This window comes from Sinorhizobium fredii USDA 257 (genome assembly GCF_000265205.3).
Taxonomy (GTDB): domain Bacteria; phylum Pseudomonadota; class Alphaproteobacteria; order Rhizobiales; family Rhizobiaceae; genus Sinorhizobium; species Sinorhizobium fredii_B.
In genome coordinates, this window is the sequence record NC_018000.1 from 169572 (window position 1) to 400257 (window position 230686).

The window sequence follows — 230686 nt, forward strand, 5'->3', positions numbered from 1 at the left end:
GAGTGAGCAACATGCCGAGCGTCTGGTGGGCAAGCCGCCCTTCGAAGGCATAGGTGACCATGTAGTGGCGGCTGCCGCGCGGGAAGGTCTCGATCAGCAGTTCGTCCTCGCGGGGCAGCATCGAAACGTCGTCCTGCAGCGCCAGCCAGTCGCGCACCTGGTCCGGCAGCGTGGCGCGCCGCGTCGGGTCGCCAAGCATCTTCCTGACCTGGGCAGCGAGATAGGTGGAGAGCGGAAACTTGCCGCCGGCATAGCTCGGCACCTTGGGGTCGAAGGAAAAGGCCTGCGAAACGAGACACTCGTTTTCGCGGATGCCTTCGAAGCGCAGCACCTTGCCGGAGAACAGAAACGTGTCGCCCGGCGACAGCATCTCGAGGAAATACTCTTCCACCTTGCCGAGCGACATGCCGCCGCGGCCGAGCGAGCCGCGTGCATTCCGCTTCACCATGCGCACGTTCAGCATCGGCGATTCGACGATCGTGCCGACATTGAGCCGGTATTGCTGCGCCACCATCCGATTGGAAACCCGCCACAGCCCTTCCTTCGTCTTGCGGATGCGGGCATAGCGCTCATAGGTGCGAAGCGCGTAGCCGCCGGTGGCGACGAGATCGACGACCCGCTCGAATGTCTCCCAGGAGAGCTCGGCATAGGGAGCCGCGCTGGTGATCTCGTCATAGAGCTCCAGGACGTCGAAGGGCTTGGCGCAGGCCATGCCGAGCACGTGCTGCGCCAGCACGTCGAGGGCGCCCTTGCCGACCGGCGGCGTATCCTGCGCGCCGACATAATTGGCGTCGAGCGCCGCCTGGCATTCCATCACCTCAAAGCGGTTGGCCGGGACGAGGATCGCCCGGCTCGGCTCGTCCATGCGGTGGTTGGCGCGGCCGATGCGCTGGGCGAGCCGGCTCGCTCCCTTCGGCGCGCCGACATGGACGACCAGATCGACGTCGCCCCAGTCGATGCCGAGATCGAGTGTCGAGGTGGCGACGACGGCACGCAGCCGGTTTTCGGCCATCGCCGCTTCCACCTTGCGGCGCTGGGCGACGTCGAGCGAGCCATGGTGCAGGGCGATCGGCAGGTTGTCGTCGTTGATCGTCCAGAGCTCCTGAAAAAGCATTTCCGCCTGGCTGCGCGTGTTGACGAAGAGTAGCGTCGTGCCGTGCTCCTTGATCGCTGCATAGATGTCCGGGATTGCATAGCGGGCCGAGTGCCCCGCCCACGGCACGTGGTTCTCGGCGCGCAGAATGGAGATTTCCGGTTTTGCCCCGCCCGATACGGTGATCAATCCGGCGTAGCTCTCCTCGTCCGGGGTCTGGCCGACCAGCCAGCGTTGCAGCTCCATCGGCTTGGCCACCGTTGCCGACAGGCCGACCGTCTGCAGGCCGGGCGCCAACCGGCGCAGCCGTGCCAGCCCGAGGGCGAGCAAATGGCCGCGCTTCGAGGTGACGAGCGAATGCAGTTCGTCGAGCACGACATAGCGCAGATTTTTGAAGAAGCGCTCCGCCTCGCCATCAGCAATCAGCAGCGCGAGCTGCTCCGGCGTCGTCAGCAACAGATCGGGCGGGTTCAGCTTCTGGCGCTGCCTCTTGCCCTGTGGCGTATCGCCAGTGCGGTTCTCGATCCGCACCGGCAGGCCCATTTCGCTGACCGGCTTCGTCAGATTGCGCTCGATATCGACGGCGAGCGCCTTGAGCGGCGAAATATAGAGCGTGTGGATGCCGACGAAGGCGGCGCCGGGCCGGATCTTGCCGCGCCGCGTGACATCAACCAGCGAGGGCAGGAATCCTGCAAGCGTCTTGCCCGCACCGGTCGGCGCGATCAGCAGCGTGCTTTGTCCTGCCTCGGCCCGTGACAGGAGTTCCAATTGGTGCGCGCGCGGCCGCCAGCCCTTTTCCGCGAACCACCGCAGAAACGGCGCCGGCAACGTCAAGGCGTCGCTTTCCGGCAATGGGGAATCGATCCTGTTCACGGGGAACAAAGGTAGATCAAATGGGACAAAAGAGAAGCCTGCACGTCTTCATGCCCGCAATTGCCGCGAGGCCATCCAGGCTTCAAAGCGCAATATAACGGTCGGCGCGGTGGTTGATTGCCACGAAGAGGTTGAGGACGACCGCGCCGAGCACCGACCATAGAACCACCCGGGGGGTCGTGACTGCGAAGGCAACAGCCAGGACCACCATGTCGATCGCGAGTTGCACGAAGCCGGCGCGGATACCGAAGCGCTCCTGCAGATAGACGCCCAAGATGCCGACGCCGCCGAGGCTGGCGCGGTGGCGGTAGAGCGCCAGAACGCCGTATCCGAGCAACAATCCGCCGAGAAGGGCAGCCCACCCGGGATGGATCTGTTCGATCTCGAATAGCCTCGACTGCGCGTCAGTCAGCAGCGAGGTGAGCCCGATGGCGATGAAGGTCTTGATAGTGAAGGCCGGACCCAGCCGCTTCAGCGACAGGTAGAAGAACGGCAGGTTGAGCAGGAAGAAGGCGAGAGCGAAATTCACGCCGGTCGCATAGTGCAACAGAAAGGCGACACCGGCGGTGCTTCCGGTCAGCAATCCGGCGCTGGCGAGGAAATAAAGGCCGAGGGCGGCGACGAGGCTGCCGGAAAAGACGCCCTGCACATCCTCGAGCGGCGTGTGCCTTGTGGGACTGGTATTCCAGAGACCGAAAACGCTGCTCATCTGTGCCATGGTGAACTCCCGCGAAAAGTTCGAGCATTGCTGCAGCGCACATAAATAATCAAGAAAAATATGTAAGTAATGCTGACCTATTTTCGGATGGCAGGGTTGCGTTTCACGCAGACTTGCGGGCCAGGAACAGGATACCGGCGATCGGCAGGCCGGCATCCATCCGAATGACCGTCCGTTCGATTTCTATCATCGACAGCCGGAATTCGGCACAGAGCGACGCGACATAGGATTGCGGATGCGCGTAGCGCAGCGATGGCCGCAGCACGAAGCCGTCCCCGACCGCCCCGTCCTCGACGGAAAAGGCAAACAGCCCGCCCGGCGCCAGAAGGCGGTCGGTGATGGAAAAGGCGCTTTCCAGATTGCCGAGATACATCAGCACGTCCGCGGCGCTGACGAGATCCGCGCGCGCTTCCGCGAGTTCGCCGAAGACGCCGGAATCGACCGGCGACAACGACAGGTCGGCCCGGCCCAGCCGATCGTAGATCGCCTTGCCTTCCGCCTTGGCACGCATGTTGACCGAGAGATCGAAGCCCTCGAGAAACTCGGCGCGGCTCCGGATGCGCTCGCCGAAGAGCCCGGTGCCGCAGCCCAGATCGGTAACATGGCGAAACTTGTGCCCGTCGGTCGCCCGTTCGATCAGCGCCGCGAGCTTTTCCGGGACGCTGTAGTCGAGCTTCTCGACGAGTGCCTGGTCGAAACGCTCGGCATAGTCGTCGAAGAGCTGCTCCACATAGGTGCTCGGCGGCTGCTCCGGCGTGTCGCTGGCGCCGAGCAGGGCCAGTTTCAGGCTAGCGCCGAAAATATCCTCAGGGCTGAGGCGAAGCGTGTGGCGCAAAGCCGCGATGGCTGCCTCTTTTCGGCCCGATTTCTCCTCATAGTCCGCCAGCCGGAACCAGCCGGCCGCCCAATTCGGCACGAGTTCCAGCGCCTGGGCCATGAGTTCGGCGGCGCCTTGATGGTCGCCGCTTTCGGCGAGCATCTTCGCGTAGTCGGCGCGGCGATCGGCGATCAGATCGCCGGAGGAGAGCTGGCGGGCGGTCATAAGGGCGGCAGGTTGGGTTGCGACGGACGCTTCTGGCGCCGGATGCGGCAAAACACAAGCGGAATCTGAAGGGCCGCGTTTCTCGCGGCTTGCGAGGGCTGACAGAGCGGCTTATGTGATGGGAAACAGGAGAATCTTTCGCTGATGTCGGACGGCGTAAACAAATTTCTCGGCGATTCACCGCTGCGCGTGCTCGTCAAGCTCGTCGTCGTATCGATCCTCGTCGGCTTCGTCATGACCGTCTTCGACTGGCGTCCCTTGGATCTTCTCGACGGGATCCGCGACTTCGTCGTCGACCTCTGGCGGACGGGTTTTGCGGCGCTTGGGCGCGTCGGCGACTACCTGTTGCTCGGCGCTGCGGTGGTCATTCCCGCCTTCATCATCCTACGTCTTCTCAGCTATCGACGGTAAGCATGCAGGACCAGTTTTTTCTTCCCCGCAGACGGCTTATTCTGTCCGCCGGTGCCATGATTTCGCTCGGGCTCATCGCCGGCTGCTCGACTTCCGGCCTCCTTACTCCCGACGATGGCACGGGCAGCGACCAGACCGAGGCGACGCTCGGCTATGTCAACACGCTGCGCAAGGGCAAGGGGCTTTCGAGCCTCGCGCGAGACCACGCCGCGTCCGTCGCCGCGATGCACCAGGCAGCGCGCATGGCACGCGTCGGCAAGATGAAGCACAATATCGGCTGGCGCGACGATTTCTCCGATCGGATGAAGGGCGACGGAGTCACACTTCCTGCCGCCGAGAACATCGCCATGGGCCAGGACAACGCCGAGCGGGCCTATGAAGCCTGGTTCAAGTCGCCGAAGCACCTCGAAAACATGCTCGGCAGCTATCGCGGCCTCGGTGTGGCGGTGGCACAAAATACCGCTTCCGGAAACCGCCCCTATTGGGCCATGGTGCTGTCCGGCTGAGTTGATTCCCAAGATCGCCTTGCGGAAACGGCCGCAGGGCACCACCGATGACTGCGATGGAAAGCCTCGAGCGCGGAAGGCTTGCCCGCGAAGCGGGTCCTTTTGACGTCACCAACCGGCTGATCTTCTCGATTGCCGTGCCGATGACGCTCGGCTTCCTGACGACGCCGCTCCTCGGCCTCGTCGACACCGGCGTCGTCGGCAGGCTCGGCCGGGCCGAACTGCTGGCCGGGCTGGCCGTCGGCGCGGTCCTGTTTGATCTGATCTTCGCCACCTTCAATTTCCTGCGCGCCTCGACCACCGGCCTCGTCGCACAGGCCTATGGTCGCGGCGACCGGCGCGAGCAGCAGGCGGTCTTCTGGCGCTCGTTGGTGATCGCGATCTTCTGTGGCATCGCCATCCTCCTCCTGTCGCCGCTTTTGCTCGCACTCGGTCTGTGGCTGATGGCACCGGACGCGGAAGTCGCCGCGGTGACGCGCACCTATTTTCTCTACCGCATGCTCTCCGGCCCCGCGGCACTCGCCAATTATGCGATCCTCGGCTTTGTCCTTGGCCGTGGCGAAGGCACGCTCGGCCTCCTGCTGCAGACCCTCATCAACGGCATCAATATCGTGCTTGCCATCCTGTTCGGCCTCGTCATCGGATGGGGCGTGGCCGGTGTCGCGATCGCCACGGTGACGGGGGAGGTGATCGGCGCGGTGGCAGGGTTCGCGATCGTTTATGCACGTTTCGACAAGAGGGACGCGCCGGACTGGGCGACGATCTTCTCTCGCGACCGCCTCAAGGCACTCTTCGGGCTCAACCGCGACATCATGATCCGTTCCTTCGTGTTGCTCGCCGCCTTCACGCTGATGACCCGGATCGGCACTTCGCTCGGCCCGGTGACGCTTGCGGCCAATGCCGTGCTGATGACCATCTTCCTGGTCGCCGGCTATTATCTGGATGGCCTTGCCAATGCGGCCGAGCAATTGACCGGGCGCTCGATCGGTGCCGCCTATCGCCCGGCCTTCGATCGTGCGCTGCGGATAACGACGCTGTGGTCGTTGGGGCTCGCTCTGATGACGACGGTGTTTTTTCTCGCCTTCGGCAATGCGCTCGTCGATCTTCTGACGACGGCGCCGGAGGTGCGCGCGCTCGCCTATGAATACATGCCCTGGGCAGCGGTGACGGCGCTCACCGGTGCGATGGCCTTCCTGATGGACGGTGTCTTCATCGGTGCCACCTGGTCGCGCGACATGCGCAACATGATGCTGGCCGCCTTTCTCGTCTATGGCGCATCACTTACCGTTCTCGTGCCGGCCTTCGGCAATCACGGCCTATGGGCGGGGCTCAACCTGTTCCTGCTGCTGCGCGGCCTGTTCCTGGCGATGTTGCTGCCGCGGCGTGCCGCTCAGACGTTCCGTCCGGCCCAATAGTCGAGACGGCTGTCGCGGATCTCGCGAATCGAGGCAAGCTTCTCGCGATCGCAGAGCTGTGACAGGCCTCGCACGATCCGACCCGGCAGCCCCGGTCCCTCATAGACCATGCAGGAATAGAGCTGCACGAGGTCGGCGCCGGCGCGGATCTTTTCCGCCGCCGTCTCCGCAGAGCTGACGCCACCGACGCCGATGATCGGCACCTTTGGCCCAAGCCGTTTGCGCATCCGGGCGAGCACCGCCGTCGACTTCTCGAAGAGCGGCTTGCCGGAAAGCCCGCCAGCCTCCTTGGCCTGTCGCTGATCCTTGAGACCCTCGCGCGACAGCGTCGTATTGGAGACGATCAGGCCGTCGAGATCGTGCGCCAGCACCTCGGCCGCGATGTCGTCCATGCCTTCTTCGGTGAGATCCGGGGCGATCTTCAGGAACACCGGAATGCGTCTTCCGCCCTTCGCTGCTTCCTCGTCGCGGGCGGCGAGCACGGCCGAAAGCAGCGCCGCCAGGCTTTCGCGCGCCTGCAGGTCGCGCAGGCCCGGCGTGTTCGGCGAGGAAATATTGGCGGTGAAATAGCGTGCCACTGCATGGAAGGTGCGGATTCCCGCGACATAGTCGGCAATCCGGTCGGCGCTGTCCTTGTTGGCGCCGATATTGACGCCGATCAGCGCCTGGCGAGAACAGGCCTGAAGGCGCGCCAGCGCCGCCCCGTGCCCATCATTGTTGAAACCGAGCCGGTTGATCACCGCCTCGTCCTCGACGAGCCGGAAAATGCGTGGCTTGTCATTGCCCTGCTGCGGCCGCGGCGTCACCGTGCCGATCTCGGTGAAGCCGAAGCCAAGCCTCAACAGGGCCTCCGGCACCTCGGCATTCTTGTCGTAGCCTGCCGCCATGCCGAGCGGATTGGGAAAGGAAAGACCCGCAATAATCTGCTCGAGTCTGGGATCGGTAGGCGCAGCACAGCTTGGCACGACACCGCTCTTCAGCGCCCTGATCGACACGCCATGGGCGGTTTCCGGATCCAGAAGGAAGAGGCCGCGGCGGGCGAGGCGTTCGACAGGTCCGGTCATGGTGCAAGCTCAGGGAAGACATGGCTGCCGTCGGCGCCGAGCGGCAGGGGCTTTTCCCACAGCACCGCATCGAGCGTCAGAGGCGCATAGAGATGCGGAAACAGTGCTCCGCCGCGCGAGGGCTCGTAGATGAGTTTGTCACCGAGGCTGTTTGGATCGACGGCGACGAGCAGAAGATCCGTCTGGCCCTCGAAATGCCGCGCAGCGGTCTCAGTGACCTGGTCGCGCGTCGAGAAGTGAATGAAGCCATCGGCGAGATCGACGGGCGCGCCCGCGAATTGTCCGGCACGCCGCGCCTCCTGCCATAGAAGCGCCGGAACGATCTTGTATATGGTAGCGTTCATTTTTGTCCGCTCGTCGTCATGAATCCGAGCCATGGCCTTGCCGCAAATATCGGCGCATGTCCACCACGGTGCATCGATCAAAAGCGGATTTCCGCCAGCCTCCAAAGGAGAAGATGTCATGAGGCAGGTAATCGCAGCGCTCGCGTTCGGCCTGGCTCTCGGTTGGAGCCATTTGGCCGTGGCCCAGGAACCGGCGCCGGGGCGCTACAGCATGCAGAAGGCGGAGACGGGCTTCGCCCGGCTCGATACCGAGACCGGCGAGGTCACCCTCTGCCAGGAGAAAGAAGGAGAACTCGTCTGCCGGATGGCCGCCGACCAGCGCGCCGCCTTCGAGCGGGAGCTCGACCTGCTCACCAAACGGGTCGAAGCCTTGGAAAAGGCTGTACAGGGTGGGGCAACAGCCGTGAAACCCGATCTTCCGACCGACGAAGAGATTGACCGGACCATGAGCATCATGGAAAGAATGATGCGCAAGTTCATGGATATCGTGAAGGAACTCGAAGGCCGCGATACCACCGAAGAAGGTGGCCCGGTGCCTGACAAGACCTGAGCGTCCTGAGCGAACACCGAATGGCGCGCGGAGGACGAAGCCGCTTGGTGAAGGACCATGCTGCATCCTGAATGCTGCATCCGGGGCTCTTGGGAGGGAGCGTCATCATGTCCGACATGACCATCATCATTGCCGACGATCATCCGTTGTTTCGCGGCGCGATGCGCCAGGCGCTAAGCGGCATGGCCAGCGCACCCGCGGTCGTCGAGGCCGGCGATTTCACAGCCGCCCGCAAGGCCGCGGCAGACAATCCGGATGCCGACCTGATGCTGCTGGACCTTACCATGCCGGGCGTCAGCGGCCTTTCGGGCCTGATCGCGCTGCGCGCCGAATTCCCGAGCCTGCCGGTGATGATCGTCTCGGCCCATGACGATCCGGCGACCATCCACCGCGCCATCGATCTCGGTGCCGCCGGATTTCTTTCGAAATCGGCCGGCATAGAGGAGATCCGTGACGGAATCGGGAAGGTCATGGCCGGCGAAATCTTCGTCCCAGCCGGCTATGATCAGAACCAGGAATACGAGCCGGAAGTGGCCGACCTCCTGCATCGCCTGCAGACCCTGACGCCGCAGCAGTCGCGCGTGCTGTCGATGCTTGCCGAAGGCCTGCTCAACAAGCAGATCGCCTACGAGCTAGGCGTCTCCGAGGCGACCATCAAGGCGCATGTCTCGGCGATCCTCCTGAAGCTTAACGTCGACAGCCGCACCCAGGCGGTCATCCAGCTTTCAAAGCTGGGCAACGTTGCGGCGGCGTGAACGGGCGATGTCGCGGGCGATTTGCCCCTCATCCCGCTGCCGCGACCTTCTCCCCGCAAGCGGGGAGAAGGGGCATGCTGCGCCCTCGGAGAGGCCTAGGGTGAGGGGCAACTACTCGATCCATCGCCGCTATTCCGCTGCTGCGCGTCCCGCTGCGGCAAGCTGTGTCAGCCAGGCGCGCAAGGCGGCCGGGCGCACCGGCTTGTGCTGCAGTGAAACGCCGTCGCGCTCGGCGGCGCCGCGAACCTCCGGTGTGCGATCGGCGGTCACCATCAGCGCCGGGATGCTCTCCTTCCAAAGCGCGCGGATCGAGGCGATCGCCTCGATGCCGGTGCCGTCGTCGAGGTGGTAGTCGGCGACGATCGCCTCGGGCCGTACCGGCAGATCGTTCGGGCCCATCCTCGCGCAGGCGGCAACCGATTCCACCGTCGTGACGGCGCAGCCCCAACCGCCCAGCAGCAGCGCCATGCCCTCGAGGATCTTGGGTTCGTTGTCGATACAGACGATATTGAGGCCGGTCAGTGCATCGCTCGCCTTCGCTGCGACGACCGGCTGCGGCCTTGCCCGCTCGCCGGCGCTTGCATCGCGCGGTACGGTAACCTTGAAACCGGTACCCTTTCCCGGCTTCGACCGTAGCCCGACCGGATGGTTGAGCACGCGCGAGATGCGGTCGACGATCGAAAGTCCGAGGCCGAGCCCCGAGGCCGTGCGCGCCCCTTCGTCGAGGCGCGCGAATTCCTTGAACACCGTCCGGAACTTCGACGCCGGAATTCCGATGCCGGAGTCGAGCACTTCGATCGTCACCTGCTGTCCGCGCCGGCGCACGCCGACGAGAACCTTGCCCTTTAGCGTGTATTTGATCGCGTTCGAGACGAGATTCTGGACAAGGCGCCGCAAGAGGTTCGGGTCGCTGCGCACCACGAGCGAGGTCGGCATGACGACGAACTCGATTTCCTTCGCCCGCGCCATCGGTGCGAAATCCGTCTCGATGCGCCTCAACAGGTCATCGAGCGGCACGGCCTGCAGCCGCGGTTTCATCGCGCCCGTGTCGAGCCGCGAGATGTCGAGCACCGCTCCGAGAATGGCCTCCACCGATTCGAGCGAGGAGTCGATGTTCTGGACCAGCGCCTTGTTGTCGGAATCGCCGAGCCGCTCGACGAGCGAAGAGGAATAGAGCCGCGCCGCGTTCAACGGCTGCAGGATGTCGTGCCCCGCGGCCGCGAAGAATCGGGTCTTGCCGATATTGGCATCCTCGGCGGCGGCGCGCGCCTCGCCGAGTTCCCGGTTGACGCGCGTCAACTCGCTCGTCCGCTCGGTGACGCGCAGTTCCAGCGTTTCGTTCGCCTGCTTGAGCGCCATGTCGGCGGCAACGCGCGGGGTGATGTCGGTATAGGTGGTGACGATGCCCTTGTCGGGCATGGCGTTGGTGCGGACCTCGATGATGCGGGCGCCGGTGCCGAGCTCCAGCAGGAACGGCTTGTCGAGCGTCAGGAAGTTGGTGACCAGCGTCCTTTCCTCGTCCTTGCGGATGTCGCCGCGGCGCGCGAGGATTGCCACCATATCCGCCAGCGGGAAGCCGACCTGGCCGGCCACCTCCGGCAGGTCGAGCAGTTCCCGGAAGCGTCGGTTCCAGATGATCAGATTGTTCGCATTGTCGAAGACGGCGATGCCCTGGTCCATCTGCGAGAGCGCCGTCTGCAGCATGTCCTGGTTATATTGCAGCGCCTCGCTCGCCTGGTCGAGCAGCCAGGCGGTATCCGACGAGGTGTCGTCCATGCGCTGCAGCACCAGCGAAAACACCAGCCGTGCGGACGAGGAGCCGATGGCGCTGCCGAGCAGTTGCTCGGAAAAATGGACGAGGGCCATGTCGGCCGACGCGTTTTCATCGAGCCAGCGGCCGGACTGCTGCTCGTAGGTGTGAAACGAGCGCTGCATGCGTTCCTCGCCCATATAGCGGGCGATCGTTGTCTTGAGGTCGCGCACCGTCACCTTCGTCTTGCGTCCGCGGAAGGTCCGGTCGGTACGCGAGCGGCGCGTAATGAATACGCCGGCCTGGAAGCGCTCGAGCGGTTTGGGCGTGCGGGTCAGCGAGCCGAGCACATAGGCCGACACATTGACGAGCAGGCTGAGGGCGGATGCGTTGACGAGCGGGTCGGACTGCGGTCCCGAAAAGAGATCCGTGAACGGCAGGAGGAAGCTCAAGATCGTTGTGGCCACGTGCGAATTGTCAGGTCCGCCGAGGCTCGGCAGGAACAGGAGATAGGCCCAGACGAGGAAGCCGCTGACCATTCCCGCAATCGCGCCCCGGGCGTTCGCCTGCCGCCAGACGAGACCGCCGAGCAGCGCCGGCGCCATCTGCGAGATGGCGACGAAGGAGAGCAGCCCGAGCGAGGCGAGGCCGGCGCTCATGTCGGCCGAGCGATAGTAGCCGTAGCCGAGCAGCAGGACGACGAAGATCGCGGTGCGGCGGATGTTGAGCAGCGTGCCGGCCACGCTCTCCTGCAGGGTGCCGCGCGTGCCGAGCCTCTGGCGCAGGAAGACCGGCATGACGATGTCGTTGGAGATCATGATCGACAGTGCCACCGAGGCGACGATGACCATGGCTGTGGCGGCGGAAAAGCCGCCGATGAAGGTGAGGAGCGTGATGAACGGCACGTCGCCGGCGAGCGGCAGGGCCAGCAAATAGAGGTCGGCGTCGCCGGAGCCGGAGAAGGTCAGGATGCCGGCGATGGCGATCGGCAGGACGAAGAGGTTGATGGCGATCAGGTAAAGCGGAAACAGAATCCCGGCCGTGCGCAGTTCGTTCTCGGTACGATTTTCGACGACGGTGACGTGGAACTGCCGCGGCAACATGATGATCCCGAAGGCGGAGAGCACGATCAGCAGGATCCAGCGCGCGATCGGTGTCTGGTATTCGAGGGCGGAAAGGACCGCGGGACTCTGTTGGGCTGCGGCCAACAGATTTGCCGGCCCGTCGAACAGGACGAAGACGATGTAGATGCCCGCCGTCAGCATGGCGACGAGCTTGACCACCGATTCCATCGCGATCGCCAGAATTAGCCCGTCCTGATGCTCGGTCGCATCCGTGTGGCGCGTGCCGAAGACGATCGCGAAGCAGGCGAGGAAGAGCGTGACGAGCAGCGGTAGGTCGATGAAATTCTCCCCCGCGCCGATGCCGTAGTCGCTGGTGTCGATCATCGCGGCAACGGAGCTCGAAACCGCCTTGAGCTGAAGGGCGATGTAGGGAATGGCACCGACCAGAGAGATCAGCGCGACGATCGCCGCCACCGCCGGGTTCTTGCCGTAGCGCGCCGCCACGAAATCGGCGACGGAGGTCAGCTTCTCGGTCTTGGCGAGCCGCACGATCCTGCGGATCAGCGGCATGCCGAGCGTGAACATCAGGATCGGCCCGATATAGATGCCGGTGAACTCAAGCCCCTGCTCGGCGGCGAGCCCAACGCCGCCGAAATAGGTCCAGGAGGTACAGTAGATCGCCAGGCTGAGCGCATAGACCAGCGGCCTGCCCTTGCTGGCAATCTTGCTTCTGCTGGCCCGACGGTCGCCGTAGCTTGCGACTGCGAAGAGCAGCAGCAGATAGGCGAAGGCCGAGGCAAAAATGACCGAACCCGAAAGCATGCCTCACTCCTCGACGGGCAGCATAGGGCAAGTCCATCCCGTTGAGAATGCGCTGTTTTATGCGTCTTAAGTCCAAGACGGGACAGGGCCGCGCCCTTGCCAGCGCGAACCGTCCCGCCGTGCTTTGATCGCGAAGGGCGGTTCCATCGCCCCCGACTTTGGTCTAGTTTCCTACCAGCGGTTGCTGCGCGGGACAGGCGTGGCCGATCGTTCCACGACGGGGATCTTGACGGAGAGACGCATGCTGAACGAATTCAAAGAGTTTATCGCCCGCGGCAATGTGATGGACCTGGCCGTCGGCGTGATCATCGGTGCCGCCTTCACCAAGATCGTCACCTCGGTCGTCGACGACCTGGTCATGCCGATCGTCGGCGCCATTACCGGCGGCGGCTTCGACTTCTCCAACTATTTTCTGCCGCTGTCGGCGAACGTGACGGCTCCGACGCTTGCCGCGGCTCGCCAGCAGGGCGCGGTCTTTGCCTATGGCAGCTTCATTACGGTACTGATCAACTTCCTGATCCTCGCCTGGATAATCTTCCTCTTGATCAAGATCGTAAATCGCCTGCGGAGGTCGATCGAACGGGAGAAGCCACCGGCACCGGACGCGCCGCCGCCGCAGGACATCCTTCTGTTGGCGGAAATTCGCGATCTACTGAAACAGCGCGCGTGAAATTCGAGCGGCCGGCCGCGAAAACATCACAGAAATCGATAAATCGGTCAGAGAAAATCGCGTGATCGGCGCCGCGAAAGCGTCTAGAAGCGGCGGGCAATTGAGGAGCCCGCCGATGACGATCATGACCAGCCTCAGCCCCCGCGCTCTTTCGGCGCCCGAAAGCGGCATCGTCGAAGTGGTGAACTATGCGCGGGGTCGCGACGGCCTCATTCCGCTCTGGGTGGGCGAAGGCGATCTTCCGACGCCGGAATTCATCAGCCGGGCAGCGGCCGAAGCGCTGGTGGCCGGCGAGACATTTTATACCTGGCAGCGTGGCATTCCGCCGCTGCGCGAAGCCTTGGTGCGCTACTATCAGCGCCGCTTCCAGAAGACGCTTGCGCCGGAGAATTTCTACGTAACCGGATCAGGCATGCAGGCGATCAAACTTGCGATCGAGGCAATCGCCTCGCCTGGCGACGAGATGGTGCTCTTGACTCCCGCCTGGCCGAATTTCGCGGCCGCCGCGGACCTTTCCGGCGTCCGCCCGGCTGCCGTGCCGCTCCGATTCGAGAACGGCAAATGGCAGCTCGATCTCGATCGGCTCGAGGCGGCGATAGGGGAGAAAACACGGGCGCTGTTCATCAATACGCCGTCCAATCCGACCGGATGGACGGCGACGCAGGACGATCTCAAGGCCATCCTGTCGCTGGCGCGCAAGCATGGTCTCTGGATCATCGCCGACGAGATTTACGCGCTCTACTATTATCTCGGCGGACGGGCGCCGTCGTTCCTCGATATCATGGAGGAGGATGATCGGATCCTCTTCGTCAATTCCTTCTCCAAGAACTGGGCGATGACCGGCTGGCGCGTCGGCTGGATCGTGGCGCCCCCGGCAATGGGCCAGGTGCTCGAGAATCTGATCCAGTATTCGACTTCCGGGGTTGCGCAATTCATGCAGCGCGGCGCTGTCGTCGCCTTGGACGAAGGGGACGGCTTCGTCGACGACAACGTCGCCAAGGCCAGGCGCAATCGCGACCTGCTCTGCGACGCGCTGATCGCCACCAATCGCGTCGAGACCCTGAAGCCGGACGGGGCGCTTTACGCCTTCCTGAAGATCGATGGCGTGACGGACTCGCGCCGGGCGGCGATCGACATCGTCGACAAGACCGGCGTCGGGCTTGCTCCCGGAACGGCTTTCGGCGAAGGCGGATCGCTCTTCATGCGGGCCTGCTTCCTGCGCGATCCGGTCCAGATTGCCGAAGCCGCGGACCGGCTGCGCACTTATATCGTCAACCGCTGATCCCCGGATCTTGTCCGTCCGGTCCGATCGATAAAATTCTAATGACTGCCGTGGCCGGCGTTTAACCACACGAACGAGAATAGCCGGCGAAGAGCGGCGTCGGCGCCGCGATTTACCAATTCCGTAAGCATCGCCCGTCTTTCCTGATCCCGGGTTTTATCGGGGGTGGAAGACAGTCATGACCATACTGGTGACAGGCGGAGCGGGCTATATCGGCAGCCATATGGTTTGGTCGTTGCTCGACGCGGGGGAGACCGTCGTCGTGCTCGACAGCCTGACAACCGGCTTCCGCTGGGCGGTCGCGCCGGAGGCACGCTTTTATTTCGGCGATGTCGGCGACTGGGCGATTCTGGCGCGGATCTTCGCTGAGAATGCGATCGACGCGGTCGTCCATTTCGCCGGATCGGCCGTTGTGCCGGAATCCGTCGCCAAACCGCTCGCCTACTACGAGAACAATACGGCCAAGACGCGCGCGCTCATTGCCGCGACGATCGATGCCGGCGTGCGCCGCTTCGTCTTCTCCTCGACGGCCGCCGTCTACGGCACCCAGGACACACCGGACCCGGTCAAGGAAACGGCGGCCCTGCGTCCCGAAAGCCCCTATGGCCGTTCCAAGCTGATGTCGGAGATCATGCTTGAGGACGCAGCCGCCGCCCATGATTTCAGTTATGTGGCGCTTCGCTATTTCAACGTGGCCGGGGCCGATCCACTCGGCCGAGCCGGGCAGTCGACCTTCGGCGCCACGCATCTCATCAAGGTCGCCTGCGAGGCCGCGCTCGGCAGGCGCCGCAAGGTCGATGTTTTCGGCACCGACTATCCGACTGCGGATGGCACAGGCATTCGTGACTACATCCATGTCAGCGACCTGGTTGCCGCACATCGGAACGCGCTTGACTATCTGCGGCGCGGCGGCGAGCCGCTCGTCACCAATTGCGGCTATGGCGAAGGTTTTTCCGTACTGCAGGTGCTCGATACGGTGCGGCAGGTCTCCGGTCGCGATTTCCGTGTCGACTACGCGCCGCGCCGCCCGGGCGACGCTGCCCAGGTCGTCGCCGATCCGTCGGTCGCGCGGCTCAAGCTCGATTGGGTCCCGACCCATGCGAGCCTCGAACATATCGTCCAGAGCGCCTTCGACTGGGAGGGGTATCTCAGCCGCAAGAACAGTTTCGACGATGGTCGCGGCGAGGACGGGCGGCTCGTCGCCAACGGCTGACGCGGCCCGCAGGGGCGACAGGCTTATTGCTCGCCTTCGCCGAGGAGCTCGCGCTCATGGGCGATCGCACGGTCGATCAGCTGCGTCCACAGCTCTTCATAGAAGTCCGGATCCAGGCCGAATTCGATCGCGTGTCTGCGCGCGTTCTCCCTGACCTCTGCGACGCGCGCCGGAATATCGGCCTTCAAGTTCAGCGGACGCTTGATCTCGGCAGCGCGGTCGATATAGCCCCAGCGCTCGGCAAAGAGCGCCATCAGGGAGCGGTCGAGCCGATCGATTTCGGCGCGCACATCCACCATCGTCTTGCATTCTGCGGGGGTCTTTGGCATGGCCGGCTCCTGCCGGGGCGGTTCCCGCCCCGTTTCATCGCGCCGAACTGCTAGCAAAGGCGATGCCGGCTGAGAAGGGGGAAAACCGCCGCAGGGCGGGTGGCTGCGCTGCCCCGCCCGCTGCCTGGTCACCTCGGCAGGCGATCGCCTGGGGAGTAGGGTGCGGTCCTGTCTCCCTTCGGCGATTGCCTGCCGATGTGCAGGAAGACGGTAGTGCAGGAAGCTTGAGCGGGGCTTTCTCTCCCTAACTGCCGAGGACAAGCTTGATTGCGAGGCCGACGACGCTCACGGCCGCGACGCCGGCGAGCCAAAGGCCGACGAACCAGAGAAGCCTGCGACCGAGCCTGTCAGCGCCCATCAATGGTAGCCCTCTTCCGGATCGACCTTGCCGCGGAACACCCAATAGGAATAGGCGGTATAGGCGAGGATGATCGGGACCAGCACGAGCGCGCCGACGAGGAGGAAAGCGAGGCTCTCGTTCGGCGCTGCGGCATCCCAGATGGTGAGCGACGGCGGCACCATATAGGGGTAGAAACTGATCCCGATGCCGATATAGCCGAGCACGAAGAGACCGAGGCTGGCGATGAAGGGCTGTACATCATGGCGTTCCTGTATGCCCTTGAGCAGCAGGTATAAGCAGCCGAGAACAAGCAGCGGCACGATGACGCTGAAGATCGCCGTCGGCCAGCCGAACCAGCGCTGGAGATAGACCGGCTCGAGAAACGGCGTCCAGAGGCTGACGATGCCCATGGCCGCGACGGTGGCGAAAGCGCATTTGACGGCGATCGAGCGAGCCCGCTCGGCGAGATCGCCACGCGTCTTCATGATCAACCATGTCGCGCCGAGCAGGGCATAGCCGACGACGATCGCCACGCCGGTGACGATGGAGAAGGGCGTCAGCCAGTCCCACCAGCCGCCCGCATAGGCCCGGTCTTCTACCGGAATGCCCTGGACGAGCCCGCCGAGCGCCAGACCCTGGGAGAAGGCCGCGAGTGTCGATCCTCCGGCGAAGGCCCAGTTCCACAGGAATTCGGCGCGCCGCGTGCGCCAGCGATATTCGAAAGCGACGCCGCGGAAGATGAGGCCGAGAAGCATGGCGATGATCGGCGCGTAAAGCGCCGGCATGACGGTTGCATAGGCGAGCGGGAAGACGGCCATCAGGCCGCCGCCGCCGAGCACCAGCCAGGTTTCGTTGCCGTCCCAGACCGGTGCCACGGAATTCATCATCACGTCGCGATCGTGCTTTTCCGGGAAATAAGGAAAGAGAATGCCGACGCCGAGGTCGAAGCCGTCGAGGACGACATAGGCGAGCACCGCGAAGGCGATCAGGGCGGCCCAGATGAACGGCAGATCAATGGCCATGATGGCCTCCATGGGATTTCGCCGCCGCCGGGCCAGGGGTGACGCCGGCAGTGCGCAGCGGCCCCTCGTCGAGCTCCGGCATAGTATCGCGCGGCAGGCGAGCCATCAGCCGCAGTATGTAGAAGGTGCCGGCGCCGAAGACGAGGAAGTAGACGACGATGAAGGCGACAAGCGATGCACCGACGGCCGGAGCCTCAATCGGCGAGACCGAATCGGCCGTCAGCAGATGGCCATAGATCGTATAGGGCTGCCGCCCGACCTCGGTGGTGATCCAGCCGGCGAGCACCGCCACGAAGCCGGCCGGGCCCATCAGCACCGTCATGCGATGAAGCCAGGCATTGGTGGCGAGGGTGCCGCGATAGCGACACCAGAGGCTCCAGAGACCGATGCCGAGCATGGCCAAGCCCATGCCGACCATCACGCGGAACGACCAGAAGATGATGCTCACCGGAGGGTGCAGCTCGTCGGGGATAGAGTCGAGGCCGGCGAGCGGGGCGTCGAGATCGTGTTTCAGGATCAGGCTCCCCAGTTTTGGCACCTCGATCGCGTAGTCGATGCGCTTTTCACCCGAGTTGGGGATGCCGAAGAGCACCAGTGGAGCACCGTCGGGATGGCTTTCGTAGTGGCCTTCCATCGCCATGATCTTGGCCGGCTGATGCTCGAGTGTGTTGAGCCCGTGCAGGTCGCCGGCGAAGATCTGGATCGGCGCGACGATCGCCGCCATCCACATCGCCATCGAGAACATCGTGCGGGCGCGGCGCGGCGCCGTGTTGCGCAGGAGGTGCCAGGCGCCACAGGCGCCGACGACGAAGGCAGTCGTCAGATAGGCGGCGAGCACCATATGCACGAGCCGGAAGGGGAATGACGGATTGAAGACCACCGCCCACCAGTCGGACGGAACGAACTGGCCGGCTTCGTTGACAGAAAAACCGGCCGGCGTTTGCATCCAGGAGTTCACGGCGAGGATCCAGGTCGCTGAGATCAGCGTGCCGAAGGCAACCATGGCGGTGGCCAGAAAGTGAAGCCTCGGGCCGACGCGGTTCAGACCGAACAGCATGACGCCGAGAAAGCCTGCCTCGAGGAAGAAGGCGGTTAGCACCTCGTAGCCCATCAGCGGTCCGATCACCGGCCCGGCCTTGTCAGAGAACACGCTCCAGTTGGTACCGAACTGATAGGACATGACGATGCCGGAGACGACGCCCATGCCAAAGGCCACCGCGAAGATCGTCTTCCAGAAGTTGAAGAGCTCGAGATAGACCTCGTCCTTCTTCCAGAGCCACAGCGCCTCGAGAACGGCAAGATAGCTCGCGAGCCCGATGGAAAAGGCGGGAAAGATGATGTGAAACGAGACCGTGAAGGCGAACTGAATGCGCGCGAGCACTGTCGCATCAAAGGCTTCAAACACGGCGCGATCCTCTCAGCCGGAGCGGTCAAGCGGGGGCAAAGGGCCACCTGATCGTTCACTGCCGTCGAGCGCTATAGGCTCAACTTCATCGTGTGATGGAGTTTGATGCAGAATTGCCAAAGGTCAATGACGGGCCGCCCGCCACGTTGTCACACTGCGGCAATGTTTCGCTTGCGGCATTTGGACTGCCAGGCGGTCTAAGTCCGGGCCAGATAGGCCTCGGCAAGCTCGGTCCAGAACGCGGCGCCGATCGGCAAGAGATCGTCATTGAAGTTGTATCTCGGGTGGTGGAGCGGCTTCTCCTCGCCAGTCACCCGCGATCCCAGGAAGAAATAGGTGCCGGGCTTCTCCTTGAGCATATAGGCGAAATCCTCGCTGCCCATATAGGGCCGGGCGAGGTCGACGACCTTGTCTGCTCCGGCAAAGCGGATCGCGAGATCGCGGACGAAATCCGTCTCCGTCTTGTGGTTGATCGTCGCGTCATAGCTGCGCTGGTAGTCGACGGTCGCTCGCATGCCGAAGCTTGCCGCCTGCGCCTCGGCGATCGTCCGGATGCGGCGCTCGAGCTCGTCGCGAACGGCCGGATCGAAGGAGCGGATGCCGACGACGATTTCGGCTCGCTCCGGGATGATGTTGCTCGCCGAGCCGGCGTGGAAGGCGCCGACTGTGACGACCGCCGGGTCCATGGGATGGATGTTGCGGGCGACGATCGTTTGCAGCGCCATGACGATGCTCGCGCCGCAGACGATCGGGTCGGCGGTCTCCTGCGGTTCGGCGCCGTGGCCGCCGCGGCCGTGAACGGTGATCCGCGCCTCGTCGACGGCGGCGCCGATCGGCCCCTCGCGCACCGCAAACTGCCCAAAGGGCAGGTTCGGCTCGTTGTGCAGCGCGAACACCGCGTCGCAGGGGAATTTGTCGAACAGGCCCTCGTCGATCATGATCTTCGCGCCCCCGAAATTCTCCTCGGCCGGCTGGAAGATCAGGTGGACGGTGCCGTCAAAATTCTTTCTTTCGGCCAGCGCCCGGGCTGCCCCCAACAGCATCGCCGTGTGGCCGTCGTGGCCGCAGGCATGCATCAGTCCCGGCGTCTTGCTGGCGTAGTCGAGACCGGTTTCCTCGTGGATCGGCAAGGCGTCGATGTCGGCGCGGATGCCGATCGAGCGGGCTCCTGTGCCGTTCCTCAGCGTGCCAACGACGCCGGTCTTCGCCAGGCCCGTCGTCACCATGTAGCCGAGCGCCTCGAGATGCTGCGCTATGAAGGCGGATGTCCGCCGTTCCTCCAGTCCCAATTCCGGATGGGCGTGCAGGTCGCGGCGAATGGCGACGAGTTCAGGCAGGGAATTGCTGATCGCAGCGGATATTCTCATGTCAGGCACCACGGGTGGGAATGCGGTTTTCGAAATAGCGGAAGGCTAGGACCAGAATTCCGGTCAGGCACATATATATGAGCGCCAGCAGCAGCAGCGGCTCGTAGGTGAGATAGGTTTCCTGCCGCACCTTGGAGATCACCGCATAGACGTCGATCACGGTGATCGTTGCAACAAGCGGCGTCGATTTGAGCTGCAGCACGGTCTCGCCGTTGAGCGTCGGCAGGGCCCGGTGAACGGCGCGCGGCAGCCAAATGCGCCGGAACATCGTCCAGCGCCCCATGCCATAGGCGCGGGCCGCTTCCAACTCGCCTTGCGGCACGCCGGCAAAGGCGCCGCGCATCACTTCCCCCTCATAGGCGGCGAAGGAGAGCGTCAGCGCCGCCACCCCATAGGGCCACGCCTCGCGCAGATAGGGCCAGAGGAAGGAATGACGGATCGCCGGGAACTGGGGAAAGAGCGAGCCGAGCCCGTAATAGAGCAGCCAGAGCTGCAGGAGCAATGGCGTTCCGCGAATGATGGTGCAGAAGAGCCGGGCAGGGAGCTTGAGAAACCAGGGCCCCGTTACCTGGACGAGCCCGAGCGGAACGGCGAGCAGGAAGCCCAGGATCGCGGTGCTGAACAGCATCGCCAGGCTGACGAGGATACCGGAGCCGAGCCTTGGCAGGTAGCGGGGCAGCCAATCCCAGCGCATGAAGACGGCGACGGCAACGACGAGACCCGCGAAGAGGAGCATCAGGACGATGCGATGCGGCTTGAGGAAGTTCTCCGCCTTGGGGAGGTCTTCCGGGACCAGAGCGAGTGCGTGCGTCGTTTCGTCGGTCATCGCTGCTCCGCAAAGCCGCGCCGGGCATGCCGTTCGATCATGCCGATGAAAATATTCGAGAGGAGGGTCAGAGCGAGGTAAAGCGCCCCCGCGGCGCAGAAGAACAGGAAATAGGCCTTGGTGGTGCCGGCCGCCTGGCGCGTGACGAGCGTCAATTCGCTGAAGCCGACAACGGCAAGCAGCGCCGTGTCCTTCGTGGCGATCAGCCAGAGGTTGGCGAGACCTGGGATAGCGTAGGGCAGCATCGCCGGCAGGGTGATGCGCCTGAGAACCTTGGCCGGCGACATGCCATAGGCGCGCGCCGCCTCGATCTGGCCGCTCGGCACCGCCTTGATCGCGCCGCGCAGCACCTCGGTCGAATAGGCGCCCTGGACGATTCCGATGACGAAAATGCCGGCCATCAGGCCGCTGATATCGACCGTCGCGAAACCCAGGGTGCCGAGAAACTGGTTCAGGAGATCGGTGCCGGCATAATAGAGAAGCAGGATGAGGACGAGCTCGGGTACCGCCCGGACGATGGTCGTATAGCATTCCAGCAGGTCGCGCAGCACCGGTCCGCCATAGAGCTTGCCGAAGGCGCCGCCGACGCCGAGCGTCAGCCCGAGTGCATAGCCGCCAACGGCGATTTCAATCGAATGCAGGAAACCCTGCAGCAGAACGCCGCCCCAGCCGGGCGCCGAGAGCGCGAGCAGGCTCCAGTTGATGAAGGAATCCGCAGCCATGGCAACCTCGTTCTTCAGAGCGGGATGAGGAAAAGTGTGCGCGGTTTTGCACCCGCATCCGCTCCAGCTTAACAGCATTGGTCGGCGGTCGTAGGACCGCCGACCGGCTGCGGTCAGCCGCCGTAGATGTCGAAGTCGAAGTACTTCTTCGAGAAGGCGTCGTAGGTGCCGTTGGCACGGATCGCCTTGATCGCCGCGTTGATCTTGTCCTTGAGCTCCGTCTCGCCCTTGCGCAGTCCGACCCCGACGCCCGGTCCGAGAACGTCGACGTCCTGAGCGACTTCGCCCTTGTAGTCGCAGCATTCCTTGCCCTGATCGCTTTTGAGGAAGGCGTCGAGGGCGATCGCATCGGCCTGCACGGCGTCGAGACGTCCGGCGGCAAGATCCTGGTTCGCCTCGTCCTGCGTCTGGTATTCCTTGATCTCCACACCGGCCGGAGCAAAGTGCTTGGACGCATAGGCCTGGTGCACGGTCGACACCTGCACGCCGAGCGCCTTGCCGGCAAGACCTTCCGGCGTCGGCTTCATGTCCTCGCCCTTGGTGCCGATGATCCCGGTCGGCGTGTTGTAGTACTTGTCGGAGAAGTCGATGGTCTTGAGACGCTCCGCGGTGATCGACATGGAGCCGACGATCATGTCGATCTTCTTGGCGGTCAGCGCCGGGATGATGCCCTCCCAGGCGACGGGGGTGATCACGCAGTCAAGCTTCGCCTCTGCGCACATCGCCTTCATGAACTCGACTTCCCAGCCCTCCCAGTTGCCGTTCGCGTCCGGCGAGGTGAAGGGCGGATAGGGTTCGGCGGCAATGCCGACCTTGACCTGTTCCGCCAAGGCGGAGGCGGCACCGGTGATCGACAGGGCGGCGGCGATCGCCAGGAGTTTCAATGTCTTCTTCATGCTGTTCCCTTTTTGGTTGTTGAGCATTGCGGAATTCAATGAATTGAACTGATGAACTTCTTCAGCCTTTCGGATTTCGGAGCACCGAAGATTGCCTCGGGCGGCCCCTGCTCCTCGATGATGCCGTTATGCAGGAAGACGATGTGACTGGCGACGTCACGGGCGAACTTCATCTCGTGGGTGACGAGGATCATCGTCCGTTTTTCGCGCGCAAGGTCGCCGATCACGGAGAGAACTTCGCCGACGAGCTCCGGATCGAGCGCCGAGGTCGGCTCGTCGAAAAGCATGACAAGCGGTTGAATGGCGAGCGCCCGGGCGATCGCGGCGCGCTGCTGCTGGCCGCCGGAAAGAAAGGCTGGATAGGCGTCGCGCTTCTCGTGGAGCCCGACGCGGCGCAGCAGTTTCTCCGCCATTTCCACCGCCTCGGTTTTGGATTTGCCGAGCACGTGGACTGGGGCCTCGATCACGTTTTCGAGGATCGTCATGTGCTGCCAGAGATTGAAGCTCTGGAAGACCATGCCGAGCTGGGTGCGGATGCGTTGGACCTGCCTGCGGTCGGCCGGCATCAGCCCGCCCCTGCCGTCGGGCCTCATGCGGATTTCTTCGCCATGGACGCAGACCCGCCCCGCCGAGGGCAATTCCAGCATGTTGATGCAGCGAAGAAAGGTCGATTTTCCCGAGCCGCTGCCGCCGATGATGGCTATGACATCGCCCTGTCGGGCGTGCAGCGATACGCCTTTCAACACTTCCAATGGCCCGAAACGCTTGTAGAGGTCGGTGACCGCAATTGCCTGGGCCGCGTCCGTCATCGACACGCGACTCCGGTGGCTGGCCGAGCTTTCGCTGATGACATGAAAACAGTTCCCCTGATCGTTCTTTCGTGCAGCATCTTCGGCTTGTCACGCTGTTTCACGCCTAGCATGGTCGCACTTGTGCGGCTATTATTCAAGTGTATAATAACTCACCGCCGATTTTTTAGCGTCCCTCATTCACAACGATTTCGCGCAGGAGCCCCGCATGAGCCTATCCGTCTGGCAGACACCGACGATCGGGCAGGGCGGGTGGGCGCAGTCGTGAGCCGCCGCAGCTTTCACCGTGCTCCCGAAGGCGAACGCCGCCAGGAACTGATCGAGGCGACGCTCGACTGCATCTCGGAATTCGGCCTGAAAGGGGCGACGGTCCGCCAGATCGCGGTCCGCGCCGGCGTCACCGCCGGGCTCGTTCGCCACTATTTCGACTCGAAGGATCAGATGGTTGCGGAGGCCTATCGCGCCGTCATTGCCTCGCTCACCGAAAAGGCGAAGAACGTGGCCGGCGATCCGACGACTCGGCTCAAGGATTTCATCGCCATCAACCTGACGGAGCCGGTGGCCGACAGCCGCAGCGTCTCGCTCTGGGCCGCCTTCATCAGCCAGGTGCGGGTCGATCCGGTGCTCGCCGAGATTCACCGAGACGGTTATCTCGCCTTTCGCAACGCCTTACAGGACCTGCTAAGCGATTTCCTCGCGGCGAAGGGCCGCGCCGCGAGTCCGGAGGAATGCCGCCGCTACGCGATTGCGATTAACGGTCTTGTGGACGGGTTGTGGGTGGAAGGCTGCCTTGCCGGCGATCTTTTCCGCGACGGCGAACTGGTCGGCATTGCCATGGCTTCCGTCGAGGCGCTGCTCGGCCTGCCGATAGAAGAATAAGGGATGGGAGAAAGCACCATGCGTTACGCGTCGATCACCAAGCGCCTGGCGGATCTTGGCTCCGGCAAATGGTCGCTGCACATCCGCGCGCGTCAGTTGAAGGCAAGCGGCGCGGATCTCATCGAGCTTACAATCGGCGAGCCGGATTTGCCGCCCCACCGCGCCCTTCTCGACGAGTGCCAGCGCGCCATGGATGCCGGGCGCTACCGCTATTCGAATGGCCGCGGCGAGCCCGCTCTGGTGGCCGCGCTCGCGGCAAAATACCGTCGACGCCGCGCCGAAGTGACGGCCGAGAACATTCTCTGTTTTCCGGGCACCCAGACGGCGCTTTTCGCCGTCATGCTGGGGCTGGCCGAGGCCGGCGACGGCGTGCTCGTCGGCGATCCGCTCTATGCCACCTACGAAGGCGTGATCCATTCGACCGGCGCCCATCCTGTCCTCGTGCCGCTGAAACCGGAACATGGCTTTCATATGCGGGCGGAAGACCTGGAGCGGGCAATCACGCCCAACTGTCGCGTCCTTCTCTTGAACACGCCGCACAACCCGACCGGTGCGGTGCTGACGAAGGCAGAAATCGCGGCGATCGGCGAGGTCGCGCGCCGCCACGATCTCTGGATCGTCTGCGACGAGGTCTATGAGGAACTGGTCTTCGACGCCGCCTTCGCATCGCCCTTCGACAACCAGGACCTTGCCGAGCGCACCGTGGTCGTCTCGTCGATTTCGAAGTCGCACGCCGCGCCCGGTTTCCGCAGCGGTTGGGCAATCGGTCCGGCGGAATTTACCTATCGCCTCCTGCCGGTTTCCGAAACAATGCTTTTCGGCCAGCAGCCATTCATTGCCGACATGACCGCCTATGCGCTGACGCACGAAATCGATACGGCGCGGCAGATGCGCGAGGCCTACGGGCGGCGCGCCGACCGGATCGCGATCGCTCTCGCCCGGACGCCGTGCGTCTCGGTTCTGCCGCCCGAGGCCGGCATGTTCGCGCTGATCGACGTCGCGGGTACGGGTGTCTCGGGCGAGGCCTTCGCCTGGGCACTGCTCGAAGAGGAGAGCGTTGCGGTGATGCCGGGTTCGTCCTTCGGCGAGCAGGCGCAGGATTTCATCAGGGTGAGCCTGACCGTACCGGATGCGGCGATCGACGAGGCATGCCGGCGTATTGCCGTTCTCGCCGAACGCTGCGCGAATAGAGAGGAGCGCCGCGCATGAGTTCCGGCATGAAAACCGTCGGCGAGGTCCTCGTCGATCTGCTCGAGGCAAATGGCGTCGAGGTCGTCTTCGGCATTCCCGGCGTTCACACGGTGGAGCTCTATCGCGGCCTGGGGGCGTCGAAAATCCGCCACGTCACGCCGCGCCACGAACAGGGTGCCGGCTTCATGGCTGACGGCTATGCGCGCGTCAGCGGCAAGCCGGGCGTGGCGCTGGTCATTACCGGGCCGGGGCTTACCAACACGATCACGGCCATGGCGCAGGCGCGGCAGGATTCGATCCCGATGCTGGTGATCTCCGGCGTCAACCGCCGCGACTCGCTGGGGCACGGCCGCGGCCTGCTGCACGAATTGCCCGACCAACAGGGAATGATGAAAACGTTGGCGCTCTATTCGCACACGCTCATCAATCCGGCCGACCTGCCGCTGGTCGTCGACCGCTCCTTTGCGGTGCTGCTCTCCGGCCGGCCCGGGCCCGTGCATATCGAGATCCCGACCGATGTGATGGCCGAGCGGATAGAAAGCCGAGGGACAAAGCCCGCGGCGGCGACCCGCCCGCGTTCCGACAGCGAGACCCTGCAAAGGGCGGCGATCCTCTGCGCCGAAGCTTCGCGCCCGGTCATTCTCTGCGGTGGCGGCGCGCTGACGGGCGAGGTGGAGGTGCGTGCGCTTGCCGATCAGATCGGTGCGCCGGTGGTCACGACGGTCAACGCCCGTGGCATGCTGGCCGGCCATTCCCTGCGCGTGCCGGCAAGCCCGAGCCTCAAGGCCGTCCGCGCTTTGCTGCGCGACGCGGATGTCGTGCTGGCGCTCGGCACCGAAATGGGCCAGACCGATTACGACCTCTATGCCGATGGCGGCTTTCCGGTGCTCCGCAACCTGATCCGCACCGACATCGACGCCGCGCAGCTGGCGCGTGGGCCGCAGGCGGCGCTGTCGATCCTTTCCGGCGCGAAGGCGGCGACGGCAGGAATGCTGGGATTCCTGCCAGGCCATACGGCGGCAAAGGACGGCGCTTCTCGGGCCGATGCGACGCGCAAGGCGGCCTTGAAGGAATTACCACCAAAGACGCGTGCCGAAATCGGTGTCATCGACTTGATCTATAAGGCGCTCCCGGACTGCACCATCGTCGGCGATTCGACCCAGGCGGTCTATGCCGGCAACCTCTATTGCGATGCGCCCCGGCAACGCGCCTGGTTCAACTCCGCCACCGGTTACGGGTCGCTCGGCTATGCCCCTCCGGCAGCGGTCGGCGCGGCGGTTGCCGACCGCACGAAACCGGTCGTCTGCCTTGTCGGCGATGGCGGCTTCCAGTTCTCGCTGGCCGAGATCGGCTCGGCGGCCGATGCCGCGGCCAGGGTGATCTTTCTCGTCTGGAACAATGACGGTTACCGGGAGATCGAATCCTACATGGTCGAGGCCGGTATCACCCCGGAAGGTGTCAAGCCTTCGGCGCCGGATTTCCTGATGACCGCCGGGGCCTATGGCGTCCCGGCCGAGCGGCTGGCGAATATCGAGGACCTGCCGCGTGCGCTGGCTGATGCGGCTTCGCGGTCGGGCCCGTCGCTGATCGAGATCCATCAGGAAAAAACCGCCGGCGTCGGCAGCTGACGATTGTCAGGGCGCAGCGCGCATTTGACTTTTGCGGCCCGGAATGGTGTTAAGGGCGCCTGCTCGAATCCGGCCATGTTCTTTTACTAGGCTGGGGATCGGCTGAATATTACGTCTCGCGGGCGCCAAACGCGCCTACTGCATGCTTCCTTAATTCGGAGCCGATTTAAGGGTAAAAGCATGCAGCAATTTTTGGGGTACTACAGCGACCTTTGTGCGTCTGAACAGACGCACGGCGCTGTAGAGAAAGGGACCGCGTCCTCGATGGACCTTCTGGGTGGTGGCAGCAGAAACATGCAGGCCGGCCGGCTCGTTGCCGTGCTGTGGCTGTTCTGTGCTTCCTTTGCCATGCAGGTCATTGCCGTCGGGCAAAGCGTTTCCGGGCGCGCGGGCGCGCAGAGCGGTAACGTCTCCGCGCCCGACAGCGGATCGCCCGATCGCCCAGCCGCCCGCCAAATTTCCCGCGCCGTCGCCTTGCCTGAATTGCGCATCAGCGGCGAGCGACCCGACGGAAAGTCGACGCTCGGCGGCGATCCGTCCGCAGTACTTACAGTCGAAGCGGCCACCTTGCCGATCTACGAGGACGTTCGTCCCCACTCTTTCCTTCGTGCGGAAGCCCCAACCGGCTCCCGTCACGAAAGTGAGCGTATCCGCGGACCGCCCTCGTTCCTAGCGTAGCGGTCGAATATTCGGCGGAGCTTCCATCTCCGGCCTCGATGAACCCCAGCCCGAGCAGTGCCAAGACGGCGTGTTCAGGCGTTTTTGGAATTTCCACATGCGTACATCCAGATGGGCGGTTCTCGCCTATGTCGCGATCATTATCTTCGGATGCCTCGCGGCGGTGCCGAGCGTTCTGACGCCGGCCATGCGGGAGCAATTCGCTTCCGTCCTTCCCTTCAAGCCGGTCACCCTCGGCCTCGACCTTCGAGGCGGTTCGCACCTCGTGCTCGAGGTCGACGGGGCGGGGCTTCAGAAGGCTCGCCTCAACTCGCTCCTCGACGACACCCGGCGCGTTCTGCGCGGCGAGCGTGTCTCCGCCTCTTCGGCGCGCATCAGCGGCAACAGCGTGACGGTGAGCGTCACCGACGCTGCCGATCGTGAAAAGGTGCTGCCGAAGCTGCAGGAACTCGCGGCACCCGTCGGTACGGTCGGGTTTGGCGGCTCCGCTGCTGAGCTCGAGGTCACAACGAACGGCGACGTTATCGCGCTCGCCATGACGGAGGCAGGCCTTTCCGATCGCATGACGAAGGCGGTCGAGCAGAGTCTCGAAATCATCCGCAACCGCGTCGACCAGGTCGGTGTCGCCGAGCCGCTGATCCAGCGCATCGGCTCGGACCGCATTCTCGTCCAGCTGCCGGGCCTCCAGGATCCGACGCGCCTTCGCGAGCTCCTCGGCTCGACGGCGCAGATGAGCTTCCACATGCTCGACCAGACCGCCGATGTCACGCAGCCGGCTCCGCGCGGCGTCGATATCCTGCCGGGCGCCAATGATGGCAACAAATATCCGGTCGAAAGCCGCATCGCGATTTCCGGCGAACGGCTCGAAGATGCGAAGGTTGGCTTCGACCAGCGCACGAACCAGCCGGTGGTGGATTTCGCCTTCGACTCACTCGGCGCCCGCCAGTTCGCCGACATCACCCGTGAAAACGTCGGCCGTCCCTTTGCCATCGTCCTCGATGGCAAGGTCCTGACGGCGCCGGTCATCAACGAACCGATTCTCGGCGGCCGTGGCCAGATAAGCGGCAACTTCACGGTCGAGGAGGCAACGGTCCTCTCCGCGCTGCTGCGCTCCGGCGCCCTGCCAGCGCCGCTTACCATCATCGAAGAGCGCTCGGTCGGACCGAACCTCGGCAGCGACTCGATCCGCATGGGTCTCTACACGGGTCTTGCCGGTTTCGGCCTCGTGGTGACGCTGATGGTCGTCCTTTACGGCGCCTGGGGCATGATCGCCAATGTCGGCCTGGTGCTTCACACGATCATGACGATCGGCGTTCTCGGCCTGATCGGGTCGACGCTGACCCTGCCCGGCATCGCCGGTATCATTCTCGGCATCGGCATGGCGGTCGACGCCAACATCCTGATCAACGCGCGTATCCGCGAAGAAACGGAAGCGGGCGCCGGTGCGATGAAGGCGCTCGATGTCGGCTTCAACAAGGCCTATGCGACAATCCTCGATTCCAACGTCACGACGCTTGCCGGCACGGTCCTCTTGTTCTGGCTCGGCAGTGGTCCGGTCCGCGGCTTCGCGGTCACCATGATGCTCGGCATCGTCATCTCGATGTTCACCTCGGTCACCGTCGTGCGCCTGCTGATGCGCGAGGTCGTCGTGCGCCGCAAGATGAAGAAGCTGGAAATCCCGTCGCTCTTCGGGCGCGTCCCGCATCTGCCGACCTTCTCCTTCATGAAGCGTCGCTTCCAGGCCATCGGCTTCTCGGCCTTCCTGTCGATCAGCTCGGTCATCCTGTTCTTCACGCCTGGCCTCAACTACGGCATCGATTTCATCGGCGGCATCCAGGTCGAGGCGGTGTCGAAGGAAAAGATCGACCTGCCGACGCTGCGCCACAGCCTCGAAGAGCTCAATCTCGGCGAGGTGGCGTTGCAGGACTTCGGCGGCGGCCAGTCGGTGCTTATCCGCGTCCAGCGTCAGCCGGGCGGTGAGCAGGAGCAGACGGCGGCGCTGAGCAGGATCAAGGATGCGGTGACGACGGCGATCCCGGGGGCCGCGCTGGAACGGACCGAGGTCGTCGGTCCGACGGTCAGCGGTGAGCTGGCGCGCTCGGGCTTCCTCGCCGTCGGCCTCGCCATGGTGGCGATCCTGCTCTACATCTGGTTCCGCTTCGAATGGCACTTCGCCGTCGGCGCGATCGCGGTGCTATTGCTCGATATCACCAAGACCGTCGGCTTCTTCGCGCTGACCGGCATCGACTTCAACCTGACGGCAATCGCCGCATTGCTGACGATGATCGGCTACTCGGTGAACGACAAGGTGGTCGTCTACGACCGCATGCGCGAGAACCTGCGCAAGTACAAGTCGATGCCGTTCTCCGATCTCATCGACATGAGCATCAACCAGGTGATCGCGCGATGCATCTTCACCTCGATGGCGACGGCGCTTTCGCTGGTGCCGATGGCGATCTGGGGCGGCGAGGCGGTACAGAGCTTCGCGTGGCCGATGATTTTCGGCGTCATCGTCGCGACGACGTCGTCGATCTATATCGGTGGGCCGATCCTCCTGTTCCTCAGCCGCTGGTGGAAGGATCGCGAAGCCAGCCGTTCAGGCGCGCAGCAGCCCGGCGCGCCGGCGGCCTGACGTCACCAAACTATCATTGCCGAACAAACCAGGGGCGCCTCCAGGGGCTGCCCCTTTTTTGTCCGAAAGTCCTGTCTTTATCCGAAGCGTCACTTGTAGGCCGATTCGGTGCTACCTAAATAGGAAAATGCCCTTGCAGGGGACGCAACGGAATTGTCTACGAAGCTAACCAAGCAGAAACAGGGAATTATTTTTCTCCGTCTGGGCTTAGTAGTTGACTAATTTGGTAGATTATTCTAGTTTGCACGCCGTGACGCGGAAGGAGTCCGCCTCACATTGTTCATGAACCGCCGCGGCGCCTCGCGTCGCGCCCAGCCGAAGGAGAGTGACATGTCCGGAATCGTCTCGACCGCTGCCTTCTGCGGCTCGCGTTCCCTTTGTCGTGCAACAGTGAAAGGTCTCATTCGCACGCTTTGCCGAATGTGACTGACTGAACTTACCGAATTCACCTTTTGCCGAGAATTGAAAGATCCGCGCTGAACGCGTGGAGGAGCGTTATTCGCATGAGCAAGCAAGTTATCGAATATGGCGGAGAGGCCGTTGGCGTCGTCGTTCCGGATCAGGACCGGTTCAAGTTCCTGGCGGTCAAGTATCATGTCTGGGATCTCGACGCGAAGCGCTTCGGTTCTGCCGATGAAGCCCGTGCGGCCATAGGACACCTGCTTGCCGGCCAGGGTGCGCCCAAGCACGAAGCTGGCGCGGCGTGATTTCCCCCGCTACCATGATTCCCAGATATTAAATGTAAGCCGCGGTTTCCGCGCGGTTTATGCGCGGGAGCCGTCGATAGGTATGCCGGCGGCAGGCCTTTGCCGCCGCAAACATCTGTGGAAAATCGAATCCATCGACGTGCGCGCCGCGAAAATTGGCTGGTTTGACCGAAACCCGGCGTGGAAAGGCTTGGTTTGCGGGAAAAAAGGGCCTATCTGGCTTCTACGTTCTACGCGAGCCGCTGCAGGCGGGCTTGCGACCATATTGTTTCTGAACCGGGATTGAAGATGGGCTTGCGAAATTTGAAGGCTGAGGGGCATTCTCCAAGCGCCGTTCTGGATTCGATCCGCCGGACGATAACGACGGCAAAGAATGGCATCGAGGCGCTCGCCGAACAACTGGCGACGGACACAGCTTTCGCGCAGAGCCTCATCGATGCCGTCGAACTGATCGGCGACGGGCACGGCCGCGTCGTGGTTTCCGGCGTCGGCAAGAGCGGGCATATCGGCCGCAAGATCGCCGCGACCTTGGCTTCCACCGGCACGTCCGCCTATTTCGTCCACCCGACCGAGGCGAGCCACGGCGATCTCGGCATGGTCACTTCCGATGACGTGCTGATCCTGCTCTCCTGGTCCGGCGAGACGGCGGAACTCGCCAACATGCTGACCTACGCCAAGCGCTTCAAGGTGCCGATCGTGTCGATCTCATCGAACCGCGACAGCATCCTGGCGCGCAATTCCGAAATCGCCCTGGTGCTTCCGAAGGTACCGGAGGCCTGTCCGCACGGGCTGGCACCGACGACCTCGGCTATGCTGCAGCTCGCTGTCGGCGATACGCTGGCGATCGCGCTTCTGGAGCGGCGCGGTTTTTCCGCCGAGGACTTCAAGACTTTCCACCCCGGCGGCAAGCTTGGCGCGCAATTGCGCCTGGTACACGAACTCGCGCATCTGGCCGACCAGATGCCGCTGCTCGCCGTCGGCCGGCCGATGAGCGAAGCTGTCATCGAGATGTCGGCGAAGGGCTTCGGCGTCATCGGTATCATCGACGAAGGCGGTGTGCTCGTCGGCGTCATCACCGATGGCGACTTGCGCCGGCACATGGCCGGCGACCTGCTCAGCCAGCCGGTCGAAGACGTCATGTCGCATCATCCGAAGGTGGTGCAGGCAGACCTACTCGCCAGCGCCGCCATGGAGTTCATGCAGGAGCACAAGGTCACCGTGCTGTTCCTTGTCGACGAGGCGGGGGTACCTGAAGGCATCCTGCATATTCACGACCTGTTGCGCGCCGGCGTTGCCTGACCGGACGCGGCCGCCCTCTTTGCCGGCTTTTGCCGGGGCGGCGGATCGATGAACGCACCGGGTTCGTTGACGGTGTTGCGATGCAGCCGCTCGGCGATAGCGTCAGCTCCGGCATCGGTGCCCGCGACGGAATAGAAATTGCCGCGGACCTGGATCGAGGCCGCCATCAACCGGAACATTGCCGCGCTCAAATCCGGATCCGGTGGCTGCGGCGCCTCCCAGAACGCATCAAGCGGCTGCTGGTCGGTCATGTCTGCAATGTCGAAAACGGCTTTTCCGAGAACCTTCACAGGCTTGCCCTGTTTCAAGGCATGCAGCCCGGCGGTCGAGTTGACCGTCACCATGCCAGCGCTCTTCTCCGTCAGCAGATCCAGATTTCCGCCCTCGAGATAGACGACGCGCGCGCCGATCCCAAGCGCTGCCGCTTGGTGGGTGATGATCCTGCGCCAGGGAATGAGGCTGTTGTCGAGCGGGTGAACCTTGATGGCAAGCTTGGTTGCCGCCGGCGCGTGGCGTGAGAAGGACTGCAGGATGTCGCCGATCGCCTCCTTCTGACTGGTGAAGGGCGAGTGCGCCCGCAATTGGAAGTCGGTCTCGAGTTGCAGCGGATAGACGAAGTAGGACGCTCCTGCGGATGAGAGCGAGGCGATCAATCTATCCGCCGCGTTGCACTGGCGCTTGCTTGTCGTCAGGCGCCTCACCCAGCCAGCATATTCCGCCAGCGGATGAAAGATCGCGTGCCGGCGATAGCCGGGGAAAAGAAACCAGAGGAAGACGTTCGGCAGATTGTAAAGGAGGTCATAGGCCGCTTCGGCAAGGAAGGTCTGGGTATGCCGCCGCCGCCAGTCCGGCTCCGGCAGCCCCGCCGCCGCTCGCAAGATCTGCTGCGGGTCGGCAGGGAAATGCGAGTTGGACGACATGCCGCCGCGTTCGAGCGTCAACCAGTCCGGCCTCAGATAGCCCATTTCGACGACGAAGATCTCGACCCCGAGCCGGCGCGCCGAAGCGACGGCGATCTGGTGGTAGGGGCGTTCCTCGCCGAGGAGGACGAGGTCGCTGACGGAATGGCGGCGGATGAATTCCTCGACGAAACCGGCCCAATTGGTGATCGAGCCGCGATAATTGTGCGCGCCGCCCCGTCGCCAGAAGATCTGGTCGCCGGCATTGAGATTGATGCGCAGGCAGGTATGGCCGTGGGCCTCAAGCCGCGTGGCGATCTTGGCGAAGATCGGCGACGAGGGGCCCTGCAGGAACAGGAATGTCCGTCGTGGCCGCTGCTCAATCGTGGTGCCTGCCTTCATTGCTGCAACTTTCCCCGCGGTCGCTGCTATTGCAGCGCGTCCTTGTGCAGATTGGCGTGCCTGAGCAGCGCACGCAGGAGGTTCCACGGGTCCTCGTCCTGCGGAAGTTTGGGACGGTGATTTGCCGGGCGGGCCTTGGCCAGCGGGACGATGTAATAATCCGTACGCGGGTCGGGAAAAGGATCGGCAAAGGACTTCAGGAGGGGCGCATGATCGCCGTAGAAGACGAGCCATACGGGGCGATCAAGCCTCTCGAGACCGTCGACCAGCTTCTTCAGCGCGGCATCCGATTGCTGAAGGATCGCCAGGTAGATATCGACCGGATTGGTGAGCGTTCCAACGCGACCGGGCTCCCAAGGGCCATGATTGGCCATCGAGGCGACGAAGAAGAGCCCGCTATCGTCGTCGGGAAGCTTCCGCGTCTCCTCCAGGACCCTCGCGGTCAGCGCGGCATCGGAAACGTAAAGGCCGTCTTGAGAGGGATCATGGTCGAAGGCATCGAGCATGGTCAGCTTCTCGAACCCCAATAGCGGCATCGCCTTGTGGCGCAGGAAGAATGTCCGGTCATAGGGATGAATGAAATGCGTGCGCCAGCCGGCCCGCTTCAACTTCCCCGGCCAGACGGCATCGGCATAGTGGGCGGCGCGGAGATAGGGATAGCTCGCATCGACGTGGATATCGTCCGGCACAAGGCCGCTCAACACGGCGAATTCGGTGCGCAGCGTGTAGCCGCCTTCGAAAACGTTGCTCAGCCGGCCCCACTGCACCGCCTGTTGGCGCAGCCTGTCGATCGCCGGCAGCTTGATCGTGTCCACGCCGAAATGCCGCATGTCGATGAAGGATTCCGACTGCCAGACGACGATCAGCGGCGCCTCCTCATGGCCGATCAGATCATGGACCGCGGCGCGCAGGCGTACCGAGAGCTCGGCGACGATCTTCTCGCGCTTGACCCCCAGCCAGACGATGAAGTGGAAGACCACCGAGCCGAAGGTGCCGAAGCGCACCGTGCTCATCTTGAGGTTGACCTTCTTTCCCACCAGCCGCTGCACGAGTGCCGCCGTCGGGCGGTTGACGGGGCCGTAGAAAAGCAGGAGCCAGGGTCCGGCGGCGATCACGATCATCACCAGAATCCAGAACAGCTTGTCTCTGGCCGGAAGGGCCGTCGGCTCGAAATACATATAGAGGCCCGAGACGCCGAAGACGTAGAGAAAGGCGACGACCCAGAACACGACGTTCAGCGACGTCGCGTAGAAGATTGACTTGTATTTGAACACGTCGGCGACGAGGGCGATGTCCGAGAAGACCAGCGGCTCGCGTATGAACTTGAATTTTGCACGGGAGATGCCGGTGAAGATGATGAAGAAGCTCATCGTCCCGGCAGCCGCGTAGAGCGGCCGCCAGGAGATCGCGAAGAAGCCGGCAAAAACGAGTGCTATAACCGGCAGCCTGGCGAGGACATCGACGATATCCTGGTTGCGGCCATGGGGAGATGCATTCTTTCGCCGCTCGCGCTTCGGCAGCGCAAAGCGGTCGGTGAAGAAGATCACCCCGCAGGACAGCAGATAGCAGCCGAGCGTCAACGCTGCTGGATAGTCGTGCAATTCAAAGGGCAGTAGCGCCAATCCGTTACCTTCGAGCCATTTCCGCGCCGCGCCGGCAGGTCTCCGCCCGACACTTAAATGCTAACGACGGCGGGCACAAGCGCGGCAGGGCGCTCGACAGTCACCGTCCACGGCTGCGCGCGATCGCCCGGTCGAACCACCAGTCGACGAGCGGCCGAACGGCGGGTCCGAAGCGCCCGAGGAGGAAAAGCGTGAGGCCGAAATAGATTTCGAACCGTTTCCCTTCGACGCCTTTGACGATCTTCCGGGCAACGGCTTCGGCGCTCCAGGGACGGACGGCACCCATCACCACGCTTGCTTCGCGCGGGCGCTCTGCGATTTCCCGCTCGAACTGCGGCGTCTCCGTATCCGGTGGAAAGCTCACCGATACGCCGACGCCATGGCAGCGGGCTTCGCTGCGCAGCGCCTCGGCAAAGCCGCGCAGGGCGAACTTCGACGCGCAATAGGACGTGTAGCCGTAGATGCCGATCAGTCCGGAACCCGAGGAGATCATCACGATATGCCCGGTGCGCCGCCGCGCCATGTCCGGGTAGACGGCGCGTACCGCGTGCACGGTGCCGGAAAAATTCGTTTCCATCTGGCGGCGAAAGGCGGCGCTCGACATGTCTTCGAAAGGTGCCGGTTCGACAACGCCCGCGGAGGTCACGAGAACATCGCAGGGGCCCAGCGCCTCGACGCAGCGGCCGATCGCCGAGCCGATCGCTTCCTCCCTCGCGACATCGGCGGTTTCGATATGGATATCCTCGGCCCGGGCACCGTATTTGGCGACGAGCTTCCGTGCCGCCAGTTCCAGAGGATCGCGCGAGCGCGCAATGAGCGACAGCCGCGCGCCGCGGACCGCATACAGGGATGCGAGTGCCAGGCCGATGCCGCTGGAACCGCCGGTTATGATCACATGGGTCATGCAGTTAGCCTGCCTGCCGCCGCGGCTTTGACGCGAGCGGCGATCTATTCTAGGAAGTCGGAGCGGGATTTGGGCGGAAAACCGCGCACGCTTTTCCTCATCCCGCTCTAGCGCGCCGAGAGCGCCTTCAGCATCTGGTCGATATCGACGCCGCCGAGGCCGAAATTCCGTTCAGTGAGATCCGTCAGGCGCTCGGCGGTCAGCGTCACGGTGCGGCGGATCTGCTCCTCCGTATGCTCGCTGGTGATGAAATAACGCAGCCGCGCCATGCCTTCCGGGACGGCGGGATGGATGATCGGCAGCACGTTGATGCCGGCGGCGTGCAGGTCGTTCGAAAGCTGTACCGCCCTGAGGGAATCGCCAACGATCACCGGCACGACCGAGTAACCGCCGCTCAAGCCGGTGTCGAGACCGGCCTCCCGGGCGAGTTTCAGGAACAGGGCGCCATTGCGCCTCAGCGCTGCGGTGCGCTCCGGCTCCCGTTCGAGAACGTCGAGGCTCGCAACCGCCGACGCGCCGAGAACGGGCGCGAGGCCGACGCTGTAGACGAAGCCGCCGGCCGACGCCTTGAGCACCGCCGCAAGTGCCTCGCTGCCGGCGATGTAGCCGCCGCAGCTCGAAGTGGTTTTCGACAGCGTTCCCATCCAGATGTCGACCTCGTGCGGATCGACGCCGAAATGCTCCGCCAGGCCCTTGCCCCGTCGGCCCAGGACGCCCAGCGAATGGGCTTCGTCCACCATCAGCCAGAAGCCGAATTCGGCCTTGAGCTTCAGAAGTGCCGGCAAGTTGGCGACGTCGCCATCCATCGAATAGATGCCTTCGACGATCACCATGATGTGGCGATAGTCGCCGGAAACGGTGCGCAGCACATGTTCCAGGTCGGCCGTGTCGTTGTGCTTGAACAGGCGGCGCGCGGCGCCCGAAAGCTTGATGCCGGCAAGGGCGCTGTTGTGGATGAACTCGTCATGGATGACGAGGTCCTTTGGCCCCAACAGGCAGCCGATGGCGGCCACATTGGTGAGATAGCCGCTGACGAAGCAAACGGCCGCATCGACGCCGTAGAAGCGGGCGATCCGCTCCTCGAGCTCGACATGCACCGGTCTTTCGCCCGCAACAAGCCTGCTCGCCGAGGCGGAAATCCCGAAGGTTTCGATCGTCTCGCGCGCCCTGTCGAGCACGTGGGCGTGTCTGTTCAGGCCGAGATAGTCATAGGAAGCGAAGTTGATGAGCTTGCGCCCGTCGATCACCGTCGTCGCGCCCGCCGCCGTCTGATGCGCCCGATAGAACGGATTGGCGATGCCGAGCTGCTCGCTCGCGAACTTCTGTGTCTGCACTTGCTTATATTCCGGCAGGTCCTCGAAGCGAGCTTGTTGGCGACGCGGGGCAGGCGGCAAGTCCCGCTCCGAGCGCGCCATCCGGTTGCGCTCGGAGGATTGATGGGTGTTCCTCATCCTGTCCAGCAGGTTCTCCTTCAGACTGCTGTTCATCTTGGAGAAGGTCTGGCCGTTTCCGTCGTTGCTCATTGGCTCAGTGCTTTTTCCTTGGCTGCTCCGATATGGCGTTGCGTCAGTTCGGTGACGAGCTTGTCGTCGGTGGTCTCGGCCTCGTCGCTCTGATCGCGCTTGCTTACCTTTTCATAGAGCTTGCGCGCAACGTCTCCGACGGTCGTGCTGTCGGCGACACCGCTGAGCGGCATGTCGAATCCGGTATTCTGTTGGAAGCTGATGCCGAGCTCGACCGCCATCAGGCTGTCGAGGCCGATTTCCTTCAGGATCTTGCCGCGCGTCACCGTATCCTTGGCCACGCGGAGAATGGCGGCGATCTCGCTCGCGACCAGATCGAACAGGATGTCCTCCGCCTCCTGCGGCGACTTGCCCTCGATCATTGCGACGAGGTCCAGCTTGGTGCCTTCTGCGCCGGAGGCGTGCTGGTCGGCGCCGCGCAGGATCACCTCGAAGAGGGCGTTGCGGGCCACCGGGAGATTGCGCGCCGCCGCCCAGTCGATCTCCGAGATCATCACCACCGCGGCATCGACGCTGCCCGGATCGGCAGCGATATGGCTCTCCACCATATCGAGCGCCACCTGGGCCTTGAGCGCCGTCTTGCCGATGCGCTTGGCGAGAAGGTCGTTCACCTCCGCGTTCTGCGTCAGATAACCCGCATCGGCGATGGCGCCGAAGCCGACTGCCAGCCCCGCCAGCCCCTCCGAGCGGCGTGCGCGGGCGAGACCCTCGAGATAGCCGTTGGCGGCGACATAGTTGGCCTGGCCCGGATTGCCGACGAGCGTCGTTGCCGAGGAGAACAGGATAAAGTTGTCGAGCGTGTCCGCGCGCGTCAGCCGGTCGAGGATCGCCGCGCCCTTCGCTTTCACGTCGATGACCGGCCGGTTGCGTCCGCGGGTGAGGTTGCTGATCAGCGCATCGTCGAGCACCATTGCCGCATGCACGATCGAGCGCAGCGGCGCCTGCGACCGAAGGGTCGCGAGAAGCGTTTCGACGGCAGCGGCATCGGTGACGTCGCAGGCGTGCAGCGAGGCCGCCACGCCGGCTTTCTTCCAGCGATCGATCATCGCGCTCGTCGCGGCATCCGGTTGGCCACGGCGCGAGCAGAGCGCGATGTTGCGCGCTCCCTTCTCGACGAGCCAATTGGCCGCCATCAGTCCGAAGCCGCCGATGCCACCGACGACCAGATGCATGCCGTCCGGATCGACCTTCATGCCCCGGCGCCGCTTCGCGGCGATCTCGTGCTGGCCGGCGACCGGCGGCAGCACGACGATCTTGCCGATATGGCCGGCGTTCTGCATGAGCCGGAAGGCATTGCCGATTTCGTCGAAATCGAAGGCACGATAGGGAAGCGGCGTCAGCCTGCCCTCATCGAACAGTTCGCCGATCTCCATGAAGATGCGCCTGGTCAGCTCCGGCTGGTTGACGAGGAGCTGGTCGGCGTCGATCCCGAAATAGCTGACGTTGCGGCGGAACGGCCGGAGGCCGATCTTGCTGTCGGCGTAATAGTCGCGCTTGCCGAGTTCCAGGAACCGGCCGAAGGGTTTGACGAGGGCAAGGCTCTGCTCCATCGCCTCGGCGAAGAGCGAGTTGAGGACGAGATCCACGCCTTCCCCGCCGGTGACGGCACGAACTTCGTTGACGAAGCCGAGCGACCGGGAATCGAAGACGTGGTCGGCTCCGAGCATTGTCAGGAAACGCCGCTTCTCGCGGGTACCGGCCGTCGCGATGACGTTGGCGCCCTTCAGCTTGGCAACCTGGAGTGCGGCGAGGCCGACCCCGCCGGCAGCGCCGTGGATGAGGATCGTCTCGCCGGCCCGGATTCGGCCGAGCTCGACCATCGCATAATAGGCAGTGAGGAAGGCGACCGGCAGGGTGGCGGCGGCCACCGGGCTGATCGTCTGCGGCAGTTTGGCGACGCCCGCCCGGGAGACGACCGCGTGTGTCGAGAAGGCGGAGGAGGCGATCGCCATGACCGCATCGCCGACCGCGAGATCGTCAATGCCCTCGCCGACTTCGACCACATGGCCGGAAAGCTCCATGCCGATCGTCGCACCGGCGAAGCCGTCTTCAAGCGCTTCTTCCGGCAACAGGCCCATGGCCCACATGACATCGCGGAAGTTGAGCCCCGTGGCGGCAACGGAGACGACGATTTCACCCAGTCCGGCCCGCGGCACGTCGGTTTCTTCCCAGGCGATGCTGCTCACCTGGGAACTGACGCGCTGGCGAATGGTCGCGGCCGGGAAAGCGCCGGTCTTTCCTTCGGTCTTGGCGGCGGGGCCGGATACGGCGCGGATCTCCGAGACCAGGCCCGTCTTCCGATCAAGCAGCCATTCGCGGTTCGAGCCTTCGATCGCGAGCAGCGGCAGCGCCGAGGCAAGCAACTCCACATGATCCGTTTCCGCGTGGTCGCAGACATCGAGCGCGTGAACGTCGAGGAACTCGTACTCGTTTTGCAACACGCGGACGAATGTCCACAATCCCGAATTCACGCCTGAGCTTGCCGATTCCGACACCGGAGCGCCGCCCGGTGCGACCAGCACGAGACGGGGACGCTCGGCTCCGGCAGGCTCGCCGTTTCCAACGCGCTGCTTCAGCGCTTCGGCAAAGGCGCTGAGCGCCAGCACCTGCGTCTGCAGCAAGTCGGAGTCTTCGTCGCCAATCTGGTCTCCTGTCGCAGAGACGAACACCGCGCGGACCGGCGTTCCGTCGAGCCTGTCGAGCGCTGCCCCGAGCGCGGCGACATCAGCGGCCATGTCGCCAGAGACGACGACCGGGATGGCCTCGGCTGGGACCGAACTGGGCAGGGTGCCCGTTTCGATCAGCAAAAAGGGAACCACGCCAGCCTCGCTGGTCATCGGCCCTGTCGCGATGCTCGTGCCGCGCGCTTCGATCAGAATCGTATGGCCATGCGGGCACTCGCAATCGCTGACGTCGACCTCGTTGAGCTCGAGATCGGCCAGACATTTCTGCCAGTGCGACGCAGCGGCGAGCCTGCCGATCGGGAACTCCGCCGTCTGACTGCGTTGGAACCAGCCGTCGGAGAGGCCGAAGGCGAAGTCACCGAAGATCGACGGAGCACTGACGGCAGCAACGAGCGCGCCGCTTTCCCGCAACATCGAACGCAGCGCGGAGCGGACTCCGGCTTCCTCTTCGATCAACGGGTACAGGTTGTCGGAAGCGCTGACGGCGAGATCGAAGGGCCCGATCGCAGCGAATTCGCTCTTCTTCAGAATGCGCACATGGGCGTCTTCCTCGAAAGCGATCTCGAGATTGCGCTGGGCATTGTCGCGCGGCTCGACGACCGAAAGGGTCGTTCCATGCCTTGCCGCCAGGTCGGCCAAGCGCCGCGTGAAGCCGGCGGAGACACTGCCCAACTCGACGATGCGCAGGCGCGCGCCGCCCACCTGTGCGTCCAGGGCCTGTTCGACCATGCCGAGGACCTGATCCATGCGTGAACGACTTGCCACCGAGTGGACGGCCTGGTGATCGAGCGTCGCCTCGCTGATAAAGCCGGCGTTGAAAGCCGCCGTTTCTCCGTCGGCCGTTCGCGCCAGCAGCATATCGAGACGGCTCAGCGCTTCCGCATAGGCGTTGTTGATCAGTACCGCTTCCACGGCGCGGTCGGGGCGCTCGCCATAGAGTTCGCCGAGAATCTCCTCGACGGAGGGAAGCGTAAACTCCGGCGCGACTCTCCAGCTGCCGTTCTGATGTTCGCAGAGCCCCGCGTCCTCGAGAGCGTAGAAGCAGTTCGTTAAGAAGCATTGAAACGCGAAATCGCCGGGCAACCGATTGTCCGGGATCGTGCTCTTTCCGCGCGCCAGCTTGTGCGCGATCTCATGACAGGCGCGATAGATGGCTGCATTGAAGAGCAGCGTTGCATTGTCCACGCCGCTGTTGGCGGCGGCCGGTTCCGTCAGCTTCGCGGGGACCGCCCCCGCGCGCTTCGTGCCGGGCAGGATCACGTCGGACAGCACCGCCTCATAATGGAAGGATAGGCTGTCGAGCGTCTTGTGCTTGCGCAGATAGGTCCGGCGGAAACGACAATCGTCGAAATGCGCAATCGGTTCGCCCGCCGCATCGAAGAAATGGAACCGGGCCTTGATCGAATTGGCGCTGACGCTGTCGATCTCAACCGTCGCACGCGCAATCGGCCGGCCTGCATTGACGACGCGCACTGAACCGAAGCGGACCGGAATATAAGGCGCGCCGCCCTTGTCGCCGGTGAAGCGATCGAAGAGCGCCACCAGCCCGTGGAAGGTCGCGTCGACGGAGATCGGGTGGAGTGCATAGCTGACGAGGGGATGCCCCGATCCAGCCGGAGCCTTCAGTTCGACATCGATCAGCCGCTCCCCGTAGGCGACCGCCCGGGTCAGCAATTGGAAATGCGGGCCGTAGTCGAGCCCGAAATGCTTGGCCGTGTCATAGGCCCTTGCCGGAGTGACGATGCCTGTCTTGGCCAGGCCGGAGATGGGTGGATGCCTTCCGTTCGCACCGGCTATCGGCTTGCGGCTTCTCGCCACCGCATGCACCGTCCAGTCGTCCTCCGACAGGCGCTCACGCGAACGGATCTCGATGTCGCCCGTCTCCGGCGACAGGATGGTCGAGAGTTCCACGATCCGGCTGTCGCTGAGTTCGAGCGGCCGCACGATCTCGAGATTGGTGATCTCGACCTCGTCGCTGCCATAATATTGCTGTGCCGCGGAGACGGCGATCTCGATGAAACCGCTGCCCGGCAGGATCGCCTTGCCGTCGACGACGTGTTCGGCGAGATCCGGGAAAAGATGCGCGTCGACATGGTTTTTCCAGCTGCCGCTGTTGGGATCGCCGCGCCAGCCAATAAGGCGGTAGGCCTTGCCGGAGCGGCCGAAGAGGTCGGTCGCATCGGTGGTGGTCTGCGGGCGCAGCTCGATAGGCTCGAACGGCAGGCTCGGCAGCTCTATGAACGCGTCGCGCTTGCCGTAGACACGCGGCCGGTCGACCGCTGCACCGTGCGCGACGGCCCGCGCCATCGATGCGGAGATCGGGTCCTGCCCCCTCTCTCCGTCATCGCGAAGCAGGGTCGGCACCACCGCTGCCGGAACCGCCGCCTGCTTGATCGTCTCCTTGACATAGGAGGCGAGGATCGGTCGCGGAGAGATTTCGATGAACAACCGGCAGCCGAGCACGAGCGCGGCATCGGTGGCCGCTTGGAAGCGCACCGGTTCGCGGACATTCCTCCACCAGTAATCCGGCTCGAGCTCCGTACCGTCGAGAGCACTGCCGGTGACCGTCGAGAGGTAGGTCAGCTCCGTCCGACGCGGAGCGATATCGGGAATATCGGCAAGGAATGCCTCTTTCGCCTGATCGATAATCGGATGGTGGAACGGGTAGTTGATGTCGAGGATCTGGACGGGGATCTTCGCCTTGCGGGCGGCGTCGCGGAACGCGGTGACCTCGTGTGCCGGGCCGGAAATCGTCACCGAATTATGCGCGTTGACGGCTGCGACGCAGACCTCGTCGAGGCCCCGCGCCTGCGCGAAGGCGGCGGCCGCCTCCTCGCCGAGCATCACGGCTGCCATCGTGCCCTCGCCCGCAAGCAGGTCCTGGTGCAGCGAGCGCTTTGCGACGATCGACACGGCATCGACCAGCGACAGGGCGCCTGCCGCATAGGCCGCGGCGATCTCGCCGACCGAATGCCCGAACACGGCGGTCGGCTTGATGCCCATCGCCACGAGCGAGTCGGAAAGCGCCGCCTGGATCGCGAACAGCAGCGGCTGGGCGACCTTGGTGTCCGCGAGCCTCTTGTCCAGCTCCGGATCGGTCAGCAGGTCCTTGAGATCGATATCCGAGTGGAACTTGAAGAGCGCACTGACCGAGGTGAAGGACTGACGGAAGTGCAGGTTCTCGCGGAAAGCCTCGACGCCCATGCCGGCCCATTGCGAGCCGTTGCCGGAGAAGACGAAGGCGACCTGCGCATTCTTGAGCGGCGCCTCGCCGACTTCCCCGATATCGGAACCTGGCTTCTCGAGGTAGCTGGCGATCGCCCGGACGATGTCTTCGGGATGGTCGCTGCGCGCGGCAAAACGGTGGCGCATATGGGTGCGGTTCGCGCCCGAGGCGGCGATGATGGCCCGCGTCTCTTCCTTGGAGGCACCCGCAAACGTTGCCTTGTAGTCCCGGAGCAGGTTTTCGAGGCTCGACTGCGTGTGGGCGCTCGCGAGAAACACTTGTCCCGCCGAGCCGGCCGTGGCCCTCTCCTGCGGGACCGGGTCCGGATCGCTGATGACGACATGGGCGTTGGCGCCACCGAAGCCGAAGGAGTTGATGCCGGCGAGCCGGGCGCGCTTGCCCTTCAGGAGTTCGATCGGATTGGCCGTCACGCGAACATTGAGGCTGTCGAAATCGATATGCTCGTTCGGCGTATCGAAATGCAGCGACGCCGGAAGGTAATTGTGCTCGAGCGCCAACACGGCCTTCATCATGCCGAACAGGCCCGAAGCCGGCTCGGTGTGGCCGATATTCGACTTGATGGAGCCGATCGGCACCGGAGCCCGGCGCTTGGCGCCGATGACCGTGCCGATGGACCACACCTCCGCCGGGTCTCCGACCTTGGTGCCGGTGCCGTGGCCTTCGACGAAGGCCACCTGGTTGGCGTCGATGCCGTTGCCCTCGTAGATGGCTTTCAGCAGATTGGCCTGCGCCTCGCGCGAAGGGAGCGAGATGCCGTTGGTGCGACCGGCCGAGTTGACGCCGGAGGCGACGATCCTCGCATAGCTCCGGTCCCTTTCCCGACGGGCCCGGTCCGAGCGCCGCAGGACGAAGACGACGCCGCCTTCCGCCCGGACATAGCCGGCGCCGTCATTGTCATAGGCGCGGCAGAGGCCCTCCGGCGACAGCATGCGCGCCTGGGCGAAGCCGACGAAGGGGAGGGGATGAGCGAGAATATTGACGCCGCCGACGATCGCCGTATCGATCTCGCCGGCGTTGAGCGCCCGCATCGCCTGGTCGAGCGCGACGAGCGAGGAGGAACAGGCAGTATCGACCGTCATGCTCGGGCCACTCAGCCCGAAGACGTGCGATATGCGGTTGGAGACGATCGAGAGCGTATTGCCCGTCATGAAATAGGGGCCGGCGGCAGCCGGGTCCTCGACCGTCAGGTTGGCGTGATCGAGGCTCGATGCGCCGACATAGACGCCGACATTCTCCCCGTGCAGCGACGCTATCGATATATTTGCGTCCTCGAGCGCACGCCAGGCGAGCTGCAGCAGCACTCGCTGCTGCGGGTCCATATACATCGCCTCGCGCTGCGACATGCCGAATACGGCCGGGTCGAAATCGTAGATCGTCTCGAGAACGCCGGCGGCGAACGAATAGGTTTTGCCCTGCGTTCCCATCACCGGGTGCCAGAAGCGCGCCAAGTCCCAACGATCGCCCGGCACGCTGGTAACGGTGCACATGCCCTGACGCAGAATTTTGAAGAGCGCCTGCGGCGATTGCGCTCCAGGTGCCAGGCATGCACGCCCTATGATTTCAACAGTCATGTATGATCAAACGCTCTAGAACTGCCCTTAAATTGTCCTAGCCAATTGCAGAGCCAAACGAAAATTGCAACCGACGATACATTTGCTGGGTGGTTTTCCCCTTTAATGTCCCCCCTGCTGTATTAGCGAGCTTTTAACCCATAGTGCCTAGCTTTCAACCCCAAAGGCCTAGATAAACGTCCCGCCGCCCGCGTCCAACACAATTACGGCGACAGTTCGTAACCGATTTCGAGCGGGTATGACCGGAAAGGCGCAGTGCCGAATATTTTGGCCGGCTTAACGGCGGGTGGCTTGTTGTGGGACGGCGATTGTGCTTTTCAGGGACCGGCGGATCCTGCCGGGAAGGATGCGGCGCAGATCTTTGAACAGAATCATCGCTGTGCCGAATACGGAGTGAAGTAGTGAAACGAGTGACTGCCCTTCTGCTTTGTACCGCACTTGCGGGATGTCAGGCTGTACCGGGCGAGGGGCCACTGACAAGCGCCATCGTCGCAGAAGCCGGCCAGTCGGGATCGGAGATCGGCAGGAGGAACGCCACCGTTTTCGACATCATCGATATCGACGGCCAGTCCGCACGGCTCGTTTCCGAATATGTGGCGACGACGCTGAGCCGCCGCTTCGGCATTGGCGGCGGGGTCGGCCAGGTAGTGATCGGCGTCGGCGACCAGTTGAAGGTCACCATCTTCGAGGCGGGCAGCGACGGCCTGTTTTCCACAACGGAATCGAAACAAACGAGCATCGACCTCGTCGTCCAGCCGGACGGCAAGGCGGCAATCCCCTATGTCGGCTCCGTTCGCTTCGCCGGCTTGACGCTGGAGCAGGCGCGCCAGGCGATCCTCGACGCGTTGAAGCAGAAGGCCGTGGAGCCGGACGTCATTGTCACCAGCACCTCGACCGCGTCGCGCATCGTCACCGTCTCCGGCGCCGTCGGCCGCCCGTCGGTGGTGCCGCTCAATCTCGTCAGCGAAACGATCAACGAGGTCATCGCCAAGGCCGGTGGTCCCTCGGCGCAGCCCTACGAGACCTATGTCACGCTGGTGCGCGGCAAGAAGACCGGAACGGTTCTGCTGAAGTCGATCATCGAGAGCCCGTCGGAAAACATCCATGTCAAGCAGGGCGACCAGATTTTCGTTACCCGCGACCCGCGCACCTTCACGATCCTCGGCCAGGTGCGGGCCAACCAGCGCGTCGAATTCGGCGCCAACGATCTGAACCTGCTCGAAGCCGTGGCGCTGGCCGGCGGCGGGGCGGATCGCACCATCGATGCGAAGGGCTATTTCGTCTTCCGCTACGAGGAGCCGGACATCGTCATGAGCCTGCTCGGCCGGGAGCGTTTCAACACGATGCTGAGCAAGGGCATGCAGCCCGACAGGGTCGGCCGCTATCCGATCGTCTACCGTTTCAACATGACGAACCCCGACAGTTTGATCGTCGGACAGACCTTCCCGATCAAGAACCGCGACGTCATCTACGCCTCGCGCCACCCCTCGGTCGACATCTCCAAGTTCATGGAATTCATCGCGCGGCCGATCGGCATTGCGAATTCCGGCGTCAGCATCGCCGACAACCTGAACGATCTCAACAATTGATGGTCACGTGGGGGAGTCACGTCCCCACAGGCCACGCTTCTGAAACGGAGCCGCGCCCGCCCGCGCCGCGCGTTAACATCCTAGAATCGATCGCCTTTAGAGGCTTGCCATCATTCGCGCCGAGCGGCCGCCGCCGGTGAACATGCTTGCCGCCTCGCGCGTTCTGTGATTGATCTTGCGCTTAAATCGATTTGCCGACCGCCAATGTCCGCCGGCGATCGCGAGGAGTGGCCATGGCTGAAGATGCCCTGATCGTCATCGACATGCAAAATGACTTCTGCCCGGGCGGCGCGCTCGCGGTCGAGGATGGCGATGAAGTCGTGCCGATCGTCAACCGCCTCATCGAAGGGGCCCGGCACGTCATCCTGACGCAGGACTGGCACCCGGCCGGCCATTCGAGCTTCGCGTCGAGCCATCCCGGCAAGGCGCCTTTCCAGACGGTGACGATGCCCTATGGCGAGCAGACGCTTTGGCCCGATCATTGCGTCCAGGGCAGCCCGGGCGCCGATTTTCACCCCGCTTTGCGGTGGACGACGGCGGAACTGATCGTGCGCAAGGGGTTCCGCACCGAAATCGACAGCTATTCGGCCTTCTTCGAGAACGACCACCGGACCCCGACGGGCCTCGCCGGCTATTTGCACGAGCGTGGAATATCCAAGGTGACCCTCTGCGGTCTGGCAACCGATTTCTGCGTCGCCTACTCGGCGCTCGATGCAGTCGCCCAGGGTTTTTCGACCTCCGTCGTGCTCGGCGCCTGTCGCGGCATCGATCTCAACGGATCGCTTGCCGCGATGACTGGGCGTATGCGCGAGGCGGGCGTCGAGTTGCTCTAGCCCGAAGCAGGATCAATCGATCGCTATGGCCCATGGGGATCCAGAAGGAGCGTAGTCGCAGATGCCCAAGACCGATATCGCGCGGCGGGTCTATAACCACACCTGGAAGCTCGATCCGATCATCCGCAGCCTGTTGGATACGGATTTCTACAAGCTGCTGATGCTGCAGATGATCTGGCAGCTCTATCCGGATGTCGACGCGACCTTCTCGCTGATCAACCGCACCAAGACCGTGCGTCTCGCCGAGGAGATCGACGAACAGGAGCTGCGCGACCAGCTCGATCACGCCCGCACCCTGCGTTTCACCAAGAAGGAGATGATCTGGCTCGCCGGTAACACGTTCTATGGGCGCAAGCAGATCTTCTCGCCGGAATTCCTCAGCTGGCTCGCCAAGTTCCGCCTGCCCGAATACGAGCTGTCGCGCCGCGACGGTCAGTTCGAGCTGGCCTTCCGCGGCCGCTGGGTCGAGACGACGATGTGGGAGATTCCGGCGCTGGCGATCATCAACGAACTGCGCTCGCGCGCCGCGATGAAGGGTCTCGGCCCCTTCACGCTCGACGTGCTCTATGCGCGCGCCAAGGCCAGGATGTGGTCGAAGGTCGAGCAGCTGCGGCATTATCCGAGCCTGCGCATTTCCGACTTCGGCACCCGCCGCCGGCACAGCTTTCTGTGGCAGCGCTGGTGCGTCGAGGCGCTGAAGGAAGGCATCGGCGCCTCCTTCTCCGGCTCCAGCAACGTGCTCCTCGCCATGGACAACGATCTGGAGGCGCTCGGCACCAATGCCCACGAGCTGCCGATGGTGGCGGCCGCACTTGCCCGCAATGACAAGGAGCTCGCCGCCGCTCCCTACAAGGTCCTGCAGGACTGGAACCAGCTCTATGGCGGCAATCTGCTGATCGTCCTGCCGGATTCGTTCGGCACCGCCGCCTTCCTGCGCAATGCCCCGGACTGGGTGGCGGACTGGACCGGCTTCCGGCCGGACAGCGCCCCGCCGATCGAGGGCGGCGAGAAGATCGTCGCCTGGTGGCAGAAAAAGGGCCGCGATCCGCGCGACAAACTGCTGATCTTCTCCGACGGCCTCGACGTCGACACGATCATCAAGACCTATCGTCATTTCGAAGGTCGCGTGCGCATGAGCTTCGGCTGGGGCACCAATCTGACCAACGATTTCGCCGGCTGCGCGCCGACCGAGATCAGCGGCCTCAACCCGATTTCGATCGTCTGCAAGGTCAGCGAAGCCAACGGCCGCCCGGCCGTCAAGCTTTCCGACAATCCGCGCAAGGCGACCGGCGATCCCGCCGAGGTGCAGCGCTATTTGAGGTTCTTCGGAACGGAGGATTTCGTAGAGCAGAGCGTTCGCGTATGAGGCTCATGCGCAAGGGGGCCCCCTAAAAAAGAAACCGGCGGGGCCGGTTTCAAGAAAGGGGAATTGCGATTGTCCACCATCGCATCGTCAAACTAGCGGTTGAACCTTAAGCTTCGGTTACCACCGGCAGCGATGCCGGACGATAGGCCGACGGCATTCAAAAAACGTCTGCGGTGTCGCAATAATATGACTTATTGGGGTCCCTCACTATTCTCTTGAATTTCCCCCCAAATGCCCCATGATGGCCGCATGAGGTACACCTTGGGAGGGGTTCGTGCGTCAAGCCTATTCACCCGATGACGTCGATGTTATGCGCGGAGCCCTGGATGTCTGGTGCGCCCTGCACAATGTCGGCAAAGATGGAGCAGAGGCCAACAGAGCCGCCCGGCGCATCCTCGACCTGATGGACAGGAAGAAGTGCTCCTGCGACGAGCTTCTGGCTCAGCTCGGGGATTTCAGACCGGAGCCGCGTCAGCGGGCTTTCTAAAAACCACCGACAACATCATTCAACGTCTGGAGCGGCGCGCCCTTACCGGCGGGCGGCTAGCGTGGGCGGAGACCGGCGTTTGCCGCGACGGTCCGGCGAGCCGAGCGCCCGGTTGAAGCATTGCGTGCCTACAGCGCCGTGCGTCTTTTCAGTCGCACAAAGGTCGCTGTAGCGCTTTGAATCGCAACGTGTTCTATCCTTGAATCTGTCAGGATTTAAGGAAACGGTGGCGACCGTCACCGCGGTATCGATGAGGTGAACTCGCCGGAGACGGCGGCGTTCGCCTGCGTCCTATGTTGGGACAAAGCGACGTGGAGGATGCCGGACACCGCGATCGACACGACGAGGACGGCGATGGTGGCGCCGAGACCCGATTTGATCATCCCTTTGTCCTCCAAGACCGCATGATTTGCCGCTCCCGCTGTCAAAGCGTGAAATGGAGTTATTCCTGTGGCGGCGATCGTGCTGTTCCCCGAGTAACCTCGGAGATGGTTAATGATATCTTCATGGGTCTCCGCAGCCGGCATACTGATAAGATTCAGCGCCACCATGTTTTAGACATGTTTCTGGCAACCACTCGCCGCCCGATGCGTTCCCAGCGAATGCACGGGTGACATTTGATCGAGAGCACGGATGGCGCAAAGCGATGCCGCGTCGAAGATTGGCCCAGAGAGCCAGGGGCCAGAAGAAACCGAGCCGAGCCGAGATCACCCGGACCGTTCGAAGGGCGCCGCATTTGCAAAAACCCGAAGGGCACTTGCTGGCCTCGGCCGCGCGCTGACCAGACTTGGCCGGGCACTTGCCGAGGAAGTGCCGGTTGCAGCCCGCCGGGCCGGTAAAAAATCGGCCGCCGCTACGCGTGGCGCCATCGAGCGGCTTAGGCGGACGACCGTACGCGATAGCGCCGTGGCGGGGCGCTCGGCAAGCCTTTGGCTGAAGGCGCGGCGAGCCGCACGAACCGAAGAACAGCAAGCCGTACCGAAGAGCCGCAGCAGCCGGCGTACAATCCTGCTGCGGAGCGCAGCGGCAGCGGCTCTGGCGTCGTTCGTCCTGCTGGCTATCGTCTTTGCCTGGGCGCTCCGCGATGTTCCCTGGGAGGAGATCGCCGAGGGCTCGCTGAAACCGGTCGTCGTGCTGGAAACCGCCGACGGCAAGCCGCTGGTGAGCCAAGGCCCCTTTCAGGGATCCTACGCGGCGCGCAAGGACTTTCCGCCGCATCTCGTCGAGGCGGTGCTCGCCAGGGAGGATCGGCGCTTCTATGAGCATTCCGGCATCGACCTGAGGGGCATCGCCCGGGCGATCTACACCAATCTCGGGGCGGGCGAGGTCGTGCAGGGCGGCAGCACCATCACCCAGCAACTGATCAAGATCCTCTATCTCGAGCGCGACCGCACCTGGAAGCGGAAGATCCAGGAGGCGGTGATCGCCTTCTGGCTGGAGCGCAAGCTCGGCAAGGACGAAATCCTCACCCGCTACCTGAACAATATCTATCTCGGCGCCGGAGCTACCGGCGTGCCGGCGGCGGCACGCATCTATTTCGACAAGGAGGTGCAGGAGCTCAATATCGGCGAGTCGGCGATGCTGGCGGCCATTATCCGCGCCCCCTCGCAGCTCAACCCGCTCACCAATCCGGACGGCGCCCGCCAGCAGGCGGAACTGGTCCTCGATGCGATGGTGAAGGTCAACAGGATCACCTCGGAAGAGGCGAAGGTCGCCCGCGCCGACGTCGGCAAGCTGCAGCCGACCAGCCCGGCGATCCGCTCGGGAAGCTGGTTTGCCGACTGGATCATGCAGGATGCCCGCGAACTCGCCGGCCCCTATCGCGGCACGATCAAGGTGAGGACCACCATGGTGCCGCGGCTGCAGGCGATCGCCGACAAGGTCGTCGCCGACGCGCTGAAGCGGGAAGGCGGCAAGGCGGGCGTCTCGCAAGCCGCCCTGGTGGCGATGACGCCGGAGGGCGCCGTCGTTGCCATGGTCGGCGGCCGCGACTATACGAAGAGCACCTTCAATCGCGCCTTCTCGGCGATGCGCCAGCCCGGCTCGGCCTTCAAGCTGTTCGTCTATTATGCCGCCCTGAAGAGGGGCCTGACGCCGTTCGACCCGGTCGAGGATGCGCCGATCGAGATCAACGGCTGGTCGCCGGAGAACTTCGGCGGCGGCTATAGCGGCATGGTCAGCATCGCCGAAGCCTTCGCGCGGTCGCTGAACGCTGCGACCGTCGCGCTCGCGACTGAGGTCGGGATCGACGAGGTGATCGCCGCGGCGCGCGAACTCGGCATCGACGCCAAGCTCGCCGACACGCCGAGCCTGGCGCTCGGTTCCTCGGAGGTGAACCTGCTCGATCTCACCGGCGCCTATGCCTCGGTGCGGGCGGGCCGGGCGCCGATCGAGGCCTGGGGCATCGAATCGCTGCACGCCGAAGGCCAGCCGCAGGCCTTCCGGGTCGGCCCATCCAAGGAGGCGGTGACCGATATCAGCCAGTACCGGCCCGATCTCGTCTCCCTGTTGCGGCTCGTCGTCGAGCGCGGAACGGGCCGCGAGGCCGATATCGGCACGCTCGCCGCCGGCAAGACCGGCACCAGCCAGAACCACCGCGACGCTTGGTTCGTCGGCTTCACCGAACCGCTGATCGTCGGCGTCTGGGTCGGCAATGACGACGAGACGCCGATGAAGGACGTCACCGGCGGCAAACTGCCGGCGCGGATCTGGCGGAACTTCATGACCGCCGCGCTCGCCGAGGGCACGCCGGCGGAGAGCGGCGCGCAAGTGGCAGGGTCGGCGCCGGCCTGCAACTTCAGGGCTTGCGCGAGGGCCTATCGGTCGTTTCGTCCGGATGATTGCACGTTCCAGCCGTATTACGGGCCGAGGCGGCTATGCGAGAAGTAGGAACGGCGTCGGAGCGGCGATAAACATCGATAAGGCGCTTGAGTTCCCCCTCTTAGAAGAGGGCGAGGATGAAACCGCGCATCGCGAACAGATAAAGCGAGAAGTGATGCTCTTTATGGACCAAGCAAATCGCGGGCCAGGGAAGGAGCGCGGCCGCACGGGCGATAGGGGAATCATACCTGACATCCATGATAAGCCTCTGCCCGTCTATTTCAGGAAAAGCCTTCAAAACCTGAAGAGCCAAATGACACGAGAGGTCAATCCGCTCACGAGCGCTTTTGTTGTGGATGTCCACGTTCAGTACATCCGCGACGAGCCGAGGGGGTTACGTCGTGACGGATATTCATCAAGTCATCCCAGCTGACGACGAAGGAGAGGACCTTGGATGAGGACCCTTTACGGGGGCACCGTGCGTCAGAACAAAAAATGGCAACACAGGGCCATTCGTATAGGTGCGCAACTCAGCAAGCCAGTGCGCAACTTGCCGATGGGACCTGATTTGCTGAAAAAACTGGTGCTGCTAGAGAGATTTGAAGTCCCTCATCTCGGTGGAACACTCCAGTGTTTTCAAGTAGTTAGGCTCAGGATGTCTGCGGTGGGTGTAACATGTTGCTGTAACAGTTTCAAGCCCAGCGCGAGACGGCGTTATTGGCCAGCGTCAGTCGGGCGCTCATTCTTGCGTCGCGCGTAGGAGGGCAGCACATAGTACCGAGCCATGACGAGCATTGGGAACGCCAAGGTTCGATGTTTGCCTCGTTCTTTCAGAGCGGTCGGAGCTTCCACGATCTTAATCTCCTTCCCCATTGCCAAGGTTCTGAGAGCCAGCGTTCCGAGATCCGCCTCGACATCGTTGACCGGGTCCTCCAAAAGGCTGAACGCGAATGGCAACCGACGTGAGAAGTATGAGAACGCTGTGTCGTAGAACGGAGGGGTCGCGACATCCTGGAATTTGCGGAACTGTCGCGGCGTCGCCGGGGGTGTTGGCACGAACTTCGTCACTGCTTCCTCCAAAATGAGCAACATCTACGAAGCGGGAGTAGTCCTGGCGCAGACGGGTGCGCAAGAAAAACTTGAACAAAATCAATCCACTAAGGGGAATGTTCCATTTGCGGAGCGGTTGGGAAGTGGTCGATCTCTCGTCGAGGCGCTGACTTGCAGCCGCCGAACTGGAGATCCATTCCACTCACGGAACCATCTACCATCCTGTGGACAACCACAGTGGCCGCACGTTCGCTGAGAAATCAACTTGGCCGAGGCTGCGGAATTTTAAGCCAGCGGCGGCAGTGTCGGCTGTAGGCGATCGTCGTTCTTCACATTCGCGTTCCACAAACGAAAGCGGCTGACACGTTGCGATCGCTGTCCTTGCCACGCGGTGTGAAATCCGAATAGGCCGACATCGTATGGTCCATTGTAGACGACCTCGACCTCCTCTTGCTCGTATCGGAGCACCAATCCGATCAAGATGTCTGCTGGAGCGTCAGTATGCGTGAAGATCAGGTTGTCGCCCCGCCCAGTCGCCTTGATTTGGACGGATCGCGGCACCGCTTCGCGCGTATGCGCATCAATTCCTTTGTAACCACGCTGATCGACCAACTGCAGGTCAAAAAGCTCTGCAGCAACGGCCTCACCAAGATCGCCAACAAGATTGCCGTCGGGCGTGAACTTCAGACCAAACCTCTCGTATCGCGCACGGAGCTGGTTTCTGGCATGGATAAGATGTCGAATTTCGGTCGGCAGTTTGTAGCGCATCTGGCCCCCTTGGATCACAGCCGATCCATACAACGCCTCGTAGGACGCGGCAAACGACACCGATAGGCGAGGACGGGGACGAGACACTGGCGTTCAAAACAGACTGATCCGTTCTCCGTTCCACCAAGGCTCAAGTCCGAGGAGAGCCAAGGTGGACAGTGAGCACCAATCTGGAAACATGCTGCCATGCCTCCAGGAGGCGCGTTCGCGACGTCCAAACACCTCAGATGGTCGAGAGATGCTGGCCCTTCTGGGTTGCCTCTACCGCATCAGGATACGGACGATACTTCTGGACGTGCACCGACCGCGTTTCGCTCTCGACACAATCACGGTTGGCCCAAGTCTCAAGCGTTCGGTCGCGCTGAAAGACGGGAATGTGTCCGTCTCTGTCCAACGCCTTGCGGATGACATGAACTCTCCCGTCCGGATCATGCCCAAGTTCAACGAGCTTCCGGCACAACGGCGAGAGCGGCCCCTTGGTGGTGCTGCGGTTTCGACGGGAGGTGAGATCAACCGTAAGGCCGCTTTCGACATGACGGGCGACGAAGGACCCGATCAGTTCGATGGTGTACATGGCGGTGAGGACCGCTGGGATCAATGCAGGATACCTTTCCTGTTGGTGGAGATGTTGAAGGTGAAGGCGGCGACACTGCGTCCAGACCGGCATTCCTTGCGATGCGGTGGAGGCGATTTACGAGCGCCGAGGGTTTGGCAGGGGTGATGGCACCAGCGCAAACAGCAGCGCATCTGTGGCTGGTACTGGAAACGTTGGCCGTGTCGCGCCAGAGCCCGAAGAATGGAGGATGCCCGTCACAGATCGTCCTGCGCAAAGGCAGACGGTGCAACGCCGGTTCGACCTCTGGCTGCCTACTGGCTGGAAGGGGATCGTTGATCCTCCTTAATCCGGTTCACAGCCCCAGCGCTCAGCCTCGGTCAGGACCGCGCGGAAGCTCTCGCGTGGGTGCCACGGAGATCACCTGCGAGAGGGAGTGACGGTCTCGGCCCAAGGCTGACACGCAGGTGTGGACCGTGGTTCACTGCGGTGGTGCTCTGGGTCAAGGGGAGGAGAGGTGATGACACCTTACCCCCCAAGGGAACTTAAGCCAGGACCGTAGCCCGCCAAGGCACCAACCACGGTGTAGAACTATAGATGAACCCCCGGCCCACCTACTGTTGCCCCTATTTCCGGTCGCCGTAGCGCTCGTCACTCCTTGCGCGGCATAGCAGGGGGGTGGAGGCTGATCTCTGTCTTTACGACCGCGACCCATTGGCGGTTACGATCAATGCGCTCAAAGAGCCGACAAAACGTCTTGAACTCTTGCTCACTGAGTTCCTTGAGCAATGCTTCATGGTCGTCCTCAATGGGGCCCAGGTCGTGGACCGCCGTTCGGGCCGCGTCGGTGGTTGGAGCGACGATCAGACGTTCGAGATTGTCCAACAAGAGTTCATCCCGGAAGTAGGTGACATGAAAGAAGCGGGAGCGGGCGATGCCATTGGCAGGGAGAGCAGCAGCAGACATGGAAATCCTTTCAAGGTTGTGAATGCGCAAGATCAAAACGATATTGCTCCTGTTGCCCCTATTCGGTTTGCTTCATGTTTCCGTGGTCGACTTCTGAATGCGTTTTGTGGTTCCTGCTAGGATAGTGGCGGGAAGACGCTGCCGCTCTGAAATGCCTCGACCGCAGCAGAATACGGCCGCTATGACAACCGAGCGCCCACTCTCTCCAAAACTCTCGACACCTGAGTGGGCGTCCACTTGCCGCCCCGCGACGTTGGGATGTTCATGCTGTCCAGCGTCTCAGCTATGGCGCTCAGGGTCTGCCCCGACGCTCTCAACGGCCCTACGATTTTCATGACCTTAGTAGCTTCGGCGTCGGCCTTAAGCTGGATCGCCTTGTTGCGCTTCATCGTCTTGTCGCGGAGGCCACCGAGACGGACGCCCCGCCCCTTCGCTGCCTTCAGCGCCGCCTTGGTTCGCTCTGATATGAACGTTCGCTCCTGCTCGGCCAGCGCTGCGTAGATGTGAAGCTGGAACTTGTCGGCCTGAGGCATCTGCGCGACCCGCAGCTTAACCCTCTTGTCATCCATCAGCGTGGCGATGAAAGACACCTTACGGCTCAGTCGGTCCAGCTTGGCAACCAGCAACTCAGCCCCTGTCTTACGCACCAGCTCCAAAGCCTTGTTCAGCTCGGGACGTTCGCTGTTCGCTCCCGATTGCACCTCACAGAACTCCCCGATGATCTCGAAGGGGATGTCGGAGAACTTGTCGAGGAAGATCGCGATGTCGCGTTCCTGTGCTTCCAGCCCCAGACCACTGCGGCCCTGATCCTCGGTGCTTACTCGGGTGTAGATGACGTACTGCTGCATGTCCGCTCTCCTCTGTTGGAGACAACATGCCAATGAATTATCAAATGTCAACGAACGTTGTGTCAGATAAATCTCCGCCATTGATGGAGCGGACCCGCGTCAATTGGATAAGGGTAGTTGCGCATCCCTAGTGCGATTTGGTCCCAACGTGACGCTTTCGCGGACCACAGGCCAGCCACTTCGCTTAGCGTACACCTTTAGGGAACCGCACAAAGTGCCGATCACCTTGTGTCGAAATGCTCGATGGTCGAAGCTCTACGTTGCAGAAAAAGCGACAAAAATGTCACGCAATAATCAGATCTTCTTTACTTAATAGAATGTAAATGCTACCTGGACAAGCATGACAATTAAGAACTTATCTGAACTGGCTTCGCGGGAGCCGCTGGAAGGGTTTCGAATTTCGGAGCGATGGGGACGGGTCGTGGAAGCCGGGTACCAAGCGGTTCCGGATGTGCTGCTGTTTGCTCAGTCAGACTTGCGCCTTTCAAGCGAGGAACTGAACGTGCTTCTAAACTTACTGGCCCATTGGTGGCGACCAAAGGACGCCGTCTTCCCTCGCGCAACAACAATCGCTGAGCGCATGGGCGTAAGCCAGCGGACTATTCAGAGGAGCATTAAATCTCTCGAAGCCAAGGGCTTCATCAGCAAGAGCCGCACCGAAGACGGTAGGCCCTTTTACGATGTGGCACCGACGAAGGAGCGTCTTTTGCCCTATGCGGAGAAACTGCTGCAAGAGAAGCGCCAACTTAGGCAGCTGAAACAGATGCTCCCGCGCAGCGACCAGGGTCAATCGAATGCCGGCGCAATTGATGGGACGGAAAGGTAGCCAATGGGGAGCAGGACTGAAGAGGTGACCGATGGACTTGGGAATGCCAAGCCCACCGGAACAATGGTTGAAATGGGAGGAGGTGCCAATATGGAACCGCCTTAGCCCGTTTCCTCCCGGAGAAAGCCGTAGCAGCGGCCCAATCCGGCAGCCCCGTAGGGGCGCAAGGGGTCGAGGCGCAAATGCCTCGGCTCCACCACACACGCAAGATATCATGCGCACATTCGCAGGGTCAAACTCGGTGAAGGTGCCGTGTGTTCTTCGGCAGGAGGATACCCCAAGGGGGGACGTTCGAATTTGCCGCTCATCCGATGGGTGGCGCACATTTCTGCACCAAACATTCCGGCGTTGCTGACAGCAGGTCACTGAACTGTGCTTGTTTCCGATCCGCCCGGGTACTTCTCAAACACCCACTGGTAAGTTCGCTCGACCTTCTCGTCGAAGATGCCTTGCCCATATACCTGGGGGAGGCCGTCGTCGTACAACTGTTGGATCGCGGCTTTGACGGCAGCTTTCGCACGTTCCTTCAGTCGCCAGTCGAGAACCAGCTTCTCAGCCCTGAGCTTCTCCAGCAGTGACTTTGCCACACGTTTGACGAGGTCCTCATCCTCCGGACCGAGCTTCGGTTCCGGCTGGGTCAGGATATCGAAGATCGCAAGTTCTTCCTCGGTGAGCCCCTCGCGGATCGCCCTTTGATCTTCGGCGTTCATATCGCCAACAAGGGCGAGTAGCTGTTCGAAAAAGTCGGCGGCGGTGAGGCTTCCGGCGTTGTATGCGGCGATCAGCGTTTCGAAGCGCTCGACGAGGCCACGTCGCGTAGGGTTTCGCGCGGCCATTTCCTCTAACCGATCTTCGACAGCCCTACGGAGGCGCTGAGTTTCGGTGCGCTGTCGGTTGTTCTGTGCGAACATTGCCCTCAGTCGCTCAATGTCGAGACGGGACAGGTCGAACAGGCCCTCTGTATCGCCGTTCTCGCGGATCGGCGCGGTGATCTCGACACCCGCAATGGAGTTGTCGAGGAGAGCCTCAATCCGGTTGGCAACTTCGGAAATGTCCGGGCGTTCGGCCAGGGAACGAATACGCTCGGCGATCACCTCGATGGCGGCAGAGACCCTCCGGTAGGGCTCGGCCCGGGCATCCGGGAGAACAGATTTGAACGTGCTCCAGACATTGGTGGCCAGCGCAAGAAAGGTGCGCCGCTCTGGATCGGTGCCGTTCAACGCTTCCACTGCATCGCCGAGCCTCGCCAGCCTGTCGAACCCTGTCACCTCAAGGATTGCGCTAGGGTCGACGTTCCGGGCACGGCAAAAGACGAGGGCGTCCTCAATGGCTTGGGCAAGGTCCTCGACAAGAGCGGACTTGTCCTCGATCGGCTTGGCATTGGTTGCACCGCCAACCGCATAGATCGCGAGCGCCTTCTCCAAATTGCGGAAGATGCCGACATAGTCGACGATCAGACCGGCCTTTTTGCCCGGCGCATTGCGGTTGGCACGGGCGATGGTCTGCATCAGCGTGTGGTTCTTCATCGGCTTGTCGAGGTAGATGGTCGAGCAAGTCGGCACGTCGAAGCCCGTGATCCACATGGCGCAAACGAAGACTAGTCGAAGCGGATCGCTGCCCTTCTTGAACCGCTCGTCCAGATCCTCTTCTATCATCCGCCTCCTGTGGGTGCGAATGTCGAGGCCCTTGGCCTCCATATCGGCGATCTCGTTCTGGCCTTGGCTGACCACGACGGCCATGTCCGTCTCGCGCATGAAGGCGACGATAGCGGCCAAAGCCTCGCGCTCGTCGGAGGAGGCTGAAGCAAGGGCTGCGTCGCGCCGTCCTATCTCGGCATCCCAAGCACGGCGAACTTTGTCGTACATCCGCACTGCCGTTGCCTTGTCGATTGCCACGAACATGGCCTTGCCACGATAGCCGCGACCGACGAAGTGGCGAACGAGGTCCTCGGCAATCCGATCCAGCCGGTCCTCGCGGGTGATCAGGTGGTATTGGGTGCCGAGGCGTTTTTCGAGTTCCCGCTCCTGCTCCTCGTCGAGATCGGCCTCTTCGATGACGGCTTCCACATCCTCCGCGAAGCTCTCGTTAGCGAACTCCAGCTCGGGGATGCGGTTCTCGTAGTAGAGAGGAACCGTGGCTCCGTCCTCGGTCGACTGCTGGTAGGTGTAGGTCGAGACATAGTCGCCGAAGACGTCACGGGTCTTCTCTTCCCCCGCCATCAAGGGTGTTCCGGTAAAGCCGATGAAGGCGGCGTTCGGCAGGGCGCGGCGCATGTTGGCGGCCAGCGTGTCATATTGCGAGCGATGGGCCTCGTCGGCGATGACGATGATGTCCGACCGATCGGAGAGGATCGGAAAGGTCTCGCCCTTGGCCGTGCCGAATTTGTGGATGAGCGTGAAGACGAAGCGCTCGTTGCCACGCAGTAGCGTCTTCAGATGCTCCTTGGACCCGGCGCGGACCTCGCGCACGTCCTTGGTCACAGCGCCACACGCGGCGAAGACGTCCGAAATCTGCTTGTCTAGTTCCTCGCGGTCGGTGACGATCACGAAGGTCCAGGCCCCGGGGATCGTGCGCAGAACTTTCCGCGTGAAGGTCAGCATGGAAAGGCTCTTGCCGGAGCCTTGCGTGTGCCAGAAGACCCCGAGCTTGCCCCGGTTCTCCCCCAGGTTGACGACGGCCTGAACCGCCTTGTTCACCCCGAGAAACTGATGGTTCTGGACAATCTTCTTGACGAGGCCGTCCTTGGTCTCCTCGAAGACGAGGAAGTTCTCGACAAGGTCGATCAGGCGTTCGGGCGTGGCGGCGGCCCGGATGGCGGTTTCAAGCGATACGCGGCCCGGTTCGGTCTCGTCGTCGACCCGCTTCCATTCCTTGAAGGTATCCCATGGGGAGTAGGCCGATGCGCCGATCCGGGTGTCGAGCCCATTGGAGACCAGAACAAAGCCATTGGGACCGAAGAGCTGCGGAATGCTGTCGCGGTAGTCGCGGACATTGTCGCGATAGGCATCCTCGATCCGCCGGTGTCCGGCCTTCAGCTCAATGAATAGCAGCGGCACTCCGTTGACAAAGCCGATCAGATCCGTGCGGCGGCGGTGAAGTTCGCCCGAGATCCAGACCTGAGAAATCAGGGTGAAGTCATTGGCGTTAAGATCGCGCCAGTCGATGACGCGGACCCTCTCCTTCGCCATGCCGCCGTCTTCGTCGCGGTATTCCACATCGACCCCATCCCGCACCAGTTCCAGAACTTCGCGGTTCGCGGCCATAGGCACCATCGATGCGCGGTCCTGCGTCAGGGTGTCGAAGGCAAGGTCGAGGGCATCCGGTGTCAGGTCGGGGTTCAGCCGGGCAAGCGCAGTGCGCAACGTCTTGGTCAGATAGGGATCGCGCAGCGTGTCGCGAAACGGCGAGCCGTCAGGGCCGAAGGTTTCGACATAGAGATTGAAGTGGCTCCAACCGAGGCTCTCCAGAAGCTCGATTGCTGGTTTCTCGACCAGCCCGTCCTCGGAGAAGCCGGTCAGGGTGGCGCGGGTGCCCTCGGGAATGCCGTAGTGGATGTCCTTCGGGGTGTCGGCCATGGGCTATTCCGCTGCCTCGGCAAAGGTCTCTTCGGCCGCTGAGAGGTCGATCTCGCCGGAGATCAGCTTGGGAAGCAGTAGGTCACGAGCGGCGCGGAGGCTGTCATTCTGTCGTGAAACGGTCGCTATCTGTTCCATCATTGGCGTAGCAAGTTGCTCAAATCGGTGAGTCAGAGTTTCGGGCGGAAAGGCAAAGACCAACTCGCCCAACGCGCCCTTTGTAATCTCCTTAAAGGTTGCGCCGCTAGCTACGGCCTCCATGCGCGGGAACTCTCGTTTCAACATATGGACGAGGAAATAGACAGGTGTTCGGCTACTCGGAAGGAAGGTGATGAAGCCTTGGTTCGTCGTCGCCGGTTCTGTGTTGATCGCAAACACCCCAAGGGTGGCGCGGCTCGTCATCATGATAGAGAATGCCGGAAACAACCGCGCGGAGCTTTTGGCTAGGCCCTCTTTGGTGATCATGAGGGACGACCGACGTAGAAACGTCTGTCCCGATTTCGTCAAATCAGTTGGCGTGAACCACTGTATGTCGCCATCGCGCCAATACCTGTGCTCAGCCTTGGAAGGCGTGCCGCCACCTGTGTACGTTAGCGCCTGTCGTGCTGTCTCTATCTGCCACCCCTCCGGCACCATCCCGAGTTCCGTCTCGATCAACGGCACAGCCTCATGGCCCGGGTAGCGGAAGCGAACGAACCATTCATCGAACAGCCGCCGTGCCATGTCCTCAAGGATCGCAATGCGCCGCTGATTGACCTCGATTAGGTCGTCGTATGCAGACAGGATGCCAGCGATCCTCTCTTGCATCCAAAGGTCCGGCACTGGCACATCCAGGTCCGCCAATATCTGTTGGTTGAGATTTGATATGTTCGTTCCACCACCATGGGAGGACAGGGTTTGGCGGATAATCGATCCTCGAAAAAGATAGGCGTAGTACCTCGGATAACACCTTCGGTCATGGAAACGACAACGGATCGTGAAGCCTGAATGCGAAGTGGGCATCGTGGGCTCTGTATTGACATAAACAGATCGCCCGATGAGTTCGCGGTTCCCGTTCGATCTTACGAACAGGACATCGCCCTCATGAATGAGCGCATCTGGTTTCGACAAGGCAGATAAGCTGAGCTGGGGGAGGTTGCCGGTGTCGATTACAACTTTGTCTTGGAAGTCCGAGACGCCGACCACTGCGAGGCCAGAGCCGTTGTCGGCATCGGTATAGTTGAGGCCATTCCTGAACTCCGCAAGATTACCCAGCTTCTCAGTTTTCATCGAAGAACCTCAGCCAGATTTTGGGCAATAGCCGACTGCAGCCGTGCCGCCTCAATATTCAGCACCTCCAGTTCCTCGTGCAACTCCTCCAGCTTCTCGCGGAAATCCTCATCGTCCACTTGACCGGCGGCGACCCCGACATAGCGTCCCGGATTGAGCGACCAGCCTTGGCCTTCAATATTAGCTCGGGTCGCGCTGCGGCATAGACCGGCGATATCGCCGTAGACAAGTCCCGGGAAGCGCTCCTCCAGCCACGCCTTGGACTGGGTGAAGAACTCCGGCTCCTCGCCGCGCCAGAGTCGCACGATGTTAGCCAGAGCTTCGACTTGCTCTTCGGTGAAGTCGCGGTGGGCGCGGTCGATCTGGCGGAAGATGTGACGGGCATCGAGGAACAGCACCTCGTCGGCCCTTGGTCCCCTAGTCTTGCCCTTGTCAAAGAACCACAGGGTGCAGGGAAGGGTGACCGTCAGGAAGAAATTTGGACCGACCGAAACGATGACATCCACGCTGCCGCTTTCGATCAGCTTCCTTCGGATTTCCTGTTCCGTGCCCCGGGCATCGGCCGCCGAATTGGCCATGACGAACCCGGCGCGACCCGTCTCGCTCAGTCGCGACCAGAAGAACTGGATCCACAAATAGTTGGCATTGTCGGCACTCGGGACACCATGGGGGAAGCGATTGGCGACGTCCAGTAGTTTGCTCTTGTCGAGTTCCTTCACGTTGAACGGTGGATTGGCCATGACGAAATCGAAGCCGCCCGGCCCCTCGTAACGGCCCTTGTCGTTTTTCTTCGGCATCACCTCTTCAAACACCGGGTCGCGATAGGTGTCGGCGTCGAGGATCTTGCCGGAGAGGCCATGCACCGCAAGGTTCATCTGGGCCAAGCGCCAGGTCTCCCGGGTGCGCTCGACACCATAGATCGACAGTTCCTTGTCGGGTTCCTTCTGGTGACGCTTCACGAAGTCCGCCGAGTGCACGAACATGCCGCCAGAGCCACAGGCTGGGTCCAGAATGCGCCCGTGAAAGGGCTCGATGATTTCGACGATCAGCCGGACGATGGAGGAGGGCGTGTAGAACTCGCCGCCCTTCTGCATGGTATCCTTGGCGAAATTGCCCATGAAATACTCATAGACATGGCCGAAGGCATCACCGGCGATCTTAAGCGGCTGGAGAGCCCGGAGCAATTCGACCAGGACGTCATCTGGGATCGACTGATAAGTCTTCGGCAGGACGTCGGCCAATTCCGGGTTCTTTGCTTCGATTTCCCGCATGGCCGTCGTGAGCGCCCGGCCAAGGTTCGAACCTTCCGGGAGACTGAGCAAGAAAGTAAAGCGAGCCTCAGGCGGGAGGAAGATCGCCCCCTCCGCCTTGTAAGCTTCCGGGCTCGGACGTACGCGCGACCCCTCCCGGGGCGCAACCTTGGCCTCGACCTCAGAGAACCGCTCATCCGCATGACGCAGAAACAGCAGGCCCAGTACTGGCCGGGCATATTCAGCGGGCAGGATACCCGAATTGGCCCTAAGCTTGTCTGCAGTGGTCCAAAGCTTGTCGGAAATGGTTTTGAGGTCGTCAGACATGCGTTTCGCTTTTGGATGTATGAGGAAAGAGAAAGACCCGCCCAAGGTGTGAAGTCGAAAGTGCAAGAACGATCAACCGCCGTCAACTGCCTACCTGCCGCGAACGAAGCTTAAACTTTCTTCGTAAACAAATGCGACAGGTCGAGCCCATCGTATTGGAGCTTCTCCATTTCTTCGCTCAGAAGCTTCAGCCCATAGAGGCCGTTGCCATAGCGCCCGGCCATGCCTTGCTGAGCGTGGCCCTGGAGCGCATTGACGAAATCAAGAGGGATGCGGCTGTTCCGGCAAGCGTCCTCGAAGGTGTGGCGGAAGCTGTGGAACGAAATCTTGTCGTGTTTGACTTCAAGCGCCTTCAGCAGATTGCTGAACTTCCTTGAATAGGCCGTGGAGTAAGTGCCGTCCTTTGCTTTCGGGAAGTCGGGGAACAGCCGTTTATGCCCGAGCTTCCGCTGTCGTTCGACAAAGCGAAGAAATCCGAACTCCTTGAGCTTTCTATGAACCGGTATGCGGCGACGCGAGCCGCTATTCTTGAGGCTGAGTTCCTCGCCCTCATCGGTGACTTCGATGTAGGCGATCCCCCCTTCGGCCTTCACGTCCTTGGTTCGGAGCTGAATGATCTCGCCCGAGCGGCAGCCCGTGAATAGACCGACGAGAGGTACCCAGTAGACGCCGTTGTCGTTCGGGATCAGGTCGCCTGGACTGTTGTGATATCGGACGCTCTGACAGCCCGTGTAAATCGGGGATTTGAAGATGGTGGACAGTTCGGCCAGCGTGAACGGTTGCCGCTCGTCACGAGCTTTGCCGCTGATTTTGACGTTCAGCCCGTCGAAGGGGTTGCTCGGGACGTCGTAGTTTGCCTTTGCCCAGTTCCAGAACGCCCTGACGAAGCCCAGCACCTTGTTGACGTTCTTTCCCGACATTGGCTCAATTTTCAGCTCAGCGGCGCGTTTGGCCGCCTCCTTCATGGCCAGCTTCTCAAGGCCCTTGACCTTAGTCCAGTTTGGCGGGAGTGAGAGCAGGGCGGTCTTGAACTCTCGCGCGTCCGACTTGCCGTAGCCGTCTATCGGGCGGTCACTTGCCATCTCAACGAAACGCTCGGCCCAGAGCTTGTTCGCCGCTGCCGTTGCTGGGGTCCAGCCGCCTTTCACGCGGCTCTTCTCGGCCACCCACTCTCCGATCAGCGTCGAGGCGAGATGTCTGTCCGCTGGCTTGTTGACTTGCGGCTCCGGTGGAGTTTCCACGGGGGAGCCTTCGCTGCGCTGTCGTCTTGCTTGTGCGGCTCTCACAGTTGCTGTTTGGATTGCACGGTAGAGCCTTGGCCAACTCGATGAAGCCTTGTCGAGCTTGAGGTCTACGCTGGACCAAGTCAGGACCTCAGCAGCTTCGCTCTCTGTGAAAGGAGAATACATTTGGCCCCGAGCAAATTCGTAACGGCCAACGTCCTCCGCCAAATCAATGAGGTCGTTCAGCTCCTCGAAACCGGCATCGTCCAGTCCAGCAAGTCGCACCTCTTCATCCTCATCCATTAGGTGCCAGTAATACACGTCCTCGATGTGTTTGAGCTGTTCCGGTGTCAGTTCCAGCAATGCTGGCTCTTGCTGCCGAGCGAGCATTCGGCGGTGCTCGTCGAACCGCTCCTGGACTTCGGCCATGGCACGAGGAAGGCGCCGCAGTGCCTCCTTGTGATCTGACGTCTTCAGCGAGAATGTTTCTTCGGTCTTGGGGTAGGTGTCTTGGATGTCACGCGGGACCGGTCCACGGTGCCACCAAACATTGCCACGACGGAAGAGACGGGTGTGGGAAGGCATGTCGTTCATAGCTCCGCTGTAACAGTGCGCTGGAACAAACGAAAGCCTAACCCATTGATTTCTGGGCAAACTGTTGATTTCACTGAGGGAAAACTGGTGCTGCTAGAGAGATTTGAACTCTCGGCCTCTCCCTTACCAAGGGAGTGCTCTACCCCTGAGCTATAGCAGCATCCGGCGGCGTTGGGTGGTACGCCGCAGCAAGCGAGGCGCCTATTGCCATAGCTTGAGGGTGAGCGCAAGGCGCATTTCGAAGTTTTTGCCGGGGCTGGGTCGTGCCGGCGCGCGGCAGGCCGGGTGCGAAATCACAAAATGCGCTGTTTCCAATGCGTTGGCGTGGGCCAGGAACAGAAAAACGCTTCAAACATTTCGACAATTTGCTCGGTCGGAAATCGCCTTGCTGCTTCCGCCGCATCGGCTTTTGCGCTAATCCATGAGCATGCAGAACGATGACGAGAAAGAGCGCGCGGCGGGTTCCCGAAGCGGCGCGGCAGCGGGCAAAAGCGAGGCGGAGGTGAGGCGCCAGCGGCTGGCGAAGACCCTGCGCGACAATCTCCAGCGCCGCAAGCAGCAGGCGCGGGCCCGCCGGGCTGGCGACGCCGACGAGACGTCCGGATTGCCTGCCGCAAAATCGGACGAATCGGACGATTAGTAATCGGCGGGGGATAAAATCGCCGGCTTCGCGGGCTTCCGCCATTCTTGTCGACTTCGCATTTCAAGGCACTTCTATTTTCGCGGCATCTCCACTAAGAGACGCCCTTCAGAAACACCGGATTTTAAGAAAGCGGGCGGCGCCCGTGCGAGAGGTCTCATGGATCGCATCAGGATCGTAGGCGGAAATGCACTTCACGGGGTCATCCCCATTTCCGGCGCGAAGAACGCCGCATTGCCGCTGATGATCGCGTCGCTCCTGACCGACGACACGCTGACCCTGGAAAACGTGCCGCATCTCGCCGACGTCGAGCAGCTGATCCGCATCCTCGGCAATCACGGTGCCGATATTTCCGTCAACGGCCGGCGCGAGCGCCAGGGCGAGAGCTACGCCCGCACCATCCATTTCACCAGCCGCAACATCGTCTCGACGACAGCGCCCTACGAGCTCGTCTCCAAGATGCGGGCCAGCTTCTGGGTGATCGGGCCGCTGCTCGCCCGCGAAGGCAAGGCGCGCGTCTCGCTGCCGGGCGGCTGCGCCATCGGCACGCGGCCGGTCGATCTGTTCATCGAGGGCCTGGCGGCGCTCGGTGCCAACATCGAGATCGACGGCGGCTACGTCAACGCCACGGCGCCCGCAGGCGGGCTGATCGGCGGGCGCTATGTGTTCCCGAAGGTTTCCGTCGGCGCCACGCATGTGCTGATGATGGCGGCCACCCTTGCCAACGGTACGACGGTGATCGGCAATGCCGCGCGCGAGCCCGAGGTCGCCGATCTTGCCAAGTGCTTGAACGCCATGGGCGCCAAGATCACCGGCGCGGGCACCGGCACGATCACCATCGAGGGCGTACGCTCGCTGGCGGGCGCCCGCCATCGCGTGCTGCCGGACCGCATCGAGACCGGCACCTATGCCATGGCCGTGGCGATGACCGGCGGCGACGTGATCCTCGAGGACACGGAAGCGAGCCTTCTCGATACCGCGCTTGAAGCGATCCGCCGCGCGGGCGCCGAGATCAGCGAGACGAACAGCGGCATCCGCATCGTCCGCAACGGCACCGGCATCCGGCCGGTCGATATCGTCACCGATCCCTTCCCGGGCTTCCCGACCGACCTCCAGGCCCAGTTCATGGGCCTGATGACCAAGTCGAGCGGCGTTTCCCACATCACCGAAACGATCTTCGAAAACCGCTTCATGCATGTGCAGGAGCTGGCGCGGCTCGGGGCGAAGATCTCGCTCTCCGGCCAGACGGCGAAGATCGAGGGCGTCGGCCGCCTGAAGGGCGCCCCGGTCATGGCGACCGATCTGCGCGCCTCCGTCTCGCTTGTCATCGCCGGGCTTGCCGCCGAGGGCGAGACGATGGTGTCGCGCGTCTACCACCTCGACCGCGGCTTCGAGCGGCTTGAAGAGAAGCTGACGCGCTGTGGCGCCCATGTGGAACGCGTCAGCGACTGATTCCGGCTTGGCGCGCCTGCACCCGTTGCGGTTTCGGGCGCGACGTCCTATGTCCTTTGCGATCACCTGCTTAAATGCGGGACTTGAACGGACCGGATGGAATCGCATGGACGCTTTGAAACTGCTGGCACTCGACGAGGAGGACCTTGGGGTCGTTTCCGCTCATGTGCAAGACGCAGTCTTCAAGGTGGCCGGCATCCTCTACGATGCGCGCCGTCACCAGTTTTCCCTGGTCATCAACCGCTTCGCCTGGGAAAAGGCGGAAGGCAAACGCCGCAGTTTCGAGCGCCGCCGCGCCTTGCTGCTGTTCAAGTGCGTCACGGCGGTGCGCTCGCTCGGCTTCGACCGGACCGACATGGAAGCGGTACTCGATCTCCTGGCGCTGCGCTTCTCGGTCAAGGGGGAGGGGCCCGAGGGAACGGTCGAGATCGTGCTTGCCGGCGATGCCTTGATCGCGCTCGATGTGGAATGCATCGAGGCACAGCTTGCCGATACCGGCGGGGCGTGGGAAACCGCCTTCAAGCCGCGCCATCCCGAAGGCGACTGAGCAAAGCGCCGCTACCACCAAAGGATCATCGCATTGGCAATCAGGTTGAACTTTCTCGACAGCGGCTTCGAACGTGAGTTCGCCGCGTTCCTGACCACCAAGCGGGAGGTTTCCGAAGACGTCAACGCCGCCGTACGGGCCATCATCGACGACGTCCGCACCCGCGGCGATGCCGCGCTCGCCGACTATTCCGCCCGCTTCGACGGCATCGATTTCAACGTCACGGCGATGAAGGTGAGTGCGGCCGAGATCGACGCGGCGATCCACGCGGTCGAGCCGGAGGTGCTTGGCGCGCTCAAGGTTGCGGCGACCCGCATCGAGGCGCATCATCGCCGGCAGGTGCCGAAGGATGATCTTTACGAGGATCAGATGGGCGTCGGCCTCGGCTCGCGCTGGACGGCGATCGATGCGGTTGGGCTCTACGTGCCGGGCGGCACCGCCAGCTATCCGAGCTCGGTTTTGATGAACGCGCTGCCGGCCAAGGTCGCCGGCGTGCCGCGCATCGTCATGGTGGTGCCCGCAATGGGCGGTGCGGTCAACCCGGCCGTGCTTGCGGCGGCGCGGCTCGCCGATGTCGAGGAAATCTATCGCATCGGCGGTGCCCAGGCCGTCGCGGCGCTTGCCTATGGGACGGAGACGATCGCGCCGGTGGCGAAGATCATGGGTCCTGGCAATGCCTATGTCGCAGCTGCCAAGCGGCAGGTTTTCGGCACCGTCGGTATCGACATGATCGCCGGCCCCTCGGAGGTGCTGGTGATCGCCGATGGCGACAACGACCCCGATTGGATCGCCGCGGATCTGCTGGCCCAGGCCGAGCACGACGCCGGCGCCCAGGCGATCCTGATCACCGATGACGCCGCCTTTGGCGAAGCGGTCGAACAGGCGGTCGAGCGGCAGCTGAAGACGCTGCCGCGCGCCGAGACGGCAAGGGCGAGCTGGCGCGATTTCGGCGCCGTCATCCTGGTGCCGGATCTCGACAAGGCAGTGCCGCTCGCCAACCGGATCGCCGCGGAGCATCTCGAACTGGCGATGGCCGATCCGGATTCGATGGTCCCGAAGATCCGCAATGCCGGCGCCATCTTCATCGGCCGCCACACGCCGGAGGTGATCGGCGACTATGTCGGCGGCTCCAACCACGTCCTGCCGACGGCGCGCTCGGCGCGCTTCTCCTCCGGCCTCGGCGTGCTCGACTACATGAAGCGGACCTCCATTCTCCGGCTTGGGCCCGAACAGTTGCGTATTCTCGGCCCGGCGGCGATCGCGCTCGCCAAATCCGAAGGCCTCGAGGCCCATTCCCGCTCGGTCGCCATCCGCCTGAATCTCGGGGGCGAGGGATGAGGGCCGATCGCCACCTGCGCCTCTGCGATGTCGTGCTGGACGAGACGATCGGCCGCTCGACGCCCGACGTAGAGCACGAACGTGCGGTTGCGATTTTCGACCTGTTAGAAGAGAACCTGTTCGAGCCCGTCGGCCATACCGGCGGCCCCTATCGACTCAATCTGTCGCTGGTCGATTCGAAACTCGTCTTCGCCATCTCGACGGATGGCGGCGAGGCGGTTGCCACCCACATTCTGTCGCTCACTCCCTTTCGCCGCATCGTGAAGGACTATTTCTTGATCTGCGAAAGCTATTACGAGGCGATCCGCTCGGCGACGCCGAGCCAGATCGAGGCGATCGACATGGGACGGCGCGGCATCCACAACGAAGGCTCGCAGACGTTGATGGATCGGCTTTCCGGTAAGATCAGGCTGGATTTCGATACGGCGCGGCGCCTTTTCACGCTGGTCTGCGTGCTCTATTGGCGCGGCTGACGGAGGCGGACATGACCGGGATCGCCTTGCCACAGCAGAGGACGCCCCGCTCGATCCTGTTCATGTGCGGAATGAACGCGATCCGCTCGCCCATGGCCGAAGCGCTGGCGCGGGCCTCCCTGCCGAAGGGAACCTATGTGGCCTCGGCGGGCGTGCGCCAAGGCGAGCGCGATCCCTTCGTCGACGTGGTCCTCGATGAGGTCGGACTGACGATCGGGCGCCACCAGCCGCGCACGCTCGAAGAGCTCGAAGACGATTTTTTCGACGTCATCGTGACGCTGGCGCCGGAGGCCCATCACAAGGCGCTGGAACTGACCCGCTCGATGGCCGTCGACGTCATCTACTGGCCGACGCCGGATCCGACGGTGGCGACGGGTACGCGCGACCAGATCGTCGGGGCCTATCGCGCCGTCAGGGATCACCTCGCCGGCCTCATTGCCAGCCGGTTGGCCGGCCGCGAGAAGGTCGGCTGAAGGACGGCGCCGCTCGCTTTTGCGTCGCTGAAAGCCGTGCCGGCAGCGTAGGGTAGAATAGCGGAAAAAACGCGTATCAAGGCGGGTTCACAAACCCCTGGCGATTGTGTAGTTTCCGGCAAAATTTTCGGGATGCGTTGGCGCATCCGCTCTTGAACATGAGAAAGCACAATCCTGCATGGCGAAAGAAGAAGTCCTCGAATTTCCGGGCGTGGTCACGGAATTGCTTCCCAACGCGACGTTCCGCGTGAAGCTGGAGAACGACCATGAAATCATCGCCCACACCGCCGGCCGCATGCGCAAGAACCGCATCCGCGTTCTCGCCGGCGACAAGGTGCTGGTTGAGATGACCCCTTATGACCTGACGAAGGGCCGCATCACCTACCGCTTCAAGTAAGTCCCGGCTTTGGCGGCGGTAACCTCCGGGATTTGACGGCTCGCTTATGACAGTCACCCAGAAACTGATATTGGCCTCCGGATCGCCGCGTCGCGTCGAACTTTTGGCGCAGGCCGGCATCGAGCCGGCGCGCCTGCTGCCGATGGATCTCGACGAGACGCCCAAGCGCGCCGAGCACCCTCGTTCGCTGGCCCGCCGGCTTTCCGCCGAGAAGGCCAAGGCGGCGCTGGCGGCGATCAAAGGGGAGCCGGGCTGGGACGGGAGCTATATTCTCGCGGCCGACACGGTCGTCTGCGTCGGCCGCCGCATCCTGCCGAAGCCGGAACTGATCAGCGAAGCGTCGAGCGCGCTCCACCTCCTGTCCGGCCGAAGCCACCGCGTCTATACGGGTATCTGCCTCGTCACGCCGGACCGGACGCTCCGCCAGAAGGTGGTCGACACAAAGGTGCGCTTCAAGCGCCTTTCCGGCTACGACATCGAGAGCTATCTCGCCTCCGGCCAGTGGCGCGGCAAGGCGGGCGGCTATGGCATCCAGGGCATCGCCGGAAGTTTCGTCGTCAAGCTCGTCGGCTCCTATACCAATGTGGTAGGCTTGCCGCTCTATGAAACCGTCAATCTCCTGATCGGCGAGGGGTACGACGTCCACGGCCGCTGGCTGGAAGGCTGAAGACGAGTGAGTGGCGAAGGCAAGAACAACGGCTCGAATGTCGAGCCCCTGCGCCCGACGCGGCCCTGCCCGGAATGCGGCCGCCCGTCGGCGCGTGAGCACTTTCCCTTCTGCTCCGAGCGTTGCCGCAATGTCGACCTTAACCGCTGGCTTTCCGGCTCCTATGCGATCCCCGTCGCCGACGACGAGTCGAAAGCCGACGACGACGAGGATCGCTAGGCGATTTGGGCGGCTTCGGCCACCCGTTCACCAACGAGCCGTCCGCGTCGTGCGAGTACGCCCTGTCTTCCGCGCGATCCTGCTGAATCCTTTCGCTTTTCACCCCTTATTCATGGCTCGCGGATTTCCTTCAAAAAAGAGTCATTTGGTGCTGGACACCGGCGAACAAGATGCTATAACCCCGCTCGCTTCCGGGGCGAACCAAGCGCCCCCACGGCTTCCAAACCGAAGCCGCTGCCCAAAGGCAGGATGCCCGGATAGCTCAGTTGGTAGAGCAGCGGATTGAAAATCCGCGTGTCGGTGGTTCAAATCCGCCTCCGGGCACCATTAAAAAATACGGCCAATCCAAAGACTTAAGTCAAAGTACGGTTGAAGTATTATCGCCGTTGCATGTTGCACATGTCGCAACGAATTTTCCTCTATTTTCAACGATTGTCACGAGGTCCCGGCAACTCCTCGCGACATGCGCCGCGACATGCAAGAGCGGCCTCTGATGCGAGATCTTCTCGCCGCCGCCGGCGACTGCCGAATTTGCGAGAGAGCAGGATGGCCCATGGGGCCGAACCAACGAGGCGCGCTGATCGCGGACACGCTTGGATCTCCCGCTTGACTGTTTATCACAGCCCCTTGTGTAGGCATCCGGAACGGGTACACCGCACTTTGACCATTCACTCGTTCAAGAAGCCCACGATGCCCTTGACCTCGGTAAACTCGTGCAGTCCGAATTTCCCGTACTCCCGACCGTTGCCGGATTGCTTGTAGCCGCCGAAAGGGGCGGCGCTGTCCCAGGCGGAGCTGTTAAGGCGAACAGTGCCGCTGCGCAGCCTGCCTGCGAGCGCCCGCGCTTCCTTCGGATCGCCCTGAATGTAGGCTGCCAGGCCGTAAGGCGTGTCGTTGGCGATCGCGATCGCTTCATCCTCGCTGTCATAACCGATGATCGACAGCACCGGGCCGAAGATTTCCTCCCGCGCAATCGTCATCTGATTGGTGACGCGGGCAAACACGGTCGGGCGCACGTAATAGCCCGCATTGAGATGCGAAGGGCGGCCAGGGCCACCGGCGACGAGCTCCGCTCCTTCCGCGATGCCGCGTTCGATCAACGCCTGGATCTTGTCGAACTGGGCGGCGCTTGCGACTGGTCCGAGGTCGGTGCGCGGATCCGAAGGGGGACCGACAACGAGCGCAGCCGCTTCCGTTGCGGCGATCGAGCTTGCTTCGTCCATTCGCTCCGCCGGCACCAGCATCCGTGTTGGCGCAGTGCAGGTTTGGCCGGAATTGCCGAAGCACCGCCGTACCCCGGCGCTTACTGCTACAGAGAAGTCGGCGCTGCGCAAGATGATGTTCGGCGACTTGCCGCCGAGCTCCTGATGCACCCGCTTGACCGTCGGTGCCGCCGCCTGCGCCACGGCAATGCCGGCGCGAGTCGAACCGGTGAAGGACACCATGTCCACGTCCGGATGGCTGGCTAGCATCGTGCCAACCGTCGGGCCGTCGCCCTGAACGAGGTTGAAGACTCCCTTCGGTACACCAGCTTCATCCATGATCTCGGCAAAGATCACCGCGTTGAAGGGAGCGATCTCCGAAGGCTTCAGTACCATGGTGCATCCCGTGGCGAGCGCCGGAGCGACCTTGCAGGCGATCTGGTTGATCGGCCAGTTCCACGGCGTGATCATCGCAACGACACCGACCGGTTCGTGCACGATGCGCGTGGTCCTCTGCATGTATTCGAAGGCGAACGTCTCGAAGGTCTTGATCGTCTGCTCGAAATGGGCAGCACCAAGGGCGGCCTGCTCGGCCCGGGCCATCGCGAGCGGCGCGCCCATTTCCCGCAAGATGATGTCGCCGATCTCGTCATTGCGGCGCTTCAGGATTGATAGAATTCGCCTCAGCAGCGCGAGCCGTTCGTCCTTCGTCGTCTGCGAGAAGGAGGAAAAGGCGCTACGCGCGGCTGCAATCGCCTTTTGGGCGTCGGCGGCACTGCCGATCGCGATCGTTCCTATCGGCTGCTCGGTTGATGGATCGATGACCTCGCGAGCCCTGGATACCGTGGGCTCGACCCACTCACCGTCGATATAGAACTTGCGGGCATGTTTCATCGGTGGCTCCCATGTATGGCTTGGTCTATCGTCCCTGCCGAATGAAATCCGCGATTCGCCCCGCGGTCGGAATGTTTGTATTTGCGCAGAGGGATATGAGAAGCGCGGACGTTCAACCGCGATCGAGGTGGTGAACTGACCGAAGCTGTAACTGATTACCCCGCTGCCTTGTATATCTCGGCAAGGTCGCATAGGTCCCAGTTTCCACCACTCAACACCGCGCAAACTTTCTCATCCGGTTTGACCTTTATGGAGCCGGCCAACAACGCTCCAATACCAATCGAGGCGGCTGGTTCAGCGATCAATTTCGCTTCCTTGGCAAGAGCGCGCATTCCGGCGATGATGTGCTCGTCCTCAACAAGAACGATCTCGTCCACATACTTTTCGATAATCGGATACGGGTTTTGACCCGGAACGCTTATTCTCAAGCCATCTGCAATGGTGTTCTTCAAGGGAAGCGATGTGCGCTCCTTGTTGATCCGGCTGTGAAAATATTTTGGAGTCAGAGCAGGCTCTGCCCCGATGACGCGAACCGATGGTTTCGTTTCTTTTATGGCGGTGGCGATTCCCGAGATCAGGCCTCCGCCGCCTACGGGAACGATGACCGTATCTACGTCGTCCAGGTCCTGGAGTATTTCACACCCGATCGTTCCCTGACCGGCCATCACGATGGGGTCCTCAAAGGCGTGAACAGCCGCGTATCTGTTTTCTTCAGCGATTTCATACACCCTTTTCCATCTGGCGGCGGTGTCGCCATCGAAAAGAATGACTTCTGCCCCGAGGGCTTTTGTGTTTTCGATCTTGATTTTGGGCGAGGTGACCGGAAGCACCAATATCGCTTTCACGCCCAGCATCCTGGCGGCATAAGCAAGCCCTTGGGCATGATTGCCCGACGAGGTCGCAATAATGCCGTTTGCGATCTCTTCTCTCGAGAGCGAAAGCGCCTTGTTCAGGGCGCCGCGGATTTTAAATGCGCCAGTGATCTGCAGGGTTTCGGGCTTGAGATAAAGCTGACAGCCAGCGGCTTTCTCGATTTTGTCCGCACGCAGTAGCGGCGTGTGCCTGACGTGCGGTTTCAGCCGTTCCTGAGCTTCACGGATGTCCTGAATCGTGGGGTAATTGCGCATGGTCATTACTCAAAAAACTGAAAGAAGGTGCCAACGTTATTGGCTATTGCGTTCTGATAGATTTTGCTGGCTGTCGTGTTGTCTTGTATGGCCATCCCCGTGGAATCGAAAATCGTGATTTCGTCATCACTTTCTCGTCCCGGCTTCCTTCCCAACAATACCTCGCCGATTTCGCCATGGATGTCGCCTTTGGCGATGATGTTTTTATTCAGCGGGTGCCAGGTCTCGCCCTTTTCTGTGCATTGCGAGATCGAGTCGACGATGATTTTCGCATTCCTGAAGAGCTCCGGATCCAGCTCCTGTTTGCCGCGTTGATCTGTGCCGATTGCAACGATGTGTGTACCGGGCTTCACCCAATCCGCTTCCACAAGCTCCCCTTTTCCCCGGGTCGTCGTAATCAAGATATCGGCCTGCTCAACCGCTTCCTTCTTGGAGCTTGCGACTATGACGGGAATGCCGAATTCGCGTTCGATGTCTGTCTTGTATTTGGAAATCGTTTCCGGGGTGCGGCTCCAGGCGTGGATCTCTTCGATCTTCATGATCTCGTTGATCGCCCGGATTTGCATTCTCGCCTGATTACCTGTGCCGATCGATGCGATCGTCCCGGCGTTCTTTCTCGCCAGTGCTTTGACGGAGACGGCTCCTGACGCCCCCGTTCTGAGGCCAGTGATCAAGCTTCCATCCATGATGCAAATCAACGCACAACTCCTGGCATCAAACAGGAGAATGGTGCCCATGCTATTCGGCACGCCGTGTTCTGCCGGGTTGTTGGTGAACCCTCCAGAGTGCGCTTTCATGGAGATGATTTCATTGACTTTGTAATAGCCAAGCTTGAAGTCGATTTCTCCACGGAGAGAGGGGAGATGTATTCCGATATAGTCAGGTTGTTCCACCTGATCGCTGCTGAAGGCCTTGTAAGCCTCTTCCACCGCGCCGATGACTTCCGTCATGCCGATTAGCCGTCTTACCTCATCCTTCTTAAGCAGCAGCGTTTTCATGCATGACCTCTCTATTTTTGGATTCACAGGATGCATCGGCACAGCACGCCCAGCACCGTTATCACCATAGGGGGAGAGCGGTGAGACTAGTGGCCGCATTCGCCGCGACCGGAAGCAGATTGTTCTGTATCGCATATAGGTTTTGGCAGAGAGTCGCCGCAGGCGTCTTTCCGAGCTTGGGCGTCAGTGCGCAGGCTCGCCACGGTCGGCACAAGATGCGGCGCGGGCGGCATAGGTTAGCGCGAACGCTTCGCGCACTGCCTTGCGTCGGGAGGAACTGCTGTCTTCTGCGGTGTACCTTGAACCTTGAAGACACAGGCCGGAACCGCATCATGACCAACCAAGAGATCGTTCTCGAGAAGATGACACCAAGGCATTTGGACGGTGCATTGGAACTGTCCCGCCAGGTCCAATGGCCGCATCGGCGCGAGGATTGGGAACTGGTTCAGTCAATCAGCCAGGGAATCGTCGCACTCCAAGAGGATCGCCTCGTCGCGACCGTTATGATGACGCCCTATGGCGATAATGCCGCCACCATTAACATGGTCATCGTCGATGCCGCGATGCGCGGCCGCGGCCTCGGCCGGAAGATGTTGGAAGAGGCGCTTGCCAAGGCGGGAGAGCGCACCTGCTATCTGGTGGCGACGCAGGAAGGTCTTCCGCTCTATGAGAAGGTGGGTTTCGCTGCGACTGGCGAGACCGTGCAGCACCAGGGCAAGCCGTTGCGGGTTGAGGCGCCGGCCGATGTAACATGGAGCGAGAGCGGCGATCATGCCTACTTGGTGGCGCTGGACCGCGCGGCAAATGGCCATGACCGTTCGGCATTGATGGAGATTCTGCGCGAGCGGGCGAAGTTCGCTGTCATTCGCGATGACGGCGAGATCCAGGCCTTCGCGGCGATCCGGTCTTTCGGCCGTGGGCTGGTCATCGGACCGGTGGTAGCGAGAAACGATTCCGAAGCCAGGGCCCTGATCGATTTCCTGCTCGCCCATCACCAGGGCAGGTTCGTCCGTATCGACACGGATGTCTCCATGGATCTTGCAGGATGGCTCACCGCGCGCGGGCTCAACCACGCCGGCTGTGGGATCAAGATGCGACGTCGCGGGGCCGCGTGCGGGCAAAGCAAACCCACGGATCACCGCAACTACGCGCTGGTCAGTCAGGCACTCGGTTGATCTGGTGGAAAAAATGCGTGGACCCGCTTGTCGAACTCGACGGTGCGATCTGCCTCATCCACTCGCCCTCCTATCGCGGCCATGAGGCGGCGGGCAGGTGCTGAAACGGCGAAGGGCGCGACTGTCACCGCGACTGGATATAAGCTGCTCGACGAGTTCGCGGGTCTGTGGTGTGTCAATGCGGATACGGGCAGGACAGCATCTCACCCAACGTCGCGAACGCAACTGCCTCTATAGCGCTTGATACATAACGAAGGCGTCAACGTAGCCATACGTCGTGTGCCTGAACGCGCCGGGCAATGTGCCCACGACTTTAAAACCCATTTTCTGCCATAACGAAATGGCCCGCAGGTTGGTGCTCACGACGAAGTTGAACTGCATCGCCCGATAACCGTGGGCGCGGGCGGTTGCCATTGAGTGTTCGCACAAACTACGTGCGACGCCTTTACCGGTCGCATCAGGCGCTGTGACGTATCCACAGTTGCAAACATGCTGACCACCGCCAGCCTGATTGGGACGCATGTAATAGGTGCCGAGGATGGCGCCCGCTTGCTCGGCAACGAAGACTTCCTTTTCTGCTCCCATCCAGTACGCAAGAGCCTCTGCCCGGCTCAGGTTGGGATCAAGCGCATAGGTTTCTCCCGCTCGGATCATGGGTTCAATAATGGACCAGACGGCGGGAGCGTCTGCGGATGAGGCGGGGCGAATATTCATGCCGGCATGATTAGCCTTCGCGGCAGGTGCCGAGAAGCGGGTCACGGTGTTTTTATCCATTGCTGCTGGGAAATGGCGGCTCCGCCCTCGGCGCCTCGACGGTTGCATCAACCTTCGCGCGAAATCGAAAGAGCCAACCTGACCTTTAGTCCAGACTTTTCTGCTGACGAGTCGGCGCATCCGGCCGTTACAGCGGCCGAGGCGCGGCCGACGATTGCTCATAACGGAAAAAGATCCCCCGCCAAAAAAGGCGAAGCGCATGGCCACTTTCCGCTGCCACGGCAGGCTGATCAACTTTCAGATGGCGGAGGCGACATGCGATCTTCACGGCGATCGAACGAGGGAGCAGAAGACGCTGCAATTCCCCGCTTCCGCAGTTTTGAAAAGGCGGGTGCATCTATTCTAAGCCCGCCGGTTCTTCGGTTGTCGTCTCTCATCAATCTACCGGCACGAGATGCCGGCTGCTCATCAATGCCGCACGGCCGCCACACCGCCCGCATGGAGGTCTGCTACGAGGTTACTGCTGGAACAGGCTTGCCAGCGGCAGATGCGCTTTGACGAGGGGCGATTTCAGCACGACGAAGCTGAAGTACTTGTCAATGCCGATTTCTGAATCGAGCAGCCGCTCCATCAGCGTCTGATATTCTTCGATTCCGGCGGTGATGAATTTTACGAGATAATCGTAGCTTCCCGAAACCAAATGGCACTCGATGACCTGATCGACCTTCTCGATCGCAGTAAGAAATCTCGCGAAGTCGAGTTGACGGTGGTTCTTCAGCGTGATTTCGGTGAACACCGTCAACGTCTGGCCCAGTTTTCCGATATTGATCTGCGCAGAATAGCCCTCGATATAGCCCTCCGCCTGCAGCTTTTTCACTCGCAGCAAACAGGGACTTGGGGTGAGATTGACCATTTCCGCAAGCTCGACATTCGTCATTCGGCCATTCTTCTGCAATGCGTTAAGTATCTTAACGTCGATCCGATCAAGTTTCATTGGCTAGCTCCCGCTGATGGCGCGGATGTCGTTGATGTTGGTGCGAGTTGGTTCCGGCGCCGATCACGAAACATCTGCCTTTCGGCGGGGGCGGCAGATGCCGCGGGACGATCAACGCGGGGTCGGCGCTGCCGACAGCAGCGTCAAAGATCCGGCGCAATGCCTTCCTTGCTTTCTTATCGTCCCAGATCATAGTCGGCCACGTGTCCCTAAACGTTAGAGGAGTGGATCGCGTCGAAGACCGCCTCGGTAACCTCCCGGGTAGTGGCGGAACCGCCCACGTCAGGGGTAAGAATCCCGGCGCCGGTCACCCGCGCGACAGCGCGCATGAGGCGGGCCGAACCCTCCCGCTCGCCGAGGTGGTCGAGCATCTGAGCAGCAGTCCAGAAGGCGGCAACCGGGTTAGCGATGCCTTTGCCGGTAATGTCGAAGGCGGAGCCGTGGATCGGCTCGAACATCGAGGGAAAGCGGCGCTCCGGATCGATATTCGCCGTCGGTGCAACCCCCAGGCTACCGGCAAGCGCGCCAGCGAGATCGGAGAGAATGTCGGCGTGCAGGTTCGTTGCCACGATGGTGTCGAGGCTCTGCGGCTTGAGCGTCATCCTGACCGTCATGGCATCGACCAGCATCTTGTCCCACGTCACGTCGGGGAATTCCTCCGCCACCTCAGAAGCGATCTCGTCCCACATGACCATGCCATGTCGCTGGGCATTCGACTTCGTAACGACCGTGAGCAACTTGCGCGGGCGGGATTGGGCCAACATAAACGCGTAGCGCATAATGCGGGTGACGCCGACGCGGGTGAAGATGGCGACCTCAGTGCCGACCTCTTCGGGCAGGCCGCGGTGGGCGCGGCCGCCATGGCCAGAATATTCGCCTTCGGAGTTCTCGCGTACGATCACCCAGTCAAGGTCGCCGGGGCCGCAATTGCGCAGCGGGGAGGTTATGCCAGGCAGGATCCTGGTTGGCCGGACATTGGCGTACTGGTCGAAGCCCTGGCAGATCGGCAATCTGAGTCCCCACAGGGTGATATGGTCCGGAACATCCGGTGCTCCGACCGCGCCGAAATAGATAGCGTCGAATTTCTTGAGCTGCTCCAGCCCGTCCGACGGCATCATCACACCATGTTTCTTGTAGTAGTCAGATCCCCAGTCGAAATTTTCGACGGTGAACTTGACGTCGCCGAGTCGCATCTCCAGGTTCGCAAGAACCGTTCGGCCGGCGGCGATCACCTCAGGTCCGATGCCGTCCGCGGGTATGGCTGCGATGGAGTATTCACGCATCAAACTTCTCCGTAGCGTTATTTGCTCAAGTTAGCTGGCAACGGCCGTTCTGCGCCTTCGGCGCCATGCGATTGGCGTCGACGCCGCGACTCCGCCGAAAAGCAGGCTCTGGCGGAGCCGGAGACGAAGCATCCAAGATGGTGCTTGCTCCGCGTCGAACCGGCGGCACCGGCATCCTCAGCGCCGCCTGGCAGGTTATCCTTCGGAGCTGTCAAATTCCGCAGGGAGCGCAGGTCAGCGTTGATCGAGCAATTTGATCTGGAGATCTTCCCAGTGCTCCTGGAACGCCTCCCGCGCCGTATCGTAGTGGCGGCTTCTCAAGCTGTTGATGAGCCGCTCGTGTTCTTCCGCCATTTCTTCGGCAGTGGCGTAGAAATCCTGCCGCTGTGCGAGGAGAAGCTCAATCTCGCCCTCGAGGTCTGAATAGGTTCGCTTCAGCCGAGCGCTGCCGCTAGCGGCAATGATCGCGCGGTGGAAGTCGCGGTCCGCAGCAACCAGGAGGGATCTGTCGGAGGATAGAGTCGACCTGTGCATAACCTCCACCGCCTCCAGCGCCTGAGATGGGATGACGCCGGTCAGCACGATCAGACGAATGGCCTCGCCTTCGATGGCGCCGCGCACGCGTGTGATATCGACGATATCGTCGGGCCCGAATTCAGGCACCACAAAGCCTCTATTCGGTATCTGACGCAGCAGGCCCTGCGTGACGAGCACCTGGGCTGCTGTACGGAATGTGTGCCGCGAGGTCGAATGCTCCTCGCACATCTTCACGTCGCGAAGGAACTCGCCTGGTTGGAAATCTCCCGACAAGATGCGCCGTCGCAAGGCGTGTGTCAGGATTTCCACCGCGCTAGCGGGCAAGGGCTCGACATTCATCTCAAGATCTTCGGCTTGATTCTTGGCGTGCAGCGTCGGCATGGCTTTGGCTCTGCTCGTTGATTTTGTTTGCACACCTACGCCACATGCGGCGGCGTAGGGCAAGGGAGATGATATTGTGCCGCCCGGCTGCATGGTGGCGGGTCCTAGATCTGCACGGACCGAAGCGCCTCGTCGACGCCCTCGAGCAGACGCGCCGCATTGGCCGATGTGAAGATGAGTGGGGGCCTAATCTTCAGGATATGCGCGTCCGCTCCCGTCGCGGAAATGAGGATGCGCCGGTCGCGCAAGGCATTGACGGCTGCAAGCGCACGGTCCATGTCCGGCGTTTTCCGGTCTCTATCCCTGACGAGTTCGACGGCGAAATAGAGGCCGGCCCCGCGAACATCGCCGACGAATTCATATTTCTTCTGTAGGTCCCGCAGGCCATGGAGGATTTCGCCGCCGACCTTGGCGGCGTTGTCCAACAGGCCCTCTTCGAGGATCGTGTCGAGCACGGCCCTTGCAGCGGCGATAGCGACGGAGTTGCCGCCAAACGTGTTGAAGTAGCGCATGCTGGATCCGAATTCGGCGATGAGTTCGGGCCGCAGGACTACGCCGGCAACGGGATAGCCGTTGCCCATGGGTTTGCCCATTGTCACGATGTCCGGATCGACCTTGTGACGGGAGTGACCCCAAAAATGGGTGCCGGTCCGCCCGAATCCGGACTGCACCTCGTCGGCGATGAACAGGCCGCCTGCCTTGCGCACCACTTCCGCCACCGGCGCCAATACGTCCGTCGGGTCGACATAGAGACCATCGGAGGAGAAGACGGAGTCGGCGATGAAGGCCGCTAGGCCGCCGCCATGCCGCTCCATGTCGGCGATCTGCCGTGCGACATCCTCCGCCATCCGCCGGCCGATTTCCTCGACGGGTAGGCGGTAGGAATCAGGCGCGGCGACCGTGCGGACATAGGGATCCAGAGCCGACTTCTTGCCGAGCGACGGCGAGATTGCCGCTACCGCGCCGCTGTTGCCGTGATAGGCTTCGGCCGTGACGATGACGCCGGTCTTGCGTGTGTGGTAACGCGCGATACGCAAGGCGAGATCGTTGGCTTCCGAGCCGGTGCATGTGAACATCGCGCATCCGGTTCGGCCGAGTTCGCCACCGAACGTATTGATCAGGGCTTCGGCATAGTCCAGCAGGGGCTCCTGCATGTAACGCGTGTGGGTACAGAGTACCTCGAGCTGCTTCTGGATCGCCTCGACGACGCGTGGATGAGAGTGACCCAGCGATACCACGTTGTTATAGGCGTCGAGATATTCGTTGCCGTGCCTGTCATAGAGGAAGACGCCCTTGGCCCGGGAGATCTCAACCGGCGACTTGTAGAAGAGCCGATAAGCGGGCCCGAGCAGCCTTTGCCGCCTGGCGATATGCGCCAGATCTTCACTTGTGAGATGAGACGTGTCCTGAGGGTTGAAGCCATTTGGCATGTCGCCACGGAAGCCCTTGGGCAGGATAGTCGCTTGCTTGGACATTACGGTTCCTATCGTGTCAGAAGATCGGAAATCTGTGCGGTCGAAATCGAGTGGAACCACTCGAGGTGGGCCCAGCCGGCTTCGGTATTGCGCAGGATATAGCGGCTATTCTCGGGGAAGATTTCGGCGCGCCAGCACGTCAGCAGCGCACGGACCGCAAGACGGCCCATCGACAGGAAGGGGATGAGCCGGAGTTCCTCGTCCGTCAGTTCGGCGTGGCGGAGATAGCCGCGCAGAACGTCGCGCGGTTCGTCGAACAGGTCACGCCGGTTCCCATGGTCGAACGTTTTTGGCATCTGATTCATCAACGCCGTGGAGACATCGACGGCGATGGCGGTACGGACCGCATCGCCGAAGTCGATGACGCCGGTCAGGAACTGCGGGCTGGCGTGATCGACGACCAGGTTCGACGTATTGAAGTCGTTGTGGAGCACCTGCCGCCGGCACAGGTCGAGGCTCGGCTTGACTTCGGCAAACCGCTCGAGCGCGCGGACGGTCCAGGCCCGCTTGCCGCCCGCGGGGATGAAGCTCAACAGATCGGTGAGATCGGGCAGATGGGTGACGTCCCATGCCACCGCCCGACCGTCTGCGGGATGCGAGAAATCGGCCATGGAATGACGCAGCTTTGCCAGGATTTCGCCGATCCGTTCGCGCTGTGGGGCTGTGGCAGATGTCCGGTCGAGCGGAGTACCGGGGAGGAAGGTAATGAGCCGCACCACCCGCCGCTCGCCGGCACTCGTAGTGACGATGGGCAAATCCGCGCCGTCGACGTCGCGAAGTGCACGGGGGATGGGTAAATCAGGGGCCTGCTGCTCGAGATGACGCATCAGCGCGACCTGGAAATCGAGCTCCTCCATCCGCTCGGAAGGATGAGCGATCTTTAGCACGAACTTCCCCTGGGCCGCGCAGTTGAGGAGGAACGTGTCGTCTTTCTCAGTTTCAAAGCGCGTGGCCGAGCCACGCGCGCCATATAGCCGTTCGGCGATTTCTTCGGCTTCCGCAGCGCCTACGGGATGACACGCCTCGGAAAGCTCAGGGACGCGGGCTGGCCCGCACTGATGCTTGTGACCCATCTTCAACTCATTCAGATCCTGCCTCGAGAATGGGCAGCTCGATGGCCTCAGTATGTCACTTTCCAATTTTTGTACAACAATTTTATTTTTTCGATAGAGATTTCTTGCCGTTGGGATCGATCTTTTCTGCCGAATGACGATTGACGACTGCGCAGGATTTCTGATGAATACGTGCAATAGCGAGCAAATATCACGGATTTTCGCCGCATCACCGCGCAATTTGTTCTGTGTGAATAACGACGCACTCAAGCTGTCGGCAAGCGGCAGGACGATCGACCGTCCAAAAATTGTTGGACAATCAATTGCCATTGCCACAAAGTTATGCCAGTGTGCTCCCACTGGCCGGAGTGCAGCAAGCAAGTTGGAGTGCTCCGCTGGGTGGAACTGGCCCGATATCAAAAAAGGCAAAGGCAATGAAACTGCTCAGATACGCTGCCGCATCGCGGTCTATCGGCACCGCGACCTCTTTAGACAGGCGGCATGCCCAGCACCATGACCTTGTATAGGCACACTGTGCCGTGAAAATTGGAAGGAATACACGCCATGACTCAATTTCGACCGAAGTACGTCACCTTCGACTGCTACGGCACGCTCACCAATTTCGACATGGCCGGCGCTGCGCGACGCGTCTACGGCGAGCGTCTCTCCCCAGAAGCGATGGCCGGCTTTGTCGAGGCTTTTAGAGGCTATCGCCTTGACGAGGTGCTAGGGCCATGGAAACCTTTCCTCGAAGTGGTGCACAATTCCATCGAACGCAGCTGCAAACGCATCGGTATCCCGTTCAAACCGGAAGACGCGCAACGCATCTATGACGAAGTGCCAACCTGGGGTCCGCACCCGGACGTCCCGGCTGGCCTGTCCAGGGTGGCCAAGGAAATTCCGTTGGTCATCCTGTCGAACTCGATGAACAGCCTGATCATGTCGAACGTGGAAAAGCTGGGCGCGCCCATTCATATGGTAATCACGGCAGAAGAAGTCGGGGCATACAAACCTCTGATGAAGGGCTTCGAATACATGCTCGACAAGCTCGGCTGCGGGCCCGAAGACATTACTCATGTGTCCTCATCCTTCCGCTACGACCTGATGACCGCCTATGACCTCGGCATCAAGAGCAAGGTCTGGGTCAACCGCGGCCATGAGCCGGCCAATCCCTATTACGAATACACCGAGATCAAGGATATCGGCGGGTTAGCCGCCGCCGTTGGCCTGGAGCCAGCCCTCAAGCGCGCCTGAAAAACTAGCGCTCAGGCACTGTTGCTACGATGAGACCGGGGCGGTTCATTCGCCCCTTCTCTTTATCGTTCGAAGGGGAGCAAAGCATGGCCTTTCCGGGGACCCCTTCCGCACGAGTGACCTGCTGGCGTTAGAGGATGGTGTGATCCGAACGTGACGCAACGGCACCTCGGGCTCGGGACGCGTTTGTTGCGCGGCCGCTATCGATGTCCGCTTTCGAGTAACCGGGGCTGTTCCTCAACGACCGATTTGGGGCGCACAGCGATCGTCCGCGAAGCATGCGGGAGTGACTGGACCGGGTCGATCTTTCCGGTTCCCATCTATCCTGACAGCTCGACGGGTTCGCGGGTCTGTGGTGCGTAATGCCGGATACGGGCAGGACAGCATCGCCATCCAACCCGAACGCCAACTCGTGTATAGCGCTCGAAGGGCGGCGGGAGCATCAGCGGATGTGGCGGGGCGGATATGCATGGCGGCATGTTCAGCGTTTGGAGCAGGTGCTGGAAGGCAGGTTTACAGTGTTTTCATCCCTTTATTGACTGGGAAATGGCCGCCCCGCCCTCGGCGCCGCGGCGGTCGGATCACCGTTCACGCGCAATCGAAAGGGCTAAGCTGACCTCTGGTCCAGAGTTTTCTGCTGACGAACCGGGGATTCCGAACGATACAGCGGCTGGGACCGGCCTACGATTGCTCATAACGGAAACAGATCCCCGCCAAAAAAGGACGAAGCGCATGACCACTTTCCGCCCGAAATACATCACCTTCGATTGCCACGGCACGCTGATCAACTTCCAGATGGCGGAGGCGGCACGCGATCTTTACGGCGACCGAATGAGCGAGCAGAAAATGCTGCAGTTCATCGCGGACTTCTCTGCGTACCGGCTCGATGAAGTCATGGCCGACTGGAAGCCCTATGCGGAGGTGGTCCATAACGCATTGGCGAGGACCTGCAAGCGCAACGGCGTCGACTTCAAGGACGAAGACGCCCAGATGGTATACGAACGCGTTCCCACCTGGGGGCCGCATCCGGACGTTCCGGCTGGGCTTGCCAAGGTGGCCAAGGAAATTCCGCTGGTCATCCTGTCAAATGCAATGAACTCGCAGATCATGTCCAACGTCGAGAAGCTCGGCGCGCCTTTCCACGCCGTTTACACCGCCGAAGAGGCTCAGGCCTACAAGCCGCACTTCCGGGCCTTCGAATATATGCTGGACATGCTTGGTTGCGGTCCGGAGGACATACTGCATTGCTCCTCCTCGTTCCGGTACGATCTGATGTCCGCACATGACCTCGGGATCAAGAACAAGGTTTGGGTCAATCGCGGTCACGAGCCGGCCAATCCCTATTACGGCTATACCGAGATCGCCGGCATCTCGGAATTGCCAGGCGTCGTCGGGCTCTGAAAGTCTCTCTTCCGGCGGCCCGATAACGACACTCGGTTCGCCGAGTGTCGGGGGCCGATGGAGGGCCGTTACGGTGCCGCCGTGTTCGGCGGTGGCATCACGAGCCCGGCGCGGGCGAGGCAATTCCCAAAGCCGGGACCGAGAAAAGCGTGCTGGAGGCGGGGACGGTAGTTCGGGCGCCTTCAGCAGCAAACGCCCGACCTTAATCGAGGCTGGGCGCAGCGGAACAGATGCCATCTCGACGGTCGCTTTCGGATGAGCATGCCGCCTGGCTCCAAACAGTGCGAGGGTCTCAATCTTGGGTGCTTGTAACGATGCGGTTCCAGACAACGGCGAGGGTCATCTCGACGGCAACCAGTCGGTCTGCGCGCCTTTCACCGAAGCATATTTTCGAGCCGCTGCCGCTATTCTGGCGACAAAGCCAAGCGCTGCGGAAGCACGAGTGTCGGGTGAGCTGCTACTACGCCACTACGGTTTGACGGGAATGATCATGGTCCTGTCCTCGGAAGTCGAGTGTACCGCGGACGTCACCCTGTTGAACGGCGATCGGTTGATCCTCAAAACGTCAGCGCGGCCGGAAGGACGAGACAGTTTCCGCTTCCAGGTTGCGGCCCTGGCAGGGCTGGAAGGTGCTTCCGGTTTCGCAGCACCTCATATCGTGCGTACCAGCGGCGGTACGCTGATGTTCGAAGAGGAGGAGATTTGCGGCTATCTGCAGACCCGACTTTCAGGGGTGCCGCTGCACCAGGCGAACGCCACTCCGGACGTCCTTTACCAGGTCGGCCAGGCGCTTGGTAGGCTCAGTTTGGCTCTCGAGCCTCTGAAGTTGCCCGCCATGCACCGCCCAGTCCTTTGGCATGTCGGATGCTGGCCGAGGCTAATGGAACTGGAGCAGCATCTGCCTTCAGGGTCCGTTGCAGAATCCGTGCGTCTTGCCATGAGCAACTATGTCGAGCTCATCAAGCCGCAGCTGCGCGAGGTAGCATGGCAGGTCACGCACAATGACCCCAGCCCGTTCAACACACTCCTGACCGATGATGGTGTCGCGTTCATTGATTTCGGCGACGGCTGCTGGGGTCCACGGCTTCAGGATCTTGCGATTGCGGCAAGCCACGTGGTGACGGACCCGTCTTTGGCTCTGGGCGGCGCAGAAAATTTCATCGCTGGTTATGCTTCGGTGCTTCCGCTTTCCGCGCTCGAGGCAAAACTGCTCGTCGGGTTGATAAAGGCGCGGCAAAGCGCCCTCATCCTGATCAACTACTGGCGAGCCGAGCTGTTTCCGGCAGAGGCAGCATATATCAAGAAGAACGTGGCCCGAGCCGAACGCGGGCTCTCTATCCTGTCGGCGTTAGGAGTCGGGGAGGCCGAGATGGCTGTGCGTCGCGCGGTGCCTTAGCCCGGCGTGGCATTCGTCACTCGTCTTGGCAATCACTACGGTAATTCGCGACCTTCTCGCGGATGGAAACTTAAGCAGGATCAAAGCTATGTCCACAGATCTCATGCCCAACCGCTTTACCCCCGGGGAAGCCACAATTCCCCCCCGCGAATCTGAGCTGATCGCCCGGCGCGACAACGTACTGGGGGCCTCCTACAGGCTCCAATACCGCCGACCGGTCCATTTCGTTCGCGGCGAGGGCATGTGGCTCTACGACCCCGACGGACATCGCTATCTGGATTTCTACAATAATGTGCCCTCTCTCGGGCATTGCAATCCCGAGATCAACGCTGCCATGGCGGAACAAGCCAGCCGAATGAGCGCAAATACCCGCTATCTCGAACCGAGGCTTGTCGACTATGCCGAACGGCTCGTGGCCACCTTTCCCGAGGAGTTGAACCGCGTTGTCTTTACCTGCACGGGAAGCGAATCGAACGATCTGGCGCTCCGGATCGCCCGGCTGACCAGCGACAGTGAGGGCGTGATCGTCTCTTCCCACGCCTATCACGGCACCAGCGCGGCAACGGCGATGGTGTCGCCCAATCTGGGCGACGCCGTCAGGCTCAGTCCTGCCGTACGGATGGTGTCGCTGCACGGGCCCGCGGGCGTACCGGACTGGCAAGCTGCAACGTTCTTTGAAGAACAGGTTCGCTCCGCTATCGCCGATTTGAATCGACGTGGCATTGGCATCGCGGCCCTGCTCATCGACAGCATTTTCTCCAGCGACGGCGTCTGGGTGGACCCGCCTGGCTTCATCGCCGGCGGGATCAAGGCGGTGCGGGAGGCGGGCGGTCTCGTGATCGCGGATGAAGTGCAGCCGGGCTTTGGACGCACGGGCACACATATGTGGGGTTTTGAGCGGCACGAAGTTGTTCCGGACCTCGTTACCCTCGGCAAGCCGATGGGCAATGGATTTCCGATCGGCGCCGTCGTCGGCCGTAAGGAACCGATGGATTGCTTTGGCGCTACTGCCCGGTACTCAAATACCTTCGGCGGCAATACCGTCGGGATCGCGGCGGCTGACGCCGTCCTGACAATCTTGCAAAGGGATCGGATCCCCGAGCATGTGCACGCCATGAGTGAGCGCCTGAGGCTGGGGTTGGAGCATCTTGCCAAGCTGCACCCCGGCATTCGCGGTATTCGAAATGCCGGGCTGTTCTTCGGCATCGACATCGGGTTGGATGGAGCGGGAGAGGCCAGCCGGCGCGCCATGGCTTTGGATATCGTAAACCTGATGCGTGACGATGGCGTTCTCATCAGTACGACGGGCGCCAACGAGGATACGCTGAAGGTGCGCCCGCCGCTGATTTGCCAGGCGGAGCATGTGGACCGGTTCCTCGAAGCCATGGAGTGCGCGCTCAAGAAGGCCGTCGCGCAGGTGTAACATAGGCTGCCTCGGCGGCCGAATTTACCGGATCGCGGGCTCGAGCGATTCTCATAAGCGAAAGTAAGTCCATGAAACTCGATCGGATCGACGTCAAGATCCTGCACGTGCTGCAGCAGAATGGCCGAATGACAAATGTGGAACTTTCGGAGGTGGTGAACCTATCGCCGAGCCCGTGCCTCATGCGCGTGAAGAAGCTGCAGTCGGAGGGCTTTATTGAGGGCTATTCGGCGCAGATCAATGTCGCCAAGTTGGGGCAGACGTTAACGGTGTTCACCGAGGTCACGCTCAAGAACCACCGGCAGACCGACTTTGCACGCTTCCTCGCCGCCGTTGAGAAGATCGATCAATTAATCGAGTGCCATGTGGTCTCCGGCGGCTACGACTACCTCTTAAAATTCGTGACCACCGGGATCGGCGAATATCAGGAGATCATGGAGCGGCTGGTCGAGTTGGACGTCGGCATCGACAAATATTTCAGCTTCGTCGTGCTGAAATCACCGGTCGGGAAGCGGCACCTGCCGCTGACGAACCTGTTTCGGCCATAGAATCTCATCAACACTTCGCCCTTTGCTCTGACGGCGGCGGGCGTTTCGATCACTAGCGAGAAGGCGCACCGCCATGAAATTCCTCCCCTATTGGCACGACAATACCCCGGCCTTCGCAGGGGCGGCAGAGGGTCCGGTCGATGGCCATTACGACGTCGCAGTGATCGGCGGCGGCTTCACCGGTCTTGGCGCCGCCCGGCAGTTCGCCAAGGCGGGGGCCAAGGTCGTCGTGCTGGAGGCGGAGAAAGTCGGCTGGGGTGCCTCCGGCCGCAATGGCGGACACCTGAACAACGGGCTTGCGCATAGCTATCTGGCGGCGAAGGCCGAACTCGGCAAGCAGCGGGCGATCGCACTTTACAAGGCGCTTGACGACTCGATCGACACGATCGAGTCCTTGATCGGGGAGGAGGGCATCGACTGCAATTTCCGCCGCGCCGGAAAACTGAAGCTCGCCTCCAAGCCCCAGCATTTCGACGCGATCGCCCGCAATTTCGAAGCCGTGCATGCGGAGGTCGACCCGGACACAGCGCTTCTCGGAGCAGGCGACCTGAACCAGGAAGTCGGCTCCCCCTTCTTCGGCGCGATGCTCTCAAAAAAGAGCGCGATGATGCACATGGGCCGCTACGTCGTCGGGCTCGCCGAGGCAGCCAAGCGTCGCGGCGCGACGATCTTCGAGCAGGCAGCCGTTACGGAACATCAGCAGGCGGGCAGCCGCCATCAACTGAAAACCGCCCGGGCTAGCGTCACCGCGGATGCCGTGCTTGTCGCCACCGGGGCCTACACGCCCTCGACCTTCGGCTATTTCCGCCGCCGGATCATCACGGTCGGCAGTTTCGTCATAGCCACGCGGCCGCTGACCGAAGCGGAGATCGCGGCGACGATGCCCGGCAACCGCACCTGCGTCACGTCAATGAATATCGGCAACTATTTCCGGCTCTCGCCGGACAACCGCCTGATCTTCGGCGGCCGCGCCCGCTTCTCGGCAAGCGCCGACCAGCGCTCCGATGCAAAGATCGGCGGGATACTCAAGGCAAGCCTCGCAGCGATCTTCCCGCAACTCGCCAATGTCGAGATCGACTATTGTTGGGGCGGCCTCGTCGACATAACCAAGGACCGCTTCCCGCGCGCCGGCTATCATGACGGCGTCTGGTACGCCATGGGCTATTCCGGCCACGGGGCGCAGCTTTCCACGCATCTCGGCATGATCATCGCCGACGCGATCCTCGACCGGCCCGACCGCAATCCGCTGAAGGGTCTCGAATGGCCGGCGGTGCCGGGACATTTCGGCACACCCTGGTTCCTGCCGCTGGTTGGCATGTATTTCAAGATGCTGGACAGGTTCGGGTAGGTACTTCTGTCCCTGTTTGTGGAAACCGTCGAGGGCGAGGTGGTTCGAACCGTCGACGTACGGCGAGCCGGGGGTCCTAGCCGGTACACAGACGGCGTCTCCGTTCCGTGCTCAATCAACGGGAGCTGAGCGCCGTTGATCCGAGACTCGCCCGACGCTCGAGGCAGTCGATTGCTTCCATCGTAGATGAACGCGAGCGAAGTTCGGCGACCTTAACGAGGTCGTCTTCGACGACGCGGATCTCGACCGGTTTTCGAGCCGACCGATATCAGCGAGGCCAGCCGACATGACCTTTATGCAGGAGGAAAAATCCCGCAGCACCAATTTCCGGTTCGACGCAGAGGAGGAGGCTAGCGCCGTGGCCAAGGCGCATTCTCCGCTACTGCTCGGCTAGCGCTTTCGCCTGGTTCTTTATGGAAGTGATCGTCAGGAGCTGATGCGCCAAGCCTGGAATGGCTGCAGGGAAGCGGCCCTCCAGGGCGGCGGTGCCGACCGTGAAGCCGGCGGCCCGGCCGCTGACGACGGCATGGATGCGTTCGGCGCGGTCGATCGAGCCTGCGACGATGACCGGCTTGGCGACGGCGTCGCAGACGGCCCGGATAAGGTCTGCGACATCGACATCGGCGCGATAGGCAAGGAGATCGAGGCCATGGACGCCCTCACGGGCGGCAAGGTCCTTTGCGCTTGCAACGATCTCCGTCGTGGACCCATCCAGAACGCTGGGATGGCCTGCAATGCGGCCGGGGAAGGGGTAGTAGCGGATCCCACTTCCCTTAAGGAGGGGAAGGACGTCGTCGACATGGGTGCCGCCAAGCAGATAGTCGACGCCGAGCGTGAGGGCGGCGCGCACCGACGCGATTTCGCTGGCGCGGTCGAGTGAAACCACTTCGAGATAACTCTTCGCGCCTGCGGCCCGGATTTCCCGGTTCAGGTCGGAAAGCACCTCGAAGGGCAGGCCGATATCCTTGAAGCCGATATGACGGACACCCGCAGAAAGCACCAAGGGAAGCTGTTCCAGCGCGTCCGGGATCGCCCGGTCGTTGCGGGTCAGCATGAAAATGAAATCGATGGGGTCATGTCAATCCTCCTGGTCGCACGGTGCCTTCGCCAGTCGGCGGGCGTAGTCGATCGCTGTTTCGAGACTCCTCGGATCGGCAATGCCACGGCCGGCGATGTCGAAGGCGGTGCCGTGGTCGGGACTTGTGCGCACGAAGGGCAGGCCGAGCGTGATGTTCACGCCCTTTTCCAGTCCGAGATACTTGACCGGGATCAGCCCCTGGTCGTGATACTGCGCGACGACCAGATCGAAGCGGCCGTTTCGCGCCTGCATGAAAACCGTATCGCCGGGCCATGGGCCGCTGGCGTCTATGCCTTCCGAGCGGGCTGCCGCGATGGCGGGCGCGATGATGCGGATCTCCTCATCTCCGAAGAGACCGCCTTCGCCGGCATGCGGATTGAGCCCCGCAACAGCGATGCGGGGGCGGGCGAAACCCAACGCGCGACCCCCCTGGTGGGCGAGGCGTATCGCGGACATCTGTGCCGGAAAATCGGCCTGGCGGATCGCGTCTGCCAGCGAACAATGGATCGTCACCAGCACCGAGCGGATATCGTCATTGGCGAGCATCATCGCCACGCGCCCCGCACCACCTTTTGCCGCGAGGATTTCCGTGTGGCCGGGGTATGGAAGCCCCGCAGCGGCAAGCGCCTCCTTGTGGATCGGCGCCGTCACGATGCCGGCGACTTTGCCCGTCCTGGCGAGATCGATCGCCGCCACGACGGCATCATAGGCCATGCGGCCGCTGGTGGCGCTCACCTTGCCGAGTGCTGGTGGGGTTTCGATGCGGGTCGCGGCGAGGATATTCAGGGCGCCATCCGGCTTCGCGTCGGCGACGTCATGGATCTCGTTCATGGGCAAACCGCCGCCGAGGCTGGCGATGGCCTTCGCCATCACGGCCGGGTCGCCGCCGACGATGTTGCGACGTAGGTCGGTGCGGGCAAGCATCGTCTTTGCCACGATCTCCGGCCCGATGCCGGATGCATCGCCCATGGTGACGGCAAGCGGCAGGGAGGTGTTCATGCGTGCTCCTTTCCAATTCGGCGAATGGTGTCGGCGGCATTGCGCAGCGTCACGGCGGAACCGAAGCCGCCTGCCTTCATGGCGAGCAGCATCATTCGTCCATCGGCAAGACGAGCGCAGCCGAGGGGAAAACCGGGCTCGAGTTCGCGGATCAAATCGAAAGCGTGAAGGGAGAGCCGTTCCAAAAGGGCGTGCATCGTTTCGCCACCCGTTGCGACGATGGCGTCGTATCGATGCCGGGCTAATGCGATCTCTGCCTCGTCCACCAGGGTGGCGAGCGCCTTCGCCGGGTCGCTGGTGCGGATGTGCGGGGTACGGATGCAGACGACAGAAGCTGTCTCGTCGATATCCGTCGCACGGATTGCGACCGAAGCGCCTGTCGCGGCCAACGTCTCGCACTGCAAATGGCTGACATGGTTTGCGCTGCCGACAAGCACGAGAACACGGTGCGGCGTGGCTTCGGGCGTGAAGATGTCCTGGCCTGTGCGCCGCTCGACTACCGTGGCTAACGCCTCCGCCATGCCCGGCGAGCCGACCCAAAGCGCCGGGCCGTGCTTCTGGATCTGCGCAATCCGACGATTCAGCATCACCTGCTCGCATGCATCGACGATGACTACCGGAGCGCCGCCAATGGCCTTGCCGATCTCGCCCTCCTCGGCGTGGGCGGAAATTTTAGCGATCCGGCCGAGGCCGGGCTCGATCAAGTCTTCGATGCGAGACGTGTGGGCGGGATGGACTGCGTCGCGGCCGTACGCCGTTTGCGCAACCGGCTCACCGTGCAGCAGTTGAATGCCGTCGATCGTCGTGCGCCCGGCAGCGGGAAAAGCAGGTGCGATGACCAAACGTGGCCGGCTGCTGGCCTGGAATGCGGCGGCAATTTCCACGCGGATATGGCCACGCAGGGTGGAGTCAATCGTCTTATATAGGAACGGCCTGTCTGCAAGCGTCGTTACCGCCTGGCGCGTCACATGCGCTGCATCGGTTTGCATCGAGCCTGCGGCTGCCGGTGTCGATGGAGACGAGACTGGCTTGTGTATCGTCCGGTCCTACTCTGCAGATGCGGGGGATATAGCCGCGTTTCAGGAAAGCGATTGCCCCGTCCGCCGCGCTTGTCAGGTCGTCTGCGACGACGCCAACGTGTTTGATTTATCAATGGTTTTTGCCATGACCTCAGGCTATTCTTCAAATCTTGAGAGGAAAATCGATATGATTTCACGCGTATTGGTGATATATTGTCACCAATGAAGCGTTCGGACCTTCCTTCCCTCGATGATCTGCGTGCCTTTGAGGTCGTGGCCCGCCTGGGTTCCGTACGTGCGGCCGCGTCTGAGTTAAACCTGACGCATGGTGCCGTCAGCCGACGCGTTTCAAAACTCTCCGAACACCTTCAAATCCGTTTGCTAGAACCGGATGGGCGCGGCCTAAGGTTGACGGGAGAGGGCACGCGGCTCGCGCAGGCGACGACGAACGCGCTGTCGCTCGTAGCGTCAGCGTTGGAGGATATTCGCAAAGTTGACGTGTCCCCGCCGATCGTCGTTTCCTGCGAACGGTCCGTTGCCATGCGCTGGCTGATCCCGCGGCTCTCGGAGTTCCAGGATCGCCAGCCCGAGATCGACCTTCACCTTTCCGTCGGTGGTGGGGGCTTCGATTTTGCGCGCGACCATATCACGCTCGCGATCCGCAGGCTCGATTTCGCGATCGAGGCGAACTGGCAGGTCGAACGGTTGATCGAAGAGGAAGTCGGTCCCGTCATGCATCCCGCCATGGCGGATCGGTTTGCGGCCGGTGGTTATGTTGCGCTTGCTGCAAAGACCCGGCCGGACGCCTGGCAGAAGTGGTCCGCCGCCCATCCGGACGCGCCGAAGCCGCGCTCGACGCGCTTTCTTGACCATCATTTCCTGATGGTGGAGGCCGCAGCCGGCGGTCTGGGTGTGGCCATGTGCCCCAAGATCATTGCCATCGACGATATCCGCAATGGCCGCCTCGATGCGCCACTCGGCTTTCAGCCTGATGGCTCACATTACGGCATCATTCGTTCGGCGCTGGCGAAGAAGACGAGTGGGATCGATCAATTTGTGTCTTGGCTTCTCGCCACCATTCAAGAAGATTTCTATGCTGCGTCTTGAGCCAACACACCGTCGCGGTGCTTAATTTGATCTCAAACCGGTCAAGCATGCGAAGTGCAACAACACGCTTCAATACCAGACCGCTATCAGGTGCTCAGGCATTCGGGCCAAGTATATTTGCTCTGGCTTCGACAATGTGGTCGTACATGTTTCGCTCGGCCTCTCTGCTGTCGCGATCTTTGATGGCGTCAAGAGTGGCCTGATGCTTGGCGATATAAGCCTTCATGCGCTCAGGGGTTAGTGACTGCTCCTTCATTTTCCCCCAGAGGTTTCCTGCCCGTACCGTGTGAATACCTTCATAGAGCGAGGCGAGAAGGCCATTGCGGGCGGCTCCGACGATGATGCGGTGAAAGACAGCGTCCCATTTCTCGAATTCGACCAAGGTTTCAGCCGCGCTGCCCCGATCGATCGATTTCTGCATTTCGTCGATCTCCTGTCTGGTCGCCCGTAACGCCGCCAAGGCGGCGATCTTGGGTTCCATGATCAGCCGAGCCTCGAAAACCTCGGCCGGATAGGTGCGCAACGCGTCTCCCGTGCTGCCTGGCGGGCGACGCAGGGCCGTCGAGGTAACCCCGCTGCCAGCGATAAATGTCCCCCTGCCCACATGCCTGATGAGCCGGCCTTCCTTCTCCAGAGAAGCAAGCATTCGTCGAAGTGCGGTGCGGGGCAGCCCGAGTTTGAGCGCCAGATCGCGCTCAGGCGGTAATCGATCTCCGGGCTCCAGACCTTCGGCTTCGATGAAATCCTTCAAGACTACGCTCATGAGCCCTCGCTAATTATTTTTTTCCGCAACCAAATTGATCTATATTGACACCAATTGCAAGACCAATCTTATATTGATTGAGCATCAGACCCTGATTGGTAGCGATGGCGCTGAAGTACAGGGAATGCATGCGCACTGCCTGCAGAACGATTGTCGGATGGCAGCACGTATAGAGCAGCGGGTAAAATCGCAAAGTAACGGCTCCATTGAAAAGGGAGGAATCTCGATGGCCGCTAGAACAGAGGCTGTTTCTGGAGACGACGCAGCGCTTTCGGTGCGTGGCCTGACAGTCGACTTGCCGAAAGGCATGGAACGGACCCATGCCGTCGAGAACATCTCGTTTGATCTCAAGCGTGGTCAGATCCTGTGCATTATCGGCGAGTCCGGCTCAGGCAAGTCGGTAACGGCCAACACAATCATGGGGCTCTTGCCGAAGCTGATCCCCGTCTCGTCCGGCGTTATTCATCTCGATGGTACGGCCATCATTGGCGCACCGGCGAAAAAACTGCGAGGACTGCGCGGCCGCGTTGTATCCATGATTTTCCAGGATCCGCTCTCGGCGCTCAACCCGCTGATGACGGTCGGCGAGCAGATTACCGAAGTCCTGACGGCACATGGCGTGGGCACGAAGGCGTCGCGGCGCAAGCGCGCCATCGAGCTGCTGACGGAAGTCGGTCTGCCCGATCCGGAGCTCATGTACTACCAGTATCCGTTCCGGCTCTCGGGCGGGCAACGTCAGCGTGTCATGATCGCCATGGCGCTCGCGCTCGAACCCGCGGTTTTGATCGCCGACGAACCGACCACGGCCCTCGACGTCACCACGCAGGCGCAGATTCTGAAGCTGATCCGTGACATTCAGCGCCGCAAGGGTATGAGCGTGATGTTCATCACCCATGACTTCGGTGTTGTGGCTGAGATCGCCGACAGTGTTGTGGTTATGGAAAAAGGTCGCGTTGTCGAGCAAGGCAGCGCCGATCAGGTTCTGAAATCCCCCACTCACCCCTATACCCAGCGCCTGATTGCCGCCGTCCCGCACCTGACCGGCAAGGATCGCGAACCGCAGGAGAAGGCCAGCAACGAGACCATCCTGAAGGTCGAAGGATTGTCCAAAACTTATCGCAGCGGCAGTGCCCTGTTCGGCAGCCAACGCATCGTGCCTGCGGTGAAGGACGTCTCGTTCGATCTGGCTGCGGGACGCACCCTCGGCGTTGTCGGCGAAAGCGGTTCTGGCAAGTCATCGCTGGGAAGGCTTTTGATCAAGCTGCAGGACAGTGATGGCGGTCGGATTCTTTTCGAAGGCCGCGACATCGCCAAGCTTTCCGAGTCCGAATTTCGACCGCTGCGGCCGCGGATCCAGATGATCTTCCAGGATCCCTTCGCGTCGCTGAACCCGCGATCGACCATTGGACAAATTCTTACCGTCGGTCCCGTCGCGCACGGCATGCCATATGTTCAGGCGCGTGAGGAGGCGCGAGCGTTGCTGGCCCATGTCGGTCTCGATGCCGGCGCCTTCGGCCGCTATCCGCACGAGTTTTCCGGTGGGCAACGTCAGCGCATCGGCATCGCCCGGGCCTTGATGTTCAAGCCCAAGCTGCTGATTGCCGACGAGGCGGTCTCTGCGCTCGACGTGTCCATCCAGGCCCAGATCCTCAAGCTGCTCGACCAGATCCAGCGGGAAACCGGCGTTTCGATGATCTTCATCACCCATGATCTGCGCGTCGCCAGCCAGATCTGCAACGAAATCGCAGTGATGCAGAAAGGGCAGATCGTCGAGCGCGGCCCACCATCCCAAATCTTTCTGAACCCGCAATCGGCCTACACGCGCGAGCTGGTGGCGGCGATTCCCGGGGAGCGCCCGAGGGACACTCGACCGATTGCCGTTAATTCTTGAGAGCTACGGCGGAAATACCACTAGGGAGGAAATATCATGACGAAAGATTCTACAACGAAATCGGGCTATTCACGGCGCGAAGCGCTACGCTTAATGGCAGCGGGCGGCATTGCGTGCTTTGCCGCACCCAACCTGCTCGGCAAGCCTGCCTTTGCCGATACCGCCAACCCGACCGGCCGTGTCGTCGTCGGGCTTTCGCAAGAACCCACCGTCTTCAATCCGCTGATGGCACATATCGAGGTGGACGACGCGGTCCATTTCTCAGTCTTCGACGCCCTCTTCCGCATGGATCCGAAAGGTGTTCTCCAACCCAATCTCGCGGCCGAAGTGCCCACACAGAAGAATGGCGGCATTTCAGAGGACGGCCTGAAGTGGCGCATCCGCCTGCGTGATGACGTTCGCTGGCACGACGGCGAGCCCTTCACGGCCGAGGATGTGAAGTTCACCCTCGAGCTCATCACCAACCCGAAATTCCGCGCGTGGCGCACGGGTGGGCATTCCCTGGTGCGGGATATTAAGGTGGTTTCGCCGACTGAGATCACCTGGCGCATGGAGGAGGCTTTCGCCCCCTACCTGTCGTTTCTCGCCGAAACCTTCATAGTGCCCAAGCACATTCTCGAGAAGGAGGCCGATCCCAACGCCGCCGCCTTCAACCAGGCGCCCGTCGGCACCGGTGCTTTCAAGTGGGCGCAGCGGGTTGCCGGCGACCATCTCGAACTCGTCGCGAATCCTCAATACTTCGGAGAGGGTCCCTATATCGAGCGGCTCGTCTTCAAATATATTCCTGACATGACGGTGCTCTACACCCAGTTCAAGAGCGGCGACATCGACCTTGCGGACCAGGCATACATAACCGCCGACCACTACGAGGAAGCCAGCAAATTGCCGGGCCGCGTAGTGACTCTGGAGCCCGGGGCATCGCTCGAGTCGATTTATCTCAATCTTGAGAAGCCGCAATTCAAGGACCCGGCGGTGCGCAAGGCGCTCTATGCCGCGATGGACAGGAATGCAATTATCGACGCGATCTACTTCGGCGTAGGCACCCTCACCGAAACCTTCATGCCGAAGGAGTCCTACTACTACAATCCGAACCTGCCGGCGCAGGAGTTCAATCTCGACCTAGCGCGCAAAATCCTCGACGAAGCTGGCTGGGTGCCGGGACCGGATGGGATACGTGCGAAGGATGGGGTCCGGCTGTCCTTCGCCAATGCGACAACCGCAGGGAACAATCTGCGTGAACAAGTGCAGCAGTTCCTGCAGCAAACGTTCGCGGAGATCGGCGTCGAGATGACCATTTCGAATCTGCCGGCGGCCGTCATGTGGGGCGAATTCTGGCTCAAGTCGCAGTTCGACTCGGCGATCGCCGGCGTCACCTATCTCATTGCCGCGGATCCGGACGCCACCAACCGCCTCCACACCAGCGCAATTGGCGCGAAGGGCGGGAAGGGCTCGAACACCGCCCAATACTCCAACCCGGAAGTCGATGCGCTGCTCGAAAAAGGCGCCCGCACCTTCGATCCGGAGGAACGGCGCGCGATCTATAACCGCGTGCAGGAAATCGTCCGTCAGGATCTGCCGTTCCTGCCGCTGTTTGCCTACACCAACGTGGTCGGGCGCAAGGAGGGGCTGGAGGGCTTTGAGCCCAACGCCAACACCCGCACGGCCTCCTGGAAGGCCGCAGCATGGCGTTGGCAGAGCTGACCTAAGCGGCCGCCGCCGCTTGCGGCGGCGGCCATTCATTGACGCTGTCATGAAGGAGGAGAGCCAATGCGCGGCTTCCTGCTCAATCGCCTTTCACAGAGCCTCGTCCTGCTCCTGATCGTATCGGTCATCGGGTTCGTCGTCCTCAACCTCATTCCGGGTGGCCCCTTGGCGCAATTCGGGCTCGATCCCGGCATGACGCAAGCGGATCTCGATCGTCTCAAGGAGCAACTGGGGCTCAACCGTCCGCTGTGGATGCAATATCTGGACTGGGCCTGGCGCCTCGTACAGGGGGACTGGGGTCACTCCTTCCGCGACGGCGCGCCGGTCCTGGACGTGATTGGCCGCCACCTCGTTGCAACACTGTTGTTGATGGGGTCATCCACAGTCATCGCGATCGCCATCGGCACGTGGATCGGCATTCGCGGCGCCACGCACCGGTATTCGATTTTTGACTATCTGGCGACGGTCGGTGCAATGGTGGCGTTGTCGATCCCGACCTTCTGGTTCGGGCTTGTCGGCATTTACGTGTTTTCGCTCCGGTTGGGCTGGTTGCCGGCCGGCAATATGTACACGATCGGCGACGGCTCGGCCCTGAATTACCTCCATCACCTGATCATGCCGAGCATTGTGCTGGCGCTGGTCCATGTCGCCATCTGGAGCCGCTACATGCGCACGGCGACGCTTGACGTTATCAGCCAGGAATTCGTCAAGACAGCCCGCGCCAAGGGGCTAAGCGAACGCCGGATCTTGATGAAGCATGTCGTCGGCAATGCGCTGCTGCCAATGATCACACTTGCGGGAATGCAGCTTCCCAGCGTTCTCACGGGTGCTCTGGTCACCGAGACGGTGTTTACCTGGCCGGGAATGGGCCGGCTGTTCCTCGATAGTCTCGGCTACAGCGACTACCCGGTGGTGATGGGGCTGCTGATGTTCTCGGCAATACTCGTCGTGCTGTGCAACCTGATCGCCGACATCGTCGTCGCCATCATCGATCCCCGTATCCGTCTGAGCTAAGCGCCTCATGGACGCTCAACAGGAGGCCACCATTATGACCGCCATTGTCGCAAATTCACGCCAGGAGCGTTGGTGGAACAGCCGAACTGCACATCGCTTCATGAACCACCATCTGGCTCTGCTCGGGATGGTGATGATCGCCGTCCTGACGCTGGCGTGCGTCCTGGGACCGTACCTGCTGCCATATGATTCACTCCATATCGATCTGCGCGCCCGCTTTGCTCCGCCGTTCACCGGCCACCACTATCTGGGCACCGATCCGCTGGGTCGGGACTTGGCGGCGCGGCTCTTCATGGCGGGGCGGATTTCGCTGCTGGTCGGTTTCTCCGCAATGCTGTTGTCGACGCTGATCGGAACCCTCGTCGGCGTGCTCGCGGGATACCGTGGCGGCTGGATCGGCACGACGCTGATGCGTACAGTAGATGGGTTCCTGTCCTTCCCGTCAATCTTCCTGGTGCTGGCCCTTGCCGCTGCGCTAAAGCCAAGCCCGATCATGATTACCGTCGTCATCGCTGCCACCAGCTGGATGGAGGTTGCGCGAATTGTCGAGGCGGAGGTCCGCTCCCTTCGCGAGCGCGAATTCGTCCAGGCCGGTCGCATGTTGGGGCTGAGCGGAACCCATATCATGTTCCGCGAGATCCTTCCCAATGCCATGGGTCCGATCATCGTCGCGGCTACCCTGACCGTCGCCCGCGCGATCCTCATGGAGGCCTATATCAGCTTCCTCGGCTATGGAATTCAGCCACCGCTGCCCAGTTGGGGCAATATGCTGAACGGTGCCCAGCAATATCTGGGGAGCGCACCGTGGCTGGCGATCATTCCCGGCGCCGCCATTACCATCGCTGTAACCAGCTTCAACTTCATCGGCGACGGGCTTCGCGACGCGTTCGATGTTCGCGGTGATCACGCCTGACGGCGATGGCGTCCGGACGAGGTTGAGGCAGTATAGGGGAACGCCACACTCGCTCGCGAGATGGTTCAAGGGCGATGTGTGAACCTGCTGATCGAAACGTCGCCCGATGGAACGTTGCCGCTCATCTTTGTCAGCAGTCCCAGAAGGCCCTTGGCCGACGCAACGAGAAGTTAGTCCCATGGAAGAATCCAGAATCGCAGACAAGAACACGCCGTACTGGTGGGAGGAGGCACCGGTCAGACCGCTGCCGCGGCAGCCGCTGGCCAAGAATCTCGATGTGGCGATCATAGGCGCCGGATACACCGGGTTATCGGCGGGTCTCGTTCTGGCGCGCGAGGGCCGTTCGGTCGCAGCCTTCGATGCGATGAACCCGGGCGAGGGGGCCTCGACGCGCAACGGCGGTATCACCAGCGGAAGCATTCGGCCGGATTACACCACGATCACCCGGCGCTTCGGCGAAGAGAAGGCAATTGCAATCGAGGCGGAGGGCAAGATCGCCCGCGAATTCCTTTATGACTTCATCAGGACCGAAGGGCTCGAGTGCGACTTTCAGCTGGTTGGCCAATTCAAGGGCGTAATCGGATATGACGATTACGAGAAGACGGCCCGGAGCGCCGAAGTGCTGGCGAAGAGATTGGGGATCGAGGCCTATGCGGTGCCGTACGCCGAACAGCGCAACTTCATCGGCACGGATTTCTATCGCGGCGGCATGGCGCGGATGGATATTGGTGGGCTGCACCCGGCCAAGTTCCACGCTGAACTCCTGCGAGTGGCGCTGGCTTCGGGACTGACCGTCCACGCAGGTACGCGCGTGACTTCGGTAGAAAGGGATGGCTCCGAATTCCGTGTCTTGACTGAGGCGGGCACGGTGCAGGCCCGCCAGGTTCTGGTCTGCACGGACGGCTATACCGATGGCGCGGTTCCCTTCTTGCGCCGCCGGCTGGTCCCGGTTCGCAGCCGGATCATTGTCACCGAGGAGCTCGCGCCAGAAGTGATGGCGCGGCTGATGCCGAAGCGGATGATGATGGTCGAGGGCAGGCAACTGGGATTCTACTACCGCCCGACGCCCGACGGCAAACGCATTCTTCTAGGGGGGCGCGACAGTTCTCGCGTCGGCGATCCCGCCGCTCCGAAGCTGTTTCTGCGCCGGGGCCTGGTGAACCTGTTCCCGGAACTAGAGAACGTTCGCCTGTCGCACACCTGGTTTGGCAATGTGGCGATGCACCGCGACATGCTGCCCCGCATCTTCGAGAAGGACGGCGTGGTCTATGCGACAGGTTTCTGCGGTTCGGGCGTCGTCTGGGCGCCATGGATCGGAACGCGTGCGGCTCATAAGCTGCTGGGACATGGTGAGCAAGCGCGCACAGCCTTCGACTTTCGTCCACCTGCCTTCATCCCCCTTTACCGTGGCAATCCGTGGTTCATGCCGGCGATCATTGAGGGCTATCGGATGCAGGACCGCATCGCCCTGTACCGCGCCCGGCGATAGAGCTTAACCATTGAGGACACCAGCGCTCCTTCCGGGGGGCGCTATTCAAGAAACTCACGCCCGATTTCCAGAGGAATACAAAGATAATGCCGGTCGAGGTTCAGAAAGTCCGTGACAGCGCCTCTTTTCCAACCCAGGTGGATGTTGTCGTCATCGGGGCAGGGATCGTCGGTACATGCACGGCCTATGAACTCTCCCGCCAAGGGGTCTCCGTTGCTCTGCTCGAAAAGGGCATCGTTGGCGGCGAGCAGTCAAGCCGCAACTGGGGATGGGTCCGTCAGCAGAACCGCGATCTCCATGAGCTTGCCCTTGCCATGTACAGTCTGCGGCGCTGGGAGGAATTGGGCACCGAGATCGGCCGCGATCTCGGGTTCCGTCGAAGCGGGATACTTTACTGCTCCAAGAATGAGGCGGATGTCGCCCGTTGGGAAAAGTGGGGCCAGGCCGCACGCGTCCAGGGATTTCACAGCCAGATACTCACTGCTTCCGAGGCGAACGAGCGGGCCTCGGGCGGCACGTCCTCCTGGGTCGGCGGCGTCTGGTCTCCGACTGACGGGAGGGCTGAGCCCAGCCTTGCCGTGCCAGCCCTCTCCGAGGCTGCGAAGGAAAAGGGCGTGTCGCTCCATCAGAACTGTGCCGTTCGAGGCCTCGACATTACCAATGGCCGGGTAACAGGGGTGTGGACGGAGCGGGGGATTGTCAAAGCGAGCACCGTTGTTTGCGCCGGCGGGGCATGGGCTTCCCGCTTTTCTCATCGTTATGGCATCGAAGTTCCAGTCGCCAACATCGCCGGGACGGCGATCAAGACAACCCCGGCGCCCGAAATCGTTCAGGCAGGATGCCTATCGGCTTCGAGCTTCGTGTTGCGGCGTCGGATCGACGGCTCCTACACGGTTGCCGTACCCGGACACGGTACGCTCGACATTACGCCGCGAGGAATGCGATATGCATTCAAATTCTACGAGATGTATCGCAGCAAGATCGGCAAGAAGCTCAAATACCGCCTCAACAGCAGCTTCTGGAATGGTCCCGATGCCTTCGGCAGCTGGGAGAACGACGAGATCTCGCCGTTTGAAAAGAGCCGCATTCTGGATCCGGCGCCCGACGCGGAACTCGTCAAGCTCGCAGTGAAGAACCTTGAAAGCGAATACCCTGCGCTTAAAGGGATCGGGGTCGAGCGCGCCTGGAGCGGGCTCATCGATACCTCTCCAGACCTCGTGCCGGTTATCTCGAGAGTGGAGGAGCTCCCCGGCTACGTGATCGCGGCGGGCTTCAGCGGACACGGTTTCGCGATCGGACCGGGGGCTGGCCGGCTGGTGAGCGAGATCGTCTTGAATAAAGAGCCACTTACCGACATTTCGCCTTACAGGTTGAGCCGGTTCAGCGATGGCTCAGCGATCCGAAGACCGGAAATGATGTAGCCGTTAGATCGGCTGCCGTTTGGAACCCGAGGGATTTTTGTCACCGAGCCTCGTCCACTGACGAGACTCCAACCGCTCATGCAAAGGTGGTGGCAACAACCGGGTGGGCGCACATGAAACTGGACAGAATTGACATCAAGATCCTCTCCGAGCTCCAGAAGAACGGACGCATGACTTATGTCGAGCTCGCTGAGCTAGTTAACTTATCCGCAACCCCTTGTCTCGTGCGAGTGAAGAAGCTGCAGGCAGAAGGCTATATCGGCGGCTATTCTGCGATGATCAACATGGGAAAGCTTGGCCAGGTTCTGACTGTCTTTACAGAGATAACCCTGAGGAACCATCGCCAGGCCGACATCGCCCGCTTCATGTCGGCCATCCAAAATATAGAGCAAGTCATCGAATGCCACGTCGTCTCGGGCGATTACGACTATCTCGTCAAGTTCGTGGCGAGCAGCATAGGGGAATACCAGTCGCTGATGGAGCGGCTGATAGAAATGGACATCGGAATAGAGAAATACTTCAGTTTCGTCGTGCTCAAATCGCCGATCACGAAGTACCACATGCCCCTGACGAATCTGTTCGACATTTAGGCCGTGGGTCGACTTGACAGCTTGCGAGCGACAGAGATTTTCCGGAACTGGGCAAATGATTGCCGGAGGCAAGGTCGGGCGTACTCGCGATGCAAACATCACAATAGCCGATCTCGCCGGTACAGGTGTTCAGGACACTGCAATTGCCACGTTAGCCTTTCCGCACACTGAAAAACTCAGCGCCGGTAAGATGCTTACGTGCTGAGCCGGCTGGTGTCTTTGCGCAACGCTCATGTTCGGACACCCACTGACTGCCGCCTCAAAGGCTGAAGAGTCCGCAGCCACGTTCATGAGCCTCGCAAATTATTGCCGCAACCAATTTGATCTATATTGACACCAATCGCAGAACCAAACTTATATTGATCGCGTGTCAAACCTGATTGGTAGCGAAGGTGCTGAACGTGCAACCAACTCCCGCGCAAAAAACAACTCCGCTTGTCTCTCCCGCCTCGACTGCCGTAGTCCGCGATGCTCCTACGCAACTGTTCATCGGCGGCGAATGGGTTTCTGCAAAAGAAGATCGCACCTTTGAAGTGGTCGACCCCTCGACCGGAGATGTGATCGCCACCGTTTCCGATGGCGATGTCGCCGATGGAATATCCGCGGTCGACGCAGCGGAAATGGCCGCTGCGGCTTGGAAGGCGACCTCGCCGCGGCGTCGTTCGGATGTTCTGATGAAGTGTTTTCACCTTGTGCTCGAACAGGCCGAATGGCTGGCACAACTGATCACCGTGGAAAACGGCAAGGCACTCGCGGACGCCAGGTCGGAGGTCTCCTATGCCGCCGAATTTTTCCGCTGGTACGCGGAAGAAGCTGTACGGGCACCGGGCGAATTCGGACCTGCACCTTCCGGCGCCAATCAGATCATCGTCAACCATGAGCCGATTGGTATCGCCGTGTTGGTGACGCCTTGGAACTTCCCGGCAGCAATGGCGACCCGAAAGATGGCACCCGCACTGGCCGCGGGCTGCACGTGCATCCTGAAGCCCGCAGCGGAGACCCCGCTTACGGCGCTGGCGATCGGCGAGATTATGCGGCAGGCCGGCGTTCCTGCTGGAGTGGTCAACATCGTGACAACGAGGAAAGCGGGCTCCGTGGTCAGCGCCATGCTGCATGACGAGCGGGTACGGAAGCTGTCGTTCACCGGCTCGACAGGCGTCGGCCGGACACTGCTGCGGGAGGCTGCGGACCAGGTTGTCAGTTGTTCGATGGAACTCGGCGGCAATGCGCCATTCGTTGTATTCGACGATGCCGACCTGGAGACGGCTGTCGCTGGAGCCATGGTGGCCAAGATGCGCAACGGCGGCGAGGCATGTACTGCCGCCAACCGCTTCTATGTGCAGAAAGGGATCCTGGCGGACTTCACCCGGCGGTTTGCGGAAGAGATGGCCGCGATCAAGGTCGGACCAGGACTGGCGCCGGACACGCAGCTTGGGCCACTGATCACCGAGGCCGCGCTCGCCAAGGTGGAACGCCTGGTGGACGACGCCGTTGCCAAGGGAGCCCGACTGGTTACCGGCGGCAGCCGGTTGAACGGCGACGGCTTCTACTATCCGCCTACCGTACTTGCAGACGTTTCTCCCGATGCCGAGGTACTTCGCGAAGAAATCTTCGGGCCGGTTGCGCCAATCATTGCGTTTGAAACCGAGGACGAGGTCGTCCAGATGGCGAACGACACCGAATACGGGCTGGTGTCCTATGTGTTCAGCAGCGACCTCAAACGCGCGCTTGCGGTCGCCGGACGGCTGGAAAGCGGCATGGTCGGAATCAACCGAGGCGTCGTATCCGACGCTGCCGCACCGTTTGGCGGCATGAAGCAGAGCGGGCTCGGCCGGGAGGGAAGCCACCACGGCATGCTCGAATATCTCGAAACAAAGTACATCGCCGCAAGCTGGTAGGCACTCAGCGATTCCGACCGCTCCGTCCTTCTACCGTTATCGACAATCTCGTAGCGAGGCCGGGGCCGACTCGCGTGCATCTTGCCTAACCACAGCGCGGATTTGCTTTCACTCAGGTAAAACTGGAGAATCAGATGTCACTACTCAAAACGATCGACCCGAATCCTTCGGTCGAACCGAAGCACGCGACCCCCGCGCCGGAGCGCCTTATCGCGGGTGCACCCGCCTTCAAAACCTGGGCGCAAGACAGCGACAAAGAGGGCAAGGTGAATACCGGCGTCTGGGAGGCCACTCCCGGCGAGACGCACTCCATCAAGGGCGAAACCTTTGAGTTCTGCCATATCCTGCAGGGAGTGGTCGAACTGACAGAGAAGGGTAAGGAGCCGGTCATTTATCGCGCAGGCGACAGCTTCGTGATGAAACCTGGCTATGTCGGGGTCTGGAAAACGATCGAGACGGTACGGAAAATCTACGTCACCGTCACTTAATCGTTGCACCGAAGAACCCGTCCGACGCACCTTACCTCCTTTTTTAAGGCAGGGACGGAGCGAATTGGCAGGGGAGGTCTGCCGGTCGGCAATGCTGGAAAGATGGTTGGGCGGGTTAATCGCCCAAGCTCTCCTAATCCCAGCTCGTGCTTGCCGCAGTATGCCCTTCGGCGCCGGCTACAGCGCCCACAGGCAGGTCTCGCGCCACGATAGCGTCACCGAAGGTCTCAATCATTGTCATGGAGTATGTCGTTCACCCCGCCCCAGATCGAACCGCTCGTATTGAGCGCTTCAACGGCTCCCGTCTGGCTGTTTCGCCGAAACAGGATATTGTCGCGCCCGCTCAGTTCACGAGCCTTGACCACGGTACCATCCGGTAGCCGAACCTTGGTGCGCGCGGTGACGTAGAGGCCGGCCTCCACCACACAATTGTCGCCGAGCGATATCCCGATCCCGGCATTGGCCCCGAGCAGCGAGCCCTTGCCGATCACATTACGTTGCTTGCCGCCCCCGGAGAGCGTCCCCATGATCAAGGCTCCCGCGCCGATATCGGAGCCGTCGCCAACCGTGACCCCCGGCGTCACGCGCCCTTCGACCATACAGCGGGCCAAGCGCACCCGCATTGAAGTCCACGAACCCTTCGTGCATCACCGTGGTTCCTTCCGCGAGATGCGCACCGAGGCGAACCCGGTCGCCGTCACCGATCCGCACCCCGCCGGGCACGACGTAGTCGAGCATACGCGGGAATTTATCCACCGAGAACACTACGAGGTGGTGGTGTTCGGCAGCAACTAGGCGACGTAACGCCTCAACGCGCCGGGGTACGGCGGTACTTCGGCAATTCCGGCCAAACCTGCACTGCGCCAACACGGATGCTGGTGCCGGCGGAGCGAATGGACGAAGCAAGCTCGATCGCCGCGAGGGAAGCGGCTGCCTCGTTGTCGGTCCCCCTTCGGATCCGCGCACCGACCTCGGACCAGTCGCAAGCGCCGCCCAGTTCGACAAGATCCAGGCGTTGATCGAACGCGGCATCGCGGAAGGAGCGGAGCTCGTCGCCGGTGGCCCTGGCCGCCCTTCGCATCTCAATGCGGGCTATTACGTGCGCCCGACCGTGTTTGCCCGCGTCACCAATCAGATGACGATTGCGCGGGAGGAAATCTTCGGCCCGGTGCTGTCGATCATCGGTTATGACAGCGAGGATGAAGCGATCGCGATCGCCAACGACACGCCTTACGGCCTGGCAGCCTACATTCAGGGCGATCCGAAGGAAGCGCGGGCGCTCGCAGGCAGGCTGCGCAGCGGCACTGTTCGCCTTAACAGCTCCGAATCGTGGGCTTTACGAGCGAATGAAGGAATTGCTGTCCATGCCGACCGGAGGAGAGCAAAAGCCCCGGTCCTCGGTCAGTTCCTCCTGAGACTAGGACCTCGCGCTGCCGCCACAGAAGAAATTCAAACGGGAAACAGGCCGGTCAACGGCATGTGGGCTTTCACGACCGGCGACTTCAGCACGACGTAGCTGAAGCATTTGTCGATGCCGATGTCCAGATCGGTCAGGCGCTCCATAATCATCTGATATTCGCCGATGCCAGCGGTGATGAATTTAACGAGATAGTCATAACCGCCCGAGACCAGGTGGCATTCGACCACCTGGTCGAGTTTTTCGACCGCAGCCAGGAAGCGGGCGAAATCAATCTGGCGATGGTTTTTCAAGGTAATCTCGGTGAAGACCGTCAGGATCTGTCCGAGCTTGCCAACATTGATTTGCGCCGAGTATCCCTGGATGTATCCCTCCTCATGCAGTTTCTTGACCCGCATGAGGCAGGGGCTCGGCGAAAGATGGACCAGTTCGGCAAGCTCGACATTGGTGATCCGCCCGTTCTTCTGTAGTTCGTAGAGGATCTTGATGTCGATCCGGTCCAGTTTCATGCACGCTCTCCCAGACGGCAGGTCCTGACGGAGAGGCAGGACGCTCCCGACCTTCTCTTCCGCGGACCACTCGAAGGTGCCGAGACGTACATGCTTAAGAGCCTACAAGAAAAGCTCAAGCTAATTTAGCCGTATGGCTGTCAATTAACCGATGAACATGCTTGTGAGCTTCGGAATCCGGCGGCCCATCCGCCGCTCGGCTGTTAGGATATAGATCGACGGTGGGGACCACGAAGCCTCCCCTATTCGCTGTGTCCACCGCAACGCCCATTCTCCCAGGGCATAATTTGGCTGCCGTCGCACAGATCCCGACGGCAGCCGTTATTTTTCGTCCGTCAGGCCTGATTCGGTTTCACCATCGATGGTACGTAACGTGCATCGCCGGCGCGATAGCTTCAGCGTCGCTTCATAGTCCGAGTGGCCAGAACGTTGCGAATTGAGAAGCTTGAATGAATTCTCAGGACACCAGGTAGTGTCGAAAGAATTTCCTTATGGATTCTCTCGAACTCGCCAGCGCCTGCCACTTCCACCCTGAGCAGATAATCTGAGCCGCCGGTCATCAGAAAGCATTCGCGGATTTCCGGATGCTTTCGAACGGCGGCTTCGAAACGATCGAGGTGTTCCTCGGTCTGCCGCTCGAGCGTGATGTTGATAATCACCGCAATTGTGTCCTCGGAACTCCCGCTGTCCACCAGGGCCGTGTAGCCGCGGATGACGCCAGCTTCCTCGAGCAATCTTATCCGCCGCAGACAAGCCGAAGGTGACAGGCCGACTTCCTCCGCCAGACGCGCATTGCTCATCCGGGCATTCAGCCGCAGCAGACGCAGGATATTGCGGTCGATCGCATCGATGGCGGCCATGCATAATCTTCCATTTGTTCGCAGGTAATTCGCCGAATGATCATATACGGAAACGATCGATCAGAACTAGGCGGGATATTCAACGAAGGTTTCAATATGTTGCCGTGCAACGGGAGGGTTGCACATGGACCGTCATGCTTTGCATATTCAAGGTCGGGAAGCAGAGGCCGGCGCTGGGGCTTCCGGCTATCTGACCATTGACCTTGCCGCATTGCGCAGGAACTATCAGAAGCTTTCGGCGGCGGTCGCGCCTGCAACGGTCGCCGCCGTCGTCAAGGCCGACGCTTATGGCCTAGGTGCTCAGCAGGTCTCCAAGGCGCTCCATGCGCAGGGCTGCCGGCAATTCTTCGTCGCGCATCTCGCGGAGGCGATCGAACTCAGATCGCTGCTGCCGAACGACACGCAGATAGCGGTGCTCAACGGGCTGCAGCCCGGAGCAGAGATCACTTGCGCCAAGGCCAACATTGTTCCGGTTCTCAACTCTCTCGAGCAATTCCGGCGGTGGTCGTTCACGGCTCAGAAGCTCGGCCGCGTTCTTCCTACCGTTCTGCAGTTCGACACCGGCATGTCGCGCCTCGGCGTACCGCTGCAGGAAAGAACTGCGCTCGCCGCCGTACTCAAGGACTGCAGGAGCATCGAAATCCTCTTTATCATGAGCCATCTCGCCTGCGCCGACGAGGTCGACAACAAGCAGAATGCCGATCAGCTCGCTGAGATGCGCCTTATCGCCGCCGAGTTTGCAGACCTCGATGTCTGCTTTGCCAATTCGGGCGGCGTCTTTCTGGGCCGCGACTATCATGGCGCCCTCAGTCGCCCCGGTATCGCCCTCTACGGTGGCGCGCCCATTGCCGGCAGACCCAATCCCATAGAGCCGGTCGTCCGGCTCGACGTCGCCGTCATCCAGACAAGGACGGTTCCCGCCGGGACGCGTGTTGGATACGGTGGTGCGCACGTGACCTCCGCAGAAACCAGGCTCGCGACGATCGCCGCTGGCTATGCCGACGGTCTTCCCCGCAGTCTCAGCGATCGCGGCGCCGTTTTCTTCGACGGCGTTCGCCTGCCGATCGTCGGCCGTGTCTCGATGGACAGCATTACGGTGGACATCACCGCCCTGCCCGAGGGCACGCTTTCCCTCGGCAGTCTTGTCGAGGTTCTCGGCCCCCATCAGACGCTTGAGGATGTCGCCGAAGCCGCCGGTACGATCTCTTACGAAATTCTGACCGGCCTCGGCCGCCGCTACGAACGTCGGTACCGCTGAGCAATACACCGTTGAGGAAACCATGAAAGTCATCGTACTTGGCGCCGGCGTGATCGGCGTGACCAGCGCCTACCAGCTTGCCAAGGCCGGACACGAGGTCACCGTCGTCGATCGCCAACAGGGCCCGGCTCTGGAAACCAGCTTCGCCAATGCAGGCGAAGTCTCCTTCGGTTACTGCTCGCCCTGGGCCGCGCCGGGCATTCCGATGAAGGCGCTGAAATGGCTCTTCATGGAACACGCGCCGCTCGTCCTGCGCCCGAAACTCGATGGCGCCATGCTCGCCTGGATGTACCAGATGCTGAGAAACTGCACCGCTGACCGCTACGCGCTCAACAAGAGCCGGATGCTGCGTCTCGCGGGCTATAGCCGTACGTCTCTGGCGGAAGTGCGGGCAGAGACCGGCATTGCCTATGACGAGCGCATGCACGGCACCCTGCAGCTGTTCAGGACGCAGCAGCAGCTCGACGCGTCGGGCAAGGACGTCAAGGCGCTCGCCGCCGACGGTGTACCGTACAAGGTTCTCGATCGCGACGGCTGCATCGGGGTCGAGCCTGCGCTGAAGCATGTCCGCGAAAAGATCGTCGGCGGGTTGCTGACACCGAAGGATGAGACGGGTGACTGCTTCAAGTTCACCAACGCACTCGCCGCCAAGGCAGCGGCGCTTGGCGTCCGCTTCGCCTATGGAACGCAAATCAAGGGACTGGATGTCGAGAATGGCCGCGTGCACGGAGTTCTGACCGATCGCGAAACGGTGACCGCGGACGCTGTCGTGGTTGCGCTCGGCAGCTACTCGCCCCTGCTCCTCAAGCCGCTCGGCATCAAGCTGCCCGTCTATCCCGTCAAGGGCTATTCACTGACGATCCCTATCACCGACGCGTCGCGCGCACCGGAATCGACGGTGATGGACGAGACCTACAAAATAGCGATCACCAGGCTGGGCGACCGCATCCGCGTCGGCGGCATGGCGGAAATCTCAGGCTATACGAATGACCTCGGCCACACTCGGCGTCGCACCCTCGACCATTCGGTAACAGACCTGTTCCCGGGCGGGGACCTGCAAAGGGCTTCTTTTTGGTCCGGGCTGCGGCCCATGACCCCCGACGGGACGCCGGTGATCGGGCAGACGAAAATCGCCGGCCTCCTCCTGAACACCGGCCACGGAACGCTGGGCTGGACGATGAGCTGCGGCTCGGCGCGCCTGATCAGCGATCTGGTCAGCGGGCGGAAGCCGGAAATCGACGCGGACGATCTCGCGATCAGCCGCTACTGATGATCAACAATCAACCAGAAACAGCTTGGAGGCAGCAATGATCGAGGCAGTAACAACAACTGAGGCACCGGGCGCGATCGGTCCGTTCTCGCAGGCGATTAAAGTGGGCAATCTGCTTTTCGTCTCGGGGCAGCTGCCGATCGATCCGGCAACCGAGGAGTTCGTTTCGAACGATCCTGTCGAGCAGGCAAGGCAGTGCTTGAAAAACATCGCTGCGATCGCCGAAGCGGCGGGATCGGGAATTGAGAGGACCGTCAAAACGACCGTGCTGCTGACGGATCTTTCCAGGTTCGCTGACATCAATAATGAGTATGCGACATTCTTCCTGAAGCCATTTCCCGCTCGTGCGTGCTACGAGGTGAGCGCTCTGCCGAAGGGGGCGCAGGTGGAAATCGAAGCAGTGATTGCGCTGGCATAAGTGCCGGCAAACCGGCTGTCTCGGCGGCGCCTCTGACCACCGACGGTGGCGCCGCCAACTGTGCGGACACAACGGGATTTTCCCCGCTCATGGCGGGACGCGAACAATGGGCAGCCGCCCATGGAAAACCTTAGGCGAGTTGTAGAGCCGGATAATTGCGGACCGGCATGCGCCCCGAGAACCACGGCGGGCCACCTAACGGGTTCGATGGTGAGGAAACTCCCCCGCTGCACACGTTTACTCATGGGTCGCTCGGGCCTCGGTCTGACCGAGGTCCGCTCCTGGTACGTCAGCAGGCATTGGACTATCGCTTGTTGAACTTCAGCAAAGGGTCCGACAGCAGTCGTAGGCGCGGCGACGCAATGGCAGCAACTCATGTCGCGATGCCGCCCTTCGGCAACCTTGGCTGCGAATTATCTCGCCATCGCGGTCGTTCAGCGTCGTCCCGAAGTAGAGCGGCTTAGAGCCGCCATCGCATTGACTCCTCTTATTGATGGGCGAGGGGCGCTTAGCCTTCTTCCGCTTCTGCGCCGGGCATGCGCATGGGAGCGCGGACGGGTTTCAGATAATGTCTGTCATTGATGGCCGGTTGTTTAGGCCACTACCACCAAGTGGAGGTCGGCCTGCAAATAGGCTTCGATGAAATGGCTGCTTCATCGGCGTCCAGGAAAGGCTGGCTGTCAGCCCGATTCTAAGCTGTGAAGCCCCGGGCCTCTGAAATCATGCGCCGAGTAGCGAGCCGCCCGTTGCCGGTGTGCAGCGAGGACCTTGATCAGGTGCAATCTTGGCTGGACTGCCCCGAAAAACATTCGCCGCCTTTAAAGACGACCCGTGGCTTAGGGACCCAGGATCTCCTTCTTGGACTAGTCGTAGAAACAACAAGGCCAGAATCAAGTCCTCCGGAACGGCTCACAGCAGAGTCATCTGCGCCGTCGCCTAACCCGCATTGTGTTTCGGCTCAGGAAGAACCTAAGGGTAGGGGACTCTAAACTCGGTGCCCGCTTGGTTTTCCGGGGTTGGAGGTAAAATACCTCAGCAGCCTTCGTAGCTGAGAAAACCGGACCTGTGGGGTAAGGTGTAGAGCATACAGGCATCTCCTAAAACTTACCCCTTCACCACCTATTATCCACATTCCCGGGCGATTAGCCTCAAACCTTTGGAATTCAAGCGCGGACCGCATTTATAACCCCATGTGTTTTTGGCCTTCTCCGCGCTAACAAGGCCGAGAAGCTGGAGAGCGGCCAGGTGCCTTTCGATTGTCGTTTTTGGCTTATTCAGGCGGCCGCAAATGCTGGACAGCGTCGTTCCTGGGTGCGCATCAATATCCTGAAGAAGCTGCAATCTCACTGGCGGCACGCTGTCTCGGGCACACCGGATCGCCAGCCGTTCAGCCTCCGCATAGTTGAGCCCGATTGCCATCGCTCCCCGAGCGAGTTGTGCGAGCTGTTTGGCAAAGCGCGTCGGTGCCTCAGGAGCGTGGGCGTCCAGCACATTGCCTCTGCTGTCCACGTCTGTCGTCGTGCGTGCCAGCGTCACGAAATCGGCGATAGCGAGAAACTCGGCTTCATCGACTTCGCCCACGACCTCGGCTGGTTCCGCGAACAGTGCCGCGACGGCTGCTGCCAACTCGTTCCGCATTTCCTTTTCGCGGCCGATATTGCGAATTGCCTGGCGGCCGATCTGCTCGCGATTTTCGTAGCTGTTGATGCGAACGAGTAGAAATCGATCACCCATCGCCCCGACGACGGCATAGGCGCTGTCCCAGGCCGTGGTTACGGCACCGATAACAGTTAGTCGGCCCTCCCAGGTCAGGGTGCGGCCGCCATCGGTGCCGACATTGCGTTGCCAGCGGCCGTCATGGATTTCCCTGAGTGCAGCCAAGGTTGCTCCCCGGACATGGCGATCCATCGACAAGATCGTCGTGAAATCCTTGAAGACAAGGATGCCATCATCACCGATGCGCGAGAGCAGACCGCCGCTCGCCTCTTTTGTCCGGTTGCGCTTCGGCACAGCCGAAAGCAGCGCTCCTTCCGAAGCGATCGTAGAGGTGACCATTGCACCCATGCCGGCGAGTACCTGGACGGTTTCGGTCTTTGCGGCTCCAGGCCCCGAAACAAGCATGAGCCAAAGCGGATCGCCGCCGAGGCGATGCGCCATTGCTGTGGCAAGCACCGCGTCAAGTGCGTCGATGTCATACCCGTTGGACAACCATTTGCGAATAACGCGGCGGAGCGGCTTGCGCCAAGTGGAAAGCAGAGATATTTTGCCCATATAACGGACTTCGCAACAAAATCGTAACAGAGGAGTGGGGCTTGATACCGATTCAGCTAAATTGGAGGCGGCGAAGCGACGGCTTTGAGCTCAAAGTTTTCCAGCGGTCAGATGGTTCCGCGTACAAAGTTGCACAGCCGCGAAGCACCCGGACCGATCCCATCTTTCGTGAGGCGATCAATCTTGAAGACCCGGTCGCGCTCCACTTCGTGAATTGCAACAGCGATGTCCGTTTCATTGCCTTTCTAGACCGGTTCGGCAGTTTAGAAGGGGAGATCAACAAGAGTGGGATCGACCCCGCCCTACCGATGGTTCGCAATCTCAGCCGACGTGGAAGGAGCCGAGCGGCCGTTGAGAGCGAGACCCAAAGCCGGCGGCCTCTCAATCTGGATGAGCTTGAGAACCGGCGCGCCGTCCTGTCGGGTAATATCGCAATGACGAACCCAATGGCGAAAACCGACCCCACCGAAAAAGTGCACTATTTGAACAAGATGATTGACACCGCAGACGCGATTGTCTGGCCGTCCTTCGTTTATTCCGAGGGTAGTATGCGCTTTGTGTTGAAGGCCGACACACTCTACGATTTTATGGTGATGGAAGTCGCCGCAATCCACGAAGCAGGCGCAAGCGCCACATCCTGTGAGCACTGCCACAGGATGTTTCTCACTGGCCCGCTTACCGGCCGGCGATCCCACGCCAGGTACTGCTCCGATCGCTGCAGGGTTGCGGCGATGCGGGTGCGCAATGCTGCCAAGGAGGACTGAGGTCATGTCCGTTCGCAAGCGCAAATGGTCGACGGGCAAAGGCGTGGAGAAAGAAGCCTGGATCGTCGACTATACGGATACCAAAGGTGTGCGGCGGCTAAAGACATTCACGAAGAAGAAGGATGCCGACGCATTTGCTGCAAGAGCTGCTGTCGAGGTTCGTGAAGGCGTTCACGTCGCGGACAGCGCCAGTGTAACTGTTGTTCAGGCCGGAAGATTCTGGATTTCCAGTGCTGAGGGGGCACGGCTCGAGCGATCGACCATCAATCAGTACCGACAGCACTTGGATCTACATATTGCTCCACTCATCGGTGAGAAACTCCTATCCAAGCTGACGGTGCCGACCGTGCGGGAGTTCGAGGACCGGTTGCGCCAGGATGGCCGCTCTCCTGCAATGGTTCGCAAGGTGCTGACCAGCCTTGGGTCGCTGCTTGCTGATGCACAAGAACGAGGGTTGGTCACGCGCAACGCCGTACGCGAGAAGAGCAGGGCCCGCCGCAAGGGCCAAGAAAGACGTCAGGAGAAACGTCACAAGGGTAAGCTCAAGGTTGGCGTAGATATACCTACCCGCGAGGAGATCAAGGCTGTTGTGGCGGTTCTGCAGGGGCGTTGGAGACCGCTGTTTTTAACGGCGATCTTCTGCGGCCTGCGCGCTTCCGAGCTACGAGGGCTTCGTTGGTGCGATGTCGATATGGAAAAGAAGCTGGTCCACATCCGACAGCGGGCGGACCGCTTCAACGAAATTGGCCGGCCGAAGTCAGAGGCGGGAGAAAGAACTGTTCCGGCTCCCCCAATAGTGATCAACGCCCTGCGGGAATGGTGCTTGATTTGTCCGAAGAGGGATGCAGAGCAAAAGGGGGCGGACGGAGAGACACAGAAGATTCTCGATCTAGTCTTTCCGAATGGCAAGGGAAAGGTCGAGTCGCTCGGGAACATTGTCAATCGGGGACTGATACCCATACAGATCGATGCGGGCGTTACTGTCGGTTCGGGCGAAACGGACGAGAACGGTAATGCAATCCTAGTCGCCAAGTACACCGGGATGCACGCGCTAAGGCATTTCTATGCTTCATGGTGCATAAATCGGCGGGAGGATGGCGGCCTAGCGCTTCCGCCTAAGGTGATTCAGGAACGCCTTGGCCACAGCTCAATAGTCATGACAATGGATGTTTACGGTCACTTGTTTCCGCGAGGCGATGACGCCGACGAAATGGCTGAAGCTGAGCGTTCGCTACTGGCTTGATGCGACACAAACGCGACAAGTGCCGCATAACTACCTGAAAATTAACGCTTCGAAGCGGATTGAAAATCCGCGTGTCGGTGGTTCAAATCCGCCTCCGGGCACCATTCAGTCCAGCCAAACCAGTCACCCTGTTGGTCTCGAATAGCCCGATATTTCCGTGGCTTAGAGCGTTTCAGGTTTTGACGGAAGCATATCCGGCGTTGGCGAAGTTGTTGCTGCATTCGTCGGGCTGGAGTGATGGGACAAGGCTGCCGAGGTATTGCCATGTGTGCTCGACGGTTCGATTCTGTGCCGCCCGCATCCAGTGTTTGATTTTGGCGAAGGCCTGCTCGATCGGATTGAGATCGGGCGAGTATGGCGGCAGATACCAGAGCCTTGCGCCGGCGGCTCGGATCATCTGTCGGATTGCCACCGACTTGTGCGAGCCGAGATTGTCCATGATGACGATGTCGCCAGGCTCGAGCACGGGCACGAGCTGTTGTTCGACATAGGCGCGGAAACACTGACCGTTGATCGGTCCGTCGAAGACGCAAGGCGCCGTCAGCCGATCATGGCGCAAAGCGCCGACAAAGGTCAGCGTGCGCCAGTGGCCGTGCGGGGCAAAGCCGCGCAGGCGCTTGCCGCGTGGCCCCCAGCCATAGAGCGGCGCCATGTTGGTCTTGATCCAGGTTTCGTCAATGAACACCAGCCGTCTCGGATCGAGACCGGACTGCCAGGAGCGCCAGCGCTGCCGCCGGCGGGCAATATCGGCACGGGCCTGCTCAAGGGCGAACAGTGTTTTTTTAAATCGTAGCTCCTCGCGGCGCAGGAACCGCCAGACCGTATCGTGCGACACCTTCACCCCACGCGCCGCCAGCTCTTCCTTCAGCCTGTGCAGCGACAAATGCGGCGTCTGGTTAATCCGCTCCGCGATGAACGCACGGTGCGGCTCCAGCACATGCTTGCGGTGGCCGCCCATCTTGCCGGGCGCCACCGACCCGCTCGAACGGTAGCGCTGAGACCACTTCACCGCCGACGATACGGCAATGCCGAAACGAGCCGCCACCGATCGGCAGCTTTCGCCCGCCTCAATGGCGCCAACAACACGTTCACGAAGATCATTCGAAAGAGGTCGCGTCATCAGATGCTGGCCTCCGCTCCAGCCAGCATCTTGAATCACAAAACGGACTAAAACGGAATCCCCGATTCAGTCAAAGCCGGAACCGCTCTAGGGTCAGGATCTAACCCAGGTCAGTAGTCCCAGACGGCCGGTACCCAACGAAAGTGGTCGCCGTCGACCGCCACATGGCAGACGGACGGGAACGGCAGGTGAGTGGCCACCAGCGGTTCGCGGGTCGCCGCCAGCTCCCGGAAGGCGAACCCGGACGCGGGCCGCCTCCTCGGGGTCGTGTTCGAAGCCGTTGTGCCAGTCGGGGTGGTCGAACCCGACCGCGAACACGGCATCGCCGGCGAACGTCAGCCGGTCGCCGCCGGACGCCAGGCGGACCACGCTGTGCCCGGGGGTGTGGCCGCCGGTGCGACGGACGACGACCCCCGGCGCCACCTCGTACTCCTCCTCGAACGGCCGCAACTGGCTCTGGTACTCATTCACGAACCGCTTGGCGGCCGAGCGAAGCGCGTCCGGGAATCCCGGCGGCATTGAGGCGCGGGAGAAATCGGGCGACTCCCAGAACTTGACCTCGGCGGCCGCCACGTGGATCCGCAGGTCCGGACGCAGCCGGTCCTTACCCCGTCGACGAGCAGCCCGCCAATGTGGTCCATGTGCATGTGGGTCAGCACCACGTCGGTCACGGATGCAAGATCGATGCCGGCGGCCTCCAGTCGCTTGATCAACTGCCCTGCCCGCGGCAAGTCCAAGTCCGGGTCCAACCCTAGTCCGGCGTCGATGAGTATGGTCCGGCCGCCGCTGCGCACCACGACCACGTTCAGCGCCCAATCGAGCACGTCCGGAGGCAGGAACATGTCGTCCAGCCAGGCCGCCCGGACGGCCGGGTCGGCGTTGTGTCCCAACATCTCGCCTGGCAGCGTTAGCACCCCATCGCTGACCACCATCACAAGAGAGCAACTGATCACTCTCCTGCCGATCTGGCTCTCCTTGGCGGTTGCCCTTGCTGGTTGCCGGAGACTTATCTTTACCAGGGATCGGCCCTGGCGGCGCAAAGCGCTCGCAGGTTCGGCGGCGTGCCTGCTCCTCGGCATCCTTGGAACTGTGGTCGCAGCCCATGTTCAAGGGACCCGCCGGTATGAACGACATATGCCACCGCTGAAACGGCAGCAAGCCGGCGTCTGATGGCAACCCTGCGTGGAGCAGAGCTCAGCCTTGCTCCACGTCCCCGGGCCAACTCCTCGCATTCTTCACTATCAGCGCCTTGGATTTCAATCAGGTTGTGCTCAACGGCGGGGAGACGTCGGGAAAACTCCCCCTGCAGGAAACCATGAAGGTTAGGACCGGCTTGGATGCTTCCGGACAGAAGCTGGCCGCGAACTCTTCTGCCGCGGCCAGCGCTCGCACATCACTTCTCCAATGGATAAGTCAGTTCGCGTTGGTCTGTGTCGACAACAAAAACGGCCAGCAGCTTTGCGGGTGCCGTTTCACTGTCGTTTGCGCTGACACTGTGTCGGTCGCCCGGCATCTCAGACCAGCTTTCTCCGGCCTTGTAGACCTTCTCCGGCCCATCATTGACCTGGCTGCGAATGGCGCCTTCGAGTACCGTCGCATAGATGAAGGCGGACGGTGGGTGAGTGTGTGCTGCGTTGGATCCACCGGGATCGTATTCCACAAGAACCCCACGGATGCTTTTGCCCGGCACATTTGGAAGCTCATGATCGTAAACGAGCGTCACTTTCGAGGCGGTTTTTGCGTCTCCCGCAACGGCGCTGGTCAAAGGCAGCAAGCTCAGCATTGCAACACGAAAAATATTCGCGAACATTTCGGGTCTCCTTAACTCGCCGCCATGTTGATTTTTTTCTCCTGCTGTGCAGTGACGGCGAACCACTGTTCGAAGGTAATGCTGCCGAGACGCGGGCTCTTGTCCGAAACGAGGGAGTTGGTCTCAAGACGTGCACCGAAATAGCGCGCGTCCGGATCTGCCACGACCTTTCTCGGATCGTTCATCTTCTGGAGGTAGCGCCCGATCAATTCATTGAGCTTTACCCGTTGAGGGCCGGAGATCTCGACGATGCCATTCTGCGGTTGTCCCAATGCCACGTCAGTCATTGCATCCGCGACGTCGTCCGATGCAATCGGCTGTACGAAGGCAGGTGACAGGTGGACCGTGTCGCCGACAGTGCCCGACTGGGCGATGCCGCTAAGGAACTCCATGAACTGTGTGGAGTGCACAATCGTATAAGGAATGCCTGATGTTCGGATCAGGTTCTCCTGCGCCAGCTTTGCGCGCAAGTAGCCGCTCTCCGGCAGGCGTTCGGTGCCGACCACGGACAGTGCTATGTGGTGCCTCACACCTGCGATTTTCTCTGCGGCCAACAGATTCTTGCCCGATGTCTCGAAGAACTCGAGTACGGCCTTGTCCTCGAATGACGGGGAGTTTGCGAGATCAAGGACCACTTCGGCATTCTCGAGAGCGCCGGCGAGGCCTTCCCCCGTAATCGTGTTGACGCCTGTATTCGGCGCCGCAGCGATGACTTCGTGCCCGCGTTTGCGCAAGCGCTCGGCAGTCTTTGACCCGATAAGGCCGGTTCCACCAATAATGACGATTTTCATGGGTTATCTCCAATCGCGGCAGAGGCCGCGTCTAAATCGAATGATCGACGGCAAGTTGGTTCAAACCGGCATCGTTTCCTTCAGAACGCCGCGGCCGGCACTGACCAGAATGCGACTATCCGTCCGGCGAACCCATCCTACCGAAGTATCTGTGGCGCGATGGCAAGGTATAGGACGAATGCGCCCGGCGGATGGGGGCGCTCGTGTCAATGGTTAGCCGACGCCGGAAAACGGCATATGATCGCCGGTAGGACTCTCAGCCTTCAGTACCTCAGCAAGGCGGCCGCCGCCCCGACGCGCACCTCGAGACGGTTCATTATTCACGCACAGGTCCCTGTGCCGGCCGGACGACTTGGTTGTCCTCGACCGGGTCGGTGAAGACGATCGCGTCATCCTCTCGCACCGGTAACTCTTGCATCATTTCGAAGCCGCCGAGCGAAAGCCCAGGGCGGCCGAGATCCGATGGGCCGCTTGGGCCATCATGCCAGATGTCGAGCTGGTTCGATGCCTATGTTCCGACAACCTTCGAGAACTTCGCCGGCCTCGGGCGCAGCGGAAGACGGCCGCTCGCCCTGATCATGGGGCCGTGCCTGCACGGCGATCGCAACCTGACCTTTGCCGGCGACGTCGATTTCGGCCCGAGGGCCCCATTGGCGGCAATGTCGCCGAAAGCTGGCTGGAATTTCGCCGCCGCAGAGCGAGGCCATCGCGGCTGATCGTCGAGATAGCGGGGGCACAAACGAGCGTCCCGCTTTTCAACTGCCGTTCCGGTTTGGCCATTGCCCCTTGAAGACAGAAGGCTGGGCGTCGCATCCGAGAGCAGTGCGACGCCCAATTCCGAGCATCCTGCTTTCAGCCGGAACCGCTGAGAGCAGAAAAGATGCTCTAGGCGTCCTTTGCGCGCTCAAGCGAACGCGCGGCGCTCTAGTTGAGCAGGAACGCGGAGGTTGGCACTCGGAGTGCGGCGGCGATGCGCCTGAGCTTGCCGGGGTCGACATCAGCGCCGAGTTCAATTCTCGTAATTTCAGCGCCGGTCAAACCGCAGGTAAGCGCGAGATCCTCGATGCTATATCCCACCGCTTCGCGAGATTGCCGCACGGCGTCGCCTATATCGATGTGGCCCCGGCAGGTGGCAGAAGCGTCTATACTGTTCATTGAATTTGTCATGAGACGATTCCTTTCGATCATGGGCAAGGAGCGCTCTCTTCGCGTGAAGGGAGCATGCAGCCATGGAAAGCCCCGTTATATATATTTGTTGCAGTGCAATATAAGTTCAAAGAATGACGATGCAAGGCATGACTGGACGCCGCCGTCATCAATTCGTCTCACATCCGCGCCTGTGTGCGCTCCGCTCGACGGTTCTGCGAGTTCTGCAGGCAGCTGCCGAAGCGTGTTTTGACAGGTACATAACGGATATTCGCCGCCTCCAGCGGACGATAACGAAACGCGAGAGAGCTCGCGTCCACCTACCGCGAACGGGTCATCACGAAATGATGCGGCGACGCTGGTGGGTCAGGGCGGTTCCCGGGATGGCGGCGGTGTGACGCCCGGCACAGTCAGCCGAACCGGATCGCCATTCTCGCGCGAGCTTTAGCGGCTTCGTCCTCGCGGTTGCGGGGAGGTTGCGCAGTCTCCAGCGAATCGAGCAGTTCCCGGGCGCATGCGGCGATCGAATTGACCGCGGACTCGAACGCCGCCTCATTGCGTTTCGACGGTTTGGTCGTTCCGCTCAACTTGCGCACGAACTGCAGCGCGGCATCGTGAATTTCCTCGTCCGTCGCCGGCGGATCGAAATTGAACAGGGGTCTTATGTTTCGGCACATGACTTGCTCCCGGTCATCTTCATTTCCCTCACCGTGAGGGCGAGGACTCGATGTCTGCTACTGATTGGTCTTCATCCTCACGTCATCAATCCAGGCATCGAAGGGACAATACGCCACATCGGTCGCAGCTTCTTCGTTATCAATAGTGCGTAAGGACGGATCATTCAATCAAAGCTGAACCTGTCGGGAGCCGTGACAATGCATGCCCTCCGGCCGGCACATTACGCTCACAGCGAACAGGCGAATTCGGCATCAGAGCCCGGTGAGGCTGGAAGGGTGTGTGCCAGAGGCATCGGGCGAATTGCAACGGCCCCACCTTTGTCGAGGTGGGGCCGTAAGCTCGATGAGATCAGGCTTGGGCTACAGACGGTTGTCCTGACTGATCACACGTTCGGTGCCGGGGGACCAGGTCCCCCGGCACCGATGCCGTTAGATGGCCTGGTATGCCGCGATAATCGCCTCCACCTGCGAGCCGTCCAGAGCTTCTACCTGCGTTGAGGTGACGGCCAGCAACTGGTCGCTGGAGAGGCTCAGGATATCGTCCGTGGACAGACCGGCCAGGGCAGTCGTGCTGATCGCGGCGATATCGGCGGTCGAGAAGGTCGCGAGATCCTCCGTGGAAAGCGCCGCAATGTCGGCCGAGTCGAGCGCTGCGACCTGTGCTGAAGTCAGCGCTTCGACCTGTGTGGAACTCAGCGCGTCGATCTGGTCGGAGCTCAAGGCGCCGATGACCTTCGTGCTCAGGGCTGCGACCTGATCGGTGGTGAGCGCCGCGACATTGTCCGTGCTGAGCGCGGCCAGTTGCGTCGAGGTCAGGGCTCCGATCTGGGCCGAGGTGAGCGCCGCGACCTGATCCGAAGTGAGCGCCCCGATCTGGGCGGTGGAGAGCGCCGCGACCTGGGTGGTCTTCAGCGCCGATGCCTGATCGGTGGACAGTGCCGCGAGATTGTCGGTGGAAAGACCCGTCAGCGCGGTGACCGTGATCGCCGCAATGTCGGCGGTCGAGAAGGTCCCCAGATCCTCGGAGGCCAAGGCTGCCAGTTGCGCCGACCCGAGCGCGGCCACTTGTGCCGTGGTCAGGGCTTCAGCCTGATCGGAGCTCAGCGCTTCGATCTGTGCTGAAGTCAGAGCCGCCACCGTCTTCGAATTCAGCGCCGCGACCTGGTCGGTGGAGAGCGCCGCGACATTGTCGGTAGAGAGCGCCGTAATCTGCGCGGAGCTCAGGACCCCGACCTGGGACGAGGTGAGCGCCGTGACCTGGTCCGAAGTGAGCGCGGCGATCTGGGCGGTCGAGAGCGCTGCGACCTGGCCGGTCTTCAGGGCTGCTGCCTGATCGGTCGACAGTGCCGCGACATTGTCGGTCGTAAGACCCGACAGGGCGGTCGCGGTGATTGCCGCAATCTCCGAAGTCGAGAATGTCGCAATATCCTCGGAAGCCAGAGCCGCGATGTCGGCCGAGTCCAGAGCGGCGATCTGGGCTGAGGTCAGAGCCTCCGCCTGATCGGAGCTCAGGGCACCGATCTGAGCCGAGCTCAGCGCTGCGACCGTCTTCGAGTTCAGCGCCGCGACTTGGTCGGTGGAGAGCGCCGCGACATTGTCGGTGGAGAGAGCCGTGATCTGCGCCGAGGTCAGCGCACCGACCTGGGACGAGGTGAGCGCCGCGACCTGGTCCGAGGTGAGGGCGGCGATCTGGGCCGTCTTCAGCGCCACGACCTGGGTCGTCTTCAGAGCTGCGGCCTGATCGGTGGAAAGCGCCGCGACGTTGTCGGTGCTGAGACCCGCCAGTGCCGTGACCGTGATCGCTGCGATGTCGGCGGTCGAGAAGGTTCCGATATCCTCCGAGGCCAGAGCCGCAATCTGCGTCGAGGTCAGCGCCGCCACTTGCGCCATGGTCAGAGCCTCAGCCTGGTCGGAGCTCAGGGCTTCGATCTGTGTCGAGGTCAGAGCTGCGACGCTCTTCGAGTTCAAGGCTGCGACCTGATCGGTGGAGAGCGCCGCGACATTGTCGGTGGAGAGCGCCTTCACCTGCGTCGAAGTCAGAGCTCCGACCTGCGACGAGGTGAGCGCCGTGAGCTGGTCCGAGGTGAGAGCGGCGATCTGGGCGGTGGAGAGCGCCGCGACCTGCGTGGTCTTCAATGCCGCAGCCTGATCGGTGGACAGGACTGCGAGATTGTCGGTGGAGAGGCCGCCGAGCGCACTGACCGTGATGGCCGCAATGTCGGCGGTCGAGAAGGTCGCGAGATCCTCCGAGGCCAAGGCGGCGAGCTGCGTCGAGCCAAGTGCAGCCACTTGCGCCGTGGTCAGAGCCTCGGCCTGGTCGGAGCTCAAGGCGTCGATCTGGACCGAGGTCAGAGCTGCGACCGTCTTCGAGTTCAGCGCCGCCACCTGATCGGTGGAGAGTGCGGCGACATTGTCGGTGGAGAGCACCGAAATCTGCGTCGAACTCAGGGCTCCGACCTGGGACGAGGTGAGCGCCACGACCTGATCCGAGGTGAGTGCGCCGATCTGGGCGGTCTTCAGAGCAGCGATCTGAGTGGTCTTCAATGCTGCGGTCTGGTCGGTCGACAGTGCCGCGACATTGTCGGTCGAGAGGCCCGCGAGCGCTGCGACAGTAATGGCTGCAATGTCGGCGGTCGAGAAGGTTGCGATATCTTCCGAGGCCAGAGCACCCAATTGTGCCATGGTCAAAGCGGCGACCTGCCCCGAAGTCAGTGCTTCGAGCTGATCGGAGCTCATGGCGTCGATCTGCACCGTCGTCAAAGACGCCAGGGTCTTGGTGTTGAGGGCCGCGACTTGGTCGGTGGAAAGTGCCGCGAGGCTGTCGGTGCCGATCGCGGACGCTTGCGTCGAGGTCAGCGCGCCGACCTGAGTGGTGCTCAGGGCGGCGATCTGGTCCGAGGTAAGGGCGGCGATCTGCGTGCTCTTCAGCGCTGCGACCTGGGTGGTCTTCAGGGCTGCGGCTTGATCCGTGGACAGTGCCGCGACATTGTCGGTGCTGAGACCCGCGAGCGCGGCCACAGAAATCGCCGCAATGTCGGCGGTCGAGAAGGTTGCGATGTCTTCCGACGCCAAGGCGGCCAGCTGTGTCGAGCTGAGCGCGCCGACAAGAACCGAGGTCAAAGCCTCGACCTGGGTGGAGCTCAGGGCTTCGATCTGTGCCGAGCTTAGGGCCGAGACGGTCTTCGAGTTCAGTGCCGCCACCTGGTCCGTGGAGAGAGCCGCAATATTGTCGGTGCTGATTGCGGACACCTGCGACGATGTCAGCGCTCCGACCTGGGAGGAGCTCAGGGCGGCAATCTGGTCCGAGGTGAGGGCGGCGATCTGGGCGGTCTTCAGCGCTGCAACCTGGGTGGTCTTCAGCGCTGCGGCCTGGTCGGTGGAGAGTACCGCGACATTGTCGGTGCTAAGGCCGGTCAGTGCAGTGACCGTGATTGCCGCGATATCGGCGGTCGAGAAGGCGGCAATATCCTCCGAGGCAAAAGCCGCGATCTGCGTCGAGCTGAGCGATGCCACTTGTGCCGTGGTCAGGGCCTCAGCCTGATCCGAGCTCAAGGCTTCGACCTGTGCCGAGCTCAGCGCTGCGACGCTCTTCGAGTTCAAGGCTGCGACCTGGTCGGTGGAGAGCGCCGCGACATTGTCGGTGGAGAGCGCCTTCACTTGCGTCGAGGTCAGGGCTCCGACCTGGGACGAGGTGAGCGCCGTGACTTGATCCGAGGTAAGGGCGGCAATATGCGTGGACTTCAGCGCTGCGACCTGGGTAGTCTTCAGCGCCGCGGCTTGATCGGTGGAGAGTGCGGCGACATTGTCGGTGGAAAGACCTGCGAGCGCGGCCACGGTGATCGCTGCAATGTCGGCGGTCGAGAAGGCGGCGATATCCTCCGAGGCGAAAGCCGCAATCTGCGTCGAGGTCAGCGCCGCCACTTGTGCCGTGGTCAGGGCCTCGGCCTGGTCGGAGCTGAGGGCGCCGATCTGTGCCGAAGTCAGTGCCGCGATCGCCTTCGAATTGAGCGCCGCGACCTGATCGGTGGAGAGTGCCGCGACATTGTCGGTGGAGAGCGCCGAAACCTGGGTCGAGCTCAGGGCTCCGACCTGGGACGAGGTGAGAGCCACGACCTGGTCGGAGGTGAGGGCGGCAATCTGCGTCGTCTTCAGCGCTGCGAGCTGGCTGGTTTTCAGCGCTGCGGTCTGATCGGTGGAGAGCGCCGCGACATTGCCGGTGCTAAGACCCGACAGGGCAGTCGCGGTAATAGCCGCAATCTCCGAGGTCGAGAAAGTTGCGATATCTTCGGAAGCGAGGGCCGCAATATCGGCCGAATCCAGCGCGGCGATCTGTACGGCGGTCAGCGCCTCGACCTGATCGGAGCTCAGGGCGCCGATCTGTGCCGAGCTCAGCGCTGCGACAGTCTTCGAGTTGAGGGCTGCGACCTGGTCGGTGGAGAGTGCGGCGACATTGTCGGTGGTGAGCGCCGAAATCTGCGCGGAGGTCAGCACGCCGACCTGCGACGAGGTGAGCGCCACGACCTGGTCCGAGGTGAGGGCGGCGATCTGGGCGGTCTTCAGCGCTGCGACCTGGGTGGTCTTCAATGCCGCGGCCTGGTCTGTAGACAGTGCCGCAACATTGTCGGTGGTAAGACCCGTCAGCGCCGTGACCGTGATTGCCGCAATGTCGGCGGTCGAGAAGGCGGCAATATCCTCCGAGGCCAGAGCTGCAATCTGCGTCGAGGTCAGCGCAGCGACTTGTGCCGTGGTCAGAGCCTCAGCCTGGTCGGACGTCAGCGCGCCGATCTGTGTCGAAGTCAGAGCTGCGACGCTCTTCGAGTTGAGTACTGCGATCTGGTCGGTGGAGAGCGCGGCAATATGGTCGGTGCTCAGGGCCTTCAACTGCGTCGAGCTCAGGACTGCGACCTGCGACGAGGTGAGCGCCGTGACCTGGTCCGTCGTGAGGGCGGCGACTTGGGCGGTCTTCAGCGCTGCGACCTGGGTGGTCTTCAGCGCAGCGGCCTGGTCGGTCGACAGGGCCGCGAGATTGTCGGTGGAGAGACCTGCGAGCGCGGTGACGGAGATCGCCGCGATCTCGGCGGTCGAGAAGGCGGTGACGTCTTCCGAGCTCAAAGCCGCGATTTGCGTCGAGGTGAGGGCGGCCACTTGCGCCGTGGTCAGAGCCTCGGCCTGGTCGGAGGTCAATCCGTCGATCTGTGCCGAGCTCAGAGCCGCTACCTGGGACGTCGCGAGGCTTGCAATCTTGGCCGCATCGATGGCTGCCAACTGGTCGAGGCTGATGCCAGCGACGGAGGTTGCCGAAATGGCGCTCAATTGTGCGGTGGTGAAGGTCGCGACATCCTCGGTATCGAGCGCCGCGATTTGGGTCGAGGAGAGTGCCTTGACCTGGGCGGTCGTCATTGCCGCAACATCTGTCGTGGTCAGAGAGGCAATGACGGTCGTCGACAGAGACTTGATCTGGTTGACGCTCAGAGAAGAGATGATGGAAGTCATGGACGCGAGCCTTCAAAGTTAATCGCTGTGGAATTCACCCCGTTGGCGCCGACCGTGCGACAAGCGCTGGGAACCCATGAGGGTCCAAGCGCGTGATGCGTGCGACCACATGCGACGCCCGTCCACCCGGACGCGAGACCAGCTTCGGCTGTCAAACCGTCCTGATGGGCGAAAATATCGGGTTGAGGGACATGGCTCGCGTGAGCCCTAGCGTTCGGAAAGCTTCATGCAGACAGGACGAGTGCGTCCTATTTCCTACGCCTATGAATGAAACCTTACCCTTGGCGAGATCGGTTCCGTCACCTTCGCCGCAGCCTCATCCGGCGGTTGCTGACTGCGGTACTCGGTTACTACGACTAGCGACGAAAGTTAAAATTTTAGTTAACGGCGCGGACCAAAGCGAGTGCCGCAATGTTCCACCGGACTCAACCTGCGAGCGACGATTCGGGACGCAAGCTCATGTTTGACGCGACGCTACACATCGAGTTGGTGGTTGGCAATATTCAGCGAACCTAAAATGCCGAGAGGGTCGATGACGGCCCTCTGCCGCTTCTTGCGTGCCGCGCGACGAGAAACTGCGCAAGCGGATTCCGTCTATCTCGAACGATACCCGCTCCACAAGCAGTCGAGGAGGCGCAAGCCCAAGGCAAGCTAATCCGGTTAATGGCCTAAAATAGCATTCGAACATGTTCGCAGCGTCGGTCGTCAACTCGCCTGTCAGTGGGAATTCCATGACCATCTATACTCATCTCGCCTCGGATCCTGCTTCGCCACTTGCCGGTTTCTTGGAAAGGGCGCGTCAGCAGCGGCTTCCGCTGACGGAGTTGTTCCAGTTCGCGGAAAGTTTCAATGCGGCCGGGCAAAGAGAGCAGGCCGCCGAACTCTACAAATCCTGGATCGCCTACAACGACTCCAATCCGCTACTGCACCTGGTCTATTTCAACTACTCCGTCACGCTGCGCCAGATGGGTGATCTCGCCGGCTCCATTCATGCGCTGCGCGGTTGCCTGAAGCTCGAACCGCGCTTCGGTCAGGGCCATATCAATCTCGGCCGCGCGCTGGAGGATGCCGGTCTGACGGGACAGGCGATTCAACAATGGCAAGCCTATGCCGAGACGACTTCCGAAATCACGCCGGAGCGCGTTGCTCATCGCCTGATGGTGCTCCAGCACATGGGTCGGGTGCTCGAGAATGCCGGTCTGATGGAGGAGGCGGAAAACACGCTCTGGAAGGCGATCGAGTTGAGGCCGGACAAGACCGAGGCCGGTCAGCATTGGACCTCGCTGCGGCAACGCCAATGCAAGTGGCCGACATTGGTTCCTTCGGAGCATGTCTCGGCTCGGCAACTGCTCGATGCGCTGTCACCGTTGACCCTTGCCTGTTATGCCGACGATCCGGTCTTCCAGCTTGCCAAGGCCTATCGCTACTGCAAGTCGCTGGTGGGCCGCCCCGATTTGAGCGACTTCCCGAAGCTTCAGCCCCGCCGCAAAACCGGAACCGGGCAACGATTGCGTGTCGGCTATGTGTCGTCAGACCTGCGCGATCACGCGGTCGGCTTCGCCCTCAGCGAAGTCTTCGAGACGCACGACAAGAACAGCGTCGAAATCTATGCCTATTATTGCGGCGAAGTGCGGACCGGCGACGCGACGCAGACGCGGATGATGAGCGCCATCGACTGCTGGCGCGATATTTCCACGGTCAGTGACAGCGATGCTGCCAAGCGGATCATTGCCGATGAAATCGACATCCTCGTCGATGTCAACGGCTACACGAAACATGCCCGCACTAGGATCTTCGCCTATCGGCCGGCACCGGTGATTGTCACCTTCTGTGGCTACCCGGGTACCATGGGCAGCCCCTTCCACCAGTACATCATCGCCGACGAGCACATCATCCCGCCGGAAAACGAGATCTACTATTCGGAAAAGGTGCTGAGGATACCCTGCAACCAACCCGTCGACCGCAAGAGGCAGATCGCGCCGCGGCCGAGCCGTGCCGAAGTGGGGCTGCCCGAGGATGCCTTCATATTCGCTTGCTTCAACGGCATGCAGAAGATCACCGCCGCATGCTTCGACCGCTGGATGGCGATCCTTTCCGCGACCCCGGGCAGCTTCCTCTGGCTGCTTGGCGGTGGCGAGGATGTCGATCAGCGCCTCAAGCAGGCAGCCGAACAGCACGGTGTGGCGCCCGAGCGCCTGATCTTCGCTTCCAAGGCTCCCAACCCCAAGCATCTGGCGCGCATCGGATTGGCCGACCTGTTCCTCGACACCTTTCCTTATGGCGCGCACTCCACCGCAGGCGACGCGCTCACGATGGGACTGCCCGTCCTGACGTTCCCCGGCAACGGCTTCGCATCGCGCTTCTGCTCGAGCATCGTCGCCGCGGCAGGCGTGCCGGAGCTCATTTGCGACGGACCGGACGACTTCGTCCGGAAGGCGATCGGATTTGCCCGGGACCGCCAAAGCCTCGCAGCTGTCAGGCAGGCCCTGGAGAGCCGCCGCGAGGCCAGCGTATTGCGCGACATCCCGGCTCTCGTTCGGCGCCTGGAGGAGCTGTTCTGGCAAATGCAGGGTGAGTGCGAGCGCGGCGAAACGCCTGTGCCCGATCTCGGCAATCTCGACATCTATTACGAGATCGCGGCGGAGTTCATGAAGGAAAACGTGGAGTTCGCTGACAGCACCGCCTATCGGCAGCAGTACGTCGCGAAACTGGCTGAGTGGCATGCCTTTTCGCCGATCCCGTTCGACTCCCGCTTGTGGACAGCGGCGACAGCCGACGTGCGTTGAGCGGCACCAGTTTCAGACAGTGAGGATGATATGGCTCCGGTTATACTTGTCACATTTGCAGGCAGACAGAAGAGGATGGAAATCCTCACCCGCTACATCCATTCCGCCCTGGATGCCGGGATAATTGATGAATGGCATGTCTGGGATTTCACCCGCTCGCAACAGGATCATGAGTGGGTGACGCGCGAATTCGGACCCGTCCGCTATATGGGTTCCGCTGCGCCCTATCAGTCCAACGGATCGGTAGCTCCCAATCAAGCGCTGCGCCTCAGCGCGACGATCACCAACGACCTTCATATCGCCATCGTTCCGAACGGCAGCGAAGACTATTTCGAACTGGTTGTCGGCGGTTGGAGCAACTCGCATTCCGTATTGCGGAAACTGCCGCTGAGCCAGCTCAAGAGTTTCGATCGCAATGATGTCCCGGCCCTGTGGAGCCGACCCACCCCCGGCATCCTGTCGCCAGGCACTGCCAATCAGATTGTTCTCAGCATCGATGCGGCAGGTGTTCCCTCCCTCCATGTCAACAACGTGGCGATCGGCCGCTGGAGCGAGCTGGACCTGTCGTCCGGCGCGTCCGTCATGGTCCGCGGCGGCTGGGGTGCCGACCTGGAGCTCGGCAATGTACGGTCGCGGATACAGCGGTTCGTCGGCAATCCGAACGAGCAGATGCCCTATTGGCAGGCCTATGATTACTACGCCAAGCGGCTGAAAACCTTTTCGGATTCCATATTCCTGAAATGCGACGACGACATCGTCTATATGGATCTCGAAAAGCTCAGCGATTTCATCGAATTCAGGCGAACCAATCCGAAATATATCGTTGTTTCCGCCAATGTGGTGAACAACGGGGTTTGCGCCCACTGGCAGCAGGTGGCGGGCTCCATTCCCGAAGGGGTTGGCCATTTTGAACGGCCGCCGGGCGGGTTTGGCGGTAGCCTCTGGCAGAGCGCGCAACGGGCCAACGAGCTGCACGACTATTTCCTGCAGACCAACAGCAAGCATCTGCCTTTGCCGAGCAGGGTGATCGAGTGGACTGAACGCCAGTCGATCAACTTCATCGCCTGGCTGGGCAAGGACCTCGTGCATATGGCCCTGCCGAAGGGCGATGACGAACGCGCGCTTACGGTCGATCTGCCGATGCTGCTCGAGCGACCCACGGCGATCTACTCGGACTTCACCGTCAGCCATTTGAGCTTCGGACCCCAGGAGCAGGGCCTGGCCTTGGATCGCTTGATCGACGCCTATGACGAGCTGATGCGCAGCGCGCTCGCTGCGTAACAACCTTTCACCTCGGAATATCTCAATACGGGACTGGAGCGTCTTCGAATGCGCGCAAGCGGAAGAATCGGTATCGTCGGGGCAGGATTGTCGGGTGCAGTCATTGGCCGTGAACTGGCCGAGGCGGGTCATCAGGTCGAGATCTTCGATGCGCGAGAGCATATCGCCGGAAACTGTCATACGGAGCGCGACGAAGACACCGGCGTCATGATCCATGTCTATGGTCCGCATATCTTCCACACGGACGACCGCGAAGTCTGGGACTATGTCAACAGCTTCCAGACCTTCCTGCCCTACAAGAACCGTGTGAAGACGACATCGGGGGACCAGGTCTATTCCCTTCCAGTCAACCTCCACACGATCAATCAGTTCTTCGGCAAGACCTTCAGGCCCGACGAGGCCCGTGCCTTCATCGAAGCGCAGGCGGACAGGTCGATCGAGGACCCGCAAACCTTCGAAGAGCAAGCGCTTCGCTTTGTGGGCAAGGACCTCTACCAGGCCTTCTTCCAAGGCTATACGCAAAAGCAGTGGGGCTGCTCGCCGACGGAGCTGCCGTCGTCCATCCTGAAACGGCTTCCAGTGCGTTTCAACTATGACGACAATTACTTCGCGCACAAATATCAGGGCATGCCGGAGAACGGCTACACCGATATGGTCGGCTGCATTCTGGACCATGCCAACATCAATGTGACCTTGAACGCGCGTTTTGATCGGGCGCAAAAGGACGATTTTGCGCATGTGTTCTATTCCGGTTCGCTCGATGGCTATCTGGACCACGAATTCGGACCGCTGGGCTATCGAACGCTCGACTTCGAGCGCTTCAACTATGACGGCGACTATCAGGGTTGCGCGGTCATGAACTACGGCGATGTGTCCGTGCCCTATACCCGCATCACCGAGCATAAGCATTTCTCGCCCTGGGAAGAGCATAAGGGCTCGGTCTGTTACCGGGAGTTCTCCCGTACCTGCGGTCCCGACGACATCCCCTACTATCCAATCCGCCTCGTCAGGGACAAGGAACAGCTGGCCCAATATGTTGAGCGGGCAAGCCTGGAAGCGTCGATCACCTTTGTCGGGCGGCTCGGCACCTATCGCTATCTCGACATGGATGTGACCATTCGTGAGGCGCTCGATACGGCACGGCTTTACCTTGCCCGAACGGCGGAAAATGCCTCGATGCCGGTATTCCTGCATTCGCCGATCTGATCGTCGTTGTTGCGGACCAGCGCCATCGAACCGCCTCGATATGCTCGCGACCCGATCGGCAGACGCTCCGGTCGGAAAGTGAATTATGCGAGCGGGAACGGACGATAAGTCGTTCCGCAATGGGGTCGCCGCGCGGACCGCTCCGGCGCAACGAAGACGTGATCATGTTGAAGGTCAGACAGACGCAAGGTTGCTGACTATTATCAACGGCAGCTTATTCCCAAAGCAGCCATGAGATCGCCCATGCCGGTATCCGGACGTTTCCCTTCCACAGCTCGCAATTCGAACGAGGGCCGGGCCTTCTGACGACGGCGATCTCGGCGTCCGTCCGGACCTACCTTCAGCGGGGAGGGGCCGGAGGTTGCAGGAACGACTGCTCTTTCTGGGCGGTCGTTGGCAGATAGAGACCAATTAGGCCCAAGGTTTTTTTCACGCATGACCTCCATCATTTCGTCCCTGAGCCCCACTCTGATCAAATCCTATTCGACGGCGGCCGTGGCTGCCTGGACGACGGAAGACGTGGCCTCGTTGACGACGAAGCAGATCAGCGCGATGTCATCGGCTCAGATCGCCGCGCTGGACACGGAGGACGTCGATGTCCTCAGTTCCCGGCAGTTGGCCGCCATCTCCCCAAGCGCCGTCGTCGGTTTGACCCTGGAGCAACTCGCCGTCCTCGACCAATCCGACATCGAAAGCTTCGGCACGAGCCAAGTTGCGGCCCTCACGACGACGCAGGTCGACGGTCTTTCGACGGACCAGGCGGAGGCGTTGAGTTCGACCCAGGTCGCGGTTTTTAGCGCGTTGCAGCTCTCGGTCATGAGCGAGGAAGACCTGGCGACCTTCTCGACCGTCGACATCGCGGCCATCGGTGCGAAAGCCGTGTCAGGTCTGGCCACAGAGGTCATCGCATCCCTTTCCACGGATCAGATTGCCGCCTTGAGCACCCGCGCCATCGCCGGCCTGACGGCCGCGCAGATCGCCGCCTTGTCCACCGATCAGATTGCCGCCTTGATGACAGCCCAGGTCGGTGCACTGAAGGCCTCGCAAATCGATGCCTTGGGCAGCGACGATATTGCCGCGCTTTCCACCGATCAGATTGCTGCGCTGAGCGCCTCGGCGATCTCGGGGCTTTCCACCAACCAGTTCGGCGTGTTGGCGATCGACCAGATCGAGGCACTGACCGTCTCACAGGTGAAGGCGCTGACCGCGGCGCAGCTCGGGTCCTTGGAGACGGACGGCATCGCGGCATTCTCGACTTCCGAAATCGCGGCGATCAACAAGGCCGTATGGGGCTTGACCACGGGTGCGATCGCTGCGCTCTCCACCGCACAGATTGCCGCCCTGAACACGACTGCGGTCGCCAACCTGACGACCGCGCAGATGGCCGCCCTGTCGACCGATCAGGCCGAGGCGATGTCTGCCTTGCAGGTGAAGGCGCTGAATTCGAGGCAGCTTGCGGCGCTCGGGACCGACGGCATCGCGACATTCTCGACTGCCGAAATCGCGGCGATCACCAATCTGGCCATCAAGGGAGTGAGTACGGAAGCCATCGCTGCGCTTTCGACCGCTCAGGTTGCTGCCCTGAGCACCAGTGCCATTTCGGGCCTGACCACCGCCCAGAGCGACGCCTTGTCCTCCGACCAGACCGCGGTCCTTTCCGCCGCACAGCTCAGGACATTGAGTTCGGCGCAAGTCGCCGCCTTCGGCACGGACGATCTTGCGGCCTTGTCCACCGATCAGGTCGCGGCGCTCAGCACGAAGGGCGTCCTGGGCCTGACAACCGATCAGATCGCTGCGTTGTCGACCGACCAGATCGAGGCTCTGTCCGTGACACAGGTGAAGGTCCTGAACGCGCGACAGATTGCGGCCCTGGGGACCGACGGGTTGGCTATGTTCTCGACCGGCGACATCGCCGCGATCAGCAACAAAGCCATACTGGGATTGGATGCGGAGGTCATCGCGTCCCTGTCCACCGATCAGATTGCGGCCTTGAGCACGAGTGCGATCGCCAGCCTGTCGAGCACCCAGATCGCCGGCCTGTCGACCGCCCAGGCAGAAGCTTTGTCCGTCTCGCAGGTGAAGGCACTGAGCTCGACACAGCTCGCCGCTCTTGGAGAAGAGGGCGTAGCGACGTTCTCGACCGCCGAGATGGCGGCAATTACCAACAAAGGCGCCCCGGGCGTCAGCGTGGACGCCATTGCAGCGCTTTCCACCGCTCAAATCGCCGCGCTCAGCACGAGTGCGGTCGCGAGCCTGACCACCGCACAGATCGCCGCCTTGTCGACCGACCAGACCGCGGCCCTGTCCACCGCGCAGCTTAAAGCGCTGAGTTCGACGCAAATCGCCGCCTTGAACACGGACAACGTCGCGGCTTTGACCACGGCTCAGGTCGCGGCGCTCGGCACGAAGGCTGTCGCCGGCCTGACCGCCGACCAGATCGAAGCCTTGTCCTCCGATCAGGTCGGGGCTCTCTCCACTGCACAGGTTGCCGCCCTCGGCTCCGAGCAGCTTGCCGTCCTCAGTGCGGAGGACATAGCGGCATTCTCGACCGCCGATATCGCGGCGATCAATTCGAGCGCCGTTGCCGGATTGTCGGCAGATCTCATCGAGGCCCTCACCACGAACCAGATCGTGGCGCTGACCACGAAGGGCGTCGCTCACCTCAGCACCGACCAGATCGACGCCCTGTCCAGCGACCAGATTGCAGCCCTCTCCTCCACGCAGGTTGCCGTTCTCAGCTCCACCCAGCTCTCGGCCCTCGAGCCAGAGGACATAGAGGCGTTCTCGACCGCCGATATTGCCGCAATCGGCTCGAAGGCCATTTCGGGCTTGTCGGAGGATGTCGTCGCGGCCCTGTCCTCCACGCAGATTGCCGCGCTCAGCACCGCCGGCATCGCGGGCCTGAGCACGGACCAGATGGCCACGCTGAGCTCCGACCAGGTCGTCGCTTTGAGCACCAAACAGATTGCCGCGCTGAAATCGACGCAAGTCGCCGCCTTGAGCACGGAGACTGTCGCGGCCCTGTCCTCGGACATGATCGCCGCGCTCGGCACCGCCGGCATCAGCGAGCTGACCTCTGACCAGGTCGAGGCCCTGTCCACGGACCAGATCGTCGCGCTGAGCACCAAGCAGGTCGCCGCGTTGACGTCGGCGCAAATTGCCGCCCTGGACACGAGCGACATCGAGGCCTTCTCGACCGACCAGATCGCGGCGTTGAGCACAACGGCGATCACCGGGCTGAGCACAAAGCAAATCGTGGCCTTGAGCACCGACCAGATGGAGGCCCTGACCGCCGCCCAGGTCGGAGCCCTAAGTTCGACTCAGATCGGAGCCCTGGGGACGGAGGACATAGCGGTCTTCTCGACCAAGGACATTGCGGCGATCAGCGCGAGCGCCATGACGGGACTGTCCACGGCTGTCATTGCTGCCCTTTCCACCGATGAGATCGCTCTCCTGAGCACGACGGGTATTGCCGGCCTGAGCAGCGCGCAGTTGAACGTGCTCAGCAGCAGCCAGTTCGCCGCCTTGAGCACCAAGCAGGTGGCGGCGCTGGGCTCGGCGCAGGTCGCCGCCCTGGGCACGGACGACCTTGCGGGTCTCTCGACCGATCAGATCGCAGCTTTGAGTGTCACTGCCGTCGCAGGACTGACCACCAGGCAGCTCGTCGCCTTGAGCACCGATCAAGTCGAAGCCCTGACTTCGACCCAGGTCGGCGCTCTGAGTGCGACGCAGCTTGTAGTCCTGGGGACGGAAGACATTGCGGTCTTCTCGACCAAGGACATCGCGGCCATCAGTTCGAGTGCCATTTCGAGCCTCTCCACGGCCGCCGTCTCGGCCCTCTCGACGGATCGGGTTGCGGCCCTGAGCACGGCCGGCATTGCCGGCCTGAGCAGCGCACAGGTCAACGCGCTCAGTACCAGCCAGCTCGCCGCCTTGAGCACCAAGCAGGTTGCCGCCCTGAGTTCGACGCAAGTCACCGCCTTGGGCACAAGCGATATCACGGCCCTCTCGACCGATCAGATCGGGGCCTTGGGCACGGCTGCCATGGCGGGACTGACCACGAAGCAGCTCGCTGCCTTGAGCACGGATCAGCTAGAGGCTCTGACCGCGGCGCAGGTCGGCGCCCTGAGCTCGACGCAGCTTGCAGTCCTGGGGACGGAAGACGTGGCGGTCTTCTCGATCAAGGACATTGCTGCCATCAGCGCGAGTGCCATAGCGGGACTGTCCACGTCTGCCGTCGCTTCCCTTTCGACCGATCAGATCGCAGCCTTGAGCGCCACGGCCGTCGCCGGACTGACCACCAAGCAGATCGCTGTTCTGAACTCCGACCAGATTGCCGCCTTGTCGACCGACCAGATTGGCGGGCTGACGTCGCAGCAAATCTCCGCGCTTGATGCGGACGATATAACGGCGCTGTCGGTCGAGGACATTGCGGCGATCGGCGCGGATCTCGTTTCCGGCCTTTCGACGGATGTCATAGCTGCCTTCTCCGCCGGTCAGATCGCTGCGTTGAGCACGGCTGCCGTTGCGGCGCTGAGCACCAAGCAGGTCGATGCCTTGAACAGCGATCAGCTTGCGGCCTTGACCACGGCCCAGATGGGGGCGCTCACGTCCAGACAGGTCGACGTGTTGAGCACGGACGACGTCGCGGCGCTCTCGACCGACCAGATCGCCGCCTTGAGCGCGGGCGGCGTTGTCGGTCTGAGCACGGCGGATATTTCCATCCTGAGCGCGGACCAGGTCGATGCCTTGACGACGGACCAGATCGCCGCGCTCGGCTCCAAGCAAATCGCTGCGCTGAGCACGCACGACATTGCAGGCTTCTCGACGGCGGAGATCGCGGCTCTCAGTTCAAGCGCCGTGGCGGGACTGTCCACGGATACGATTGCGGCGCTTTCGGCGGAACAGATCGCGGCTTTGAGCACGGCCGGCGTCGCCGGTCTTACGACGGCCCAAATGAGTACGTTGAGCACCGACCAGATCGCAGCCCTGTCGACCGAACAGGTCGCTGTCCTCAGCTCCAAGCAGGCGGCGGCCCTGGGCACCGAGGACATTGCGGCCTTCTCGGCGGACCAGATTGCCGCGCTTGGCACGGCTGGCATTGCGGTCCTTTCCACGGCACAGATCGATGCGCTGAGCGCCGAGCAGCTCGCGGCCCTGACCTCAGAACAGGTCGCGGCGCTGAGTTCGACGCAGATCGCGGCGCTGAGCACGGAGGATCTCGCGACCTTCTCGACCGCGGATATCGCGGCGATCAGTTCGGATGCCGTAGCGGGGTTGTCTACGGACATGATAGCAGCGCTTTCGGCGGATCAGATCGCTGCCTTGAGCGCGGACGGCGTCGCAGACCTTTCCACCGCCCAGCTCAACGCCTTGAGCGCCGACCAGCTCGAGGCCCTGTCGACCGACCAGATCGCTGCTCTCAGGTCCAAGCAGGTGGCGGCGCTGGGCACCGACGACATTGCGGCTCTTTCGACGGAACAGATTGCCACACTGAGCACGGCGGGCGTTGCGGCGCTTTCGACCATGCAGATCCAGGCGCTGAGCGCCGATCAGCTCGAGGCTCTGACCATGAGTCAGATCGCGGTGATGAGTTCGACGCAGATTGCGGTGCTGAGCACGGACGATCTGGAGAGCTTTTCGAGCGCGGATATCGGGGCGATCAGCTCGGGCGCCGTGGCGGGATTGTCCACGGACACGATCGCAGCGCTTTCGGCGGATCAGATTGCCGCCTTGAGCGCGGCGGGCGTCGCCGGTCTTTCCACCATCCAGATCCAGGCGTTGAGCACCGCCCAGATCGAGGCACTGTCGACCGACCAGATCGCAGCCCTGAACTCCAAGCAGGTGGCGGTGCTGGGAACGGACGACATCGCGATTCTCTCGACGGACCAGATTGCCGCGCTGGGTGCGGCAGCGTTTGCAAGCCTTTCCACCGCCCAGATCGACACGCTGAACGCCGATCAGCTCGAGGCCCTGACCTCGGCCCAGGTGGCGGTGATGAGTTCGACGCAGATCGCGGCGCTGAGTACGGACGATCTGGAAAGCTTCTCGACCGAGGATATCGCAGCGATCAGTTCGCGTGCCGTGGCGGGATTGTCCACCGACACGATAGCGGCGCTTTCGGAAGATCAGATCGCGGCGCTGGGCACGGGTGGCATCGCCGGCCTTTCAACGGCCCAGATCAACGCCTTGAACATCGACCAGGTCGAGGCTCTCACCTCGTTCCAGATTGCCGCACTGAGTTCGAAGCAGATCGCCGTTCTCGGCACGGATGATCTGGAGACCTTCTCGACGGATGAAATAGCGGCGATCAGTTCGACTGCCGTGTTGGGGCTCTCCACAGACACCATCGCTGCGCTTTCGGTCGATCAGATCGGGGCCTTGAGCTCGGCCGGCATATCAGGCCTTTCCACCGCCCAGATCAACGCGCTGAGCACCGACCAGATCGAGGGCCTGTCAACGGCGCAGATCAGCGGTCTCGGCTCCAAGCAAGTGGCGGCACTAAGCACCGACGATCTCGCGGTACTCTCGACGGCGCAGATTGCCGCTTTGAGCACGGCGGGCGTTGCCGGCCTCGGCAGCGATCAGGTCAGGGCCCTGAGCGACGATCAGGTCGACGCCCTTACCACCGTGCAGATCGCCGCCATGAGCTCGGATGCGCTGTCGGGGCTGAGCACGGATGACCTGGAAGGCTTCTCGGCCGACGAGCTTGCGGCGATCAGCTCGGCCGCCATCAGCGGGCTGCCCACGGAGTTCATTGCCGGGCTCTCCACCGCCGAGATTGCCGCCTTGGGCACCGCCAGCATTGCGGGCCTGAGCAGCGCCCAGATCGGAGCGATGAGCGCCGAGCAGATCGATTCGCTGTCCACGGATCAGATTGCCGCCTTGAGTGCGGACGGGCTTGCGGGTCTCACCACCGAGGATCTCGCAACGTTCGAGACCGAGGAGCTGCAGGCGATCAACGCGGCTGCCATAAAGGGATTGTCGACGAGTTTTGTCGCAGCGCTCTCCACCGACGAGATCGCAGTCTTGAGAGCAAGCCAGGTCGGCGCGTTGAGCTACAACCAGGTGGCGGCGATGAGCACCACCCAGATCGCGACCTTGTCCACCGCGCAGATCAGTGCCCTGAACGCCATACAGGCCGCGGCCCTGGGGACGGACGACATCGCCCAGCTCTCCACCGATCATATCGTCGCCTTGAGCACGAGCGCGGTCTCGGGGTTGACCGCCAGGGTCGTCGTCGCCTTGACGACAGACCAGGCCGAGGCTTTGACGACAGTTCAGGTCGGTGCGATGACCTCGGCGCAGGTCGCGGCATTGGAGACCGACGATCTGGCAACCTTCTCAGCGGAAGATGTCGCCTCGTTCAGCGCATCCGGTGTGGCGGGCCTGTCCACAGAAGACATCGGGAATCTGTCTAGCACGCAACTGAACGCCTTGATGGACTCCCAGATGGACGCTCTGAGCTCCGATCAGATAGCGGCAGTGATTGCGGCCTATCTGTCGACCTAAACTAACGCCGGCCGGGCGCTGCGTTACGGGCGGCAGCGAGCTGCTTGCGCGCCGCCGCCGGGGTGATCGAGAAGGCCTTCCGGAATTTGCGGATGAAGTGCGAGACGTTCTCAAAGCCGGTTTCCAGCGCGATATCGATCAGCGGCTTGTCGGTAGAGGCAACGAGGCGCATCGCGGCGTCGAGGCGAAGCTTCAGATAGACGGATATCGGCGTCGCCCCGAGCTCGTTCTGGAACAGGCGCTCCAGTTGCCGGCGCGAGATGCCGAGCACATTCGCCACGTCGTCGATGCCGATGAGATCTTCCAGATGCTGCTCCATGACCATCAGCGCAAGGCTGATCCGCTTGTCCTGGACCGGCACGGGGCCGAGCGGATTTCGCGGCTGCATCTCGCTCGCCTCGCGGCGACGCGTGATCTGCATGATTTCGAGCGCATTGCGTTCGGCGTCTTCGCCGACGTGCCTCCTGATCAGGTAGGTTGCGAGGTCGGCGACGCTGCTGCCGCCGGCGCAGGTGATGATCTTTGCATCTTCGACGAAGATCCGGTTCGAGGTGACCTCGATCGCGGGGAAGCGGGCGCGGAATTCGTTGTGATGCAGCCAGCTCACGCATGCGGCATGGCCGTCGAGGACGCCGGCCTCGGCGAGAACGAAGCTCCCGGTGCAAACGCCGATGATCGGCACGCCCGCCCGTGCGGCGCGGTGCAGATAGTCGATCGTCTCCCGATCGAGCGGCTCGGCGACATTGAGCCTTCCGCCGACGACCGCGATGTAGCTGAATTCCGACGGTGGGCGAAGCGGCGCCGTCGGCGCCACCTGGATGCCGCAACTCGACATGACGAAGTTCCTGGTGCTCCCGAGCACCTCCCAGTCGCAATTCACGCGCCCCGACTTGTCCTCCACATCGCTTCCCAGGCGAAGGGCATCGACGAAGAGCGAGAAGGCGCTGAGCGTGAAGCTGCGCGCCAGAATGAATCCGACACGCAGCACACCGTTGTCCCTGAGGGTCTTTCCTGCTGCAGCTGTTGTTTCCGTGAGAGCCGTTCGCAATGTCGCGCTGTTCCGTTGACGATCTGGCGGGGCCCGTCACCGGCCTCCCGCCACGCGCGTCTCGGGACGCGCTTCCAAAGTTCGAGATCCGCTTCTATTCGGCAATTATCCCCCAAGCAACGGCCCGGGTAAATGCTTGTCTTACCTCCCGAGACAGGGGGGCTAATCCGCATTGACAGGATGACTTATTAACCAACTTGTCGGAAGGTTCTTAATGTCGATGGGAGGGGTCGGCACGCCGATTGTCGGCGAGGGGCCGTCAAGTTGCGCCTTCGCTTATTCCCATTGAAGCGCGGGCAAGGATCTACGCAGATGACACTGCACATGATGAAGGTGCTGTTGAGCCTCATGGCCGCGCTTTCGTTCGGCTCGCTCATGGTTCTCGTGGCCGTTCTGTAGGATCGCCCGCGTGCCGGCACCCCGGCCGGACGGTCAAGCTTCCGAAACGTCGATCCATTCGGCGCCGGTCAGTTCCGCCATGCGGTGCGGGTTGATGTGGACGGCGGCGTTGATTGCGCCGGCAGCGGGCACCACCACATCGAAGGCCTTCAAGGATTCATCGCAATAGACGGTATGCGGCTTCGCAAGTCCGAACGGGCAGACGCCGCCCACCGGATGGCCAGTTTCCAACTCGACCTCCTCGAAGCCGAGCATGCGCGCCTTGGTGCCGAAGCGGTCCTTGTATTTCTTGTTGTCGAGGCGAGCGTCGCCGCGGGTGACGATCAGGATCACCTCGTCGCCGACGCGAAGCGCCAGGGTCTTGGCGATCTGCGCCGGCTCGACGCCGTGCCCTTCGGCCGCAAGCGCCACTGTGGCGGTGCTCTGCTCGAGTTCAATGACATCGATGTCCGGGGCGTGCTCGGAAAAGAACTCTTTGACGGAGGTGAGGCTCATGTGCGGCTGTCTATGCTTGCTTGGCAAAAGGAGAATAGCCACGGCAAAGGGCGGCCCGCGGCGTCTTGAGGAGGGAAATGTTTCAGTCGTCGTTCGACGCGTCAAGGTCTTCCGGACGCCGGCCCTCCTGTTGCGGCGGCAGGTAGCCGTGGCTTGCGAACCAGTTTTCGAGAATCGTGGAGATCGCCTGTTGGCGCGTCACGGTACCTGGATGATCGCTCATATAGGTCTGCAGCGCAGATTCGATCTTTTCCGCATAGAACTCAGTCATCTTTCTCTCCGCTCTCTTTGTGCGGCAGCGATCCGCGACTTTGGACGCGGAACGCTTGGGCGCCATACCGTTAATCAGACGGACGAAGGCGGCCGGAACGCTTGTAATCGCTGAATGATTTTGTCCTCAAACCGGTTCCGATGATAGCGAATCCTGTGCCGGATATCGCCATTTCAGGCCTGTTTGACGATCCGGATCAGCACCAGCAGGATAATCGCACCGATGGTGGAATGAATGATGGCGGCGAGAATGCCGGTGCCGAGCGTGATGCCGACTGCCGGAAACAGGTAGCCGGCAATCAGGGCGCCGATGATGCCGACGACGATGTTGCCGATCAGGCCGAAGCCGAAGCCGCTGACGATCAGCCCAGCGAGCCAGCCGGCAACGGCGCCGACGATCAGAAATACCAGAATGCTTTCGATACCCATCAATGCTCCCTTTCGGTTGTGCCTGCGGGAAACATAGCTCATCCGTCGCGAGCAGATAGAGGGCAAAGCGATCGGCACCGCTTTTTCTGCGCAATGGTGATGGTCGGCCGCGGAGCGGCTAAACCTGGAAGGCTCGATCGCAATTGACCTTGCCTGAATAGCGACGATACCGAGGTTCGGGCGGCCTCGGGATCGTCAATCCGAACAGATAGGAGCGACTCGGAAAGGTGCCGGCGTGTCAGCGACTGCTTACCTACGTTCCGGCTCAGACAGTTCAGACGATGCCGCCACCACCACCGGCAACCGCAGGGCGTTCAGCCGCCACCTTGGCCCGGTAGCCGCTCGCCCGGTAGGTCGCGACCGGCGCAATCGCACCGCCGTTTTCGAGGCGGGCCATCGCAAGGATCGGCTCGACATCGGTCCGGAATGCTACTTTAAGCGTTTCGGATGCCATCAGTGCGTCATTTTCCTGCTGGTAACCTTCGAGCGCCTCGCGGTCGACGAGAAGCGCCTGGGCATAGGCACGGCCGACTTCCATCGCGCTGGTCATCAGGCTCTCGATCGGATCCGTCACGTTATGGCTCTGATCAAGCATATGGGCCGGTTCGAAACCCGGCGCGGCGCGGGTCTCGGCGTCTACCAACTCGTTGAACACCAGGAACAGCCGGTAGGGATCGATCGATCCGGTGTCGAGGTCGTCGTCGCCATATTTCGAATCGTTGAAATGGAAGCCGCCGAGCTTCTTGAACTGAATCAGCCGGGCGACGATCATCTCGATATTGACGTTCGGAGCGTGGTGGCCGAGGTCGACGAGGCAGAAGGCCTTAGGCCCCAATTCCTGGGCGATCAGATAGTTGGTGCCCCAATCCTGGACCACCGTCGAATAGAAGGCGGGTTCGTACATCTTGTGTTCGGTGAAGACGCGCCAGTCGTCCGGAAGCGACGCATAGACGGCCTTCATCGCATCGAGATAGCGCTCGAAGGACCGGGTGAAGTTGCTCTGGCCCGGAAAGTTGGAGCCGTCGCCGATCCACACCGTCAGCGCCTTCGAGCCGAGTGCCTTGCCGATCTCGATACATTCGAGATTGTGCTCGACCGCCTGTCGGCGTGTCGCGGCCTCGCTATGGCTGAGAGAGCCGAACTTGTAGGAATGGGCCTGGCCCGGCGCGTCGGAGAACGTGTTCGAGTTCATCGCATCGAAGCTTAAACCCAGCGCCGCGCCTTTTTCCTTCAGCGCCTTGAGATCGGCCACCTTGTCCCAGGGGATGTGCAGCGACACGCTCGGCGTCGCCCGCGTCAATTCATGAATGACGCCGCAGTCTTCGAGCTTGTCGAAGATGTTGCGCGGCTCGCCCAGGCCGGGGAAGCGGGCAAAGCGCGTACCGCCGGTGCCGACACCCCAGGAGGGGACGGCAACACCGTAGGCGGCAACCTTCTGCTTGATGGCGTCGATGTCGATGCCGCGGCGCGAGAGTCGCTCGCCGAGGCCTTCGTAGTCGCGCCTGAGCGCTTGCTCGCGCTTGGCATTCTCGGCGTCGATCGCCGACGTGCTGATCATGTTTGTCATGGCACTCTCCCGATCAGCGTGTGAAGGACTGGGCGTTGCCCGCGTCGACATTGACGATGTTGCCGGTCGATTTCGCCGACATGTCGGAGGCGAGGAAGTAGATGGCCTCAGCGATATCCTCCGGGAAGACGCTCAGCTTCAGCATCGAGCGCTCGCGGTAATGCGCCTCCAGTTCGTCTACATCCATCTTGTAGGCGGCGGCGCGCTGTTCCTTCCATTCGCCGCTCCAGATCTTGGAGCCGCGGAGCACCGCATCCGGATTGACGACGTTGACGCGGATCTGTGCCGATGCGCCCTCGAGCGCCAGGCAGCGGGCCAGATGGATCTCGGCGGCCTTGGCCGTGCAATAGGCCGACGCGCCGGGCGAGGCGGCAAGGCCGTTCTTCGAGGCGACGAAGACGACGTTGCCTCCCGCCTTCTGGCTGCGGAAGATGCGGAAGGCTTCGCGCGACACGAGGAAATAGCCGGTCGCAAGAATGTCGATGTTCTTGTTCCAGAGCGCAAGCGTCGTGTCTTCGATCGCGGCCGACGAGGCGAGGCCGGCATTGGAAACGAGAATATCGAGGCCGCCGAAGGCGAGGAGCGCGTCGCCGAAGCCGGTTTCGACCGCCGCCTCGCTGGTCACGTTCATATTGACGGCGCGGACGAAATCCTTGCCGTAGCGGGCGGCAAGCTCGTTCTGGGCATTTTCGAGGGCGGTCTCATCGATATCGGCGAGAACGACGCATGCGCCCTCCTGCATCAGCCGGACGGCCGTCGCCTTGCCGATGCCGCCGGCCCCGCCGGTGACGAGCGCAATGCGCCCGGCGAGGCTCTTCGGCTTCGGCATGCGCTGCAGTTTGGCTTCCTCGAGCAGCCAGTATTCGATGTCGAAGGCCTCCTGCTCGGGCAAGCCGACATAGGTCGACACGCCGGAGGCGCCGCGCATCACGTTGATCGCATTGACGTAGAATTCGCCGGAGATGCGCGCCGTCGCCTTGTCCTTGGCAAAGGTGATCATGCCGACCCCGGGCACCAGATAGACAACGGCGTTCGGGTCGCGCATCGCCGGGCTGTCGGCACGCTTGCAGCGCTCGTAGTAGCGCGCATAGTCGGCGCGGTAGGCGGCAATTGCCTCGGGCAGGCCGGCAAGCGTCTTTTCGACATCCGGCTGCGTGGGGTCGAAATCGACCACCAGCGGCCGGATCTTGGTGCGCAGGAAATGGTCCGGGCAACTCGTGCCGAGCGCCGCGAGCGGCTCCAGGCTCGTCGAGGTTACGAAATCGAGCACCGCCTTGCTGTCGTCGAAATGGCCGACCTTCTTTTCCTCGGCGCTGATCAGGCCGCGGATCACCGGCATCAGCCGCTTGGCGATGGCCTCGCGCTCGCCAGCGGCGAGCACCGGCCGCGCCTCTCCGCCGAAGGCGGGCGCCGTATTTTCCGCCTCGAACCAGGCGATCGCCCGGTTGATGATCTCGATCGTTGTCTCGTAAGCCTCCTTCGCCGTGTCGCCCCAGGTGAAGAGGCCATGGCTTTCGAGCACGACGCCGCGCGCCTTCGGGTTATCGAGGCAGAATTTTTCGAGCCAGAGCCCGAGTTCGTAGCCCGGCCGCTTCCACGGCAGCCAGCCGATCTCGTCACCGAAGATCTTTTTCGTCAGTTCCCGGCTGGTTTTCGAAGCGGCGATGGCAATGATCGCGTCCGGATGCATGTGGTCAACATGCGCCTTCGGCACATAGGCATGCAGTGGCGTGTCGATCGAGGCGGCGCGCGGATTAAGGTTGAAGGTGCAATGCGGCAGGTAGCCGACCATTTCGTCTTCGAACTCGACGCCGCGATAGATGCTCTTCAGCGCCCGGAGCTTGTCCATGTAGAGCGTCGCGAAGCCGTCCATCTTGATCGTGCCGACGTCGCCGCCCGAGCCCTTGACCCAGAGGACCTCGACCGTCTCGCCGGTGAGCGGGTCTTTCTGCATCACCTTTGCCGAGGTGTTGCCGCCGCCGTAATTGGTGATCCGCTTGTCCGAGCCGAGCAGATTGGACCGGTAGAGAAGCCGCTCCGGCTCGCTCATTCCCGCCGCCTTGGCGTCGTCCCAGAGATTGGCCAGGCGTGCGCCCTGTTGCTTGTCGAGCATCTCGAATTCCTCCCGGTAAGCTAGCCGTCGGCACTCGAGGCCGCGACGATATGATCGGCATCAGATCACATGCTCGATGCGCAGATGTCAATCAAAAACGATCAACAACGTTCATATTGCAGCGCACAATGAAAAAACATGATCGAAACTGATTGACAATGCGCGGGACTGATGGAAGCATGCAGGACATTGGAGGAGCGCATGCACGAGAAAGAAAGACATAGGATCATCCTGTCGGCAGTGCAGGAAAAGCCGGTCGTGACCGTGCCCGAGCTCGTCGAATTGACAGGCAGCTCGGAGGCGACGATCCGCCGCGATGTGGCGGCGCTGCATGTGCAGAAGCGCCTGCGCCGGGTGCGCGGCGGTGCCGAAGCGATCAATCCGCCGCAATTCGTCGGCCTTGCCGGCCGCCCCTTCAGCGTCAACGAAGGTTTGCATGCGCGGGAGAAGCAGGCGATCGCCCGGGAGGCTGTGGCGCTCTGCCAGGACGGCGAGCCGATCATCATCAATGGCGGCACGACAACCTTCCAGATGGTGCATTTTCTTGCCAACCGCCGGATGCAGGTCTTCACCAATTCCTTCCCGATCGCCGAGCACCTGCTCAAGCACTCGAAGAATACCGTGATGCTTTCGGGCGGGACGATCTACCGCGAGCAGAACATTATTCTAAGCCCCTTCGACAATGACGTGACGCGCAACTTCTATGCGCGGCGCATGTTCATGGGCGCGCAGGGGCTCGGGCCGCTCGGCCTGATGGAGGCCGATCCGCTGCTGATCCAGGCCGAGCAGAAGCTGATCGACCAGGCCGACGAACTGGTCGTGCTGGTCGATTCCTCGAAATTTCACAAGCGCTCAAGCCTCATTCTCTGCGGGCTCAAGCGCATCGCCACTGTGATCACCGATTCGGGCATCGAGGACAGACATGCCTCGATGCTCGAAAGCGCCGGCGTCAACCTCGTCATCGCCAATGCGAAGCCGAAGGCCGACGCGCAAACTGCTTCGACATCCGCCTGAGCGGATGGGGAGGGGGAATGGGAGGCGGCCTTGCTGGGCGCAAGCCGGTAGCAAGACCGCCGGATGGAGTTGTCGGGTCGAATGATGCATCCACTCCGGATGCATGGGCCCAAGGGAGGAGATAGTGATGAAAATTCTCAAATCATTGATGGTGACGGCCGCCGTCGCGGTCGCGCTCATGGCGAATGCCGCCCATGCGGAGAACAAGAAGATCGCGCTCGTCGTCAAGGCGCTCGGCATCGGCTTCTTCGAGGCTGCCAACAAGGGTGCCCAGGAAGCGGCCAAGGAACTCGGCGACGTCGAGATCATCTATACCGGCCCGACCTCGACGACCGCCGAAGGTCAGATCGAGGTGATCAACTCGCTGATCGCCCAGAAGGTCGATGCGATCGCGGTTTCGGCCAACGACACCGATGCTCTCGTGCCGGCGCTGAAGAAGGCGATGGACCGCGGCATCAAGGTCATTTCCTGGGACTCGGGTGTCGCCAAGGAAGGCCGGCTGATGCACCTCAACCCGTCGTCGAGCCCGCTGATCGGCAACATGATCATCAAGCTCGCCGCCGACAACCTGCCGGAAGGCGGCGACGTCGCCGTGCTCTCGGCCTCGGCCACCGCAACCAACCAGAACACCTGGATCGCCGAGATGAAGAAGGTCCAGGGCAACTACGAGGGCATCAATGTCGTGGCCACCGTCTATGGTGACGACCTGGCCGACAAGTCCTACCGTGAGACGCAAGGCCTCATCCAGTCCCATCCGAACCTGAAGGCGATCATTGCTCCGACCTCAGTCGGCATCGTCGCGGCCGCTCAGGCCGTCACCGACGCCGGCAAGATCGGCCAGATCAACGTTACCGGTCTCGGACTGCCATCCGAAATGGCCGGTCATGTGAAGTCCGGCGCCTCGAAGTCCTTCGCGATCTGGAACCCGATCGACCTCGGCTATTCGGCGACGATGATCGCCTATGACATCATCAACGGTGCCGAAGCCAAGCCCGGCGCGGAGCTGAAGATGGGCCGCATGGGAACCGTCAAGCTCGACGACAATAACGAAGGCGCCATGGCCGACCCGTTCGTCTATGATGCCTCGAACGTTGAGGAATTCGCCAAGATCTTCTGATCTTCGATCATCGCCGGCGCAGGGGTGTGATCTCCGCGCCGGCTGTCCATCCGGCTTCTGCCGGAGAGTCCCTGATGAACCGGCGGAAATGGCTTTGCTTCACGATACCAAATCAGTAACGGCGACGCCCGCCATCACGCTTGAGGGCATATCGAAGTCCTTCCCAGGCGTGCGCGCACTCTCCGAAGTCTCTCTCGCGCTCTATCCGGGTTCGGTGACGGCGCTGATCGGCGAGAACGGTGCCGGCAAGTCGACGCTCGTCAAGATCCTGACCGGCATCTACCAGCCGGAGTCCGGCGTGATCCGCGTCGCCGAGACGGAAACGACATTCCCGACCGCCCTTGCTGCGGCGCGCGCCGGCGTCACCGCGATCCATCAGGAGACGGTCCTCTTCGACGAGCTCTCGGTCGCGGAAAACATCTTTCTCGGCCATGCCCCGCGCAACCGGTTCGGCTTGATCGACTGGAAGAAGCTGAACGCCGACGCCGCGGCTCTGCTGCACCGGGCAGGTGCGGACTTCGACCCGACGATCCGGCTGCGCGATCTCGGTATTGCCAAGAAGCACTTGGTGGCGATCGCCCGCGCCCTCTCCGTCGACGCCCGCGTGGTCATCATGGACGAGCCGACGGCGGCGCTCTCGCACAAGGAGATCCACGAGCTCTATGCGCTGATCGAGCGGCTCAAGGCCGACGGCAAGGCAATCCTCTTCATCAGCCACAAGTTCGACGAGATCTTCCGGATCGCCGACCGCTACACGGTCTTCCGCGACGGGACGATGGTCGGCGAGGGGCTGATCGCCGACGCCAGCCAGGACGATCTCGTCCGCATGATGGTCGGCCGTGCCGTCGACTCCGTCTACCCGAAGAAGGAGGTCAAGATCGGTGAGCCGGTGCTGACCGTTTCCGGCTACCGCCATCCGACCGAATTCGAGGACATCAATTTCGAGCTGAGGCGCGGCGAGATCCTCGGCTTCTACGGTCTGGTCGGCGCCGGGCGCTCGGAGTTCATGCAGTCGCTCATCGGCATCACCCGGCCCTCGGCCGGTGCGGTCAAGCTTGACGGAAATGTACTGGTGATCCGCAACCCGGCCGAGGCGATCCGCGCCGGCATCGTCTACGTGCCGGAAGAGCGCGGCCGGCAGGGCGCGATCATCGGCATGCCGATCTTCCAGAACGTCACCCTGCCGTCGCTCTCGCACACGTCACGCTCGGGCTTCCTGAAGCTTGCCAACGAATTTGCCTTGGCGCGCGAATACACCTCGCGCCTCGACCTGCGCGCCGCTTCGCTCGATCAGGACGTCGGCACACTCTCCGGCGGCAACCAGCAGAAGGTGGTGATCGCCAAGTGGCTAGCGACCAAGCCCAAAGTCATCATCCTCGACGAACCGACGAAGGGCATCGACATCGGCTCCAAGGCCGCCGTCCACGCCTTCATGAGCGAACTCGCGGCGCAGGGCTTGAGCGTCATCATGGTCTCATCGGAAATTCCCGAGATCATGGGCATGTCGGACCGTGTCATCGTCATGCGCGAAGGCCGGATTGCCGGCCGCTTCGAGCGATCGGAACTGACCGCAGAAAAGCTCGTGCGCGCAGCGGCCGGCATCGAAACGCAGCTTAGCGGGAGGGCCGCATGATCACCAAGCTCCTCAAGAATCGCGAAATCCTGCTCGTCGTGGCGGTCGTCGTGCTGCTTGCCCTGATCGCCTTGCGCTTTCCTGGTTTCGTGGCGCCTTCGAATCTTGCCCGCGTCTATAACGACACGTCGATCCTGATCATCCTGGCGCTCGGCCAGATGGCGGTGATCCTCACCCGATGCATCGATCTGTCGATGGCGGCGAACCTGGCGCTCTGCGGCATGGTTGCGGCCATGCTGAACGCGGCCTTTCCCGGCCTACCGATCCCGCTCATCATTCTTGCCGCCATGGCGCTCGGCGGTCTGCTCGGCATGATCAACGGAACGCTCGTCTGGAAGCTCGACATCCCGCCGATCGTCGTCACCCTCGGAACGCTGACGATCTATCGCGGCCTGATCTTTCTTCTGACCGACGGCAAGTGGATCAATGCGCACGAGATGAGCGACACCTTCAAGGCCCTGCCGCGGCTGGCTCTTGCCGGCGTGCCGGTGCTCTCCTGGCTGTCGCTCCTGATGATCGCAGTGATGTTCCTGGTCATGGGCCGCACGCCGCTCGGTCGCGCCTTCTATGCGGTCGGCGGCAATCCGCATGCCGCCGTCTATACGGGGATCGATGTCGGCCGCACCCGTTTCTTCGCCTATTGCCTCTCGGGTACGCTCGCCGGCCTCTCCGGCTATCTCTGGGTGTCGCGCTATGCGGTCGCCTATGTCGATATCGCCGCCGGCTTCGAGCTCGACATCATCGCGGCCTGCGTTATCGGCGGCATTTCGATCGCCGGCGGCATCGGCTCGGTGGCAGGCGCCGTGCTCGGCGCGCTCTTCCTCGGCGTCATCAAGAACGCGCTGCCGGTCATCAACATCTCGCCCTTTGCGCAGATGGCGATCTCCGGAACGGTGATCATCATCGCCGTTGCCGTCAACGCCCGGGCCGAGCGGCGCAAGGGCAGGGTCATTCTCAGGAAAGCGGAGGCGGTCTGATGGCGCACGCTCAACTCTCTCCCCGCAATATCCCGGATCGCCTCGAGGGGCGCGGCGCTCGCCTGATGAAGAGCTGGGAAACGCTGCTCATCGTGGTCGCGACCCTCATCTTCCTCGGCAATTCCTTTGCGTCGCCCTATTTCCTCGATCCATGGAATCTGTCCGACGCCACCTTCAACTTCACCGAAAAGGCGATGATCGCCTTCGCCATGGCGCTGGTGATCATCTCGGGCGAGATAGATCTCTCGGTCGCCTCGGTCATTGCACTCGCCTCGACGGCCATGGGCTATGCCGTGCAATTCGGATTCGACACGCCGGCACTCGTGGCGATCGGTCTCGGCGTCGGGCTTGTCTGCGGCGCCGTCAACGGCCTCTTGATCACCGGCCTCGGCCTGCCGTCGATCGTCGTGACGATCGGCACCATGAGCCTGTTTCGCGGCCTGTCCTTCATCGTTCTCGGCGACCAGGCGTTTACCGGCTATCCCGAAAGCTTCGCCTGGTTCGGCCAGGGTTATGTCTGGTGGGTCTTTTCCTTCGAGTTCACCCTCTTCGTGCTGCTCGCCGTCGTCTACGGCGTGCTCCTGCACAAGACGAATTTCGGCCGCGCCGTCTATGCGATCGGCAACAACCAGACGGCCGCGCTCTTTTCGGGCGTCCGCGTGGCGCGGGTGAAGTTCGCACTGTTCTTGCTGACCGGCCTGATGGCCGGGCTTGCCTCGATCTGCCTCACCTCCCGCCTCGGCTCGACCCGGCCTTCGATCGCGCTCGGTTGGGAGCTCGAGGTCGTCACCATGGTGGTGCTCGGCGGCGTCAACATTCTCGGCGGCTCGGGCACCATACCGGGCGTCGTGCTGGCGGCGCTGATCATGGGCATGGTCACCTTCGGCTTCGGCCTGTTGAACGTTCCCGGCATCGTCATGTCGATCTTCATCGGCCTGCTGCTGATCTCGGTCATCGCCTTGCCGATCCTGTGGAAGCGCGCCCGCCGCCGTCTCGCGCACTGAGGTTTCTCCGATGGAAAAATACGCCTTCCGCATGCGCCTCAACCCGGGCATGGCCGAGGAATATAGAGCGCGCCATGATGCAATCTGGCCCGAACTGGTGGATCTGCTGAAAGACGCCGGCATCTCCGACTATTCGATCCATCTCGACGAGGAGACCAACCTGCTGTTCGGCGTGCTTTGGCGAGCAGAGGACCACAGGATGGCCGATCTGCCCTCGCATCCGGTCATGCGGAAATGGTGGGCCTACATGGCCGATATCATGGAAACCCGCGCCAATAACGAGCCGGTCGCCGTGCCGCTCCAGACCGTCTTCCACCTTAGCTGACATGAAGACCGTCGCCATCATCGATATCGGCAAGACTAACGCCAAGGTCGCGTTGGTCGACCTCGAGCGTTTCGAGGAGATCGCCGTCCGCAAGATGCCCAATGTCGTCGTCGGGGAAGGTCTCTACCCCCACTTCGACGTCGACCATCTCTGGCGCTTCATTCTCGACGGTCTCGCGGCGCTGCACCGTGAACACCCGGTGGAAGCGATCTCCGTGACGACGCATGGCGCGACCGCTGTGCTGCTCGACGCTGCCGGTGGACTCGCGCTGCCTGTCCTCGACTACGAGTTTGCCGGACCGGACGCGCTCGCCGAGGAATATGGCCAGGCACGCCCGCCCTTCTCTGAAACCGGATCGGCACGCCTGCCGATGGGGCTCAATGTCGGCGCGCAGCTCTTCTGGCAGCAGCGGCTGTTTCCGGAGTACTTCGACAGGGTCGCGACCATCGTGACCTATGCGCAATACTGGTCCTACCGCCTCACCGGCGTGGCAACGAACGAACTGACCTCGCTCGGCTGCCACACCGATCTGTGGAACCCCAAGGCGGCGACGTTCTCGACATTGACCGAGGCGCAGGGCTGGACACCACTCTTTGCGCCCGTTCGCAAGGCGGGCGACGTGATCGGGGGATTGCTGCCGCCCTTGGCCGCGGCAACGGGCCTGCCATCCGGGCTGCCGGTCTATTGCGGCATTCACGATTCGAACGCCTCGCTTCTGCCGCATCTCTTGACGCGGCGCGCGCCTTTCTCCGTCGTCTCGACGGGAACCTGGGTGGTCATGCTGGCGGTTGGCGGCGACCAAGTGGAGCTAGATGAAACCCGCGACACGTTGATCAATGTCAACGCGCTTGGCGAACCGGTGCCCTCCGCCCGCTTCATGGGCGGCCGCGCCTTCTCGATGCTCGTCGGCGACAATCCGCCGGAGGTCTCGGCCGAGGCCGAGGCGCGCGTTTTTGCGGAAGGCTGCATGCTACTGCCGTCGGTGCCGGGCGGCTCCGGTCCCTTTCCCTCGGCACGGTCGCGCTGGACGGTGGATGAAGCAGGGCTCACCCCTGCCGAGCGGCTCGCCGCCGTTTCGTTCCATCTCGCCCTGATGACGGCGACCTGCCTCGATCTCATCGGCGCCAGGGGGGGAATCGTCGTGGAGGGGCCTTTCGCGGTAAATTCGGCCTATCTGCGGATGCTGGCCGCTGCGACCGGCCGGTCGGTGCTCGTCAACAGGCTGAGCAGCACCGGAACGAGCCTCGGTGCCGCCTGCCTTGTCGCAGGTGCCCACATCCGGACCGGGGCGGAAGCCCTCTCGGCAGCAATTCCGCAAGCCTATGTCGATTATGCGCGGGAATGGCAACGCTTGACCGCCGAGCATGTATAGGGCGGCTGCAGTCGCAAATGCCTGTCCATAGATCGATGAAGTAGAACCGACGGATCTTCTTGGGAGCTGGCCAGGCGACCGACCGTCAGAAAATGTTTCGATCCGCTGCTCGTCTATGTTCGAGATTGATGACGATGGAGATCGCCGTCATTGCGAGGATTGCGGTAGTAGCGGCGCTAATTCCAAGAACAATCATTGCTCATATCCGTGGGCGCATCTTCATGATGTCGCCTTGTGCCTGTGATGGTCCAGCTCGCGCGGTTCGCGCCCATTTGACACCTGCTTCGATACTGGACGGCAAGTAGAACCGCAATTCTAAACTCTTGTGATTAAAAACCTGTTGTCTTCCGCACAGTAAAACGGTGCAAGACCGCGGCGAATAACGTCTTGGTTGAATTTTAGCGATTCCGATTACGGGCCAGGAACCGTTAACCTTCAAGCAAGGAATTAACCATAAACATGGTCCCACACGTCGGAATTAGGAAGTCTCAGCTTCTCTCAAGGCATGATGCCGTACCGCCGTACCGGTTCCGGTCCGGTATGCATTTCCACCGAAATTACTTGCGAGATGGACGATCAAGAATGCTCAGGCGCGCCGGTCTTACCGACTGGGCGTGACCGGCCACAGCCCGTTCAGCGGGCCACATCTCCCCCAAGGCTAATTTCGACTACGCATCAGGCCGGGGAACAGCGTGCAGCAGGAAGCGTCAGAACAGGCAAGGAAGAGCCAGGCAGGCAGCTTGCTCGAGCGCCTGCGCTTTGCCGGCCTCGACGAAGCAGCCTGTGCGCTTCTGCGTGATCATCGCCAGGCCCTGTCGCCGCGCATAGAGCTTGCGCTGCGCGACCTTTTCCATCGACTGCAGACCAATCCGGACGCCATTCGCCATTTCGACAACGATCGCCAGCTCGACCGGCTTCACGATCTTCAATCTTCGCACTGGAATGTGCTGACCGATGCCCGTTTCGACGGGCTCTATGCCGAGCGCGTCAAGGTGCTCGCCGACACGGAAGCCCGCATGGGCCTCGACCCGCGCTGGCAACTTGCAAGCCATGCGGTCGTGCTGGAGCATCTCATCGTCGGCGCCATCGAGGAGGCCTGGCCCAAATCCCTGCTTCCGTTCGGCAAGGCACGCAGGAACGAGCTCTGCCGTCTCGTCGCCGCACTCGTCCGCGCCGCCTGCGTCGACAGCGAGATTGCGGTGTCGCTTCGCTTCAACGCGCTCCGCCAGCAGCAACAGCGCCAGCTCTCGGAGCAGCGCAAGGGCGACGAGTCCGAAGTCACGGCGCTCTTTTCGGACTTCATCCAGGCACTCGGCACCGGTGACCTCGGCGCTCGCCTCCCGACGGACGCGCCGGACGTCTATCGGCCGATCGTTGCCGGGCTGAATGCCGCCCTGGATCAGATCCAGCAAGCCCTCCTGTCCGGAGACAAACGCGCCGCGGCCGCCGAGAGCATGGTGGAAAGTCTTCGCAGCCGCACGAGTGAGTTTTCCGGCTCGGCCGGCGGCGAGGCCGAGGCACTGACCGGCCAGGTCGCAGCGCTTGGTGCGATGACCGATCGCATGCGCTCGGGCGCGATGAGGATCAGCGCGGCCGAGGCCAAGACCAACGAGACGCGCCACGCGGCCGAACGCAGCGGCGAGATCGCCGGCCAGGCAATTTCCGCCATGGCCGATATCGAAGCTTCTGCGGAAAAGATCGGCCAGATCATCGGCGTGATCGACGAGATCGCCTTCCAGACCAATCTTCTGGCCCTGAATGCCGGCATCGAGGCGGCACGCGCCGGCGACAGCGGCCGGGGCTTCGCGGTCGTCGCCCAGGAGGTGAGAGCGCTTGCGCAGCGCTCGGGCGAAGCGGCGCGCGAGATTAAGCAGCTCGTCAACGGCACGAAGTCGCAGGTCGAAGCCGGCGTCGAGATCGTCGGTCAGACGCAGAACGCGATCAGCAGCATCGTCGACCAGGTGATCTCCATCAATGCCGCCGTCTCCGGCATCGCCCGTGAGGCGGAATCCCAGGTTGGCGATCTGGCCGCTGCGGCCTCAGACATCGGCGGCATCTCGAAGGCGATGAGCCGAAGCGCGGCGCTCGCCGGCGAGGCAGCGGCTTCGACCGAGGATCTTCACGGCACCATTTTGGAGTTGGGACAGACGATCCGTCGCTTTCGCTTCGAGCGCCAGGCCGGATTGAGGGCTTCGACATTCGCCCTGCCGCCCGCGCTTCCGCCGCAAATTGATGAGGACGAAGCAGCGATGCCGTTCAGCGATGACGCCGCCTCCGGGCGGCAGGTCGCCGCCTGGCGGCGCTAGTTTCAGGGAACAGGTCAGCCGAGGACAGAATGGCCAGCAGGAACACCGCAAAGAAATCGCTGAAGCTCGCTTCGGTCTTGGACCTGAACGAGGCGACGGCGCTGCATGAAAGGCTGCTATCGCTCAAGGGGTCGCCGGTCGAGATCGATGCTTCCGCCGTCGAGCGGGTCGGAACGCTCTGCGCACAGGTGCTGATGGCCGGCGCAAGACGTTGGGAAGAGGATCGGTTGTCCTTCACCTTCGCCAAGGTGTCGGACGCTTTCGTTAAAACGACACAGCTCATCGGGGTGGACATTGCGCCCCTGATGGCAAAGGAGATTTGAGAAATGAAGAAGAGAGTTCTGACTGTGGACGACTCCCGGACAATCCGGAACATGCTTCTTGTCACCCTCAACAATGCCGGCTTCGAAACGATCCAGGCGGAGGATGGCGTCGAAGGCCTCGAAGTGCTGGAGACCGCCAATCCGGACGTGATCGTCACGGACATCAACATGCCCCGCCTCGATGGCTTCGGCTTCATCGAGGGCGTGCGCAAGAACGACCGCTATCGCGCCGTTCCCATCCTCGTGCTCACCACCGAAAGCGACGCCGAGAAGAAGAACCGTGCGCGGCAGGCGGGCGCCACCGGCTGGATCGTCAAACCGTTCGACCCGACCAAGCTGATCGATGCCATCGAGCGCGTAACGGCCTGAAATCCGAGGGTAGCCTCCAATGGATATGAACGAAATCAAAGAGATTTTCTTCCAGGAATGCGAGGAGCAGCTCGCGGAACTGGAGTCGGGTCTCCTGAAGCTCAACGATGGCGACCGCGATCCCGAAACGGTCAATGCCGTCTTCCGCGCGGTCCACTCGATCAAGGGTGGCGCCGGTGCGTTCGGGCTGGACGACCTCGTCTCCTTCGCGCATGTGTTCGAGACGACACTCGATTGCGTTCGATCCAACCGGCTTGAACCCAATCAGGACGTCCTCAAGGTCATGCTGAAATCGGCGGACGTGCTTGCCGATCTTACCAATGCCGCCCGGGACGGCGGCAGCGTCGACGAGGTGCGCAGCCGGCAGCTGATCAAGGAACTCGAGGCGCTCGCCAATGGTGAATTGCCGCAGACGGCCGTTGCCGAGCCGGTCGCAAAGCAAGCGCCGGCTGCCACGCCGGTACCGGCGCCGGCACCCGCAGCGGCCGTGAACGAGGAAGGCTTCCAGCCGGTTGCCTTCTCGTTCGACGACTTCGAGGCGAGCGAGCCTCCGGCGATCGAGCCGACGACCTTTGAGGTCCTCTTCAGGCCGAAGTCTGAACTCTATGCCAAGGGCAACGACGCGACGCTGCTGCTGCGCGATCTCTCGCGCCTCGGCGAGATGAGCATCCATTGCGACATGGACGAACTGCCGGCGCTCGGCAGCATGAATCCGGAGGCGGCCTATTTCGCCTGGAAGATTTCGCTGAAGACCGACAAGGGCGAAGACGCGATCCGCTCCGTGTTTGAGTTCGCCGAATGGGATTGCGAGCTCGACGTGACGCTGGCTGGCGGCGATCACGCCGGCGCGGGCGACGAACTGCCGATGCAGCCCGTTCCTTTCGACCTGTCGCTGCTCGATGAAGAGGTGCCCGCCTCGACCGGCGCGGCCGACGATGATGAGCAGCTTGCCACCCAGCAGCGCGCGGTTCGCGACGAGGCCGTATCCGCCGCGGCGACCGCGAGCAACGTCCTGCAGATGGCCAAGGCCGCACGCACGCCCGCCGAGAGCACCAGGAGTGCGGCCTCCGCCTCTGCGGCACAGGCGGCTGCACAGCAGGCGGCGGCCTCCGCCGCCACCCCGACGATCCGCGTCGATCTCGATCGCGTCGATCGCCTGATCAACCTGGTCGGCGAGCTCGTCATCAACCAGGCGATGCTGTCGCAGAGCGTCATCGAGAACGATACGAACGGCACCTCGTCGATCAATATGGGGCTCGAGGAGCTGCAGCAGCTCACCCGCGAGATCCAGGACAGCGTCATGGCGATCCGCGCGCAGCCGGTGAAGCCAGTCTTCCAGCGCATGTCGCGTATCGTGCGCGAAATCGCTGACATGACTGGCAAGTCGGTGCGCCTTGTCACCGAGGGCGAGAACACGGAGGTCGACAAGACCGTCATCGACAAGCTTGCCGAGCCGCTCACCCACATGATCCGCAATGCGGTCGACCACGGCCTCGAAACGCCGGAAAAGCGCGTCGCCGCCGGCAAGAACCCGGAAGGCACGGTGCGGCTGACGGCGAAACACCGTTCCGGCCGCATCGTCATCGAACTTGCCGACGACGGTGCTGGCATCAACCGCGAGAAGGTCCGGCAAAAGGCGATCGACAACGATCTGATCGCCGCCGACGCAAACCTCTCGGACGAGGAAATCGACAATCTGATCTTCCATGCCGGATTCTCGACCGCCGACAAGATCTCCGACATATCCGGTCGCGGCGTCGGCATGGACGTCGTCAAGCGCTCGATCCAGGCGCTTGGCGGACGTATCAATATCTCGTCGAAGCCGGGGCAGGGCTCCGTCTTTACGATGAGCCTGCCGCTGACGCTCGCCGTCCTCGACGGCATGGTGGTGACGGTTGCCAACCAGACGCTCGTCGTGCCTCTGACGGCGATCGTCGAAACGCTTCAGCCCGAGGCTTCGGCGATTCACAGCTTCGGTGCCGCCCAGCGACTGATCTCGATCCGCAACTCCTTCTGCCCGCTGGTCGATGTCGGCCGCATCCTGAACTTCCGCGCCATCCAGGCCAATCCGGTCGAAGGCGTGGCGCTGCTCGTCGAGTCCGAAGGCGGTGGCCAGCGCGCTTTGATGGTCGATGCCATCCAGGGCCAGCGCCAGGTGGTGATCAAGAGCCTCGAGGCGAACTACACCCATGTTCCGGGCATTGCGGCGGCGACCATTCTCGGCGACGGGCGCGTGGCGCTCATCCTCGATGTCGATGCGATCGTCGGCGCCTCGCGCGGGCACTCCCTGAAACCCGAAATGTCCCTTGCTGCAGCCGGATAATACCTATGACCTATGCCGCAAAAAATCTGACGACTGGCGGACGGGAGCTGATCGCTTTCCGCGTCGGCGGCCAGGAATACTGCGTCAACATCATGGCGGTCCGCGAAATTCGCGGCTGGACGCCCGCGACCGCGATGCCGCACGCGCCGAACTACATGCTTGGCGTCATCAACCTGCGGGGCGCGGTGCTGCCGATCATCGACTTTTCGGCGCGCCTCGGCATGAAGCCGGCCGAGCCGACGGTTCGCCATGTGATCATCGTCGCCCAGGTGAAGAGCCAGGTGGTGGGGCTTCTGGTCGATGCCGTCTCCGACATTCTGACCGTTTCGGATGCCGACATCCAGCCGACCCCGGATATTGCATCGGACTTCGAAAGGAGTTTTGCCCGTGGCGTCCTGGCGGTGGAGGGGCGGATGATCTGCCTCGTCGAACTCGACTCGGTCTTCCCGCAAGAGGAAAGGGAAGCAGCATGAGAGTCCAGGCCACTTTCGAGCAGAAGCTGTCGCCGGACGAATGCCTTGCGGCCGGCGAATATCCGCTGACGCGTCGCGACCTTACCGACATCGCGGCGATGATCTATGCGGATGCCGGCATCTATCTGAATGAATCCAAGGCATCGCTGGTCTATTCACGGCTGTCGAAACACATCCGCAATCTCGGCCTCAAGGGCTTCCGCGACTATTGCCAGCTCGTCGCCTCGCCGGCCGGCGCCGCAGCGCGCCGCGACATGCTCTCGCACCTGACGACGAACTTCACCCGCTTCTTTCGCGAAAACCATCATTTCGAGCACCTGAAGACGGATGTCCTGCCGGGCCTGATCGCCCGGGCGAAGAACGGTGGCCGGGTCCGTATCTGGTCGGCGGCCTGTTCGGACGGTCAGGAGCCCTATTCGATCGCGCTGACGGTGCTGTCGCTGCTGCCGAACGCCGCCGACTATGATTTCCGCATTCTCGCAACCGACATCGATCCGAAGATCCTCGCGCTTGCCCGGGCCGGCGCCTATGACGCGACCGCGCTCGAAACGGTAAGCCCCGCCATGCGCAAGCAGTGGTTCCGCGAGACCGAGATCGGCGGTCGCGGCAAGTGGCAGATCGATGACCGCGTCAAGCGGCTGATCACCTTCAACGAGCTCAACCTCATGGCGCAATGGCCCGTCAAGGGGCCTTTCGATGTGATCTTCTGCCGCAACGTCGTGATTTACTTCGACGAGCCGACGCAGATGAAGATCTGGTCGCGGTTCGCAGGCATGCTCGATACGGGCGGACATCTTTACATCGGCCACTCGGAGCGCGTCTCGGGGGATGCCAAAGCGATCTTCGACAACATCGGCGTCACCACCTATCGCCACACCGGCAAATTTCATGGAGGTCGGGCATGAACGCTCCCGCCCGCGTTCTCGTCGTCGACGACTCGCCCACAATGCGGGGCCTCATCTCCGCCGTGCTCAACGCCGATCCGGAGGTAAAGGTCGTCGGCCAGGCAGCCGATGCGCTCGAGGCGCGCCAGGCCATCAAACAGCTCGATCCCGATGTCATCACACTCGACATCGAGATGCCGAACATGAACGGCCTCGAGTTCCTCGATAAGATCATGCGGCTCAGGCCCATGCCGGTGATCATGGTCTCGACGCTGACCCACAAGGGCGCCGAGGCAACGATCGCCGCCCTCGAAATCGGTGCCTTCGATTGTGTCGGCAAGCCGCATCCCGGCGATCCGAATCCGTTCGGCGGGCTGGTCGAAAAGGTCAAGGCGGCCGCGCGCTCGCAGCGCAAATCGATGATCACCAGCAACCGGGCGGCATCCGCCCCGGCCGTGGGGACAGTCTCCGATTATAGAGCCGGCCGCAAGATCATCGCGATCGGCGCCTCGACCGGCGGTGTGGAGGCCCTGATCGCGGTCCTGCAAAAGTTCCCGGCGAATTGCCCGCCGACGGTGATCACCCAGCATATGCCGCACACGTTCACCAAGAGCTTTTCCGAGCGGCTGAACCGGCTCTGCGCGCCGAGCGTCCTGGAGGCGACCGACGGCGCCCGGCTCGAAGTCGGCAAGGTCTATCTGGCGCCCGGCGGCGACCGGCACCTGCAGGTCGCCAATGCCTCGGCGCCATGCTGCAGGCTGATTGACCGGGAGCCCGTCAACGGACACCGCCCATCGGTCGACGTCCTGTTCGATTCGGTCGCCGAACTGGCGGGGCGCAATGCAATCGGTGTGATTCTGACCGGCATGGGGCGCGACGGCGCGGCCGGTCTCCTCAAGATGCGGCACGCCGGGGCGCGCACCTTCGGACAAAACGAAAAGACTTGTGTCGTCTACGGAATGCCCAGAGTGGCCCATGAATTGGGTGCTGTCGAAACGCAGCTCCCCCTCGGATCGATCGGGGAGGAGATATTGAAGACGGCAGCAGCCCGGAAGGAAGGAAGCGAATAATGTCCATCGCCGAAAAGATTAAGGTTCTGATCGTCGACGATCAGGTCACAAGCCGCCTGCTCCTGGGCGATGCCCTGCAGCAACTCGGCTTCAAGCAGATCACTGCCGCCGGCGACGGGGAGCAGGGCATGAAGATCATGGCGCAAAACCCGCACCACCTGGTCATCTCGGACTTCAACATGCCGAAGATGGACGGTCTCGGGTTGCTGCAGGCGGTTCGCTCCAACCCGAACACCAAAAAGGCGGCCTTCATCATTCTGACCGCTCAGGGCGACCGGGCGCTGGTCCAGAAGGCCGCCGCGCTCGGTGCCAACAACGTTCTCGCCAAGCCGTTCACCATCGAAAAGATGAAGGCAGCGATCGAGGCCGTATTCGGGGCACTGAAATGATGCTGGAGGCCGCCGGCAGGCGTGTGCATGTCATCCAGGGCGAGTTCAAGGTCGTCAACGATCCGGATGTCGTTCTCTCGACCATTCTCGGCTCCTGTGTGGCCGCCTGCATGCGCGACCCGGTGGCGGGCGTCGGCGGCATGAACCACTTCCTGCTGCCGGGCTCGTCGACGTCGCCGACATCGGCGGGTGATGCGACGCGCTACGGCGTGCATCTCATGGAACTGCTGATCAACGGTCTCTTGAAGCAGGGCGCGCGCCGCGATCGCCTCGAGGCGAAGATTTTCGGCGGAGCAAAGACGATCGCACGGTTCTCGAATGTCGGCGAGCAGAACGCGGCCTTCGCCCGAGAGTTCTTGCTTGACGAAGGCATCCGCATTGTCGGCGAGAGCACCGGTGGAGAACATGGCCGCAAGCTGGAATACTGGCCTGTGACAGGCCGTGCCCGGCAGTACGCCCTGACTGGTGTGGAAGCCCAACGCGCCATCCATCAGGACCAGCGGCCGGCGCCCGCGCCGAAGCCGGTGGAAAGCTCGATCGAGTTCTTCTGATCGCGCGCGAGCCGCCCAGCGGGGCTGCAAGAGTTTCCTTCAAGACCACGTGAGAAAAAAGATGCAGACCGATCACCAGAGCTACATGCCTCACGCGGAAGAATCGCTGCCGGAAGTGCTGATGCGCATCGTCACGGAGCTCCATGACGTCGCTTATCTCATCGAGCGCATCGAGCCGCAGCTCTGGAGCGGCCGTGCTGCGTCCGCGACCGATCCGGCCGACAAGATGATGGTGCTCCAGGGCGTCGACCTTGCGGTCCAGAAAACCCGCGGGCTTGCCGAATTCATCGACACGATCACCGCATCGATCCCCGACACGTGCCTCGTCGATATCTCGACGGCCGTCAACCTGATCAAGCTTGCCGACATGAAGAAGGCGCTCGGCAGCGGCCTGTTGCGCCACGGCCACTCGCAGCCGCTCACGAAAGCCGCGGGCGATTTCGAGGCGTTCTGACACTACAGTGCCATACGTCTTATCAGACGCCACCGTACACAACAGTAGGCTACTGCGTTTGTCGGTGGGGCATGGCAAGGCTTCCTCTCGACCCTCATTCACAGGAATCCATTCAGCCCAAGTGCTTGGGCTGAAGTGACTCTTCCGCGCCGCAGACGCGGCGCTGCTGGATCCCTGTGAGATGACGCGCCGCCGGCAACCCGCCGGGAGATCGCCAGAGACTGTTTTCGTCAAGTTCGCGCAAGTTTCGCCGCCTAGCTTCGCTTCCGGGGCTGGGTAGATTCGCGCATATCGATACTGGCTTACCAGAATGTTGGATCTTCGCATGATGCCGTCGAGTACCGGCAAGGGTGCCATGCGATACTGGGTGCGGAAACAGAATGAATCTGTTCGATCAATTCTCGACGTTCACGAAAAACCTGAGCAATCTCGGGCAGAGCAAGCTGATAGCACTCGCGGTGGCCGGCATCGTCGCAATCGGCTTCGTTCTCGGCGCTGCCGTCTACGTCAACAAGCCGGCCTTTGAAACGCTCTATGTGGGCCTCGAACGCAGCGATGTCACCCAGATCAGCATTGCGCTTGCCGAGGCGAATCTCAACTTCGAGGTCGGTGCGGATGGCGGCAGCATCCAGGTGCCGGTCGGCATGACCGGCAAGGCTCGCCTGCTCCTGGCCGAACGCGGCCTGCCGAGCAGCGCCAATGCCGGTTACGAACTTTTCGACAATGTCGGCTCGCTCGGGCTCACCTCCTTCATGCAGGAGGTTACGCGCGTTCGTGCATTGGAGGGCGAGATTGCCCGCACCATCCAGCAGATCTCCGGCATCGCGGCGGCCCGTGTCCATATCGTCATGCCCGAGCGGGGCAGCTTCCGCAAGGCCGAGCAGACGCCGACCGCATCGGTGATGATTCGCGCGAGCGCGACGGTCGGCCGGGGCGCCGCCTCGTCCATCCGTCATCTCGTTGCTTCGTCCGTCCCGGGTCTCGATGTCGACGACGTCACCATTCTCGATTCGACCGGCCAGCTTCTTGCTTCCGGCGACGACCCGGCAAGCAGCGCCCTCAATCAGTCGCTCGGCGTGGTGCAGAACGTTCAGACCGATCTCGAGAAGAAGATCGACAACGCACTCGCGCCGTTCCTCGGCATGGACAATTTCCGCACCAGTGTCACGGCCTCGCTCAACACCGATGCCCAGCAGATCCAGGAGACCGTCTTCGACCCCGAATCGCGGGTCGAGCGCTCGACGCGCGTGATCAAGGAAGAGCAGAAGTCCAGCCAGCAGCAGCCGGACAATGCCGCCACCGTGCAGCAGAACGTGCCTCAGGCGGCGCCGCGTGGCGGTGCAGGCCAGCAGTCGAGCGACGAGGCAGAGAAAAAGGAAGAGCAGACGAACTACGAGATCAACAGCAAGACGATCGCGACCGTCAAGAACAGCTATTCGATCGAGCGGCTGTCGATTGCCGTCGTCGTCAACCGAGGTCGCCTGGCGGCCATGGTGGGCGAGACGGCCGATCAGGTAAAGATCGACGCCTATCTCCAGGACATGCAGAAGATCGTCGCGTCCGCTGCCGGCGTCGATCCGAGCCGCGGTGACGTCGTCACGCTGAACGCAATGGATTTCGTCGATACGCAATTGCTCGACCAGCCGGTGACCGGGCCGGGCGTCATGGAAATGCTGACGCGCAATCTCGGCGGCATCATCAACTCGCTGGCCTTCATCGTCGTCGCCTTCCTGGTCGTCTGGCTGGGTATGCGGCCCCTGGCCCGCCAGATGGGCTTTGGCGGCCGGTCGGGTCAACTCGAAGGCGAGGGCGCCGGGCTCGAACTGCCGGATTTCTCTCCGGCCGCCGCTGGCGCCGCGGGAGGTGCCCTCATGGAAGGCTTCGGTTCCGACTTCGGCTTCGACAGCACGGACGACCTGCTCAATCTCGGCGACGACAGCAGTGGCTTCAATCGCCGCGTCAAGGAAGGCCCCGAGCGCCGGCTCGCCCGCATGGTGGAGATCAGCGAGGAGCGCGCCGCAAAAATCCTCCGCAAATGGTCGCTTGACCGCGCCGCCTGAAATCGTTCGAGAGAAGCCTCTGACAGGAAACCCCGCCACACTGGCGGGGTTTTTGCATTTTGCCGGGCAGGTACCAGGTTCGCTGCGCACCGCTGCGATCGTCTGATGATTTGTCACACCGATCGAAATAGTGCCTGAGTCAAACACGCCGTGGCTGTGCCGGCACCCAATCCACGCAAGAATCCAAGCCGACCGGACGAGTCTAGGGGAGGGGCTGGATCGAAACTTTTAAAGAAAATTTTAACGATTTTAGATTCGGAAAGACCGACGCTGCCCTCTTTTCCCTGTTTGTCGACTGACGGTTGTTTCTCCAGTGCTCATTTCTTGGATATATAACTTCCGAGAGTCCAAATAAAGTTTGGATCATCTTTGCATCTATACAGGTCACTGCTGCCATCCCAGTGCGTGGAACTTGGTGCATTTTAGCAACATGCGTCATTCGAAAGTAAAGTTCGCTCGGCAATATTCGGGGTGCTCGCGGCTTTGAAGGCGCAGAAAGTCGTCGGAAAGTGGCCGCAGCCACTCCTTAGGCGTGTCTCTGACGCCTCAGCCGGCACCGGATTCGGAACTGACGATTGGCAAAAAAGCCATAAAAAACACCGGCATGCGTTGACAGAACAGCGCATGGGGCTGCGGTGGCGATTGTGACGAAAATCCGCAGGAGAGCGGCCACTCTACTCAAAGCTGCGCAAGCAAATCGCGCCGCAATCACCGTGTCTTTTTAGGGGCGGAGATGTACAGTTTAGATATTGATTCGTGCCCTGGTCTGCGCACGGGGAATGCCGGCTTTGATTGGCTGTCTGTCGGCAGGGCGAGTGTTCCAGGGGCGTCGAATCCGGCACGGGGGCTGAAAGTAATGGAGATTTCACCGACTGGCGCGGCCTGGTCTTTGCAGACCGCCGCGCCGCGCATGAGTAGTCGCGGCATATCGCGGGAACAGCTGATACGAAAGCTCGGGGAAGCTGCCGAGCGCAGCAGTCTCGCCAACGGGCTGGCTATCCTGACCGAATATGTCGGAGCAACGCACTACCTTCTGGCTCGCCACGATCTCTCGCAGGACGGAGGGCTTGATTTCGTTCTGTGTTCCGATTGGCCCTTCGACGTCGTGCGGCGCCTTTCAAGCATCGTCATCGGTCTGAACGCGAAGACGACCGAATTGGAAAAGTGCCTGACCGCGCTGCAGCCTTGCTTCCAGGCCCTGCCGGACGACATCGATCTGCCGCGCGGCGTCAACCGCTCCTATTGCTCCGTCACGTTCAATGTCGGTCGGTCCCGTTTCTCGATGATGCTGCTGTTCCCCGAGGACGTCATCCTGTCCCAGGAGGGACTGCGCGATATTGCCGTGCTGGCAAGCTATCTCGCGAGTTTCAAGGCCGATGCCGGGGTCAGGCACGACAGGGACTTCGAACTCACCGAGCGCGAGCTCGAATGCCTGTTCTGGATCGCCGAAGGCAAGACGAGCGAGGAGATGGCCGTGATCCTCGGCATTTCCCGCAACACGATCAACAACTACATCACCAGCGTCATGCGAAAGACCGCAACGCGCACCAGGTCGGAGGCCATCGCCCACGCCGTCCGCCACAATCTGGTATAGGAGCGAGACGATGGTGCACCTGGATTCGGAGGGTCGCTCGGACCATGTCCGCCTCGGCCGAAGCGCGCGTGCGGCGCGCGCGGCGACGCTGGTGACGCGGCTGCAGGTCATGCAGCGGCAGATCAACGCGAAGAACTTCGCGGTTCTGCGCGTCAATGGAAGGGGTATGCCGACGACGCGCAAGCTCACCTGCGTCCTGCACAATTGGGGTGCCGCGTCCGAAGCGAATGCGCACGAACTCTTGAAGGTCTATGGCGAGGAGTTGCTCCAGCACCTCGATCGTTCTCCGCTGGCGGTGCTGTGGGACGGCCAGGGAGAGCATCAGGCCGCCGACGTCCCCGACATGGCGCTGTTCTCGCACCGGCTCAAGGGGCGGAAGCTCTCCTATTCGGGTATCGCCTTCCCGATACGGCTCGGCGCGCAGGGCAACGGCTGTGTGGTCTTTGCCGGCAGCTACATCGATGCGCCGGCCGAGCAGATCCTCGACCTGCACGGGCGTTGCGCGCAGGTCATGATCGACATGCTGGCCGCGGACGAAAGACGACTGTTCAAGGGCGAGAGCCTCAGCGACCGCGAGATCGCCTGTCTGCAGATGGCGGGCGACGGCTATATTAGCGAGGAGATCGCCGAAAAGATGGGACTTTCGGTCCACACCGTGAATGCGTATCTCGGCGCCGCCACGACGAAACTCGATTCCGTCAACCGCATCCAGGCGATCGCCAAGGCGATACGCCTCGGTTACATAAGTTAACGCCTGTTCTCAGGTCGGTTTCCCCTCACCTATCTCTCCCCGTCAGGACGGGGAGAGGGGACTACGAGCGCGCAGCTTGCCCCTTTTCCCCGCATGCGGGGAGAAGGTCGCGGCAGCGGGATGAGGGGGGGACCCCAACCGCTCCAAACTGGTCAGCTTGCGAGCCGCAGAGGGTAGGATTTGACGAATCTCGCCTCTTCCAGGCTCCTGGCGAGGAAGGCGGTATTCTCGTCCGGATCGGTCGAGGGATGCTGGAAGTTGATGTGGCTGATCTCGATGCCGGCCGCCTCCCCGGCCAGCACGAGCCGTGCATAGACCGTTACGCCGCGGGGCTTCAACTCCAGGTCCAGAATGATTTCGGGGCGACTGTTCCAGTCGAGATTGTAGTTGCCGCCAAGGCCGAAATTCACGGTGCCCGGCAGGAAATAGAGTTCCGCCGCCGATTCCACGAGATCGGCGAGGCTCGCATAGGACTCGAACCGCAGGAGTGCGATGAAGTCCGCGGCGTCGATCAGGCGCAGTTCTGTCGCTACCGGACGAATCGCCTCTGCCACTAGTTTTTCGCGTTTTTCGGAGAATTCGCACTTCTTCAAGATCATGTCACCCGTTTTTGTTGCGGCTGAGCTGCGTAAACCCGGTGAATGAGTTCGGCGACTGCCTTGTAAAACACCGGTGGAATGACACTATCCACCGAGACTTGTGCAAACATGGAGCGCGCGAGCGGCGGATCCTCGAAGACCGGAATGCCGTTTTTTTCTGCGATCTCGCGGATCTTCAGGGCGACGAGATCCTGCCCCATGGCGACGACGACGGGCGCGTCGTTCTCTTCGCGCACGTAGCGCAGCGCGACCGCATAGTGCGTCGGGTTGGCGATCACCAGAGTGGCGCGGGGCACCGAGCCGATCATGCGCTTGCGGGCCCGGTCCCGCTGCATGGACCGCAGCCGCGCCTTGACGATCGGATCGCCCTGCGACTGCTTCAATTCCTCCTTCACCTCCTGCTTCGTCATCCTCAGTTCCGTGTACCAATGATGACGGGTCCAGAAGAGATCGACGATCGCCAGTGCCGCCGTGGCAAGCAGCACGACGGTGACGATCTGCTTGAGATCGGAGGTCATCGTCGCGAAGATCGTCACCGGATCTGAAAACATCAGATCGAGCGTGGCGAAATAGTCGTTCCACAAGACCACGACGACAATGATCGACACGACGATGATCTTGAACAGCGACTTGGCGAATTCCACCAGCCCCGGGATGCCGTAAATGCGCTTGAAGCCTGCTATCGGCGACACGCGGTTCATCTTCGGCATGATCCGGTCGAGCACCGGACGCGGTAGGTTCTGGAAGATCGACGACCCGACGCCGAAGATGATCAGCAGCAGGAAAATCGGAAGAACCAGCCCCGCAGACTTCAGGACGACGTGCGAGATCAACCCGACGGCATCCGTTGCCGTTTCGAGGCGCCAGGCTTCCGGTTGCTCGAATATGTCCTTGAGAGCCTCGGCCGTGCTGGCCGCGCCCTCAGAGAGAAAAAACACGATGAAGATGTAGACCGCGAGCGTCGAGGCGAAGGCCGTCACTTCACGAGAAAAGGGGACATTGCCCTTTTCCGTCGCATCGGACAGTTTTTTCTCCGATGGTGCTTCGGTTTTACTGTCCTTGTCCTGATCTTCCGACATGAAACAGGAAGCTCCCATTCTCGCAAGGAGCGGCGTCCGGTTCGCGGCCCGTGCTTCGCCGGCTCCGCGCCGATCTACCGGCGCCAGCGTGCTCCACTGCCTCTGTCGTGGACCGCGCGGGTTTTATGCGCAAGAGCCGGACGCCAAGAAGACGGCCGGCTCAACAGAAATTAAAGCAGTCGTGGAATCTTGCCGACGCGACCTGGCGTCGGGGAGCAACCTGGCGCTAGGCGGCTTCCGATTCCTTTTCCTTGAGCTCCAACTGTCCGCTCGCCGCGAGGCGAATCGCTTCCTGCGTGATCGAACGCCTGGCGATGGCGATATCGCGCGGGTTGATGCCGGCATCGCCGACTGCAAGGTCCGATTCGATCATGCGCCGCTGGCGTGCACCGACGGACGCGAGGATCGATTCGCGCAGTTCCGGCGCCGAACCCCTGAGCGCCATGGTGATGACGTCGGTCGAGACATCGTTGAAAAGCTGCACCCGGCTTCTCTGCGGCATGTAGAGGATATCGTCGAAGAGGAAGATCTTCGGCCGGACCTTCTTGGCGGAATCGGTGTTGATCGTTTCCAGCGAGGCGAGCAGCGTATCCACCTGCTTCTTCTCGAGCTCGTTCATCACCTCGGCGATCTTCGCCGGGCCGGGCGAATTGCGCTCCGCCTCCATCTCGCCGATCATCTCGATGACGCGCGTCTCGATGATCGACGCCGCCTTCGGGCTGACATTCTTCATGTTGACGGCGCGGTTGAGAACGTCCGGCCGCTGCCTGTCCGATAGCTGCAGCAGCACCTTGGCGCCGAAGCTCGAAGGCATCATCGAGAGAACGTAGGCGATCGTCTGCGGATGCTCCTTGGCGAGCAACTGGGCAACGGCGACCGGATCGCATTCCTGCAGCCGATCCCAGATGCTTGCTTCGTAGGACTGGAAGGTGGCGCGCCGCCCAAGCAGGCCATCGACCTCGTCCGGGGTCAGGCCTTCTTCGAGAATGCTCTCCATCGCCTTGGCGTTGTCCATCAGGCCAGCGCCTTCGGTGAACAGATCCTCGAACTCGTTGACCAGCGCCTCGAGCTCGTGGGGAGGGATGGCGCGCAGCGACTGCGCTGCGGCGATGATGGACTGCAATTCGCTCTGCGTGAAGAATTTCAACAGTTTACCGGCCACGGATTTACCCATGGCAAGCAGCACGGCTGCGGCCTTTTCCGTCTGACTGAGCGGTCTTGCCAGTGCCTGCGCTTCGAAACTTTCGAAATCCATCATGGATTCATCCCTCGCCCGATCATCGGGCCTATTTCCTGCTGCCCTTTATCTCGATGAGCTTGACGCCGAACCGGGTCACATCGCCCTCAAGTACGGTAATCTCGCCGCGGCCGATCACCCGGCCGTTGACCATGATCTCGACCGGCTCGCCGATCCTGCGGTCGAGCGCGATCGTTGCGCCTTCGGTCAGTCCCATGAGACCGGAGACCTGCATCCGGCTCGTGCCGAGCACGATCTGGACATCGATCGGGATGTCCATGATCAGGTCCATGTTTGCCGCCATGCCGCTGCCCGGCGCACTTTCGACGCCGGACATCGCGGCACCGAAATCGTCGCCGCCGAAATCGCTGCCGGCAAAGCCGGCGCCCACATCGAGGCCGTCGCCCAGGGACGCGTCACCGAAATCGCCGCCGAAGCCGCCGGCACCGAGATCGGCGCCGAAATCCGCAGCCTGGCCGAACGGCTCGGCGGCACCGAACTCGGCACCGAAATCCGTTGCTGCGCCGTCCTGCTTGAGAACGCCGCGCAGATCGTCGATCGCCTGGTCGAGCTCGGCGTCTCCCGCGAATGCGGTCTGTTCTTCGATGGATGCTGCTTTCTTGCGTACCATGTGCGGATTATTCCAGTTGAAGCTTGCCTCAGGCATTCTGCGATGCGAGGTGACGGTTTAACTCATGATGTGACGAAGGATATCCTGCTCGGAACCGTGCGTATCCTTGATGCGAACCGTGTATCTCGAACCGGACCGGCCGAATTCGCAGACGTAGAGATCGCGCCCGTTGGCGTTCACCTCGACCCGCACGTCCTGGCCGTCGTGAAAGGGGATCACGTCTCCCGGTTGCAGTCGGCTGATCGTCTCGAGCGTCAGGCTCTCCAGCTGAATGCGCGCCTCGAGCGTGACGGCCGAGCGGCGAATCTGCTCCTCGAGTTGCTCGGTCCAACCGGTCTTCATGTTTTCGTTCTGTCCGGCGCTCCTCGGCAGAACGATCTGGCTCTTGAGCAATACGCTTTGCGGAATGATCACCGAGAAGGTGGAAAGCACCGGCCCGAGCCCGAAGGTCATGTCGATCGAGGCGGCGTAGACGTCCTCCAGCGCAGGGTCGGGCGGCAGGCGCTCCGCCCCGTTGTACGGCCGGCCCACCAGCGGCTCGAAACCGCCGGGGGCGTTTACCGCCATGCGGACGACCTCGGCGATCCTCTCGAACACCGGCATCGCCACATCGATCTCGATCTTGGAGAGCGCGCGTGGCAGCGGCTCCTCGATGTCGGTGGGCTCGGCGCCGAGCAGGGCTTCGACGAGAGCGATGAGAACGGGACTGTCGCAGCCGATCTGAAATTCGGCGCACCAGTTGCGGAGCGAAACGTCACTGAGCAGAACCGCTTCTCCGAGGTCGGCGATGAGCTCATTCCTCAACCCCATATTGAACCCGGCATAGCCGATCGCGATGTCGTGGCCCGTCTCCTGCTTGAGCATATCGGGGAGGAGTTCGCTGAAGACATGGCCGAGCTCCAGAGTCGTGCGGCCGATGGTCTTGTCGTCGCCGAGCGCGCCGGTCATGCGCGCCAGCAGTCTCTTGTCGAAAGCGTGGACGTTCGATGCGGTGCTCGGGTTCATGGTGTCAAGCCGCCTTGCTTTCGCTACCGCCGCCCGGATTCATCATCTCCTGCTCGACCGCATCGATGGACGGACGCTCATAGGCGGAGATCGTCTTGCGGCCATATTCGAGCGCGACCTGGGGAACCGAGCCGTTCATGTAGGCAAGCAGTGTCTGCTTGACGATGACGTAGAGCCGGTTCTGCTTCTCGCGGACCGATTTGATGTTTGCGACCAGCGGACCGACGATCGAGTAGGAGAGAAACACGCCGAGCAGCGTTCCGACGAGCGCGGCGGCGATCTTCGCGCCCAGCACTTCCGGCGCTTCGCTGATCGCGCCCATCGCCTTGATCACCCCGAGAACCGCCGCGACGATGCCGATCGCCGGCAGCGCGTCGCCCATGGTCGTCAGGGAGTGATAGCACTTCATCTTGTCGTGGGTGATCGTATGGATCTCTTCATCCATCAGCGCTTCGATCTCGTGCGAGCGCGCGTTGCCGATGATGATGAGCCGCACATAGTCGCAGATGAACGCCGTCAGTTCCTTGTTCTGCAGGACGGTCGGCGCGGATTGGAAGATCGGCGATTCCTCGGGATTGTCGATATGGGCTTCGATCTCGTTGCGCGACTTGGTTCTAAGGTCGCGCATCAGGCTGTAGAGGACGCCGAGCGTGTCGAGGTAATGGCGCTCCTTCGGCACCTTGTGCCTGAACGCTTCGCCGAGCGCTTTGCCGGTATCTTTCACCACTTTCATCGAGTTGGCCATGATGAAGCCGCCGATGCCGGCCCCGCCGATGATCAACAATTCGAAGGGCTGGTTGAGGACTTCCAGATGGCCGCCCATGGCGAGGTATCCGCCGAGGATACAGCCGAAAGTCACAAGAAGCCCGATGATGATGTTCATTGTCGATACCTGTCGCGATCGTGATTTTCCTCCATGGAATAGGATTTCATCCTTGCGTGAGGCTGGCCGTTGAAGTCTGCTCGAAACCGGCGCGCCGAACAGGTTCGCGCAAGCCAACAAGGTCAGGATTTGTCAAGGTCGGGCCATGGCGCCGGACCGCTATTCCGGACAGGGCGAGCGATCGTGACCACGACCTACACGAGCTACAAGCTGATAACCGCCGACCTCACCAGGTCGCTGGAGCGCGTCTCCGATCAGCCGGACGTGGCGCGGGAGACGAAATATTACCTTTCCAAGATAGGCAGCATCAAAACGCTTGACGAGTTCTTTGCAGACAGCCGGCTCTATGACTACGCGATGAAGGCCCATGGTATCGAGGACATGGCCTACGCAAAAGCCTTCATGCGCAAGGTGCTTACCGAGGGTATCGACAGCGACGACGCCTTTGCCAACAAGCTGGCCGACAGCCGCTACAAGGCCCTGGTCGAATCGCTGAACTTCGCCCGGCATGGCGATACGGCCACCTCGTTCGAGCGTGCGCAAAAGGGCGTCGTCGACAAATACACGCGCCAGAGGCTGGAGCAGAATGCCGGCGAGGAGAATACCGGTGTCAGGCTGGCGCTCTATTTCGAGCGCATGGCGCCCTTGATCACCAGCGGTTACGAGATCATTGCCGACGAGGCGCTGGCGCAGGTCGTGCGGACCGCGCTGCAACTGCCCGAGGAATTTGCCGCAGCCGACGTCGACCGGCAGGCCAAGGCCTACGAGGAAGCGATAGACCTCAAGGATTTCCAGGATCCCGTAAAGCTCGCGGCCTTCATCGATCGCTTCACCGCCCTTTGGGAAATCAACAATTCTTCCGACAGCTACGATCCGCTTGCGGTTTTCGGTTCTTCGAGCGGCTACGGAATTTCCCCCGACCTGCTCCTTTCCATCAACAATCTGAAACTCGGGGGAGCCTGACGTGCAGACCGGTCTCTATGTCGCGCTTTCGTCGCAGATGGCGCTCGAGAAGCGCTTGAATACGCTTGCCGACAACATCGCGAATGCCAATACGGTCGGCTTTCGCGCAACGGAAGTAAAGTTCGACCAGGTGCTTGGCGACACGAAGCCGAACCGGGTCTCTTACGTGTCCGAGGGCGAGGAATATCTGAGCACCAATAACGGGGCCTTAGCGAGGACCGGTTCTGCCCTCGACTTCGCCGTCAAGGGGAACGCCTGGTTCTCGATCGACACGCCGGGCGGACCGGCGCTCACCCGCGACGGTCGCTTCACCCTGACCGAGACCGGCGAGTTGGTGACCATCAAGGGATATCCGGTGCTCGATGCCGGCGGTGCGCCGATCCAGCTGAACGGCGGGGCTGGCGAGATCACCGTCGGCGCCGACGGCGCCATCCACCAGAACGGTGTCCAGGTCGCGCTGCTCGGCCTCTATGAGGCGGATTTCTCGAGCGGCTTCGTGCGCTATGACAACAGTGCCGTCATGCCCGCCGCCCAGCCGGAGCCCGTCGTCGACCGCTTCGATGTCGGCGTGATGCAGGGCTTCCTCGAAGAATCGAACGTCAATGCCGTCCAGGAAATGACGCAGCTCATCACGGTGACGCGCGCCTTCGACAATATCACGGCTTTGATGCGCGACAGCGAAGGATCGCTTGAAGAAGCGATCAAGACGCTCGGCGGCGAGCGCTAGTGCGCGTCGCCCAAAAGCGTGCCAGCGGTTTTGGGATAACCAGACGCACACAAACAATGACCTGGGTCGATCGCGACGGAAATCTGCATGGAACGCCAAGGCTCTGACATCCTTCCGGCTTCGACCTCGCTGGCGGCGCTCGCCGGCCTGGTCGAGCGTTATGCCAATCCCGACTTTTCGATCGCCCCAGGCGGCCATGTCCAGACGATCTCGCCGGGGCACTATACCGTCACCGGCCTGTCTCGCCATGTGCGGCTCGGGGATTTCGTGGCGCATAAGAGCGCGACCGGCACCCATCTCGGCGAGGTCGTCCGCGTCGAACCGGAGCGGGTCGTCGTCTGCCCGATCGAGCCCGGCGATCCGATCGGCATCCACGATACCGTCATCCGCAAGGGCGCCTTCCGGATCGCGCCGACGGACAATTGGTGCGGCCGCACGATCAACGCGCTGGCCGACCCGATAGACGGCCGCGGTCCCCTCATGCAGGGCGACATCCGCCGTCCGATCTCCAACACCGCCCCGCCGTCGATGACCCGCAGACGCGTCGAACAGGGTTTCAAGACGGGCGTGCGCGCCGTCGACATCTTTTCGCCGCTCTGCCTCGGGCAGCGCCTCGGCATTTTTGCCGGCTCCGGCGTCGGCAAGTCGACGCTGCTTTCGATGCTTGCGCGCGCCGACGCCTTCGACAAGGTGGTGATTGCGCTGGTCGGCGAACGCGGCCGCGAAGTGCGTGAATTCATCGAGGATACGCTCGGCGACAATCTCGCCAAGTCGGTTGCCGTCGTCGCCACCAGCGACGAGAGCCCGATGCTCAGGAAAATGGCGCCGCTGACGGCAGTGACGATCGCCGAGCACTATCGTGACAAGGGCGACAACGTTCTGCTGATCGTCGACAGCGTGACGCGTTTTGCCCATGCGATCCGCGAGGTGGCGACGGCGGCCGGCGAGCCGCCGATCGCCCGCGGCTATCCGGCTTCGGTCTTCACGGAATTGCCGCGCCTGCTCGAGCGCGCGGGCCCCGGTGCCGAAGGCACCGGCACGATCACCGCGATCATCTCGATCCTGGTCGACGGCGACAATCACAATGATCCGGTTGCCGATTCGGCGCGCGGCATCCTCGACGGGCACATCGTCCTCGACCGCAGTCTGGCCGAAGAAGGTCGCTATCCGCCGATCGATCCGCTGGCTTCCATCTCGCGCCTGGCAAGAAAGGCCTGGACGCCGGACCAGGAAAAGCTCGTGGCGCGGCTGAAATCGCTGATCCATCGCTTCGAGGAGACTCGTGACCTCAGGCTGATCGGCGGCTACCGCGCCGGCGGCGACCCCGATCTCGACATGGCGATCAAACAGGTGCCCGTCATCTATGACGTCCTCAAGCAGACGCCCGGCGAGCGGTCCGCCACCGATGCCTTCACCGACCTTGCCAATGCGCTGAAGGCAGCCGCCATGGGCAACCAGCCCGCCGCGGGCATCCGGGGGAAGGGATAGCAATGACCGATAACGACGCGGACGAAATCGTCCGTCAGCGCCGGCGCGACGCCAAGATGCCGCTGACCGACAAGGTGCTCGGCGCGATCGGGCTGGCCATGGCTGCCTTTGCGACCTTCTTCCCGTGGTACGCCTTCCTGCACCAGGACCAGTTCTCGATTCCGCCACTGTGGCAGGGAACGACGCGGGATCTGCCTGAGCGCCCCGGTCGCGGCGTCGTGTCGGTCTCGCCGCTGGCGATGACCGATGTCGACGAGGAGACGGCCGCAGCGATCGATCGGCTGACGACGGCGACCGTGCCCGGGCTGGAGCATCAACCGGCCGCGGCCGCGGGCGAGCCGGAAGCCGGTCTGGAGCAGCCCTTTCCCGAACCGTCCGGCTTCAAGCTGATGCACGTCGCCAACGGACGGGCCCTCATCGAGGACGCGACCGGCATGTATATCGTTCGCATCGGTTCGGTCCTGCCGGACAATAGCCGGCTTGCCACCTTCGAAGAGCGGAACGGCCGCTGGGTGATGATCACCTCCAAGGGCGAGGTCTACCAGGCTAACTAGGCCGCGCCGCCAGGATGCCTCGGCGAGCTGGCGCCTGCCGCGGGAATTGGCGGCGCGACGGCTTCGCCGCCAAAGCGCCCTGACGAGAATTCGACGCACTTGGTTCGTCATCCCGGTCTCTCGACAAGTCCCACGCAAGATTACCCGCCTAGGGTCCTCCTCATCTCATGAGGAGTAGTCGATGGATCCGATTCAGCTTTTCGATCTCGCGTCGCGCCAGGCCCAATGGCTGACGGTCCGCCAGAATGTCGTGGCCGGGAACATCGCCAATGCTAACACACCGCATTACAAGGCCAAGGACGTCCAGCCCTTCGAAAGCGTGCTCCAGAACACCGGCATCCAGATGGCGGCGACCCATCGCGCCCATTTCACCGAGAGCCCGGACGCCGCGCAGGTGACCGACGTCAGCATGATCGACGATGTGGCGGTCCAGCAGTCCGGCAATACCGTCGCGCTCGAGCAGGAAATGATGAAGACGGGCGAGATCAAGCGCGACTACGAACTCAATTCCGGGCTCGTGAAATCCTTTCACCGGATGATGCTCATGACGGTACGGAAATAACACCATGGATCCTTTGACCTCGGCACTCAAGGTTTCGGCCTCGGGCCTGCAGGCGGAATCGACGCGGCTGCGCGTCGTTTCCGAAAACATCGCCAATGCCCGCTCCACCGGCGACGTGCCCGGCGCCGATCCCTATCGCCGCAAGACGATCTCCTTCGCTGCAGAAGTCGATCGTGCAAGCGGCGCATCGCTCGTGGAGATCCAGCGTCTCGGCACCGACGATTCGGAATTCACAATCGAGTTCGATCCCGGCAATCCGGCCGCCGATGAGAGGGGCATGGTGAAAATGCCGAATGTCAACGTGCTGATCGAGATGGCCGACATGCGCGAATCCAACCGCGCCTACGAGGCTAACCTGCAGACCATCAAGCAGTCCCGCGATCTCATTTCCCAGACAATCGACCTGTTGAGGGCTTCGCAATAATGATCGATGCAATTCAGTCCGTCGGCGCGTTTTCGACCCTGAAGGAGGCCGAGGGCACCAGCCCCGTCGCCTCGACCGCGCTCTCCCTGCCGAGTGCCGGAGCTTCCGCTCCGCAATCGCAGAGCTTCGCCGACATGCTCGGCAACATGACCACGGACGCCATCCGGTCGATGAAATCGGCGGAAGGGGTGTCGTTGCAGGCGATCCGCGGCGAGGCGAACACCCGTGAGGTCGTCGATGCGGTGATGAGTGCGGAGCAGTCGCTGCAGACCGCGCTCGCCATCCGCGACAAGGTGGTCACCGCCTATCTCGAAATCGCCCGCATGCAGATCTGAAGGAACGTGACATGAAGGCCCTTTCCATCGCCGCCACGGGCATGAATGCCCAACAGCTGAACCTCGAAGTCATCGCCAACAACATCGCCAACATCAACACGACCGGCTACAAGCGGGCGCGCGCGGAATTCTCGGACCTGCTCTATCAGACGGAGCGCGCCCAGGGCGTGCCGAACCGCTCCAATCAGGCGATCGTTCCGGAAGGCGCGATCGTCGGTCTCGGCGTGCAGACGGCGGCCGTCCGCAACCTCCATGTCCAGGGCAGCCTGGTCAACACCAGCAACGATCTGGACCTGGCGCTTGTCGGCCGCGGCTGGTTCCAGGTCGAAACGCCAAATGGGGAGACGGTCTATACCCGCTCGGGTGCCTTCAACACCAACGCCACCGGCCAGCTCGTCACCATCGACGGCTACACGGTAGTTCCCGGCATCACCGTGCCGCAGGACGCCACCGAGATCACCGTCTCCGCTTCCGGCCAGGTTCTGGTGCGGATTGGCGACGCGACGGAGACCCAGGAAATCGGCCAGTTGACGATCGCCAATTTCGTCAACGAGGCCGGATTGGAGCCGCAGGGCGAAAACCTCTTCAAGCAGACGGCGGCATCCGGCGAGCCGATCGTCGGCACGCCGGCGGATCCCGGCTTCGCGCAGGTCAAGCAGGGCTATCTGGAATCCTCCAACGTCGATCCGGTCAAGGAAATCACCGATCTGATCTCGGCCCAGCGCGCCTACGAAATGAACTCGAAAGTCATCCAGGCCGCGGACGAGATGGCCGCCACAGTGAGCAAGAACCTCAGGTAACGGAAAGAGGGGGCAAACATGATGTTTCGCCGATCCGCCAAAACGGCAGCAATCGAAAGCGGTTCCGGCCGCTTGAAGCGGTCGCTCGCATCTGCCGCGATCGCCGCCGCTTTGCTGTCGCCGGCGCTCGTTTCCGCACAGCAGCCGACCGCCGTTATCCCGAAGCAGACCATCTATCCCGGCGAAACCATCGAGGCGAGCATGTTGGAAGTGGTCGACGTGACCAATCCGGATCTCGCCGACGGCTACGTCGGTTCCCTCCACGAGGTCGAAGGCAAGGTGACGAAGCGGACCCTTCTGCCGGGACGGGTGATCCTCGCCTCGGCGCTGCGCGACCGATTCGCTGTGGAACGCGGCTCGACGGTTCGGCTGATCTTCAGCAATGGCGGGCTGACGATCACCGCTTCCGGCTCGCCGCTGCAGGACGCGGCGGTCGGCGAACTGATCCGCGCCCGCAATATCGATAGCGGCGTCATCGTGTCCGGTACGGTGATGGCCGACGGCACGATCCATGTGGTGGCGAAATGACGATGCGCGTTTCCAAGTGGTTGCTGACCTTCGCCTTGCTGTTTGCGGCGACATTGACGCCCGCCCATGCCGCGTCGCGCATTAAGGACGTGGCCTCGCTTCAGGCCGGCCGGGACAACCAGCTGATCGGCTACGGATTGGTGGTCGGGCTGCAGGGAACCGGCGACAGCCTGCGGTCCTCGCCGTTCACCGACCAGTCGATTCGCGCCATGCTGCAGAATCTCGGCATTTCGACGCAGGGCGGCGAGTCTCGGACGCGCAACGTCGCGGCGGTCCTGGTCACCGCGACGCTGCCGCCCTTCGCCAGCCCCGGCAGCCGCGTCGACGTCACCGTCGGATCGCTTGGCGACGCGACGTCGCTGCGCGGCGGCACGCTCGTCATGACGTCGCTCTCGGGCGCCGACGGGCAGATCTACGCGGTGGCCCAGGGCTCGATCGTCGTCACGGGCTTCAGTGCTCAGGGTGACGCGGCGACGCTGTCGCAGGGCGTGACCACCGCCGGCCGCGTCCCGAACGGCGCCATCATCGAGCGCGAGCTGCCGTCCAAGTTCAAGGACGGCTTCAACCTCGTGCTGCAATTGCGCAATCCGGACTTTTCGACCGCCGTCGGCATGGCGGCGGCGATCAACAAATTTGCGGCCGCCCAGTTCGGCGGCCGCATCGCCGAAGCCTTGGATTCGCAGTCCGTTCTCGTCCAGAAGCCGAAGATGGCCGACCTCGCCCGACTGATGGCCGACATCGAAAACCTCGTCGTCGAGACGGACGTCCCGGCGCGCGTCGTCGTCAACGAGCGGACCGGCACGATCGTCATCGGCCAGGATGTGCGCGTTGCCGAAGTTGCGGTCAGCTACGGCACCCTGACGGTGCAGGTGACCGAGACCCCGACTGTCGTGCAGCCGGCGCCCTTCTCGCGCGGCGAGACGGCCGTTGAGCCCAATACCACCATCGAGGCGCAGTCGGATGGCGGCACGGTCGCAATCCTCAACGGGTCGAGCCTTCGTTCGCTTGTTGCGGGCCTGAACAGCATCGGCGTCAAGCCGGACGGAATCATCGCCATCCTGCAGAGCATCAAGACGGCGGGAGCCCTACAGGCGGAGCTTGTGCTGCAATGACCGGAATTTTGAACCATCTACTCGGCAGGTCTCGCCGCACGCTCATGGCCGCGGCCGGTGCCGCGCTGATGCTGGCGATGCCCGGCGCATTCGCGCAGGACGTGACCGCGCCGCCCGCAGAAAACGCTGCCGCGAACGAAGTCCAGCAATTCTGCACCAATATCGCCGATGCGGCGCGCGACCAGCGCTACCTCCTGCAGCGCAAGGAACTCGAAACCCTGCAGGCGAGCGTCGACGAACGCATTGCGACGCTGGAAAAGCGCCGGGCCGAATACGAGGATTGGCTCAAGCGCCGCAACGATTTCCTGAAGCAGGCGGAACTCGGGCTCGTCGATATCTACAAAACGATGAAGCCCGACGCCGCCGCCGGCAAGCTCGAGATGGTGCGTCCGGAGATCGCCGCGGCGATCGTCATGAAGCTACCGCCGCGCCAATCCTCGCTGATCCTCAGCGAAATGAGTGACGAAAAGGCGGCGGTGCTCACGAACATCATTTCCAGCGCCAGCGACCCGAACACCTCGAAGGAGCCATCATGAGAATGCAACTTACGGCCGCTCTGGCCGCGAGCCTCCTTGCGGGATGTCAGAACCAGGCCTTCAAGGAGATCGGCCAGGCGCCGGCGATGAGCCCGATCGGCAGCGGCCTGCAATACACCCAGGCGCCGCAGCTCGCCATGTATCCGAAGCAGCCGCATCAGATGACCGCCGGATATTCGCTGTGGAACGACCAGCAGGCCGCCCTCTTCAAGGACGCGCGCGCGATCAATGTCGGCGACATACTGACGGTCGATATCCGGATCGACGACAAGGCATCCTTTAACAACGAGACCGACCGCAGCCGAACCAATTCCAGCGGCTTCAATCTCGGCGCCGCCGGCGAATCGCAGACCAGCGACTTCGAATGGTCCGGCAATCTCAAATATGGGTCGAACACCAAAACCGAAGGGGACGGCAAGACCGAGCGCTCCGAGAAGCTCAGGCTGCTGGTTGCCGCCGTCGTCACCGGCGTTCTGGAAAACGGCAATCTGTTGATCAGCGGCTCCCAGGAAGTGCGCGTCAATCACGAGCTGCGCATCCTCAATGTCGCCGGCATCGTCCGGCCACTGGATGTCGATGCCGACAACATCATCTCCTATGACCGAATCGCCGAGGCCCGCATCTCCTATGGCGGCCGCGGCCGGCTGACCGAAGTCCAGCAGCCGCCCTATGGTCAGCAGATCGTGGATCTCATTTCGCCGATCTGAGGGGCACGACGATGGAAGAAATCGACAGCAAGCAATCCAAATCCCCATCGCTGGTCATGACCATTGCCGCCGTCGCCGTGCTGACGCTCGTCGCCGGCGGCGGCGGCTGGCTTGTCGGCGCTCTTCTGGCGCCGCCGCCGGCACAGAAGACCGAGGCCGCAGAGGTGCCTCCGGACGCCACCGGCGAGGAGGACATTCCCAAGATCGCCACCGAAGCCAATGGCGTCGTCCAGCTTGAACCGATCACCACGAACCTTGCCTATCCGGCGGAGAATTGGGTCCGGCTCGAGGTCGCGCTGCAGTTCGAGGGCGCGCCGGACGTTGCGCTGGCGGAAGAAATCCACCAGGACATCGCCGCCTATCTCAAGACTGTGTCGTTGCAGCAAATTCAGGGGCCGCGCGGCTTTCAATATCTCCGGGATGACATCCAGGAACGGGTTGACCTGCGCTCCGACGGGCGCGTAACCAATGTGATGTTCAGGACCTTCGTCATCCAATGATTCGCTGATGCTCCGGATTGCTGCATTTATTATCGCCATGATGGCGATGTCGGGAATTGCCGGGGCCCAGAGCTTTCCCGCCGATATTCTGAACACGCCGGTCGACGGCTCGGTCGCCTCGTGGATCATCCGCACCTTCGGGCTGTTGACCGTCCTTTCAGTGGCGCCCGGCATTCTGATCATGGTGACAAGCTTTCCGCGCTTCGTCATCGCCTTTGCTATCCTGCGCTCAGGCATGGGGCTCGCGACCACGCCGTCGAACATGATCATGGTGTCGCTGGCGCTGTTCATGACCTTCTATGTGATGGCGCCCACCTTCGACCGTGCCTGGCGCGACGGCATCGATCCGTTGCTGAAGAACGAGATCTCCGAGACCGAGGCGCTCACGCGCGTCTCGGAGCCGTTCCGCGAGTTCATGCTCGCCAACACGCGTGACAAGGACCTGCAGCTCTTCATCGACATCGCCAGGGAAAAGGGCCAGACAGTCGTCGTCGACGACAAGGTGGATCTCCGCGCCGTCGTGCCCGCTTTCATGATCTCGGAGATCCGCCGCGGCTTCGAGATCGGCTTCCTGATCATGCTGCCGTTCCTGGTGATCGACCTGATCGTCTCGACCATCACCATGGCCATGGGCATGATGATGCTGCCGCCGACATCGATCTCGCTGCCCTTCAAGATCCTGTTCTTCGTGCTGATCGACGGCTGGAACCTGCTCGTCGGCAGCCTGGTGCGCTCCTTTACCTGAGGCTGCTGCCGGTGTTCCTCGTTAGGACATCCGGCGACCCCACAACAATCCGTTAAGCATAGGATTTCACGCGGGATTCACCACGTTATCGCGTCGCCTCCGGGAGTGCCCTCCGGGTTAAGGTGTTGGCAAGAAATGGCTGCGAATTTCGTCCTCACACGACGGGTTTGGTGTCCTTCACGAGCTGAACGGAACCGAGTGGCATGATGCCGGACCGTCGTGACCGGTAACGATTTTCAGCCCGGTATGTCCCCCCATAAGTATTTCGTAAAGGGACAACGAGTATGGCAAGCATTCTCACCAACAGCTCGGCAACGGCCGCTCTCCAGACGCTGCGCTCCATTTCCTCCAGCATGGAAGACACGCAGAACCGCATTTCCACCGGCATGCGCGTCGGCTCTGCTTCCGACAACGCCGCCTATTGGTCGATCGCGACCACCATGCGTTCTGACAACGCAGCCCTTTCGTCGGTCACCGACGCGCTCGGCATGGGCGCCGCCAAGGTCGACACCGCCTATGCCGGTATGGAAGCCGCCATCGATGTCGTCAAGGAAATCAAGGCGAAGATCGTCGCCGCCACGGAAGAAGGCGTCGACGGCGCAAAGGTCCAGGAAGAAATCGACCAGCTTCAGGACCAGCTCCTGAGCATTGCCGAATCCGCCTCTTTCAACGGGGAAAACTGGATTGCAGGCGAAGCTGCCACGAAGACCGTCGTAACCGGCTTTGTTCGTGCTTCGGACGGCACGGTTTCGATCAAGACGTCCAGCTATGCGCTCACCGATGCGGCCGATGGTACGCTCCTCTTCGCTGACGATGGTGCAGGTGGACTCGATACCGCGACCGGCATCCTCGGCACGGACGGCACCAACGGCAACAATGTCTACGGCCTCGACATTTCTGCGATGGACGCGACGGCCCTCGGAGAGGCGCTCTCCGACGTCGAAGACGCGCTCACCGCGATGACCAGCGCCGCCTCTTCGCTCGGTTCGATGTCGACCCGTATCGATCTGCAGGCCGACTTCGTTTCCGAACTCAGCGACTCGATCGAAAACGGTATCGGCCGCCTCGTCGATGCCGACATGAACGAGGAGTCGACCCGCCTGAAGGCCCTGCAGACGCAGCAGCAGCTCGCCATCCAGGCCCTGTCGATCGCCAACTCCGACTCGCAGAACATCCTGTCGCTCTTCCGCTAATCGGCGAACCGGCACGGGGGCTGACTGTGCCGCACCGCTGGAAAAGAGCCGCGACCGAACCCGGTCGCGGCTTTTTCGCATTTTTTTTCCTGCTTCAGCATTCCTTAACCATCTTGCTGTTTCCTAAGGCCATCGAAACGGCGGGTTAACCAACAAAATTAAGTGGTTAGCAGGCATGATGCTGACCGTCGCTTGCCGGCGTACTCCGGAATGTCCCTTCTTAATCAGCCACTAAGGGGCACTCAGAAATGACAAGCATTCTCACCAACATTGCCGCCATGTCCGCACTCGAAACGCTGCGGAGCATCGGTAACAACATGGAAACGACCCAGGGCCGGGTCTCCTCCGGCCTGCGCGTCGGCGAGGCTTCGGACAACGCCGCCTACTGGTCAATCGCGACCACGATGCGGTCGGACAACATGGCGCTCTCCGCCGTCCAGGACGCCCTCGGCCTCGGCGCCGCCAAGGTCGACACCGCTTACGCCGGTATGGAATCGGCTATCGAAGTCGTGAAGGAAATCAAGGCCAAGATCGTTACGGCAACTGAAGAAGGCGTCGACAAGGCCAAGGTTCAGGAAGAAATCGATCAGCTTCAGGAACAGCTGCTGTCGATCGCCGAATCGGCTTCGTTCAGCGGCGAGAACTGGATCGGCGGCGTAGCCGGCAACACCGTGACCGTCGTGTCCGGCTTCGTCCGCGCCTCCGACAGCACCGTCTCCGTCAAGACGACGAGCTATGCGCTGGTCGACGGTGTGTCGGGTGGCAACCTCCTGTTCAGCGACGACGGCACCGGCGCTCTCGACACGGCAACCGGTATCCTTGGCACCGCCGGTGCCTCCGCTGGCGGCTACGATGTCTATTCGTTGGACATCAGCGCACTCGCGACGGCGGACATGAACGACGTGCTGTCGGACGTGGACGATGCGCTCTCGGCCATGACCAGCGCTGCTGCAGAGCTCGGTTCGATCTCGATGCGCATCGGCCTGCAGGAAGATTTCGTCGCGAAGCTCTCCGACTCGATCGACTCCGGCGTTGGCCGCCTCGTCGATGCCGACATGAACGAGGAATCGACCCGCCTCAAGGCCCTGCAGACGCAGCAGCAGCTCGCTGTCCAGTCGCTGTCGATCGCCAACAGCAACTCGGAAAACGTCCTCCAGCTCTTCCGTTAATCGACAGAGCCGGACTAGGGATCAGACGATCCCTCAAACGCTCAAGATTGCTGAAAGCCACTTCAGAAGGCCGCATCTTGCGAAAGGTGCGGCTTTCACGCATTTGCGCCCCAGCACAAGGAAATTGTTAGGTTTTGTTAATTTTATTAACCGCTCTTCAGAGTTTGTTAACCATGTTCCCGTTAGCTGGCCGCATCGAAACGATGGGTTAACCAAAGTGACCAGCGGGTTAACAGGCATGACGCCGCTCATTCGTTCCCGGCGGCGATCCGGAATGTTTCTTCATTCCAATGCCATTCGAGGGGCGAACAGACCATGACCAGCATCCTGACCAACACGGCGGCTATGGCCGCGCTTCAGACCCTCCGCGCGATCGACGACAGCATGGAGACGACGCAGGCTCGTGTTTCATCAGGGTTGCGCGTTGGCGAGGCGGCGGACAATGCCGCCTATTGGTCGATTGCCACCACCATGCGTTCCGACAACATGGCGCTTTCCGCCGTTCAGGACGCGCTCGGTCTTGGTGCCGCCAAGGTCGATACCTCCTATGCGGCGATGGAAAGCGCCATCGAAGTCGTCCAGGAAATCAAGTCGAAGATCGTCGCCGCCACCGAAGAGGGTGTTGATAAGACGAAGATCCAGGAAGAAATCGACCAGTTGCAGGAGCAACTGATGTCGATCGCCGAATCGGCCTCCTTCAGCGGCGAAAACTGGGTCGCCGGCGACGCGGCCGTCAAGAGCGTGGTCTCTGGCTTTGTGCGCGCCTCCGATGGTACCGTTTCGGTGAAGACGACCACCTACACGCTCGACGACACGGCGACCGGCAATCTGCTCTTCGGCGGTGACGGCGCTGGCGCCATCGTGGATACCAACGGCATTCTCGGCACCACCGGCGGCGCGACGATCGGCGTTTCCATCTATGCTCTCGATATCACTGGCTTCGACACCACCGAAATGGCCGAAGCGCTGACCCTTGTCGAAGATGGCCTGCAGGCGATGACGAGCGCCGCCTCGGAGCTCGGCTCGATCTCGATGCGGATCGGCCTGCAAGAGGAATTCGTCGCGGCGCTGACCGACTCGATCGACTCGGGCATCGGCCGTCTCGTCGATGCCGACATGAACGAGGAATCGACCCGCCTCAAGGCCCTGCAGACACAGCAGCAGCTGGCCGTCCAGTCGCTGTCGATCGCCAACACCAATTCGGAAAATATCCTCCAGCTCTTCCGCCAGTAGGCCGGGTCCGCAGCCGGCTAAGGCTGTCGTCCCAATCTTCGGGACCTGATTTTCCAGGCCGCGCAATTGCTGCGCGGCCTTTCGTCGTTCTGGAAGCTCCTGGCCCCGGCACGGCGATGTAAGTTCTTCTTCATACATCCTAATCGTCGGTTAACCGCGTTAACCATTTGTTAACCATTTCGCATTAACGCTTTGTTAAGCACGATGGTCTGTCCACCCAGGGCAAAACGGTGGGCAGCGCGCATGACGCCGTACCATCGCTCCCGGTTTCCCGCCCGGAATGTCTTCGATCTCCCATCGACAGGGGCGATAGCCAATGACCAGTATCATGACCAACGCTGCCGCGATGGCGGCATTGCAGACCTTGCGTTCGATCAACAGAAATCTGGACGAGACCCAGAGCCGCGTGTCCTCCGGCTATCGCGTCGAGACCGCCGCGGACAACGCCGCCTATTGGTCAATTGCGACGACGATGCGGTCGGACAACGCGGCGCTCTCGACGGTGCAGGATGCCTTGGGCTTGGGCGCGGCCAAGGTCGATACCGCCTATGCCGCCCTGGACACCGTCATCGACCTGATGAGCGAGGTCAAGGCGAAGCTGGTGGCGGCACGCGAGCCGGGCGTCGACAAAAGCAAGATCGACAAGGAGATCTCGCAGCTCAAGGACCAGCTGGTGTCGGCTGCCCAATCGGCATCCTTCTCCGGCGAGAACTGGCTCTACAACGACGCAAGCGCCGCGGTCGGCACGAAATCGATCGTTGCCTCCTTCAACCGCAGCGCCGACGGTAGCGTCTCCGTGACGACGCTCGATTACGATACGTCGGGGTCCATTCTCGTCGACGTCCAGGATGCGAGCCGCGGCTTGCTGACAATGGCGGTGGATGCGGATGCACTTACCTCGGCCCCCACAGGAACGGCCCGCGAATACTACCTGATCGACGCCGGTAGCCCTCCTGCCGGCACGGAGATCGCGCTTTCCGATGCTACGACCGACAGCGAGCTGGACGACATGATCAGTGTCGTCGATGACCTCGTCAGCCAGTTGACTGATTCCGCCGCGACCTTGGGCGCGATCACCAGCCGCATCGAAATGCAGGAAAACTTCGTCGCCAACCTGATGGATGTGATCGACAAAGGCGTCGGCCGCCTCGTGGATGCCGACATGAACGAAGAATCGACTCGATTGAAGGCGCTGCAGACCCAGCAGCAGCTCGGCATCCAGTCGCTGTCGATCGCCAATACCAACTCCGAAAACATCCTGAGGCTGTTCCAGGAATAGGGCCGCTTTCGCTGCTGCTATAGGCGGATGCTCCGTACACCGTTTCACTTCCGCCGTGCCGCGGTCATCGGCATCCGGCGGGACTGGTTGGACCGCGCTGTTGCCCTGGCGCGGTCCAACACCTTCATTTTCGCACAAGTTTGACCGGCTAATTTCCTTTCGCAGTCTGCTCGGCTGATTGTCGGCCAAAATGATCTTGGTCGTCGTTGCACCGGTCCCGCCTCGGGTCCGCCCTCCGGGAACCGATGCGCATCGAGAATGCTGGTCCTGTCGCTGACGAGAGTGATGAGGACCGAAGGAGACATTATAGACGTGTCAGGCGCTTTGGATTTCTGGACCATGCGGCAGCCCCAGCCTGTCGGGCGGAACGCGCCGATATTGGCTGCGAGCCGTCGGGGGAACCGCCGATGAGTGCGTCGCTCTCCCGCTATCTCAAGGATTTCAGCGCACCGAAGATCGAACTCACGCGGATGACGCCGAAATACTTTCCGGACCTCGAAGCGGACTTCCCCGCCGCAGATCGGTCCCCCCAGAGGCCGACGATGCCCGAGATCGACGTCGAGGCCGAGCGGCGCGAGGCCTTTGTCCAAGGGCGCGCGGAAGCCGCCGCCGAGCTGACTTTGGAGCATCAGCGGGAGCTCGCCGAACTCAAGGCGCGTCACGCCGAGGAACTAGACGCCGTGAAGCATCGCCTGGCGGAAGAAACCGCTTCGAAACTCGCTGCCGGCTTCGCTGAGATCACCGAGCGGCTGGCGCTGGCGCTTGGCGATCAGACGGCGCGCGTGCTTGCGCCGGTGATGGAGGAGGCGCTCATCAAGCGTGCCGTCGAGGACCTGGCAACGATGATCAGACAGGGCATCGGCGCCGGAGAGGGCCTCACCATCACTGTCAAAGGATCGCCTGTGCTCTTCGAAGCCCTGAAACAGCATATGGATGACGACATGTTGGCTTTCCGGCACGTGGCGACCGACGATATCGATCTCACGGTTGAGATGGGCGAAGCGGTTCTGGTGACCAGAATGGCGGCCTGGTCCGAGACCGTCCGGAAGGTTCTGGCATGAGCGACGAAAGCCCTCACAATGGCAGGAATGAAATCATCATCGTCAAGCGTTCCGGAGACGGGCACGACGGCCATCATGGCGGCGGATGGAAGATCGCCTATGCCGACTTCATGACGGCGATGATGGCCTTCTTCCTCGTCATGTGGCTGATCAATGCCGCCAACGAGGAAACGAAGGCGGCGATCGCCTCCTATTTCAATCCGGTTCAGCTCACCGACCAGAAGCCCGCGGAGAAGGGCCTGAAGAATCCTGCCAAGGATGCCCAGGGCGAAGAGACGCAGCAGCGGTCGAAAGCGGATGGCGCGCAGGCGAAATCCGGCGGCTCGGCCAAGACCGGCGACCAGTTGACGGCGACCTCGGGCGAGGAAACCAAATATTCCGACGCCGACTTCTTCGAGAATCCCTACTCGGTCCTCTCCGAAATCGCCCGCGAGGTCGGTCGGCAGGCCAATATCAGCGTGAGGGGCGAGGGCGGTGCCGCCCAGTCGGGGCCGGCGACCGGCGCAGACGGCGGCGAAGCCTACCGCGATCCGTTCGATCCCGATTTCTGGACCAAGCAGGTCGAAGTCAAGGACGCCGGCAATGCGACGGAGAGCGAAGTCGCGGCGGCTGTGAAGGATGCCGCGCAGGCCGACGCTGCCCAGGTTGCCCCTCCCAGCGACACGTTGGCGAGGACCGCAGATGCGGCCGCCAAAGGCGAGATGCCGCTCAACGAAAAACCAGAGGCACAGGAGCAGCAGAAGGCTGCCGAAGCCCTGAAGGCCGAGATCGAGAAGGCGATCGGCGGCGAGGCGGGGCGGCTTCTCGAGGGGCTGGTGGTGACGCCGTCCGAAGGCGGGCTGCTGGTTACGATCAGCGAGCAGACGGACGCGCCGATGTTTGCGGTGGGATCTGCCGTTCCTCAGAAGGAACTCGTCCTCGCCATGGAGAAGATCGGCAAGCTGCTCGGCGAACGCCAGGGGGCCGTAGCGATCCGTGGCCACACGGATGGTCGTCCGTTCAAGGACGGAACCTATGACAACTGGCGGCTGTCGGCGGCGCGTGCCCAGAGCGCCTACTACATGCTGGTCCGCGGCGGGCTCGAGGAGGAACGCGTCAATCAGATCAGCGGCTTTGCAGACCGGCGCCTGCAGGTGGCGAACGATCCCTATGCGGCCGCCAACCGGCGCATCGAAATCCTGTTGCAGTCGGGGCAGGGTTGAGCAAGATGCTGAAGCGGTTGCGCGCCATCCTGGCGACATCGGTTCTTGCGGCTCCGCTCGCGATCGGCCTTGCGCATGCCGGCGAGACGGAAGAGCTGGCGCCGTTCAAGATGGTCAGGTCGCTGCAATACGTCCAGGATTCCGTCGTGCTCGGCGATCATTCGGCGATCGAGATGCAGCGCTTCATGCTGGGCGAGATCGACAAGCGCCTGAGGGCCGCCGAGGAAACGACCTTTCGCGATCCCCGCAACGTCGATGCGGCGCTCGTCTACGTGATGAGCGGCGGCAATCCCGAAACACTGGATTATTTGACTGACAGGGATGTCGAGGGCAACTTCGATGCGCGGGTGACGGATGCGCTCAGGCAGTATCTGCGCGGCAAGGGGCCGTTGATCGTCGAAAATCTCTCCAAGGCGGCGCCCGAATACAAGAACTCCCGCGTTGGTCCGTACCTGTTTCTGATCCTCGGCAACGCCACATCGCAGCAGGATCCTGTGGCCGCGATGAAATTTTACGACTGGGCGCGTCTGACGGCGCCCGGCACGATCATCGAGGAGGCTGCGCTTCGTCGCTCCGTATCCCTTGCAGCCCGCGCCGGCGACCCGGGCAGGGGTTTTCGCTACGCGCTGACCTATGCGCGTCGCTACCTGACGTCACCATATGCGAGCCAGTTTGCCGACGTCTTCGTGGATCTGGCTGTGGCGAATTTCGACGGGGCGGTCGAGCAGAAAGTTTCGGAAATCCTCGCCTTCATGGACGAGGCGCGCCAACGCGAGGTCTATCTCCGCGTCGCAAGGCGGGCAGCGATCGGCGGCAACCAGACGCTGGCGCGGTTGGCGTCCAGTCGAGCCGAAGAGCTTGCCCGGGATGGCGGCGGGCAATCGCAACTGCTGGCGAGCTTCTACGAGGGGCTTGCGGCCGTGCCGTCTGAGGACGTCTTCACAGCGGCACAGACGCTGGCAGCAATTCCGGATGAGAAGCTGTCGCCGCGAGACCGTGCCCTCCGGGAGGCGGCCAGGGCGATTGCGGAGGAGGTTGTGCGACTACCGCAGGATGAAAGCCCCGCGCAAGCGTCCATGCCTATACCGGAAGTCGACATTGGCGCCACGAGCGATGGCGGCGAAACAGGAGAAACCGGAAGCGGCATGAGTCCCTTTGCCAAGGCGGGTGATACGGTGCCAGCCCCGGATGACGAACCGCCAGTTAGCGCGGAGACCGCTGCCGCATCCGATCCGGCTCTTGACGGTTTCATGGCCAATGGGCGCTCGAAGATCAAGGAGATCGATGCGCTCCTAGCGGAGGAAGGACTATGAGGCCACTTGAAGAGACGTTCCGCGCGCCCGCCGCAGCGATCGGTGCCCGATCCGGTTCCCGGCAGGGCGGAAACGAGCAAGCTGCAGGAGAGCCCGGCGCCTTCGAGAGCGCGATCGCCGATGCCGGCCGTCAGAAGGCATCGAACCAAGCTGTGGCTCAAGACCCCGGACAGGGTGCGGTCGATTCTTTGGCGGACGGTGCGCAGGCCTCGGCCGCCGAGTTCACGCTCGGCAATGGCCAGGCAGGCGTCTTGATGGCGAGCACCGTCACGGGAGCCGGTCGCCTTTCGACGCCTTCGGTGCAAGGCGGCGGACAGGCCGAGGCGGAAGGGGCGCTCCAGAAAGACCAGACCTCCTCCGAACTCGGTGCTCTCCGCGAGGATGGAAACCGCCAGCGTTCGGCGGGCAAGGCATCGGTCAAGAGCGACGAGGCCGGGGAGCCGGACGGGACTGCGGTCACCGTGAAGCCGAAGGGGCACGCGCCTGCGGAGAGCGGCGCAACAGAGACGGTCGAGGCGAGGGCGACGTCGGAGGGTGATACGAGCTCCGCCGCGCCGCCGAACGGCTCCGTCAGCGACCTTCTGACGCTGCTCGCCGGCAACGCGCCGCCGGTCACGGACATTCAGATCACCGACAAGACAACACCTACGACGGGTGACCGCGCCGCTGCAGCCGAGATAGTCAATGTCACGGTGGACGCTGCTGCCGGGGGCAGCGATTCTCGGACCGAACAGCAAGATGACATCGGGTCCGACCGCCTCTTCCGCTTCGCACGCGCCGACGGCAAGGGGCAAGCGGTCTCGATGACCATTTCGGCGGACGGCGAAGCAACTGCCGTCGAGAACAGCAGGTCTTCGGCGAACGCCAAGGCGGAAACCGTGACCGTTCTCGAGGCGCGCCGCTATCTCGGAATCGCGATGAACGATAACTCCGCGTCGGTGACGGGTGCGATCGCCGGTGACGGCGAATGGGCGCAGGCGCTCCAATCGAGCGCCGTGTCGGCGCAGCCGGAGGCGTTGCGCCAGGCCGGCAAGACGCTGAACACGCTCAAGATCCAGATGCATCCGATCGAACTCGGCACGGTCACGGCCACGCTGCGCCTGAAGGACGACGAACTGCAGGTCGAGCTGAAGGTGGAAACGGGCGAGGCGTTCCGTCAATTGCGCGATGACCAGGGCGAGATGGTTAAGGCCCTGCGCGCCCAGGGCTTCGCGGTCGACCAGGTCAACGTCGTGTTCAATGCCGGCGGCGATGCTTCGAACGGCAGCGGTTCGCAGCCGCAGGCGCAGAGCCAGCTCGGCCAGTCCGGCCGCGAACGGGCCGGTGACGACGGCGGCCAGGGGCGCCAGCGGCAGAATGGCGGCGAGGCTGCAATGATCGAGACATGGAGGGGCAATGATGGAACGGACGATGCGTCTGGCAGCGTTGAGCGCGCTCGCACTGGTCACGTCTACATGTAGCGCCCTTGCGAGCGCCGGCATCTGTGAACGCGAGATCGCGTCCGCTGCGGCCAAGTACGGCATCCCTGCGGGGATTCTTTACTCGGTCGGCCTGACGGAGACCGGCCGCAAGGGATCGCTGCAGCCCTATGCGATGAACATTGAAGGCAAGGCGTACTTCGGCACGAGCGTCCAGGATGTCCTCAGCCGATTCGGTGCGGCACGGGCGCAAGGGGCGAAGCTCATCGATCTCGGCTGCATGCAGGTCAACTATCATTTCCACGGCGAGCATTTCAGCTCTCCGGGGGAAATGCTTGATCCCCGAAAGAATGTCGACTATGCCGCGCGCTTCCTCTCCAATCTGCGCGCCAGGCACGAGAGCTGGACGATGGCGGTTGCCCGCTATCATGCCGGGCCGAACAATGATCCGGCGCAGAAGAAATATGTCTGCCGGGTCATCGCGAACCTTGTCGCAACGGGCTACGGCAAGTGGACGCCGAACGCGGCGCAGTTTTGCCAATAATCAATCATCAGTTGTGATATTCACCCCCGTGTCGCATTGTGGCTACAATGCGGAGAGATTGTGATCGCAAGGGCTAATTGTTGTGATGCGTTAACTTTTCCACACCAATTTAGTGTCATCGTTAACGGGGACATACTAGATATAGATCAAATCGGCACACATTCCTTAATCAACTATTAAAACCTCCCATTAACTTCCTCTAGTTGTTCGTGAATCCCCGGATTCGTACTTCTCAATCAGCGAGACACCCATACTGATTCGGAGGCGGACGAATGATCGTGGTGGTTGATGAAAGAGAGCTTGTGAAGAATGGCTACGCATCCCTGTTCGGGCGCGAGGGCATTCCTTCGACCGGCTTTGATCCCAAGGAATTCGGCGAGTGGGTGAACACCGCCGCCGATTCGGACATCGATGCGGTCGAGGCGTTCCTGATCGGCCAGGGTGAAAGCGCTTTCAGCCTGCCGCGCGCGATCCGCGACCGCTCCCAGGCGCCGGTGATCGCCATGAGCGAAACGCCGTCGCTGGAAAACACGCTGGCGCTGTTCGACTGCGGCGTCGACGATGTCGTCCGCAAGCCCGTGCACCCGCGGGAAATCCTGGCGCGCGTCGCGGCGATCCGCCGGCGCCTGAAGGCCATCGCCAACTACACCGATATCGGGCCGATCCGCGTCTTTGCCGATGGCCGAGACCCGGAGATTAACGGCGACGTCTTTGCGCTGCCGCGTCGTGAGCGGCGCATCCTCGAATACCTGGTCGCCAACCGCGGCCGGCGAGTGTCGAAGTCGCAGATCTTCAATGCGATCTACGGCATCTTCGACGAAGACGTCGAAGAGAACGTCGTCGAGAGCCACATCAGCAAGCTGCGCAAGAAGCTGCGCAAGAAGCTTGGCTTCGATCCGATCGATTCCAAGCGTTTCCTTGGCTACTGCATCGACTGGAGCTGAGCCGGACCGACGGAAGGGCGGGGCGCCAAGACAGGTTCACGCAAGGCCCGACTTCTAGTCTCCCACTGAAGCAGGAAACGAGGATCCTCTATGAGTCTCTACGGTACCATGAGAACGGGTGTCTCTGGCATGAACGCCCAGGCCAATCGCCTCAGCACGGTGGCTGAAAACATTGCGAACTCCAGCACCGCCGGCTACAAGCGCGCATCAACCGAATTCTCCTCGATGATCCTGCCTTCGAGCAACGGCTCCTACAATTCCGGCGGCGTGGAGACCTCCGTGCGCTACTCGATTTCCGACCAGGGCTCGACGACCTACACGACATCGGCAAGCGACCTGGCGATCGACGGCGACGGTTTCTTCATCGTTCAAGGCGCCAACGGCCAGGAGTACCTGACGCGCGCCGGCGCCTTCGTCCAGGATGACGCGGGCAATCTCGTCAACGCGGCCGGCTTCACCCTGATGGGCTATGAATACGAGGCCGGCGTCGACCCGACGGTTGTCGTCAATGGCTTCGACGGGCTGACCGAAGTCAATCTCGCCTCGGAAGGCCTCACCGCAGCGGGTTCGACGGCGGGTTCGATGGGTGCCAACCTGCCGTCCGGGGCCGCGAACGGCGATGTGTCGACCACTTCGCTGATCGTCTATGACTCGCAGGGCAACACGCGAATCCTGGACTTCAACTACACGAAGGTCGCCGACAATCAGTGGGAGCTGGAGATCGTCGACCGGACGTCAGCCCTCTCCCTCGGAACTGCGACGCTGGACTTCGATTCGGCCGGCGCCTTGATCACTTCGCCGGCGACACTAACGCTGGACCCCACGGCGCTTAATCCGATTAGCGGCACCGGCGCCGAGCTCAACGCGATCACTATCGACTTCTCGGAGACGACGCAGCTTGGCACGTCCTTCACGCCGGATGGCGGCTCCATCGACGGTAACGCGCCGAGCAAGGTTTCCGGCTATCAGATCGACACGGACGGCGTCGTCTACATCAAATACGCGAATGGCGAGCTCGAGCCGCGCTACCGCATCGCTCTGGCGAATGTCCAAAGCCCGGACAAGCTGGTTCCCGAGTCCGGCAACGTCTACTCGCAGGGCGTCGATTCCGGTGTCATCGTGACCGGCTTCGCCGGTTCCGGCAGCTTCGGCGAAATTCTTTCCGGCGCGCTTGAAAGCTCCAACGTCGATATCGCCGACGAACTGACCTCGATGATCGAATCGCAGCGCAACTACACGGCAAACTCCAAGGTCTTCCAGACCGGTTCGGAGTTGCTCGAAGTTCTCGTGAATCTGAAGCGGTAATTCCAACAAGACGGTCCCAGCATGTCGTTGTCCTCGGCAATCGCAATTGCGCAATCAGCATTCAGCACCACCGCCTCGCAAACGGCCACGGTGTCGAAGAACGTCGCCAATGCGAGCAACGCGGATTACTCGCGCCGCATGGCCATGCTGGGCACCACGTCCGACGGTGCGCAGATCGTCTCCATCTATCGGGCGCAGAACGAGGCTTTGCTCAAGCAGAACCTCACGAGCATCTCGCAATCCTCGGCGCAGAGCAGCCTGCTCTCCGGGCTTGAACTGTTGAAATCGGCGCTCGGCGGCAACGACTACGAGACGGCGCCGTCGACCTATCTCTCCGCTTTCCGCAACAGCCTGCAGACCTTCGCCTCGACGCCGGGCAACTCGACGATCGCGGCGACCGTGGTCGCGGACGCTTCGGACCTCGCCAACTCGATCAGCACCACGGCGACCGCGGTCCAGGACCTGCGCCTCGATACCGACAAGCAGATCGCCGAAGAGGTCGACAACCTGAACGCGCTGCTTGCCAGCTTCGAAACCGTGAACAATGCGGTCAAGCAAGCGATGGCATCGGGCGCAGACGCCACGGCGGCGCTCGACGAGCGCGACAAGTTTTTGAAGCAGATTTCGGAGCTCGTCGGCATCTCCACCGTTACCAGGGCGGACAACGATACCGTCATCTACACCTCCGACGGCATAGTCCTCTTCGAGACGCAGGCCCGGCAGGTGACGTTCACGGCAACCTCGGCCTTCGATGCATCGACCACCGGCAACGCAATCTTCGTCGATGGCGTGTCGCTTTCAGCCGGAACCGGCGCCGACACCACCGCGCAGGGAAAGCTTGCGAGCCTTCTCCAGCTCCGCGACGACATCGCTCCGACGTTCCAGTCGCAACTCGACGAGATGGCCCGCGGTCTGGTCAGCCTCTTCCAGGAGGACGGCGGCCCCGGCCTCTTCACTTGGGCGGACGGAACGGTTCCCGCGGACGGCACGATCGAGCCCGGCATCGCGGCAAGCCTGAGCGTCAATGCCGCCGCGCAAGCCGATCCCTTCCTGCTCCGCGACGGCGGGTTCAACGGCCTTGTCTCCAACCCGGGCGGCGCCACGGATCCGAATTCCGGCTATACCGATCTCCTCGATGGCTTCATCACCGCCATGGACGGCGACATCAATTTCGACGCGGCGGCCGGGCTGGACAGCACCAGTTCGATCATGGAGTTCGCCGCCTCGTCGATCGGCTGGTTCGAGCAGATCCGTAGCGCGGCCTCGACAGCCGACGACAACAAGACGGCTCTGTTGGCGCGGACGGAGGAGGCTCTGGGCAATGTGACCGGCGTCAGCATCGATGAAGAACTCTCGCTGCTGCTCGACCTCGAACAGTCCTACAAAGCATCTGCCAAGTTGATCAGTACCGTGGACGCCATGATGGCGTCTCTTCTGGAAGCCGTGAGGTAATCATGAAGACATCCTTCGTTTCTAACCTGGCGGTGCAGAATGCCATGCGCCTGACCATTCAGCAGGGCCAGGAGGAACTGCTGAAGCTTCAGACGGAGGTTTCGACCGGCCGGCACGCGGATGTCGGCCTCGAGCTTGGTTCCTCCACCGCGCGTTCCGTCAACCTGCAGCGCGAGCTTGCTCGATTGGAAACCCTGGTCGACACGAACTCCGTCGTCACGCAGAGGCTTGCATCCTCCCAGGAAGCCCTTGGAACGATGGCGGAGGCGGCCGAGCAGGTCCGCAATACGCTCGTCACCTTCAAGGGCAATGATTCCGTCGACCAGTTGTCTGTCCAGAAGACCGAGATCGAAAGCGCCATGTCGCTTTTCACCGCGTCAGCGAACACCTCCTTCAACGGCGAGTTCCTCTTTGCCGGCATCAACACCGATGTGAAGCCTTTCGAGGATTACGCGGCGTCTGGTTCGGCCGCGAAGACCACCTTCGACGATGCGCTGGCGACCTACATGTCGGCAAACGGCATCTCTTCCATGAGCGACTTCGACCAGGCGCAGATGGAAGATTTCATCACCAATACGCTGGAGCCGCTCTACACCGACGACACGCAGTGGGCCACCGATTGGTCCGCGGCCTCGAGCCAGAACATGACGAGCCGCATCAGCACGTCCGAAGTCGTTCAGAGCTCGACCAACGCGACGACGACCGGTTTCCGGATGTTCGCCCTTGCCAGCGTCATCTCCTCGGAGCTCATGGACGAGGAGATCGGATCGGACGTTCGTGCCTATATCGGCGAGGCTTCGCTCGGCTATGTCGAGCAGGCGATCACGGGACTGACCGCCGAACGCAGCACGCTCGGCATCTCCGAAGCGCGCGTCGAAAAGGCCAACACCTCGCTCGAGGTTCAGATCAAGCTCATCAACACGCACATCACCGATCTCGAGGGCGTCGACACCTATGATGCGTCGACCCGGATGAACACGCTGCTGACGCAGATGGAGACATCCTACACCCTCACCGGACGGATCCAGCAGTTGAGTTTGATAGATTTCCTCTGATGACAAGAGGATAAGGACAAGCATGAAGGATGTCTGAATGTATCAGTTTGCATACGCCGAGATCATGGAGGAAGGCGTAGCCGTTTCCAAGGATCGCGAGTGGCAAGTCCTCAATCGCTCGATCGCGCTCCTGGAAGCAGCAAAACAGCAGAAGGGATACTCAAAGGAAGCGATCGAGGCGATCTATTACACCCGACGTGTCTGGATACGCTTCATCGAGGATCTGCGCGCCCCGGATAACCAGCTCAATGACGAATTGCGGGCCAACCTGATCTCGATCGGGATCTGGATATTGAACGAGACGGAGAAGATCCGCAAACGCGACTCCTCCAACTTCCAGGGCATAATTGATATTACCACCATCATCAGGGATGGACTGAAATGAAGAGCACACTGCGTATCTCGCTGAAATCGGGCGAACGGATCTTTGTAAACGGCGCGGTGCTTCGCGTTGACCGCAAGGTCGCCGTCGAATTCCTCAACGACGTCACCTTCCTCCTGGAAAACCACGTGCTGCAGCCGGAAGACGCCACGACACCGTTGCGGCAGCTCTATTTCATCGCCCAGATGATCCTGATCAATCCGGAAGGCGCCGAGCAATCGACCGCCATGTTCCGCAAGTCGATCGTCATGCTGCTCGCCTGCTTCAAGAACGAAGAAGTGCTGGCGGAACTGAAGCGCATCGACGGCCTTGTCACGCAGGGACGCGCCTTCGAAGCGCTGAAGGCAATCCGCGGCCTCTATCCCGTCGAAGAGCGCATCCTGAACAATCAGGAAATCACGCCGGCCACCATCGACCAGATTCGCAAGGAGATCGCGCCATGGCGGTAAGCGGTGTGTCGTCGAGCACATCGACGAGCACGACATCGACCAGTTCGACGTCGACGAGCGGCACGGACGCGGCTGACGCGACCCTGAACTACCAGAGCTTCCTGAAACTGCTCATCGCGCAGATGCAAAATCAGGATCCGACTGATCCGATGGATGCAACCGAGCAGATCTCGCAGCTTGCGACCTTCTCGCAGGTCGAACAGTCGATCAAGACGAACAGCAATCTGGAGAGCTTGCTGGCGAGCGAAAGCCTGACGCAGGCTTCGACCTACATCGGCAAGACGATCACCAGCAGCGACGGCAAGACGAGCGGCGTCGTCGCCGAGGTCGAGGTGACCTCCGATGGCGTGACCGCGATCACGACCGACGGCAAGGAGATCGCGATCGAGACCGGCATCACCGTGTCGACCACCTCGTCCGACTCGGAAACGTGATCGTCCTCACCGGTTGGAGCGGGAAAGAGGCGAAAACCGCACACAGTTCATCCCGCTCCGGGCCTGCCGGGCCGCGTACGGGGTCCTCGCTTGACGCGCGCCGTTGATTGTTGAGAATCCTTTGAAGAATCACCCCTGAAGGTTCGCCGCTGCTTGTCCGCAGCCGGCAGAGATAGGACCGGACCAGAATGAATGAGGCGGACGCCCTCGACATCGTGCAGGCCGCGATCTGGACCGTGATCGTCGCCTCGGGTCCTGCCGTTCTGGCTGCCATGGTGGTCGGCGTCGTCATCGCTTTCATTCAGGCGCTGACCCAGGTCCAGGAAATGACGCTGACCTTTGTGCCGAAGATCCTGGCGGTGATGGTCACGGCGGCGATCTCGGCGCCGTTCGTCGGTGCACAGATCTCCATCTTCACCGATATTGTCTTTTCAAGAATCCAGTCCGGGTTCTGAGGACTTTCCGATACCACCTTCGCGCAAGCTTGGGTCTCTAGATCTTCCGTCATAGTTTGGGGCAGCCTCTCGCGGTGTGCTGCCCGCCTCTCATGAAGAGACGGAAGAGACATGGCACAACAGGCGACGCTGACCATCCCGAAACTCGCACCGAAGAGCCGGGACGTCGGCTTTGCGCTCGGGATCGTAATGATCCTGTCGATCCTGTTCCTACCCATTCCTCCCTTCCTCATCGATTTCGGGCTGGCCTTCTCCATCGCCTTTTCGGTGCTGATCCTGATGGTTGCGCTCTGGATCCAGCGGCCGCTCGATTTCTCGTCCTTTCCGACGATCCTGCTGATCTCGACGATGACCCGCCTGGCGCTGAACATCGCCACGACGCGCGTCATTCTCTCCCACGGCCATGAGGGGCATGACGCCGCCGGCGGCGTCATCTCGGGCTTTGCGAGCCTCGTCATGTCCGGCGACTTCGTCATCGGTCTGATCGTCTTCCTGATCCTCATTACGGTGAACTTCATCGTCATCACCAAGGGTGCGACGCGTATCGCCGAGGTCGGCGCCCGCTTCACCCTCGATGCGATCCCCGGCAAGCAGATGTCGATCGATGCCGACCTCTCGGCCGGCCTGATCGACGAGAAGGAGGCGCAGCGCCGCCGCCGCGAGCTCGAAGAGGAGAGCTCCTTCTTTGGCGCGATGGACGGTGCCTCGAAATTCGTGCGGGGCGATGCGATCGCCGGCCTGATCATCACGGCGATCAACGTCTTTGGCGGCATCATCATCGGCTATCTGCGCCACGACATGCCGATCGGCGAGGCGGCCGATGTCTTCGTCAAGCTCTCGGTCGGCGACGGCCTCGTCTCGCAGATCCCGGCGCTGATTGTCTCGCTCGCCGCCGGCCTTCTCGTGTCACGCGGCGGCACCGCCGGCTCGACCGACCAAGCCGTCGTCGGCCAGCTGAGCGGTTACCCGCGGGCGCTGATGGTTGCGGCCGGCCTCATCGTCCTCCTCTCCGTGATGCCCGGCCTGCCCTTCGTGCCTTTCGCCGTACTCGGCGGCGGCATGGCCTTCCTGGGGTGGGCCATCCCGAGGCAGATCGAAGCCGCCAATGCCGAAAAGCGCGCTCAGGAGGCAGAGAAGGCGCAGCAGACGAAGGACAGCGACAGGGATTCCGTCAAATCGGTGCTGAAAACCGCGGAGATCGAGCTCCTGCTCGGCAAGCAGGTCTCCACCCGACTGCTCGGCGCGCATCAGGAGCTCGCCTTCCGCGTCGGCAAGATGCGCCGCAAGTTCGCCCTGCAATACGGGCTCGTCGTTCCGGAGATCAAGGTTTCCGACGACATCACCATTCCGGACAAGGCCTATCACATTCGCATTCATGGCACGACGATCGCCTCCAACACGGTGCGCGTCGGCGAAGTGCTGGTCGTTACCGGCGGCGGCCGCCGGCCGAGCGTGCCGGGCGACGAAATCCGTGAACCCGCCTTCGGCATGCCGGCGCTCTCCATTCTGGAGACCTTTACGGAAGACCTGAAGCGCGAAGGCTTCCACCCGATCGACAACGTCTCGGTCGTGCTCACACATCTGAGCGAGGTGATCCGCAACAATCTGCCGCAGCTTCTCTCCTACAAGGACGTGAAGGTGCTGATCGAGCGGCTCGATCCGGAATACCGCAAGCTCGCCGACGAGATCTGCACCTCGCACATGTCCTATTCCGGCCTGCAGGCGGTCCTCAAACTGCTGCTCGCCGAGCGCGTTTCGATCCGCAACCTGCACCTCATTCTCGAAGCCGTGGCGGAATTGGCGCCGCATGTCCGCAAGACCGAACAGATCGTCGAGCATGTGCGCGTGCGCATGTCGCAGCAACTCTGCGGCGACCTTGCCGAAAACGGCGTCCTGCGCGTCCTGAGGCTCGGCAGCAAGTGGGACATGGTCTTCCACCAGGCACTGAAGCGCGACGCCAAGGGCGAGATCGTCGAATTCGACATCGACCCGCGCCACCTCGAAGAATTCAGCGAGCAGGCGACGAAGGTTATTCGTGAACATCTCGATCGTGGCGTCCCCTTCGTGCTGGTAAGTTCGCCCGAATCCCGCTCATATGTACGCATGATCATCGAACGCCTCTTCGCCACGCTGCCCGTGCTCTCCCATGTCGAGCTCGCCAAGGGCCTGGAAATCAAGATTATCGGCGCGCTCTCATGATCACCGATCCCGAGGGCACGGTGCTGGCGCTGTTCGCGGCATTCTGCCGGATCGGCGCCTGCATCATGATCATGCCGGGATTTTCGACCGCGCGCGTCCCCATGCAGGTGCGCCTGTTCATCGCCGTCGCCCTCTCCATGGCCATCCTGCCGATCATGTGGGCGGACATCTATCCAGAGGTCGCGGGCAAGGGGCACACCTACATCTATCTCATTGCGACGGAGACCGTCATCGGCGCCGTCATCGGCCTCGTGGCGCGCTACTACGTGCTCGGTCTGCAATTTGCCGGGACGGCGATCACCATGCTGATCGGCTTCAACTCGCCACCGGCGACCGACGTGCTCGAAGAGACGGCGGAAAACCAGCTCACCAGCATGATCAGCTTCGCCGGCCTGATGCTGCTCTTCATGCTCGACTTCCACCACGTGATCTTCGAGGCCATCGCGCAGTCCTATCGCGCGATGCCGATCGGCATCGGCTTCGATCCGCAGGGCATGCTGATAACGCTCTCGAACTCGCTGGGACAGACCTTTCTGATCATGCTGCGCCTCGCGAGCCCCTTCATCATTTACGGTCTGCTCTTCAACGTCGCGATCGGCATGGTGAACAGGCTTGCTCCGCAGGTTCCGATCTATTTCATCTCCCAGCCCTACCTCATCATGGGCGGCCTGTTCCTGTTCTATCTTGGCGTAGCGGCGATGCTTCGCCTGTTCGCCGATGGCTTCGCCTCGGTGATGCAGGGCGGCTAGGGAACGGATGCGATGAAAGCGCGGTCGGAAAAATTGAAGCGGCTGGTCGACGTGCAGCGGCATCTCGAACGGATGGCCGAAAGCGAGCTTGCCGAGACGACGCGCCAGCGTGGCGTGCTCGCCGAGACGATCGACGTTGTTGTCGATGCAATGGGCTCGGCCCATCCCATGCATCGCGTTTTCTCCGGTCACTATGCAGCACAACTCGGGCGATTGGTGCAGAAGGACCAGATGCTGCTCGGCATCCAGCAGGTGCATGAGGCGCGCATGCTGAAGGAGCGGGCGAAGGGCGATCGGCTGGAAGAGAGCATGCAGGAGGCGCGCCTGACGGAAGACCGCGAGGCGGACGACAATCAGGTGCTCGACCTCATCGACCAGCACGTCGCCGGTTACGCGCCAGCTTCCGGTAAGGTTGAGGGGCGATAGTGCGTCATCCGGACGGGCGACGAAGCAGTCCTCCGGTTCGCATTGATTGCGCTGCCTCGCGTGACAAGACGCCTGACAGCCGCCTCGAGAGGATCTGACATGGCTATTTCCCCGCCCAGCGATCTGGTGCTGGACGTCGTCCGCGCGGCCGATCCGGCGGAAGTTCAAGAGGCGCAGGCGCGGCTCAAGGCCAATCGCTCGGCCTTTCAAGCCACGAGTCTTGCAGAGAACGGTAAAGGCTTTGCCGCTGCCGTTTCGGTGCTGAATTCCTCGGAAGGATCAACAGGCCTCGGCGACATCAGCAACCGCGTCGAGCCGAAGAAGGTGCCGGAGACCTACCGTAAGTTCGAGGCGATGGTGCTGCAGAATTTCGTCAAGTCGATGCTGCCGAGCGAAAGCGAGAATGTCTTCGGCAAGGGCACGTCCGGCGAGGTCTGGAAAGGCATGATGGCGGAGCAGATTGCAAACGTCCTGGCGGACGGCGGCGGCATCGGCATCGCCGATCGGATGGCTGGCAGCGAAATGCCCGAACGGACCAACGCGCGGCTTGACGACAATACCAGCAATATCGCCGCCGGCATGGTTCAGGAATACGAACGCAAGGCGATCTCCGGATTCCTGTCCACCGACGAGAAGAAGAACCAGGCATAGATTTGGTCGGGACGGTTCGCGCGCCTGTTCGCGTCCTTCCCTGAAACGCATAATTTGGGAGTTGATTTATGGAAGCTGTGGCATCCCACGATCTGCGGATACAGAACGTTCTCGGCCGGTTGGAGATGATCATCGACAACGAGAACAGCCGCATCGGCGTGGACCCGAAATTCGACATCAAGACGTCGAACGCCCACAAGAGCCGCTGCCTCTACGAGCTGACGATGCTGCATCGAGCCGCCGCACCCGGCGAAATCTCGCCGTCTTTCACGTCGCAGACGCGCCACCTCAGGCAGAAGCTAAAGCTCAACGCCCAGAAGGTTGAAGCGCATCTCGAGGCCGTGCGTTCGGTCGTCGATCTTCTGAAGACGGCCGCTCAGGATGCCGACGCGGACGGCATCTACACCGAAGCGCAATTCCGCTATAGCGATTTCTGATGCTGAAGCTCGTTCTCACCGGGGTCTGGGTCTGCGCCGTCACGCTTGGATCCGTCTATTTCTCGATGCAATACGCCTCGGCACCAGTCCTTTCGGACGCGGAGGCCGACCGGCGAGCATCGGAGGAATATGTGCCCGGAGAGATCATTACCATCCCGGTGATCGAGGATGGGGCGGTCCAAGGTTACTTCCTGGCGAAATTGTCCTTTTCGGCGACGCGGGAAGGGATAGCGAAGCTTCACGCGCCGCTTCGCCAAGTGGTCACCGACGAGCTCTACGACATGCTCGTCGGCTCAAAGTTCGTCAATCTCGCCGACACCGGGACGTTCGACCTGGCGAGCTTCAAGGGCGCCGTCAAGGATGGTCTCAACAAAAAGCTCGGGAGCGAAGTGGTTACCGAAGTCCTTGTCGAACAGCTCGAATATCTGGGCAAGGACGACGTGAAACGCGCGGCGAACGGCGAGAACAGGCCCTATCAGGAGCCGGTGCCGGTAGTCGACAGGAACGGCAAGGTCGCCGGCGACAAGATCCCCGAAGGCGCCGTGAAGGCGACGAGCGGCCATTAGACTAGGGCCATTTGGAGGGGATGTTCTCAGCTCTCTCCGGCAGATCGGAATTGTTCGCCAGCAAAGCCTATGCTGGCCGTCAGCCGGCCGATCGCCACATGGAAGTGATAGAGGCTTGCGGTTGCAAGCCCGGTTTTCGCCCATAGCTTGAGGCCAAGCGGCAGTGACGCTGCGAGCAGCGCCATCGACTTGCCGAGCGTTCGCAGGCGACCCGTAAACGTCGCGTCGCGCTGATGTTCGAGCAGCGTGGAGATTGCGCCTTGTTCGAGGCTGCGGGCCCGGATCCAGGACGCCGTCGTGTGCTCTGGCGGAACAGTTTCCGCTACCCATGCCTCCGCGGCCCAGGCAAAGGAGAACCCCTTCGCTCTGCATCGATTGAAGAAATCCCCGTCGCTGACGCCGACGAAATTGAGGGCGGGGTTCAGAAACGGCCGCGGCATGGCATCGAGCACCGCGCGTGTGATGAGGACGTTGCCGGCGGAATAAAGCCGCGGCACCGGCCCGGTCGCGTCGTAATGGGGCGAAAAGATGGGATGATGCTTCCATTTCTGGCCATCCGGATCCTCGAAGACAGGAAGCTGGGGGCCGCCGACTATGTCCGCCCCGTGGCCCTCCTGAACGGCAATAAGGCCATCGAGCCATTCGGGAGCGGCGACCGCATCATCGTAAATCACGGCTAACGCGCGCAGGTTCGGATAGAGGTCGAGGGCCGTCTCCAAGCCGGCATTGCAGGCATGGCTGTGCCCCCGCCGATGCGCGACGATCACGGTCGAGTCGGACCGGTGTTCGAGAAAGAATGCTTTCGCCGCTTCCGCTCCCGCCGAGGCGTCGGGGTCGTTTTCAACCACCACCGTGGCGCAAGCAACGTCGGGCCGTTGCGAGACAATCGTTTTCAACGTCTTGATGAGATGGTCGGGGCGCCGGAATGTCGGAAGCACGACGACGAGTTCAATATCCGCCGGATTCTCCAGTTCGGTCTGGAAGTGGATCGAAATGTCCTGACCGGTCGGTTGCATAGACGAAATCCGCGTAGCTGAAGGCAAGCAATAAGCAAATCTTCGTAAAGCGATGCTGATTCAGAATACGAGTCTACCACGTTCGTGGTCTCGGCGTGACAGTACTCGGCTGGTTCTTGTGGAGAACAAGGCCCGCGCCTTTGGACGTGCATCGCCCGTGAGGCCCTTCCATGCGATCGAACTCTCAGCCCCCGCCATGTGAGCTTAGGGGTCTCTCAGCGATGCAAGGAAATGCCGCGGTCGCCTGGCCGAATCGCGGCGCTATCCTGGTGGACACTTGCATTTATCCGTTTGGAACAGCATAGGGCGCATGCAGGCAAATGCGCAAAGTGGCGCCGGCTAGAGTGTGGCGCTTCGAGGATAGTTCGGGAGATACGCCGTGACGACTGTGATTGATGGCAAGGCCGTTGCCGCTTCGGTCATTGAAACCGTGAAATCGGCCACCAAGACGCTGGAGACGGAAGCAGGCGTCCGGGCCGGCCTTGCGGTGGTCATCGTCGGCGACGATCCGGCAAGCCATGCCTATGTGTCGGCGAAAAGCCGGATGGCCAAGGAATGCGGTTTCCTCTCGGTCCAGCACACGCTGCTCAAGGAGACCTCGCAGGAGGAACTGGCGGCGCTGGTGGCGGAGCTCAATGCCGATCCGTCCATCCACGGCATTCTCGTCCAATTGCCCTTGCCGAAACATCTTCAATCGGAGCCGATCATCCAATCGATCCTGCCGGAGAAGGATGTCGACGGCCTGCATGTCGTCAATGCCGGCAAGGTCGCGACCGGCGATCTCGACGGCGGGCTCGTCTCCTGTACCCCTGCCGGCGCCATGGTCTTCGTGCGCCGCACCCATGGCGACGACCTTTCAGGGCTCAACGCCGTGGTCATCGGCCGCTCCAATCTCTTCGGCAAGCCGATGTCGGCGCTGCTGCTCGCTGCCAATGCGACGGTCACGACGGCACATTCGCGCACCAAGGATCTTCCGACCGTGTGCCGTAACGCCGATATCCTGGTGGCGGCGGTCGGCCGCCCGGAAATGGTCAGGGCGGACTGGGTGAAGCCCGGTGCGCTGGTCATCGATGTCGGCATCAACCGCGTTCCCGCGCCGGAGCGCGGCGAGGGCAAGACGAGACTGGTCGGCGACGTCGCCTTCGAAGAATGCGCGAAGGTCGCAAGCGTCATCACACCGGTGCCGGGCGGCGTCGGGCCGATGACGATCGCCATGCTGATGGCCAACACGATCATCGCTGCCTACCGCAAGGCCGGCCGCAAGCCGCCGAAGTTCTGACGTCCTACCGCCCGGGCGCGGGCCCGGTCGAAGCGCGCACGATCAGTTCGGCGCGCCAGAGCTCCTGTTGCGGATAGTCGCCGCGGCCGATGATTCCGCTGATCAGCCGCGTCGCGATGCGCGCGCCGGCTGCCCGAAGCGAGGAGCGCGTGGTCGTCAGCGGCACGCTGAAATTCTCCGGCTTCAGCATCGGCAGGACGTCGTCATGGGCGATGATCGAGATGTCGCTGCCGATGACGAGCCCCGCCCGGTTTATCGCCCGGACGGCGCCGAGCGCCAGCACCGTACTGGAGCAAAGAACCGCGGTCGGCGGGTCCGGCCGTTCAAGAAAGGACTGCATGCTTCGATAGCCGTATTCGTCGGCCATCACCGAATGATGGACTAGCTCTTCGTCGAGGCCAAGACCCCACTCCTGGAGCGCCCGCGTCACCCCCTTTTTTCGACGGATGGAGAAGGCGAGATATTCCGGCCCGTTGATCAGCGCGATCCGGTGATGGCCGAGTTGCAGAAGAAGCCTGGTGGCGTCGTAGAACGCCTGCGTGTTGTCGATGTCGAGGAACGGATAGTCGCGCGAGCCCCCGATCGACCGGCCGTGGACCACGAAGGGGATCGAGAGCGCCTTCAGCATCGCAATGCGCGGGTCGTTGGCGCGCATATAGGCCAGGAAAACCGCATCGACATTGCCGCTTGCCGCCAGCCGCCGAAACGTCGCCTCCTCGTCATCCGGCGCGCTGGGGTTGAGCACGAAGTGGAAATCGTGCTTCAGCGCCTCCTCGGCGAGCCCCGCGAGAAATTCGCCGAAATGGATGTCGGAGTCGATGCCGGGCGCGATCGGCATCACGAGCCCGATGGAATAGGCCTTTCCCGTAGCAAGCCGCTGGGCGGCACGATTGGGCCGGTAGCCGGTCTCGCGCACCGCCTGCAGCACCCTCTGGCGCGTATCCGCATTGACTTCCGGATAGCCGTTGAGGGCCCGACTGACCGTCGTCTGCGACAGGCCGAGGATCTCCGCCAACTGCTTGAGATTGACCGCCATCGTCGCATTCCTCCCAAAGCGCTTTGGATATCTCCTGGATTGTTGACAGATCAGCCAGCGCCCACCTACGTCCTCTATCATCCGATCCGTGCAGGAAAAAGCAGAAAACGGCGCCTTCGCGACGCAATACGTTACCGCAAAGCAATATTTTCGCGTTAAGCGAGCGGCCAGAGGAAAGCCCTTGACTCTTTCTCGGCGGCATTGGAGTGTTGGCAAACTCAAAGCGCTTTGAATGTTGCGCCTTGACGATCACCCGTGGCGTGACGCCCGGGTTTCTTTTTGGGGAGGACCAGAACGTGAAGAGATCATTGCTGATTGGCGTCGCTGCGCTCGCTCTGCTTGCAGGGACCGCCGGCGCCGCCGACCTGAAGTTCAAGCCGGGCGAGGATTCGAAGTTCAATTGGGGAAGCTTCGAGGAGTTCAAGAAGGGGCATGACCTGAAGGGCCAGACACTGACGATCTTCGGTCCCTGGCGCGGCGAGGACGAGGCTCTGTTCAAGAGCGTTTTTGCCTATTTCGTGGAGGCGACGGGGGTTGAGGTCAAGTATTCCTCCTCAGAGAACTATGAACAGCAGATCGTCATCGACACGCAGGCCGGCAGCCCGCCCGATGTCGCAATCCTTCCGCAACCGGGTCTCATTGCCGACCTCGCCGCGAAGGGCCTCCTGACGCCCCTCGGCGACGAAACCAAGCAATGGCTGCTCGACAATTATGCCGCCGGTCAGTCCTGGGTGGATCTCTCCACCTATAACGGCAAGGACGGCACCGCGGCGCTCTACGCCTTCCCCTACAAGATCGACGTCAAGTCGCTCGTCTGGTACGTGCCGGAAAACTTCGAAGACGCCGGCTACGAAGTGCCGAAGACCATGGAAGAGCTGAAGGCTCTGACCGAGAAGATTGCCGCCGACGGCGAGAAGCCCTGGTGCATCGGTCTCGGCTCGGGCGGCGCGACCGGCTGGCCGGCGACCGACTGGGTCGAAGACCTGATGCTGCGCACGCAGTCACCCGAGGTCTATGACAAGTGGACCAAGAACGAAATTCCCTTCACGGACCCCGCGGTGATCGGCGCGCTCGATGAGTTCGGCTGGTTCGCGCGAAACGACAAGTTCGTCGACGGCGGCGCGGCAGCGGTCGCCTCCACCGATTTCCGCGACAGCCCGAAGGGTCTCTTCGCCTCGCCGCCGAAATGTTATCTGCACCACCAGGCTTCGTTCATCCCGTCCTTCTTCCCCGAAGGCACGGTGGTCGGCGAGGATGCCGACTTCTTCTACATGCCGCCCTATGAAAGCAAGAAGGAGCTTGGCAATCCGGTGCTCGGCGCAGGCACGCTTGCGATGATCACCAAGGATACGCCGGCTGCGCGTGCCTTCATCGACTTCCTGAAGACGCCGATCGCGCACGAGGTCTGGATGGCGCAGACGAGCTTCCTGACGCCCTATAAGAGCGTCAATGTCGACGTCTACGGCAACCCGCCGCTCAAGAAGCAAGGCGAGATCCTGCTCAATGCCACGACCTTCCGCTTCGACGGTTCGGACCTGATGCCCGGCAAGATCGGCGCCGGCGCCCTCTGGACCGGCATGGTCGATTTCGTCGGCGGCAAGTCCTCGGCCGATGTTGCGGCCGGCGTTCAGAAGGCCTGGGACGCCATCAAGTAAAGTCTGGGGCGGCGGACGGCATGCCTCGTCCGCCGCCTTCCCTTTCGGACCGGCCCGCGTCGGCGGGCCTCCCAACAATAAGCGGAAGCCGCGTCGTGCAATGCGCCTGGAGCGTCCGTTCCGAAGGCGTTTGAGGGGAGGGATGTGCCATGCAGCTGCTCGCTGCCATTCTGACGATGATAGCCGGTGTCCTGGCTTGCGCGGCCTACTTCTGGGCCACCAGTCTCATTCTTGATTGGATTTTTCCGTCGAAGGGGCTGTCGGGTGCCGCCGCCTCCCGCAACCTGCGGATCACCAACGCCATCCGGCCCTGGCTGTTCCTGGCCCCGGCTTTGTTCGCTCTGACGATCTATCTCATCTATCCGGTGGTCCAATCGGTGTGGTTGAGCTTCCATGACAGGGGCGGACAGAATTTCGTCGGCGCGCGCAACTACAACTGGATGATCACTGACGGCGAATTCCGCCAGTCGATCTTCAACAATTTCCTCTGGCTGCTGGTCGTTCCGGCGCTCTCGACCTTCTTCGGCCTGATCATCGCGGCCCTGACGGATCGCATCTGGTGGGGCAATATCGCCAAGACGCTGATCTTCATGCCGATGGCGATCTCGTTCGTCGGCGCGGCGGTCATCTGGAAGTTCATCTACGATTACCGGGCCGAAGGCTCCGAGCAGATCGGTCTTCTGAACGCAATCGTCGTCGCCTTCGGGGCCGCGCCGCAAGCCTGGATCACCCTGCCTTTCTGGAACAATTTCTTCCTGATGGTCATCCTCGTCTGGATCCAGACAGGCTTTGCCATGGTCATCCTCTCCGCGGCGTTGCGCGGCATTCCGGAGGAAACGATCGAGGCGGCCGTCATCGACGGCGCCAATGGCTGGCAAATCTTCTTCAAGATCATGGTGCCGCAGATCTGGGGCACGATCGCGGTCGTCTGGACGACCATCACCATCCTGGTGCTGAAGGTCTTCGATATCGTGCTCGCGATGACGAACGGCCAATGGCAGAGCCAGGTACTCGCCAACCTGATGTTCGACTGGATGTTCCGCGGCGGCGGGGATTTCGGCCGCGGCGCCGCGATCGCCGTCGTCATCATGATCCTCGTCATCCCCATCATGATCTGGAACATCCGCAACGCCACCAAGGAAGCGGGAGGCCACTGAGATGAACCCGTCGACGCGCTCCCCGCTCACCTGGGCTGTCCATCTTTCGGTCCTGCTGCTGGTCGTTCTCTGGACCATGCCGACCGCCGGCCTGCTGATCTCCTCGCTGCGCGACAAGGACCAACTCGCGGTCTCCGGCTGGTGGACGGCGCTCGCGACCTCGTCGCGCAACGATGTGGCGCGTGCCCCTTCGGCCGAAAACCAGGTCGAGCGGGACGGCCGGTTCGTGATCTCCGGCAATCTGCTTGAAGGGCAAGGTGGCGGCCAAGTCTCCGCCTTCGGGTTTTCCAGCCGCGAACCGGGGAAGTTCAAGCCCGGCGAGACGGCCGAGCTCAACGACGGCGAGAGGCTGACGGTGCAGGCGGACGGCAGCTTTGAGATCGTCTCTGACAAGAAGATGGAGGGATCGCGCGGCCAGCGCATCTTTTATACCGCCTCCACGCCTCCACGCTTCACGATCGACAACTACATCGAGGTGCTGAGCGCGGCCGGCATCGGCACGTCGTTCCTCAACTCGCTGACGGTCGCGATTCCGTCGACGGTCATACCGATCCTAATCGCGGCCTTTGCTGCCTATGCACTTGCCTGGATGCCTTTCCCGGGCCGCGCCATCCTGCTCGCAGTCGTCGTTGGCCTGCTCGTCGTGCCGCTGCAGATGTCGCTCATTCCGCTGCTGCAGCTCTATAATGGGGTCGGAGCTTTCCTCGGCGTTCCGGCCAAGACCTATCTGGGCATATGGCTCGCCCATACCGGCTTCGGACTGCCGCTGGCGATCTATCTCCTGCGCAACTACATGGCGGGTCTGCCGCGCGAGATCATGGAATCGGCGCGGGTCGATGGCGCCAGCGATTTCGACATCTTCGTCAAGATCATCCTGCCCTTGTCGTTCCCGGCGCTTGCCTCCTTCGCCATCTTCCAGTTCCTCTGGACCTGGAACGACCTGCTCGTTGCCATCGTCTTCCTCGGTGCGGGGGAGGACAACCTGGTGCTGACCGGGCGTCTGGTCAATCTCCTCGGCTCACGCGGCGGCAACTGGGAAATCCTCACCGCTTCGGCCTTCATCACCATCGTCGTTCCGCTGATCGTCTTCTTTACCCTGCAACGCTACCTCGTTCGCGGCCTGCTCGCGGGATCGGTCAAGGGCGGCTGACACTTCAAGACAAGGACTTTAAGAATCGCATGAACATGACCGAAACGAGCAAGGCCGTTCTCGCAGCCGACAAGGACTGGTGGCGTGGCGCGGTGATCTACCAGATCTATCCGCGCTCCTTCCAGGATACCAATGGCGATGGCATCGGCGATTTGAAGGGCATTTCCGCCCGGCTGCCGCATGTGGCGGCGCTCGGCGCCGACGCTATCTGGATATCGCCCTTCTTCACCTCGCCCATGCGCGATTTCGGTTACGATGTCTCCAACTACACGGATGTCGACCCGATCTTCGGCACGCTCAAGGATTTCGATCAGTTGATCGCAGAAGCCCATCGTCTGGGCCTTCGCGTGATGATCGACCTCGTCCTGTCGCACACCTCCGACCAGCATCCCTGGTTTGTCGAGAGCCGCTCCAGCCGCAGCAATGGCAAGGCCGACTGGTATGTCTGGGCTGATTCCAAGCCGGATGGCACGCCGCCGAACAACTGGCTGTCGATCTTCGGCGGCTCCGCCTGGGCCTGGGACCCGACGCGGCTGCAGTATTACCTGCACAACTTCCTGACGTCCCAGCCCGATCTCAACCTGCACAATGCGCAGGTCCAGGAAGCGCTTCTCGCCGTCGAGCGTTTCTGGCTGGAGCGGGGCGTCGACGGCTTCCGCCTCGATACCATCAACTTCTACTTTCATGACAGGGAGCTGCGCGACAACCCGGCGCTGGCGCCGGCGCGCCGCAACGCTTCGACCGCGCCTGCCGTCAATCCGTACAATTATCAGGAACATATCTACGACAAGAACCGGCCGGAGAACCTGGACTTCCTGAGGCGCTTCCGTGCCGTCATGGAGGAATTTCCGGCAATCGCGGCCGTCGGCGAGGTTGGGGACAGCCAGCGCGGCCTCGAGATCGCCGGCGAATACACCTCGGGCGGCGACAAGGTGCAGATGTGCTACGCCTTCGAGTTCCTGGCGCCTGATGCGCTGACGCCGGAGCGGATTGCCGAGGTATTGCGCGATTTCCAAAAGGTCGCACCGGAAGGCTGGGCCTGCTGGGCCTTCGCTAACCACGATGTCGTGCGCCATGTCAGCCGCTGGGGCACCGGTGTTGCCGACCACGTCGGCCACGCCAAGCTGCTTGCGAGCCTTCTGATGTCGCTGCGCGGCTCGGTCTGCATCTATCAGGGTGAGGAACTGGCGTTGCCGGAAGCGGAACTTGCCTACGAGGACCTTCAGGATCCCTACGGCATTCAGTTCTGGCCCGATTTCAAGGGCCGCGACGGCTGCCGGACGCCGATGGTGTGGGAGAGCCTGCCGGATGGCGGCTTCAGCAGCGCCAAGTCGTGGCTGCCGATTCCGGAAGCACACCTTCCGCAAGCTGTTGCCGTCCAGGAAGGCGATCCGGCCTCGGTGCTCGAGCACTATCGCCGTTTTCTGCATTTCAGGAAGGCCTATCCGGCCTTCGCCAAGGGCGACATTGAATTCGTCGAGACGCGAGCTCCGCTGCTCGGCTTCATCAGGACGCATGGCAACGAGAGGCTCTTCTGCCTCTTCAATATGAGCGAGGAGCCCGCCGCCGCGGATTTGCCGGAAGGCGCGATCGAGCCGCTCGAGGGTCACGGCTTCATCTCTGATATAAGGGACAACAAGATCAGTCTTCCGGCCTGGGGCGCGTTCTTCGCGCGCCTGGCCTAGAAAACCGAGGGGAGGGTGAAATGACGGGTCTGCTGCTAAAAGATATCCGCAAGTCCTACGGGGCGGTCGATGTCATTCACGGCATCAATCTCGACATCAAGCAGGGCGAGTTCGTCGTCTTCGTCGGGCCGTCCGGCTGCGGGAAATCGACGCTGCTCAGGATGATCGCCGGACTCGAGGAGATCACCGGCGGCGACATGTATATCGACGGCGAGCGGGTCAACGAGGTGCCGCCGTCGCAGCGCGGCATCGCCATGGTGTTCCAGTCCTATGCGCTCTACCCGCATATGACCGTTTACGACAACATGGCCTTCGGCATGCGGATCGCCAAGGAATCGAAGGAGGAGATCGATCGCCGCGTTCGCGCGGCCGCGGAGATGCTCCAACTCACCAAGTATCTCGACCGACTCCCCAAGGCGCTTTCCGGCGGGCAACGCCAGCGGGTGGCGATCGGCCGGGCGATCTGCCGTAACCCGAAGGTCTTCCTCTTCGATGAACCGCTTTCCAACCTCGATGCGGCGCTGCGCGTCGCCACCCGTATCGAGATCGCCAAGCTCAGCGAGCGGATGGCCGATACGACGATGATTTACGTCACCCACGACCAGGTAGAGGCGATGACGCTCGCCGACCGCATCGTGGTGCTGTCTCTCGGACATATCGAGCAGGTCGGTGCGCCGCTCGAACTCTACGAGCGTCCGGCAAACCTCTTCGTCGCCCGCTTCATCGGCTCGCCGGCCATGAACGTCATTCCCTCGACGATCACGGCGACTGGCGCCCAGACGACGGTAACCCTTGCCGGCGGCAAGTCCGTCACGCTCGACATCCCGACCAACGCGTCGGAAGCCGGCAAGAAGGCGAGCTTCGGCGTGCGGCCGGAAGACCTGCAGGCGACAGAGGGACAGGACTTCCTCTTCGAGGGAACGATCGCGATCGTCGAAGCGCTTGGCGAAGTGACGCTGCTCTATATCGAGGGCCTCGTCGAGAACGAGCCGATCATCGCCAAAATACCCGGCATCCTCAAGGTCGGCCGCGGTGACAAGGTGCGGTTCACCGCCGACAAGGCCAAGCTTCACCTCTTCGACGCGGATGGGCGCAGCTATCGCGTCTAGAGCCGTCACTTTTTCTTTTGCGCCGATTTTCTTTTGCGCCAACCCGCCCGGCACTGCCGAGCGGGTTTTTTGCGCACCCGCGCCTGAGCCAAACCCTCTGTTAAATTTCACGGATTAGCGTGGCCGCAATTGGAATGCGGAAAGGTGAGTTCTATGAGCGGCGCGGCTCCCGTTATGCCCCGGCACTTTCTCAACAAGGAAGAGTCGTTCATGTATGATCGGGAAGCGAACTTCCCGATGGAGGATACGCGCAACGACGCGCGGATCGAATTTACCGAGAGGGGGATGCAAAACCTTTCGTCGCGTCGCTGCGAGATTATCAAGCTGTCGAAAAGCAGCGCCGTTATCGGCATCGTGACGAAGTTTCAGCTGCCACAGAATTTCTATCTCGACATTCCGAGCGCCCGCATTCCCCTGATCGGCTGCCTATTGAAGCGGATCCACGCCAACAACCTCGTCGAGGCTCGGTTCCTGCGGCTCTTGAGCGACCGCGACCTGAACCGGATCTTCGTCTACAGTACCCATCCGCACCATCGCAACCGCACGCTCGACATCTATCGCTGACCATCAGAGCCTCGAGCACATGAGGCGAAGCGAGGGAGCAGCCATGCAACGACCCTATCGCCTGTCCTGTCACTGCCGCGAAATCGCGATCGAGGTCGATGCTGAACTTTCGCGGCTGGTCGAGTGCAACTGTTCGACCTGCCGGCGCTCGGGCTTTCTTCATTGGAAGGTGGATGCCGCGGCTATCCGGCTCGTCACCGAAAAGCGTCGGATGTCGACCTATATCTGGCGCGGCATCACCGAGGGCCATCATTTTTGCCCGACATGCGGCACCGCGATCATGCGCAGCGGCTATCCAGGCGGCCGTGTTTCGCTCAATGCCAGGTGCGTCGAGGGCGTCGATGTGTTCACGCTCGACGTCGAGCGCTATGACGGCCGGAACGACATGCCACCCGGGCCGCAGCCATAGGCTGTGACTGCGCCGGCACCTCAAAGCGGATGAGGAGCGGCCGCCCGCTTCCTGCCTGCAGATGTCACGGGAACCTTTCCGGTCGAGCAGGCGTTCACACCGAATCTGGCCCGGAGAGGAACAAATGAACGTGCAGAAGATCTACACCGCATTGCTCACCGCAGACCTTGCGGCGGCCGAAGGCTGGTATACGAAGCTGCTTGGGCGTGGACCGGATTATCGGCCGATGGAAACGCTGGTGCAGTGGGAGCTCTTCGGTCAGGGCGGGGTGGCGCTTTCAACCGACGACGAGATCGCCGGCAGGGGCGTGATGTTCCTTGTCGTCGATGATGTCGCGGCCGAGCGCCGCAGGCTGCAGGGCCTGGGGATCATGCTCGGGGACGACATTGAGGGCGATTACTCGACGCTGGCGCAGGTGCGTGATCCCGACGGCAACCTGCTCACGCTGGCGACGCCGCCGTCGCGGCCCTATCCGCCGGCATGACCGCCCGGAAGAGCGAAATCCGCTTCATCGTGATCTAGCGAAACAGGACGCTCCCTCCATGGTCCGCGGTACCGGCGATCTGGCGGAACGGCGCGAACAATTCGCGGCCCATGCCGAACTCGTTGTCGGAGAGGTCGATATGTGCCGGCACGCGCGTCTTCAGCGCGATGTCCTCGATCTTCACCTCGATTGTCCCCTTGACCGCGTCGATGCGGATGATGTCGCCCTCCTGGATGCGGGCGATCGGTCCGCCGTCCTTGGCTTCCGGCGTAACATGGATGGCCGCCGGCACCTTGCCCGATGCGCCCGACATGCGGCCGTCGGTGACGATTGCCACCTTCTGCCCACGGTCCTGCAGGATGCCGAGCACCGTCGTCAGCTTGTGCAGTTCCGGCATGCCGTTCGCCTTCGGGCCCTGGAAGCGGACGACGGCGATGAAATCGCCTTCGAGCTTGCCCGCCTTGAAGGCGGCATTAAGCTCGGCCTGATCATTGAAGATCTTGGCGGGGGCCTCGATGACATGGCGCTCCGGCTTGACGGCGGAGATCTTGATGACCGCCTTGCCGATATTGCCGGTCAGCATCTTTAGGCCGCCGGTATGCTGGAACGGCTCGTCGATGGTTGAAAGCACCTTCGGATCGGCGCTTTCCTCGGGGGACGGCTCGCGCCGGACGGTGCCGTTCTCGCCGAGTCTCACGTCGATCGCATAGGCTTCGAGCCCCTGACCGAAGACGGTCCTGACGCCATCGTGCAGCAGCCCCTTCTTAAGGAGTTGGCTGATCAGGAAGCCCATACCGCCGGCAGCGTGGAAATGGTTTACGTCGGCGAGGCCGTTCGGATAGACGCGGGCAAGCAGCGGTACGATGTCGGAGAGTTCCGAAATGTCCTGCCAGGTAAGCACGATGCCGGCGGCGCGCGCCATGGCGACGAGGTGCATGGTGTGGTTGGTCGAGCCGCCGGTCGCATGCAGGCCGACGACGCCGTTGACGATCGACCGCTCGTCGATCATCTCGCCGGCGGGCGTGAACTCGTTCCCCATGGCGGTAATCGCCAGGGCCCGCTTCGCCGCTTCCTTGGTCAGCGCGTCGCGAAGCGGCGTGCCGGGATTGATGAAAGAGGCGCCCGGCAGGTGGAAGCCCATGATCTCCATCAGCATCTGGTTGGAGTTGGCCGTGCCGTAGAAGGTGCAGGTGCCGGGGCCGTGATAGGATTTCGACTCCGCCTCGAGCAGTTCGTCGCGGCCGACCTTGCCTTCGGCAAAGAGCTGGCGGACCTTCGCCTTTTCGTCGTTCGGCAGACCCGAGGTCATCGGTCCGGCGGGAACGAAGACGGCGGGCAGATGGCCGAAGGTCAGCGCCGCGATCACCAGGCCCGGGACGATCTTGTCGCAGACGCCGAGATAGACGGCCGCATCGAACATGTTGTGCGAGAGGCCGATGGCGGCGGCCATGGCGATCAGGTCGCGCGAGAAGAGCGACAGCTCCATGCCCGGCTGGCCCTGGGTCACGCCGTCGCACATGGCCGGCACGCCGCCGGCGACCTGTGCGACGCCGCCCGCCTCGCGGGCTGCGTCGCGGATCAGCGCCGGATAGGTTTCGAAGGGCTGATGCGCCGAGAGCATGTCGTTATAGGAAGTGATGATGCCGAGGTTCGGGACGCGGTCGCCGGCGAGCGCCACCTTCTCGGCGGGGGAACAGACGGCAAATCCATGCGCCAGGTTGCCGCAGCCGAGCACGCTGCGGTGCGGTCCGTTTGCCGCGGCGCTGCGAATGCGTTCGAGGTAGGGCTCCCGATAGGGCTTCGAACGCTCGACGATACGGGCGGTAATGGCGGCAATGCGGGAATCGGCGGACATGGCACATCCTGTTCCGGAGTCTTCGGACTCCTTGATCTTCATCCTGTCAACGGCTCACAGCGGCAATGTTTCCAAGCGGCACGTGTCGCTGTAAAGCTTTGAATTGCTGTATCTTGTCCGGACGCGTTACGGCGCCCAGTAGATCTGCAGCGGCGATGCCGCCCGCCTCAGCACGGCACGGATCGGCATTTTGGTCTCCTCGCCCGCAGCCTTTGCGCGGTCGAGAACCTCTTTCTTTCCCTCTCCCTCGATATGCAGGACCAGATATCCGGCATCCTGAAGGCTCGAGAAAGTAAAGGTGAGGCGGGTTTCGCCGGCCCCGCCGGCCTCCATCGTGATCACGCCGCGTGGGGTCGACGCATCAAGCGCCTCCTCAAGCCGCGTCCCGCCTGGAAAGAACGAGGCCGTATGCCCGTCCGTTCCCATGCCGAGCACGACGACGTCGAAGGGAGCGGCAATGCCGGCCGTCTTCTCGCTGGCGATCGCAGCGGCAGCCTCGGCCGTTGGCGCAGCGTGATAGAGCGGCACGAACCGCGCCGCGGCCGCTTTGTCCTGTAGCAGGTTGGCGCCGACGAGAGCGTGATTGGAGCGGTCGCTTTCCGGCGGCACGAACCGCTCGTCGACGAGCGTGACCGTCACCTTCGCCCAATCGAGGTCGCGCTCGGACAGGGCGCGGAAAAACGCCTTCGGCGTCGAACCGCCGGACACTGCGATGCTCGCCTTGCCGCGCGCCGCGGCGGCGGCGGCGAGTCTGGCGCTGACCGCATCGGCAAGACCCTCTGCCAGGGCCGCCCCATTTTCGAACAGGTGCAGGGTTTCGCTCATCGGCCGGTCCTAGATCGTGTCGTTCCAGGTGCGGCCGTCACGCTCGATGAGCGCGATCGCCTGGCTCGGGCCCCAGGTGCCGGCGGTGTAGCCCTGCACCTGCTGTCCTGCCGTTTCCCAGGCTTTGAGGATCGGATCGATCCATTGCCAGGCGGCCTCCACCTCGTCGCGACGTACGAACAGTGTCTGGTTGTTGCGGATGACGTCGAGCAGCAGCCGTTCATAGGCGTCCGCATTGCGTACGCCGAAGGCTTCGGCGAAGCTCATGTCCAGGGGCACGTTCCTGAGGCGCATGCCGCCCGGTCCGGGGTCCTTGATCATCAGCGATTGCTTGACGCCTTCATTCGGCTGCAGCCGGATCATCAGTTGGTTGGCCGAGATGCGCCCGGCGCTATTGTCGAAGATCGAGTGCGGGATCTGCTTGAAGGTGATGACGATCTCCGACATGCGGCCGGCCATCCGTTTGCCGGTGCGGATGTAGAACGGTACGCCGGCCCAGCGCCAATTGCTGATCTCGGCCTTGATCGCGACGAAGGTCTCCGTGTTGGAAACGCCGCCTTCGAGCTCTTCCAGGTAGCCCTTGACGGGACCGCCGGCCGAGGCGCCGGCGCGATATTGACCCCGAACCGTGACCTGCTCGACATTGGCGGCGGTGATCGGTTTCAGGGCTCTGAGCACCTTGAGCTTCTCGTCGCGCACGGCTTCCGCGTCCATCGAGGTCGGCGCTTCCATCGCGACGAAGCAGACGAGCTGGAGAATATGGTTCTGCACCATGTCGCGCAGGGCGCCGGCCTTGTCGTAGTAGCCGGCGCGGTTTTCCAGGCCGACCGATTCGGCGACGGTGATTTGGACGTGGTCGATATGGGCCGAATTCCACAGCGGCTCATAGAGCGCATTGGCGAAGCGCAGCGCCATCAGGTTCTGCACCGTCTCCTTGCCCAGATAGTGGTCGATGCGGAAGATCTGCTCTTCGCGGAACACCTTGCCGATCGTGTCGTTCAGCTCCGTCGCCGAAGCGAGATCGCGTCCGATCGGCTTTTCGACGACGATGCGGGTGTTCTTGGTGATGAGCTTGTGATCTCTGATCTTTTCCGAGATATCGCCAAAGATCGCCGGCCCGACGGCAAGATAGAAGGCGCGGGTGCGGTCCCTGCCTTCTTCCAGCAGTTTCTTGAGATCGTCCCAGCCCTGCTCGGACTTGGCATCGACGGAGACGTAGTAAAGCCGCGAGGTGAATTTCTCCACCTCGGCCTCGTCGAATTCGCCGGGCTTCAGGTGTTCCTTCAGCGCGTCGGAGGCGAAGCGGCGATATTCTTCATGGGTGAGGGCAGCACGCGAGGCGCCGATGATACGCGTCGGCTCGGTGAACTGGCCTTCGATCTGCCGGTGGTAGAGGGCCGGCAACAGCTTGCGCTCCGCAAGATCGCCGGTGCCGCCGAACACGACATAGTCAAATGGTTCGACAGGAATGATCTGGCTACTCATGGGATGTCTCGATCTCGTTCAAGTCAGGGGCAGGTATAATCTAATCGATTTAAAAGCGCTAGGGTGCAACGCAACAAAATCGTATCTGCCCAACTTTTCTAAAGCATGACGCCCAATCGTTGAACCACGTCAAGTCGTCCGGACTTGGGCAAGCATCGCCTCTAAATCCGATCGCGCAAGGCATACCAGGTCAGCGCGAGGAAGAGCAGGGCGGATCGGAACCGTGTCCCGCCGGGGAATGCCGGGATCTTCAAGTCGTTGAGGAGATCCAGTTCCGTCGCTCTGCCGAGCGCGACATCGGCATAGAGCTTGCCGCAATAGTTCGCGAGCATGACGCCGTGGCCGGAATAACCGCCGATGCTCGTCACCCCCGGCATGACCTCGCGGTAGAAGGGCTGGCGCGGCATGGTGATGCCGACCGAGCCGCCCCAGGCATGGGGGATGGCGACGTCGGCGAGTGCCGGATAGATCTCGCGGATCTGGCGGCGGATGTGGCTGGAAATGTCGCGCGGATTGTCGGCGGTATAGGCTTCGCGCCCGCCGAACAGCAGCCGGCCATCCTTCGTCTTGCGGAAATAGCGCACCACGAAACGCGAGTCGTCGACGGATTCGCCACCCGGAAGAATCTCGGGGTGGTCCGTCAGTACCGGCGTCGCGCCGATGAAGGAGCGGATCGGCATGACGTGGCTGGCGGTCACCGGCTCGAGATTGCCGATATAGGCATTACAGGCGATCAACGCCCGTTCCGCCGTGATCGTGCCCCGGTTCGTTTCGATAACGACCGCTCCGCCCTTTTTCTCGATCTTCAGCGCCTTCGTTTGCTCATAGAGATTTGCCCCGGCGAGGGCTGCCTGCCGTGCCAGCCCGACGAGCAGCTTCATCGGATGGATATGACCGGTGCCGGTATCACGGATGCCGAAGTGGTAGTGGCTCGAGCCAAGCCGGCTTACGGTCTCCTCGCGGTCCATGAAGGAAAGATGCGAATAGCCGAACCGCTCCGCCATCGCCTCGACATGGCGGCGATAGTCGGTCTCGAAGCTCTTCTTGTGGCCGACGGAGAGCTGGCCCGGTACGAACTCGATATCGATCCCGTGCTCGCTGGCGAAATCGAGGACGTAGCGCTTGGCGTTTTCCGCCATGTCGAAAAGCAGTTGCGCCCGCTCGTGGCCGAGCATCTCTTCCGCTTCGTCGGCCCAGGCGCGCTGACCCGTGCCGAATTGCCCGCCGTTGCGCCCCGAGGCGCCGTCGCCGAAGCGGCAGGCATCGATCAGCGTGACATCGGCGCCGCCTTTCGCAAGGTTGCAGGCCGCCTGCAGCCCGGTGTAGCCGCCGCCGATGATGGCCACATCGGCCCTGCGCGAGCCCGGCATCGCCGGATAGGCGGGCCTGTCCGGGACGGTCGCCTCATACCAGGAGATTCCAGGCGAGATCGGGCTTTGCCAGGCCATCCGGATGCTCCTCAAATCAGACGTTGAGGAGCAGGAATTCGCGTTCCCACGGGCTGATGACCTGCATGAAGGTCTCGAACTCGCCGCGTTTCACCCCGGCATAGATGGCGATGAACTCGGCACTGAAGACCTCTGCAAGCGACGGCGCCGATTCCAGCAGCGAAATGGCTTCGAGCAGGCCGCGCGGCAGATCGATTTCGCCTTCGTTGGCCGTGTCTTCCGAGGGTGGCGTCGGCTGCAGGTCCTCCATGATGCCGAGATAGCCGCAGCCCAGCGAGGCGGCGAGCGCCAGATAGGGGTTCGCATCGGAACTCGGCAGCCGGTTCTCGATGCGCCTCGCCACCGGGTCCGAAACGGGAATACGGAACGCGGTCGTCCGGTTGTCGTAGCCCCAGGCCGTATTGACCGGCGCCGACATGTCCGGCGTCAAGCGGCGATAGGAATTCACGTAAGGCGCCATCATCGCCAGCGTCTTCGGCACGTAATGCTGCATGCCGCCGAGGAAGGAGAAGAACTCCTTGGATGGCGAGCCGTCCGGGCTGGAGAAGATGTTGCGGCCGGTCTCGATATCGATGACCGACTGATGGATGTGCATCGCCGAGCCCGGCTGACCCTGCATCGGCTTTGCCATGAAAGTGGCGTAGATGCCGTGCTTCAGCGCCGCTTCGCGGATGGTGCGCTTGAACAGGAATACCTGGTCGGCCAGTTCGATCGGATCGCCGTGCCTGAGGTTGATCTCGAGTTGCGCCGGCCCCTCTTCGTGGATCAGCGTGTCGATCTCGAGGCCCTGCTTTTCCGAGAAATGATAGATGTCGTCGATCAGTTCGTCGAATTCGTTGATGCCGGCGATCGAATAACCCTGGCCGCCGAGAATTGAGCGTCCGGAGCGGCCCTTCGGCGGGCGCAGCGGGTAGTCCGGGTCGTCGTTCTGGGCAACAAGGTAGAATTCGATCTCGGGCGCGACGACCGGTTTCCAGCCCTTCTGGCGGTAGAGGTCGACGACGCGCTTCAGGACATTGCGCGGCGTATAGCTGATCTGCTCGCCCTGCGAGCCGGCGATGTCGCAGATCACCTGCGCCGTAGGGTCACTCTCCCACGGTACGATGGAAATTGTCGAAAGGTCCGGCACCAGCTTGATGTCGCTGTCGCGGGAATCGTAGCGGAACTGACCGGTCTCCTCCGGATACTCGCCGGAAATCGTGTGGCGATAAATCGCCGAAGGCAGCGCCAGCGATGTGTTGGACGTGAATTTCGAGGTCGGCATCATCTTGCCGCGCGGCACACCGGCAAGGTCGGGCGTGATGCACTCGATATCTTCGATGCCGCGAATCTTCAGCCAGTCGACTGCGTCCTTCCAAGTCTTGACGCCTCGGGGCGCATGCAGGGCGAGGGGAACTCCTGAACTCTTGCTGACCTTTGCTGTCTGTTGGACAACACTTCTCTTGGAAGTCATAAATCACCGGATTCTGCTTCGGATAGCGCATCATAGCCGCCCTTTGCCAATTGGCTACTGCATGTTTCGGTAAATCGGAGGCGCCCTCAGCTCGAAGTGCCGCAGCGAGCTTTGTGCACCCGAAAGGACGCACACGGCGCTGTAGATGCTTCGCGATTGACTTTTCGCCGTTCGCCGGAAAGGAAGGCGGGAAACGCGAAGAGGGCTTTCCGTGATCGAGAAGCAGGATGTGGTGATCATCGGGGCGGGTGCCGCAGGCATGATGTGCGCGATCGAGGCGGCAAAGCGCGGCCGCCGAGTCGTCGTCATCGACCACGCCAAGGCGCCCGGCGAGAAGATCCGCATTTCGGGCGGCGGCCGCTGCAACTTCACCAATATTCATGCGGGCCCGAAAAACTTCCTTTCCGACAATCCGCATTTCTGCAAGTCGGCGCTTGCCCGCTATCGCCCGCAGGATTTCGTGTCGCTCGTCGAGCGGCACGGCATCGCCTGGCATGAGAAGACGCTCGGGCAGCTCTTCTGCGATCACTCGGCCAAGGACATAATCCGCATGCTCCTTGCCGAGATGAAGGAGGCAGGCGCGGTGCTGCGGCTCGAGACGGCGATCTCGGCCGTCGAACGGATCGCCTCGGGTTTCCGCGTCGCTACCAGCGCCGGGACGATCGAGGCCGCTTCGCTGGTGGTTGCGAGCGGCGGCAAATCGATCCCCAAGATGGGCGCAACGGGTCTCGCCTATAAGATCGCCGAGCAGTTCGGCCTGCCGGTCGTCGAGACGCGGCCCGCACTCGTCCCCTTCACCCTCGATCCGGCTCAGCTTGCCAAGCTCGGCACCCTTGCCGGGGTCGCGGCCGATGCCGAGGTCCGCTTCGGCAAGGTTGCCTTCCGCGAGGCGGTGCTCATCACCCATCGCGGCTTGAGCGGGCCGGCGATCCTGCAGGTCTCCTCCTATTGGCGCGAGGGCGCGGAGATCGTCCTGAGAGTGATGCCCGATATCGACATCGCCTCGATCCTCAAGGGCATGCGCCGCACGAGCGGACGCCAGGCGGCCCAGACCGCGCTTGCCGACATTTTACCGCGACGGCTCGCGCAGTTCTTTGCCGAGGAGGCAAAGCTCGCCGGGCGCCTGCTTGCCGATCTCTCGGACAAGGCGATCGACGCGCTGTCGACTTCCATCCAGGCCTGGACATTGAAGCCGGCGGGGACCGAGGGCTACCGGACCGCCGAAGTGACCCTCGGCGGGGTCGATACGCGCGCGCTCGACTCGCGGACCATGCAATCGACGAGCATCCCCGGCCTCTATTTCATCGGCGAATGCGTCGACGTTACCGGCTGGCTCGGCGGCTACAATTTTCAATGGGCTTGGGCTTCCGGCTTCGCCGCCGGTCAAGACGTGTAACCGCCCGGCGAAAATGGTGATTTGCGTCTTCAGCCATTCTTAAGGGAAATGGTCGAACCTGCTTTGCATGGCTTCCACAGCCGGCATAGGACTGGCGGAACGGTCCAAAAAAGAGACCAGACTGTTTCCAATTCAAGGCCTTTCCCCAGCCGCAGGATGGTTGCACCATGAAGCGTATGGCAAGACCCGAAGGTCCTGCCAAGGAGTAAGGACAGGATGCCATGACCCAGCAACGCCGCCGTCCCCGTGCCATTGCCATTGCCCGCGCCGATGAGAGCCGCTCGCAAGGCGAACTGATCGCTTTCGCCGCGACCTTTGCGCTTTTCGCGATCGCCGCTTCTGCAATCTTCTCCTCCCTCTGATTTCTCCTCCTCGCGATCGGAAGCACTTCGCCGGCGTCCTGCCGCGGATGCCCCGGCACTGGTTTAGAGCGCTCCAGTAAGAGCGCCCCCTGGCGAGCGCCGCGCTTATAGGATTCTTAATCGTTCAAAACCAATATGCGAAAGACGTGAGTCCGTCAGGTCCTCGCCGCCGGAGCGGTGCGGTCCCGCAATGATTGCCGACGGATTGGCGGCGCGCGCCGCATGATCTCCGAAAAACATCAGCCTGTTTGCGCATCGGGTGGTGCCTAAGCGTCCTGTTCGGACGCTTGACGCCATTGGGGGAGGCCAAACGCGCGCTGGGAGCCAAGGTGTTTTCCATGCTCATTGACAGGATTCTTGCCCGCTTCAAGATCCAGACGAAGGTTCTGTTCTTCATCCTGCCGTTCGTCGTCAGCATCACGGCGGTCGGCATCACCGGCCTCTATGCCTCGGGCCTGTTGCAAGGCCGCATGGAGATCTCGAACAGCGTCCTGCAGACGCTGAGCGGCTTCAAGGATGTCTACGCCGGAATGAACCACTTCCTGCACGAGACCACTGAGGAGAGCCGCAAGGCAGTCCAGGACACGATCGCGGCGCAGAAGCAGGTCCTGGCTGATACGGCCGCGCAGGTCGCAGGCGCAAGCGGCGAAACGGAGCTGGCCGCGGCGATCGGCGCGACGAACGACATCGAGGCGCGCATCGACGGACTTTGGACGCTGCATGAGGGCGAACAGAAATTGCGAGCGGCGACGACAGCCAATCTGGAGCGCCTGGCCGTCGAACAGTTGAAGGTCAAGGGGGAGACGGACTCGCTGCAATACGCCGTGCGCAAGGACGAAAACGCAGCGAAGACGATGCTGCGCAACGCCGAAAAGCTTCTGCGTGCCAGCCGCTTCTATACGGAATTCGCCACGGAAGTCAGCAAGGCCGTAACGGTCGAGGAAAAGCTGAAGGTCGCGCAGGGCCTCTTCCCGAAGATCAGCCGCACGCAGCGCGACATCTTCGTCCTGCTGCCCAAGGGCGAAAAATCTCTGGCGGAGACGGTCAATTCGGCCGCCGGTGCGATTGGCGCGCTGATCCGGTCGCCGGCCGCTCCTGAAACACTCGCCGGTCTGTCGAAATATGTCGATCGTTTCCGCAATGCCAGCTTCCGACTGGAGGCTGCCTCCGTTGGAAAGATGCGCGAGGCGACGCAGATCTTTAGTGAGCTCGACGGGAAGATTGCCAGCACCGAGTCCGTGCTGACCGCGACGCGCAGGCTTTCCGTCTCGATCACCGAAATCCAGATCGCCACGGCGGCCTTCCTCGGCAATCCGACCGAGGAGAACCGTCAGAAGCTTCTCGACAAGATTCTGGCCGTTCAGGCCAACCTCACGACTCTGCGCGGCATCGCCAAGGACGTGAGCTTCTTCGATGCAACGGCGGATGCCGTCGTGCCGATCATCGATGCGATGAAGAAGGATAGTGTCGCACTGGTCGAAATCACCGACAAACGGACGGCGGAATTCAACGCGGCCGGCGCATCGATCAACGAGATCTGGAACGACCTCACAGGATTTGCCGAGCAGCAGAAGGTCGCCGCCGGCACGGAGCGGCAGGAAGCCAACCAGATTTCCGTTGCCGCCACGGTGGCCGGCGTGGTGATTGCGCTGCTTGCGGGGATCGCGCTGACGCTGACGCTGAAGCGGCCGATTGGACAAATCACCGCGGCCATGCGCCGGCTCGCCGACGGCATGCTCGATACGGCGATCGACGGCGATGCGCGGCGCGACGAGATCGGCGACATGGCGCGGGCGCTCGGTGTCTTCAAGGAGAATGCCCTTTCGAAGGTGCGCATCGAGGCCGAAAGCGCGGAAGAGCGCGCCCGTGCCGAAGTCGAGCGCACCCGCAACGACGCCGACAAGCGCGAGCTCGACCGGCAGATCGATCTCGCCGTCAGCGAACTCGCAGCCGGCCTCGGACGGCTTGCCCAGGGGGATCTCTCCCAGCAGATCGAGGTGCCCTTCCACGGGCGCCTGGAGCAACTGCGGCAGGACTTCAACGGATCGCTCATTCGCCTGCAGGACACGCTGGCGCAGATCCGCGGCAATGCCCAGGCGATCCAGCAGGGCGGGGCCAACATGCACCACTCCGCCGACGCGCTTTCGCAGCGAACGGAGGCACAGGCCGCATCGCTCGAGCAGACGGCCGCCGCTGTCGACCAGATCACCGCAACTGTGCGCTCCTCTGCGGAACGCGCCCACGAGGCGAACCAGGCGGTTTCCGAAACCAAGCGGAGCGCCGACAGTTCGGCAACCGTGGTCGCCAATGCCATCGCCGCTATGGGCCGCATCGAAGATGCTTCGCGCCAGATCGAACAGATCATCGAAGTCATCGACGACATCGCCTTCCAGACCAACCTCCTTGCCTTGAATGCCGGCATCGAGGCGGCGCGCGCCGGCGAGGCGGGCAAGGGCTTTGCGGTCGTCGCCCAGGAGGTTCGCGAACTGGCGCAGCGTTCGGCCGAGGCGGCGCGGGAAATCAAGGGGCTGATCAACAAGTCGACCGACGAGGTCAGTTCCGGCTCGCTGCTCGTCAAGGAGACCGGGGCGGTGCTCGCCTCGATCAGCGCGCAGATCGTCACCGTCAGCCAGCATGTCGAGATGATCGCCACCGCAAGCCGCGATCAGGCGACTGCCTTGCACGAGGTCAACGGCTCCGTCAATCAGATGGACCAGATGACCCAGCAGAACGCCTCGATGGTCGAGGAGGCGACGGCCACCAGCCGTGCGCTGGCGACCCAGGCCGATACGCTGATGATGCTGGTCGAACAATTCCGCCTGGAGCCGGAAAGTGGAGCCGGCCAGGTTTATCGCGCCGCATAGCGGAAGACGGAACGTTCCTCCCGATGTGATACTCCAAATGAACGCCGCGCATCCTGGTGCGCGGCGTTGTCGTTTGTTCTGAGCTGGGCTCCTAAGGCGCGATACACGGCACGCCGTCGCAATCGTCGCGCCTCTCGGCCGGCCGAGGTTTGCGGAAGAGCGCGGCGAGCATGTGTTCCCCGAAGGTTTCCCTTCTGCCTTTCGATCGGGGCTCGAATTGATCTTCCCTGCGGCGGTTTCTCGAGGCCATGTCGAACAGCACGGCCATTGCCATCATATCCATGTGATGCTCCTTATCTCTTGGGCATCTCCTCTTTTATGCATCCCAAACTGTTTTACATACAGTCGAATCCCTCATATGTTTTTCAGCTATGAAAAATGTGGATTGGGACATCTACCGCTGTTTCATGACCGTGGCGCGCGGCGGCGGGTTGACCGGGGCAGCGCAGGCGACAGGGCTGAGCCCCGCCACGATCGGTCGGCGGATGCTGGAACTCGAGGAGCGCACCGGGCGCCTCCTCTTCATCCGCAGCCAGACCGGCTACGCGCTGACGGCCGAGGGGCGTTTCCTGTTCGAGCAGTTGCAGGAGATGGAGGCGGCGGCGCGCAAGGTCGAGAGCTGGCAGAAGGAGGGGGAGGGCGCCACGATCGTCCGGATTGCGGCGGGCACGTGGGGGTCGTGGCTGATCGCCGAAAACTTCCCGGCGATCTGCACGGAACGGGACATGTTCGGCATTTCGCTGTCGATCGGCGAAGCGCGGGCAAGTCTCGCGTACCGGGAGAGCGACATCGGCATTCGCGCCTTCGAACCGGAGGAGACCTATCTCGCCTCGCGGCCGGTCGGCGAGGTTGCCTATGCCGCCTATCGCCAAAAAAACGCGCCCGGCGGATCGGATCGTTGGGTCGCCGTCGCCGAAGAGGACGCCCTTTCGGCCTATCTGCGCTGGCCGCACGAAAACGCATCCGGCCGGATCGTGGCGACCGTCAGCCGCCCTCGCTCCCTGCTCGACTTGGCCCGCGCCGGGGCCGGCAAGGCGGTGCTGCCCTGTTTCGTCGGCGACCTCGATCCGCAACTGGAGCGGGCGGGCGATGAGATCGGGCCGCTCAGGCATCGTCAGTGGATCGTCATGAACAATGAAGACCGCCACAGGCGGGATATCCGCACCGTCGTCGATCGCATGACACGGCTGCTGCGCAGCCATGCGGATCTTTTTGCCGGTAAGCGGCCGCGGCGGAGCGCCGCCTGACCATGAAATGGGGTTCGGCCGGCTTTGCACCGGCCGAATCTCCTGTCCGTTCAGTCGCTCAGCGCAGACGGCGTCTCTCGCAAACCCGAGCCTGAAGGGCTTGAACCCTCCGATGCCGGATCTCTTGCCAGAGCGCAGCGCCAAGCATGAGTGCGGCCGCGGCCGAGGCGAGAGCCGCCATCACGCCCGTCCCTGGGTGACGATGACGGGGATCAACAGATCGCCCCAGTTGCCGTCACCGCCGTGATGGCGTGCCGAGCGCACCAGCTCGACCGAGACGCCGGCCTCGACCGCCTTCATGACCGACTGGTTGAGGCGATGCAGATCATTGGCAACCATGCGGATCGCCGCCTGCTGGTCCGGGGTCATGGCCGATGACTGTTCCTCGGCCCGTTCCTTGACGCGTGTCTGTACTGTCATGGGAGTGCTCCTTCAAAGGTTAGAGCCGGCGCGG

At 62.1% G+C, this 230686-nt stretch carries 201 protein-coding genes, 2 tRNA genes and 5 pseudogenes (1 of these 208 running past the window's edge); 133 read left to right on the top strand and 75 right to left on the bottom strand.

All coding sequences use genetic code 11. The features are described from left to right. From USDA257_RS00775 to USDA257_RS00785, 3 genes are all read right to left on the bottom strand, one after another. On the bottom strand, positions 1-1975 hold the 5' portion of the coding sequence (locus USDA257_RS00775) for a ligase-associated DNA damage response DEXH box helicase (protein ID WP_041413730.1). 575 nt of this gene lie to the left of the window's left edge; only the first 1975 of its 2550 coding nucleotides appear in the window; it begins with the start codon at positions 1973-1975; the stop codon falls past the left edge of the window. 73 nt (positions 1976-2048) lie between these two features. Beyond that, positions 2049-2684, bottom strand: coding sequence for a YitT family protein (locus USDA257_RS00780; protein ID WP_014760955.1), 636 nt, complete (start codon positions 2682-2684; stop codon positions 2049-2051). Positions 2685-2787: 103 nt separating this feature from the next. After that, a complete protein-coding gene (locus tag USDA257_RS00785) occupies positions 2788-3726 on the bottom strand; it encodes a class I SAM-dependent DNA methyltransferase (protein WP_014760956.1) in 939 nt (312 codons plus the stop codon). Positions 3727-3870: 144 nt separating this feature from the next. On the opposite strand from USDA257_RS00785, the gene USDA257_RS00790 reads away from it, so the two are divergent. Genes USDA257_RS00790 through USDA257_RS00800 form a run of 3 tightly spaced genes read left to right on the top strand, consistent with a single transcriptional unit; the run spans position 3871 to position 6058 of the window. Beyond that, entirely contained in the window at positions 3871-4137 is a 267-nt protein-coding gene (locus USDA257_RS00790; RefSeq protein WP_014327228.1) for a DUF6460 domain-containing protein, read from the top strand. 2 nt (positions 4138-4139) lie between these two features. Continuing rightward, a complete protein-coding gene (locus tag USDA257_RS00795) occupies positions 4140-4643 on the top strand; it encodes a CAP domain-containing protein (protein WP_014760957.1) in 504 nt (167 codons plus the stop codon). A gap of 47 nt (positions 4644-4690) precedes the next feature. Then, positions 4691-6058, top strand: a complete 1368-nt coding sequence (locus USDA257_RS00800; protein ID WP_014760958.1) for an MATE family efflux transporter — start codon at positions 4691-4693, stop codon at positions 6056-6058. Here the strand turns inward: USDA257_RS00800 and USDA257_RS00805 are convergent. Then, positions 6034-7122, bottom strand: coding sequence for a quinone-dependent dihydroorotate dehydrogenase (locus tag USDA257_RS00805; RefSeq protein ID WP_014760959.1), 1089 nt, complete (start codon positions 7120-7122; stop codon positions 6034-6036). The two genes, USDA257_RS00800 and USDA257_RS00805, sit on opposite strands and share 25 nt — an antisense overlap. Next, complete coding sequence (locus USDA257_RS00810; RefSeq protein ID WP_041414876.1) at positions 7119-7466, bottom strand: DUF952 domain-containing protein; 348 nt, start codon at positions 7464-7466, stop codon at positions 7119-7121. Before USDA257_RS00810 ends, USDA257_RS00805 begins: the two co-directional genes overlap by 4 nt. A gap of 118 nt (positions 7467-7584) precedes the next feature. Between USDA257_RS00810 and USDA257_RS00815 the strand changes: the two genes are divergently transcribed. Together USDA257_RS00815 and USDA257_RS00820 are read left to right on the top strand one after the other, a co-directional pair. Beyond that, complete coding sequence (locus tag USDA257_RS00815; RefSeq protein ID WP_014760961.1) at positions 7585-8016, top strand: hypothetical protein; 432 nt, start codon at positions 7585-7587, stop codon at positions 8014-8016. Positions 8017-8123: 107 nt separating this feature from the next. Next, on the top strand, positions 8124-8771 hold the full coding sequence (locus USDA257_RS00820; RefSeq protein WP_014760962.1) for a response regulator: 648 nt from the start codon (positions 8124-8126) through the stop codon (positions 8769-8771). Positions 8772-8900: 129 nt separating this feature from the next. Here the strand turns inward: USDA257_RS00820 and USDA257_RS00825 are convergent, their stop codons facing one another. Next, a complete protein-coding gene (locus tag USDA257_RS00825; RefSeq protein WP_014760963.1) occupies positions 8901-12407 on the bottom strand; it encodes a hybrid sensor histidine kinase/response regulator in 3507 nt (1168 codons plus the stop codon). 241 nt (positions 12408-12648) lie between these two features. Here USDA257_RS00825 and mscL point away from each other — a divergent pair, with 241 nt between their 5' ends. The 3 genes from mscL to galE all read left to right on the top strand — a co-directional run bounded on the left by mscL (position 12649) and on the right by galE (position 15572). Then, complete coding sequence (gene mscL, locus USDA257_RS00830) at positions 12649-13077, top strand: large conductance mechanosensitive channel protein MscL (RefSeq protein WP_014760964.1); 429 nt, start codon at positions 12649-12651, stop codon at positions 13075-13077. 115 nt (positions 13078-13192) lie between these two features. Beyond that, positions 13193-14359 carry a pyridoxal phosphate-dependent aminotransferase gene (locus USDA257_RS00835; RefSeq protein ID WP_014760966.1) on the top strand — a complete coding sequence of 389 codons (1167 nt, stop codon included), beginning with the start codon at positions 13193-13195 and terminating at the stop codon, positions 14357-14359. 178 nt (positions 14360-14537) lie between these two features. Then, on the top strand, positions 14538-15572 hold the full coding sequence (gene galE / locus USDA257_RS00840; RefSeq protein ID WP_014760967.1) for a UDP-glucose 4-epimerase GalE: 1035 nt from the start codon (positions 14538-14540) through the stop codon (positions 15570-15572). Positions 15573-15595: 23 nt separating this feature from the next. On the opposite strand, the gene USDA257_RS00845 is transcribed toward galE, so the two are convergent. From USDA257_RS00845 to USDA257_RS00885, 8 genes are all read right to left on the bottom strand, one after another. Continuing rightward, entirely contained in the window at positions 15596-15901 is a 306-nt protein-coding gene (locus tag USDA257_RS00845) for a chorismate mutase family protein (protein ID WP_014760968.1), read from the bottom strand. Positions 15902-16258: 357 nt separating this feature from the next. Beyond that, entirely contained in the window at positions 16259-17263 is a 1005-nt protein-coding gene (gene cydB / locus USDA257_RS00855; RefSeq protein ID WP_014760970.1) for a cytochrome d ubiquinol oxidase subunit II, read from the bottom strand. After that, positions 17253-18668, bottom strand: a complete 1416-nt coding sequence (locus tag USDA257_RS00860; RefSeq protein ID WP_014760971.1) for a cytochrome ubiquinol oxidase subunit I — start codon at positions 18666-18668, stop codon at positions 17253-17255. The genes cydB and USDA257_RS00860 overlap by 11 nt, the downstream gene beginning before the upstream one ends. A gap of 197 nt (positions 18669-18865) precedes the next feature. Further along, positions 18866-20035, bottom strand: a complete 1170-nt coding sequence (locus tag USDA257_RS00865) for a M20 aminoacylase family protein (RefSeq protein ID WP_014760972.1) — start codon at positions 20033-20035, stop codon at positions 18866-18868. Between the two features lies 1 nt (position 20036). After that, entirely contained in the window at positions 20037-20861 is an 825-nt protein-coding gene (locus USDA257_RS00870) for an ABC transporter permease (RefSeq protein WP_014760973.1), read from the bottom strand. After that, positions 20858-21583, bottom strand: a complete 726-nt coding sequence (locus USDA257_RS00875) for an ABC transporter permease (protein WP_041413734.1) — start codon at positions 21581-21583, stop codon at positions 20858-20860. The genes USDA257_RS00870 and USDA257_RS00875 overlap by 4 nt, the downstream gene beginning before the upstream one ends. A gap of 113 nt (positions 21584-21696) precedes the next feature. Then, the gene (locus USDA257_RS00880; RefSeq protein ID WP_041414877.1) at positions 21697-22479 is read right to left on the bottom strand and encodes a transporter substrate-binding domain-containing protein; all 783 of its coding nucleotides are present in this window, start codon (positions 22477-22479) and stop codon (positions 21697-21699) included. A gap of 35 nt (positions 22480-22514) precedes the next feature. After that, entirely contained in the window at positions 22515-23288 is a 774-nt protein-coding gene (locus USDA257_RS00885) for an ABC transporter ATP-binding protein (protein WP_014760975.1), read from the bottom strand. A gap of 264 nt (positions 23289-23552) precedes the next feature. On the opposite strand from USDA257_RS00885, the gene USDA257_RS00890 reads away from it, so the two are divergent. The 7 genes from USDA257_RS00890 (at position 23553) to USDA257_RS00920 (ending at position 32302) form a co-directional block, all read left to right on the top strand. Next, the gene (locus USDA257_RS00890) at positions 23553-24167 is read left to right on the top strand and encodes a TetR family transcriptional regulator C-terminal domain-containing protein (protein ID WP_014760976.1); all 615 of its coding nucleotides are present in this window, start codon (positions 23553-23555) and stop codon (positions 24165-24167) included. Positions 24168-24185: 18 nt separating this feature from the next. Then, a complete protein-coding gene (locus tag USDA257_RS00895) occupies positions 24186-25376 on the top strand; it encodes a pyridoxal phosphate-dependent aminotransferase (RefSeq protein ID WP_014760977.1) in 1191 nt (396 codons plus the stop codon). Further along, the gene (locus USDA257_RS00900; protein ID WP_014760978.1) at positions 25373-26986 is read left to right on the top strand and encodes a 5-guanidino-2-oxopentanoate decarboxylase; all 1614 of its coding nucleotides are present in this window, start codon (positions 25373-25375) and stop codon (positions 26984-26986) included. The genes USDA257_RS00895 and USDA257_RS00900 overlap by 4 nt, the downstream gene beginning before the upstream one ends. A 264-nt stretch (positions 26987-27250) precedes the next feature. Then, complete coding sequence (locus USDA257_RS00905) at positions 27251-27664, top strand: hypothetical protein (RefSeq protein WP_041414879.1); 414 nt, start codon at positions 27251-27253, stop codon at positions 27662-27664. 97 nt (positions 27665-27761) lie between these two features. Further along, positions 27762-30296, top strand: a complete 2535-nt coding sequence (gene secD, locus USDA257_RS00910; protein ID WP_014760980.1) for a protein translocase subunit SecD — start codon at positions 27762-27764, stop codon at positions 30294-30296. 503 nt (positions 30297-30799) lie between these two features. Continuing rightward, positions 30800-31003, top strand: coding sequence for a hypothetical protein (locus tag USDA257_RS00915; RefSeq protein WP_014760981.1), 204 nt, complete (start codon positions 30800-30802; stop codon positions 31001-31003). A 288-nt stretch (positions 31004-31291) separates the two neighbouring features. Next, the gene (locus USDA257_RS00920; RefSeq protein WP_014760982.1) at positions 31292-32302 is read left to right on the top strand and encodes a KpsF/GutQ family sugar-phosphate isomerase; all 1011 of its coding nucleotides are present in this window, start codon (positions 31292-31294) and stop codon (positions 32300-32302) included. On the opposite strand, the gene USDA257_RS00925 is transcribed toward USDA257_RS00920, so the two are convergent. From USDA257_RS00925 to USDA257_RS00945, 5 genes are all read right to left on the bottom strand, one after another. Further along, a complete protein-coding gene (locus USDA257_RS00925; protein WP_014760983.1) occupies positions 32272-33603 on the bottom strand; it encodes a capsule biosynthesis protein in 1332 nt (443 codons plus the stop codon). The genes USDA257_RS00920 and USDA257_RS00925 overlap by 31 nt on opposite strands. 26 nt (positions 33604-33629) lie before the next feature. Then, positions 33630-35225: an LTA synthase family protein gene (locus USDA257_RS00930; RefSeq protein ID WP_014760984.1), complete on the bottom strand. Its 1596-nt coding sequence runs from the start codon at positions 35223-35225 to the stop codon at positions 33630-33632. A gap of 100 nt (positions 35226-35325) precedes the next feature. After that, positions 35326-36129: an SDR family oxidoreductase gene (locus USDA257_RS00935; RefSeq protein WP_014760985.1), complete on the bottom strand. Its 804-nt coding sequence runs from the start codon at positions 36127-36129 to the stop codon at positions 35326-35328. 107 nt (positions 36130-36236) lie between these two features. Continuing rightward, a complete protein-coding gene (locus tag USDA257_RS00940; RefSeq protein ID WP_014760986.1) occupies positions 36237-37652 on the bottom strand; it encodes an aminotransferase class I/II-fold pyridoxal phosphate-dependent enzyme in 1416 nt (471 codons plus the stop codon). After that, the gene (locus tag USDA257_RS00945; protein WP_014760987.1) at positions 37649-45154 is read right to left on the bottom strand and encodes a type I polyketide synthase; all 7506 of its coding nucleotides are present in this window, start codon (positions 45152-45154) and stop codon (positions 37649-37651) included. The genes USDA257_RS00940 and USDA257_RS00945 overlap by 4 nt, the downstream gene beginning before the upstream one ends. Positions 45155-45555: 401 nt before the next feature. On the opposite strand from USDA257_RS00945, the gene USDA257_RS00950 reads away from it, so the two are divergent. The 4 genes from USDA257_RS00950 to USDA257_RS00965 all read left to right on the top strand — a co-directional run bounded on the left by USDA257_RS00950 (position 45556) and on the right by USDA257_RS00965 (position 49429). Continuing rightward, a complete protein-coding gene (locus USDA257_RS00950) occupies positions 45556-46743 on the top strand; it encodes a polysaccharide biosynthesis/export family protein (RefSeq protein WP_014760988.1) in 1188 nt (395 codons plus the stop codon). Between the two features lie 233 nt (positions 46744-46976). Then, complete coding sequence (gene pncA, locus USDA257_RS00955) at positions 46977-47576, top strand: bifunctional nicotinamidase/pyrazinamidase (protein ID WP_014760990.1); 600 nt, start codon at positions 46977-46979, stop codon at positions 47574-47576. 61 nt (positions 47577-47637) lie between these two features. Beyond that, positions 47638-48942: a nicotinate phosphoribosyltransferase gene (gene pncB / locus USDA257_RS00960; protein WP_014760991.1), complete on the top strand. Its 1305-nt coding sequence runs from the start codon at positions 47638-47640 to the stop codon at positions 48940-48942. A 274-nt stretch (positions 48943-49216) separates the two neighbouring features. Further along, the gene (locus tag USDA257_RS00965; protein WP_014760992.1) at positions 49217-49429 is read left to right on the top strand and encodes a hypothetical protein; all 213 of its coding nucleotides are present in this window, start codon (positions 49217-49219) and stop codon (positions 49427-49429) included. A gap of 236 nt (positions 49430-49665) precedes the next feature. Here USDA257_RS00965 and USDA257_RS36980 read toward each other — a convergent pair whose 3' ends face one another. Beyond that, complete coding sequence (locus tag USDA257_RS36980) at positions 49666-49812, bottom strand: hypothetical protein (protein WP_080605732.1); 147 nt, start codon at positions 49810-49812, stop codon at positions 49666-49668. Between the two features lie 250 nt (positions 49813-50062). On the opposite strand from USDA257_RS36980, the gene USDA257_RS00975 reads away from it, so the two are divergent. After that, positions 50063-52318 (top strand): PBP1A family penicillin-binding protein, encoded by a 2256-nt coding sequence (locus USDA257_RS00975; RefSeq protein WP_014760994.1) that lies wholly within the window; start codon positions 50063-50065, stop codon positions 52316-52318. A 52-nt stretch (positions 52319-52370) separates the two neighbouring features. Here the strand turns inward: USDA257_RS00975 and USDA257_RS00980 are convergent, their stop codons facing one another. The 6 genes from USDA257_RS00980 to USDA257_RS01005 form a co-directional block, all read right to left on the bottom strand. Next, on the bottom strand, positions 52371-52613 hold the full coding sequence (locus USDA257_RS00980; protein WP_041413741.1) for a hypothetical protein: 243 nt from the start codon (positions 52611-52613) through the stop codon (positions 52371-52373). Positions 52614-52963: 350 nt separating this feature from the next. Continuing rightward, positions 52964-53317, bottom strand: coding sequence for a hypothetical protein (locus USDA257_RS00985; protein WP_144051882.1), 354 nt, complete (start codon positions 53315-53317; stop codon positions 52964-52966). Positions 53318-53584: 267 nt separating this feature from the next. After that, positions 53585-54067, bottom strand: a complete 483-nt coding sequence (locus USDA257_RS00990; RefSeq protein WP_014760996.1) for a DUF6998 domain-containing protein — start codon at positions 54065-54067, stop codon at positions 53585-53587. A gap of 223 nt (positions 54068-54290) precedes the next feature. Then, a complete protein-coding gene (locus USDA257_RS33320; RefSeq protein ID WP_144051883.1) occupies positions 54291-54665 on the bottom strand; it encodes a hypothetical protein in 375 nt (124 codons plus the stop codon). Positions 54666-55271: 606 nt separating this feature from the next. Beyond that, positions 55272-55622 carry a hypothetical protein gene (locus tag USDA257_RS01000; protein ID WP_014760998.1) on the bottom strand — a complete coding sequence of 117 codons (351 nt, stop codon included), beginning with the start codon at positions 55620-55622 and terminating at the stop codon, positions 55272-55274. Between the two features lie 143 nt (positions 55623-55765). Then, on the bottom strand, positions 55766-56434 hold the full coding sequence (locus tag USDA257_RS01005; protein ID WP_041413749.1) for a recombinase family protein: 669 nt from the start codon (positions 56432-56434) through the stop codon (positions 55766-55768). 340 nt (positions 56435-56774) lie between these two features. Here USDA257_RS01005 and USDA257_RS32965 point away from each other — a divergent pair, with 340 nt between their 5' ends. Then, entirely contained in the window at positions 56775-57260 is a 486-nt protein-coding gene (locus USDA257_RS32965; RefSeq protein WP_080605490.1) for a helix-turn-helix domain-containing protein, read from the top strand. 362 nt (positions 57261-57622) lie between these two features. Here USDA257_RS32965 and USDA257_RS01015 read toward each other — a convergent pair whose 3' ends face one another. The 5 genes from USDA257_RS01015 to USDA257_RS01035 form a co-directional block, all read right to left on the bottom strand. After that, on the bottom strand, positions 57623-60835 hold the full coding sequence (locus USDA257_RS01015; protein WP_014761001.1) for a type I restriction endonuclease subunit R: 3213 nt from the start codon (positions 60833-60835) through the stop codon (positions 57623-57625). 3 nt (positions 60836-60838) lie between these two features. Further along, complete coding sequence (locus tag USDA257_RS01020; protein WP_014761002.1) at positions 60839-62104, bottom strand: restriction endonuclease subunit S; 1266 nt, start codon at positions 62102-62104, stop codon at positions 60839-60841. Next, positions 62101-63681 carry a type I restriction-modification system subunit M gene (locus tag USDA257_RS01025; RefSeq protein WP_014761003.1) on the bottom strand — a complete coding sequence of 527 codons (1581 nt, stop codon included), beginning with the start codon at positions 63679-63681 and terminating at the stop codon, positions 62101-62103. The genes USDA257_RS01020 and USDA257_RS01025 overlap by 4 nt, the downstream gene beginning before the upstream one ends. Positions 63682-63791: 110 nt before the next feature. Further along, on the bottom strand, positions 63792-65498 hold the full coding sequence (locus USDA257_RS01030) for a site-specific integrase (RefSeq protein WP_223843385.1): 1707 nt from the start codon (positions 65496-65498) through the stop codon (positions 63792-63794). A gap of 85 nt (positions 65499-65583) precedes the next feature. Further along, positions 65584-65658: transfer RNA gene (locus USDA257_RS01035), tRNA-Thr, on the bottom strand. Positions 65659-65919: 261 nt separating this feature from the next. Here USDA257_RS01035 and USDA257_RS01040 point away from each other — a divergent pair. From USDA257_RS01040 to USDA257_RS01085, 10 genes are all read left to right on the top strand, one after another. Then, positions 65920-66138, top strand: a complete 219-nt coding sequence (locus tag USDA257_RS01040) for a hypothetical protein (RefSeq protein WP_041413752.1) — start codon at positions 65920-65922, stop codon at positions 66136-66138. 159 nt (positions 66139-66297) lie between these two features. Beyond that, the gene (gene murA / locus USDA257_RS01045) at positions 66298-67590 is read left to right on the top strand and encodes a UDP-N-acetylglucosamine 1-carboxyvinyltransferase (protein ID WP_014761005.1); all 1293 of its coding nucleotides are present in this window, start codon (positions 66298-66300) and stop codon (positions 67588-67590) included. Positions 67591-67696: 106 nt separating this feature from the next. After that, on the top strand, positions 67697-68137 hold the full coding sequence (locus tag USDA257_RS01050) for a DUF2948 family protein (protein ID WP_041414884.1): 441 nt from the start codon (positions 67697-67699) through the stop codon (positions 68135-68137). 33 nt (positions 68138-68170) lie between these two features. Then, positions 68171-69475: a histidinol dehydrogenase gene (hisD, locus tag USDA257_RS01055; protein ID WP_014761007.1), complete on the top strand. Its 1305-nt coding sequence runs from the start codon at positions 68171-68173 to the stop codon at positions 69473-69475. After that, positions 69472-69948: a UPF0262 family protein gene (locus tag USDA257_RS01060; protein ID WP_014761008.1), complete on the top strand. Its 477-nt coding sequence runs from the start codon at positions 69472-69474 to the stop codon at positions 69946-69948. The genes hisD and USDA257_RS01060 overlap by 4 nt, the downstream gene beginning before the upstream one ends. An 11-nt stretch (positions 69949-69959) precedes the next feature. Then, a complete protein-coding gene (locus USDA257_RS01065) occupies positions 69960-70421 on the top strand; it encodes an arsenate-mycothiol transferase ArsC (RefSeq protein WP_014761009.1) in 462 nt (153 codons plus the stop codon). A 178-nt stretch (positions 70422-70599) separates the two neighbouring features. Then, a complete protein-coding gene (gene infA / locus USDA257_RS01070) occupies positions 70600-70818 on the top strand; it encodes a translation initiation factor IF-1 (RefSeq protein WP_014327290.1) in 219 nt (72 codons plus the stop codon). Positions 70819-70864: 46 nt separating this feature from the next. Continuing rightward, on the top strand, positions 70865-71485 hold the full coding sequence (locus tag USDA257_RS01075) for a Maf-like protein (RefSeq protein ID WP_014761010.1): 621 nt from the start codon (positions 70865-70867) through the stop codon (positions 71483-71485). Positions 71486-71491: 6 nt separating this feature from the next. Then, on the top strand, positions 71492-71704 hold the full coding sequence (gene yacG, locus USDA257_RS01080) for a DNA gyrase inhibitor YacG (protein ID WP_014761011.1): 213 nt from the start codon (positions 71492-71494) through the stop codon (positions 71702-71704). A 251-nt stretch (positions 71705-71955) separates the two neighbouring features. Continuing rightward, a tRNA-Phe gene (locus USDA257_RS01085) sits at positions 71956-72031 on the top strand. Positions 72032-72372: 341 nt separating this feature from the next. Here USDA257_RS01085 and USDA257_RS01090 read toward each other — a convergent pair. The 3 genes from USDA257_RS01090 to USDA257_RS01100 all read right to left on the bottom strand — a co-directional run bounded on the left by USDA257_RS01090 (position 72373) and on the right by USDA257_RS01100 (position 75925). Next, the gene (locus tag USDA257_RS01090) at positions 72373-73800 is read right to left on the bottom strand and encodes an aldehyde dehydrogenase family protein (protein WP_041413755.1); all 1428 of its coding nucleotides are present in this window, start codon (positions 73798-73800) and stop codon (positions 72373-72375) included. Positions 73801-73955: 155 nt separating this feature from the next. Continuing rightward, positions 73956-74933 (bottom strand): threonine/serine dehydratase, encoded by a 978-nt coding sequence (locus USDA257_RS01095; RefSeq protein WP_014761012.1) that lies wholly within the window; start codon positions 74931-74933, stop codon positions 73956-73958. Further along, positions 74933-75925 carry an ornithine cyclodeaminase family protein gene (locus tag USDA257_RS01100; protein WP_014761013.1) on the bottom strand — a complete coding sequence of 331 codons (993 nt, stop codon included), beginning with the start codon at positions 75923-75925 and terminating at the stop codon, positions 74933-74935. The genes USDA257_RS01095 and USDA257_RS01100 overlap by 1 nt, the downstream gene beginning before the upstream one ends. A gap of 332 nt (positions 75926-76257) precedes the next feature. On the opposite strand from USDA257_RS01100, the gene USDA257_RS01105 reads away from it, so the two are divergent. After that, the gene (locus USDA257_RS01105) at positions 76258-77100 is read left to right on the top strand and encodes a GNAT family N-acetyltransferase (protein ID WP_041414887.1); all 843 of its coding nucleotides are present in this window, start codon (positions 76258-76260) and stop codon (positions 77098-77100) included. Between the two features lie 231 nt (positions 77101-77331). Here the strand turns inward: USDA257_RS01105 and USDA257_RS01110 are convergent, their stop codons facing one another. Next, positions 77332-77814 carry a GNAT family N-acetyltransferase gene (locus USDA257_RS01110; protein WP_041414888.1) on the bottom strand — a complete coding sequence of 161 codons (483 nt, stop codon included), beginning with the start codon at positions 77812-77814 and terminating at the stop codon, positions 77332-77334. Positions 77815-78073: 259 nt separating this feature from the next. Here USDA257_RS01110 and USDA257_RS38665 point away from each other — a divergent pair. Beyond that, positions 78074-78178 (top strand): annotated as a pseudogene (locus USDA257_RS38665) (haloacid dehalogenase type II); the annotation flags it as partial. A 153-nt stretch (positions 78179-78331) separates the two neighbouring features. Here the strand turns inward: USDA257_RS38665 and USDA257_RS01115 are convergent. The 5 genes from USDA257_RS01115 to USDA257_RS01135 form a co-directional block, all read right to left on the bottom strand. Next, positions 78332-78808 (bottom strand): Lrp/AsnC family transcriptional regulator, encoded by a 477-nt coding sequence (locus USDA257_RS01115; protein WP_014761017.1) that lies wholly within the window; start codon positions 78806-78808, stop codon positions 78332-78334. Positions 78809-79017: 209 nt separating this feature from the next. Further along, entirely contained in the window at positions 79018-80091 is a 1074-nt protein-coding gene (locus USDA257_RS01120; protein WP_014761018.1) for a tartrate dehydrogenase, read from the bottom strand. A 234-nt stretch (positions 80092-80325) separates the two neighbouring features. After that, positions 80326-81009, bottom strand: a complete 684-nt coding sequence (locus tag USDA257_RS01125) for a GntR family transcriptional regulator (protein ID WP_041413758.1) — start codon at positions 81007-81009, stop codon at positions 80326-80328. Between the two features lie 104 nt (positions 81010-81113). Continuing rightward, positions 81114-82484: an aspartate aminotransferase family protein gene (locus USDA257_RS01130; RefSeq protein ID WP_014761020.1), complete on the bottom strand. Its 1371-nt coding sequence runs from the start codon at positions 82482-82484 to the stop codon at positions 81114-81116. Between the two features lie 8 nt (positions 82485-82492). Further along, on the bottom strand, positions 82493-83557 hold the full coding sequence (locus USDA257_RS01135) for a phosphotransferase (RefSeq protein WP_041413761.1): 1065 nt from the start codon (positions 83555-83557) through the stop codon (positions 82493-82495). A gap of 543 nt (positions 83558-84100) precedes the next feature. Here USDA257_RS01135 and USDA257_RS01140 point away from each other — a divergent pair. The 6 genes from USDA257_RS01140 to USDA257_RS01165 all read left to right on the top strand — a co-directional run bounded on the left by USDA257_RS01140 (position 84101) and on the right by USDA257_RS01165 (position 90906). After that, positions 84101-84790, top strand: a complete 690-nt coding sequence (locus USDA257_RS01140) for a haloacid dehalogenase type II (protein WP_014761022.1) — start codon at positions 84101-84103, stop codon at positions 84788-84790. Positions 84791-85522: 732 nt separating this feature from the next. Next, entirely contained in the window at positions 85523-86191 is a 669-nt protein-coding gene (locus USDA257_RS01145; protein ID WP_041413763.1) for a haloacid dehalogenase type II, read from the top strand. Positions 86192-86675: 484 nt separating this feature from the next. After that, entirely contained in the window at positions 86676-87587 is a 912-nt protein-coding gene (locus USDA257_RS01150) for a phosphotransferase enzyme family protein (protein ID WP_223843386.1), read from the top strand. Between the two features lie 88 nt (positions 87588-87675). Next, entirely contained in the window at positions 87676-89010 is a 1335-nt protein-coding gene (locus tag USDA257_RS01155) for an aspartate aminotransferase family protein (protein ID WP_014761025.1), read from the top strand. 71 nt (positions 89011-89081) lie between these two features. Next, on the top strand, positions 89082-89558 hold the full coding sequence (locus USDA257_RS01160) for an Lrp/AsnC family transcriptional regulator (protein WP_014761026.1): 477 nt from the start codon (positions 89082-89084) through the stop codon (positions 89556-89558). 73 nt (positions 89559-89631) lie between these two features. Further along, positions 89632-90906, top strand: coding sequence for an NAD(P)/FAD-dependent oxidoreductase (locus USDA257_RS01165; protein ID WP_014761027.1), 1275 nt, complete (start codon positions 89632-89634; stop codon positions 90904-90906). A 379-nt stretch (positions 90907-91285) separates the two neighbouring features. On the opposite strand, the gene USDA257_RS01170 is transcribed toward USDA257_RS01165, so the two are convergent. Genes USDA257_RS01170 through USDA257_RS01180 form a run of 3 tightly spaced genes read right to left on the bottom strand, consistent with a single transcriptional unit; the run spans position 91286 to position 93972 of the window. Next, complete coding sequence (locus USDA257_RS01170; RefSeq protein WP_014761028.1) at positions 91286-91960, bottom strand: 4-hydroxythreonine-4-phosphate dehydrogenase; 675 nt, start codon at positions 91958-91960, stop codon at positions 91286-91288. Between the two features lie 24 nt (positions 91961-91984). After that, on the bottom strand, positions 91985-92983 hold the full coding sequence (pdxA, locus tag USDA257_RS01175; RefSeq protein WP_014761029.1) for a 4-hydroxythreonine-4-phosphate dehydrogenase PdxA: 999 nt from the start codon (positions 92981-92983) through the stop codon (positions 91985-91987). Beyond that, positions 92980-93972, bottom strand: a complete 993-nt coding sequence (locus USDA257_RS01180; protein WP_014761030.1) for a four-carbon acid sugar kinase family protein — start codon at positions 93970-93972, stop codon at positions 92980-92982. Before USDA257_RS01180 ends, pdxA begins: the two co-directional genes overlap by 4 nt. A gap of 252 nt (positions 93973-94224) precedes the next feature. Between USDA257_RS01180 and USDA257_RS37550 the strand changes: the two are divergent. Then, positions 94225-94365 (top strand): annotated as a pseudogene (locus tag USDA257_RS37550) (helix-turn-helix domain-containing protein); the annotation flags it as partial. Between the two features lie 135 nt (positions 94366-94500). After that, positions 94501-95109, top strand: coding sequence for a LysR substrate-binding domain-containing protein (locus USDA257_RS01185; protein ID WP_223843476.1), 609 nt, complete (start codon positions 94501-94503; stop codon positions 95107-95109). 94 nt (positions 95110-95203) lie between these two features. On the opposite strand, the gene USDA257_RS01190 is transcribed toward USDA257_RS01185, so the two are convergent. After that, positions 95204-95872, bottom strand: a complete 669-nt coding sequence (locus tag USDA257_RS01190) for a FadR/GntR family transcriptional regulator (protein ID WP_014761032.1) — start codon at positions 95870-95872, stop codon at positions 95204-95206. A 226-nt stretch (positions 95873-96098) separates the two neighbouring features. Between USDA257_RS01190 and USDA257_RS01195 the strand changes: the two genes are divergently transcribed. From USDA257_RS01195 to USDA257_RS01235, 10 genes and pseudogenes are all read left to right on the top strand, one after another. After that, positions 96099-97763 (top strand): ABC transporter ATP-binding protein, encoded by a 1665-nt coding sequence (locus USDA257_RS01195; RefSeq protein ID WP_014761033.1) that lies wholly within the window; start codon positions 96099-96101, stop codon positions 97761-97763. Between the two features lie 36 nt (positions 97764-97799). Continuing rightward, the gene (locus USDA257_RS01200) at positions 97800-99464 is read left to right on the top strand and encodes a peptide ABC transporter substrate-binding protein (RefSeq protein WP_014761034.1); all 1665 of its coding nucleotides are present in this window, start codon (positions 97800-97802) and stop codon (positions 99462-99464) included. Between the two features lie 66 nt (positions 99465-99530). Next, positions 99531-100481 (top strand): ABC transporter permease, encoded by a 951-nt coding sequence (locus USDA257_RS01205; protein WP_014761035.1) that lies wholly within the window; start codon positions 99531-99533, stop codon positions 100479-100481. A gap of 34 nt (positions 100482-100515) precedes the next feature. Next, positions 100516-101394, top strand: a complete 879-nt coding sequence (locus USDA257_RS01210; protein WP_014761036.1) for an ABC transporter permease — start codon at positions 100516-100518, stop codon at positions 101392-101394. Positions 101395-101572: 178 nt separating this feature from the next. Further along, on the top strand, positions 101573-102883 hold the full coding sequence (locus tag USDA257_RS01215) for an NAD(P)/FAD-dependent oxidoreductase (protein ID WP_041413771.1): 1311 nt from the start codon (positions 101573-101575) through the stop codon (positions 102881-102883). Between the two features lie 86 nt (positions 102884-102969). Beyond that, a complete protein-coding gene (locus tag USDA257_RS01220; protein WP_014761038.1) occupies positions 102970-104304 on the top strand; it encodes an NAD(P)/FAD-dependent oxidoreductase in 1335 nt (444 codons plus the stop codon). Positions 104305-104417: 113 nt separating this feature from the next. Further along, entirely contained in the window at positions 104418-104894 is a 477-nt protein-coding gene (locus USDA257_RS01225) for an Lrp/AsnC family transcriptional regulator (protein ID WP_014761039.1), read from the top strand. A gap of 37 nt (positions 104895-104931) precedes the next feature. Beyond that, positions 104932-105099, top strand: a pseudogene (locus tag USDA257_RS33335) (ornithine cyclodeaminase family protein); the annotation flags it as partial. Positions 105100-105295: 196 nt separating this feature from the next. Then, positions 105296-106792 (top strand): NAD-dependent succinate-semialdehyde dehydrogenase, encoded by a 1497-nt coding sequence (locus tag USDA257_RS01230; protein ID WP_014761040.1) that lies wholly within the window; start codon positions 105296-105298, stop codon positions 106790-106792. A gap of 134 nt (positions 106793-106926) precedes the next feature. After that, the gene (locus tag USDA257_RS01235; RefSeq protein WP_014761041.1) at positions 106927-107280 is read left to right on the top strand and encodes a cupin domain-containing protein; all 354 of its coding nucleotides are present in this window, start codon (positions 106927-106929) and stop codon (positions 107278-107280) included. A 227-nt stretch (positions 107281-107507) separates the two neighbouring features. Here USDA257_RS01235 and USDA257_RS38670 read toward each other — a convergent pair whose 3' ends face one another. Continuing rightward, the gene (locus USDA257_RS38670) at positions 107508-107807 is read right to left on the bottom strand and encodes a DapH/DapD/GlmU-related protein (RefSeq protein ID WP_269845037.1); all 300 of its coding nucleotides are present in this window, start codon (positions 107805-107807) and stop codon (positions 107508-107510) included. Between USDA257_RS38670 and USDA257_RS38675 the strand changes: the two genes are divergently transcribed. After that, a complete protein-coding gene (locus tag USDA257_RS38675; RefSeq protein ID WP_269845038.1) occupies positions 107806-108075 on the top strand; it encodes a hypothetical protein in 270 nt (89 codons plus the stop codon). The two genes, USDA257_RS38670 and USDA257_RS38675, sit on opposite strands and share 2 nt — an antisense overlap. Continuing rightward, a pseudogene (locus tag USDA257_RS35795) lies at positions 108060-108604 on the top strand (aldehyde dehydrogenase family protein); the annotation flags it as partial. The gene USDA257_RS38675 and the pseudogene USDA257_RS35795, both read left to right, overlap by 16 nt. Before the next feature lie 125 nt (positions 108605-108729). On the opposite strand, the gene USDA257_RS01250 reads toward USDA257_RS35795, so the two are convergent. Continuing rightward, entirely contained in the window at positions 108730-109206 is a 477-nt protein-coding gene (locus USDA257_RS01250; RefSeq protein WP_014761045.1) for an Lrp/AsnC family transcriptional regulator, read from the bottom strand. Between the two features lie 395 nt (positions 109207-109601). Next, on the bottom strand, positions 109602-110066 hold the full coding sequence (locus USDA257_RS01255; RefSeq protein ID WP_014761046.1) for an Lrp/AsnC family transcriptional regulator: 465 nt from the start codon (positions 110064-110066) through the stop codon (positions 109602-109604). A gap of 124 nt (positions 110067-110190) precedes the next feature. Here USDA257_RS01255 and alr point away from each other — a divergent pair, with 124 nt between their 5' ends. The 3 genes from alr to USDA257_RS01270 are packed head-to-tail and all read left to right on the top strand — an operon-like array spanning position 110191 to position 113012. Next, the gene (gene alr, locus USDA257_RS01260; RefSeq protein WP_014761047.1) at positions 110191-111324 is read left to right on the top strand and encodes an alanine racemase; all 1134 of its coding nucleotides are present in this window, start codon (positions 110191-110193) and stop codon (positions 111322-111324) included. Positions 111325-111346: 22 nt separating this feature from the next. Further along, the gene (locus tag USDA257_RS01265) at positions 111347-112594 is read left to right on the top strand and encodes a D-amino acid dehydrogenase (RefSeq protein ID WP_014761048.1); all 1248 of its coding nucleotides are present in this window, start codon (positions 111347-111349) and stop codon (positions 112592-112594) included. 37 nt (positions 112595-112631) lie between these two features. Continuing rightward, positions 112632-113012: a RidA family protein gene (locus USDA257_RS01270; protein WP_014761049.1), complete on the top strand. Its 381-nt coding sequence runs from the start codon at positions 112632-112634 to the stop codon at positions 113010-113012. Positions 113013-114134: 1122 nt separating this feature from the next. Here the strand turns inward: USDA257_RS01270 and USDA257_RS01275 are convergent. Continuing rightward, positions 114135-115022 carry a winged helix-turn-helix domain-containing protein gene (locus tag USDA257_RS01275; protein ID WP_144051885.1) on the bottom strand — a complete coding sequence of 296 codons (888 nt, stop codon included), beginning with the start codon at positions 115020-115022 and terminating at the stop codon, positions 114135-114137. Positions 115023-115324: 302 nt separating this feature from the next. Between USDA257_RS01275 and USDA257_RS37355 the strand changes: the two genes are divergently transcribed. Then, on the top strand, positions 115325-116047 hold the full coding sequence (locus tag USDA257_RS37355; RefSeq protein ID WP_041413773.1) for a hypothetical protein: 723 nt from the start codon (positions 115325-115327) through the stop codon (positions 116045-116047). 4 nt (positions 116048-116051) lie between these two features. Next, positions 116052-117290: a tyrosine-type recombinase/integrase gene (locus tag USDA257_RS01285; protein WP_041413775.1), complete on the top strand. Its 1239-nt coding sequence runs from the start codon at positions 116052-116054 to the stop codon at positions 117288-117290. Positions 117291-117462: 172 nt separating this feature from the next. On the opposite strand, the gene USDA257_RS01290 is transcribed toward USDA257_RS01285, so the two are convergent. From USDA257_RS01290 to USDA257_RS01305, 4 genes and pseudogenes are all read right to left on the bottom strand, one after another. After that, positions 117463-118410: an IS630 family transposase gene (locus tag USDA257_RS01290; protein WP_014761052.1), complete on the bottom strand. Its 948-nt coding sequence runs from the start codon at positions 118408-118410 to the stop codon at positions 117463-117465. A 110-nt stretch (positions 118411-118520) separates the two neighbouring features. Next, positions 118521-119342: pseudogene (locus USDA257_RS01295) on the bottom strand (MBL fold metallo-hydrolase). A gap of 461 nt (positions 119343-119803) precedes the next feature. Further along, positions 119804-120220: a cupin domain-containing protein gene (locus tag USDA257_RS01300; protein WP_014761054.1), complete on the bottom strand. Its 417-nt coding sequence runs from the start codon at positions 120218-120220 to the stop codon at positions 119804-119806. Between the two features lie 11 nt (positions 120221-120231). Then, positions 120232-121011, bottom strand: a complete 780-nt coding sequence (locus USDA257_RS01305; RefSeq protein WP_014761055.1) for an SDR family oxidoreductase — start codon at positions 121009-121011, stop codon at positions 120232-120234. A 488-nt stretch (positions 121012-121499) separates the two neighbouring features. Between USDA257_RS01305 and USDA257_RS01310 the strand changes: the two genes are divergently transcribed. Further along, positions 121500-121727: a hypothetical protein gene (locus USDA257_RS01310; RefSeq protein WP_041413777.1), complete on the top strand. Its 228-nt coding sequence runs from the start codon at positions 121500-121502 to the stop codon at positions 121725-121727. A gap of 208 nt (positions 121728-121935) precedes the next feature. Here USDA257_RS01310 and USDA257_RS01315 read toward each other — a convergent pair whose 3' ends face one another. The 3 genes from USDA257_RS01315 to USDA257_RS01325 all read right to left on the bottom strand — a co-directional run bounded on the left by USDA257_RS01315 (position 121936) and on the right by USDA257_RS01325 (position 128327). Next, the gene (locus tag USDA257_RS01315) at positions 121936-122178 is read right to left on the bottom strand and encodes a helix-turn-helix domain-containing protein (RefSeq protein ID WP_014761056.1); all 243 of its coding nucleotides are present in this window, start codon (positions 122176-122178) and stop codon (positions 121936-121938) included. 389 nt (positions 122179-122567) lie between these two features. Next, positions 122568-122834, bottom strand: coding sequence for a DUF2277 domain-containing protein (locus USDA257_RS01320; RefSeq protein ID WP_014761057.1), 267 nt, complete (start codon positions 122832-122834; stop codon positions 122568-122570). 429 nt (positions 122835-123263) lie between these two features. Then, the gene (locus USDA257_RS01325; protein ID WP_014761058.1) at positions 123264-128327 is read right to left on the bottom strand and encodes a beta strand repeat-containing protein; all 5064 of its coding nucleotides are present in this window, start codon (positions 128325-128327) and stop codon (positions 123264-123266) included. A gap of 731 nt (positions 128328-129058) precedes the next feature. Here USDA257_RS01325 and USDA257_RS01330 point away from each other — a divergent pair. From USDA257_RS01330 to USDA257_RS01345, 4 genes are all read left to right on the top strand, one after another. After that, on the top strand, positions 129059-131113 hold the full coding sequence (locus tag USDA257_RS01330) for an O-linked N-acetylglucosamine transferase, SPINDLY family protein (RefSeq protein ID WP_014761060.1): 2055 nt from the start codon (positions 129059-129061) through the stop codon (positions 131111-131113). A 30-nt stretch (positions 131114-131143) separates the two neighbouring features. Beyond that, positions 131144-132394, top strand: coding sequence for a hypothetical protein (locus tag USDA257_RS01335; RefSeq protein WP_014761061.1), 1251 nt, complete (start codon positions 131144-131146; stop codon positions 132392-132394). 48 nt (positions 132395-132442) lie between these two features. After that, positions 132443-133600: a UDP-galactopyranose/dTDP-fucopyranose mutase family protein gene (locus tag USDA257_RS01340; RefSeq protein WP_014761062.1), complete on the top strand. Its 1158-nt coding sequence runs from the start codon at positions 132443-132445 to the stop codon at positions 133598-133600. 435 nt (positions 133601-134035) lie between these two features. Continuing rightward, positions 134036-141112 carry a hypothetical protein gene (locus USDA257_RS01345; RefSeq protein WP_014761063.1) on the top strand — a complete coding sequence of 2359 codons (7077 nt, stop codon included), beginning with the start codon at positions 134036-134038 and terminating at the stop codon, positions 141110-141112. Between the two features lies 1 nt (position 141113). On the opposite strand, the gene USDA257_RS01350 is transcribed toward USDA257_RS01345, so the two are convergent. The 6 genes from USDA257_RS01350 to USDA257_RS01375 form a co-directional block, all read right to left on the bottom strand. Continuing rightward, the gene (locus USDA257_RS01350) at positions 141114-142100 is read right to left on the bottom strand and encodes a GlxA family transcriptional regulator (RefSeq protein WP_014761064.1); all 987 of its coding nucleotides are present in this window, start codon (positions 142098-142100) and stop codon (positions 141114-141116) included. Between the two features lie 492 nt (positions 142101-142592). Next, positions 142593-143054 carry a YbaK/EbsC family protein gene (locus tag USDA257_RS01355; RefSeq protein WP_014761067.1) on the bottom strand — a complete coding sequence of 154 codons (462 nt, stop codon included), beginning with the start codon at positions 143052-143054 and terminating at the stop codon, positions 142593-142595. Between the two features lie 82 nt (positions 143055-143136). Continuing rightward, positions 143137-143325 (bottom strand): hypothetical protein, encoded by a 189-nt coding sequence (locus tag USDA257_RS01360; protein WP_014761068.1) that lies wholly within the window; start codon positions 143323-143325, stop codon positions 143137-143139. 173 nt (positions 143326-143498) lie between these two features. Continuing rightward, positions 143499-143753 carry a GlsB/YeaQ/YmgE family stress response membrane protein gene (locus USDA257_RS01365; RefSeq protein ID WP_014761069.1) on the bottom strand — a complete coding sequence of 85 codons (255 nt, stop codon included), beginning with the start codon at positions 143751-143753 and terminating at the stop codon, positions 143499-143501. A gap of 274 nt (positions 143754-144027) precedes the next feature. Beyond that, positions 144028-145320: an L-rhamnose catabolism isomerase gene (gene rhaI / locus USDA257_RS01370; RefSeq protein ID WP_014761070.1), complete on the bottom strand. Its 1293-nt coding sequence runs from the start codon at positions 145318-145320 to the stop codon at positions 144028-144030. Positions 145321-145333: 13 nt separating this feature from the next. Then, positions 145334-147433: a bifunctional rhamnulose-1-phosphate aldolase/short-chain dehydrogenase gene (locus USDA257_RS01375; protein ID WP_014761071.1), complete on the bottom strand. Its 2100-nt coding sequence runs from the start codon at positions 147431-147433 to the stop codon at positions 145334-145336. A 201-nt stretch (positions 147434-147634) separates the two neighbouring features. On the opposite strand from USDA257_RS01375, the gene USDA257_RS01380 reads away from it, so the two are divergent. From USDA257_RS01380 to visR, 20 genes are all read left to right on the top strand, one after another. Next, positions 147635-148447, top strand: a complete 813-nt coding sequence (locus tag USDA257_RS01380) for a DeoR/GlpR family DNA-binding transcription regulator (protein WP_014327309.1) — start codon at positions 147635-147637, stop codon at positions 148445-148447. A gap of 127 nt (positions 148448-148574) precedes the next feature. Continuing rightward, entirely contained in the window at positions 148575-149564 is a 990-nt protein-coding gene (gene rhaS / locus USDA257_RS01385) for a rhamnose ABC transporter substrate-binding protein (protein WP_014761072.1), read from the top strand. An 88-nt stretch (positions 149565-149652) separates the two neighbouring features. Beyond that, entirely contained in the window at positions 149653-151197 is a 1545-nt protein-coding gene (locus tag USDA257_RS01390; protein ID WP_097519602.1) for a sugar ABC transporter ATP-binding protein, read from the top strand. Beyond that, positions 151194-152174 carry an ABC transporter permease gene (locus USDA257_RS01395; protein WP_041413783.1) on the top strand — a complete coding sequence of 327 codons (981 nt, stop codon included), beginning with the start codon at positions 151194-151196 and terminating at the stop codon, positions 152172-152174. Before USDA257_RS01390 ends, USDA257_RS01395 begins: the two co-directional genes overlap by 4 nt. Beyond that, positions 152174-153178: an ABC transporter permease gene (locus USDA257_RS01400; RefSeq protein ID WP_041413785.1), complete on the top strand. Its 1005-nt coding sequence runs from the start codon at positions 152174-152176 to the stop codon at positions 153176-153178. The genes USDA257_RS01395 and USDA257_RS01400 overlap by 1 nt, the downstream gene beginning before the upstream one ends. A gap of 10 nt (positions 153179-153188) precedes the next feature. Further along, positions 153189-153503, top strand: coding sequence for an L-rhamnose mutarotase (gene rhaM / locus USDA257_RS01405; RefSeq protein ID WP_014761075.1), 315 nt, complete (start codon positions 153189-153191; stop codon positions 153501-153503). A 1-nt stretch (position 153504) separates the two neighbouring features. Further along, complete coding sequence (locus USDA257_RS01410; RefSeq protein WP_014761076.1) at positions 153505-154875, top strand: FGGY-family carbohydrate kinase; 1371 nt, start codon at positions 153505-153507, stop codon at positions 154873-154875. 692 nt (positions 154876-155567) lie between these two features. Beyond that, positions 155568-157181 (top strand): globin-coupled sensor protein, encoded by a 1614-nt coding sequence (locus USDA257_RS01415; RefSeq protein ID WP_014761077.1) that lies wholly within the window; start codon positions 155568-155570, stop codon positions 157179-157181. A gap of 29 nt (positions 157182-157210) precedes the next feature. Then, a complete protein-coding gene (locus tag USDA257_RS01420; RefSeq protein WP_014761078.1) occupies positions 157211-157504 on the top strand; it encodes an STAS domain-containing protein in 294 nt (97 codons plus the stop codon). Between the two features lie 3 nt (positions 157505-157507). Continuing rightward, a complete protein-coding gene (locus USDA257_RS01425) occupies positions 157508-157873 on the top strand; it encodes a response regulator (protein WP_014761079.1) in 366 nt (121 codons plus the stop codon). 19 nt (positions 157874-157892) lie between these two features. Next, positions 157893-160196, top strand: a complete 2304-nt coding sequence (locus USDA257_RS01430; RefSeq protein WP_014761080.1) for a chemotaxis protein CheA — start codon at positions 157893-157895, stop codon at positions 160194-160196. A gap of 5 nt (positions 160197-160201) precedes the next feature. Then, positions 160202-160669: a chemotaxis protein CheW gene (locus tag USDA257_RS01435; RefSeq protein ID WP_014761081.1), complete on the top strand. Its 468-nt coding sequence runs from the start codon at positions 160202-160204 to the stop codon at positions 160667-160669. Next, a complete protein-coding gene (cheR, locus tag USDA257_RS01440) occupies positions 160666-161574 on the top strand; it encodes a protein-glutamate O-methyltransferase CheR (protein WP_014761082.1) in 909 nt (302 codons plus the stop codon). The genes USDA257_RS01435 and cheR overlap by 4 nt, the downstream gene beginning before the upstream one ends. Further along, a complete protein-coding gene (gene cheB, locus USDA257_RS01445; RefSeq protein ID WP_014761083.1) occupies positions 161571-162623 on the top strand; it encodes a protein-glutamate O-methylesterase CheB in 1053 nt (350 codons plus the stop codon). Before cheR ends, cheB begins: the two co-directional genes overlap by 4 nt. Next, entirely contained in the window at positions 162623-163012 is a 390-nt protein-coding gene (locus USDA257_RS01450; RefSeq protein WP_012706841.1) for a response regulator, read from the top strand. The genes cheB and USDA257_RS01450 overlap by 1 nt, the downstream gene beginning before the upstream one ends. Further along, positions 163009-163563: a chemoreceptor glutamine deamidase CheD gene (cheD, locus tag USDA257_RS01455; protein ID WP_014761084.1), complete on the top strand. Its 555-nt coding sequence runs from the start codon at positions 163009-163011 to the stop codon at positions 163561-163563. The genes USDA257_RS01450 and cheD overlap by 4 nt, the downstream gene beginning before the upstream one ends. 61 nt (positions 163564-163624) lie before the next feature. Then, the gene (cheT, locus tag USDA257_RS01460; RefSeq protein ID WP_014761085.1) at positions 163625-164017 is read left to right on the top strand and encodes a chemotaxis protein CheT; all 393 of its coding nucleotides are present in this window, start codon (positions 163625-163627) and stop codon (positions 164015-164017) included. 380 nt (positions 164018-164397) lie between these two features. After that, positions 164398-166077 carry a flagellar basal-body MS-ring/collar protein FliF gene (gene fliF / locus USDA257_RS01465; RefSeq protein WP_014761086.1) on the top strand — a complete coding sequence of 560 codons (1680 nt, stop codon included), beginning with the start codon at positions 164398-164400 and terminating at the stop codon, positions 166075-166077. A gap of 856 nt (positions 166078-166933) precedes the next feature. Further along, a complete protein-coding gene (visN, locus tag USDA257_RS01470) occupies positions 166934-167671 on the top strand; it encodes a transcriptional regulator VisN (RefSeq protein WP_041413788.1) in 738 nt (245 codons plus the stop codon). 10 nt (positions 167672-167681) lie between these two features. After that, complete coding sequence (gene visR, locus USDA257_RS01475; protein ID WP_014761088.1) at positions 167682-168422, top strand: transcriptional regulator VisR; 741 nt, start codon at positions 167682-167684, stop codon at positions 168420-168422. 152 nt (positions 168423-168574) lie between these two features. Here the strand turns inward: visR and USDA257_RS01480 are convergent, their stop codons facing one another. The 6 genes from USDA257_RS01480 to motA all read right to left on the bottom strand — a co-directional run bounded on the left by USDA257_RS01480 (position 168575) and on the right by motA (position 173856). Then, positions 168575-169021: a hypothetical protein gene (locus USDA257_RS01480; RefSeq protein ID WP_041413791.1), complete on the bottom strand. Its 447-nt coding sequence runs from the start codon at positions 169019-169021 to the stop codon at positions 168575-168577. After that, positions 169018-170100 carry a flagellar biosynthesis protein FlhB gene (gene flhB / locus USDA257_RS01485; RefSeq protein ID WP_014761090.1) on the bottom strand — a complete coding sequence of 361 codons (1083 nt, stop codon included), beginning with the start codon at positions 170098-170100 and terminating at the stop codon, positions 169018-169020. The genes USDA257_RS01480 and flhB overlap by 4 nt, the downstream gene beginning before the upstream one ends. A gap of 226 nt (positions 170101-170326) precedes the next feature. Next, complete coding sequence (fliG, locus tag USDA257_RS01490) at positions 170327-171358, bottom strand: flagellar motor switch protein FliG (protein WP_014761091.1); 1032 nt, start codon at positions 171356-171358, stop codon at positions 170327-170329. Positions 171359-171386: 28 nt separating this feature from the next. Continuing rightward, positions 171387-172004 carry a flagellar motor switch protein FliN gene (gene fliN / locus USDA257_RS01495; RefSeq protein ID WP_014761092.1) on the bottom strand — a complete coding sequence of 206 codons (618 nt, stop codon included), beginning with the start codon at positions 172002-172004 and terminating at the stop codon, positions 171387-171389. A 21-nt stretch (positions 172005-172025) separates the two neighbouring features. Continuing rightward, complete coding sequence (locus tag USDA257_RS01500) at positions 172026-172973, bottom strand: FliM/FliN family flagellar motor switch protein (RefSeq protein WP_014761093.1); 948 nt, start codon at positions 172971-172973, stop codon at positions 172026-172028. Between the two features lie 4 nt (positions 172974-172977). After that, entirely contained in the window at positions 172978-173856 is an 879-nt protein-coding gene (gene motA / locus USDA257_RS01505; protein ID WP_014761094.1) for a flagellar motor stator protein MotA, read from the bottom strand. Positions 173857-174039: 183 nt separating this feature from the next. On the opposite strand from motA, the gene USDA257_RS01510 reads away from it, so the two are divergent. From USDA257_RS01510 to USDA257_RS01690, 37 genes are all read left to right on the top strand, one after another. After that, positions 174040-174819, top strand: coding sequence for a DUF1217 domain-containing protein (locus USDA257_RS01510; protein WP_014761095.1), 780 nt, complete (start codon positions 174040-174042; stop codon positions 174817-174819). Position 174820: 1 nt separating this feature from the next. Then, positions 174821-175546 carry a flagellar basal-body rod protein FlgF gene (gene flgF, locus USDA257_RS01515; protein WP_014761096.1) on the top strand — a complete coding sequence of 242 codons (726 nt, stop codon included), beginning with the start codon at positions 174821-174823 and terminating at the stop codon, positions 175544-175546. An 87-nt stretch (positions 175547-175633) separates the two neighbouring features. Then, a complete protein-coding gene (gene fliI, locus USDA257_RS01520) occupies positions 175634-177034 on the top strand; it encodes a flagellar protein export ATPase FliI (protein ID WP_014761097.1) in 1401 nt (466 codons plus the stop codon). A 2-nt stretch (positions 177035-177036) separates the two neighbouring features. Continuing rightward, the gene (locus USDA257_RS01525) at positions 177037-177588 is read left to right on the top strand and encodes a hypothetical protein (RefSeq protein WP_014761098.1); all 552 of its coding nucleotides are present in this window, start codon (positions 177037-177039) and stop codon (positions 177586-177588) included. A gap of 181 nt (positions 177589-177769) precedes the next feature. Continuing rightward, positions 177770-178150 carry a flagellar basal body rod protein FlgB gene (gene flgB / locus USDA257_RS01530; protein WP_014761099.1) on the top strand — a complete coding sequence of 127 codons (381 nt, stop codon included), beginning with the start codon at positions 177770-177772 and terminating at the stop codon, positions 178148-178150. Positions 178151-178154: 4 nt separating this feature from the next. Next, a complete protein-coding gene (flgC, locus tag USDA257_RS01535; protein WP_014761100.1) occupies positions 178155-178574 on the top strand; it encodes a flagellar basal body rod protein FlgC in 420 nt (139 codons plus the stop codon). Then, positions 178574-178909: a flagellar hook-basal body complex protein FliE gene (locus tag USDA257_RS01540; RefSeq protein ID WP_014761101.1), complete on the top strand. Its 336-nt coding sequence runs from the start codon at positions 178574-178576 to the stop codon at positions 178907-178909. Before flgC ends, USDA257_RS01540 begins: the two co-directional genes overlap by 1 nt. Before the next feature lie 11 nt (positions 178910-178920). Beyond that, on the top strand, positions 178921-179709 hold the full coding sequence (flgG, locus tag USDA257_RS01545; RefSeq protein ID WP_014761102.1) for a flagellar basal-body rod protein FlgG: 789 nt from the start codon (positions 178921-178923) through the stop codon (positions 179707-179709). Positions 179710-179727: 18 nt separating this feature from the next. After that, positions 179728-180237 carry a flagellar basal body P-ring formation chaperone FlgA gene (gene flgA, locus USDA257_RS01550; protein ID WP_014761103.1) on the top strand — a complete coding sequence of 170 codons (510 nt, stop codon included), beginning with the start codon at positions 179728-179730 and terminating at the stop codon, positions 180235-180237. Beyond that, entirely contained in the window at positions 180234-181349 is a 1116-nt protein-coding gene (locus tag USDA257_RS01555) for a flagellar basal body P-ring protein FlgI (RefSeq protein WP_014761104.1), read from the top strand. The genes flgA and USDA257_RS01555 overlap by 4 nt, the downstream gene beginning before the upstream one ends. Further along, positions 181346-181885 (top strand): MotE family protein, encoded by a 540-nt coding sequence (locus tag USDA257_RS01560; protein ID WP_014761105.1) that lies wholly within the window; start codon positions 181346-181348, stop codon positions 181883-181885. Before USDA257_RS01555 ends, USDA257_RS01560 begins: the two co-directional genes overlap by 4 nt. Next, complete coding sequence (gene flgH / locus USDA257_RS01565) at positions 181882-182592, top strand: flagellar basal body L-ring protein FlgH (RefSeq protein ID WP_014761106.1); 711 nt, start codon at positions 181882-181884, stop codon at positions 182590-182592. Before USDA257_RS01560 ends, flgH begins: the two co-directional genes overlap by 4 nt. 11 nt (positions 182593-182603) lie before the next feature. Next, positions 182604-183092 carry a flagellar basal body-associated FliL family protein gene (locus USDA257_RS01570; protein WP_014761107.1) on the top strand — a complete coding sequence of 163 codons (489 nt, stop codon included), beginning with the start codon at positions 182604-182606 and terminating at the stop codon, positions 183090-183092. 7 nt (positions 183093-183099) lie between these two features. Continuing rightward, entirely contained in the window at positions 183100-183837 is a 738-nt protein-coding gene (fliP, locus tag USDA257_RS01575) for a flagellar type III secretion system pore protein FliP (protein ID WP_014761108.1), read from the top strand. 284 nt (positions 183838-184121) lie between these two features. Further along, positions 184122-185030 carry a flagellin N-terminal helical domain-containing protein gene (locus tag USDA257_RS01580; protein ID WP_014761109.1) on the top strand — a complete coding sequence of 303 codons (909 nt, stop codon included), beginning with the start codon at positions 184122-184124 and terminating at the stop codon, positions 185028-185030. Between the two features lie 248 nt (positions 185031-185278). Then, positions 185279-186199 (top strand): flagellin N-terminal helical domain-containing protein, encoded by a 921-nt coding sequence (locus USDA257_RS01585; protein ID WP_014761111.1) that lies wholly within the window; start codon positions 185279-185281, stop codon positions 186197-186199. A gap of 315 nt (positions 186200-186514) precedes the next feature. After that, positions 186515-187432 carry a flagellin N-terminal helical domain-containing protein gene (locus USDA257_RS01590; RefSeq protein ID WP_014761112.1) on the top strand — a complete coding sequence of 306 codons (918 nt, stop codon included), beginning with the start codon at positions 186515-186517 and terminating at the stop codon, positions 187430-187432. 316 nt (positions 187433-187748) lie between these two features. After that, positions 187749-188711: a flagellin N-terminal helical domain-containing protein gene (locus USDA257_RS01595; protein WP_014761113.1), complete on the top strand. Its 963-nt coding sequence runs from the start codon at positions 187749-187751 to the stop codon at positions 188709-188711. Positions 188712-189118: 407 nt separating this feature from the next. Further along, on the top strand, positions 189119-189772 hold the full coding sequence (locus USDA257_RS01600; protein WP_041413796.1) for a hypothetical protein: 654 nt from the start codon (positions 189119-189121) through the stop codon (positions 189770-189772). Beyond that, complete coding sequence (locus tag USDA257_RS01605) at positions 189769-190974, top strand: MotB family protein (RefSeq protein ID WP_014761116.1); 1206 nt, start codon at positions 189769-189771, stop codon at positions 190972-190974. The genes USDA257_RS01600 and USDA257_RS01605 overlap by 4 nt, the downstream gene beginning before the upstream one ends. Before the next feature lie 5 nt (positions 190975-190979). Further along, positions 190980-192287 carry a chemotaxis protein MotC gene (motC, locus tag USDA257_RS01610; RefSeq protein WP_014761117.1) on the top strand — a complete coding sequence of 436 codons (1308 nt, stop codon included), beginning with the start codon at positions 190980-190982 and terminating at the stop codon, positions 192285-192287. Beyond that, positions 192284-193747, top strand: coding sequence for a flagellar hook-length control protein FliK (fliK, locus tag USDA257_RS01615; RefSeq protein WP_014761118.1), 1464 nt, complete (start codon positions 192284-192286; stop codon positions 193745-193747). Before motC ends, fliK begins: the two co-directional genes overlap by 4 nt. Beyond that, positions 193698-194249, top strand: coding sequence for a transglycosylase SLT domain-containing protein (locus tag USDA257_RS01620; protein ID WP_041414894.1), 552 nt, complete (start codon positions 193698-193700; stop codon positions 194247-194249). Before fliK ends, USDA257_RS01620 begins: the two co-directional genes overlap by 50 nt. Positions 194250-194521: 272 nt before the next feature. Further along, positions 194522-195193 carry a transcriptional activator Rem gene (gene rem / locus USDA257_RS01625; protein WP_014761120.1) on the top strand — a complete coding sequence of 224 codons (672 nt, stop codon included), beginning with the start codon at positions 194522-194524 and terminating at the stop codon, positions 195191-195193. 90 nt (positions 195194-195283) lie between these two features. Further along, positions 195284-196498, top strand: coding sequence for a flagellar hook protein FlgE (locus tag USDA257_RS01630; RefSeq protein ID WP_014761121.1), 1215 nt, complete (start codon positions 195284-195286; stop codon positions 196496-196498). A 21-nt stretch (positions 196499-196519) separates the two neighbouring features. Further along, a complete protein-coding gene (gene flgK, locus USDA257_RS01635; RefSeq protein WP_014761122.1) occupies positions 196520-197950 on the top strand; it encodes a flagellar hook-associated protein FlgK in 1431 nt (476 codons plus the stop codon). A 2-nt stretch (positions 197951-197952) separates the two neighbouring features. Further along, on the top strand, positions 197953-199005 hold the full coding sequence (locus USDA257_RS01640) for a flagellar hook-associated family protein (RefSeq protein ID WP_014761123.1): 1053 nt from the start codon (positions 197953-197955) through the stop codon (positions 199003-199005). A 37-nt stretch (positions 199006-199042) separates the two neighbouring features. Beyond that, positions 199043-199390, top strand: a complete 348-nt coding sequence (gene flaF, locus USDA257_RS01645) for a flagellar biosynthesis regulator FlaF (RefSeq protein WP_014327358.1) — start codon at positions 199043-199045, stop codon at positions 199388-199390. Beyond that, positions 199387-199836: a flagellar biosynthesis repressor FlbT gene (gene flbT / locus USDA257_RS01650; RefSeq protein ID WP_014761124.1), complete on the top strand. Its 450-nt coding sequence runs from the start codon at positions 199387-199389 to the stop codon at positions 199834-199836. Before flaF ends, flbT begins: the two co-directional genes overlap by 4 nt. Continuing rightward, positions 199827-200270, top strand: coding sequence for a flagellar hook assembly protein FlgD (gene flgD, locus USDA257_RS01655; protein ID WP_014761125.1), 444 nt, complete (start codon positions 199827-199829; stop codon positions 200268-200270). Before flbT ends, flgD begins: the two co-directional genes overlap by 10 nt. Before the next feature lie 188 nt (positions 200271-200458). Continuing rightward, positions 200459-200725, top strand: a complete 267-nt coding sequence (gene fliQ / locus USDA257_RS01660) for a flagellar biosynthesis protein FliQ (RefSeq protein ID WP_014761126.1) — start codon at positions 200459-200461, stop codon at positions 200723-200725. Between the two features lie 111 nt (positions 200726-200836). After that, positions 200837-202924 carry a flagellar biosynthesis protein FlhA gene (gene flhA / locus USDA257_RS01665; protein ID WP_014761127.1) on the top strand — a complete coding sequence of 696 codons (2088 nt, stop codon included), beginning with the start codon at positions 200837-200839 and terminating at the stop codon, positions 202922-202924. Beyond that, positions 202921-203673, top strand: coding sequence for a flagellar biosynthetic protein FliR (fliR, locus tag USDA257_RS01670; RefSeq protein WP_014761128.1), 753 nt, complete (start codon positions 202921-202923; stop codon positions 203671-203673). The genes flhA and fliR overlap by 4 nt, the downstream gene beginning before the upstream one ends. A 12-nt stretch (positions 203674-203685) precedes the next feature. Further along, complete coding sequence (locus USDA257_RS01675) at positions 203686-204099, top strand: hypothetical protein (RefSeq protein WP_014761129.1); 414 nt, start codon at positions 203686-203688, stop codon at positions 204097-204099. Between the two features lie 99 nt (positions 204100-204198). Beyond that, positions 204199-204750, top strand: coding sequence for a rod-binding protein (locus tag USDA257_RS01680; RefSeq protein ID WP_014761130.1), 552 nt, complete (start codon positions 204199-204201; stop codon positions 204748-204750). A 68-nt stretch (positions 204751-204818) separates the two neighbouring features. Continuing rightward, a complete protein-coding gene (locus USDA257_RS01685; RefSeq protein WP_014761131.1) occupies positions 204819-205187 on the top strand; it encodes a hypothetical protein in 369 nt (122 codons plus the stop codon). Further along, positions 205187-205753, top strand: coding sequence for a hypothetical protein (locus USDA257_RS01690; RefSeq protein ID WP_014761132.1), 567 nt, complete (start codon positions 205187-205189; stop codon positions 205751-205753). Before USDA257_RS01685 ends, USDA257_RS01690 begins: the two co-directional genes overlap by 1 nt. Positions 205754-205779: 26 nt before the next feature. Here the strand turns inward: USDA257_RS01690 and USDA257_RS01695 are convergent, their stop codons facing one another. Then, entirely contained in the window at positions 205780-206769 is a 990-nt protein-coding gene (locus USDA257_RS01695; RefSeq protein WP_014761133.1) for a glycosyltransferase, read from the bottom strand. 379 nt (positions 206770-207148) lie between these two features. Here USDA257_RS01695 and folD point away from each other — a divergent pair, with 379 nt between their 5' ends. Next, on the top strand, positions 207149-208048 hold the full coding sequence (folD, locus tag USDA257_RS01700; protein ID WP_014761134.1) for a bifunctional methylenetetrahydrofolate dehydrogenase/methenyltetrahydrofolate cyclohydrolase FolD: 900 nt from the start codon (positions 207149-207151) through the stop codon (positions 208046-208048). 4 nt (positions 208049-208052) lie between these two features. Here the strand turns inward: folD and USDA257_RS01705 are convergent, their stop codons facing one another. After that, positions 208053-209084 carry a substrate-binding domain-containing protein gene (locus USDA257_RS01705; RefSeq protein ID WP_014761135.1) on the bottom strand — a complete coding sequence of 344 codons (1032 nt, stop codon included), beginning with the start codon at positions 209082-209084 and terminating at the stop codon, positions 208053-208055. 296 nt (positions 209085-209380) lie between these two features. On the opposite strand from USDA257_RS01705, the gene USDA257_RS01710 reads away from it, so the two are divergent. The 8 genes from USDA257_RS01710 to USDA257_RS01745 all read left to right on the top strand — a co-directional run bounded on the left by USDA257_RS01710 (position 209381) and on the right by USDA257_RS01745 (position 217297). After that, positions 209381-210739, top strand: coding sequence for an ABC transporter substrate-binding protein (locus USDA257_RS01710; protein WP_014761136.1), 1359 nt, complete (start codon positions 209381-209383; stop codon positions 210737-210739). A gap of 149 nt (positions 210740-210888) precedes the next feature. After that, a complete protein-coding gene (locus USDA257_RS01715) occupies positions 210889-211896 on the top strand; it encodes a carbohydrate ABC transporter permease (RefSeq protein ID WP_014761137.1) in 1008 nt (335 codons plus the stop codon). Position 211897: 1 nt separating this feature from the next. Beyond that, complete coding sequence (locus USDA257_RS01720; protein WP_014761138.1) at positions 211898-213046, top strand: carbohydrate ABC transporter permease; 1149 nt, start codon at positions 211898-211900, stop codon at positions 213044-213046. A 29-nt stretch (positions 213047-213075) separates the two neighbouring features. After that, positions 213076-214731, top strand: a complete 1656-nt coding sequence (bglA, locus tag USDA257_RS01725) for a beta-galactosidase BglA (RefSeq protein WP_014761139.1) — start codon at positions 213076-213078, stop codon at positions 214729-214731. A 20-nt stretch (positions 214732-214751) separates the two neighbouring features. Further along, a complete protein-coding gene (locus tag USDA257_RS01730; RefSeq protein WP_014761140.1) occupies positions 214752-215840 on the top strand; it encodes an ABC transporter ATP-binding protein in 1089 nt (362 codons plus the stop codon). A 153-nt stretch (positions 215841-215993) separates the two neighbouring features. Beyond that, entirely contained in the window at positions 215994-216404 is a 411-nt protein-coding gene (locus USDA257_RS01735) for a hypothetical protein (protein WP_014761141.1), read from the top strand. Positions 216405-216447: 43 nt separating this feature from the next. Further along, on the top strand, positions 216448-216813 hold the full coding sequence (locus tag USDA257_RS01740; RefSeq protein WP_014761142.1) for a GFA family protein: 366 nt from the start codon (positions 216448-216450) through the stop codon (positions 216811-216813). A gap of 124 nt (positions 216814-216937) precedes the next feature. After that, positions 216938-217297, top strand: coding sequence for a VOC family protein (locus USDA257_RS01745; protein ID WP_014761143.1), 360 nt, complete (start codon positions 216938-216940; stop codon positions 217295-217297). 34 nt (positions 217298-217331) lie between these two features. Here USDA257_RS01745 and edd read toward each other — a convergent pair whose 3' ends face one another. The 5 genes from edd to USDA257_RS01770 all read right to left on the bottom strand — a co-directional run bounded on the left by edd (position 217332) and on the right by USDA257_RS01770 (position 224363). Then, positions 217332-219152, bottom strand: coding sequence for a phosphogluconate dehydratase (gene edd / locus USDA257_RS01750; protein WP_041414895.1), 1821 nt, complete (start codon positions 219150-219152; stop codon positions 217332-217334). 126 nt (positions 219153-219278) lie between these two features. Continuing rightward, a complete protein-coding gene (gene pgl / locus USDA257_RS01755; protein ID WP_014761145.1) occupies positions 219279-219977 on the bottom strand; it encodes a 6-phosphogluconolactonase in 699 nt (232 codons plus the stop codon). 9 nt (positions 219978-219986) lie between these two features. Then, the gene (zwf, locus tag USDA257_RS01760; RefSeq protein ID WP_014761146.1) at positions 219987-221462 is read right to left on the bottom strand and encodes a glucose-6-phosphate dehydrogenase; all 1476 of its coding nucleotides are present in this window, start codon (positions 221460-221462) and stop codon (positions 219987-219989) included. A 161-nt stretch (positions 221463-221623) separates the two neighbouring features. Beyond that, on the bottom strand, positions 221624-222910 hold the full coding sequence (locus USDA257_RS01765; protein ID WP_014761147.1) for an NAD(P)/FAD-dependent oxidoreductase: 1287 nt from the start codon (positions 222908-222910) through the stop codon (positions 221624-221626). 16 nt (positions 222911-222926) lie between these two features. Beyond that, complete coding sequence (locus USDA257_RS01770; protein ID WP_014761148.1) at positions 222927-224363, bottom strand: glutamine synthetase family protein; 1437 nt, start codon at positions 224361-224363, stop codon at positions 222927-222929. Positions 224364-224574: 211 nt separating this feature from the next. Between USDA257_RS01770 and USDA257_RS01775 the strand changes: the two genes are divergently transcribed. From USDA257_RS01775 to USDA257_RS01790, 4 genes are all read left to right on the top strand, one after another. Beyond that, entirely contained in the window at positions 224575-225759 is a 1185-nt protein-coding gene (locus USDA257_RS01775; protein ID WP_014761149.1) for an NAD(P)/FAD-dependent oxidoreductase, read from the top strand. A 221-nt stretch (positions 225760-225980) separates the two neighbouring features. Then, positions 225981-226121: a hypothetical protein gene (locus tag USDA257_RS36985; RefSeq protein ID WP_014761150.1), complete on the top strand. Its 141-nt coding sequence runs from the start codon at positions 225981-225983 to the stop codon at positions 226119-226121. A 338-nt stretch (positions 226122-226459) separates the two neighbouring features. Beyond that, a complete protein-coding gene (locus tag USDA257_RS01780) occupies positions 226460-228985 on the top strand; it encodes a methyl-accepting chemotaxis protein (protein WP_014761152.1) in 2526 nt (841 codons plus the stop codon). A gap of 371 nt (positions 228986-229356) precedes the next feature. Beyond that, on the top strand, positions 229357-230232 hold the full coding sequence (locus tag USDA257_RS01790; protein ID WP_014761154.1) for a LysR family transcriptional regulator: 876 nt from the start codon (positions 229357-229359) through the stop codon (positions 230230-230232). Between the two features lie 180 nt (positions 230233-230412). Here USDA257_RS01790 and USDA257_RS01795 read toward each other — a convergent pair whose 3' ends face one another. After that, complete coding sequence (locus USDA257_RS01795) at positions 230413-230652, bottom strand: SMc00767 family acetate metabolism repressor (RefSeq protein WP_014761155.1); 240 nt, start codon at positions 230650-230652, stop codon at positions 230413-230415. Positions 230653-230686: the final 34 nt, after the last annotated feature.

Bases quoted from the DNA above. Each gene is read 5' to 3' on its own strand.
- USDA257_RS00780 (WP_014760955.1), bottom strand. From the start codon at position 2,684: ATGGCACAGATGAGCAGCGTTTTCGGTCTCTGGAATACCAGTCCCACA.
- USDA257_RS00785 (WP_014760956.1), bottom strand. From the start codon at position 3,726: ATGACCGCCCGCCAGCTCTCCTCCGGCGATCTGATCGCCGATCGCCGC.
- USDA257_RS00790 (WP_014327228.1), top strand. From the start codon at position 3,871: ATGTCGGACGGCGTAAACAAATTTCTCGGCGATTCACCGCTGCGCGTG.
- USDA257_RS00795 (WP_014760957.1), top strand. From the start codon at position 4,140: ATGCAGGACCAGTTTTTTCTTCCCCGCAGACGGCTTATTCTGTCCGCC.
- USDA257_RS00800 (WP_014760958.1), top strand. From the start codon at position 4,691: ATGACTGCGATGGAAAGCCTCGAGCGCGGAAGGCTTGCCCGCGAAGCG.
- USDA257_RS00805 (WP_014760959.1), bottom strand. From the start codon at position 7,122: ATGACCGGACCTGTCGAACGCCTCGCCCGCCGCGGCCTCTTCCTTCTG.
- USDA257_RS00810 (WP_041414876.1), bottom strand. From the start codon at position 7,466: ATGAACGCTACCATATACAAGATCGTTCCGGCGCTTCTATGGCAGGAG.
- USDA257_RS00815 (WP_014760961.1), top strand. From the start codon at position 7,585: ATGAGGCAGGTAATCGCAGCGCTCGCGTTCGGCCTGGCTCTCGGTTGG.
- USDA257_RS00820 (WP_014760962.1), top strand. From the start codon at position 8,124: ATGTCCGACATGACCATCATCATTGCCGACGATCATCCGTTGTTTCGC.
- USDA257_RS00825 (WP_014760963.1), bottom strand. From the start codon at position 12,407: ATGCTTTCGGGTTCGGTCATTTTTGCCTCGGCCTTCGCCTATCTGCTG.
- mscL (WP_014760964.1), top strand. From the start codon at position 12,649: ATGCTGAACGAATTCAAAGAGTTTATCGCCCGCGGCAATGTGATGGAC.
- USDA257_RS00835 (WP_014760966.1), top strand. From the start codon at position 13,193: ATGACGATCATGACCAGCCTCAGCCCCCGCGCTCTTTCGGCGCCCGAA.
- galE (WP_014760967.1), top strand. From the start codon at position 14,538: ATGACCATACTGGTGACAGGCGGAGCGGGCTATATCGGCAGCCATATG.
- USDA257_RS00845 (WP_014760968.1), bottom strand. From the start codon at position 15,901: ATGCCAAAGACCCCCGCAGAATGCAAGACGATGGTGGATGTGCGCGCC.
- cydB (WP_014760970.1), bottom strand. From the start codon at position 17,263: ATGGCCATTGATCTGCCGTTCATCTGGGCCGCCCTGATCGCCTTCGCG.
- USDA257_RS00865 (WP_014760972.1), bottom strand. From the start codon at position 20,035: ATGAGAATATCCGCTGCGATCAGCAATTCCCTGCCTGAACTCGTCGCC.
- USDA257_RS00870 (WP_014760973.1), bottom strand. From the start codon at position 20,861: ATGACCGACGAAACGACGCACGCACTCGCTCTGGTCCCGGAAGACCTC.
- USDA257_RS00875 (WP_041413734.1), bottom strand. From the start codon at position 21,583: ATGGCTGCGGATTCCTTCATCAACTGGAGCCTGCTCGCGCTCTCGGCG.
- USDA257_RS00880 (WP_041414877.1), bottom strand. From the start codon at position 22,479: ATGAAGAAGACATTGAAACTCCTGGCGATCGCCGCCGCCCTGTCGATC.
- USDA257_RS00885 (WP_014760975.1), bottom strand. From the start codon at position 23,288: ATGACGGACGCGGCCCAGGCAATTGCGGTCACCGACCTCTACAAGCGT.
- USDA257_RS00895 (WP_014760977.1), top strand. From the start codon at position 24,186: ATGCGTTACGCGTCGATCACCAAGCGCCTGGCGGATCTTGGCTCCGGC.
- USDA257_RS00900 (WP_014760978.1), top strand. From the start codon at position 25,373: ATGAGTTCCGGCATGAAAACCGTCGGCGAGGTCCTCGTCGATCTGCTC.
- USDA257_RS00905 (WP_041414879.1), top strand. From the start codon at position 27,251: ATGGACCTTCTGGGTGGTGGCAGCAGAAACATGCAGGCCGGCCGGCTC.
- secD (WP_014760980.1), top strand. From the start codon at position 27,762: ATGCGTACATCCAGATGGGCGGTTCTCGCCTATGTCGCGATCATTATC.
- USDA257_RS00915 (WP_014760981.1), top strand. From the start codon at position 30,800: ATGAGCAAGCAAGTTATCGAATATGGCGGAGAGGCCGTTGGCGTCGTC.
- USDA257_RS00920 (WP_014760982.1), top strand. From the start codon at position 31,292: ATGGGCTTGCGAAATTTGAAGGCTGAGGGGCATTCTCCAAGCGCCGTT.
- USDA257_RS00925 (WP_014760983.1), bottom strand. From the start codon at position 33,603: ATGAAGGCAGGCACCACGATTGAGCAGCGGCCACGACGGACATTCCTG.
- USDA257_RS00935 (WP_014760985.1), bottom strand. From the start codon at position 36,129: ATGACCCATGTGATCATAACCGGCGGTTCCAGCGGCATCGGCCTGGCA.
- USDA257_RS00940 (WP_014760986.1), bottom strand. From the start codon at position 37,652: ATGAGCAACGACGGAAACGGCCAGACCTTCTCCAAGATGAACAGCAGT.
- USDA257_RS00945 (WP_014760987.1), bottom strand. From the start codon at position 45,154: ATGACTGTTGAAATCATAGGGCGTGCATGCCTGGCACCTGGAGCGCAA.
- pncA (WP_014760990.1), top strand. From the start codon at position 46,977: ATGGCTGAAGATGCCCTGATCGTCATCGACATGCAAAATGACTTCTGC.
- pncB (WP_014760991.1), top strand. From the start codon at position 47,638: ATGCCCAAGACCGATATCGCGCGGCGGGTCTATAACCACACCTGGAAG.
- USDA257_RS36980 (WP_080605732.1), bottom strand. From the start codon at position 49,812: ATGATCAAATCGGGTCTCGGCGCCACCATCGCCGTCCTCGTCGTGTCG.
- USDA257_RS00975 (WP_014760994.1), top strand. From the start codon at position 50,063: ATGGCGCAAAGCGATGCCGCGTCGAAGATTGGCCCAGAGAGCCAGGGG.
- USDA257_RS00990 (WP_014760996.1), bottom strand. From the start codon at position 54,067: ATGCGCTACAAACTGCCGACCGAAATTCGACATCTTATCCATGCCAGA.
- USDA257_RS01005 (WP_041413749.1), bottom strand. From the start codon at position 56,434: ATGCAGCAGTACGTCATCTACACCCGAGTAAGCACCGAGGATCAGGGC.
- USDA257_RS32965 (WP_080605490.1), top strand. From the start codon at position 56,775: ATGACAATTAAGAACTTATCTGAACTGGCTTCGCGGGAGCCGCTGGAA.
- USDA257_RS01015 (WP_014761001.1), bottom strand. From the start codon at position 60,835: ATGGCCGACACCCCGAAGGACATCCACTACGGCATTCCCGAGGGCACC.
- USDA257_RS01020 (WP_014761002.1), bottom strand. From the start codon at position 62,104: ATGAAAACTGAGAAGCTGGGTAATCTTGCGGAGTTCAGGAATGGCCTC.
- USDA257_RS01025 (WP_014761003.1), bottom strand. From the start codon at position 63,681: ATGTCTGACGACCTCAAAACCATTTCCGACAAGCTTTGGACCACTGCA.
- USDA257_RS01030 (WP_223843385.1), bottom strand. From the start codon at position 65,498: ATGAACGACATGCCTTCCCACACCCGTCTCTTCCGTCGTGGCAATGTT.
- USDA257_RS01040 (WP_041413752.1), top strand. From the start codon at position 65,920: ATGAGCATGCAGAACGATGACGAGAAAGAGCGCGCGGCGGGTTCCCGA.
- murA (WP_014761005.1), top strand. From the start codon at position 66,298: ATGGATCGCATCAGGATCGTAGGCGGAAATGCACTTCACGGGGTCATC.
- USDA257_RS01050 (WP_041414884.1), top strand. From the start codon at position 67,697: ATGGACGCTTTGAAACTGCTGGCACTCGACGAGGAGGACCTTGGGGTC.
- USDA257_RS01060 (WP_014761008.1), top strand. From the start codon at position 69,472: ATGAGGGCCGATCGCCACCTGCGCCTCTGCGATGTCGTGCTGGACGAG.
- USDA257_RS01065 (WP_014761009.1), top strand. From the start codon at position 69,960: ATGACCGGGATCGCCTTGCCACAGCAGAGGACGCCCCGCTCGATCCTG.
- infA (WP_014327290.1), top strand. From the start codon at position 70,600: ATGGCGAAAGAAGAAGTCCTCGAATTTCCGGGCGTGGTCACGGAATTG.
- USDA257_RS01075 (WP_014761010.1), top strand. From the start codon at position 70,865: ATGACAGTCACCCAGAAACTGATATTGGCCTCCGGATCGCCGCGTCGC.
- USDA257_RS01090 (WP_041413755.1), bottom strand. From the start codon at position 73,800: ATGAAACATGCCCGCAAGTTCTATATCGACGGTGAGTGGGTCGAGCCC.
- USDA257_RS01095 (WP_014761012.1), bottom strand. From the start codon at position 74,933: ATGACCATGCGCAATTACCCCACGATTCAGGACATCCGTGAAGCTCAG.
- USDA257_RS01100 (WP_014761013.1), bottom strand. From the start codon at position 75,925: ATGAAAACGCTGCTGCTTAAGAAGGATGAGGTAAGACGGCTAATCGGC.
- USDA257_RS01105 (WP_041414887.1), top strand. From the start codon at position 76,258: ATGACCAACCAAGAGATCGTTCTCGAGAAGATGACACCAAGGCATTTG.
- USDA257_RS01110 (WP_041414888.1), bottom strand. From the start codon at position 77,814: ATGAATATTCGCCCCGCCTCATCCGCAGACGCTCCCGCCGTCTGGTCC.
- USDA257_RS01115 (WP_014761017.1), bottom strand. From the start codon at position 78,808: ATGAAACTTGATCGGATCGACGTTAAGATACTTAACGCATTGCAGAAG.
- USDA257_RS01120 (WP_014761018.1), bottom strand. From the start codon at position 80,091: ATGCGTGAATACTCCATCGCAGCCATACCCGCGGACGGCATCGGACCT.
- USDA257_RS01125 (WP_041413758.1), bottom strand. From the start codon at position 81,009: ATGCCGACGCTGCACGCCAAGAATCAAGCCGAAGATCTTGAGATGAAT.
- USDA257_RS01130 (WP_014761020.1), bottom strand. From the start codon at position 82,484: ATGTCCAAGCAAGCGACTATCCTGCCCAAGGGCTTCCGTGGCGACATG.
- USDA257_RS01135 (WP_041413761.1), bottom strand. From the start codon at position 83,557: ATGGGTCACAAGCATCAGTGCGGGCCAGCCCGCGTCCCTGAGCTTTCC.
- USDA257_RS01140 (WP_014761022.1), top strand. From the start codon at position 84,101: ATGACTCAATTTCGACCGAAGTACGTCACCTTCGACTGCTACGGCACG.
- USDA257_RS01145 (WP_041413763.1), top strand. From the start codon at position 85,523: ATGACCACTTTCCGCCCGAAATACATCACCTTCGATTGCCACGGCACG.
- USDA257_RS01150 (WP_223843386.1), top strand. From the start codon at position 86,676: ATGATCATGGTCCTGTCCTCGGAAGTCGAGTGTACCGCGGACGTCACC.
- USDA257_RS01155 (WP_014761025.1), top strand. From the start codon at position 87,676: ATGTCCACAGATCTCATGCCCAACCGCTTTACCCCCGGGGAAGCCACA.
- USDA257_RS01160 (WP_014761026.1), top strand. From the start codon at position 89,082: ATGAAACTCGATCGGATCGACGTCAAGATCCTGCACGTGCTGCAGCAG.
- USDA257_RS01165 (WP_014761027.1), top strand. From the start codon at position 89,632: ATGAAATTCCTCCCCTATTGGCACGACAATACCCCGGCCTTCGCAGGG.
- USDA257_RS01170 (WP_014761028.1), bottom strand. From the start codon at position 91,960: ATGCTGACCCGCAACGACCGGGCGATCCCGGACGCGCTGGAACAGCTT.
- pdxA (WP_014761029.1), bottom strand. From the start codon at position 92,983: ATGAACACCTCCCTGCCGCTTGCCGTCACCATGGGCGATGCATCCGGC.
- USDA257_RS01180 (WP_014761030.1), bottom strand. From the start codon at position 93,972: ATGCAAACCGATGCAGCGCATGTGACGCGCCAGGCGGTAACGACGCTT.
- USDA257_RS01190 (WP_014761032.1), bottom strand. From the start codon at position 95,872: ATGAGCGTAGTCTTGAAGGATTTCATCGAAGCCGAAGGTCTGGAGCCC.
- USDA257_RS01195 (WP_014761033.1), top strand. From the start codon at position 96,099: ATGGCCGCTAGAACAGAGGCTGTTTCTGGAGACGACGCAGCGCTTTCG.
- USDA257_RS01200 (WP_014761034.1), top strand. From the start codon at position 97,800: ATGACGAAAGATTCTACAACGAAATCGGGCTATTCACGGCGCGAAGCG.
- USDA257_RS01205 (WP_014761035.1), top strand. From the start codon at position 99,531: ATGCGCGGCTTCCTGCTCAATCGCCTTTCACAGAGCCTCGTCCTGCTC.
- USDA257_RS01210 (WP_014761036.1), top strand. From the start codon at position 100,516: ATGACCGCCATTGTCGCAAATTCACGCCAGGAGCGTTGGTGGAACAGC.
- USDA257_RS01215 (WP_041413771.1), top strand. From the start codon at position 101,573: ATGGAAGAATCCAGAATCGCAGACAAGAACACGCCGTACTGGTGGGAG.
- USDA257_RS01220 (WP_014761038.1), top strand. From the start codon at position 102,970: ATGCCGGTCGAGGTTCAGAAAGTCCGTGACAGCGCCTCTTTTCCAACC.
- USDA257_RS01225 (WP_014761039.1), top strand. From the start codon at position 104,418: ATGAAACTGGACAGAATTGACATCAAGATCCTCTCCGAGCTCCAGAAG.
- USDA257_RS01235 (WP_014761041.1), top strand. From the start codon at position 106,927: ATGTCACTACTCAAAACGATCGACCCGAATCCTTCGGTCGAACCGAAG.
- USDA257_RS38675 (WP_269845038.1), top strand. From the start codon at position 107,806: ATGATCAAGGCTCCCGCGCCGATATCGGAGCCGTCGCCAACCGTGACC.
- USDA257_RS38670 (WP_269845037.1), bottom strand. From the start codon at position 107,807: ATGGGGACGCTCTCCGGGGGCGGCAAGCAACGTAATGTGATCGGCAAG.
- USDA257_RS01250 (WP_014761045.1), bottom strand. From the start codon at position 109,206: ATGAAACTGGACCGGATCGACATCAAGATCCTCTACGAACTACAGAAG.
- USDA257_RS01255 (WP_014761046.1), bottom strand. From the start codon at position 110,066: ATGGCCGCCATCGATGCGATCGACCGCAATATCCTGCGTCTGCTGCGG.
- alr (WP_014761047.1), top strand. From the start codon at position 110,191: ATGGACCGTCATGCTTTGCATATTCAAGGTCGGGAAGCAGAGGCCGGC.
- USDA257_RS01265 (WP_014761048.1), top strand. From the start codon at position 111,347: ATGAAAGTCATCGTACTTGGCGCCGGCGTGATCGGCGTGACCAGCGCC.
- USDA257_RS01270 (WP_014761049.1), top strand. From the start codon at position 112,632: ATGATCGAGGCAGTAACAACAACTGAGGCACCGGGCGCGATCGGTCCG.
- USDA257_RS01285 (WP_041413775.1), top strand. From the start codon at position 116,052: ATGTCCGTTCGCAAGCGCAAATGGTCGACGGGCAAAGGCGTGGAGAAA.
- USDA257_RS01290 (WP_014761052.1), bottom strand. From the start codon at position 118,410: ATGACGCGACCTCTTTCGAATGATCTTCGTGAACGTGTTGTTGGCGCC.
- USDA257_RS01300 (WP_014761054.1), bottom strand. From the start codon at position 120,220: ATGTTCGCGAATATTTTTCGTGTTGCAATGCTGAGCTTGCTGCCTTTG.
- USDA257_RS01305 (WP_014761055.1), bottom strand. From the start codon at position 121,011: ATGAAAATCGTCATTATTGGTGGAACCGGCCTTATCGGGTCAAAGACT.
- USDA257_RS01310 (WP_041413777.1), top strand. From the start codon at position 121,500: ATGTCGAGCTGGTTCGATGCCTATGTTCCGACAACCTTCGAGAACTTC.
- USDA257_RS01315 (WP_014761056.1), bottom strand. From the start codon at position 122,178: ATGACAAATTCAATGAACAGTATAGACGCTTCTGCCACCTGCCGGGGC.
- USDA257_RS01320 (WP_014761057.1), bottom strand. From the start codon at position 122,834: ATGTGCCGAAACATAAGACCCCTGTTCAATTTCGATCCGCCGGCGACG.
- USDA257_RS01325 (WP_014761058.1), bottom strand. From the start codon at position 128,327: ATGACTTCCATCATCTCTTCTCTGAGCGTCAACCAGATCAAGTCTCTG.
- USDA257_RS01330 (WP_014761060.1), top strand. From the start codon at position 129,059: ATGACCATCTATACTCATCTCGCCTCGGATCCTGCTTCGCCACTTGCC.
- USDA257_RS01335 (WP_014761061.1), top strand. From the start codon at position 131,144: ATGGCTCCGGTTATACTTGTCACATTTGCAGGCAGACAGAAGAGGATG.
- USDA257_RS01340 (WP_014761062.1), top strand. From the start codon at position 132,443: ATGCGCGCAAGCGGAAGAATCGGTATCGTCGGGGCAGGATTGTCGGGT.
- USDA257_RS01345 (WP_014761063.1), top strand. From the start codon at position 134,036: ATGACCTCCATCATTTCGTCCCTGAGCCCCACTCTGATCAAATCCTAT.
- USDA257_RS01355 (WP_014761067.1), bottom strand. From the start codon at position 143,054: ATGAGCCTCACCTCCGTCAAAGAGTTCTTTTCCGAGCACGCCCCGGAC.
- USDA257_RS01360 (WP_014761068.1), bottom strand. From the start codon at position 143,325: ATGACTGAGTTCTATGCGGAAAAGATCGAATCTGCGCTGCAGACCTAT.
- USDA257_RS01365 (WP_014761069.1), bottom strand. From the start codon at position 143,753: ATGGGTATCGAAAGCATTCTGGTATTTCTGATCGTCGGCGCCGTTGCC.
- rhaI (WP_014761070.1), bottom strand. From the start codon at position 145,320: ATGACAAACATGATCAGCACGTCGGCGATCGACGCCGAGAATGCCAAG.
- USDA257_RS01375 (WP_014761071.1), bottom strand. From the start codon at position 147,433: ATGCTCGACAAGCAACAGGGCGCACGCCTGGCCAATCTCTGGGACGAC.
- USDA257_RS01380 (WP_014327309.1), top strand. From the start codon at position 147,635: ATGCACGAGAAAGAAAGACATAGGATCATCCTGTCGGCAGTGCAGGAA.
- rhaS (WP_014761072.1), top strand. From the start codon at position 148,575: ATGAAAATTCTCAAATCATTGATGGTGACGGCCGCCGTCGCGGTCGCG.
- USDA257_RS01390 (WP_097519602.1), top strand. From the start codon at position 149,653: ATGGCTTTGCTTCACGATACCAAATCAGTAACGGCGACGCCCGCCATC.
- USDA257_RS01395 (WP_041413783.1), top strand. From the start codon at position 151,194: ATGATCACCAAGCTCCTCAAGAATCGCGAAATCCTGCTCGTCGTGGCG.
- USDA257_RS01400 (WP_041413785.1), top strand. From the start codon at position 152,174: ATGGCGCACGCTCAACTCTCTCCCCGCAATATCCCGGATCGCCTCGAG.
- rhaM (WP_014761075.1), top strand. From the start codon at position 153,189: ATGGAAAAATACGCCTTCCGCATGCGCCTCAACCCGGGCATGGCCGAG.
- USDA257_RS01410 (WP_014761076.1), top strand. From the start codon at position 153,505: ATGAAGACCGTCGCCATCATCGATATCGGCAAGACTAACGCCAAGGTC.
- USDA257_RS01420 (WP_014761078.1), top strand. From the start codon at position 157,211: ATGGCCAGCAGGAACACCGCAAAGAAATCGCTGAAGCTCGCTTCGGTC.
- USDA257_RS01425 (WP_014761079.1), top strand. From the start codon at position 157,508: ATGAAGAAGAGAGTTCTGACTGTGGACGACTCCCGGACAATCCGGAAC.
- USDA257_RS01430 (WP_014761080.1), top strand. From the start codon at position 157,893: ATGGATATGAACGAAATCAAAGAGATTTTCTTCCAGGAATGCGAGGAG.
- USDA257_RS01435 (WP_014761081.1), top strand. From the start codon at position 160,202: ATGACCTATGCCGCAAAAAATCTGACGACTGGCGGACGGGAGCTGATC.
- cheR (WP_014761082.1), top strand. From the start codon at position 160,666: ATGAGAGTCCAGGCCACTTTCGAGCAGAAGCTGTCGCCGGACGAATGC.
- cheB (WP_014761083.1), top strand. From the start codon at position 161,571: ATGAACGCTCCCGCCCGCGTTCTCGTCGTCGACGACTCGCCCACAATG.
- USDA257_RS01450 (WP_012706841.1), top strand. From the start codon at position 162,623: ATGTCCATCGCCGAAAAGATTAAGGTTCTGATCGTCGACGATCAGGTC.
- cheD (WP_014761084.1), top strand. From the start codon at position 163,009: ATGATGCTGGAGGCCGCCGGCAGGCGTGTGCATGTCATCCAGGGCGAG.
- cheT (WP_014761085.1), top strand. From the start codon at position 163,625: ATGCAGACCGATCACCAGAGCTACATGCCTCACGCGGAAGAATCGCTG.
- fliF (WP_014761086.1), top strand. From the start codon at position 164,398: ATGAATCTGTTCGATCAATTCTCGACGTTCACGAAAAACCTGAGCAAT.
- visN (WP_041413788.1), top strand. From the start codon at position 166,934: ATGGAGATTTCACCGACTGGCGCGGCCTGGTCTTTGCAGACCGCCGCG.
- visR (WP_014761088.1), top strand. From the start codon at position 167,682: ATGGTGCACCTGGATTCGGAGGGTCGCTCGGACCATGTCCGCCTCGGC.
- USDA257_RS01480 (WP_041413791.1), bottom strand. From the start codon at position 169,021: ATGATCTTGAAGAAGTGCGAATTCTCCGAAAAACGCGAAAAACTAGTG.
- flhB (WP_014761090.1), bottom strand. From the start codon at position 170,100: ATGTCGGAAGATCAGGACAAGGACAGTAAAACCGAAGCACCATCGGAG.
- fliG (WP_014761091.1), bottom strand. From the start codon at position 171,358: ATGATGGATTTCGAAAGTTTCGAAGCGCAGGCACTGGCAAGACCGCTC.
- fliN (WP_014761092.1), bottom strand. From the start codon at position 172,004: ATGCCTGAGGCAAGCTTCAACTGGAATAATCCGCACATGGTACGCAAG.
- USDA257_RS01500 (WP_014761093.1), bottom strand. From the start codon at position 172,973: ATGAACCCGAGCACCGCATCGAACGTCCACGCTTTCGACAAGAGACTG.
- motA (WP_014761094.1), bottom strand. From the start codon at position 173,856: ATGAACATCATCATCGGGCTTCTTGTGACTTTCGGCTGTATCCTCGGC.
- fliI (WP_014761097.1), top strand. From the start codon at position 175,634: ATGGAACGCCAAGGCTCTGACATCCTTCCGGCTTCGACCTCGCTGGCG.
- USDA257_RS01525 (WP_014761098.1), top strand. From the start codon at position 177,037: ATGACCGATAACGACGCGGACGAAATCGTCCGTCAGCGCCGGCGCGAC.
- flgB (WP_014761099.1), top strand. From the start codon at position 177,770: ATGGATCCGATTCAGCTTTTCGATCTCGCGTCGCGCCAGGCCCAATGG.
- flgC (WP_014761100.1), top strand. From the start codon at position 178,155: ATGGATCCTTTGACCTCGGCACTCAAGGTTTCGGCCTCGGGCCTGCAG.
- USDA257_RS01540 (WP_014761101.1), top strand. From the start codon at position 178,574: ATGATCGATGCAATTCAGTCCGTCGGCGCGTTTTCGACCCTGAAGGAG.
- flgG (WP_014761102.1), top strand. From the start codon at position 178,921: ATGAAGGCCCTTTCCATCGCCGCCACGGGCATGAATGCCCAACAGCTG.
- flgA (WP_014761103.1), top strand. From the start codon at position 179,728: ATGATGTTTCGCCGATCCGCCAAAACGGCAGCAATCGAAAGCGGTTCC.
- USDA257_RS01555 (WP_014761104.1), top strand. From the start codon at position 180,234: ATGACGATGCGCGTTTCCAAGTGGTTGCTGACCTTCGCCTTGCTGTTT.
- USDA257_RS01560 (WP_014761105.1), top strand. From the start codon at position 181,346: ATGACCGGAATTTTGAACCATCTACTCGGCAGGTCTCGCCGCACGCTC.
- flgH (WP_014761106.1), top strand. From the start codon at position 181,882: ATGAGAATGCAACTTACGGCCGCTCTGGCCGCGAGCCTCCTTGCGGGA.
- USDA257_RS01570 (WP_014761107.1), top strand. From the start codon at position 182,604: ATGGAAGAAATCGACAGCAAGCAATCCAAATCCCCATCGCTGGTCATG.
- fliP (WP_014761108.1), top strand. From the start codon at position 183,100: ATGCTCCGGATTGCTGCATTTATTATCGCCATGATGGCGATGTCGGGA.
- USDA257_RS01580 (WP_014761109.1), top strand. From the start codon at position 184,122: ATGGCAAGCATTCTCACCAACAGCTCGGCAACGGCCGCTCTCCAGACG.
- USDA257_RS01585 (WP_014761111.1), top strand. From the start codon at position 185,279: ATGACAAGCATTCTCACCAACATTGCCGCCATGTCCGCACTCGAAACG.
- USDA257_RS01590 (WP_014761112.1), top strand. From the start codon at position 186,515: ATGACCAGCATCCTGACCAACACGGCGGCTATGGCCGCGCTTCAGACC.
- USDA257_RS01595 (WP_014761113.1), top strand. From the start codon at position 187,749: ATGACCAGTATCATGACCAACGCTGCCGCGATGGCGGCATTGCAGACC.
- USDA257_RS01600 (WP_041413796.1), top strand. From the start codon at position 189,119: ATGAGTGCGTCGCTCTCCCGCTATCTCAAGGATTTCAGCGCACCGAAG.
- USDA257_RS01605 (WP_014761116.1), top strand. From the start codon at position 189,769: ATGAGCGACGAAAGCCCTCACAATGGCAGGAATGAAATCATCATCGTC.
- motC (WP_014761117.1), top strand. From the start codon at position 190,980: ATGCTGAAGCGGTTGCGCGCCATCCTGGCGACATCGGTTCTTGCGGCT.
- fliK (WP_014761118.1), top strand. From the start codon at position 192,284: ATGAGGCCACTTGAAGAGACGTTCCGCGCGCCCGCCGCAGCGATCGGT.
- USDA257_RS01620 (WP_041414894.1), top strand. From the start codon at position 193,698: ATGCGTCTGGCAGCGTTGAGCGCGCTCGCACTGGTCACGTCTACATGT.
- rem (WP_014761120.1), top strand. From the start codon at position 194,522: ATGATCGTGGTGGTTGATGAAAGAGAGCTTGTGAAGAATGGCTACGCA.
- USDA257_RS01630 (WP_014761121.1), top strand. From the start codon at position 195,284: ATGAGTCTCTACGGTACCATGAGAACGGGTGTCTCTGGCATGAACGCC.
- flgK (WP_014761122.1), top strand. From the start codon at position 196,520: ATGTCGTTGTCCTCGGCAATCGCAATTGCGCAATCAGCATTCAGCACC.
- USDA257_RS01640 (WP_014761123.1), top strand. From the start codon at position 197,953: ATGAAGACATCCTTCGTTTCTAACCTGGCGGTGCAGAATGCCATGCGC.
- flaF (WP_014327358.1), top strand. From the start codon at position 199,043: ATGTATCAGTTTGCATACGCCGAGATCATGGAGGAAGGCGTAGCCGTT.
- flbT (WP_014761124.1), top strand. From the start codon at position 199,387: ATGAAGAGCACACTGCGTATCTCGCTGAAATCGGGCGAACGGATCTTT.
- flgD (WP_014761125.1), top strand. From the start codon at position 199,827: ATGGCGGTAAGCGGTGTGTCGTCGAGCACATCGACGAGCACGACATCG.
- fliQ (WP_014761126.1), top strand. From the start codon at position 200,459: ATGAATGAGGCGGACGCCCTCGACATCGTGCAGGCCGCGATCTGGACC.
- flhA (WP_014761127.1), top strand. From the start codon at position 200,837: ATGGCACAACAGGCGACGCTGACCATCCCGAAACTCGCACCGAAGAGC.
- fliR (WP_014761128.1), top strand. From the start codon at position 202,921: ATGATCACCGATCCCGAGGGCACGGTGCTGGCGCTGTTCGCGGCATTC.
- USDA257_RS01675 (WP_014761129.1), top strand. From the start codon at position 203,686: ATGAAAGCGCGGTCGGAAAAATTGAAGCGGCTGGTCGACGTGCAGCGG.
- USDA257_RS01680 (WP_014761130.1), top strand. From the start codon at position 204,199: ATGGCTATTTCCCCGCCCAGCGATCTGGTGCTGGACGTCGTCCGCGCG.
- USDA257_RS01685 (WP_014761131.1), top strand. From the start codon at position 204,819: ATGGAAGCTGTGGCATCCCACGATCTGCGGATACAGAACGTTCTCGGC.
- USDA257_RS01690 (WP_014761132.1), top strand. From the start codon at position 205,187: ATGCTGAAGCTCGTTCTCACCGGGGTCTGGGTCTGCGCCGTCACGCTT.
- USDA257_RS01695 (WP_014761133.1), bottom strand. From the start codon at position 206,769: ATGCAACCGACCGGTCAGGACATTTCGATCCACTTCCAGACCGAACTG.
- USDA257_RS01705 (WP_014761135.1), bottom strand. From the start codon at position 209,084: ATGGCGGTCAATCTCAAGCAGTTGGCGGAGATCCTCGGCCTGTCGCAG.
- USDA257_RS01715 (WP_014761137.1), top strand. From the start codon at position 210,889: ATGCAGCTGCTCGCTGCCATTCTGACGATGATAGCCGGTGTCCTGGCT.
- USDA257_RS01720 (WP_014761138.1), top strand. From the start codon at position 211,898: ATGAACCCGTCGACGCGCTCCCCGCTCACCTGGGCTGTCCATCTTTCG.
- bglA (WP_014761139.1), top strand. From the start codon at position 213,076: ATGAACATGACCGAAACGAGCAAGGCCGTTCTCGCAGCCGACAAGGAC.
- USDA257_RS01730 (WP_014761140.1), top strand. From the start codon at position 214,752: ATGACGGGTCTGCTGCTAAAAGATATCCGCAAGTCCTACGGGGCGGTC.
- USDA257_RS01735 (WP_014761141.1), top strand. From the start codon at position 215,994: ATGAGCGGCGCGGCTCCCGTTATGCCCCGGCACTTTCTCAACAAGGAA.
- USDA257_RS01740 (WP_014761142.1), top strand. From the start codon at position 216,448: ATGCAACGACCCTATCGCCTGTCCTGTCACTGCCGCGAAATCGCGATC.
- USDA257_RS01745 (WP_014761143.1), top strand. From the start codon at position 216,938: ATGAACGTGCAGAAGATCTACACCGCATTGCTCACCGCAGACCTTGCG.
- edd (WP_041414895.1), bottom strand. From the start codon at position 219,152: ATGTCCGCCGATTCCCGCATTGCCGCCATTACCGCCCGTATCGTCGAG.
- pgl (WP_014761145.1), bottom strand. From the start codon at position 219,977: ATGAGCGAAACCCTGCACCTGTTCGAAAATGGGGCGGCCCTGGCAGAG.
- zwf (WP_014761146.1), bottom strand. From the start codon at position 221,462: ATGAGTAGCCAGATCATTCCTGTCGAACCATTTGACTATGTCGTGTTC.
- USDA257_RS01765 (WP_014761147.1), bottom strand. From the start codon at position 222,910: ATGGCCTGGCAAAGCCCGATCTCGCCTGGAATCTCCTGGTATGAGGCG.
- USDA257_RS01770 (WP_014761148.1), bottom strand. From the start codon at position 224,363: ATGACTTCCAAGAGAAGTGTTGTCCAACAGACAGCAAAGGTCAGCAAG.
- USDA257_RS36985 (WP_014761150.1), top strand. From the start codon at position 225,981: ATGACCCAGCAACGCCGCCGTCCCCGTGCCATTGCCATTGCCCGCGCC.
- USDA257_RS01780 (WP_014761152.1), top strand. From the start codon at position 226,460: ATGCTCATTGACAGGATTCTTGCCCGCTTCAAGATCCAGACGAAGGTT.
- USDA257_RS01790 (WP_014761154.1), top strand. From the start codon at position 229,357: ATGAAAAATGTGGATTGGGACATCTACCGCTGTTTCATGACCGTGGCG.
- USDA257_RS01795 (WP_014761155.1), bottom strand. From the start codon at position 230,652: ATGACAGTACAGACACGCGTCAAGGAACGGGCCGAGGAACAGTCATCG.